This window comes from Serratia sp. UGAL515B_01 (assembly GCF_033095805.1).
In the GTDB taxonomy this organism is placed as follows: Bacteria; Pseudomonadota; Gammaproteobacteria; order Enterobacterales; family Enterobacteriaceae; genus Chania.
Genome location: NZ_CP109901.1, coordinates 1 through 230686, shown reverse-complemented (window position 1 = coordinate 230686; position 230686 = coordinate 1). Strand labels below are relative to the sequence as shown.

The following is a 230686-nucleotide window of genomic DNA, read 5'->3' as shown; positions in this document are numbered from 1 at the left end:
ATCATTTAATAGGTATAGTGCATTTAGCCGCTCGAAAAGCCTTGCTCCACGCTTATCAAACTGTGCCATTGAAGATGAAAGTACTGATATCTAGAGACGTCGAGGTACCGGTCAGTGGCAATGAATAAATCCCGATGAGATTTACACCAGTAAGTGATTCGGGGGGGAATGAAACGTCTGTTCAGGGGATAATATAATGACGCTATCAGATCCAGATTTACAATCTATTCAGCAGGCTCGCACTCTGATTAATAATGCTAAACAGGCGCAATTGCAGTTTGCCAAATTTTCACAAGAAAAAATCGATGGCATTGTAAAGCATATTGCCAACGAAGCAGCAGAGCACGCTGGAGAGTTAGCAAAACTGGCTCATGAAGAAACAGGTTTTGGTAACTGGCAAGACAAAGTATTAAAGAACATTTTTGCCTCCAAGAAGGTTTATGAATACATTAAAGACTTAAAAACCATCGGTATTATTCACGACGACCTGCAAAATAAAGTCATGAGTGTGGGTGTTCCTTTGGGGGTAATTACCGCTTTGGTGCCGTCGACCAATCCTACCTCTACTATTATTTATAAAACGCTGATCGCGCTAAAAGCAGGGAATGCAATTATTTTCTCCCCGCACCCTGGCGCTCAACAATGCAGCCTGCGCACACTTGAAATCGTTAAGAATGCGGCCCAACAGGCTGGTGCCCCTGCAGGTATCGTTGACGGTCTGAGCAAGATGACGTTGGAAGGCACCACAACGCTGATGCGCAGTAAAGACGTCTCCCTGATCCTGGCAACCGGTGGCGAAGGCATGGTGCGAGCCGCCTACGGTTCGGGCACACCCACCATCAGTGGTGGTCCCGGCAATAATCCGGCGTTTATCGAGCGCAGTGCCAACATCAAACAGGCCGTCAGCGATATCATCGCGAGCAAAACCTTTGATAATGGCGTGATCTGCGCCTCAGAACAGTCGATCATCGTGGAAAAATCTATCTACCAAGATGTACACCGCGAACTGTTGGCACAGGGTGCCTACTTTATGAACGATGAAGAATCTGCTCGTTTGGCCAGCATTCTGTTACGTCCGAACGGTATGATTAATCCTGAAATAGTAGGTAAAAACGCACTGTATCTCAGTGAGCAAGCCAGGTTGAACGTCCCCTACAACACGCAGGTGCTGATTTCGTTGCAAAACAGTGTTTCGCGCCAAAATCCTTATGCCCGTGAAAAACTCTGCCCGGTGCTCGGTATGTATATCGAAGAGGATTACTCCTGCGCCTCTAAACGCGCGCTTGAACTTCTGACTAACGAGGGTCTGGGGCATACGCTGGTGATTCACACCCAAAACCAGGAAGTGGTACGCGAATTCGCACTACAAAAACCCGTGCACCGTATCCTGATTAATACACCATCCGCTTTAGGTGCCATAGGCGCTACCACCAATCTGGTTCCGTCGTTAACTCTGGGTTGCGGTGCCATCGGGGGCGGTTCGAGTTCCGACAACGTTGGCCCAATGAACCTGCTTAACATCCGAAAAGTAGGCTATGGCGTGCGCAGTGTTGACGATCTGCGTCAGCCAACTCAAAACGGCCATAAGTAAGAACTCGGAGCCTGTTAGAGAAGCCATTAACGGTCTAGGCCAGCATCGGCAGTCTGAAAAACGCTTTTAAGGTTTGTTCTGGCAAAGAGATCAGTCCGTGGGGCTTCGTAACCGTTGCCCCTAAACCAACCTGCGCAACAAAGTTAGAAATTGCGCCTATTACCGCCTAATCATGCCTGTCATCAGGCAATAACAATCTACCTAACGCATTTTACGTGATTGCGTAAAAACGAAAAATATCAGGAGAGATTTGAATATGGGCCACCATTCATTAACGACACAAGCGAAACCGCTGGGAAAAAAAAACTCGTCCTCCAAACGCCCCACCAATGCTGAAAACACCACCATTTTGGAAACGTTGAAAAACGCTGCCTCCACGCACAGTACGGCATCAGCACCCGTGGCAACCGGCCAGTTAGAAGGATTGACACCTCGCCTGCAAAGACTGCGTGCTAACTACCTAAAAGCTCGCCCAAGCGTATCGATCTACCGCGCAATCGCCTTTACCGAGGTTGCTAAAAATAATCCTGGCCTGCCGACCATTCTATTACGCGCCAAATCTTTCCGCGCAGCCTGCGAGGCGGCACCCATTTTGGTTCAGCAAGATGAGTTGATCGTCGGGCACCCCTGCGGTAAACCGCGTGCTGGGGCATTCTCGCCAGATATTGCCTGGCGCTGGGTGAAAGACGAACTGGATACCATGGCGACACGCCCGCAGGACCCCTTCATCATTTCTGAAGCCGACAAGAAAGTGATCCGCGAAGAGATCGTTCCGTTTTGGGAAGGTCGCTCAGTGGATGAGGTCTGTGAGGCACAGTACCGTGAAGCCGGTATCTGGGCATTCAGCGGCGAAACCTACGTCAGCGATCTCTCCTATCACCAGATTAACGGCGGTGGTGATACCTGTCCTGGCTACGACGTCCTGCTGTTTACCAAGGGGATGAAGGGTATCAAAGCCGATGCCCAGCAACGTCTTGATGCATTGAGCATGGAAAATCCAGAAGATATCGACAAGATCTACTTCTACAAATCCGCAATAGAAACCTGTGAAGGAGTGATGGCTTACGCCCGAAGGATTGCAGAGAAAGCCCGTGAACTCGCTGCCGATGAACAAGATCCGGCTCGTCGTGCCGAACTGCTTGTCATTGCTGAAACCAACGAAAACGTACCGGCCAATCCACCAAAAACTCTGCAGGAAGCACTACAGAGTATCTGGACTGTAGAATCCCTGTTTGAAGTGGAAGAGAACCAGACGGGTCTGTCGCTAGGCCGTGTTGATCAATACTGCTACCCAATGTATAAGGCGGACATCGACTCTGGTCGCCTGACGCAAGAGCAGGCCTTAGAGCTGTTGCAAGCTTTCATCATCAAGTGCGCCGAACTGATGTGGATGTCTAGCGAACTGGGTGCCAAGTACTTTGCTGGCTATCAGCCTTTCATCAACCTGACTGTCGGCGGGCAAAAACGCAGCGGTGGCGATGCCTGTAATGAACTCACCTACCTGATTATGGACGCGGTGCGTTTTGTCAAAGTATATCAACCCTCGCTGGCATGCCGTATCCATAACCAATCCCCACAGAAATACATGGAGAAAATCGTGGATGTGGTGAAAGCCGGAATGGGATTCCCGGCCTGCCACTTTGATGATGCACATATCAAGATGATGTTGCGCAAAGGCTTTGATTTTAATGATGCCCGTGACTACTGCCTAATGGGCTGTGTGGAGCCGCAAAAATCTGGCCGCATCTATCAGTGGACCTCTACAGGGTATACCCAGTGGCCCATCGCCATCGAATTCGTCCTCAACCGTGGCCGTATGGTGCTATATGATAGCTACCAAGGCCTGGATACCGGTGAATTACATACGCTGGAAACCTTCGAGGATTTTGAACAGGCAGTGAAAAAGCAGATTGCACATATCGTCAAGCTATCTGCTATTGGTACCGTGATTAGCCAGCGCGTACACCGCGAGGTGGCACCGAAACCGTTGATGTCGCTGATGGTAGAAGGCTGCATGGAACAAGGTAAAGATGTCTCCGCTGGCGGGGCAATTATTAACCACGGCCCAGGGTTGATCTTTTCGGGTCTAGCGACCTATGTCGATTCTATGGCAGCAATCCGCAAACTGGTTTATCAGGATGGCAAATACAGCCTTGAGCAGATCCGCGATGCGCTGCTGGCCAATTTCGCAGGGTTTGAACAGCTTCGCCGCGACTGTTTGAACGCGCCGAAGTATGGCAACGATGATGATAGCGTGGATCAGTTCGCACTTGATATCACCGAGTGGACCGAGCGTGAATGCCGTAAGTACAAGATGCTCTACTCCACCATGAGTCACGGCACGCTGTCGATCTCCAACAACACGCCGATCGGTGCACTGACCGCAGCCACGCCGAATGGCCGTCTGGCGTGGATGCCGCTCTCCGACGGCATTAGCCCAACCCAAGGCGCAGATAAACAAGGGCCAACCGCCGTTATCAAGTCAGTCAGTAAAATGAATATGGAAACCATGAACATTGGCATGGTGCACAACTTCAAGTTCCTTAAAGGATTGCTTGATACCCCTGAAGGCAAAAATGGACTGATCACGCTGCTGCGCACGGCTTCTATTCTGGGTAATGGCCAGATGCAGTTTAGCTATGTAGATAACGAAGTACTGAAAAAAGCACAGCTCGAACCGGAAAAATACCGCGACCTGATCGTTCGCGTCGCCGGATACAGTGCTTACTTTGTCGAACTGTGTAAAGAAGTTCAGGATGAAATTATCAGCCGGACGATAATTGAGAAGTTCTGATCCTGACCGGGGTAAAACAGGGAAGTTTTCCCCAAATCTGTCCTGAGTGGGTGAAACAAAGAGGATGAAATAAATGGATAATTTGCTGGAGAAAAAAGGGCGAATATTTAATATCCAGAAATACTCTATCTATGACGGAGACGGTATTCGCACTCTGATTTTTTTCAAAGGTTGTAATATCCGCTGTGCATGGTGCGCAAACCCCGAAGGGATAAGCAGCAATTTTCAAGTCATGTTTTCACGAGATAAATGTGTCAGCTGTGGAGAATGTGTCGATGTTTGCCCAGTGGGTATTCATTCATTAATCAGAGATACGGAAGGTCACCCTCAGCATCGCGTTGACCGCAACATAGCGTGTACGGGCTGTCGAAAATGTGAGGAAACTTGCCCCTCTGAAGCGCTGGATATTATGGGGAAAGACGTTACCGTGCAGGAATTAATGGATATTATCCTGCAGGATGTTGACTTCTATTATGCTTCTGGGGGTGGGGTCACTCTTGGAGGAGGCGAATTAAGTATGCAAACGGATTTTGCTGCCGCATTGCTGACCGAATGCAAAAAAATGATGATTAATACCGCCATTGAAACGAATGGCACCACTTCTTTAGCGAATTATGAAAAATTGGCTAAATGTACCGATATGTTCCTTTTCGATCTTAAACACATCAACAGTGTTAGGCATAAAGAGTTATTCGGCATGGGTAATGAGAGAGTCAAGAGGAATCTAGAACGTTTAGTCGAACTTGGTGCCAATATTGTAGTACGCATACCGCTGGTGCGTGGATGTAACGACTCTCACGATGCCATCGACGGTGTGATTAATTATGTGACTCAGTTGGCGCAACGTGGAAATATTATCCGCATCGATATTTTGCCCTATCACGAATTGGGAAAAAATAAATATGACAAGCTCGAGATGATCTATCCAGTCACAGGTAATCTTGGCTACAGTGCTCAAGAATTAGACCAACTTGCGGCTTATTTCCAACGCTTTGATTTTGATATTAGACTGGTAAAGCACTAGGCTGTGTCCCTTAACTGTCCGTGGTGTGATTAAACCCTTTGGGCTAGTGCCATTTGCGCGCAGTTAAGGGACGCTGCCTAAAGACCTATCCTATTAGATGTTTCTAGTGCGGGTAATTTGGACATGGGAAAACAGCGTACATGCAGTAGGTGAGAAGTTCGATAGAAACTAAAGCATCCTCTGCCAACAACAAAGAAACCGCACTTTCTTATATCGCATTTAATATATTTAAAGGACGTAAGTGCATTATTCAGCAAGATAGAACTCAACCAAACCACTGTCAAAATATAATTGTAATGAAAATAAATTGAGAATTTTTTACATTTTTTAAACCAAGCTTGCTCTTCAATTAAATATATAGGAGTTTACTCTATGTCAGCTAAAGTTAAGGCATGGTTATGGATGTTATTAGTTATACTTTCTGAAACTTCAGCAACATCCACGTTAAAAATGTTTGACAATAGTGAAGGCAGTACCAAAACGCTATTATTAGGTTTAATCGTCGTATTATATTGCGTTTGCTATTACTCATTATCCAATGCGGTAAAATATATTCCCGTTGGTCTCGCTTATGCGACTTGGTCGGGCACTGGGATATTAATGGTATCCAGCCTAGGGATGGTATTTTACGGTCAGCATCCCGATGCTCCGGCTATTATCGGCATGGTAGTCATTGCCAGCGGCATCGTGATCATGAACCTTTTTTCAAAAATGGGCTCTTCCGAATAAGGTATGAATTATGTTTAATATTGGCTTCCTGTGGTTGGCATTGTCTATCGGCTCAGAAATTACCGGTACGTCGATGATCAAAAAAACCAACAACTTCAAAAAACTCGGCCCTTCGATACTCGTGATAGTGGCTTACTGCCTGTGTTATTTCGCCCTGACCCGTGCCATGGGGTATGTACCTGTAGGGGTTGCCTATTCACTATGGTGTGGTTTTGGTATTGTCGGCGTCACTTTCGTTTCCATGCTGCTCTACAAACAGAAACCCGATCTACCCGCCATCTTTGCCATGGCGCTGATTATCAGCGGTGGGGTTATTATGAATACCTTCTCGCAAATGTAGGTTTCATCCTTAATGACAGATTAGCCAGCCGTTGAACATAGAGCATAGGTATGCGATGCGTCCCTTCACGGCTGGATCCACAGCGTTTCACATCACTCCCGCCTGAAGCTTAAAATGAAACAATTTAAGCTTAGCTATCCCCGCCATCCTTCAAACTCTAGGGATGTTACCTTCCTTCATTCACTACAGCCTAATTCATGGGGATTCATGAGTCTCATCCTTGAGGCTCACTCAACGGCCATCTCACGCGCTGTTCAAGTCAGCTCCCAACAGCGTTGTCGCTCAATTGTGCCACCTACCTGCATCTTGATAGAACTTAGGTATATCCGAGCAGGCATTTCTTTTTTAGCGCTTACCATCCAGGTTAATTGCAGCTGGATTTTCCAGTTTTATGGTTGATCGCCCCTTTTTCTATCAATAGGTTAGCCACATCAACAAAGCCATTTTCACAGGCTCCGCTAAGCGGGCTAGCGTCGATTTTTGGGGTTTCGTTGACGGCTACCACGTTTAAATCGGGATTGAACTGTAGAATATATTTTACGGTATCCAGCCTTCCATCAACCGCAGCCACCATAAACAAGGTTTCACCGTCTTTTTCTTTGGCGTTCCAGTCTATTTCATTTTTTAAACGTTCATGGAGGTATTTGACTACCTCGACGTTCTTGCCCATCACTGCCGACTTGACGCTATTATATACGTCGGCACGGTCTGTAGCGCGGATATCAGCCCCTTTTTCAACCAGGTACTGAACGATATCGAAATAACCGATAAAAGCAGCCCAGCCTAATGCTGTTTGCCCCAGTGAAGCTTCATCCTTAGCTTCAAGATTTTGCCCCGCTTCCACCATTTTTTTTACCGTTGCAAGATTGCCTTGCTTTACCGCATCAAACCAGGCTGCATCAGGACCTTGGGAAGGCTTTTCGTAAAAAATTCGGTGTGACAGTAAGTGAGGGTTAGCGATTTCCTGCATTTCGGCTTTGCTGAATCTGAACTTGGAGAGATCAACACTGCTGGTATTCTCTTGCGCCTGTAAATTAAAACTGCTTAGAGAGAGCAAACTGGCAATTAATAAGATTTTTTTAACGTTCATATTCTTATCTTCCTGAAACGGTTAATTTTAATACATCGTTCTAATCCTGATGGCAGGAAGAATTTTACCCATCACAATTTTTATTTACCATGCTTTATTGTTTCTTTTTGGGAATCAATTTCTATAAAAAACTTCAACAATATTTTATTTTATCTAGTGATAGTATTTTCGGATTAAATCAGGCACCGATAATAATGCTGCTTTTTTATAACCAAATTCAGGAAATATGAAATATCATGAGTAAGATCCTTGTACTTAAATCCAGCATCATGGGGCCAGCCTCTCAAACAAACTCACTAATTGATGCTTTTCTATCTGAACGCCGGCAAAAAGCGCTTCATGATGAGATTATCGAACATGACCTGACAACGCTTGAGTTGCCAGTTCTGGATAGCGAATTATTCGACGCACTGCGAAATGGGCAAAATTTGAGCTCTCGAGCTCGCCAGGTTGTCACTCTTTCTGACCAGCTGATAGCTGAGTTGAAAAAAAGCGAGATTCTCGTCATTGGTGCACCTATGTATAACCTGAATGTACCCACTCAACTCAAAAACTGGTTCGACTTGGTGGCTCGGGCCGGAGTAACGTTCAAATATACTGAAACCTATCCGCAGGGCCTTGTTGAAGGGGTGAAGGCGGTAGTCATCAGTTCTCGCGGTGGAATTCATGTTGATCAGGCGACAGACGCGGTGACACCTTATTTACGCTCAGTTCTGAGTTTGCTCGGCATAAACGACGTTGAGTTTGTTTATGCTGAAGGTATGGATATCAAACATCACGGACGCGACAAAGGTATCGCAGAAGCACGAGCAAAAATTCTAGCCTTAGCATAATTCAAGAGCTCTTGGTCAGGATCTTATGAGGTACGTCACACTTCATTCAAAAGGCGCTTCTGCTAATGCCATTCTCTGCGGCAGCTCGCTGACCAGACGATCTACCGCAACCCTGACCTTGAGCGCAAGACGTGGCGTGCGCGGCCAAACCGCATAAATCGGCCAAAGTTCCGTATTCATATTTTTCAATATTTCCTGCAATGCCCCCAACTGCAACGCATCACGAGCCAGCCAGTAAGGCAACCAGGCAATACCGCTCCCCGCCATGGCAGCTCCTTTGACAGCCTGCATATCATCCATCATAAGTCTTGCAGCAGGCGTAATTTCCCACACGTTGCCATCAGCCCTCTTTGCTCGCCATTTTTGTATACGCCCCGAACGGATATAGGCAATAGCCGCATGCTGGCTGAGCATTTCTTCCGACGTCGGTTCACCTGCCAGGCTTAAATAAGACGGTGACGCGCAGAACACCATACGGTGCGCGGCAATTTTTCGGGCTATCAGGCTGGTACTGTCAGGCAAATTTCCGATCCGGATGGCTAAATCGAAACCTTCTTCGGTGATATCTACGATCCTGTCGCTAAAAGACATTTCCAGTTCAAGACCTGAATGTTCTCGCATTAATTCGGTGAGGAGTGGCGCGATACAAAGATGACCGAACAAGACCGGAACAGAAATCCTTAAACGTCCGCTTACCTGAAGTTTTTCTCCTTCAAGTATTTCTTCAGCTTTCAGGATTTCGTTAACAGCACGCCGACAATACTCATAATAAAGAATGCCTTCGTCAGTAAGACTTTGGCTACGGGTTGTTCTATTAAACAGGGATACACCAAGCCTAGACTCCAACCGAGCAATGGTCTTGGTGATAGCAGAGCGCGTGAGGTGAAGATTTTCTGCAGCTTTTGAAAAATTACCTGTTTCGGCTGCCACAAGGAAGACAAGAATACCGCTCATTTCACTTTTCATGATACCTGACTCTCGGCAAACCCCATCTATAAATAGTAATGTAAATCTTTCCTGAATAGCAGTTGTCTTTCATGAACGCTGCACAACACCGAAAATCTTGATTGGACATATTTGGCCCAATCAGGCCAGTTTTCTCTTCTCGTGCCTAAAAAAGAACCCTACCACATTTGTTCAACCTTCTACTCTCTGGTTATGTGCCTTCCACTGGAGATGATTTGAGTACCATTAAGGAACACAGCCTAAATACGCAGTTAACACAGGTAGTTAGCTTAAAAAAAGCGCCTCGCACAAACCGAATAGTTAATAATTTGAATGATCATAGTTATTTTATGTAATAGTTGCAGCAATGTACTTGGCGAGACAATATCTCATTATGGAACGCCGTTTCATTATGAGGACATTTATGCGAAGGAATATTAAGTCTCTATCAGTTATGGTCATTTTTCTGCTTGCGCTGACGGCCTGTGATAACTCAGGTAACACCATAGCCTCTCAAACTAACACCACTACCCCGATTAATACTGTTGACCCCACTGATCCTGCTGAACCTATTGAACCACTAACACCATCATCCCGCAGTGGCGCATGGCCAGACTCTGCCCTTAACGATCCCGAACTGGTGGGAAAAGAGCCAGTAATGCCTGAAATTTGCCAAACCCTGACAGCAGAGTTAACTCAGAATGCTTTAGGCTTATTGGATGAAACCGTCGATGCCAACCCAGAACGTTCGCAACCTGATACCATCCGTATCCAAGCAGCAATTAATGCCTGCAGCAGCGGTGCCGTTAAGTTGGTGGTTGGCAACAGCGGGGAAAATGCGTTCCTGAGCGGCCCGCTGACACTTAAAAGTGACGTGATGTTATGGGTCGATCAAGGGATCACCCTTTTTGCCTCACGCAGCCCGGCAGATTATCAGGTTGCCGGTAAAAATAACTGCGGTGAAACCGCAAGCTCTGATAACGGTTGTAATGCGTTAATTACCGGAACAGACGTGCTGAACAGCGGTGTCGTCGGCGAAGGCATCATCGATGGACGGGGTGGAGCGATCATGACCAGCGGGAAATACGCCAATACCCTCACCTGGTGGGACGTGGGTGCACTGACCAAAACGGTCTCTGGCGCCAACCAAAACAATCCACGGCTGATTCAGGTTACCAACAAAAACTCAGCCAAACCTACCAGCCAGAATTTTACACTGTATAAAATCACCTTGCAGAATGCTCCTAAATTCCATTTTGTCCCCAGCGGGGTTAATGGGGTAACCGTATGGGGAGTGAAGGTATTGACCCCGTCACTGGCTTATACCGTGCCAGGTTATGATTGCCCTCCTGGTTCAAAACCCACAACCTCAGGCTCGCCAAACTATACGCGGGCCAGTACCTGCTTTACGCCAGATACCACCAAAAATACTGATGCTATCGATCCTGGCCAATCGCAAAATGTGTTGATCGCCTACAATCACATCAGCACGGGTGATGACGGCGTTGCCATAAAATCGCATAACAGCAGTGCCTGTGTGCCCCCTATTGCCGATAAATATGCTGGCCAACTGCCAATTTACACCGTCAGTAACGTCAAAATTTTACATAATCGGCTCTACTTTACTCATGGCATGTCGATTGGCAGTGAAACCGATTGTGGGATCAAAGACGTAGAGATCCGAGATCTTACTATTGATGGCCATGACGCTGATTTTGCCGTTGGGGTGCGTATCAAAACCGATATGAGCGTTGGGGGTGAAGTGAAGAACGTGAGTTATGATGGCGTCTGCATCCGTCGTGCTCAGGAAGCACTGACCATAGACACCTATTACAGTAAGAAAATCGGCCAAGCCTACCCAGATATTCAGGGTATCACCATCAAGAACTACCACTATGTGGACACTCCTGGCTCTATTTACAATGGTGAGAACGTTCGTGTGACCTTGCGTGGCTTCAGCTCTGATGGCCAGGCTCTGCCACTAAGAAATATTGTGCTTGATAACACCGTGTTTGATAGCAGCCCGCTATTAGCCAGCAAAGGCTCGGAAACAATACCTGCAGCCCCCTCCTATGCACAGATAACTATGGGGCCAGGTCCGGTTTCTATAGCAAATCTGTTGCTGTCGGCAGTGGCGGACGGTGCGCCGGAGTTTGAAGTGTGGGATGACCGTGACGCGCCAGAAACCAATGCAGAAGTACCCTATGATTGCAGTAACGCCTTTGCCCTCTTTCCTTCCGAGGCATCGGCGCTTTAACCACTTTATGGGTGGGGCTACTCCCACCCGTTCCGCGATCGGGCTATTTCCGTTTCATCAACATAAACAAACTGATAACCAGGAATACCAGGCTTGGTAGTAATGCGCCCAGAACCGGCGGCATACTATACACTAGGCTTAATGGGCCGAAGATCTGATCCAGCACGTAAAACAGGAAACCGAAGCTGATACCAGTCACCACACGTACCCCCATCGGCACACTACGCAATGGGCCAAAAATAAAAGACAGCGCCATCAACATCATGACCGCCACCGAAAGCGGCGCGAAGATCTTATCCCACATATTCAACTGATAGCGGCTAGACTCTTGACCGCTTATTTTCAGATACTTCACGTAGTTATGTAACCCACTAATAGACATTGAATCAGGGTCTAATGCCACCACGCCCAGTTTGTCCGGCGTCAGGTTGGTTTTCCATTCCCCCGTTAGCGTCTGCGTTCCTGTCACCTGTTTCTGATCGGTCAGGTCGGAAGTATCTACCTGAGAAAGCTTCCACACACCATCTTCAAAATTGGCACTGGCAGCATAACGCACCGATTGCAACCTGCGTTGGTCATTGAAGTGATAGATGTTGACCCCTGAAAGTTCCGTATCACCAGAAACACGCTCAATGTAGATGAAGTCGTTTCCATCTTTTGCCCACAGACCGGTTTTAGTTGAAAGCAGAGACCCTCCGTACATCTGCTGTGTACGGTAGTTACGCGCCATCTGTTCCGCTTGCGGCGCCACCCATTCACCCACCGCCATAGTAAGAAACACCAGCGGAATGGCGGTTTTCATCACCGAACCGGCAATCTGCATGCGGGTAAAACCGGAAGCCTGCATCACAACTAATTCGCTACGCGTTGCCAAGGTTCCCAAGCCCAGTAATGCTCCCAACAATGCCGCCATAGGGAAGAAAACCTCAACGTCTCGTGGCACGCTGAGCAAAGTAAACATTGTGGCACTCAGTGCAGTGTATTGCCCTTGACCTACCTTCCGTAGCTGTTCAACAAACTTGATGATGCTGGAAAGCGACACCAATAAGAACAGCGTCATGATGATGGTATTAAAAATCGTCTTGCCAATATAGCGGTCTAATACACCAAACATCAGGCCGCTCCTCTCAAACGTGCTCGCAGTCTACGCAACGGTAAGGTGTCCCAAAGGTTAAGTAACAAAGCGATGACAAAGAATATCAGGTTCACCAACCAGTTCCATAGTAACGGATCCAGTTTACCATTACCGGCATTGGAACGAATCGTCGTCTGTAACAGGAAGAAAATCAGATATAACAGAATGGCAGGCAACATACTTAACACTCGTCCCTGACGCGGATTCACTACGCTAAGGGGTACCACTAGGTACGCCATCAGCACGACCGAAAAGACCAACGTCAAACGCCAGTGGAACTCAGCGAGTGCGTCAGGATCGTTCGACAGCCACAGTGCATGCATCGACATCTGTTCTGTCTCGGTCTGATCAACCGCCGCAGGGCGATGACCAATGACAGCCTTGTAATCAGTAAAATCGGTGATGCGGAAATCACGCAGCAGCGCAGTCCCTTCAAAGCGAGAACCTTTATCCAGCCGAACCTCCTGTGAGCCATCGGGATTCTGATAGGTCACGCCGCGTTCTGCCACCACCACGGAAGGACGCTGGTTACCATTTGGCCGCAACTGGGCCAAAAAGACATTATTAAAGCCATTGCCTTTCACGTTACCGACAAACAACACAACATTGCCATCCTGGGAGGTTTGGAACTGTCCCTCCGTCAGCCCGGCAATGCTGGGGTTGGCTTTGGCTTCGGCAATCACCTCATACTGATGAATGGATGCCGACGGCCCCAACCAGAATACGTTGACTGCGGCAATCGCAGAAGTAAAGATTGCCAAGGTCATCGCGGCGATGAGCAATGTCCGTTTACCCAGACCGCAGGCATGCATCACGGTGATTTCGCTTTCGGTATACAACCGCCCAAGCGTTATCAACAAGCCAAGATACAGGCTTAATGGTAAGATGAGTTGCCCCATCTTTGGCACACTCAGTGCCAGCAGGGACAAGACTAAATTTGTCGGAATATTACCGTTAACCGCATCGCCCAATACCTTAACCAGATTCTGACAAAAAAAGATCAAAAGCAGGATGAACAGGATGGCGATTTGGCTCTTTAACGTTTCCCGAATCAGATATCTAATGATGATCACGCTAATTACGCCTGTGAAAACTTGTCTTTTTGCAGGAAAATCGATAGTTTCATCGTTAATCCGCCATTTTTTCTCATCATGTGGCAACCTTCACAGCTAAAATAGTCAGTTAGAACATCAAGCTGCTTGGCTGCCCTATAGGGAGAAGCCTATAGTTACCCAAACAGAGCAGTTTACGCCATTCAGGTTAGTCTATTTAGTTAACTCAATGACGGAAGCCCGAGACGGAGCAGATCATTCTAACGGTAGCTTTCGCTGTTGTCTTTAAGATTCAGGAGAGTGCATGGAGTTCAGTGTAAAAAGCGGTAGCCCGGAAAAACAGCGCAGCGCCTGTATAGTTGTTGGAGTTTTCGAACCACGCCGCCTGTCACCTATCGCAGAACAGCTCGACAAAATTAGTGATGGTTATATCAGCGCATTATTGCGCCGGGGTGAATTAGAAGGCAAGGTCGGGCAGACATTACTGCTGCATCATGTGCCGAACATTCTCTCCGAACGCATTTTGTTGATTGGTTGTGGTAAAGAGCGTGAGCTCGATGAGCGCCAGTATAAACAGGTGATCCAGAAAACCATCAATACCCTCAACGATACCGGTTCCATGGAGGCGGTCTGCTTCCTGACTGAACTGCACGTCAAGGGGCGCAATACTTACTGGAAGGTGCGACAAGCGGTAGAAACAGCGAAAGAAACGCTTTATACCTTTGATCAGTTGAAGAGCAACAAGGTGGAACCACGCCGCCCGCTGCGTAAAATGGTGTTCAACGTACCTACCCGCCGAGAACTCACCAGCGGTGAACGCGCCATCCAGCACGGTCTGGCGGTAGCCGCAGGTATCAAAGCGGCAAAAGATCTCGGTAACATGCCCCCCAATATCTGTAATGCCGGTTATCTGGCATCACAGGCGCGCCAATTAGCAGATGCTTTCAGCAGCAATATCACCACCCGTGTCATCGGCGAACAGCAGATGAAGGATCTGGGGATGAATGCCTATCTGGCCGTCGGTGCCGGCTCGCAAAACGAATCGTTGATGTCTGTGATGGAATACAAAGGTAATCCTAACTCGGACGCCAAACCCATCGTGCTGATTGGTAAAGGGCTGACCTTCGATTCCGGCGGTATCTCTATCAAACCCGCCGATGGTATGGACGAGATGAAGTACGACATGTGTGGTGCCGCTGCCGTATATGGCACGATGCGTGTAGTCGCGGAACTGAACCTACCGCTGAACGTCATCGGCATATTGGCCGGTTGCGAAAACATGCCGGGTGGGCGTGCTTATCGCCCTGGTGACGTGTTGACCACCATGTCGGGCCAAACGGTGGAGGTGCTGAACACCGATGCCGAAGGCCGTCTGGTGCTGTGCGATACATTAACCTATGCAGAGCGTTTCGAACCGGAACTGGTGATTGATATCGCCACTCTAACCGGTGCCTGTGTGATCGCTCTGGGCCATCATATCACTGGCCTGATGTCGAACCATAATCCACTGGCACACGAGTTGATCGGCGCTTCTGAACAATCCGGTGACCGTGCCTGGCGTTTGCCGCTGGCAGACGAGTACTATGAGCAGTTGGATTCCAACTTTGCGGATATGGCCAACATTGGTGGCCGCCCTGGTGGTGCCATCACTGCTGCGTGTTTCCTTTCTCGCTTTACTCGTAAGTACAGTTGGGCACATCTGGATATTGCGGGCACCGCCTGGCGTTCCGGCAAAACCAAAGGCGCCACTGGCCGCCCGGTAGCCATGATCGCGCAGTTCCTGCTTAATCGTGCAGGTCTGAACGGCGACGATTAAATACTCGTCACAATTCAGGTATAATCATCAAGGGCACAGCACGCTGTGCCCTTACATTTTTTACAGGCACCCGATATACCCAATAGCTTTCGAGTTGCGGCAAGGCGGCAACCGAAGGGCTCCCCAGCAGCTCAGAAGAATAAGTGACTGGGGTGAGGGAGGGCAGCCAACACAGCTGCGGCTTGAAAGATGAAAGGTATAAATGAAACAGGCAACGTTCTACCTCCTTGAACACGCTGATCCCGCTGGTGCACTCAGTGCACATGAAGCTATAGCGTGCGCCATTGCCGCAGAAAAGTGGCGAAGCGGCAAGCGGGTACTCATCGCCTGTGAAAGCCAGGAGCAGGCCCAGCGGCTGGATGAAGCACTATGGCAACGTGAACCACATCAATTTGTGCCACATAATCTGGCAGGCGAAGGGCCAAACTTTGGTTCGCCGGTTGAACTATGCTGGCCCAGCAAACGTGGCAATGCCCCGCGCGATCTGCTGATCGCCCTGCAGCCACATTTTGCAGATTTTGCTACTGCTTTCCATGAAGTGGTAGACTTCGTTCCTTACGAAGACACCCTGAAACAGTTGGCGCGCGAACGTTACAAAGCCTATCGCAGCGTCGGCTTCCATTTGACCACGGCCACGCCGCCAACTCACTGAACAACGATATAAAAATGGAAAAGACAAACAGTCATCTTGATACCGCCTACGACCCAACGCAGATCGAACAGAAGCTTTACGATTATTGGGAAAACCAGGGGTACTTCAAACCCAACGGCGATGCCAGCCAGGAAAGTTTCTGCATCATGATCCCGCCGCCGAACGTCACCGGCAGCTTGCATATGGGCCACGCGTTCCAGCAGACCATTATGGACACCATGACCCGCTACCAACGCATGCAAGGTAAAAATACCTTGTGGCAGGCTGGTACCGACCATGCCGGTATCGCTACCCAAATGGTGGTAGAACGTAAGATCGCCGCCGAAGAGGGTAAAACCCGCCATGATTATGGCCGCGATGCGTTTATCGACAAAATCTGGCAGTGGAAGGCTGAATCCGGTGGCACCATCACCCGCCAGATGCGCCGCCTGGGTAACTCGGTAGATTGGGAGCGCGAGCGCTTCACCATGGATGATGGCCTGTCCAACGCCGTAAAAGAAGTCTTTGTGCGCCTGTACAAAGAAGATCTGATCTACCGTGGCAAACGCCTGGTAAATTGGGACCCGAAACTGCGCACCGCCATCTCCGATCTGGAAGTGGAAAACCGCGAGTCCAAAGGCTCCATGTGGCATTTGCGTTATCCGCTGGCCGATGGTGCGAAAACTGCGGAAGGTAAAGATTATCTGGTAGTGGCTACAACCCGTCCTGAAACCGTGCTGGGTGATACCGGTGTGGCCGTGAACCCGGAAGATCCGCGCTATAAGGATCTGATTGGCAAAGAGATCATCCTGCCATTGGTCGGCCGCCGCATCCGCATCGTGGGTGACGAGCACGCCGACATGGAGAAAGGCACCGGCTGTGTGAAAATCACCCCGGCGCACGACTTCAACGACTATGAAGTCGGTAAACGTCACGGTTTGCCGATGATCAACATCCTCACCTTTGACGGTGATATCCGCCAAGAAGCCGAGGTATTCGATACATTGGGTGAGGCCAGCCAGGCTTATAGCGGTGAGCTACCAAGCCAGTTCCGTGGCCTGGAGCGTTTTGCCGCGCGTAAAGCCGTGGTAGCCGCCTTTGACGAACTGGGTCTACTGGATGAAATCAAACCTCACGATCTGACCGTGCCTTACGGTGACCGTGGCGGCGTTGTCATCGAGCCAATGCTGACCGACCAATGGTATGTGCGCACCGCACCGCTGGCCAAAGTGGCAGTAGAAGCGGTTGAACAGGGTGAGATCCAGTTTGTACCCAAGCAGTACGAAAATATGTATTTCAGCTGGATGCGCGATATTCAGGACTGGTGCATCTCCCGCCAGCTGTGGTGGGGCCACCGCATTCCAGCCTGGTACGACGCCGAAGGCAAAGTGTATGTAGGCCGTACCGAGGAAGAAGTGCGCCGTGAGAACAGCCTAGGTACCGACGTTGTGCTGAATCAGGATGAAGACGTTCTGGATACCTGGTTCTCCTCCGGTCTGTGGACTTTCTCAACTTTAGGCTGGCCAGAACAGACCGAAGCGTTGAAAACCTTCCACCCAACCAGCGTGCTGGTCAGCGGCTTTGACATTATCTTCTTCTGGATTGCCCGCATGATCATGCTGACCATGCACTTCATCAAAGATGAGAACGGCAAACCGCAGGTACCATTCAAAACGGTCTATATGACCGGCCTGATCCGCGACGATGAAGGGCAGAAGATGTCCAAGTCGAAAGGTAACGTCATCGATCCGTTGGATATGGTGGACGGTATTTCGCTGGAAGATCTGCTGGAGAAACGCACCGGTAACATGATGCAGCCACAGTTGGCAGAAAAGATCCGCAAACGTACCGAGAAGCAGTTCCCGAACGGCATCGAACCGCACGGTACCGACGCTCTGCGTTTCACACTGGCGGCGCTGGCCTCAACCGGTCGCGACATCAACTGGGACATGAAGCGCCTGGAAGGTTACCGTAACTTCTGTAACAAGTTGTGGAACGCCAGCCGCTTTGTGCTGATGAATACCGAAGAGCACGACTGTGGCTTCAACGGTGGCGAGATGCAGCTTTCGCTGGCTGACCGCTGGATCCTGGCCGAATTCAACCGCACGGTGAAAGCCTACCGCGATGCATTGGACAGCTACCGCTTCGATATCGCGGCGGGCATTCTGTACGAGTTCACCTGGAACCAGTTCTGCGACTGGTATCTGGAGCTGACCAAGCCAATAGTCAGTAACGGCAGCGAAGCGGAACAGCGCGCCACACGAAATACGCTGATCACCGTGCTGGAAGCCCTGCTGCGCCTGGCGCACCCAATCATTCCATTTATCACTGAAACCATCTGGCAGCGCGTTAAAACCCTGACTGGCGAAACCGCAGACACCATTATGCTGCAGCCATTCCCAGCCTATGACGCAGCGTTGGAGGACCAACAGGCGTTAAACGATCTGGAGTGGATCAAGCAGGCGATCACGGCCGTGCGTAACATCCGCGCAGAGATGAATATCGCACCAAGCAAACAGCTGGAAGTGCTGCTGCGCAATGCCAGTAGCGATGCTCAGCGCCGCGTACAGGAGAACCAAAGCTTCATAGAGAAGCTGGCCCGCCTGACCTCAATCACCCTGCTGCCTGCAGGCGATAAAGGCCCGGTTTCGGTGACCAAACTGGTGGAAGGGGCTGAGCTGCTGATCCCAATGGCTGGTTTTATCGACAAGGATGCAGAAATTGCACGCCTGACGAAAGAGATGGGCAAATTGGATGCCGAAATCGCGTCTATCGAAGGCAAGCTGGCAAACGAAGGTTTTGTCGCACGTGCGCCGGAAGCGGTAGTAGCCAAAGAACGCGAGCGTTTGGCAGCCTGCCAGGAAGGCAAAGTGAAGTTACAGGAGCAGCAGGCAACCATCGCCGCACTGTAACAACGCCTGCCAGTATGATTAAAAACAGCGGGTCATTTACCCGCTGTTTTTTTATGGGTATTGCCAAGGAACAGCTTTCGGTGATATTACAAAACAGGATCAACGTGGTAAGTTCCGTCATAACGACGAAATCCTGATACCCTTCAAAGTTTATTCAATGGCGAGTGTAAACATGACTACATCAACCCCCGTGCGTCTTGTGGTGCGTCCGATAACGGCTAAAGATAATGTCGCTATAGCTCACGTCATTCGCACCGTATCTACGGAACATGGGCTAACGGCAGATAAAGGCTATACCGTTTCCGATCCCAATCTGGACACACTCTTTCAACTTTATAGCAAGCCACACAGCGCTTATTGGGTGGTAGAGTTAAACGACCAAATCGCTGGCGGTGGCGGTGTCGCACCATTGCAGGGTGGTGAAGCCGACGTATGCGAACTACAAAAAATGTATTTCTTGCCGGTATTACGCGGCCAAGGTCTGGCAAAACGTCTGGCGCTCCAGGCGCTGGATTTTGCTCGTCAGCAAGGATTCCGCCGCTGTTATCTAGAAACTACCGCCTCTCTGCAACAGGCTATCGGTCTGTATGAACATCTCGGTTTCGAACATATCGATCACGCTATGGGCGATACTGGCCACGGCGACTGCGAAGTCACAATGCTTAAAATGCTATAGGCCGCCTCTCTTCATTTTGCTGGCTGCCAACGTGGGCAACCAGCAAAATGATTTCAAATCTTCTGCACGGGTAGGATAATTTTGCTTTCAGCGTGATGGAGCTCTTTGTACAAGTTAACCATATAAAACATGATCACAATCGAGAAAGGTAACCCACACAATACCACCGCCGTTTGCATTGCCCCAAAGCTTCCCGCATACAGCAAACCCGCGCACACCAGGGTAGTAACAGACGCCCAAAAAATCCGCAACCAAACGGGAGCATCAGCGCTATTTGTTCCCCCTATACCTGAGAGATTAGCAATCATCAGTGTTCCTGAATCCACCGGCGTAAGAAATAGCACGAAACTAATCAGTATCGTGAAACCCGTGGTAATTTGCGTATAAGGCAAAGATTCGAGCAATTGAAACACCGCCATTGGCGGTTCGGTTAATGCTACTTTGCCAAGAAGGGTATTGCCTTGCTCCAAGACTAAACTGATAGCGGTATTACCAAAGATCGATAACCATGCCAGCGTAAACCCCAAAGGTATTAACATTACGCCACAGATCAGTTCGCGGATGGTACGGCCTTTAGAAATTCTTGCGATAAACATCCCGACAAAAGGCGCCCAGGCAACCCACCATGCCCAATAGAACAGCGTCCATGCCCCTTGCCATTGGCGCGCTTTGTTATAGAGATAAACATCGAAACTCTTACCAACAAACGAAGAGAGGTAATCACCGGTATTTTGCAATAATCCATTGATAAGATTGAGTGTTGGGCCATTAAGAAAAACAAACAGTAGCAGTAGACCAAGAAAGCCAACGTTGATATTTGATAGCATTGCGATGCCTTTCTCCACGCCAGTAACCGCAGCAAACGTGGCAACGATCATCATCACTATAATCAACATCATCAACACATATGGGGCTTGTGGAATATTAAACAGATAATTTAATCCCGAATTTAGCAGTAATGCTGCAATCCCCAGGTTGGTAACCATCGAAATAACGGTAACTAGAATACCAAAGCTATCAACCATATGGCCGATCCAGCCGTAGATCCGTTCGCCAAACATAGGGTACAGGGCTGACCGTAAAGCCAATGGCAATCCACGGCGATAGGCAAAATAGGCTAACGTGGTCGCAATCAGCGCATATAGCGCCCAACCGTGCAGCCCCCAATGGAGGAAGGTGATGACCATCGCTTGGCGAGCAGCCTGCGGTGTTCCGCCTGCCCCTTCAGGCGGCTGGAGGAAATGATGGAGGGGTTCGTAAGCACCATAGTAAATTAATGCAATGCCAATCCCAGCAGAAAATAACATTGAGATCCATGATCGATAATTAAACTCGGGCGTGTCGTCCTCTTTCCCTAACTTAATATGCCCGAAACGCGAAAGCGCCAGCCAGAATACAAATACCATGCAAAGCACCATTAACAGCATGTAATACCAGCCAAAGACGTCTGACATCCATATTTGTGCTTCATTTAACCACTTCTGACTACTGACGGGAAAGAATACGACCAATAGACCAAGCAGCAGGATAACCGTTGCTGAAGTGAAAAAAACGGGGGCATTGAGCCGTATCGATTCTTCGTCGACGGCATTTGGACCGATCGCTGTCATTTGTATGTTCCATGATGCAAAGGTTGTATTGAACTACGCCATTCGCAAACGCCAAACAATTTTTCAACATAACAAATCGTTTGTTTTACATTTTTGCAGCATATAGTATGTTGATTGAGCATTCAATCAATGAATTTCCCATAAGCTATGGTTGTATCCACATTACCTTCGGAGGCCCGATGTACCGCAAAAACATTCCAGAACAGAGAAAAGAGCAACTGATTAACGCGGCTCGTGAAGTTATCGGGGACGTTGGTTTAGCGGGGGTGACAATCTCCCAAGTTGCCAACCTGGCAGGGATGTCAAGCGGACTTGTCAGCCACTACTTCGGCGATAAAGAGGCTTTTCTTGATGCTACGATGCGTAAGGTGTTGCGCGATCTCCACAATGCCATTGCTGAATGCCGTAAAAATGCAGATAGCTCAGTGAAAGCACAACTTTTTGCCATCATCGACGGTAACTTTCATCCCAGCCAAACCAACTCTTTGTCAATGCGCATCTGGCTCGACTTCTGGGCCGCGAGCATGCATCAGCCTTCACTGAGCCGCTTGCAGCGCATCAACGATCAGCGTCTATTTTCAAATATTTGCTATCAATACAGAAGAAATATGCCAAAGGATAAGGCGCGCAAAGCGGCTCGCGGGCTAGCGGCCATGATTGACGGATTATGGCTGCGAGGGAGCCTAACCAGAACGACTTTCAACGCCAGAAAGGCCAGTGAAATTGCTTATGACTATGTTGAAAGTACTTTATCTTCAATAAGTTAACTAACTTACTCAAAATAACATAGAAGGAATGTGTCAATGGCAAGATTTCCCATGCAGCGGCTCTATATTGATGGTCAATTAACCGATGCCAGCGGTTCTGAAACGTTTCACACCATCAACCCGGCGAATGGCGAAATACTCGCAGAGGTACAGCGGGCTAACGAAGCCGACGTGGAACGTGCGGTTGTGAGTGCTGAGCGAGGGCAAAAAATTTGGGCTGCCATGACAGGCACCGAGCGTTCACGCATTTTGCTTCGCGCCGTTGAGATACTTCGACAACGTAACGATGAGTTAGCGTTACTTGAAACCTTAGACACCGGTAAGGCTTATTCTGAAACCTCCGTAGTAGATGTCGTTACGGGTGCAGACGTGCTGGAATATTATGCCGGCCTGGCTGATGCCCTCGAAGGTGGGCAATATCCTCTACGCGACACCAGCTTCTTCTATACACGCCGTGAACCACTGGGCGTAACAGCCGGAATTGGTGCATGGAATTACCCTATTCAAATCGCACTGTGGAAATCGGCTCCCGCTCTAGCGGCAGGCAATGCGATGATCTTTAAACCCAGCGAAGTCACCCCGTTAAGCGTATTGAAACTGGCTGAAATTTATACTGAAGCCGGGCTGCCAAATGGCGTATTCAATGTCCTGCAAGGTGCGGGGCGTTACGTCGGTCAACTGTTAGCCGAACATCCACGCATTGAAAAAATATCCTTCACTGGTGGCATTGAAACCGGCAAGAAAGTGATGGCTAGCGCCGCCGCTTCTTCACTCAAAGAGGTCACCATGGAGCTAGGGGGTAAATCACCACTCTTGATCCTTGCCGATGCCGATATAGAACTGGCAGCAGATATCGCCATGATGGCCAACTTCTACAGCGCAGGCCAGGTTTGTACCAACGGAACCCGCGTGTTTGTTCATCGCTCACAAAAGGCGGCGTTGGAACAGGCGTTAGTCACGCGCGTTAAGCGTATCCGCCTTGGCGATCCAATGGATCCTCACACCAACTTTGGCCCACAGGTCAGCTTCCAACATATGGAAAACGTGTTAAGCCACATCGAAAGTGGCAAAGCTGAAGGCGCACGCCTGCTTTGCGGTGGCGCTCGTGAAACCTCAGGGGCTTTCGCACAAGGGGCATATGTGCAACCGACCATTTTTACAGACTGTGAAGATCATCACACCATTGTCAAAGAAGAAATCTTTGGTCCAGTAATGAGCATTCTGACCTACGACGATGAGCAAGAGGCTATTGCTCGCGCCAATAACACCCAATTTGGTTTGGCTGCTGGGGTAGTAACGCGCGATCTGGCGAAAGCACACCGCACTATTCATCAGTTAGAAGCCGGTATTTGCTGGATCAATACTTGGGGCGAGTCACCCGCACAAATGCCCGTTGGGGGTTATAAACAATCAGGCGTCGGGCGTGAAAATGGCATCAGCTCACTGGCTCATTACACGCGTATCAAGTCAGTTCAGGTTGAACTAGGCACTTTTAACTCGATCTTTTAACACCGTCTACAGGAGTACTTATGAGTAATATCAGGGAGTATGACTACATCATTATCGGTGCAGGATCGGCTGGAAATGTGTTGGCAACGCGCCTGACCGAAGATGCCGATGTCACCGTATTACTGCTGGAAGCCGGGGGCCCGGACTACCGCCAAGATTTCCGCACCCAGATGCCAGCAGCATTGGCTTTCCCGTTACAGGGCCGCCGCTATAATTGGGCTTATCTTACCGACCCTGAACCCTTTATGAATAACCGCCGCATGGAGTGTGGACGAGGCAAGGGTTTAGGTGGCTCATCGCTCATTAATGGTATGTGTTATATCCGCGGTAATGCACTGGATTACGACAACTGGGCAAAACAGGAAGGTCTGGAAAACTGGAGCTATCTGGATTGTTTACCCTATTTTAAAGCCGCAGAACGCCGTGATATTGGCGGCAATGATTATCATGGTGATAACGGCCCCGTCAGCGTCACAACGCCAAAACCCGATAACAACGTGCTATTCCATGCGATGGTCGAAGCGGGTGTGCAGGCAGGTTATCCACGCACCGACGATCTTAACGGCTATCAGCAGGAAGGTTTTGGCCCAATGGACAGAACAGTAACGCCGCGTGGTCGTCGCTCCAGTACCGCACGCGGTTATCTCGATCAGGCTCGTTCACGCAAGAACCTGACTATCGAAGTGCATGCCGTCACCGATCGAATTCTTTTTGACAACCACTCCGCCATCGGCGTGGCATGGCTGCAAAAAGGAGAAAAACAGCAAGCCCGTGCCCGCCGCGAAGTCCTGCTTTGTGCCGGTGCGATTGCTTCACCGCAAATCCTGCAACGCTCCGGCGTTGGCCCAGGTGAACTGTTGAAGAGCCTGGATATCCCGATCGTTCTCGATCTGCCTGGCGTAGGAGCCAATCTACAGGACCACTTGGAGATGTATCTCCAATATGAATGTAAACAGCAGGTCTCCTTATCTCCAGCGATGAAACTGCACAATAGGCCAGCGATCGGGGCTGAATGGTTACTCATGGGGAGTGGTATTGGTGCCAGCAACCACTTTGAAGCCGGCGGCTTTATTCGCAGCCATGAAGAGTTTGAGTGGCCAAATATTCAATACCATTTCCTGCCGGTAGCCGTTAACTATAACGGTTCTAACCCGATAAAAGTCCATAGTTTCCAGGCTCATGTCGGTTCAATGCGTTCGCCAAGCCGTGGGCGTATTCAGGTTCGTTCAAAAGATCCTCATGAACATCCAAGCATTCTGTTTAACTATATGGCGCACGAACAGGATTGGCGTGAATTCCGCGCCGCGATCCGCATTACGCGTGAAATCATGCATCAGCGCGCTCTGGATCCCTTCCGTGGCAAAGAGATTTCACCGGGCATTAATATACAAAGCGATGCCGAATTGGATGACTTCGTGCGTAATCACGCAGAAACGGCTTACCATCCCTCTTGCTCAAACGCGATGGGGTACCACAATATGGCAGTAGTCGGAAATGATGGCAAAGTGCACGGTATTGAGCGGCTACGCGTTGTTGACGCCTCAATTATGCCGCAGATCACCACAGGAAATCTGAATGCCCCCACCATTATGATGGCCGAGAAGATCGCAGACGCCATTCGTGGCCGCCAGCCGCTCGCTCGTCTTGATGTGCCTTACTATGTCGCCAATGGCGATCCCATTCGTCGCTAACGATTAGGACTCCTCGACATTGGATATTTAGAAGGCACCGCCTAATAACCTCCCTGAACCTACAGATTAGGGAGGTTGGCTCACAACACCGGAACACCGCTGTGAAAACGGAACTCGGAATCAGCAGTCTGGATCAATTCGGCCTCAACGCGGCCAAAGTGCGCCACACGTTCGCTGATATCTCCACCGGCAATCTGCTCTGCTAATGTCAGATAATCCTCATAATGACGCGCTTCTGAACGCAACAAGGAGAGGTAGAAGCGGTTGAGTTCATCATCCAGATACGGTGCCAATTTAGCGAAACGTTCGCAGGAACGAGCCTCGATATAAGCTCCGCAGATCAGTTTATCGATCAGAGTTACCGGATCGTGAGTACGGACTTCGCGGATCATACCTTTGGCGTAACGGCTGGCGGTGATCTTTTCGTACCGGATCTGCCGTGTTTGCATGATCTGCAAGACCTGAGAGAAGTGATGGAGCTCTTCTTTTATCAACAACACCATCTTGTCCACCAGGTCCTGACCGTAAGCCGAACCGTTTTTTGGCAGGATTTTTTTGGTGAAGGCACTCTGGCGAAATAAAGCCTCTGGTACGCCCTGTGCCTCGTGGACAAAGGCCTCATACGGTTTGAGCTGCGCCAGCAGTGCATCACCACTCTCTTTATCTGCCACGTAGCGGCGGATTAGCCACATGCCGGTCTGTGCTGCTTTGAGCTCACACACCAGATGGTCGGTCAGCAACAGTTGCAGGTTTTCGGGGCGGCGTGCAACCTCAATCCAACCATCAGGAGTTTCGCAATGCAGGAAGTTTACAATCGGGGATATTAGAGATTGGTAGTTCATCGGATCTTATACACAAGTTACTTCAAGTTGCATGTTGGCGGCAACGTAGCGGCCCGCAGAGTGAGCCCCAAGGATCGGGCTCATTAATCCCCAGGAGCTTGGTAAAACAAGTATTCTGGGGGAGAAACGGCAGATAACACCCATGCAGCTTGAGTGGCGACGGGGATACCAAGGGCCGGATTTCGCCGGCCCACAGGTTTAATTAATGGCGTTTGCCGTCGTCGTCTTCATCGATGAAGTCACCATCTTCACCATCTTCGTCGTCTTCACCGTTCGGATCTTCAAAGTAAGTTCCCCAACCGTCATAGTTGACACCACATTTTTCCGCCAACGCCACCAGTTGCTCTACCTGGCTGTCGATCAGCTCAGCATTCAGAGCAACTTCACTGATCACATCACAACACATCACCATGGAACCATCTTCTACTTCTAATTCTTCGGCGTCGGTGACTTCGTAGCCCAACTTAAAGGCTTCAACCGCAGCTTGCTCCAGAACCTCAAACTTTTCAGCAGAGAAATGGTGTTCGATAGTGTAGAGTGCATCCGGGTCGCTGCCATCTTCCAGCAACTCTTCGATGATCAGGCGGGTTTCTTCACGTTGTTCTTCTAGCAATTCGCGGTTTGCCATGCCTATATCCTCAATAAAATGGGTTTGATTGCTTCTATTTTCACACACCACTGCCACCGCTACCACGGTAAACGTGAAAGATTTCTTGCGCAGGGTTGAAAGTGAATATTAATACATATAGAGTGAATTTTAATTCACCAATACACATAGGATAGATGATGAGCCAGATGAACCCATTCTACAATCGGCACTTTTTGAGGTTAATGGATTTTAGCTCCAGAGAGATCCAGTCATTGATGCAGTTGGCCGCTGATTTGAAGCAGGCCAAGAAGCAGGGCAAGGAAACTCGCCATTTGCAAGGCAAGAACATTGCGCTCATCTTCGAAAAAGACTCAACACGCACTCGATGCTCTTTCGAAGTTGCCGCATTCGACCAAGGTGCTCAGGTCACCTACCTTGGCCCGAGCGGCAGCCAGATTGGCCATAAAGAATCGATGAAAGATACAGCCCGCGTACTGGGCCGCATGTATGACGGCATTCAGTATCGTGGTTTTGGTCAGCATTTAGTGGAAACGCTAGCGGATCATGCAGGTGTACCCGTGTGGAATGGCCTAACCAATGAGTTTCATCCAACCCAATTGCTAGCGGACTTGCTAACAGTCCAAGAACACCTGCCAGGTAAACCGTTGGGAGAGGTAAAATTTGCCTACCTCGGGGATGCCCGCAACAATATGGGGAATACCCTGTTAGAAGCCGCGGCGCTGGTGGGTATGGATCTACGGCTGGTTGCCCCAAAAGCCTGTTGGCCGCAGGCAGAATTGGTAGCGGAATGTCAGGCGCTAGCACAACAAACCGGCGGGAAAATTACGCTGACGGAAGATGTCGCCGAAGGGGTGAAAGGGGCAGATTTCCTGTATACCGACGTTTGGGTGTCTATGGGCGAACCCAAGGAAGTCTGGCAGGAAAGGATCGCACTGCTAAAACCTTACCAGGTCAATATGGCAATGGTTCGGTTGACCGGTAATCCGCAGGTGAAATTCCTCCATTGCCTGCCTGCTTTCCATGACGACCAAACCACGTTGGGTAAGCAGATGGCAGAACAGTACGGTCTAAGTGGTGGTATGGAGGTCACCAATGAGGTGTTTGAGTCGCACCATAGTGTGGTGTTCGACCAGGCTGAAAACCGGCTGCATACCATCAAAGCTGTCATGGTCGCCACATTGAGCAAAACGCTGTAAGACTTCCGCATCACAGCGAGGGCGGGCAATCACCAACGAGCCCCCCTCAAACCGCTCGTAACCTCGCTCCCCCACGTTATATACAAAATAATTCGAGTTGCATGTAGGCGGCAAATCTGAGAGTGCCAGGAGCATAGCTCACTATGTGACGGGTGCGAACGGACGAAGCCAACACCCATGCAACTTGAAGAATGACGTGTATATGATTTTTATGCTAAGAGCGACGGGATTTTTATTCTGACTTTTCACATAAATACCCTAAACCACCTATTATCTTGCTTGTTAACCTGTTGTTCAAAAAAAGAAAATAAAAGCACAATAGTATGCGTCACGAAAATAAACTCTCACTATTATGATCCTTATGGAATAAAAATCCGGTATTTAGGCACTACCTGCGGATAAAATTAATATTTTTACGCATAACAACTTTGAATAACCAATAATATTTAAAATAAATTCATTATTTTCATGGCATTAAAAAAAGAAAATATTATTTACATAATAAATAAATTTATCAATACGAATATCTAAATTAATAAACTGAATAAAAACGCAGTCATGATAAATAATTTTATGCCATAAAAATGAGGTATCTCACATTTACCACCGTCTCATCAACCAAAATACAAAATTCGTGATAAAAATCACAAAAATGAATCAAGCACCGCTTATTATCGCTAATAACAGATGAAAATACTGAAAAGGGCAATAGAAATAATTTTTTATTTTGATTAACAGCCTGTGACTTAATCTGATAATAGGAAATAAGATGAATAATAACTATGTGGGTTCTGAAATAGGTCAATTGCGTAGTGTTATGCTCCATCACCCTAATTTGAGTTTGAAAAGACTAACCCCTTCTAATTGCCAGGAATTATTATTCGATGATGTTCTCTCTGTTGAACGAGCGGGTGAGGAGCATAATGTCTTTGCCGATACTCTCCGAGCACAAGGTGTTGAAGTTTTATTATTAGGCGACCTACTCGCAGAAACCATGGCTATCCCAGAAGCCAAGCAGTGGCTGATCGAGACCCAAGTTTCAGACTTCCGCCTGGGGCCTTCATTTGCCGGCGATATTCGCGGCTGGCTTGTCGGTTTACCCGATCGTGAACTGGCAAGTTACATGACCGGTGGCTTGACCTATGCGGAAGTTCCGGAAAGCTTTAACAATATGGTGGTAGATACCCATCAGCCAACCGACTTTATTTTGAAACCTTTACCTAATCATTTATTTACACGAGACACATCCTGCTGGATATATAACGGCGTTTCTATCAACCCAATGGCCAAATCAGCTCGACAACGCGAAACCAATAATCTTCGTGCCGTCTATAAATGGCATCCTTACTTTGCCAACGGTAACTTCACAACTTATTTCGGCGACACAGTACGTAATTATGATCATGCTACGCTGGAAGGTGGGGATGTATTAGTCATAGGACGTGGTGCAGTATTGATTGGTATGTCTGAACGTACCACACCACAAGGTGTTGAGTTTCTGGCTCAGGCCTTATTCCAATCACATCAGGCAGAACGGGTGATCGCATTAGAATTACCGAAACACCGCTCATGTATGCACCTGGATACCGTAATGACACATATTAATGTAGATACTTTCTCCGTCTATCCAGAAGTAGTACGTAAAGAAACGCAGTGCTGGACGCTAACCCCCGATGGTAAAGGCGGTATCCACCGTCGGCAGGAAAAGCATTTTCTTACCGCCATTGAGCAAGCCCTGGGTATCGATAAAGTGCAACTGATCACTACCGGTGGCGACAGCTTCGAAGCCGAACGCGAACAGTGGAATGATGCCAACAACGTCCTGACCGTTCGGCCTGGACTGGTTATTGGCTATGAGCGCAACACCTGGACCAATGAAAAATACGACAAGGCCGGTATTACCGTGCTGACAATCCCAGGCGACGAACTTGGCCGTGGCCGAGGCGGAGCCCGCTGCATGAGTTGCCCACTGGAACGCGACGCTATCTAATCCCTACGGAGCATGACTATGAACAAAAAACCCACAGTGGTGGTTGCGCTGGGTGGGAACGCCCTGCTGCGCCGTGGAGAACCGCTCGAAGCAAACATCCAGCGTCGCAATATTGCGCTGGCTAGCCAGCAGATCGCTGCGCTGACCCAACACTGGAATGTGGTGCTGGTGCATGGCAACGGCCCGCAGGTAGGCCTGCTAGCCCTACAAAACAGTGCCTATACGGCAGTGTCCCCCTATCCACTGGACGTGCTGGGCGCTGAAAGCCAGGGGATGATCGGCTATTTGCTGATACAGGAATTAAAAAACTGCCTGCCTCAGATGCAGATCAGCGCGCTGTTAACACAGGTTGAAGTTGATCCCGACGACAACGCTTTCAGCAACCCAACGAAATACATTGGTCCAGTTTACGACCGGCAACAGGCTGACAGTCTGAGCCAGGAGAAAGGGTGGTCAATCAAAGCAGATGGGCAATATTTCCGTCGTGTAGTGCCCTCCCCTAAGCCTCGTTGCATCATTGAAACCGATGCCATTAACACCCTGATTGAACGCGGCCACTTGGTGGTATGCAGCGGAGGGGGTGGTATTCCGGTAGTGCGTACAGAGCAACGCTTACAAGGCGTGGAAGCGGTGATCGATAAAGACCTTTCTGCCGCATTTCTGGCTGAGCAGATCGGTGCCAATGCACTGCTGATCCTCACCGATGCCGATGCCGTTTATCTCGATTGGGGAACATTACAACAGCGGCCTCTGGAGAAAACGACACCTGACGATTTGGCCAGCATCCATTTCGACGCCGGTTCAATGGGCCCGAAGATCGCCGCAGCCAGCCATTTTGTCCGTCATTGTCACGCTATTGCCGGGATCGGTGCGTTAGCAGATGCCAATGAAATCCTCACGGGTAACAAAGGCACCCTGATCGCCTCTTCACGATAAATTTTCAAGGAATCACACTATGAGCATCAATTTACGTAACCGTCACTTGTTAAAACTGCTGGACTTCAAACCCGAGGAAATTCAATACCTGCTCGACCTGGCCGTCACACTGAAAAAAGCCAAGTACGACAACACGGAACACCAGTATCTGCGTGGCAAGAATATCGCGTTGATCTTCGAGAAAACGTCTACCCGCACCCGTTGCGCGTTTGAAGTGGCCGCTTTTGATCAGGGAGCTAAAGTAACCTATCTCGGCCCGAGCGGTTCACAAATCGGCCATAAGGAGTCGATGAAAGATACTGCCAGGGTCTTGGGTCGTATGTACGATGGCATTGAATATCGTGGCTTTAGTCAAGCCATCGTAGAGGAATTGGGCAAATTCGCTGGTGTGCCGGTATGGAATGGCTTGACGGATGAATTCCACCCAACACAGATCCTGGCTGACCTGATGACCATGCTGGAGCATTTGCCTGGCAAGCAGCTGAACCAGATCTCATTCGCCTACCTCGGCGATGCCCGCAATAACATGGGCAATTCCCTGATGGTTGCGGCGGCAAAAATGGGGATGGATATTCGTCTGGTTGCCCCCTCCGCCTTTTGGCCAGATGAAAAATTACAGGCTCAGTGCCAAGCCATTGCCAGTAAAACCGGGGCTCGCATCATGCTGACGGAGCATGTGGCAGAAGGCGTTGCCGGTGTTGATTTCCTTTATACCGATGTTTGGGTCTCGATGGGTGAACCGAAGGAAGCTTGGGCTCAGCGCGTCGAACTGATGAAACCCTATCAGGTCAATATGGCGGTAGTGAAGGCAACCGGTAATCCGCAGGTGAAATTCATGCACTGCCTGCCCGCATTTCACGATACGCAAACCAAAGTGGGTAAGGAGATCGAGGCCACCTATGGCTTGCAAGGGTTGGAAGTTAGCGATGAGGTGTTCGAATCCCCCCACTCCATCGTATTCGATGAAGCAGAAAATCGCATGCATACCATCAAGGCCGTAATGGTCGCCACCCTCAGCGACTGATCCCACACGCGGCAACCTGCCTCTAGATTGCCGCACTTTTCTGAGATTTTATTTTTCCACTGCGGATGCAGTAGGAGGAACCATTATGTCTGAAAAAAAACTGGGGCTAGTGGCCCTGATCGCACTCGTGATCGGTTCCATGGTGGGCGGTGGCGTGTTCAGCCTGCCACAAAACTTCGGTTCAGTAGCATCGCCTGCGGCACTGCTGATGGGTTGGGTGATCACCACCATCGGGATGATTTGCCTGGCGCTTATCTACCAAAATCTCAGTGCCCGTTGCCCACAACTGGAAGGCGGTATTTATAGCTATGCTCGTGCCGGATTTGGTGACTTCATTGGCTTTCAATCTGCCTGGGGTTACTGGTTCTCGGCATGGTTGGGGAATGTTTCTTACGCCGTACTGCTGTTCAGCGCTCTGAGTTTTTTCTTTCCGGTTTTTGGGTTAGGCAACAACTGGGAGTCGATTCTCGGTGCTTCAATTGTGTTATGGCTGGTGCACTCTCTGGTCCTGCATGGCGTACAGGAAGCCGCTTTTATCAATACCGTGCTAACGATAGTTAAAGTACTGGTCTTGCTGGTGTTTGTGGTTGCCGTGTTGATTGCCTTTCGCATCGGGATTTTTACCACCGACTTTTGGGGCCGTATGATGGTGATCGACGGTAAGCATCCCGCACTGTTTGAACAGGTTAAAAGTACCATGCTGATAACGACCTGGGTCTTTATCGGTATTGAAGGTGCAACGGTAGTGTCAACCCGTGCAGCCAAACGAGCAGATATTGGTAAAGCCACGGTGATTGGGCTGCTCGGCTGTTTAGTGATTTACATTCTGGTGAGCGTGTTGTCGATGGGCGTGCTCGATCAGGCCAGCCTCGGCAATTTGAAAAACCCCTCTATGGCAGGCGTACTGGAATCTATCGTGGGAATTTGGGGAGCTCGCTTCGTAGCCGCTGGGGTGATCCTTTCCCTTGCGGGTGCACTCCTTGCCTGGACGCTATTTGCCGCCGAATTACCCTTTGTCGCTGCCAAAGACGGCATGTTCCCCAAGGTATTTATTAAGGTGAATGCCAAAGGATCGCCTGCGGTTTCACTGTGGATCACCAATGGTCTGATTCAACTGTTCCTGCTCTTTACACTGTTCTATAGCGCGGGTTATCAAGCACTGTTCTCGATTGCTACCGCCGCTATTTTGCCACCTTATCTTCTCAGTGCCGCCTTTGGCCTCAAACTGGCTATTACCGGCGAAGGCTATCAGGAGGGAGAAAAACGCACGCGTGACCTGATCCTTGGGCTCATCGGCACAATCTACGGCTTGTGGTTGTGCTTCGCTGCTGGCAATCAGATGCTGCTAACTTCGCTGCTGTTTGTGCCAGGGCTGATTGTCTTCCTGTGGCATCAGAAAACACAGCAGACCAAGCGGTTGATGAACAGCTACGAAGCGATTATTGCAGTGATTATCGTCGTGATTGCCATTTATACCCTTTATATGATCGCTACAGGCCACATCAAGCTTGGTTAATTAACTTTGTATTTATTTACATAGCGTTAGAGTAAGGCTGAATCCCCTAATATTTGGTATAAATCGAGACAGTAAAATGGCAAAGAAAACCGAATCAAGCTGTGAGAAGGAACAGCTCAAACTGGCACTGTGCCGTAACCTGATTTTGACCCAACGTTACTCATCGCAACAAGAACTGCGCCATGAAATGACCCGCGCCGGGTATAAGGGGATTAGCCAATCCACCGTTTCGCGGTTGTTGAAAACACTCGGAGTGATGAAAATCCAGAATGCCAAAGGGAAAAAAGTCTATTCTCTGAATACATTCCATCATCAAGTCCCAGATATCAAGGAGCCCTTAACCTCCATGGTGCTTAGTGTGGAACACAATGAGAAATTTATTCTGATCCACATGAATTCCGGATATGCCAAAGCAATGGCACGGATCATCGATCTCTGTGCCTGGCCTGCGGTACTCGGTGCTATCGCTACCAGCAATATTGTCTGGATTGCACCGAACGATACTCGCAACACCGTTCAATTACATAAACGTCTGCTGGCTATGCTGGAACTCGAAAACTGAGAAACCGCATCAAACTTCACCACACGCCCCAGTCACATAGCAGGCTGTGCACCTGGAAACGTCAGAACTTATCGTTACAAGCAACTCGAATGATTTAGAGTCACTCCTTCGACAAACGATGTATCGGTCACTTACCCAAGTAAGTGACCGCGGTGAGTGATAATTTGCCGGGTATACGTTTATTTAGTTGCCGACACAACCACAGGTGCAGTTTCATTCTGTGCTGCATCAACGGCACTGATCAGATAAGTATAATTTTGATCCTGATTATTGCTGTCCTGATAGGTGAAGTTATTACTGTTACCCCGCCACACTTTAGCAATAATATTCTTTGGATTAGCAAACACAGTTTTAGTCTTACCTGTACCACGATAAATCACATAGTATCGCGTATCATTATCAGGGCTATCTGACCAGCTAAACGCATTCTTACTGCCCGGCGCAAATTGGGCTTGCTGTGGCAAGGTGGTGACTTTGTGATCTAACCACGGTTTGCTAGGCGGAAGCACCGGCGTACCGAAATACGTTTGCGACAGTAATGCAATAGACGCATTTTTCGCACTGTGGCCTGCCTGCTGGGCAGGAGGCAGTGACGCAACATTTGAAACCAGTAGATCGTTATAACTGAAGAAAGCACTGCCAGAAACGTACTTCAGTTCTTGGTTATAAAGTAACTGATTCGGAAGCTCCTCAGGGTTCATCCAGGCAGGATCAGAGGCTGCATTAGAAACATGCTTATAGTTGGCATGCCCAATATAGAGCTGAACCTGCGAACCTTCCATTTGGTTATTCCACCATGTGGCCAACTCACCATAAGGTGCTGCCGCTTGGTCGAAACTCCAATAAATTTGCGGGACAACATAGTCAACCAGTTCGTCCTTAATCCACAACCGGGTGTCGGCATAAATACTGCCGCTGTACGATTGGGAGGAGCTCGTCGGAGTATTAGAACCTAATGGATTATTAGCTTTATGTTCCCAGATACCAAACGGGCTGATACCGAATTGCACCGCTGTTCCTTGCTTCTGGTTATGCTTAACGATCACGTCTTGTACTTGACTGACCAAGCGCGTGATATTGTCGCGCCGCCATGCTTCAATACCTTGCTTGGTATCGGGATACAGGTTACCAGCCAAGCCATATTCTTCGAACATCGCTCTATCTTCAGCCTTATCACCAAACTGCACAGTGGCGCCGTTAACCGTGATACGGTATGGATAGAAATAGTCATCAAAATGAATGGCATCAACATCATAACGGCTGATCACCTCTTCAACCGTGTCCACCACATGATCAATCACTTCAGGAATAGCCGGATTTAAAAAGAACTTCTCATCAAAACTCAACACCCATTGTGGATTTTTGGCCGCAAAATTATCCGCCGATAGAATTCCCGCGCTGACCAGATAGCCAATCTGTTGTTCTACGGTCAAAGCAAGGATCTCGTTCGTAGAAAAATTCTGTCCAGTATCGTTATTTATAGTGTTCTTAAGCAAACTGCTGATCTTGGTGTTGGTCACTCGATACGGGTTAAACCAGGCATGATATTCCATACCACGCAAATGAGTTTGTTCAACCATCCATGTCAAAGGGTCATAACCAGGATCTTTGCCCTGGGTGCCACTAAGAAACTGTGACCATGGGTTGAGCTCAGATTGATAATACGCATCCAGCATGGGACGTATTTGGAAGATCATCGCATTCATATTCAACGCGGTAAATCTGTCCAATATAGTCAGATATTTCTCTTTAAAATTCTGCTCGCTATTAACAAACGGCATATTGAGGTTGCTGATAGTGGCAACCCAAGTGCTTCTGAAAGCATGCTTAGGTTCAATATAAATATCAGGGATAGAAATAAATTCACTGGCCCCTCTATAAAGAGGAACAGGAATATTGGTGTCATAGCCGTAACTCCCATCAGAATTTTTCACATGCTTATAAAGAGGGGAATACGTTTGCGAAATCTTTTGGGTGTCATCGGTATCAGTATCGGTATCGGTATCGGTATCGGTATCGGTATCGGTATCGGTATCGGTATCGGTATCGGTATCGGTATCGGTATCAGTATCGGTGCTGTTATTATTGATACTCTTATTATCCGTCTTTTTATCGCTACTCGGAGTTATCGTCCCGCTAGAATCACAACCGAAAAGCATGCCTGTAGCAAGAATTAATGCTGCCAACTTCGCAACAGTTGAAAGTGGGTAATTGTGCATGAACAGAGTCCTTAACAATTGATAGAATAAAAAATAACAGGGTTCCATACCCTGCATGAAATGCTGGAACAAACCACTTTCATCTCAGCATAGGTACTCTCAATAATTTAAGTTGCATGAATGCTAATTGCAGTGCTTCAGACTAGATGAGCAACAAAATCAATAAACATGCAACCTGGGTCAAAAAATAATAATTACCAGGAATACGTCACGCCGACGGAATACAAACGGAAGTCCAATCGGTTGTTGTCACCATAAGTAATTTGCACAACCTGACTATTCTTGGATTTATCCCAGTGGGTTGTTTCCCACGCAACGTTACTCCATAGCGTTACTTTAGATGTAAAATTATAATTAACGATCAAACCGAGTCTTAATCCTCCTAAATCTGCGCTATTGGTTGTCGCCCCCGTCAGCGGATCATAGATTTTTTCACTCAGGAAGAGACGGAAATAGGGCTGTATATTCCATTCCTCGTTAATTTTAGTAGGGAAATACCCTCGAATCTGGTTCTGCTCCCACGTTTTATTACCACTACTGTTCCAAGTCCAATCAGTGTAGTACATCAACTTGGCTTTGAAGTTATCGTTAAACTGGTATTGAAAACCATGCTCACTTTCCCATTCCCACTGGTTGATATCAGGGCCAGAGAATGTGTTATCGTAATAATACCCGGCATCCCAGAAAACAAAAGACAACTGTTTGTTAAAGTGATAGCTACCGTTTGGGATCAACCAATATGAATGATAGGCGTTTTTAGGCGGTTTCCCTTCTCTAACATCATTCGACTCTTTTCTGTAGACAAAGCTCATAGTAAAGGCGCCATCATTCCCTTTATACAGGTTACGATTAGCCTGTAATTGCAGACGATTGCGATTATAGGAGGTCGGCATTGATTCATAGCTTGTTGTATAATTTCGCATGGAGACCTTATATTCCATAAAGTAGCTCCACTTAGAGTCAGGTTTATTAATTCCCAGCTGTACCGCTGGGCTTACTTTATCAAAAACCCTCTCATCATTGACTCTATGACCTTTAAAATCCTCAACTTCTAGAAAAAAATTAGAATTTATTTTCCATGGAAGCGCCTGTAACTCTTGAGCCTCAATTTGATCGTCTACTTTTGCTACAGCAGAAAAAGGATATGCAAAAAATGCCAGAGACACTAATACCAACGAATATCTTTTCATTAAAAACCCTGTCTATAAATAACAATTTATAGCCCATTTCTTCCTTAATAGGCTTTATTGTTAAAAAATAAAATCAATAAGTTAAACCGTGTCCAAATGAGTAAATAATATCGCCCTGTGAATTTCTGATATCAACAGGTAATTTACCTTTAGGTGTGTTAAACACAAAATTATTATCATTGTTTTTAAATAGCGTTCTGATCCCTGCTTTAATATTTGCCTCAAGCGAGTTGCGGTTATTATTAGTGACATCAAACCCTGTGATACCATAGATCGCTATATTGGCTTTAACATTATCAAGATAAGCAATATCGTAGGGATTACGAGAGGAGATAACCACCACTGGTTTATTCAATTTCTCAGCTTGGTCGATCACTTTTTGCGCTGCTGTGCTTTTGGCTTTTAGATTATAAGTCACCAATATCACCAGATCGCTAGCTTGCATGCGCTTTGCCAGATCGTTTGGCAAACTGTCTTCATCCAGTTTAAACGCTAAAATGGTTGCCGCGATCTGTTTGCCATTAAGTTCGCTGGCAATACTTTGCAGCTCATTGCTGACGAGCTTATTACGCGCGTTTTCATCGGAGATCACCAAAAAGTTATTCTTTGCTTTAAGTTGGTAAGGCAATAAACCGTCGTTTTTGATCAGAGTGATGGCGTTTTCAGCCACTTCTTTCTCATAGCGTTTATGCTCGGATGAAGCCACAACAGATTGTGCAAAATCCAGGGTATGTGGGTTGTAAGGGGTTAACCTATTGGCCAGTTTAGTCTGGACTACCTGCGTTGCTGCCTGCTGCAACCGCGCTGCGAGCTCAGGTTTTTTCTGACTCTCAGTTTCAAGATAGCGGTAGAGTTCTTCCAGTTGGGCGATACCTTGGTTATCCCAGATATGTATTGGCATGACAAGCACATCGCTTCCTGCCAACAAAGCCATTTCTGTCGCTTCCGATACGCCAAAATTATCAACGATAGCCCCCATATCTAGCGCATCGGTAAAGACCAACCCGTTAAATTTGAGCTCATCACGCAAAATACCGCTAATGATTTTCTTGGATAATGTGGCAGGTAACCCGATCTCCGTACCATCTTTTTTGGAGATCACTTTGGTATCATCCAACGCTGGCACAATAATGTGCGCAGTCAGCACCGCATCAAGGCCATTGTCTATAGCATTCTTAAAAGGTAACAGATCCGTTTGACGCCATTCACTTTCCGAATAAGAAACCTGTGGCAAACCAAAGTGAGAATCCGTTGCCACGTTGCCATGACCTGGGAAATGCTTTGCTGTTGCTAACACGGAGTTTTTATGCAATCCGTTGATATAGGCTACCGACATACTGTCGACTAATGCGATATTGCTACCAAACGAACGGACGCCAATAACAGGATTATTTTGATTCGTATTGACATCCATAACCGGTGCAAAGTTGATGTGTACACCCAGTGCATTAAGCTCAGAACCGTGAACTTCACCCACTCGCTGCGCCATACTTTCATTGCGCGTTGCCGCCAGTGCCATATTGCCGGGCATTTCCGTTCCTTCACGCAGGCGTGTGACGTAGCCGCCTTCCTGGTCGGTACTGATCAACAGGGGCAATGGATAGCTGGCTTTCTGCAAATCTTGTATCAGTTGATAGCTTTGTGGGGTGTTAATGAAATTTTCGCGGAACAAGATCACTGAGCCTAAGCGATAATCAGTGATGACCTTGGCAAGTTCTGCTGGCAAAACCGTGACATTCTTCGGCTCACCTGCTGCATTCTTGCCCCAGTTACGCACGTCCAGCATTAAGACCTGACCAATTTTTTCCCGAGTCGTCATTTGTGAGACCATCTGTACAGCATTTTCTCTGGGGGCTGACCATAACGGCTCTTGTTGGCTGATGCTCAATTGTGCAAGTGCACTGTTGAACGCAAGCACGGCCATGACTACAGCAATCGCCGCGATACCACGTCTTCCCATTCAGTTCCCTTATCCCTTATCATTTTTATAAATCAAACATGAAAATAATAAATTCGTATAAATAAAACAAAATAGAATTTAATATTCTTGTACTGCATCACATTTCGTAATAATTAGCACAAAAAACGTCCTGGAAAATCATAAATCCAAAATAAAGCAAGAGGAATAGTTATAAAAAGTCACTCAAACCAAATAATTTAAAATTCACAGATAATTATTTAAACAAATAAACAAATGAACAGTGGATAACACTTATTTATCCAAATGTTTAGGAATATTCCGCATGGTTTTTACTTCCTATTGAGGATCTTCACTTGCAGATGTGGGCAGAGTGTCTCCTCCCCCTTAAGCGAACATCAATAACGACTTATCATATTGATTTTTATTAAAATTATTAACTTCACCTTACAAAGCTCCCCTTTGACTATCAGAAAATATTATTGACCAAGATCGGGGTATTTCCTACTCAGCATAGCTGTTTAACTACACACAGGGGATATCATGACATAGTCTTTACTTGGCAAACCTGGTCACTGAGGTAAACAAAATCGGTCAACAATCTTATGTCTTGGCGAGCGGATAGGATAATTAATGACAGAATCTTCCTATCGTTAATCTTTACCACTATCTCAAAGTAACTTTTAAGCTTTCCCACTGACTTAAGCGCTGTTGTCGAGTATTTGGGCACAAAGTAAGAGGTAATTCGTAAAGGAAGGTGGGTAAAATAAACAACGGACAATACAGCACAGCTGTTAAGGGATACTACATAAGCAACAAACAGCACCGATTGAAAGAGATCCTTAATGTTAATAGGTCCCCTATACCAATCGATTGCTAAAGGCAAAAAAGTGCCGTTTTAACGCTTGCAGTGAAAAAAGCGCGAGTATAATGCCCGACAATTTGCGAGGAGAAAGCATGAAAAAAGATGGTTTTTTTGTTCGCCATACCCGACAAAACCAGCTGCTCATTTGCGGTAAACTGCCACTGTTTCTCCTGTTGCATTGCTATTCATTTAAAGCCCCTCGTTGAGGGGCTTTTTTTTGTCCGTAGCATTGCCATATCCAAGTTACTTCAAGATGCAGGTAAGAGATACATAGGTCAGGAAGTCATTTTGAGTGCCGAAAAGTACCAGTTTGGAGGAGCGAGGCCTCACGACGGCCGACCAACACGGTCAAAAATGCCCGCCTCTTGAAAAGCGACGGATATAACACATTGAAAAGCCCCGCGCCAAGGGCACAAGTCGAGGAGAGTGAACATGGCCAACCCGCTATATCGTAAAAACATCATCTCTATTAACGATTTAAGCCGTGATGATCTGGAGCTGGTGCTTCGCACGGCCGCCAATCTGAAAGCCAATCCACAGCCTGAACTGCTCAAGCATAAAGTGGTCGCAAGCTGCTTCTTTGAGGCTTCTACGCGTACCCGCCTATCTTTTGAGACGGCCATTCAGCGATTGGGCGCTACGGTGGTAGGGTTTTCTGACGGCAGTAACACCTCACTCGGCAAGAAAGGGGAAACGCTGGCCGATACCATCTCGGTAATCAGCACCTACGTTGATGCCATTGTAATACGCCACCCTCAAGAAGGGGCCTCACGGCTGGCCGCCGAGTTTTCAGGTGGTATCCCGGTATTCAACGCAGGTGACGGTTCCAATCAACATCCGACGCAAACGCTGTTAGACCTGTTCACCATCCAGGAAACCCAGGGACGCCTGAGCAATATCAATATCGCTATGGTCGGTGATCTGAAGTATGGCCGCACGGTGCATTCACTCACCCAAGCTCTGGCAAAGTATGAAGGTAACCACTTCTTTTTCATCGCACCTGATGCCCTGGCTATGCCGTGCTATATCCTGAAAACGCTGGAAGAAAAAGGCATTTCCTTTAGCCGCCATAGCAGCATTGAAGAAGTCGTCCCAGAGTTGGATATTCTCTACATGACCCGTGTACAAAAAGAGCGTCTAGACCCTTCCGAATACGCAAACGTGAAGGCGCAGTTCATACTGCGCGCCCCCGATCTGGCCGGTGCCCGCGACAATTTGAAAGTACTACACCCCTTGCCACGCATTGATGAAATTGCCACAGAAGTGGATAAAACACCGTACGCTCACTATTTCCAGCAGGCAGGCAACGGTATTTTCGCCCGCCAGGCACTGTTGGCGCTGGTATTAAACGCAGATTTGGATCTTTAAGGAGGAAACCGTCATGACTCACGATAACAAACTCCAGGTTGAAGCGATCAAATGCGGTACGGTGATCGACCATATTCCTGCACAAGTCGGTTTTAAGCTGTTGTCACTTTTCAAACTGACGGCAACCGATCAGCGTATTACCATTGGTTTGAACCTGCCTTCCAAAGAGCTTGGGCGCAAGGATCTGATCAAGATCGAGAACACTTTCCTGACCGAGCAACAGGCGAATCAATTGGCCATGTATGCCCCAAAAGCGACAGTAAACCGCATCGATAACTATGAAGTCGTGCGTAAATTGACCCTCAGTCTGCCCGATCGTATCGACAGCGTACTAACTTGCCCTAACACTAACTGCATTAGCCGCAGTGAACCCGTAGACTCTAGCTTTAGCGTAAAATCTCATGCCGGTGAAGTGCATCTGAAATGCCGTTACTGCGAAAAAGAGTTTGAGCATCAAGTGGTATTACAGGCAGACTAAGATCGTCTATTTTGCTCGAAGTGACGCTATTAATCTGGCGGTCACTCTCTATAATGGCGTTTCTTACTTAGAACGTACAAAAGCAACGAATATCAGGAGATAAAATGTCACGTAATATCAGCACTGAACTCGCACCAGCCGCCATTGGTCCTTACGTACAAGGCGTTGACCTGGGCAGTATGATTATCACTTCTGGCCAGATCCCTGTCGATCCTAAAACCGGTGCCGTTGCCGATGACGTTTCCGCTCAAACTCGCCAATCACTGGAAAACGTCAAAGCGATCGTTGAAGCAGCAGGCCTGAAAGTAGCAGATATCGTTAAAACTACCGTTTTCGTGAAAGATCTGAACGATTTCTCTACCGTAAACGCCGCTTACGAAGCCTTCTTCAACCAGCACAGTGCACCATTCCCGGCGCGTTCTTGCGTTGAAGTGGCTCGTCTACCAAAAGACGTGAAAATCGAGATTGAAGCCATCGCTGTTCGCCGCTAATCCGGTGTGATATCTGATACGGCCAGCTTTGGCTGGCCGTTAGCCCTACTTTTTATAGCAAATTCATACTTTCAGGTTGTCACAATACCTTTCCATAACAGCATCGTTTCCCCCTGTTTCTTCTTGCAGCAATTCAAAGATGTTTCAAATTCCGTCAAAGAGGAAGTCTATTTCAGCTTTTACCTGTGTACGATATTGCGCAACACCACAGAAATCACTACCTAAGGCGCGAACCATGTTAGGTAGACGGCACTGTACACGCAGAAAAGCCGGCTATAGAGCTGAGTGCGTATTTTAGTCGAGTCTGACAGACATTAGAGGCGAGTCTACCTATTATTGCCAGCCGTAACGGCGCACAAACCAGCCTTTTACGCACTGGGTCAGTACCATATAACCCACCAGGATCACCACCAGCCATGGGAAATAGCCAAGCGGTAACGCCTGCAACTGCAGAAACCCGGCCAGCGGCGAGAAGGTTAGGCCGATCCCGGTAGCGATCACTGCCAGCGTCATGATGCACAGCGGCCAAGAGGGGCTGCTCTGGATAAAGGGGATTTTACGCGTGCGGATCATATGGACGATCAGCGTCTGCGACAGCAACCCTTCAACAAACCAGCCAGACTGGAACAGCGTCTGCATTTCCGGTGTGTTAGCCTTAAACACATACCACATCAGGCAGAAGGTCAATACATCAAAGATGGAACTGATCGGCCCGAAAAACACCATAAAACGTCCTAAATCACCGGAGTTCCAGCGCTGTGGCTTAGCGATCTGATCGTCATCGACGTTGTCGAATGGGATAGCGATTTGTGAAATATCGTACATCAGATTCTGGATCAACAGATGCAATGGCAGCATCGGCAGGAAAGGTAAAAAAGCACTGGCAATCAACACACTGAATACGTTGCCGAAGTTGGAACTGGCCGTCATCTTGATGTATTTAAGCATATTGGCAAAGGTACGACGGCCTTCAATCACCCCCTGTTCCAGTACCATAAGGCTTTTTTCCAACAAAATGATATCTGCAGCTTCTTTGGCTATATCCACAGCTGAATCGACCGAAATACCAATGTCCGCCGCACGCAGCGCCGGGGCATCGTTAATTCCGTCCCCCATAAATCCTACCACGTGGCCCTGTTTGCGTAGCACCTGGACGATACGCTCTTTGTGCAACGGCGTTAGCTTGGCAAATACTGTCGTGCGTGCCGCCTTCTGCGCCAACACGATGTCATCCATCCGTTCGATCTCGCTACCGAGTAGCACAGAGTCGGCCGCCAATCCCACATCCTTACAGACCTTGGCCGCCACCAAATCGTTGTCACCGGTGAGGATTTTGACGGTCACGCCATTGTGTTTCAACGCGGCCAATGCCGGAGCAGTGCTCTCTTTGGGAGGATCGAGGAAAGCAATATACCCTTCAAGGATCAGATCAGATTCATCCACCACACCATAATCATGGACTTGCGCTGGCAGAATTTTACTGGCCACCGCCACCACGCGTAATCCTTGCTGGTTGAGATCGTCGGTAATGCGGCGAATACGCGTAAGCAGAACCTCGCTTATCGGGATCACTTGCTCTTCCTGCCTCACATGGCTACAGATCCCCAACATTTCCTCCAGCGCCCCTTTGCAGATCAGCTTGTGATATTCCGCATCTTTCGCCACGACCACCGACATACGGCGGCGTTCAAAATCGAACGGGATCTCATCCACTTTCTGGTAATGCTCAAGTGCACCCGGTTGCCTGCTTTCGTCGGCACAATTAAGCACCGCCACGTCCAGCAGATTTTTCAGTCCGGTTTGGTAGAAGCTATTCAGCCAAGCATAGCGCAGCACGCGCTCACTATTGGCACCAAACACATCGGTATGGCGTTCTAGTACGATCTTATCCTGAGTCAGGGTGCCGGTTTTATCAGTACACAGAATGTCCATCGCGCCGAAATTCTGGATCGCATCCAGACGCTTGACTATCACTTTCTGACGCGAAAGTTTGACCGCCCCCTTCGCCAGCGTTGAAGTCACAATCATCGGCAACATTTCCGGCGTCAACCCAACGGCAACCGAAAGCGCAAACAGGGCTGCCTCCCACCAGTCGCCCTTGGTATAGCCATTGATCAACAACACAATTGGCGTCATCACCAGCATGAAGCGGATCAGCAACCAACTGACTTTACTGATCCCCCTCTGGAAGGCATTCGGTTGTTCATCCTGACTGGTGACCCGTAGGGCAAGCTGGCCAAAATAGGTTTCGCTACCGGTACCAATCACCATTGCCAGTGCGGTGCCACTGACCACGTTAGTGCCCATAAAGCAAAGATTCTGACACGCTAGCGGATCGTTTATCTGGCTTTGTAGCTGAGCCACCTTTTCTACCGGTAGTGATTCACCGGTCAATGCTGCCTGGCTGATAAACAGATCTTTGGCTGAAAGCAGGCGTAAATCCGCCGGGATCATGTCCCCTGCGGCCAGTTTAATCACATCACCTAGTACCAATTGGGAGATAGGAAGTTCGATGTGTTCACTTTTGCCGGTCAACGCATCGCTGCGGATCACCGTCGCGGTATTACTGACCATCGCTTTTAACGCATCAGCAGCCTTGTTGGAGCGCGCCTCCTGAATGAAATGCAATAACGTCGAGATCAACACCATCAGCGCAATCACCAGCGCACCGGTCAGATCTTCAGTGGCATAGGAAATGATCCCCAATACCGTCAGCAACAAATTGAACGGATTACGATAGCAGTGCCACAGATGACGCCACCAGGTTTCAACCTGCTGGTTTTCAATAACATTCGCGCCAAACTGGCGACGTACGCTTTCTGCTTCATGCTCAGTGATCCCTTCCGGGTAGCTGCCAAAACGTTCATAGAGTTGCGTCGAACTGGCAGCGGCGCATTCCAACCGTTGCTTTGCCAAACCCGCTGGCAGTTCATGCGCCACGCCGCTGAAGTTTTCCGACAGAGCATCACGCCGAACCAAACGACGTGGCAAATTGCGGCTGAGCAACCCAAGCAAATGGCGGGGAATGTTTTTTAGTTTCATTATTCACACCTTGTCACCCAATACCTTGTAGTTATGGGGGAACGGCGGACCAACAAGCAGGGGCGATTTCAGACACACGCAAAATCATCAGCCTCGCTGGGTCCTTTTATTTTCGATCAAAACAGGGCGAACATGCGCCGCTGTCTACCGTATATTTAGCCGGTAAAACAGCAACGCCAGGCGGAGAGGTTTTACCGGAATACCGAATGAAAATTATCGGGGTCAGGATCTGGATCCATTAAAGGTATTAACCTCCGGTCAAGAAAATGTGGGGCAGCAGTAGTGGCTATTTCGTTTTGTACCACGTCGCTTACTTTGCACAAAGACCCACGCGGTCAATTACGCTATTGTGGCAAGTGTGATTTGTAAGTTTAAGCTCATTAACCTAAACGAAAAATAAACCATGCAAAACCGTCTGACAATCAAGGATATCGCCCGCCTGAGCGGCGTAGGCAAGTCTACCGTATCGCGAGTGATGAATAACGAAGGCAGCGTAAGCCCACAAACCCGTGAACGCGTGGAGGCGGTGATCCGCAATCAGGGTTTTATCCCGTCAAAATCCGCACGGGCTATGCGTGGCCGCAGTGACAAAGTGGTAGCGATTATCGTTTCACGTCTGGATTCCCCTTCGGAAAACCAAGCTGTACGCACCATGCTACCCTTACTTTACCAACAAGGTTTTGATCCGATCGTGATGGAAAGTCAGTTTGAAACCCGGCTGGTACAGGAACATCTCGACATGTTACAACAGCGTGATGTTGATGGCGTGATCCTGTTTGGCTTTACCGGCCTGACTGCCGCCATGCTCACCCCGTGGCAGGAAAGAATAGTGGTGGTCGCCCGTGGTTATCCTGGAATTTCTTCCGTTTGTTATGATGATGAGGGTGCGGTCAAATTGCTAATGCAACGCCTGCGCCAGCAAGGGCATACGCATATCAGTTATCTGGGGGTGCAGGAGGCGGATGCCACCACCGGGATGCGTCGTCATCAGGCCTATCTGGATACCTGCCACGAGCAGAATATCATGCCAGTTGCCGCGCTAGGCGAACTGAGCTACCAAAGTGGTTTCCAACTTGCCGCCAGCGTGATCAAACCACATACCACCGCGCTGATATGCGCTTCAGACACTATCGCCCTCGGTGCGATGAAATATCTTCAACAACAGCACACTACGTCGCTGCAGGTTTGTGCTATCGGTAACACCCCAATGTTCAACTTTTTGTTCCCTGAAACATTCTCTGTTGAACTGGGTTACGGTCGTGCAGGGCAACAGGCTGCACAGCAGTTACTCAGCCAGTTAAGCGGCGAGCAAAGCGTGCGCCAGATCATTATCCCAAGCAAACTCTCATGATGAAGTGAGGCTATTGATTGTTCGTTTTGTGATCATCGACCCAGGCTGGGAACGTTCCCATTTAATGTAAACAGATGACTCGCTAAACTTTAAACATAAATACCTCTGCGCTTCACTGATAACAAGGAACCCATAATGAGCAAAGTTCAGCAGCAGGACATTGACCGTCTGATTGCGCTGGTAGGTGGTCGCGAGAATATCGCCACCGTCAGCCACTGTCTTACTCGCCTACGCTTCGTCCTTAACGATCCTGCCAAGGCAAAACCACAAGAGATCGAAGCACTGCGAATGGTTAAAGGCTGTTTCACCAACGCCGGTCAGTTTCAGGTGGTGATTGGTACCGATGTGGGTGATTACTATCGGGTACTGATTGCTACCACCGGTATCAACGAAGCCGATAAAGAGCAAGCCAAACTCGCAGCTCGCCAGAATATGACCTGGTTCGAACGCGGTATTTCCCACTTTGCCGAAATATTCTTCCCGTTATTGCCAGCACTGATTAGCGGTGGTTTGATCCTGGGCTTCCGCAACGTGATCGGCGATATTCCGATGTCTGACGGCCAGACGCTGGCACAACTGCACCCCGCCTGGAAAACCGTTTACGACTTCCTGTGGTTACTTGGTGAAGCCATCTTTATGTTCCTACCCGTCGCGATCTGCTGGTCAACGGTAAAAAAGATGGGGGGTACACCAGTGCTTGGCATCGTGATGGGGATCACCTTGGTATCACCACAACTAATGAACTCCTACCTGCTCGGCCAGCAAATACCAGAGGTATGGGATTTTGGCTGGTTTACCATTGAGAAGGTGGGCTACCAGGCACAGGTGATCCCCTCAATCCTGGCCGGTATGGCACTCGCCTGGATCGAAACTCGTCTGAAAAAGATCGTACCGGACTATTTGTATCTGGTTATCGTCCCCGTCATTTCCCTGCTATTGGCCGTGTTCCTGGCACACACGCTGATCGGGCCGTTTGGTCGTATGATCGGTGACGGTGTTGCCTGGGCGGTGAAATGGGTCATGACCGGCAGTTTCGCCCCCATCGGCGCAGCACTGTTTGGTTTCCTGTATGCGCCGTTAGTTATCACCGGCGTGCATCAGACCACACTGGCGATTGATATGCAGATGATCCAGAGCATGGGCGGCACCCCGGTCTGGCCGTTGATCGCACTTTCAAACATCGCTCAGGCTTCAGCAGTATTAGGGATCATTATTGTCAGTCGTAAAGCGAATGAACGGGAAATCTCCGTTCCTGCCGCCATTTCCGCCTACCTCGGCGTAACCGAACCTGCCATGTACGGCATCAACCTTAAATATCGTTTCCCAATGCTGTGCGCCATGATCGGCTCCGCCATCGCGGGCTTGATCTGTGGGCTGACCGGCGTAATGGCAAACGGTATTGGCGTTGGTGGCCTACCAGGCATCCTGTCAATCAAACCACAATTCTGGTTAATCTACTCACTGGCGATCTTGGTAGCAGTAGTGATCCCGCTATTGCTGACGATGATGGTTTATAAGCGCAAAACAAACCGCGGTGAATTAACGGTTTAAATGCTCTGGGGCCAATACTTGGCACTGTCACAAAAAAGGTACCAATAATGAGTAGCGCGATTCCATGGTGGCAAAACGGTGTCATCTACCAAATCTATCCCAAAAGCTTTCAGGACAGCACCGGCAACGGTTATGGCGATCTGGCTGGCGTCATCCAACGCTTGGACTATTTGCAGGATCTGGGCGTTGACGCCGTCTGGCTAACGCCTGTTTATGTCTCGCCTCAGGTAGATAACGGCTACGACGTGGCAGACTACTGTGCCATCGACCCATCATATGGCACCCTGGCAGACTTCGAAAATCTGGTCGCACAGGCCCATCAGCGTAATATCCGTATTGTGATGGATATGGTGTTCAATCATACCTCTACCGAACACCCCTGGTTTAAAGCCGCACAAGACCCCAGTAGCCCAATGCGTCAGTGCTATATTTGGCGGGATGGGAAAGGCGATTCCCCCCCCAACAATTGGCGTTCCAAGTTCGGTGGCAGCGCCTGGCAATGGCACGCAGACAGCGGCCAATACTACTTGCATCTGTTTGCCACCGAGCAGGCCGACCTGAACTGGGAATATCCACCAGTACGCGAAGAACTGAAGAAAGTGTGCCAATTCTGGGCAGATAAAGGTGTGGACGGATTGCGTCTCGATGTAATCAATCTGGTTTCCAAGCAACAAGACTTTCCTTGTGACACAGAGGGTGATGGTCGCCGTTTCTATACCGATGGCCCACGTATTCATGAATTCTTGCAGGAAATGAGCCGCGAAATATTCCAGCCACGTGGCCTGATGACAGTAGGAGAAATGTCCTCTACGTCATTGGAACACTGCCAACAATACGCGGCGCAAAGCGGCCAAGAGTTGTCGATGACCTTCAACTTCCACCATCTGAAAGTAGACTATGCCAACGGGCAGAAATGGACATTAGCCGCACCAGATTTCGTGGAGCTGAAGCAGATTTTCCAGCATTGGCAGCAAGGGATGCATAACCACGCCTGGAATGCGTTGTTCTGGTGTAATCACGATCAACCACGCATCGTTTCTCGTTTTGGTGATGAAGGTGAGTTGCGCGTTATCGCCGCCAAAATGCTGGCAATGGTACTACATGGTATGCAAGGTACCCCCTATATCTATCAAGGTGAAGAGATTGGCATGACCAATCCAGGCTTTAGTCATATCGATCAATACCGCGACGTGGAAAGCCTGAATATGTACGCTGAGTTGCACGCACAAGGCAAAAGTGATGCAGAGCTATTGGCAATCCTGGCCAGTAAATCGCGAGATAACGGCCGCACGCCAATGCAATGGGACGCCACAGCCAATGCTGGATTCACCACCGCCACACCGTGGATCCATTGTGCAGAAAATTATCGGCAAATTAATGCCAAAGCGGCAGTGGCCGACCGAAATTCGGTCTTTTACACTTATCAGCATCTGATAGCCCTACGGAAACAGTTTCCGCTGCTGACTCACGGTGACTATCAGGATCTGGCTCCTGCCCACCCGATGTTATGGTGTTATCAACGTAGTTGGAACGGGCAACGGTTACTTGTCGTGGCTAACCTAAGCAGAGAACCGCTGGTATGGGATGCTTGTGGCGTTGAATCTTGCGAATTGTGGCACCCCTTAATGAGCAGCTATGATGATGTGGCTCAGCAACCGCAAGCCTCTACTCTGCGGCCATTTGAAGCAATATGGTGGCTGTATAACCCCTGACAAACGCTATTCCTTATTTTCCCACCAAAACCGCGCAGCTCACGCATGACTCTGCGCTCAGTAACCAGGCCCACTTCTTTGGGCCTCATCCCTTCGGGACACCGCAAACCACATTTAGCATTATTACGCGCAGCTATTTATGCTGTGCCATCAATTACAACCCCCATTCACGCGGCTCGAATTATTTAGAGTCTATACTCGTCATACTTCAAGTTGCTTGGGTGTTGACTACCTTCGTTCACCCCAGTCACTTACCTGAGTAAGCTCCTGGGGCTTCGCTCAGTTGCCGCCTACAAGCAACTCGAATTATTTTTGGTATATTCCCATAACCATAAAAAATTAAAGTGTGAAGATAATCCCAAATTATAAACACATTTACTTCATGCTATAAAAAACATGCAATAGTCGCATTAAAAATAAGCCTGAGTTAGTAATTTAATTAAAAATAATAACTAAAATAAATAATTCACTCTACTTAACACACCTATTGTAATTTAATTATCAGTGATATTAACCATCTGAAATTAATTAATCATGGGTATATTTACCACTTCTAATAATACGGATTTTTATTATGAAACCTAACGGTAAAACGATAGTTATACTCAGTGGATTACTAGCCTTAGGCTCAAGTGGGTGTGATAGCAATGATGCTTATCCTATATCACGTGCACAAGCTGAATTAGAAAGCAGGAGTGTTCCAATAATTACCATCGGCCCGCTTAAATTTAAGGATCTGAATAAAAATGGCCAGCTCGAACCTTATGAAGATTGGCGTCTTGATAGCGCTACTCGTGCCAGTGACCTGACTTCACGAATGACCGTGGAAGAAAAAGCAGGAGCCATGATGCACGGTACTATCGCACTAAATAAATCAAGGCGTGTAGATTTCAGTGCCATTGAAGAAGAGGTTAATCAGCGTTTTGTTAATACCTTTATTACCCGTATGGCTGGCGATCCAAAGCATATTTCCTCTGATAATAATATGTTGCAAGAAATAGCAGAGAAAACTCGCCTGGGTATTCCAATCACTATCAGTAGCGATCCTCGTAACCATTTCGTCAACGATCCTAACGCCACCAGCGTTGCCGCTGGCAGTTTTTCACAATGGCCAGAACCTCTAGGTATGGCGGCTATCGGTGACGCCGCACAGGTTAAAACCTTTGGAGATATCGCCCGTCAGGAATACCGTGCTGTGGGGATACAAATGGCATTATCCCCACAGGCAGACCTGGCTACCGAACCTCGTTGGGGGCGAATCAACGGTACCTTCGGAGAAGATAACCAGCTTGCCAAACGCTTGGTGCAGGCCTATATCGAAGGCTTCCAGCACGGTAATAAAGGGCTGCAGCAAACCAGCGTCATCGCCGTGGTAAAACACTTTGCAGGTGGGGGGCCGCAGCTTAATGGGTTGGATCCGCATAACATCTACGGTAAAGAACAGGCATATCCAGGGGAGGATCTGGAATACCACCTGGTCCCCTTTGAAGGTGCCTTTGCGGCAAACGTTGCTTCGGTAATGCCTTATTACGGCAAGCCAATCAATCTTTGGTACAAGGGCCAACAGATTGAAGAAGTAGGCTTTGGTTTTAACAAGCAGGTGTTGACCGGCATATTACGTGGTCGTTTTCGCTTCACTGGCGTAGTGTTAAGTGACTGGGGCATTCTGGAGAGCTGTGAAGGTAAGTGCATCACCGGTATCAGCGATGCCGATATCGCTGCCGGAGTCTCCCCCATGAGCACCAGGTTCGGCATGTCATGGGGAGTTGAAAACCTCACTCGTCAAGAGCGTGTAGTCAAAGCGGTAGAAGCCGGTGTCGATCAGTTTGGTGGTACCACCGACTCTAGTGATTTGATCGCCGCCATCAACCAGCAGCAACTGCCAATCGCCACCGTCGATGCTTCGGTGAAAAGAATTTTGCAGCAGAAGTTTGAACTGGGGTTGTTTGAAAAACCGTACGTAGATGAAACCCGGGCGGTGAAGATTGTTGGTAACAGTGAATTCCAGAAGAAAGGCGATGATGCACAGCGACGCTCACAAGTCTTGCTGCAGAATAACAACGATCTGTTGCCACTGGCACTGAGTGGTAAAAAGGTATTCCTGCATAACGTCAATGCCAGCGTGGCGGCACGTTACGGATTAGAAGTGGTCAAGACGCCTGAACAAGCCGAGATCGCCATCTTGCGTGTGGATACACCACACCAGAACGATCCACATTATCCATTTGGTTCCTCGATAAACTTCGGCCAGTTGGGCTTTGACGATGCTAATACCGTCGTGCTGGATAAGAAAGCCGGTACTTACAGTGGCAGTGAAGACTATCAACTGATCAAACAGGTGAAGGCTCTCAACATTCCAACGGTCATTTCGGTGTACCTTGATCGCCCGGCGATCCTGACCAACATCGTGGATAAAACCGATGTATTACTGGCCAACTTCGGAGCTTCCGATGAGGCCGTGCTGGACGTGATCACCGGCAAGAGCAAGGCTCAAGGGAAGCTGCCGTTTGAACTGCCTTCCAGTTGGCAAGCGGTGCTAGGCCAGAAAGAAGACATGCCACACGATTCGGTTAACCCACTATTCCCTATTGGCGCTGGCATTTTATAATAGATTTACCGCATTATCGGCACACTTGGCGGCGAACTTCAAACCTCGCCGCCAAGTGTTCACTGTCTCCTCGAACTTGAAAACCCTGCACCAAACAGCCCTTGTCCAAAGGCTATTTCAATCTGGCCATCCACGACTTATAGGCAGTGGCGTTCGGCAAGCGACATAAACCTCTCTGCCATCTATTGAGTGATGCGATCTCCATCACACTTTAGCGATCTTTCTCGTCCCCGGTATTCGACCTGGATCCACAGATAGCAAGGGCTTCCACCCAGACGAAAATTGACCGTTGTATAGCGTTCAAACTGTTTTCCCTATTCTTTGCTCTACGTCATAAAAAACGCAACAACGTCAATATATAGTGCCTTCACATTAAATATTTACTATATGTAGTTTTCATCCACAGTATTATCCACACGCTACCACAGCGCTCATCATGGTGATATTGCCCTGTGGACAAGCTAAGTGCGCTCAAGGGAGCAGGAGTAATAACGTGAAACCAGTCGTGATTAAACGGGACGGTTGCCAAGTACCTTTTGACGAAGTGCGGATTAAGCAGGCCGTTGAGCGAGCAGCCTTGGCAGCTGGCGTTGTTGATGCTGATTACTGTGCTACCGTCGCCAGTGTCGTCACTCAGCAGATGGCGCAGCTGCTACGTGTCGATATCCATAAAATCCAACAGGCGGTTGAGAACCTACTGATGGCTGGGCCTTATAAGCAACTGGCACGCACCTACATTGAGTACCGCCACGATCGAGACATATCGCGTGAGCTTCGCGGACAGCTAAATCAAGAGATCCGTGGTCTGATTGAACAAAGTAACATCGCGCTTTTGAATGAAAATGCCAATAAAGACAGCAAGGTGATCCCGACACAACGCGACCTGTTAGCCGGGATCGTGGCCAAACACTACGCGAAACAACATATTTTGCCACGCGATGTGGTGCTGGCTCATGAACGTGGCGAAATCCACTACCATGATCTCGACTACTCCCCCTTCTTCCCCATGTTCAACTGTATGCTGATTGACCTGAAAGGCATGTTGACTAACGGCTTCAAGATGGGCAATGCAGAGATCGAACCACCGAAGTCGATCTCCACCGCCACCGCCGTCACCGCACAGATCATTGCACAAGTCGCCAGCCATATTTATGGCGGAACGACCATCAACCGTATTGATGAAGTTTTAGCACCGTTTGTGACCAAAAGCTTCTTCAAGTACAAGCAGATAGCGGAACAGTGGCAAATCCCTGACCAGGAAGGCTATGCGCTGGCTCGTACTGAAAAAGAGTGTTACGACGCTTTCCAATCGCTGGAGTACGAAGTGAACACCCTTCATACTGCCAATGGACAGACACCGTTTGTGACGTTCGGTTTTGGCCTGGGAACGAGTTGGGAATCGCGCATGATCCAACAATCGATCCTGAAAAATCGCATTGCCGGGCTGGGTAAAAACCGCAAAACGGCAGTATTCCCGAAGTTGGTATTTGCCATTCGCGACGGCCTGAATCACAAATTTAGCGACGCCAATTACGATATCAAACAGTTGGCTCTGGAATGTGCCAGCAAGCGCATGTACCCCGACATTCTTAATTACGAACAAGTGGTCAAGGTCACCGGTTCGTTTAAAACGCCGATGGGCTGCCGCAGCTTCCTGGGGCTCTATGAAGAGAATGGCGAGCAAATTCACGATGGCCGTAACAATATCGGTGTGATCAGCCTGAACCTGCCGCGAATTGCCTTGGAAGCCAAAGGGGATGAAAACCGTTTTTGGTCGTTGCTGGATGAGCGCCTGCTATTGGCCAAAAAAGCGTTGATGACACGCATTGCGCGTCTGGAAGGTATCAAAGCTCGGGTGGCTCCAATCCTTTATATGGAAGGAGCCTGCGGTGTCCGGCTCAAAGCCGACGATAACATTGCGCAGATTTTCAAGCATGGCCGCGCCTCGATCTCACTGGGTTACATCGGTGTACATGAAACTATTAATGCCCTGTTTGGCGCAGAAAAACACGTTTATGACGATGAACAACTGCGTGCAAAAGCGATCGCTCTTGTTGAACGTCTAAAAGCTGCCACCGAAAGCTGGAAAGCCGAAACTGGCTACGGTTTCAGTCTGTACAGTACGCCAAGTGAAAACCTGTGCGACCGCTTTTGCCGCTTAGATACCAGTGAATTTGGTGTGATCGACGGAGTCACTGACAAAAGGTACTACACCAACAGTTTCCATCTTGATGTCGAGAAAAAAGTCACCCCTTACGACAAGCTAGATTTCGAAGCGCCTTATCCGCCGCTGACTAACGGTGGTTTTATCTGTTACGGCGAATACCCAAACCTGCAACACAACCTCAAAGCACTTGAGGATGTATGGGATTACAGCTACTCACGCGTTCCTTATTACGGCACCAACACCCCCATAGATGAATGTTACCAGTGTGGTTATACCGGTGAATTTTCTTGTACCAGTAAAGGGTTTACCTGCCCGAAATGTGGTAACCACGATCCAGCGAAAGTCTCTGTGACGCGCCGCGTATGCGGTTATCTGGGTAGCCCGGATGCCAGGCCTTTCAACGCCGGTAAGCAGGAAGAAGTAAAACGCAGGGTAAAACACCTAGACAATGGGCAGATCGGTTAATGGCTCTCTCGCACGGGGTTGGGTCTCAGACACAACGCCTTCTTCTATGTAAGACCGGTGTCATGGGAATTGCCGTAATAACGTGCAGTCGCATGAAACAACCATGAACGGCAATTGCAGGGCCCAAGACCGGGCCCTGCAACGCGCCGCCCCTTAACGCGTGCTTCTTGCTCGGGGCGTTAACCCCGAAACAAAAAGAGTGCAAGATGTTTAGCGGCAGAAATCAATACTCTGCCCCCTGTAGCAGGATGTGAATAAGAGACAGCCCATAGGGGAGAAAAATAGCAATGAATTACCACCAGTACTACCCTATCGACGTGGTCAACGGGCCAGGTACTCGCTGTACGCTGTTTGTCTCAGGCTGCGTACATCAATGCCCCGGTTGTTACAACAAAAGCACCTGGCGGGTGAATTCCGGCCTGCCGTTTACACAACAGTTGGAAGACCAGATTATTGCCGATCTCAACGATAAGCGCATTCCACGCCAAGGGTTATCGCTTTCAGGTGGCGATCCCCTGCATCCTGCCAACATTGCCGCCGTCTCGCAGTTGGTAAACCGGGTACATGCCGAATGCATTAATAAAGATATCTGGCTATGGAGTGGTTACAGGTTGGATGAACTGGATAGCACACAGCAGCAAATCGTCGATCGAATTAACGTGTTAATTGATGGCAAATTCGTGCAGGCGTTAAAAGACCCGGCGCTGACTTGGCGCGGCAGTAGCAATCAGGTGGTACATCGGCTGCGTTAGCCGAGGAACTCTCTCGTTGTGCAGGGAAGAAATTCAGCGTTTTTTGCTGACATACTAGCACATGGTTGACATTTATAGGTTATTTCCTTCGCGTAAGGTACGGAAATTCCATTTCGATTTAAGGTATTTTGAAACAGTGATATTAATTAGAGCCGTATCTTCATTATCCGTCACCTTCACGTGCAAGGAACACACCCTAACAATGCAATTGGTCTGATTCCAGGATTTTTACCCCGCTGCAAGTGCTGAATGCCTGTGTCAGCAGGGTTTTAGCGACATCTTTGGCGGAAACCGCTTTCCACTTGCCGGGTAACAAGCGGAACAACGGAAAAGTCAGTTGTTCCAGCAAACGCGGTTTAGCTCGTTCCCCCACCAGCATTGAAGGACGGACTAGCGTCAAAAAAGGCCAGCGTTGCTCACGTAGCGCCTGCTCCATTTGCCCTTTGGTGCGGTTATACAAAAATGGGGAGTGGGCATTGGCACCTATCGCACTCACCGCCAGAAAGTGCTGCGCACCGAGGCGCTGCCCGCAAAGCGCCGTGTCAACGACCAGTTGATGGTCCACATAGCGGAACGCCTCGGCACTCCCTGCCTGACGGCGAGTCGTCCCTAGGCAACAAAAAACCTTATCCACCGGCTGCTCCAGGTGCATCAATAATTCGTGCAGATCGTTGCCAACCGGATTTTGCAGTTTGACATGTGCCGGTAGTGCTGTGCGCGTAGGGGCGACAATCACCGTTATCTGCTCATCGGCTTGCAGCAAGCGCAGCAATTCGCCCCCCACCAGCCCACTGGCTCCTGTAATGAGTACCCGTGCCATATGTTTCCTCTTCCCTAGTGGTTGTTGGCTGAAAGTATATATTCTAAAGATATACCCCGATATTTTTTAAGTCATTCCCCTCTCCGCTGTTCTACCAGACAATCATGAAAATCTCATCATGAACACCGCACGAAGGGATCTTCATCATGCCTTTTCCAGATTTACGCAGCTACCTAACAGCACTGGAGCAACAGCAGCAGTTGTTGCATATTGAGGAACAGGTTCAACCTGAACCGGATATTTCAGCGGCCGCCTGCGCCGCCAACAAACTTGGCGAAAACTCCCCAGCACTCCTGTTCGAGAATATCCACGGTTACCGTGATGCACGTATCGCCATGAACGTACACGGTTCATGGCCAAATTTGGCGATCGCCATGGATTTGCCGAAGAATACACCGTTAAAGAGTCAATTCTTTGAGTTTGTCCGCCGTTACCAAAATTACCCAGGCGAAGTGGAACATCGTGATAGTGCTCCCTGGCAGGAAGTGGAACATCGTGATAGTGCTCCCTGGCAGGAAGTGGTGATTGATAACGACATCAACCTGTTCGACATTCTGCCTCTGTTCCGCCTTAACCATGGTGACGGTGGTTTCTATATTGATAAGGCCAGCGTGGTTTCGCGCGATCCTTCCATTACGGACAATCAACAGAGCCAGAACGTCGGGATTTACCGTATTGAGGTGAAAGGCCGTAGCCGCCTAGGCCTGCAACCCGTACCCGTACATGACATTGCCATTCATCTGCAACGCGCCGAAGAACTGGGGCTTGATCTGCCTATCGCCATCACCATCGGTAACGATCCGATGATCAGTACAGTGGGAGCAATGCCGATCCTCTACGATCAGTCAGAATATGCCATGGCTGCAGCGCTTAATGGCCAACCTTATCCGGTGGTTTATAGCGAATATAGCGGGTTGGAACTGCCATGGGGATCGGAATTTGTACTGGAAGGCAAGATCCTTTCCAGAGTGCGTGAAGCTGAAGGCCCCTTCGGTGAGTTCACTGGCCACTATTCTGGTGGGCGCCGTATGCCGGTGGTAGAGATCACCAGAGTCTCTCATCGCCGACAACCAATCTTTGAACACCTCTACCTTGGCATGCCGTGGACCGAAATCGACTACATGCTGGGTATCAATACCTGCGCACCGCTATACATGCAGCTCAAGCAAGCCTTTCCAGAAGTCGTCGCGGTTAATGCACTCTACACCCATGGGTTAATCGTGATTGTTTCCACCCAAACCCGCTTTGGTGGTTTTGCCAAAGGGATCGGAATGCGTGTGCTCACTACGCCCCATGGCTTAGGTTACGCCAAGATGGTGATCGTGGTGGATGATACGATCGATCCGTTCAACCTGCCTCAGGTGATGTGGGCAATCTCGACCAAGTTCAACCCGGATTACGACCTGCTCAAAATACCAGGGCTGTCGATCCTGCCGCTAGACCCAGCTTCACAACCCGCAGGAATGACCAGTAAAGTGATTATCGATGCCACAACGCCTAAAGCGCCGGAAGATCACGGGCATTTTTCACAGGAGCTACGGGATCCGATAACAACAGAGCAATGGGTGGGGAAATTGCAAACCCTGATTAAAGCAAAGAAAAAAGGTCATTAAGGAAAAAATGATGAACCAGCACCCTGAACAGTGCCCGCGTTGCGCCTCTGCCGGGCCTGAAGTTCTTAGCCACTCGCAGGTAGCAGGAGCATGGACAGTGTTTCACTGCCCAACCTGTTTCTTTACCTGGAGAAGCACCGAACCAGATTTTATTACCGACCCAGCCAAGTACAATCCCAACTTCAAATTTGCCCCGACTGATATGGCACATTTCAGTATCATGCCGGCTATTCCTGAACTGAAACGTCGTTAGACTGCTTCAGGTATTCAATCACCGCACGTAACGCAGGCCGGTTTTCCTGCCGCGTGCGGTACAACATCACCAGATCGTCCGCCACAACATCTAATTCGGGGACCGGGATCGCCACCACTCCTTCACAGATTTGATCATTGGGTTAGACTGGCAATAGGGCTACTGCCATATTCTGCTGGGCCAGATAACACATCATTGGAATATCGCTGGCATCAGCAAATACCTGCGACTTGAGCCCCCGCTTAGCAAAGCTTTGCAGCACCTGCTCATACACGCCAAAACCCGATTTGCGCCGCAATAGCGTCAACGGATAAAGACTCAATTGCTTCAGGTTCAGCGTAGAATATTGCGCTAAGGGTGATCCCGGATGGCACAGCGCACGAAAGCTGGAATGGGCCAAAGGTATCATTCTATTAGGCACCTCGCTGCTGGTGAGGGGCAAATGAACCAATGCAAGATCGATACGCTGTTTCTCCAAAAGCTCTTCCAAATATCCGGTATCCCCCTGATACAGTGAAAAGCTCAATTCTGGCAGACACTGGCGCACCGCCTGCATCATCTGCCCAACCCTTGGAATGCCCATAGATACGGTACCGATGCGCAGCATACCCCGCTGCCCTTCACCAAAAGCGCGCATTTCCTCTTCCACTTCGGCCGTCATTTGTAGCAACGTACAAGCGCGCTGATAAAGGTAATGTCCGGCTTCGGTCGGTGTCATACCGCGGCTGGAGCGCTCAAACAACCTGACGCCACACTCCTCTTCCAGTTGTGATAGGGCTTTGCTAAGCGGCGGTTGGGCGATGTACAGCCGTTCAGCGGCAGCAGACACCGACCCAAGTTCTACCACCGTCTTAAAATAACTGAGCGGTTTCAACTTGATCATGATGCTTTACCTTCCAGATTTAATATCAGAGACAAAAGTCGGCAGATCCCAAGTGCAACCCAAGTGAACATAACGGCACATACCGGTGGTCGATTCACTACTCTTACGGAATGCCTCACCATCCCATACCCAACTGGCCGAGCTCATGTAATCAGCGATCCCTCGCCCTCTTTGACTCATGAATATTACCCCTTGGCCATAGCTGGAAGCGGAATCTGTCACCAATACTGGTGAAGCTTTCAGCGCTCTGTCGATGACCCGATAGGCATAACCTTCGTTGTAGGCAGCCCGCCAACAGAGCGCAGAGATAAGCACATGGTCTTTGGTCTTTATCCAGAGTGGTCAGTGTGATGTCCCCCTTATCCTGAGGGGAAAATAGACGATCGCATCCATCCTCTTTCAACGTTGCTAACAGCTTGGGTTTCAGCATCGCAATTTCTGGGGGTGTCAGAGGACGTTCATCTTCTTTAATTAGCGTAATCGCTTGAATTATGGGGGTAGGTATGGCTGCGGGTACGCCACTTTCAGCTTCGTTGCCTGCTTTAACCAGTGCACCCGGAGTCCCAATACGCCCCTGGACATCATCCATCTTTAGAAATACAGCTGCCGCACCTTAGCCAGAAAGTACAAAATGAACCGGACCGCCTTTGAATTCGACTTTGCCACTGCCGTTAACGGCGTGGATCAACGCCAGGGTCTGGCTTTCTATTAAACACCAAACTTTATTTTTTTCTGGTTTGGCAACACCTGCCGGCTTATCGTTAATCCATAGCGTCAGTTTTTCCACCAGAGATGGATCAACAGATTCCATATCAGCCAAGGTCACTTTCCCCGTTGGGACAGTGCTAGGCCCGGCAATACGTGTAAGCAGAACGGAACCGCTGGGATCATCTCCATCAGAGTAGCCCGCGGCGCGGCAGGTATAGGTGTTGTCACATGCCAGTCCCCAATTCTTATGCTCAAAAGAAACACCTTCAACCTGCGCCATCGCAGTAAAAATGAAGGTACACAGCAGTATTAATGCGGCTATCTTTCTGTTTCCCATACCCTATTTTCTTCCATTATCGGCCGCAGACAATCCGAGCCATACCCGACGGAGTGGGCAAGAATTCATCACGAACGCCGCCAGTGCAACTTCTTGCCGAACCCCAAAGTGTTATCCGTCATTTTTACTTCCTGTAAATCGATCTGCCAGATGGGGGCTTTCATCACCTTCGCCACCGGGAAGCGTTTACAGTACCGCGTACCAGCCAGCAAAGCGTCATCGCCTTCCAACTGCCTGATCTTACCCGCATATTGAACCCCTTTAATCAGCGCTACGGTCTTGGGCTGTGGCGCTACCGTGCCAACCACAGCGCTGTTTTGTCGCATCAGTTCACCATGACGAGTATGCGATTCGGTCATTAGCCATAGCGCCATACGCTCGGCATCGAATACGTAAAAACAGCTGGCGCACCACATATCCATACCATTACTGGCACAAAGCGTGAGCACGTGTTGCTTGTTGAGAAAACGGATAATATGCTGTTGATCTTCGGGTTGGTTCAACGTGAGCTCTCCCATTTGATAATATGTATTAGACAGTAAAGATGAAGCACAGCGTCGCGAATAAATTCAACGTCAATAGTGACATCGATTTCTTCAACCATGATGGTCTTAGAGGCCCCATTGTTCAATGGGGAGTGGTTTCAGGCAGGTATTATAAGTAAAAAGCCACCTATTAAAGAGGTGGCTTGGCTTATGCTCCCTAAACGGAGCTATTTGGCAATACGGGTTAGAAGGACCAGTTAAATGTTCCCATTACCCCATTTTCACGGCCTTTGTCACCGATAAGCCCTTGATAGGATAATCCCAGTTTCATATCAGAATTGATATTCACTTGGGCGCCCGTTCCGACTACCAGCGCATTCCTCATTTGTTGCGTACCCACAGCATCAAAATCAATACTGCTATTCAAATGCTGTGTGGACTTAGGTGTCGTCTTGCCATAAGCATGCTGCCAACCTAATTGTGCTGACAATACAACTGGCTTATCAACATTCGGCAAGCGGTACTCAAAGCGGCTTCCCAAGGTGCTGAACGTACTGTTACTGCTTTGGCTATCTGCACTCAGTGCCGCCTCTGCACCAGTTTCGTTAAAGCTGCCAGACTTCAGATATACATAAGCCAGGTTAGCATACGGCTCAACATGCAGACCGTTCCATTGCTGAGGTAACGCAAGCTCACCGAAACCTTGTACTGCGTTGGCATTGAAATCACTGGTCAAATGGTCACTGAATCCAGGGAAATCTACAGAGCGTTCAACCGAGTTATTATAACGGCTATACGCCAACCCCGTACGCAACTGTGCCATGCCCAGACTACGGCCAGCGTAAGCACCTACATGGTAATTGTTACCTTTGCTGCTTGATGCCCGGCTCTCTACGTCGTTTGAGGTATGGGTATAACCAGCAAGCCCACCGACACGCCACTCACCGACTTGCACATCGCTACCCATGACAAAACCAGCGATGTTTTTAGTCATCCTGGCACCCGTATCACTGCTCCCATTAAGGTTACCCCATGAACCCCAAGAGTTAACCCAGAAAACTTGATCGGGCGTGGTAGGTTTGATGGCCTGACCTTTTTCATTATACGCGGCTGAATTACCACCAACACCGTTGGAAGCGCTGCGTAGACGATCGTTGGCAGCATCACGAATGAAGTGAGTATCTTCAATCATCGCAGACTTCAAAGAGGCGTAAATTTCACCCGAGACCTGATCAAGTGCATTATTGATGGAGTTCGCATCGGGAAGTGCCGCAATAGCGGAAACCAGTCTATTTCCCGCAACACTGTCAAGTGCTGTACCAGCAGAATATTGGTTAGGCGTTATACCCATGCTACTGATTGGAGTATCATTACGCGCAACAGACAGATAGACGTTGTTAGCATCATATTCTGGTGTTAACGATAATAACGGGTTAGAAATGGAATAATCCCCAAATTCACCAGTGACGCCACCATTAGCGGTCAGTACCAGATAACGCATAGGCTCTACGCTGTAATTACCTGGCAAGGCAGTGACTGCAAGCTCCCCACCGGTCAGATTGGCATTACCGGCAACAGACAACAGATCGGCAGCACCACTCTCGTTAATGCTCGGTGCGTAAATCCCGCCATTGGCAAAGCTGGCATTACCCAGCACGGTGAATGTATTCAGAGGGCTCATTGCAGCAGCACTCATCGGCTGAATAGCGCTGCTCATCACAAGACGAGAACCCGTGCTGAGAGTCAGGTCACCTGCGACTGTGTTGCCATAGGTATAGAGTGTGCTGTTATTGGCCCCACTCAGAGATCCCCCCAAAGAGGTGTTGAGGTTCAAATCACCCTGATTGATAGCCAAATCCCCGGTATAGTTACTGGCATCGCCCTGAAGATTCAGCGTGCCTGCTCCTGTTTTCTCCAGGTTTCCTTCGCCATCCAGTGTGCCTGCCAGCGTCAGACTTTCACCAGCAATATCCAGCGCACCACCCTTGGTGGCCACATTGATGGTACGTGACGTGGTAAAGCTCTCGTCAACCTGGAGTGTACCGCCATTAAACGCCAAAGCACCACTGCTTGCTCCAAGATTGGCATCCTGCGAAATTTGCAGTATCCCATCGTTTAGCGTTGTTCCACCCGTGTAGGTATTAGCAGCAGAGAGTTGTAATCGCCCTGCACCATTTTTGGTTAGGCTGTTACCATCCCATCCCGTTTCAATGAACGGACCGGTTTGGTCAGCGAGTACCACGTCCACATTAAAACCAGTCCCTGAAGTCAGGGTAAAGGAACCCGTAGACTCTTCAAGACTGCCAGAAGTCCAGGCCAGACGCGTACCTAATACTAAATCATGGTCGCTATTCGCTAGGCTCTTTTCCACCAACAGATAGTCTGGATGTTGAACTTCTGATGGGGTAAAACCGGTGATGCCATCGGTGGTCTGCATGACCGTATAACTTTGCCCTTCAACCTCACTGGCACGCGCAGGAAGATTGCCGACGAACGGATCGGTGAACCCATCAAAATTGATGATGGCACCGTCCAACAGTGCGCTGCGAGCCGTGATATCCGTTGAAGCACCAATGGTGACGCTCAGTATTGAACCCGCTTCCTGTATCAGGTCGCCACCGATAGCCAAACGCCCTTGCGTACTGCCAATTGAAGTGGTTGCCCCTGCAGCAGTGGTATAATTACCGTCAATCTGAACCGTATCGGTATTTTCCCAGTTCAGTACACCCGCACTGGCCAGCACATTCCCCGAAAGGGTATTGCCACTGCCTGACATTGTCAGGGTACCTGTACCGGTTTTCGTCAGATTCGCGCTGGTCAACGTTCCACTATAAGTAGTATCACTGGTGTTATTGGCCGTTAAGGTAGCCGTTCCCTGCACGTTCCCTGCACCAGAAAGATTATTAATCTGCTGGTCGTTGGCACCCAAGGCTAACTGCGCACCACTATCGATGGTGACGGCAGCGCTGCTGGCAATAGCGTCAGCGGCACCCAAAGTGAGCGTACCCGCCTGAACTTCGGTATTACCCAAGTAGGTAGCTGCATTACTCAACTCAAGATTGCCCGCGCCCAATTTCGTCAGCCCGGCAAGACCACTTACCAGACCACTCATGGTCACAGTACCGGTGTTAACATTGATTGGTGCTGTTTGATTTAAAGTGACATTGCCGCTGAACGTTCCGGCATTAGCAAATGATAATCCCCCGCCAGACAACGACACATCGCCACCATTTAAGGCAGCGGCGAGCGTCAGTTCCAAGATACCTGCTTGGATATCCCAGTTCTGAGCTTGAGTCGCGAGATTATTTAGCACCCAAGTGCTAGCCCCTGTTTTGGCAAACTGGGAAAAACCACTGTATTGAACGCTGGTATCATTACCGATTTTGGCGAGATCAAAACTGCTATTGGTATCGCCCCCCAGAATCAAGGTATTCGTTCCTGTACCTGTTACCAAGCCAGCAAAGCTAAAACCAGATCTCAGCTCCAGGCTATTAGTACCGCCAGTGAAGGTGATGGCATTAGCCCTCGTGGTCAGATCACTTGCCAGACCACCGCTAATTGAGCCAGATGTGACCACATTGATATCGTTGCCTGTGACACCAACGCCACCTAAATCACTCGACCCTCTTGCTCTTGCACCTGCAGCACTTGCTCCGCCATTACCGCCCCGAACAATGCCGGTATTGACAAAAGTAAAGGCGCTGCCTTTGACACCAGCACCGCCAGCACCGCCAGCACGGCTTTGAACATCGGTATCGCCTACACCACCGACACCACCATTACCACCACTTATGACCTTGCTATTAGTCACATTAACGCCAGTGCTTACTAAACCACTACCGCCACCGCCACCATAGCCGCCACTTCCACTGCCACTCCCATTTCCTCCATTTCCGCCGTTACCACCGGAAATGGAGGCATTCGTTGTAGTCGAACCGCTACCAATCAGAAAAACGCCAACAGCACCACCGCCACCGGAGCCCCCATCAGCTCCTGTACCTACAGTAGCCGTTTGTCCACCATTACCCCCATTTCCCCCTTTAGCAGCATTCATCACAGCGGCTAAAGTGCTGCCGTAAAAGCCGGCACCACCACCGCCACCACCGCCAGAAGAAAATCCTATTGAACAAACGGCAGCACATAGAGCATCCTCTCCGTCACCGCCGTTACCGCCCACATAATTAGTCAGTGGGCTGCCCACGGTCCCCCCCGTACCGCCGGCTGCCACAGGATCGGTCGATGGTGCATATTGTGCCCCATTTGCGCCATTTCCACCGTTTCCAGCCGCATCGCCATTTGAGCCATTAGCAGCACGATCAGGTGTAATAGCAACGCCTCCAAGGCCACCTGCCCCACCGCCACCACCTGGTGCACCAAACGCACCACCACCACCATAAAAATCAGCACTATTACCGCCTTGGCCGTCAGCCATGGCGTTCGCCGAAAAAAGCACGAGTAAAATAGTCGCTAGAGGGGTTAATTTTGGCTTGTGAAGAAATGTAGTATTTTCCTTTTTATCTACATTACTATGCTCTATGATTTCCATTTTTTAGTATCCATTGGTATCTGATTAATTCCTGTACTCTGTATCTTAAAGTTTACAAAATGCCTTAGTCATCTCACCATTTCTTGTGATTAGAATTATCCCAATCACCGAGATTAACTGAGCTGTACCTGTATGCATCTTGAAATCTATCGCTTGTATACGACTACTATAATGATGGGATTATCTTGAGCGAAACTAGGGGGAGGCCCTTAAATAGCAGCAATGATATTCCATCATATAATAGTCGCGGCAGGCCACGACTTTTCCTATAGACCTGAACCGTATTTTGTTAAAAAAAACACCAATTAGCAATAGAATAATCCTATATAAAACAATCATGCTTCTCGATCATTAACAAATGAGATAATTCCATAGAAGTACCTTATATTTAATGGTCGTTTTTCGCTCAATTAGATGTGTTTTGTATACTATTCTCACGTAATTTTAAGTTACAGATAGGTGTCAATTGCAAAATAAGTCCCTCGGGAAAAACCGATTGGGAACCCATTTGAATACCGCAAAGCGTTAGTCAGAAGGGGGACTTACAACGATCTGATTTGTAGTAGTTTATCGGTGAGTGTAGTAACACAAAGGAACAAGACGCGCAGAGGGGGCAAGAGAAATACAGCGAATGCCGCAACACACTCAAGACCAAAGCGTATATCCCGGCATTCATGCGCAGATTTATGAGGATGGTTACTTTTCGATAGAATGTTTGGTAAAAGCTCACAACAATCCATATTCAAAAAGCCAAGCTTTAACCCTTAATTGCATGTGAACTCAGCTGGCTGTGATTTCAACCCAGGGAAAAGGATAAAACAAGCGCTAAGCTATGCAGAATAAACTGGCTAATAATGCCGCAATACGATCAAATAATACCCACCCTAAGCAAAAACACAGCAGCTTATATTCTAAACTTTCGAGTCTGAACATAGACCAATCAGCTCCTGGTCTTTATAACCATTTTGCGCCCGTAACAACCTTATAAACAATTAAACAATGCAACCTAAACTTAAGAATAATGTCACAGATAAACATTCACACTAAGTCACTGCATACACCTTGATAAACGTCACTGAACGCTTAAAAATAGTGGCATCACCCCTTTGGAATTACCGCATGAAATATTACACAGGCCGTAATGACTGACTCAAGCTGGTATCTCTATATGCTGCGATTACCTAGTGGAGCTCTTTATACTGGCATCACAACCGATGTTATGCGACGTGTTAGGCAGCATCAAGCCGGTAAAGGGGCGAAAGCACTGCGCGGGAAAGGGGAACTCGTATTGGCTTTTCACTGCCAGGTGGGGGACCGTTCAACCGCTCTGAAATTGGAATATCAGATTAAACAGTTGAACAAAAAGCAAAAAGAGAGGCTGGTAACGGCTCCCCCTCTTTCATTAGAATACTTGCTACCTGTGGCTAAAAACGATTAAAAGGTGACGAGTACTCCACCAGCCCCTGAACACCATCCAACGCGCTTTCTGCCAGCGGATAAACCTGGAATGCAGCCTCCATTCCCGGCCAACGGCAATGCAGACCGAATTGAGCCGCCATTTTGAAACCGAAACGGCCGTAGTAAGCAGGTTCACCTAACACCACAACTGCGGCGTAGCTAAATTCATTCAGTGCATCAAGCCCTTCATAAACCAACCTTTCACCCAAGCCTTGGCGACGCAAACTTTCTTCTACGGCTAAGGGTGCCAGACCAACCCATTGACGATCAACACCGGCAACATCAACCGGGCTGAAGGCGGCATAGCCCACTACGCCACCTTGATCATCCGTAGCAACAATACCTAACGTCAGTAACCCGTCTTCACGGAGTTGCTGAACCAGTTCGGCCTCATCATCACGGCCAAATGTATCACGTAATAAGGTATCAATACCTGCAGCATCTACCGGAATTTCGACACGGATTAACATAGCTGCGTCACACGGGCTGGCTGCACCGTGTCCTCCTGCAGACCTGCTTCAACAAAGTCAGCCAGCTGCAGCAGGCCAACACGTAACGGCGAAGGCATGGCATCTAGATCGATGGCATCCATCAGATTTTTTACATACAGGCCCAATTCGGTATCTCCTTCAATCTGCAACCGACGCTGGAAAAATAGCGTATCGGGATCTTGCTTACGCGCCGCAATCAAGATCAGATCGTTAGCTTCGCCGCTGAAACTCACATCGGCCTCAGCCTGTTGACTCACCACCAGCTTATCGTTTTCTACCGTCATAAACCATTGTAGTTCTAGATCGCGTACTTCAATCTTCAGCCAGCGCGATTCGAGAAACGCCAAATCACCATCCGCCAACGCCTGACGAAATTGCCAGCTCAGGACCTGTTCAAGAAGCCGGCGCTGCAGAGCAAATGGCGTGAATTTTAATGGTACACGCAACAGCGACGGCCCTTGGCGAACGACGTGTGCTCGTAGTTTTCCTAACACTGTTATTTACCCCTTTCAACTCAATCTAAGGCTATTTTGCCACATTGATGTACAGCGTAACCGGCCTATATCAACAAATAGTACAATTCACGCCTACGTTCACCTTTCTATCAATACGCCAGAAACTGCCTCAAATCAAAACCTGTTAACGCTAGGTTCACTAAAATTGTTCCCACGTTTACATTAGCCGGACCAAGTTATACCCGAGCGACTTCAAGTTGCAGGACAAAAAAGCAATGCGTTTGAACAACGCTTGCGCTGGCACCGAAGGGGAGGCCCCAGACTTGGGCCGAGTAACGCCGCCAACATTGCTGTGGCTTGAAAATCAACAGGTATATATAACGGCTACGTTTATCGCAGCATATGCTTGGTCAGGTATATGACTGGATCAGGAAAGATCTATGGAGCTGCTTTGTCCCGCTGGCAATCTGCCAGCCTTGAAAGCCGCGGTGGATAATGGCGCTGATGCTGTTTATATCGGTCTGAAAGACGATACGAATGCGCGCCACTTCGCCGGGCTGAATTTTACCGAGAAAAAACTGCAGGAAGCTGCAGACTATGTGCATAGGCATGGCCGCAAGTTGCACATCGCTATCAATACCTTCGCCCACCCCGATGGTTACGTCCGTTGGCAGCGTGCCGTGGACATGGCGGCACAGTTGGGAGCCGATGCGTTAATTCTGGCTGACTTAGCAATGCTGGAATATGCGGCAGAGCGCTATCCACAGTTGGAACGTCATGTTTCGGTACAGGCCTCTGCCACCAATGAAGAGGCTATTCGTTATTATCAACGTCACTTTAACGTCGCTCGTGTGGTGTTGCCACGCGTACTCTCAATGCATCAGGTGAAACAGTTATCGCGAACCAGCCCCGTTCCGCTAGAGGTATTTGCCTTTGGCAGCTTATGCATTATGGCCGAAGGACGCTGTTACCTTTCCTCCTACCTGACCGGTGAATCACCCAATACCGTAGGAGCCTGCTCTCCCGCACGTTTTGTTCGTTGGCAGCAAACACCTCAAGGTATGGAGTCACGCTTGAATAACGTGCTAATCGACCGCTATCAGGACGGGGAAAATGCCGGTTACCCTACCTTGTGCAAAGGCCGCTATCGGGTGGATAACCTGCTCTATCATCCTTTGGAAGAACCCACCAGCCTGAATACGCTGGAGCTGCTGCCAGAACTTTTCGCCGCCAATATTGCTTCGGTAAAAATCGAAGGTCGACAGCGCAGCCCGGCTTATGTCAGCCAAGTGACACAGGTATGGCGTCAGGCGATCGATCGCTGTAAAGCCAATCCTGTTGGCTATCAAGCTGATGCTGCCTGGATGGAAACGCTCGGCGCGATATCTGAAGGCACCCAAACCACCCTTGGCGCGTATCATCGCAAATGGCAGTAGTTGGAGAAACCATGAAATATGCATTAGGCCCGGTACTCTACTACTGGCCAAAAAGTGATGTGGACACCTTTTATCAACAGGCCGTAGACAGTAACGCCGATATAATTTATCTAGGGGAAAGTGTCTGTTCTAAGCGGCGTGAAATGAAAGTGGCAGACTGGCTGGCACTGGCACGGGAGATCGCTAAATCTGGCAAGCAAGTAGTGCTATCGACTTTGGCTCTTCTGCAAGCCCCCTCAGAGTTGAACGAGTTGAGGCGCTATGTTGAAAACGGTGAGTTTCTGATCGAAGCCAACGACCTTGGCACGGTAAATATGGCAGCCGAGCGTAATCTGCCTTTTGTGGCTGGTCATGCCCTTAATTGCTATAACGCCTACACGCTGCGCTTGTTACACAAGCAGGGCATGATGCGTTGGTGCATGCCCGTGGAACTTTCGCGCGACTGGTTAGCGAACTTGTTAGAGCAGTGCAAAGCACTAGGGTTCCACAAACAGTTTGAGGTAGAAGTATTGAGCTATGGTCATCTACCATTGGCCTACTCGGCGCGTTGCTTTACGGCACGTTCGGAAAACCGTGGCAAAGACGAATGTGAGACTTGCTGCATCAAATACCCCCAAGGGAGAAGTGTCAACTCGCAGGAGAACCAGCAGGTGTTTGTGCTGAACGGTATTCAAACTATGAGTGGTTATTGCTGCAACCTCGGTAACGAACTTGCAGGAATGCACGGGTTGGTTGATATTGTGCGCATTTCACCTCAGGGTGTAGAAACGTTAGCGTTGTTTGACAGTTTCCGAGCCAATGAACAAGGAACGCAACCGCTCGCACTCATCGACCAAGCGGAATGCAACGGCTACTGGCGGCGGGTTGCCGGGTTGGAATTAGTGCAGTAATTATTATACGCAGGGCAGTAAAAGAGGCACGTTATTGCCCTGATGTCGCTATCTCTCATGTCAATTTCAGCTCTCCCCCATGAGAACCGAGAAAGTAGTACAAGCACATATACCCTCTTTTTCATCCGTCATTTGAATTATGCTGACACAGTTTGCAGATCCCTGCGTTCGCCCTTTAAGTGAAATCCCCTGCCCAACCCATTTGGGTAACAGCAAAATGGACGATGAAATGCCTCAAAATATACAGGTGCCACTTTCGGTACTCGATTTATCCCCGATCCCACAGGGAGCAAAAGCGCGCGATGCGTTTCATTCCTCATTGGATCTGGCCCAACACACCGAAAAGTGGGGCTATCAGCGTTACTGGCTGGCAGAACACCACAATATGACAGGTATCGGCAGTGCGGCTACATCGGTGTTGCTAGGATATCTGGCAGCAGGAACACAACGTATCCGTCTGGGCTCCGGTGGCGTGATGTTGCCAAACCATGCACCACTGGTAATTGCGGAACAGTTCGGTACCCTAGAATCACTCTATCCGGGACGTATCGACCTGGGACTTGGCAGGGCACCGGGAACAGACCAACGCACGATGATGGCACTGCGCCGCAATCTCTCTAGCGAGGTGGATAACTTCCCTCGTGACGTACAGGAATTGCAGCTTTATTTTGGTGAAGTGCAGCCAGGGCAAAAAGTACAAGCGGTACCAGGCCAAGGATTAAATATCCCCATCTGGTTGTTAGGCTCTAGCCTCTACAGTGCGCAGCTAGCGGCAAAACTCGGCTTGCCTTTTGCTTTTGCGTCTCACTTTGCACCAGATATGTTGTTCCAAGCCTTGGCGCTTTACCGTGAAAATTTCACACCTTCAAAACAGTGTCAGAAGGCCTATGCAATGGTATGTGTGAATGTGATCGCTGCCGAGAGTGATAACAATGCCCGTTTCCTGTTTACCTCTATGCAACAGCAATTCATTAACCTGCGCCGTGGCTCGCCGGGTCCGCTCCCCCCACCGGTAGACAACATCCACGCATTGTGGAGCGCTGGTGAGCAATATGGGGTTGAGCAAGCGTTGCGTATGTCAGTCATCGGCAACGAAAGCACTGTTCGCCAAGGATTGCAGAATTTACTATATGAAACCGCTGCGGATGAAATCATGGTCAATGGTCAGATCTTCGATCATCGAGCACGCTTGCGTTCGTTCGAGATCGTTGCCGGGGTAAAAAATGATTTAGTGAAAGGTGCGCTCTAATAATTCGAGTTGCATGCAGGTGGCAAGCGGTAGCCCGTAGGATGAGGTTCATAGCACCTGGGAGCACGGATAACTACTCTGTGACAGGGGCTAACAAACCCAGCCAACACACAGACTGACGAGCATCAGTACGGGCGCCATCAAGGCGCCCAGGACGCTTTCAACGTTGGATCAGATAACGAATCGTTGGGCCATCCTGCTGAATATCCAACACGGTGTAGCCATGGTTCCGTGCATCGAGAGGAATGTTATTGATCGACTGCGGACAATCACTGATCACTTCCAGTATTTCGCCCACCTTTAGCTGCGGCATCGCTTCCAACGTTGCTACTGCCGGATATGGGCAAGGCTCTCCGACCATATCCAGGCGGTAATCCGGCACCAATTCTACCTGTTTCATACTTCACTCCTCAAATTCACCTTTTGCATATCCAATTTGGTGCGAAAAAAACGTTTCTCCCACCCCAGCATAGCGGCAAAGGCAATCGCTAACAGTAGATAGGTTACCAGCAGTCCGCCGATTGGCCCGAAGGTATCCAACAGGTTGATCTTGTCGTAACGGGTGGCAAGCACAGGCGACAGAGCATCCCAATAATAAGCCAGCAGTGTAGCGCCGATAATATTGCCCAAACCGACCCACCAGTAATGGATCTGCCCTTCAACCGCGCGGTACATCCAACCAGTTTCACAACCACCGGCAAGCACAATGCCGAAACCGAACAGCAAGCCACCCAGTACAGCGTTTGGCCCAGCCCACATAATCTTCGGTTCGACCCCTAGCTGTACATAGCTGAAGATACCGATGGCGCTCACCGCCATGCCAAGAATAATCGCCTTGGCCATGTGGGTACGGCCAGTGATCCACAAATCACGAAATGCCGAGGTAAAGCAGATCTGCGCCCGTTCTATCAGCAAACCGAAGCCTATGCCAAACAGCATGGCAATACCCATTGTGGGTGCATCAAACAGCGTCCACAGCGACCAGGCAATCGCAAGGCAAAAAATCATCATTCCCAATCGGAAGCGACGGCGTGCCTGATCAAGTTTTTGCGTTAATGGCGAAGCTGCGTTAACTTTTTGCAGCTTTAGAGGAATACGGAATATTGGCAGCAGAGTAAATTTGGCACCGAAGTAAGAACCTATCGCAGTCGCCAGCGCAAAGAACCAGGCATGCAGGGAAAACTGTGGAATACCGGTAAAGAAGGCTGCCAAGTTGCATCCCATAGCTAAACGCGCCCCGAAACCGGCAATAATCCCCCCAATAATGCCTGTACAATACGAATGCGGTGTTGCGGCATGCGAAGTTTTATATTGTTAGCCCATAATGCAGCGGCAATACAGCCAGCAAACATACCGATAATCATTCGTCCATCTATACGCTCCAACGGTGTCCCCTGGAGACCTATCACCTTAAAGTACCCCCACTGTTCAGGGTGAAAGCCAAACCATTGCAATACGTGCCCACCCCAGCGGGTAAATTCCCCCGTCACAGCCCAGAAGGTGCCTGTCATACCGAAATAGTAAGTAGAAAGTATCCCAGTGGCGATCACCGCGGGCATAGGTGCCCAAAAGCGCACCAAGTATTGAGATTTGAATTGCTGCCAGCTCATGGCATCCCCTGCACTCATAGTCCGTAAATTAAACTGTCAGATAATACGCCTGTTAACGGAGTTTGCCTCGATTTAAGGTATAAAAAAACCAGACTTAAGGCTAGACATATGCCTATGCCACTTAAAGTGACTATCCAGCAGTTAAAACCTTTAACCAATTGATTAAATGATGATTTAAACAACATCGCCCTATATCAGTAAGAGTAAAACCTTGGCTTTAGGTCAGCAAGGCTCTAAAACACGCCTGGCGCGCATAACGCCAGTGAAAGTTCCATTAAAAAAGGGCCCATGTGTGAACATGGACCCTTTTTACACCAGCGACTGGATCGGCAGTTAATCCTTAAACGATCAACATTAGTCCACAGGCCGGTTTTTGTATTGATGAAGCCTAAGCGGCCATATCAGCAATTATGCATCACCGAAACGACGGCGGGCCGTAGCTGGCGCGGCATCGTCACGACGAGCTGCTGGTTTGGCGGTACGGCGTTCACCACCCGCGTTACCACCTTCACGGCGCTCACCGAAAGAACGACGTGGAGCACCGGCCCCTTCACGGCGTTCACCGCTAAATGGGCGTGCTCCACCACGACGCTCACCACCGTTACCTTCACGACGTTCACGACGTTCATTTGGTTGTGCGTCACCGAGTAGTTGCATGTTCATCGGCTTGTTCAGAATACGAGTACGCGTGAAGTGATTCAGGATCTCACCCGGCATACCTTTCGGTAATTCGATAGTCGAGTGAGAGGCAAAGAGCTTAATGTTACCAATATAGCGGCTGCTGATATCACCTTCGTTAGCAATTGCACCAACAATATGGCGAACTTCGACACCATCATCACGGCCCACTTCAATGCGATACAACTGCATTTCACCCACGTCACGACGCTCACGGCGTGGACGATCCCCACCCTCACGGCCATCTGGACGTGGATCGCGACGACGATCACTGCCACGATCGTCTCGTTCGTTGAACTCACGTCGTTGACGCGGCTTGAATACTGGATCTGGTGGCAATATCAGAGGGCGTTCACCCTGAGCCATTTTCAACAATGCTGCTGCCAGCGTTTCCATATCCAGCTCTTCTGCGGGTTGCAGCTTAGCCAGTAGTGCACGATACATATCCAGATCGCTGCTTTCCAGCTGTTGCTGTACTTTAGCAGCAAACTTGGCCAGGCGACGTTCACCCAACAGTGCTGCATTTGGCAGTTCAACTTCGGGAATAGTCAGTTTCATGGTGCGTTCAATGTTACGCAGCAGGCGACGTTCACGATTCTCAACGAACAACAGCGCACGGCCAGCACGACCAGCACGACCAGTACGGCCGATACGGTGAACGTAAGACTCTGAATCCATAGGAATATCATAGTTTACAACCAGGCTGATACGCTCAACGTCCAGACCACGAGCTGCAACATCGGTGGCGATCAGAATATCCAGACGGCCATCCTTCAGACGTTCTAGTGTTTGCTCACGCAGGGCCTGGTTCATGTCACCATTCAGTGCTGCGCTATTGTAGCCACTGCGCTCCAACGCTTCGGCCACTTCAAGGGTCGCATTCTTGGTACGCACGAAGATGATCGCTGCATCAAAGTCTTCAGACTCCAGGAAACGCACCAAAGCTTCGTTTTTACGCATCCCATGCACAGTCCAGTAGCTCTGGCTGATATCTGGACGAGTCGTGATACTAGACTGAATACGGACTTCCTGTGGCTCTTTCATAAAGCGACGGGTAATACGGCGAATCGCTTCCGGCATGGTTGCAGAGAACAATGCGGTCTGATGCTCTGCCGGGATCTCCGCCATGATGGTTTCTACATCTTCAATAAAGCCCATACGCAGCATTTCGTCAGCTTCGTCCAGCACCAAGCCTTTCAAACCAGAGAGATTCAACGTGCCACGTTTCAGGTGATCTAACAGACGGCCCGGAGTACCGACTACAATTTGTGGGCCTTGACGCAGTGCTCGCAGTTGCACGTCGTAACGCTGGCCACCGTACAGTGCCACTACGTTAACACCGTGCATATGTTTGGAGAAATCGGTCATAGCTTCAGCCACCTGAACCGCCAGTTCACGGGTAGGTGCCAGCACTAGAATTTGTGGTGCTTTAAGAGTTGCATCAAGATTGTGCAACAAAGGCAGCGAAAACGCTGCGGTCTTGCCACTTCCTGTCTGCGCCATGCCAAGCACGTCGCGGCCATTCAACAGGTGAGGAATACACTCAGCCTGGATTGGTGATGGTTTTTCATAGCCCAGATCGGTCAGAGCAGAAATGATCGGAGCAGATAGCCCCAGGTCAGCAAAAGAGGTTTCAAACTCAGTAGTCATGTACACGTGCCTCATTAATAATGGCAGCCAGTCTACATAACTCGTCGAGAAAATTTTCAGTCATTTTCATTGAAAAGTGTGAACCGGCTCAAATTGGATTATAAAACAGACAAAAAAGCCATCGCCCGCTAAGGCGATTACTTTGGTTAAACAACCAAGGTATATCAGGCTGATTACCCTTCATTTTTCACGTTGCCGCTGCGTTGGCTGCTCTCGCTGCTCCTCGTCACTTAGTCAACTAAGTTCCCGGGGATCCGTTCGATTATCCACCTTGCCGCAACCCGAAATCTATTGGGTATAGTGTCCGTCAGCTATTGCTGGTCCGATTCCGATAGGTCGTCTTGTTCTTGGCCTAACAGCGCCAATTCCAACAATGCATAGCGGTGCTCAACAAAATTATGAACGTTGTTAGCCACCGTCAGTTTGAACAGCGCCGAAGCGGTGTTCTTGTCCCCCAGACTTAGGTAATGCTTACCTAAATAGAAGTCAGTTTCACTGAGATGCTCAGCGAGCGAAGTGTTATCCGTTGCATCTGCCTTGAGCTTTTCCATCAGCGTTTTTTCGCTAATTTTGCTCAGGTAGAATTCGACAATATTCCATCCCCATTCCCCTCTGTCCGCTTTTTCATAACGCTGCTGTAGCGCTACGGTTGCCTTATCGGGATCGATTTCTCTTTCCGCTAGATAAAGCCATAAAGAACGGAAGGGATCGTTTGGGTCGTCTTGATAAAACGCCTGCAGATCATCCTGCGCCAACAAGAAGCGGCCGCCATAATAAAGTGCGATGCCCCGGTTTAAACGCGCGTAGTTGTAAGTTGGATCAAGTTCTAGTACCGAATCAAACGCTTCATAGGCAGCATCAAAATTGCCTGCCTGCGTTAAATAAATGCCTAAGTAGTTGAAAACCTCTGGCATATCAGGACGTATCGCCAACGCTTGCGAAAAATCATTGCGCGCTAGTGCACGCAGTCCGAGTATATCATACAACACACCGCGTTCATATAAAAGCTGCGCACGCTCATCGTCCGTCAGTGCCCGGCTGGCAAGTATTTGTTCCATACGCGCCAAGATCACTTCCTGCTGCAGCGTTGGCTGCAGCGGAATAGCAAGAACGTCGTCTTTACGCCAATCCTGGTTGCTGCATCCTGCCAGCAATAGTGCTGTCGCAACGTAACACCAGCGCAAGAAAGGCTTCATTTCCCACTCCCGAAGACAAACATTGGATGACCGTCCTGTCCTCCGCTTGTGAATACACGAGTATCCTACCCGCTATGTAAGAACAGCCCCTGCCTACTCAAGGGCTGTGAAACTGCTGATATAGTTACTCTGCTTCTGGTAAAGGAGCAGTCTCTGGCGCCGTTGCTTCTTTGATGCTAAGACGCACGCGGCCCTGACGATCAACTTCCAGTACCTTAACCGGTACATCCTGCCCCATTTGCAGATAATCGGTCACTTTCTCAACACGCTTGTCCGCAATTTGAGAAATATGCACCAGACCTTCTTTACCGCCGCCGATAGCTACGAACGCACCAAAATCAACGATACGGGTAACTTTACCCTGATACACTCGGCCAACTTCAATCTCGGCGGTGATCTCTTCTATACGGCGAATGGCATATTTCGCTTTATCACCATCAGTAGCAGCGATTTTCACCGTACCATCATCTTCAATTTCAATAGTAGTACCCGTTTCTTCGGTCAATGCACGGATCACGGAACCACCTTTGCCGATAACATCTTTGATCTTGTCTGGATTGATCTTAATGGTATGAATACGCGGAGCAAACTCGGAGATATCGCCACGCGGTATGCTAATTGCCTGCTCCATCACGCTCAGAATGTGCAAACGAGCACCTTTGGCCTGATTCAGTGCGACCTGCATGATCTCACGAGTGATACCTTCAATTTTTATGTCCATCTGCAGGGCGGTAATACCTTCGCGGCTACCCGCTACTTTGAAGTCCATATCGCCCAGATGATCTTCATCACCTAAAATATCAGACAGGACCACAAAATTTTCTTCTTCTTTCACCAAACCCATTGCAATACCTGCAACCGCAGCCTTGATTGGCACACCCGCGTCCATCAATGCCAAAGATGCACCACAGACGGAGGCCATTGAAGAAGAACCATTAGATTCGGTAATCTCAGACACCACGCGTACAGTATATGGGAAATCTTCCGGTTTAGGCATCATAGCCAATACGCCGCGTTTTGCCAGACGGCCATGACCGATTTCACGACGCTTTGGTGAGCCCACCATGCCGGTTTCACCTACAGAATACGGAGGGAAATTATAGTGGAACAGGAAATTATCGGTTTTCTCGCCCATTAGTTCATCAATACTCTGTGCATCACGTGCGGTGCCCAGAGTCGCGGTAACTAGTGCTTGAGTCTCACCACGAGTGAACAAGGCAGAACCGTGAGTACGCGGTAAAACACCGGTACGAACATCCAGACCACGGATCATGTCTTTCTCACGACCATCGATGCGAGGCTCGCCGCGAAGTACTCGGCTACGCACCACGTTTTTCTCAACGATGCCCAAGATATCCTGAATTTCACCCATATCCAGCGTTTCGTCTTGCGCCAGCAGAGTTTCCACTACGCTGTCTTTGATCGCATCGACCTGAGCGTAACGTTCCTGCTTTTCAGTAATATGATAAGCATCGCCAAGACGACTTTCTGCCAATTCCGCAACGCGAGCATGCAATGCTTCATTGACAGGGGCTGGCTGCCAGTCCCACTTCGGTTTGCCGGCATCACGAACCAAAGCATTAATGTTTTCGATCACGACTTGCTGCTGTTCATGGCCGAAAACTACTGCGCCGAGCATCTGGTCTTCACTCAACACGTCAGCTTCGGACTCTACCATCAGCACCGCACCTGCAGTACCGGCGACAACCAGGTCCAGGCGGCTTTCTTTCAGCTCATCAGTTGTTGGGTTCAGCACATACTGGTCATTGATGTAACCCACACGCGCAGCACCAATTGGGCCATTGAACGGAATACCTGATAGGCTCAATGCAGCAGAAGCGCCGATCATTGCAACAATGTCAGGGTTAACCTGCGGGTTGACGGAAACCACCGTCGCGATCACCTGTACTTCATTGAGGAAGCTATCAGGAAACAGCGGGCGGATTGGACGGTCAATCAGACGTGAAGTCAGGGTTTCGCCTTCGCTCGGACGGCCTTCACGGCGGAAGAAACTGCCAGGGATGCGGCCAACGGCGTAAGTACGTTCTTGGTAGTTTACGGTCAGTGGAAAGAAACTCTGGCCTGGCTTAGCTTTTTTTTGGCCAACAACGGTGACGAAGACTGCGGTGTCATCCATGCTCACCATCACGGCTGCAGTGGCTTGACGTGCCATCATACCTGTCTCAATAGTGACAGTATGTTGGCCATATTGGAATTTGCGAATGATCGGTGTCAGCAAAATTTGATCCTTGATTGACGACGTGTAATCGTGTTGACGACTCGACACGCCTTTGACTTAACTTGTCTTCTCACTACATCCTCGCGACTAATGGGAGTCCTCACCCTCTAGTTGTGATAAGGGTTCTCATTAGCCGCGCGAACCTCTGTAATGGAAGCGCCTCTAATACATTAACCTGATTTGCTTAGGCTTCCTAGAAAAAAGGGGCCCAAATAGGCCCCTTTCCTCTGAAACTCACTAGATTAACGACGCAGACCCAGGCGTTCGATCAGACTGGTATAACGCGCTACATCTTTACGCTTCAGGTAGTCCAGCAGCTTACGACGCTGAGAAACCATACGCAGCAGACCACGACGGCTGTGGTGATCTTTTTTATGTTCAGAGAAGTGACCTTGCAGATGGTTAATCTGTGCAGTCAACAGAGCAACCTGAACTTCAGTAGAACCGCTGTCGTTAGTACCACGACCGAAGTCAGCTACAATTTTAGCTTTAGCTTCAACACTTAGAGACATTGTAATACTCCAGATTATAGAAAATAAATACAGGCGCCGATCTCTAATTCAGCAACCCAATGCATAAGCCGCGCTATTCTACCCTTATCCCTAATATCCTTCAAGCTATCAGGGACGGCAGTGCCAGCTGCTCAGTCGAAATATTCTACAACCAGACGGCGCGGTGCAACTCTGCCATCATCAGAAATCTCGCCAATACCGATAAATTTTCGTGTTTCACCTTCGGTGATACGTACCAAACCGGAAATAGGTGCGCTGGCGGCCTGTACCGGTTGGCCCTGCTTAACGTAAGCGGCTACCGCTGGCAGCAGATTCACTTCTGGAAAGTCTTCAGCGGGGCTGTCCATTGGCATCAACAACGGATCGAGCAGTACGCTAGGCACGATATCCTGCTCCTGAGCCTGTTCCAGTAAAGCGTTTAGCTTTTCCAGCGTGACCATGCGGGCGATCGGGTACTTTGCTACTTGCAGACGACGCAGATAAACCACATGCGCTCCACAGCCCAGTAACTCACCGAGATCGTCGGTAATGGTGCGAATATAGGTACCTTTCGAGCAGTGGATCTCCAACTCCAGTTCATCCCCTTCCCAGCGGATAAACTGTAACTCATAAACTGTAATGCTGCGTGACTCTCGCGGCACTTCAATACCCTGCCGAGCATATTCATACAACTTTTTGCCCTGGAATTTCAGCGCGGAATACATGGAGGGCACTTGCTGAATATCACCGCGGAAAGTTTCAAGAGCTGCATCAAGCTGAACATGTGTGAAATTCACAGGCCGTTCTTGAACGACTTGTCCATCAGCATCCGACGTGTCGGTACGCTGGCCCAAGCGAGCAATCACACGATAACGTTTATCTGAATCAAGCAAGTATTGAGAGAACTTAGTCGCTTCACCGAGGCAGATTGGCAGCATGCCGGTCGCCAGTGGATCAAGCGCTCCCGTATGGCCCGCACGATTAGCATTATAGATACGCTTTACTTTTTGCAGGGCGTCGTTAGACGATAGCCCCTGCGGTTTATCCAACAGTAATACACCGTGGATGTCACGGCCACGACGGCGGGGGCGACTCATTAAGCCTCCTCATCATCGCCTGATGCGGAACGGCGTTCAGCGTCGTGCTTCACTACATTCGTCACCAGGTTGGACATACGCATGCCTTCAACCAGTGAATTATCATAAGAGAATGTCAGCTCCGGCACCACACGCAGGCGCATCGCTTTACCTAGCAATGTACGGATATAGCCGGAAGCGTCCTGCAACGCTTTAATGCCGTTGGTTACCAGATCTGGATCGTGGTTTTCAGTCAGAACGTTCAGGAATGTAACGTAGACTTTTGCGTACGCTAAATCACGCGAAACTTCTACACCTGAAACGGTTGCCATGCCGATGCGCGGGTCTTTGACTTCGCGTTGCAAAATGATAGCAATCTCTTTTTGCATCTCTTGTGCCACGCGTTGACCGCGGCTGAATTCTTTTGCCATTTGAGTATCCTCCAGACAAATCGGGGGATCTATACCTTTTGGCATAGGCCCCCCGAACAAACTATACCCAATGCTCTCCAAACCTCAACGATGTTGGCTGCCTTAACTCAACCTAGTAGGTTGGATTGCCAAGCTACTAGGTTTGTTCAGTTACGCCTACCTGTGAAGTTGAAGTAACTCGGGTATATGTGTAATACGGCGCTTAAGCGATAGTGCGCTGGATCTCGATAATTTCGAACACTTCAATCATGTCGCCTACGCGCACATCGTTGTAGTTCTTAACACCGATACCACATTCCATACCGTTACGGACTTCGTTAACGTCATCTTTGAAGCGGCGCAGGGATTCGAGCTCGCCTTCGTAAATAACCACGTTATCACGCAGAACACGGATTGGGTTGTGACGTTTGATCGTACCTTCAGTCACCATACAGCCGGCAACCGCACCGAACTTAGGTGATTTGAACACATCACGCACTTCGGCAAGACCGATTATCTGCTGTTTGTATTCCGGCGCTAGCATGCCGCTCATCGCCTGCTTCACTTCGTCGATTAGGTTATAAATAACGGAGTAGTAACGCAGATCCAGGCTTTCTGATTCGATCACTCGGCGCGCAGAGGCATCCGCTCGAACGTTGAAGCCGAGGATGATGGCGTTGGATGCTGCTGCTAGAGTAGCGTCAGTTTCAGTAATACCGCCGACACCAGAGCCCACGATCTTGACCTTGACTTCGTCAGTAGAGAGTTTTTGTAACGAGTCAGATATCGCTTCACAAGTACCCTGTACGTCAGTTTTCAGCACGATGTTAAGTTCAGAAACCTCACCTTCAGTCATGTTCGAGAACATGTTTTCCAGTTTAGATTTCTGCTGACGTGCCAGTTTAACTTCACGGAACTTACCTTGACGGTGCAATGCTACTTCGCGCGCTTTCTTCTCGTCACGTACAACGGTGGCTTCGTCACCTGCAGCTGGAACGCTGGACAGGCCTAGGATCTCAACCGGGATAGAAGGGCCGGCAGATGTCACTTCGCGCCCCAGTTCGTCACGCATCGCACGCACGCGGCCATATTCGAAGCCACACAGAACGATATCGCCTTTGTTCAATGTCCCTGCCTGAACAAGCACGGTAGCTACTGGGCCACGGCCTTTATCCAAGAAGGACTCGATCACCACACCGCTCGCCATACCGCTACGGACGGCTTTCAGTTCAAGCACTTCAGCCTGCAGCAGAATTGCATTCAGCAGTTCATCGATACCAGTACCTGCTTTCGCAGAAACGTGAACAAACTGCGCTTCACCGCCCCATTCTTCAGGCATAACACCGTACTGGGACAGTTCTTGCTTAACGCGATCTGGATCGGCCTCTGGTTTATCGATTTTGTTAACAGCAACCACTAATGGCACTTGCGCCGCTTTAGCATGCTGAATAGCTTCGATGGTTTGTGGCATAACACCATCGTCTGCAGCCACAACCAGAACCACAATGTCGGTGGCCTGGGCACCGCGAGCACGCATAGACGTAAAGGCAGCGTGACCTGGAGTATCCAGGAAAGTGATCATGCCATTCTCGGTTTCTACATGGTAAGCACCGATATGCTGGGTAATACCACCGGCTTCGCCTACAGCTACTTTTGTCGAGCGGATGTAGTCAAGCAAGGAGGTTTTACCGTGGTCAACGTGGCCCATGATGGTCACAACCGGAGCACGCGATTCAGCGGCAGCCCCCGTATCACGATCGCTCATCAGCGCTTCTTCAAGCTCATTTTCACGACGCAGGATAACTTTATGGCCCATTTCTTCGGCAACAAGCTGCGCAGTTTCCTGATCGATAACTTGGTTGATGGTCGCCATAGCCCCAAGTTTCATCATCGCTTTGATGACCTGAGAACCTTTAACCGCCATTTTATTAGCCAATTCGGCAACGGTGAGGGTTTCCCCGATCACAACATCGCGGTTCACTGCTTGAGCAGGTTTGTTGAACCCCTGTTGGAGGGTACTTGGCTTGCGTTTGCCTTTACCACCACGAGTAACGGCGCGAGCTTCTTCACGATCGGCTTTAGATTCAGAAAGCTTGTTACCTTTCTTCTGCTTGACCGCTTTACCGCCTCGAGCACGGCTACGACGATCGCCTTCAACTTTAGCGTCGTTTTCGTCTTCGGCAGCACGAGCGTGCTGAGAGGTGGTTACATGGTAATCGGCAGTTTCAACCTCTGCGATAGCTGCATCTGCTGCGGCCCACTTTTCACCATTCTCTTCAGCCATACGGCGTGCTTCTTCCGCTACGCGTTTGGCATCTTCCTCAACCTTACGGCGCACTTCTTCTTCCGCTTTACGTTTTAGTTCAGCGGCTTCGGCTTCGCGGCGCGCTTTTTCTGCCTGGGCTGGCTTGGTCATTTCGTCGGTCTGTTGGTTGGTCACTTTTTCTTTTTCCGCTGAATTACGCTTAGCAATCTCCGCGGCCTCACGTTTGGCTTGTTCTTCGGCTGCGCGCTTCGCTTCTGCTTCGCGTTTCGCTAGCTCTTCTGCTTCGCGCCTTGCCTGTTCTTCCGCTTCACGCTGTGCCTGCTCTGCCGCTTCAGCCTGTTGGGCTTCCTGCGTATCGCGATTTACATAAGTGCGTTTCTTGCGGACCTCAATTTGCACCGATTTGCTTTTACCGCCGGTGCTCGGAATATTCAATGTGCTGCGCGTTTTTCGCTGCAATGTGAGTTTACCTGGCGCACTGCCGTGTTCACGGTTTAAGTGCACCAGTAACGTTTCTTTCTCTTGCTCGGTAACAGAGTCAGTCTCAGACTTCTTGATCCCTGCGTCAGCAAATTGCTGTACCAGGCGATCAACCGGTGTCTGAATCTCTGCTGCCAGCGATTTTACGGTTACATCTGTCGTCATGCTGTTCCTTCCTGCTACAGTTTATTACGCGTTGTTGCCAAACCAACAGATATTACGTGCGGCCATAATCAGCTCGCCGGCCTGTTCATCACTAAGCCCTTCAATATCAGCAAGATCGTCAACACCCTGCTCGGCAAGCTCTTCCAGCGTACAAACCCCACGCGCAGCCAGTTTAAATGCCATGCTACGCTCAAGCCCCGGAAGGTTAAGCAAATCATCAGCAGGTTTTTGATCGCCCAGGCTTTCTTCCTGAGCCAGGGCCAGCGTGGTCAATGCAGCTTTGGCACGATCGCGCAACGCTTCAACCGTATCTTCATCCAGTCCGTCGATTTCCAACAACTCTTTGATTGGCACATAGGCCAACTCTTCCAGCGTTGAGAAACCTTCTTCGACCAAGACAGTGGCGAAATCTTCGTCAATATCAAGATACTTGGTGAAGGTATCAATGGCGGCATGAGCCTCGGCCTGATGCTTGGCCTGCAGATCGTCCGCCGTCATCACGTTCAGTTCCCAGCGATCATCATCACGATGCTGTTTCAAAAGCTGGGAGGCTAAGCGCACGTTTTGGCCATTACGGCCGATCGCCTGTGCCAGATTGCTGGCTTCAACGGCAATGTCCATGGTGCATCTGTCTTCATCAACCACAATCGAGGCAACATCTGCCGGGGCCATGGCGTTAATGACGAACTGTGCAGGATTATCATCCCACAGGATGATATCAATACGTTCTCCGCCAAGCTCACTCGAAACGGCCTGGACACGAGCACCGCGCATACCAACACAAGCACCGACCGGGTCGATACGCTTATCGTTAGTCTTCACAGCAATCTTGGCACGGGAACCAGGATCACGAGCAGCGGCTTTAATTTCAATCACTTCTTCGCCAATTTCCGGCACTTCAATACGGAACAACTCTTTGAGCATATCCGGGCTGGAGCGGCTAACAAATAGTTGCACACCACGTGCTTCAGGACGCACAGCATAGAGCACGCCACGAATACGGTCACCAGGGCGGAAATTCTCACGCGGCAGCATGTCTTCACGACCAATGACAGCTTCAGCATTACTCCCCAAATCCAGCGAAATACTGTCACGAGTTACTTTTTTTACTACGCCGGTGACAATTTCACCTTCGTGTTGGCGGAAAGCATCAACCACCATAGCACGCTCGGCTTCACGCACTTTTTGTACAATAACCTGCTTGGCTGTTTGTGTGGTGATACGATCAAAGGTCACGGACTCGATCTGATCTTCAATATAACCGCCCAGTTCAACGGACGGATCGTCATATTGTGCAGCCTCTAGCGTAATTTCACGCGTTGGCTGAGTCACCTCATCAACGGCAACCCAACGGCGGAAGGTATCGAAATCGCCAGTTTTGCGGTCAATACTGACACGCACATCGATTTCCTGCTCATATTTCTTCTTGGTTGCTGTGGCTAATGCGGTTTCCAGGGCTTCGAAAATCTTTTCACGCGGAAGGGATTTTTCATTGGAAACAGCTTCAACAACAGCCAGAATCTCTTTGTTCATCCTAGTTGCCTCATACAAACTTTAAAAGTGGGGTACCAGGTTCGCTTTCTGAATGTTACTCAGCGCGAACACTTCATCTTTCCCTTCCACAGTAACCGTGATCATCTCGCCTTCGACAGACTTGATGGTGCCCTGCCACTTACGGCGGTTTTGTATCGCCATTCGCAAAACAACGCTAACTTCTTCACCGATAAAACGCTGGTAGTGTTCTGCAGTGAACATAGGACGATCAAGGCCAGGAGAGGAGACTTCCAAGTTGTAAGCAACAGTAATGGGATCTTCAACGTCCAATACGGCGCTGACTTGGTGGCTGACATCAGCGCAATCATCAACATTAATTCCGTTGTCACTATCAATATAGATGCGTAGTGTTGATTGGCGCGCCCGAATAAATTCGATGCCTACGAGCTCAAAGCCCAACGCCTCTACCGGTGCGGAAAGCATCTCTGTTAACTTTTGCTCTAATGTGGACAAGCCCACCCCCAAGACATAAAAAAAGGGCTTAATAGCCCAGTGATTCTGTTGCCAAATAACAAAAAACCCCGAAAATTCGGGGCTTTGTGCAACTGGACCCTGTTTGCCGCAAAGCGGCTTCGGTACAACTTTCTGTACAAGTGTCATTTTCAAATGTTGTTCGAGAAAATAGGATTTTAATCGAATAGTGTATTTGAAAATAAACACTTACATGAAAGTGGTTGCGGGGGCCGGATTTGAACCGACGACCTTCGGGTTATGAGCCCGACGAGCTACCAAGCTGCTCCACCCCGCGTCCGAAAACGTGGCAAATACTACGCCGATAATCGCAAAAAAGCAAGTTATCTCTGGGATTTGGTACCGAGGATGGGACTCGAACCCACAAGCCCATTAGGGCACTACCACCTCAAGGTAGCGTGTCTACCAATTCCACCACCTCGGTACTGATTCTCACTACTATCGGATCTTGTGATATATCATCAACATTCGACTTCAAACTTTTTACCGCTTACTGTGGGATGTCACTGCTAGGTTTAGCCTGTGCCGACGGCGCAGTGATCTTCTCAGTTTTCACTGGCTGACCTAAATTTTCCCACTCGCTGCCATTCTTGCTTTGCTTGCTGCTCAGATTGCCGAGAATCAGGCTAATGACGAAGAACAACGTTGCCAGAACGGCAGTCATTCGAGTCATAAAGTTGCCCGAACCGGTAGAACCGAATAACGTGCCAGAAGCACCTGCTCCGAATGAGGCTCCCATGTCAGCGCCTTTACCCTGCTGTATCATAATCAAAGCAACAAGCCCGATAGAGATCAGCAAGAAAATTACTAGAAGAGCTTCGTACATAGTTGTACCTCTATCCTTGCGGGTTTCCCGCGTGCCAAATGCTTCTCACTTCAGAGTGTTTGCTATTTTTTAACCTTAAGCAAGCGCTGCATGCGGTTAAAACAGCCTACTGAAGCGGGTTTGAATATTAACCAAAGCCGCCTGAGGGTGCAAGACCAATTTGCAGTCGCCGACGCGTTTGCGGAAAAAAACATCAAAAATGGGGATAATCTGTCACTTATGCAGACACAGGTTACTGTGTCTGCATGAAAACAGGTAATTAGCCTGCCAATTTAACGGCATCAGCAATACGGTGCGCCAATGCTGTAACTTGCTGCTCATCCTCGCCTTCGACCATCACACGGATCAACGGTTCAGTCCCCGATTTACGCAATAATACACGGCCACGCCCCGCCAGTTCAGTTTCTACCTGCTCGGTGACTTTCAGCACGGCGTCTGACTCCAATGGGTTATCTTCACCTGCAAAACGCACGTTCACCAAGATTTGTGGGAGTAATTTCATACCGCTGCACAGGTCGTGTAGACTCATATCATTTCGCACCATGGCAGTCAAAACCTGTAGGCCTGCAACAATGCCATCACCCGTGGTAGTTTTATCCAGCAAGATCACATGACCAGAATTTTCGGCCCCAATGCGCCATCCTAGCTCCTGCAATTTTTCCAGCACATAGCGGTCACCTACCTTTGCACGAGCAAACGGAATACCGAGTTGCTTTAGCGCAAGTTCAAGGCCCATATTACTCATCAATGTACCGACAGCCCCTCCACGCAGTTGCCCCTGACGCAAACCTTCACGGGCAATAATATAAAGGATCTGATCACCATCGACTTGATTACCGAGATGATCAACCATCATTAAGCGATCGCCATCGCCATCAAATGCAAGGCCAACGTGAGCTTGTTCTTCCAGCACACGCTCCTGCAATTGACGAACGTCAGTTGCACCGCATTTCTCGTTGATATTCATACCATCTGGTTCACAACCGATGGCAATCACCGTTGCCCCTAGCTCCCTAAGTACGCTAGGGGCTATGTGATAGGTTGCACCATTGGCACAATCCACCACAATCTTCAAGCCGTTCAGGCTCAGTTCACTTGGAAACGTCCCTTTACAAAATTCGATATAGCGCCCGGCAGCATCAACAATACGGCTGGCTTTCCCTAATTCGGCTGACTCAACACAGGTCAGAGGCTTTTCCATTTCTGCCTCGATGGCTTCCTCAACATCATCGGGTAACTTGGCACCATCGATGGAGAAGAATTTGATCCCGTTATCGTAGAATGGGTTATGTGACGCTGAAATAACGATCCCTGCCTCTGCACGGAAAGTACGCGTCAGATATGCCACTGCTGGCGTTGGCATAGGCCCGGTAAACGATGCAGAAAGCCCTGCTGCGGCAAGTCCAGCTTCCAATGCGGACTCCAACATATAACCGGAGATGCGAGTATCTTTGCCGATAATAATTTTGCGGGAACCGTGGCGCGCCAGTACTTTGCCAGCCGCCCAACCAAGCTTAAGCACAAATTCTGGAGTTATTGGACTGTCACCGACTTTGCCACGTATGCCATCGGTACCAAAGTATTTGCGCTCACTCATGTGTCTACTATCCCCTAGCTGAAAGTGTTGCCTCGACGACTCGGATCGCCTCGACAGTTTCTTTAACATCATGCACTCTGACTATCCTCGCCCCCTGCATCACAGCAATCACTGCACAGGCAACACTACCAATAACCCGTTGTTCAGGGGGCACATTCAACAACTGGCCAATCATCGACTTGCGCGACATGCCGACTAAAAGTGGCAAATCGAAGTGGTTGAATTCTCCCAACCTAGCTAGAAGTTGGTAATTATGCGTTAAATTCTTACCGAAACCGAAGCCTGGGTCGAGCAACAATTTATGTTTTTCTATTCCCACTGACATACAGCGCTCAATATGGTGCTCGAAAAACGCATTTACGTCACCAATCAAGTCGTCATAGTGCGGTGCCTGTTGCATTGTGCGTGGCTCACCTTGCATATGCATCAGGCAAACTGGTAACCCACTTTCCGCTGCAGCTTGCAACGCGCCAGGTTCCTGCAAAGAGCGAACATCATTAATCATATGCGCGCCCACACTGGCAGATGCGCGAATCACAGCCGCTTTAGAGGTATCGACCGAGATAAAAATTTCAAAACGCTGTGCCAGCGCTTCGACTACAGGCACGACACGCGCTATCTCTTCCTCTTCACTTACATCAGCAGCACCAGGACGCGTGGACTCGCCCCCAACATCAATCATTGTCGCTCCGGCAGAAATCAGCGCGTGGGCATGTAGCAGGGCATCATTCAACGAATTATGCTTTCCACCATCTGAGAATGAGTCTGGAGTGACGTTAAGTATCCCCATAACCTGAGGATGGTTGAGATCAAGGATCGTGTCGCGCACGGTTAACTGCATGATTAATTGACCTTAATATTTCCCGTTTTATATCTTTATGAACCAAAAAACCCCGGACTGGCCGGGGTTTCATCTTATTACACAATAGATACTACTTGTCGAGTTGTTCTGAAACAGTGTTACCTGTATTCGGGGCACTCGGCTCATCGACCGACGACGGAGCTTTTGGTGTACCACCGTTGTCGGAATTGTTACTTTTCGTAGCGTCGTCCCAACCTGCTGGAGGACGCACATCTTTACGGTTCATCAGATCATCGATCTGGGGGGCGTCGATAGTTTCATATTTCATCAAGGCATCTTTCATTGAATGAAGGATGTCCATATTTTCCATCAACAACGTACGTGCACGGGTGTAGTTACGCTCGATCAGAGATTTTACTTCCTGGTCAATAATACGTGCCGTTTCGTCAGACATATGTTTCGCCTTGGCTACTGAGCGGCCTAGGAAAACCTCTCCCTCTTCCTCTGCATACAACAATGGTCCCAATTTCTCAGAGAACCCCCACTGGGTAACCATGTTGCGGGCGATCGAGGTAGCCACTTTTATGTCGTTCGACGCACCGGTAGAAACCTTCTCTGGACCGTAAATAATCTCTTCAGCCAGACGGCCACCGTAAAGAGTGGAAATTTGGCTTTCCAACTTCTGACGGCTAGCACTTATCGCATCCCCTTCAGGTAAGAAGAAGGTCACACCCAGCGCACGGCCACGAGGAATAATCGTAACTTTGTGCACAGGATCGTGCTCAGGAACCAAACGGCCAATAATAGCGTGACCCGCTTCGTGATAAGCAGTCGACTCTTTCTGCGCTTCGGTCATCACCATGGAGCGACGTTCTGCCCCCATCATGATTTTGTCTTTAGCCTTTTCAAACTCGACCATTGACACAACCCGTTTGTTGCCACGCGCAGCGAACAATGCGGCTTCATTAACCAAGTTTGCCAAGTCAGCACCAGAAAACCCTGGTGTACCACGCGCAATCACAGAGGCGTCAATATCTGTCGCCAACGGCACACGACGCATGTGCACTTTGAGGATCTGCTCACGGCCACGTACATCAGGCAGGCCTACAACAACCTGACGGTCGAAACGGCCTGGACGCAACAATGCAGGATCAAGAACATCAGGACGGTTAGTTGCAGCAATAACGATGATACCTTCGTTGCCTTCAAAACCATCCATTTCAACCAGCATCTGGTTTAGCGTCTGCTCACGCTCATCGTGACCACCGCCAAGACCCGCACCACGTTGACGCCCTACGGCATCGATTTCATCGATGAAGATAATGCATGGAGCGGCTTTCTTTGCTTGTTCAAACATGTCACGTACGCGGGACGCACCGACACCTACGAACATTTCAACAAAATCAGAACCTGAAATGGTGAAAAATGGCACTTTGGCTTCGCCGGCAATCGCTTTTGCTAACAGTGTCTTACCAGTACCTGGCGGGCCAACCATCAGCACCCCTTTGGGGATCTTACCGCCCAGTTTCTGGAATCTGCTTGGCTCACGCAGATAATCCACCAGTTCGCTCACTTCTTCTTTTGCTTCATCACAACCAGCAACATCGGCAAAAGTGGTTTTAATCTGGTCTTCTGTCAGCATACGGGCTTTGCTTTTGCCAAAGGACATTGCACCTTTGCCACCGCCTCCCTGCATTTGACGCATAAAGAATATCCAGACACCAATCAGCAACAGCATTGGGAACCAGGAAATAAAGATGGAAGCCAGCAAACTCGGTTCTTCCGGTGGTTCACCGACAACTTTGACATTCTTGGTCAACAACGTATCAAGCAACTTCGGATCGTTGACCGGGATGTAGGTCGTGTACTTGTTGCTGTCTTTACGTATAACGTTAATTTCACGCCCATTAATGCGCGTTTCACGAATCTGATCTTGGGTCAGTTCGGACATGAAGGTAGTATAATCCACCCTACGGCCATTAGACTCGCTGGGCCCAAAGCTCTGGAATACAGACATCAACACTACCGCGATGACTAACCAGAGAATTAGGTTTTTCGCCATGTCACTCAAGGGATTAACCTCATATTACAACTGTGTTAACAAACAGCGTTAGGGTACTACAGTTTCCGCCCCGTCGCTACAATGTACACTTCGCGCGAACGTGCGCGGGAAGCGTCAGGCTTACGAATCTTAACCTTCGTAAACAGGGAGCGAATTTCCCGTAGGTACTCGTCAAAACCATCTCCCTGGAACACCTTTACCAGAAAACTACCGCCTGGTGCGAGAACATCACGACACATTTCCAGTGCTAACTCTACCAGATACATCGATCTCGGAATATCGACTGCCGGGGTGCCACTCATGTTAGGGGCCATGTCAGACATGACTACCTGAACTTTACTTTCACCTACACGTTCCAACAGTGCTTTAAGAACCAGTTCATCACGAAAATCGCCCTGAAGGAAATCGACGCCAACAATTGGATCCATAGGCAAAATATCACAGGCAATGATACGCCCGTTACTACCAATCTGTGTTACCACATATTGTGACCAACCGCCCGGTGCTGCCCCCAAATCAACGACGGTCATTCCGGGCCTAAACAGCTTGTCACTTTGCTGTATTTCATCAAGTTTAAACCAGGCTCGAGAACGCAGCCCTTTTTTCTGCGCCTGTTGCACATATTTATCGCTAAAGTGTTCTTGTAGCCAGCGACTGGAACTGGCCGAACGCTTTTTATTTGCCATCTCGTTTTCCAACTATCCTAAAAAGAGCCTTATGCCCGCTTTCTTTCGAGCTGCAGGTTATTGGCCGCATTAGGTGGCCGAACCGTGCTCCCGCTTCTTCTGGGCTGCAGCAAGTAGCTTAAAAGATCTGTTACCGACGGATTGACCACTATCCCCAATCACTGACAGGAGTCAAGCGCCAGAGGATAGTTGACACGGTTGCGACTTGAAACCCATAAGGTAAACCAGATGTGCTACTCACGTAGACTCCATTCGGTGCAGACCGATTTGGTGATACACATGAGATGGCGGTAGAATGTACCGTTTTCAATCCCAACTTAAGCAAAAAAGACAATGAATCTGAATAATAAACAAAAACAACACCTGAAAAGCTTGGCACATCCGTTGAAACCGGTTGTCATGCTGGGTAATAACGGCCTCACCGAAGGGGTGCTGGCTGAAATCGAGCAGGCTCTAGAGCATCATGAGCTAATCAAAGTAAAAATCGCTGCTGAAGATCGCGAGACCAAAACCCTGATAGCCGACGCTATTGTACGTGAAACAAGTGCCTGTAATGTACAAGTGATAGGCAGTACAGTCATCCTTTACCGCCCGTCTAAAGAACGCAAGATCACTTTACCGCGCTAATCAAAAGCCAACTTTCACCCTAAATAATTCGAGTTGCAGGAAGGCAACAAGCTCGTGAATCCCCAGAAGCATAGGTGACTATGTGAACGGGGGTGAGCGAGTGTAGTCAACACACCTGCGCGTCGAAATATGACAAGTATGGCGAAAGGTGCCATGCACCGACACCAGATAAAAGGCCGCAAGCGGCCTTTTTCTTTTCTTTACAAAACTCTGCCGAATATCTAACCATCACGTTTAGAATTAAAGATATTCCACCTTCAGGATTTCATATTCTACATCACCACCTGGCGTTTTGATGATTGCTACATCATCCTGCTCTTTGCCAATCAGACCACGTGCCATCGGGGAGTTAACAGAAATAAGATTTTTTTTAAAATCAGCTTCATCATCACCGACAATACGGTACGTTACCTCATCTTCGGTCTCCAAGTTCATGACCGAGACGGTAGCACCAAAAATCACGCGGCCAGTATTTGGCATTTTAGTGATATCGATCACCTGCGCATTAGACAGCTTGGCCTCTATTTCCTGAATACGCCCTTCACAAAAGCCCTGCTGCTCCCTAGCTGCATGGTATTCGGCATTCTCTTTCAGATCGCCATGTTCACGCGCGTCTGCAATATCTGCAATAATTTTTGGGCGACGCACGCTTTTCAAATATTCAAGCTCTTCACGCAACTGTTCTGCGCCAAGCAAAGTCATCGGTATCTGTTTCATCGTTTAACTGCCTCTAAATCTTTCCGGTACAAATAGCCGTCATCCTGACGTGTTCGTATGAAAATACGGTGAGCGTCGCGCCCCCGTCTCTAAGCGATAAATAAAAGAAGCCTAACCCGGAAATGCCTCCAAGTCAGCGTCGATTTTGCATTTTGATACGCATTTTAGCGTAGAGTTCCTTAAGGGTCATCGTTTACTTTATCCCTTAATACACCGTAGTATGGCAGCACGTTATCCAGCTGTTAGCCAGAGATTATGCGTTTTTCACGAATTGTAGGTGCCTTGGCTTACGTATTTGTTCTTAATGCAAATGCGACCCCGGTCGAAGATTACACACAATATTTGCCTGATGGGGCCAACTTGGCCATGATAGTCCAGAAGATTGGTGCATCGGCACCGACCATAGATTATCACTCTCAGCAAATGGCGTTGCCGGCCAGTACTCAGAAGGTTCTCACTGCACTGGCAGCACTATTGCAGCTTGGGCCTGATTATCGATTCAAGACAACGTTAGAGAGCCATGGCAACATCACGGATGGCGTGTTGCACGGTAACCTTGTCGCGCGTTTTAGCGGAGATCCAACCTTCAAGCGCCAAAGCCTGCGCGATATGGTAGCGGTTCTTAAGAAACAAGGAGTCAATGAGATCACTGGAGATGTCCTGGTAGATACTTCTGTGTTTGCCAGCCACGATAAAGCCCCTGGTTGGCCATGGAACGACATGACCCAATGTTTCAGTGCACCACCGGCCGCAGCAATTGTAGATCGCAACTGTTTCTCTGTTTCACTCTACAGTGCGCCAACTCCGGGTGAAATGGCGTTTATTCGTGTTGCTTCTTTTTATCCCGTCAACATGTTCAGCAAAGTGAGAACGCTAGCCAAGGGTTCTGCAGAAGCACAATACTGCGAACTCGATGTCATTCCCGGAGAATTAAACCGTTTCACACTCACAGGATGCCTCACACAACGCAGTGAGCCTCTACCGTTAGCATTTGCTATCCAGGACGGTGCCAGCTACGCCGGAGCTATCCTGAAAGATGAACTGACCAAGGCAGGGATCCAGATCGGTGGCAATCTTAAGCGTCAAACAATTCCTGGAACAACGGGAACCGTCATTGCACAGACAGAATCTGCTACGCTGCATGAACTACTGAAAATTATGCTTAAGAAGTCGGACAATATGATTGCCGATACAGTATTTCGCACTATTGGCCACGAGCGTTTTGGCGTACCTGGCACCTGGCGAGCGGGTTCTGATGCGGTACGACAGGTATTGCGTCAAGCCGGTGTGGATTTGGGTAACAGTATCGTCGCAGATGGTTCGGGCCTGTCGCGCCATAACTTGCTAGCTCCTGCCACGATGATGCAAGCATTACAATATATCGCTCAGCACGACAACGAACTCAATTTTATCTCCATGCTTCCCCTGTCAGGTTATGACGGCACTCTGCGTTATCGGGGTGGCCTTCACGAAGCCGGGGTCGATGGCAAAGTGTCTGCCAAAACTGGAGCTCTACAGGGAGTATATAACCTGGCTGGCTTTATTACTGCGGCCAGCGGTCAACGGTATGCTTTTGTCCAATATCTGTCTGGATATGCTGTTCCACCTGAAGATCAGAAACAGCGGCGAGCACCGTTAGTACGCTTCGAAAGTCGGCTCTATAAAGATATTTATCAGAATAACTAAAGATAATGCCCTTTAAATATTCGGGTATTCAGCGACTAGACCAAGTGTAGTGATAGCCTATCTAAAAAAGAAGAACCCGCTGCAAAGGGGTTCTTCTTTTTCAAGAACAGAATTACTTCTGATAGATGATTTCGACGCCTTCGTCGTCATCTTCGTCCCAGTCATCATCCCAATCGTCTTTCGCTTCAGCTTCCACCTCAGCAATTTGTTCACGGTGGTAATCATCCCACATGAACTCAACTTTTTCCGGCTCACTCTCTTCAATAGCCATGGCTTTGGGTTGGGTATTAATGAAATTCATTACATCCCAACACAGCGCATTGACGCCCTCTCGATTCGCGGCAGAGATCATGTAGTACTTACCTTCCCACCCCATGCCCTCTACAATTGCCTTGGCACGCTCCGCTGCTTCCTCTTCGTCCAGCAGGTCCACTTTATTGAAAACCAGCCAGCGTGGCTTCTGAGAGAGATTTTCGCTGTATTGAGTAAGTTCATTGATGATGATCTTGGCATTCTCTACCGGATCGGATTCATCGATAGGTGCGATATCCACCAAATGCAGCAGTACACGACAACGCTCAAGATGTTTCAGGAAGCGCACTCCCAGACCAGCGCCTTCGTGAGCCCCTTCGATCAAACCAGGAATGTCCGCAACCACAAAACTCTGTTCATGGTCCATGCGCACAACGCCAAGGCTTGGTACCAAGGTAGTAAAGGGGTAGTCGGCAACTTTGGGTTTCGCTGCAGATACTGCACGAATGAATGTCGATTTACCGGCATTCGGTAAGCCCAACATACCAACATCAGCCAACAGCAACAGTTCTAGCAAGATATCGCGCATCTCACCTTTGGTGCCTAATGTTTTCTGACGCGGAGCACGGTTTACCGAAGATTTAAAACGCGTGTTACCCAGACCATGCCACCCCCCTTTAGCAACCAATAGGCGTTGCTGATTCCGAGTCATATCCCCTAGGATCTCACCCGTTCCCTGATCCCTAACACGCGTACCAACTGGCACCTTAATCACCACATCTTTGCCACGTTTACCTGTGCAGTCGCGGCTCTGGCCGTTCTGACCACGTTCGGCACGGAAAGATTTTTCAAAGCGATAATCAATCAGAGTATTCAGGTTTTCGTCTGACAGCAGATAGACGTCACCGCCATCACCGCCATCACCGCCATCCGGTCCCCCGTTCGGGATATATTTCTCACGGCGGAAACTGACACAACCATTACCGCCATCCCCTGCAACGACCAGGATCGTCGCTTCATCTACAAACTTCATCTACCGTCTCCGTAAATAATCAATTTCGCATATCCATTTGTTAAAAATGGATTTTATCTCTCTTTTGCCTGCATCATTTTCACAAAAGTGATACACGTAGTGATATACGGGACTTCGCACAAACACGAACGCACCAGAACAGGCGTGAACAAGGGGCGGATTGTACTCGCATAAAGGCCAAATTTCACCTTGTATTAAAAACGTACAACAAGCCAGCTAAAGAGGGCCTTTTCATGGCTTCATCATTATTCGCTAAACGCCTAAGATTATCCTAGCTCCAGTATTAAAGCGCTTAGCTAGTATCTCTGTACAGTGCACTCACATCGCCGGATACAAGCAGAGCAAACCTCAAGGACTAAGATGTCTCTAATCCTCAGAAGCATGGATCAGCTCCATAACCGGGAAGAGCGTATATAGCCAGGAACATTGAGAGGGCATGAATGCAAAAAGCCCCGCAACGAGTTGCAGGGCTTATATCTATTTAGTAAGGCTCGAAAAATTATTCAGCTTCGATGCTGATAAATTTACGATTGCTCGGGCCTTTAACTTCGAATTTGACTTTACCGTCTTTCAAAGCAAACAGAGTGTGGTCTTTGCCGCAACCTACGTTAGTACCTGCGTGGAATTTAGTTCCGCGCTGACGGACGATGATGCTGCCTGCCAATACTGCTTCGCCGCCAAAGCGTTTTACGCCCAGACGTTTAGCTTCTGAATCGCGACCGTTACGAGTCGAGCCGCCAGCTTTTTTGTGTGCCATTAATCCGCTCTCCTAACTTAAGCGCTGATGCCGGTGATTTTAACGTCAGTGAACCACTGACGGTGGCCCTGCTGCTTACGGTAGTGCTTACGGCGACGAAATTTAACAATCTTAATCTTTTCGCCACGACCGTGAGCAACGACTTCAGCTTTTATCTTACCGCCATCGACGAAAGGAACGCCGATTTTGATATCTTCGCCATTAGCGATCATCAGAATCTGGTCAAACTCAACCGCTTCACCAGTTGCGATGTCCAGCTTTTCCAAGCGAACGGTTTGACCTTCGCTTACTCGGTGTTGTTTACCACCACTTTGGAAAACCGCGTACATATAAAACTCCGCTTTCCGCGTGCTCACTTATTTAAGTACAGAGCGCGCTATAAATATTCACAATAGGGCGCGAATTCTACGCAATAATCCCGCTCATGACAAGAGCATAATGGGGATGCAAGATGAAAAAGAAGAAAAAAAACACAGTTTCTTTCCTGACGTTTATCTGAGCCGTTTTTCAAGTACAATCAAACTGACAGTTACCGCCATCTACCGAGATATGAGCCGCGATCTCATCGCGATAAATAGAGAAACACAGCCGAAAGAAATACAATGAACCTAGAACAAATTACTGAGTTAACCGCGCAAGATATGGCGGCCGTGAACGCAAAAATTCTTGAACAGTTAAGTTCTGATGTCACGCTCATCAATCAACTTGGCTACTACATTATCAGCGGTGGCGGTAAGCGCATTCGTCCGATGATTGCCGTTTTGGCAGCTCGGGCACTGCACTACCAAGGTGATAAGCATATTACCGTGGCTGCCCTGATTGAATTCATCCATACAGCAACGTTGCTGCATGATGATGTAGTGGATGAGTCAGACATGCGTCGAGGCAAAGCAACAGCCAACGCAGCGTTTGGCAATGCCGCCAGCGTGCTAGTTGGCGATTTTATTTACACTCGCGCTTTTCAGATGATGACCAGCTTAGAATCGCTTCGTATATTGGCGGTGATGTCCAATGCAGTCAATGTGATCGCCGAAGGTGAAGTGCTGCAATTGATGAATGTGAACGATCCAAACATTACCGAAGAGAACTACATGCGGGTTATCTATAGTAAGACTGCCCGCCTGTTTGAAGCAGCTGCACAGTCTTCCTCGATCTTGGCAGGGGCCAATTCGGTAGAAGAGAAGGCTCTGCAAGACTATGGACGCTATCTCGGTACCGCATTCCAGTTGGTGGATGATCTACTCGATTACAGCTCAGATGGCGTTACTTTGGGTAAGAATACCGGTGATGATCTGAATGAAGGTAAACCAACATTACCACTGTTACACGCGATGCATAACGGCAATACGGAGCAATCCGCCATGATCCGTGCCGCGATTGAGCAGGGAAATGGCCGTCATCTTCTGGAACCGGTTCTGGCTGCCATGCAAGAGTGTGGTTCACTCGCTTACACACGGCAACGTGCGGAAGAGGAAGCAGATAAAGCAATTGCCGCGTTGCAAGCACTACCTGAGTCAACTTATCGTTCTGCACTGGAAGGATTAGCACACCTTGCGGTACAGCGTAACTTTTAAGAAATTATAATTTCTTAAAATTTAAATAAGCCTGCGATGCAGGCCTATTCTTTCTCGTTTCTCATCAATTTCAACATAATTGCAACTTCTTTTGCCATAAAGCCCTGGATGTTCGGGTATGAGTATTACCCTTCCCCTTGTAAACACACCCGATACTCTTTTTTCAACGTTTCAAGCAAGGTAGGGATCGGATAAAGAATGAAAACGTTGCTCTCAGAGCGGCAAATTTTTGTTAAGCACCATGCTATTTACTCTTTTCGGCAATCCAGGTTAGTAAGCTACTGACACCTTCACGCATCAAATACGCTATCAATAGCCCCCGTTCACTGTCTGAAAGGTGGTAATAGAACTCAATCCATACCGCTAGCGGATCCTGACGTTCAGTTTCATAGGCTGCAGGGTCTTCTCGTAATACCAACAGGTTTTTAACGCTAGCAGGCAAGCTTTCAACATGGTATTCCAGTGCCTTTCCCTGAACACCTTTACGACGGCGGCTAACCCAGCCTTCGCGTCGGGCCATTAGGTTGATTCCTTGTGTGGAGGAAGGCAATCCTGCGATGCCTATAAGCTCCTTGGCAGCAAACCACTCGTTTTTCATAGCCATTATCTCGGGACAATAGTGTGGCAGTACGCATTTTCTAGAAACCTTAAGATATTTTTTAGAAACTTAATGGTATTCTGGTTTCTGAATAAGCATTTCATGTTGTTCAAACGATTAATTCTGACTTGTTAGTTATACCACTAACAGAACTTTCTCTAACCAAAAAAAGGAATGTAAATATGAATTCACGGAACGCAGATTGGCATCCCGCAGACGTCATTGCCGCATTAAAGAAAAGAGGCACTACATTGGCAGCCGTTTCACGTGGGGCTGGGCTGAGTTCGTCCACGCTTGCCAACGCGCTATCGCGCCCATGGCCTAAAGGAGAGTGGTTGATTGCAGATGCACTAGACGTTCATCCGGCAGAGATTTGGCCAAGCAGGTATTTTGATCCGCACACGCATCATCTTCTGGATCGGAAAAGTCGGATAAAATCATGAAAAAAAAGCCGCCGGAATTCATTCCGGCGGCTTATGTGTACTTAGTTGTAAAGAGGGTGTTAGTTATTGATAAATTTTTCGCCTAATTCGATATCGTTGTGCAAAACATCCAACATCGCATTCAGCGCTTTTTGTTCAAAGGCACTGAGTGTTCCAATATCTTGGCGTTCTTCTATACCATTCTTACCCAACAATAGTGGCTGAGCGAAGAAGCGAGCATATTTGCCGTCCCCTTCAACATATGCACACTCAGTCACACCCTTTTCACCACTCAACGCACGAACCAGGGACAGACCGAAACGCGCGGCCGCCTGCCCCATAGATAACGTTGCTGATCCCCCTCCTGCTTTGGCCTCAACCACTTCGGTACCCGCGTTCTGGATACGCTTGGTTAAATCGACCACTTCCTGCTCAGTAAAGTTGACACCGGGTATCTGTGAAAGCAACGGCAGAATCGTCACACCAGAATGACCACCGATGACTGGCACATCCAATTCTTCCGGCTGTTTGCCTTTTAGCTCGGCCACGAAGGTGTTAGAACGAATGATATCCAGTGAGGTTACACCAAACAGCTTGTTCTTGTCGTAAACGCCCGCTTTCTTCAATACTTCGGCAGCAATAGCAACGGTGGTATTTACAGGGTTAGTGATGATACCGATGCACGCTTTAGGACAAGTTTTAGCCACCTGTTCGATCAGATTACGTACGATACCGGCGTTTACGTTAAACAGATCTGAGCGATCCATACCTGGCTTACGGGCGACACCTGCAGAGATCAACACCACATCTGCACCGTGCAACGCTGGGGTAGCATCTTCTCCGCTGAACCCTTTGATTTTAACCGCAGTTGGGATATGACTTAGGTCAACGGCAACCCCTGGGGTAACAGGAGCAATGTCGTAGAGGGAGAGTTCTGAACCTGAAGGAAGCTGGGTCTTGAGTAGAAGAGCGAGGGCTTGGCCAATACCGCCAGCAGCACCGAGAACTGCAACTTTCATCCTATACTCCTTTATTATTTCAAATATAAAAGCGCCGTGAAATTTATGGATTCGGACCTTAATTTATCACACCTTTAAAAACAACCTATTAACAGTCCATTTTAGATCTGGCGCAATAAAATGGCCGATTTCGCTGCCATTCTAGATTAATTAGCTCATGCATTAACGATATAGCGCACATTAATCGAAAACAGTAAAAAGTTCTTCACAGTCACGTTAACCGACAAGTTACATTACACCGTTACATAACATCAGAACAATATCATTTTAACAACATTTTATTTACTAGAAAACCGCACCACCTACTTGATTAAAAAGCATATTCGTCAATTCGTGATTTTGTTAATATAGCTTTTTATACGTACAATCCGTGCCATTTATTTGTCCAACACCACCCTGTGTTGCATAAAAATGCATGCATATGCATAATAATGAGCAACTTTGTCAACATTCATTCCACGGTGCAAAATGCGAAATCACGCAAAGCAGGAAGACCTGATCAAAGCGTTCAAAGCGTTGTTGAAAGAGGAAAAGTTCAGCTCTCAGGGTGAGATCGTTTCGGCGCTACAAGAAGAAGGTTTTGAAAATATCAACCAATCCAAGGTATCACGCATGCTTACCAAATTTGGTGCCGTCCGCACGCGTAATGCCAAAATGGAAATGGTGTACTGTCTTCCAGCCGAACTTGGTGTGCCTACCACCACCAGCCCACTCAAAAATCTCGTGCTGGATGTCGACCATAACGATGCGGTGGTCGTGATCCATACTAGCCCCGGAGCAGCACAACTCATTGCTCGCCTGCTAGACTCGCTGGGCAAATCAGAGGGTATCCTTGGTACGATTGCAGGTGACGATACCATTTTTGTCACGCCAGCCAGTGCATTTACTGCGCGACAACTCTTCGAAGCCATTCTCGCCCTGTTTGAGCAGGAGCTTTGATTAAGTATGCCAATAACTTGCAAGAATGGCTGACAAAATTAGCCGATAGCAGCATGAGCAGAGTATCTTGGACAAGGCAGTAAGAGTCTTGGGTATAAATCAGTAAATCTTGTGGATTTAAAATAAATGGAGGATTGGGATAAATATTCCAGTCTATAAAATGAATCAATAAATTTTGATGATGCTCCACAAGGGCCATGCTGCAAATAACCACTCATCCTGCACATAAAGTTGCGCCAAAATTTAAGACGTAACCTCCAGTCAGTCTTTTGAAATAAGCCCCGGAAAATGTTCCTTAACCGCATGCAAGGGCCACAGCCAAGTCCTGACCAGAAAGCCAGGACTTGGGGTAAATGACAATCTGTCTTTTTTATCCGAGGTACTTGACCTGACACACCAAAAAGGTTGTCCAGCTGAACAAAATCTCGTTCAAACAAGGGCCCTGAAAGTTTTTCGCCAACTTGCTCCGCGGAGCCACTACCAGTATCTGAAAAGAACACATTACAGGGATTGAATGAGCGATTAAATCAGTACGTTTCTTTCGGTTCAGCCTTGTTAGCCAAGGCGACGAGTAGCTTGTCATGAATACCGCCAAAGCCACCATTACTCATAACCAAAATGTGATCGCCCGGTTGCGCTACTTTCACAATCATTTCTACTAGCACATTGAGGTCGGCACTCCAGTGTGCGGGTTGCACACATGCGTCGGCGACTTCAGTAACCTGCCAAGGAATATGGTGGGGCTGGAACAAGAAAACTTCGTCAGCTCGTCCAAGTGAAGGAGCCAATTCGTTTTTACTGATCCCCATTTTCATGGTGTTTGAACGGGGTTCCAACACGGCCAGAATGCGCGCAGTCCCCCCAACCTTTCCACGCAGCGCAGCCAGCGTTGCCAAAATAGCGGTAGGATGATGGGCAAAATCATCATATACCGTCACACCATGAGCCTCACCACGTAACTCCAAGCGACGACGAGCGTTTATAAAATCACCCAATGCTCGGCAGGCGTCTGCTGGTTGTACGCCAACATGGCGTGCGGCCACGATAGCCATCAAGCCATTATGCATGTTGTGTTCACCAACCAGATTCCAATTAACTTCACCCACGTTATTACCGTCAAGGTAGACTTCATAATGGCTTGCATCCGCTGTCATCTTCTGTGCACGCCAAGTCCCTTCGTCACCAATCCACTCTTGTTCACTCCAACATCCCATTGCCATCACCTGCTTAAGATGTGCATCGTTTTCCGGCAGAATAATCTTTCCTTTGCCCGGCACCAGGCGCACCAGATGGTGAAACTGTTTCTGGATCGCTTTCAGGTCGTCAAAAATATCAGCATGGTCGAACTCCAGATTGTTCATAATCAGCGTGCGCGGACTGTAATGAACGAATTTTGATCGCTTATCGAAGAAAGCACAGTCGTACTCGTCTGCTTCAATAACAAAAAATGGACTATTGCCGAGACGGGCAGAAACATCAAAATTGCCCGGTACGCCACCAATCAAAAACCCTGGCTGATAACCACAAGCTTCGAGTATCCAGGTTACCATACCGGCAGTCGTTGTTTTTCCATGTGTTCCAGCAACCGCCAGTACCCAACGATCATGCAGTACATAATCATGCAACCATTGGGGACCAGAAACATAGGGTATACCCCGTTCAAGCACCGCTTCCACGCAGGGATTACCACGGCTCATTGCATTACCAATAATCACCAGATCAGGTGTTGGTTCCAATTGCTCGGGATCGTAACCCTGGATCAGATCGATTCCCTGATTTTCCAGCAGTGTACTCATTGGTGGGTAGACGTTGGCATCTGAGCCAGTAACTTCATGTCCGAGCGAACGGGCTAGCATTGCCAGCCCCCCCATAAAGGTGCCACAGATCCCAAGAATATGTATGCGCATTAGGTTTCTCATTTGAGTGCATCGATTTAGTGCTTATTCTAGCCCTCAGAGTACGTTAGAAGAAATGGATTTGCCTATAATGGGGAGTTGCTTTGGGCTACACTGCTTAAGAAAACGTTGGCGGTATGTTAACAAACCGCTTTCCATCCGTAGATTCAGGGATTGTGTCATGAAAACGTTAGGCGAATTTATCGTCGAGAAACAGCACGACTTTTCGCACGCCACTGGCGAGTTGACTGCGTTACTTTCGGCAATAAAGCTGGGTGCAAAAATCATCCACCGTGATATCAACAAAGCGGGGCTGGTTGATATTCTGGGGACCAGCGGTATTTCAAACGTGCAAGGCGAAGTTCAGATGAAACTGGACCTGTTCGCTAATGAAAAACTGAAAGCCGCTTTAAAAGCCCGTGGAGAGGTTGCAGGTATCGCCTCTGAAGAAGAAGACGATATTGTGATTTTCGACGGTGAGCGAGCGGAAAATGGCAAGTACGTAGTTTTGATGGACCCATTGGACGGTTCCTCCAACATTGACGTCAACGTCTCAGTCGGAACGATTTTCTCTATCTACCGCCGTATCACCCCGGTTGGCATTCCCGTCACTAAAGAAGATTTCTTGCAACCTGGCAGTGCTCAGGTGGCTGCCGGTTACGTCGTTTACGGCTCTTCCACTATGCTGGTATATACCACCGGTTATGGCGTGCATGCTTTTACCTACGATCCCTCTCTCGGTGTGTTTTGCCTCTCGCATGAGAAAGTTCGTTTCCCGGAAAAAGCCTGTATGTATTCCATCAACGAAGGTAACTACATTAAGTTTCCGCTCGGGGTGAAAAAATACATTAAATACTGCCAGGAACAAGATGAGGCGACTCATCGTCCTTACACCTCACGCTATATTGGTTCACTGGTTGCCGACTTTCATCGCAATCTGTTAAAAGGCGGTATCTATATTTATCCAAGCACCGCCAGCCATCCGAAAGGTAAATTACGCCTGCTGTATGAGTGCAACCCAATGGCTTTCCTGGCTGAACAGGCTGGCGGCAAAGCCAGTGATGGTAAAAACCGTATTCTTGATATTGTTCCAGAAGAGCTGCACCAACGTGCTCCGTTCTTTGTCGGCACAAAGTCGATGGTTGAAGACGCTGAACGTTTCATTGCAGATTTTCCAGATAAGTAATGCCGTTAACACAGGGGTTCGGTATGCCGAACCCACTTAATTGATCGCCAGCAGCGCTTGCATGAAATTAAGGAACCCCATCTAAGACCTCAATCAAACCCTGCTCCCTTCAACAGCATAAGTGACAGTTAAGTGCGTACCATGCCGTACTGGAGCGAGTTTATACTCGGAATAAATGGGGTACTTTAAGGCACTTTTGACTATAATGACCGCCACCCCATTTCTGGTTCGATTAAAGGAAACCGACATGAGCTTGAATCTGGTCCCCGCAGGCAAAGACCTGCCGGAAGACATTTACGTAGTTATCGAAATCCCAGCCAACGCTGACCCAATCAAATACGAGATCGATAAAGAAACGGGTGCGTTGTTCGTTGACCGTTTCATGTCTACCGCAATGTTCTACCCGTGTAACTATGGTTACATTAACAACACTTTGTCACTGGATGGTGACCCGGTTGACGTACTAGTACCAACCCCCTACCCGCTGCAGCCTGGTTCAGTGATCCGTTGCCGCCCGGTTGGTGTACTGAAAATGACTGACGAAGCCGGTGAAGATGCAAAACTGGTTGCCGTACCGCACAGCAAACTGAGCAAAGAGTACGATCATGTAAAAGACGTGAGCGATCTTCCAGAACTGCTGAAAGCGCAGATCTCTCATTTCTTTGAACACTACAAAGATCTGGAAAAAGGCAAGTGGGTTAAAGTGGAAGGTTGGGCAGATGCTGCAGCAGCTAAAGCTGAAATCATCGCCTCTTTCGAACGCGCGAAGAAGTAATTCCCACCAGTTCTGATAAAACAACACCGCTCTATGAGCGGTGTTGTTTTTTTACTACTTGTTATTGAGACGCTTTAGCCAATCACCACTCTCAATCCGCGGAAAACCCTCTACACTGTGCTTATACAGGTAGATCCATGCGCTGCCATAAGGCGTTTGAATTAATTGGCGCTTGTAGTCTCTAGTATTGCTTTTCAACTCATCCAGCTCAGCCAGAATCGATGAGTTAATACGATACACCTCACAATGTATCGTTCCCTCTCCAGGGATCGCCGCCGGGTAATGGCCCAGATTATAAATCTGATAGCCCTCTAACTCATGTTCTCCCAGCCATTGGGCGTTGGTCATCCAATGACTGTTCCCCTGCTTGCGTCGTAAACTGCCGTAGACAATTATTCGCATAGCTCAAAACTCAAACTGATAAAGCACATCAAGTGCCTGATTTAGTCCAGACACCGCTTCCAGATACAGCCTAGGCATCAGGCGGTATCGCAGCGTTAGCGTAGCTAACGAGTCGAATATCCCCACCCCATATTTTACTTGTAAGCCGGGAAGGACATAACCACTCACCACTACCTGAGAGCTGTCGCCAACTCCCTCGGTATCAAGGGCAAGGTTACTGACGCCAAACGCTTCGCCGATTTTACCCACAAGTTGACCACTTTGCGCAACCCCCATGCCAATTAACATTGAGGTCATCGCATTACCATCTGCCCCTGAACTGCCCAAACCTTGGCCACGTAAAAGGTAAGACAAAGCTGCCTGTTGGGACATAGCCGGATCAGAAAACACTTCCAACCTTGGAGCATCAGCCATACCGGTCACTCGCACCCCGGCCGTCACACCATCCTGTGTTGCATCCGGGTTACGAATTGCCTCAATATTCAACAACGGCTGATCGGGTGGACCAGAAAACAGCAGTTGCCCTTTGCGCACGAGCAGATCCTGCCCATAAGCATGAAAGCGGCCGGACGGAATATCGATATGACCGTTCAAACCCAATCCATTCCTGTCCTGAAGAACCCTAAGGTTACCGAGTAGGCGAGCTTTCAGACCAAAGGCGTCTAGACGAACATCATCACCAACACGAACCGTCAAGTTACTATTAATCGAGATACCTGCCGACCTGGGTTGGATCGGCTGGAGTTGCCTATTAAGCATCACCTCGTCTGGGGAGATACCCACGGCGCTCTCTGGCAGTTGTTGCACCGTAATCCGAGCCCATGGTATATCCACTGACCCATTGAGTGAGAATAGATGAGGTGTTGCCTCAAACCGTAAGTCAGGTGATACGTCTACACGCACCATCGGTGGGATCGTTACCCGCAACCTCTCGCCTTTGGCCGCAATATGTGCCCGCCAGGCATTAATATCTCGCCAGTCTGCAGCGCCGGCAAGATTCAATTGCCCATGCGTGGTAGCCAGCAGCCCCTCAAGAGTCGAAGTCATGCCGTTAAAATTAAGTACCAGGCGGCCTGCTGTCATATCAAATGGCATCCAGTGGCCAACAATCCCTACCTTATCCAAGGCCAAACGGCCAAATACCAATGGATGACGCGCATTTCCTCCCAATTGCAGGTCGGCATTCAGCATCCCCGTTGCTTTCTCACCTTGAGTAAGTATCGGGTTGAGCAGCGCCAACGAAACATTGCTGATCTTCACATTACCGCGGATAGCACGGCGTACCTGTGGATCGGTGATTTGAATGTTGCCGTTAAACTGCCCATTATTAGTCAGCTTAATCAGCCAGTCCGCCTGAGCGCGGCCATTGTTCAAACCCGCATTGAGGTTTAGCGTATCAAAGGCGATCGGCAACGCGCTTCCCTGAACCTGCTGAACAACCTTCACACCATTCCCCACCAGCGAAACTCTCGCCTGCGGCAATGTGCCATCAGGTCGCCAACTCACGTCAGCGCGACCACTGAATATACCGCTCATTGCTGTTTCCGGGCCTAAGAACGGTTTGAGCATCGCCAAATCAAAGCGGTTTAGCACTACGCTCGCCTGGCCACTAGCACCTACGTTAATGGTGTTCGGCACGCATAGTTCAGCATCGGGATTCGCCCAGCAATGGGCGCCAATGCTGATCCTCTGCTGCGTATTCAGGTAATCCAGCGCGATAGAACGGGTTAAACGCCATTCACCAACTGGCGTATCAAAGCGAGTATTATTGAGATTTCCGCGCCAACGCTGCTGTAGACGATCAAAACTCCCCTCCAAGGCTAATCGCCCCGAAACGGGCTTCCCCTCAATATTTAATTGCAGTCGATGCTGGCGCTCGCTGCCCCTGGCGTCCAGCGTCAACAGGCCAACCTGCAACGCATCCTGTTTGAGCTGTTCAATCCTGAGAGAAAGTTGCCCCTGAATCTGATCGCTAGAGCGAACGTCACCGTCTATTTTCACTCGATTGATATGAAGCGCCTGCCATTGCAGGCCTGATGCTGTCAGATCTGTCAACAACTGCGGTGCCAATAAACTGCCACGTAGTTTCAACAGCCCCCTGACATTACCTGCCAGCCCCGGCAAGGCACCATCAAGACGAGGCGCATTGACCGTCGCATCCAACGCCCAGTTCTTTTCATCCAACTGGCCTTTGACGCTCAGTATATTGCGCCCCAGAGCCAAATCTATACCAGGGATCGCCCACTGCCCGGCAGCATTCCCACTCAGTGAACCCCGTGCAGAGACTTTGTTTTGCTTCACATTGCCATCAAGCTGCAGCGTTGGTACCTGTAGTTGCCAACTCCCACCGTTCAGGCTACCACGGGTTGTTATTTTACCTTCCAGACGTGCAGGCCATTCCGGCCATTGCTTGGCCGTATTAATACCGCTAAGTGTCAATTGTGACGTCCAGCTTATCGCTTTACTCCAATCCACCAGCGCCGTAAGGTCGGTATTCCCTTCCAACGCCGCCAAGCGCAAGCGTTCAAGCCGGAACTGCTCAAGATTACCTTTACCATCCAGCGTCAACACCGCAGGGGGCAGCTCCTGGCCTCTGATATCAGCTCGGGTAGACAATGCATAATCTGACGCATTACCGTTAAAACGCAGGCGTAAATCATTAATTTGATACTGTGCTTCACCTGCCAACGGCCATTTAAGCTGTTTGCTCTGTAATGTTAGAAGCAATGGCAAACCCGCTTCAGCAAGTTGGGTTTGCACATCAAGCTGTGCACTAACCGGCCCAGAGAGATTAAGCCCCACGTTCAACTCGCTGCGCAGTCCCCCCGCCATGTTCAGCTTTACTTTCTCCCCTTTTAGCGGATCGATATTCAGCGTGCCGTTAGCCGTCATCGCCATAGGCCAATCGCCAGCCAGGGTTGCCTGTCCTTGGGTGAAGAGGCTACCTTGCGGCGACATCACCTCAAAACGATCCACCTGAATATCCTGCTCTTTATTACTGGCCTGTAGTAATAGTCGGGTGATTGCTAGCTCAGTATCACCAGTCAAATGCAACTGATCACCACTGATCTCCTCAATGGTTACATCAAGCGGCAGATGGATATTTGGCAGTTGTGGTAGTAGAGGTTTAGCAAACAGAGCCTTCAGTGTTTCGCCCAGCGGTTCTTCTGCCGCTGGCTGCTTTAGCGGTGTTTTATTTACACTCGGATGGGGCCGAAGAGCTTCAGGCAAAGGGTTTACCGGTGCTTTCGGTAAAGCGACCAATAAAGCGCGGATAGTGGTTGGCATCAGGGTTAACGCACGTTGCTGCCAGTGTGCACCTGAACTGAACTCTCCAAGAGAAATCGCCGTATCATCCACGTTGACCTTAACATTATTCAAAGCCAACTTACGTAAAGTGATCGGATAAGGTGTGCTGAGGTTGGTGAGCGGCGCACTCTCTTCTGCTACCTGTTCGGAGGGCGTTATTTGTGCAGTTTTCACCAGAACATCAACATCCTGCGCAGTTAACGCATTGATGCACAAAGTGCTGTGCCTTAAGCAAGAAAGCTCAAGCGAGAGATGGAACTGCCCGGCATTAACAGAAACGCCCGGCATCTGATATTTCACCCCTTTCAGGGTTAAATCGCGCCAACCACCGCTGACAGCAGCAATTTCTAACCCAGGTACCCAGCGGGTGGTAGCATTAATGACCATATGTAAGCCAGAAGTGGTACCAAGCAAAAAGGCCACACTACCGATTAGTAACAACAACAGGATCAAAAACCCCAGACAGCATTTTTTTATCAGGCTCATAGCTCAGGCCCCAAACCGATATAAAACTGCACACCGTGGGTTTCTTTATCACCAATCGGTGCTGCAATATCCAGTTTCACCGGCCCTACTGGTGACTGCCAGCGAACCCCGATCCCGGCACCCGTTTTGAAATCGTTATCCTTGATATCGTTAACCGCTTGCCCTGAGTCGACAAACATCGCCCCCCACCAGCGGCCGGTAACGTTATACTGATATTCCAATGAGCCCGTCATCATTTTGGAAGCACCTGTCAATTTACCATCATCGCCACGTGGAGAAATGCTTTGGAATTTATACCCACGGATGCTGCGATCGCCACCGGCGAAGAAGCGTAAATCTGGTGGTACTTTGTCAAAATCATTGGTTTCGATCCAGCCTACCTGTCCACGTATCACAAAGCGGTTTTTCTCACCTAAGGTGCGGATCCAGACGTTCTGCGCCTGCATGAGTGCAAAATCAACCCCTGAGCCCCAGGTAGTATCAGAGACATCAATTGAGTAACGTTGACTATCCCCCCAAACCGGCATCAGGCCACCACGTGAACGTGTACGATTAATCGTCACACCAGGATAGAGCAACATAGTAGTATGGGTGACGGTCCCCTGCGTAAAGTGATCAAGACGCCAACTGAGATTTAATGCTCGCTGCCAGCCACTGGAAAGATCCCAGTTACGTGATACAACCACTTTGGTACTGTCAGATTTAGTATCATTAAGATCGGTTCGTTTGAACCCCCCCTGCAACAGGTAATACTGTTCTAGTGGACTACGTACCAAAGGAATTCTGTAGGTAAGATCCAACTGTTGTTCCGGGGCGGAGATACTGGCCGTCGTTGCCAGACTGTGACCACGATCGTTCAGCCATGGCTTCCTCCAGGTTCCACGCACTCGTGGCCCTATATCGGTAGAAAAACCACCCCCAAGCTCCATAATATTTCTGTTACGCGGTGTCACCAGCGCATCTAGCGGCAAAATCCGCTTCTCTCTCGCATCAGTAAAATCTGGAGAGACCACGACTGAGTTAAACCAGTTGGTAGCAGAAAGACGGCGATTCAGCTCTGCCAGATCGTCCGAGCTGTAATAATCCCCTTGGTTAAAAGGCACCAGATTTTGCAGATAGTCTTCACGGATTTGCGACCCCTTAAACTTTACCTTGCCGAAGTGATAGCGCTCACCACTGTCGAAATCAATGTCCCAGAACGCTTTATGCAGCTCCTTAGACACACCAAGCTGACTCTTGACCATATTCGCATCGAAATAGCCTTTACGCAGGGCAAGCCCAGTCATTGAACTTTTTAAGCTGTCATATTTACCATGGTTGAGGATCTCGCCGATGTTCGGGCGGCTGCTTTTGACCAGACGAAGGTAGTCTTCGTCAGTCTTCGCACCGCCTTGTAAGGCAATATTCACATCGGCAATGCGGACAGGCTCACCAGGATTAACTTGGGCAAGCAGCACCGGACGAGAAAGTTCAGGTCGGTCGTCGAACGTGAAATCAATGGTCGGTTCATAGTAACCAAGTGGCCGTAATCCCTGGCGGATAGCAGCATCAACCCGCGCACGAAAACGCCCTTCGGCATTAACCTCTTCAGGTGTAATCGACGAAAGGCGCACACGAACGTTTCTTTCCAATTCTCCACTCAGGCCTTCAACCTGAAGTCGCACATTCGCTGCAAACACACAAGGCGTAACGAATAGTGCACATAAAATGCAAAGGACACGATATCGCAGCACAGGTTCTCCTCAAATATATTTACTTTCCTGCCAATACCTTTGCTCTGGGGCTGAGCAGCTCTGTGCTTTTTATGTAGCCGCCCTTTAGAGATTTATGCCAAACACTGCCAGTCCTGTATCTTCTTATTAGCGAAAACAAGACGCATTCTTGACTTTATTACGTACAGACTACTGCGTTAAACTTGTATATGGATTCAACATACGACTTATTGTGGGCAAAGAAACCGCCAGATACAACTGACAAACGCCCCTACTCAAGTCTATTTTTACTGTGACAATAGGAGTCTACCTCGGTGCAATATTTTGATAAATCTCAAAACGTCAATAAGGCACATGCGCTCCCAGGCCGATCAACGCCGATGCCAGTTGCTAACATTAACCCAGTAACCGGCAATTCCATGACATTTCTGCCAGAAGGAATGGAAACCGCAATTTTCGGAATGGGCTGCTTTTGGGGGGTTGAACGCTTATTCTGGCAACAGCAAGGGGTTTATAGCACGGCAGCTGGCTATAGTGGCGGCTACACACCAAATCCAACTTATCGCGAGGTCTGCAGCGGCCAAACTGGCCATGCGGAAGTGGTACGCGTAGTGTTCGACCCTAAAGTAACCAGCTACAAACATCTATTGCAGGTGTTCTGGGAAAATCATGATCCAGCACAGGGCATGCGCCAGGGGGGAGATATCGGTACCCAGTATCGCTCAGCCATTTATTTTGCTAATGCCAAGCAACAAACCGAGGCCGAGAATAGCCTGCAACGTTTCCAGCAAGCGATGGATCAGGCCAGCGATAAACGAACCATCACAACAGAGATCGCGCCAGCACAGCCTTTCTACTATGCAGAAGACGAGCACCAACAATATCTGCATAAAAATCCAGGCGGCTACTGTGGTCTAGGAGGTATTGGCGTTTGCCTGCCACCGCAAGGTTAACCTGTTAATTTTTAACCACTGGCAGCTCTGACAAGGCTACTGCTATACTGTGCTGGGTCGCTTCTGCGGCTCCGCTTTTTGATAAAGCTCAGGTGTGTGGAATAGACCACGCTCTGCAACCCTTTTTAAACACTGTGTCACCCCTCCGAAAGATCGCCGTCATCCCGTCGGCACGAATGGATAGATTATGTTAAACAGTATTTTACTGATTCTTTTTCTGATTGCGGTGAGTGCGTTTTTCTCGCTTTCAGAAATTTCTTTGGCTGCGTCACGCAAGATCAAACTCAAACTGATGGCCGATGAAGGCAACATCAACGCCACCAGAGTGTTAAAACTCCAGGAAACCCCAGGTATCTTTTTTACCGTGGTACAAATTGGTCTCAACGCCGTCGCCATACTTGGTGGTATCGTTGGTGACGCGGCGTTTTCACCCAGTTTCGAATTGCTGTTCGATCGTTTCCTGCCCCATGAGCTCTCTGAACAAATCAGCTTCACCTGTTCGTTTGTGCTGGTCACCGGTATGTTCATCCTGTTCGCAGATTTAACACCGAAGCGCATCGGTATGATTGCACCAGAGACGGTAGCCGTCCGGATCATCAACCCGATGCGTTTCTCGATCATGATATTCCGGCCATTGGTCTGGTTCTTCAACGGCATGGCCAACCTGATCTTTCGATTATTCAAGCTCCCAATGGTGCGCAAGGACGATATCACTTCCGACGATATTTATGCGGTAGTCGAAGCTGGTGCACTTGCTGGGGTGCTGCGTAAGCAGGAACATGAATTGATTGAGAACGTATTTGAGCTAGAGTCGCGTACCGTTCCCTCTTCGATGACCTCACGTGAAAGTGTGATCTACTTCGACCTACGCGAAAGTGAAGAGAGCATCAAGGAAAAAATATCTACCCATCCCCATTCAAAATTTCTCGTGTGCGACGGTAATATCGATCAGATAGTCGGTTATGTCGATTCCAAAGATTTACTGAACCGCGTATTAGGTAATCAAAGTCTTGTCCTAAGCAGCGGTGTGCAGATCCGATCGGCATTGATCGTTCCAGATACGCTGACACTATCTGAAGCCCTAGAAAGTTTTAAAACTGCAGGTGAAGACTTTGCGGTCATACTCAATGAATATGCACTTGTCGTCGGTATCATCACCCTGAACGATGTTATGACTACGTTGATGGGAGATTTGGTTGGTCAAGGTCAGGAAGAGCAGATTGTTGCCCGTGACGAAAACTCATGGCTGATTGAGGGAGGCACTCCCATTGACGATGTCATGCGCGTCTTGGATATTGATGAATTCCCCCAGGCAGGCAACTACGAAACCATCGGTGGATTTATGATGTACATGCTGCGCAAGATCCCGAAACGCACGGATTATGTAAAGTATGCCGGATATAAATTCGAAGTCGTTGACATCGACAGCTATAAAATTGACCAATTGCTGGTGACACGGCTCAGCGATAAACCTTCGGCAGGATTACCTAAAACCCCGGAAGAGACCCCCCAAGCTTAAACATGGCAGAGTCAGTACAACAGCGGCCCCTTTGGGGCCGCAATGTTTGGTTTTACGTACTCTTGTAGCCTCTCATCACATCTCAGTTTGCAGTAAAAGAACTTGACGATTCACTTCCGTCATAACATTGAAGTGGCGTTTGTCACGGACCTTAGGCAATAGTATTTTTCCTTTGTCGAATTCAAACGCACCGACATCTTTGATGTATAGCCGCCCTCGAAACAGAGTTTTCACATACATGGCAACTTTGAGTGGGTTATAACGCTGGAAGATTCTCATTGTTTTACTCTCCTCCCGATGGATCAATCGCTCCGCGAGCGGCCAAAGTAGCTGCTCTAAGCTGTCTCCCTTAGTGCCTGCAGCGCTAACGGGCAATTAAGGGACATAGCCTAATATTCGGAACACAACCTGATGGCTTCCTATGTAGACTGGGTAAAGACTATTTTGTTCAACTCCAACCGGATTAGTACACTGAATTTACACTTCATTACAGAATTGTATATAGATTTTCATTGATTTTTCAGTATATCAATTCAAAAAAGGCCTACTACAGGTGAGACGCCAAAACTGAGACCTCGCTAACAAGACAGACCACTTATGACCACCTATGCTTTAGACACCCTGGTAATACCAATGTGATTTCTCTTTGCAGGAGAGTGCATGAAAAAAAGTAGCATGTTCATGATGTCGCTATTATTAACCCCAATGCTGGTCTGCGCCCACAATTTAGAGCTTCAGCAACGCGTAGCGCCCATTGGCATCAGCGATAAAGGGGAGTTGGATTACGCCAATGAGGCATTCAGTTACAAAGACTGGAACAGCGCACAACTCGTTGGCAAAGTGCGAGTGATACAGCATATTGCTGGCCGTAGCTCTGCCAAAGATTTGAACGATCCACTCATCGAAGCCATCAAGGCAGCCAAATTGCCTCATGATCGTTACCAAACGACAACCATCGTAAATACCGACGATGCCATCGTCGGAACAGCGATATTTGTTCGAAACAGTATCGAAAGCAGTAAGAAAGAATTCCCTTGGTCGCAGTTTATTGTCGACAGCAACGGCAATGTCAAAAAAGCATGGGAACTGCAACCGAAAAGTTCAGCGATTGTTGTTTTGGATAAAGAAGGAAAAATTCAGTTTGCCAAGGATGGGGAGCTGACACCACAAGAGGTGCAACAGGTGATAGAGATGTTGCACCAATTGCTAAAATAATAACGAGGCTGTGCCTCTGAATTGCATATTAACGCCACTCACAGGCAAAATTCAGTGGCACAGCCAATACAATATCCCGTTCTTTGGCGACAGAACTAGAGACCGTGGCTAAAACAGAGAAACCCTAAACCCAGGATTAAGGAAAGACTCACGGGGAGTATACTGTAACGGTTTACCCTGCCAATCGCGTATCTGCGCCCCAGCGGCGACAGCTATTGCATGCCCTGCTGCTGTATCCCAAATGTTGGTTGGTCCAAAACGGGGATACAACTGTGCTTTACCTTCCGCGACTAGGCAAAACTTCAGCGATGACCCCACGGCGATAGTTTGGTGTTCGCCTAATTGTTGCAGATAATCTTTCAACTCATCGTCGCTGTGGGAACGGCTAATGACCACCAAAGGGGGATGGGCATCACTCACACCGATCTCACAGCGTCGCCCACCTTCTTCCTTCCAGGCTTTACCACGGTCAGCAAGATACAACACATCAAGTACAGGGGCATAGACAACTCCCATTACCGCCTCACCTTGTTCGATCAACGCAATATTGACCGTAAACTCACCGTTACGATGCAGGAACTCTTTAGTACCATCGAGTGGGTCCACCAACCAATAACGGCTCCAGTTACGACGAGTATTCCAAGCAGGCGGGTCCTCTTCAGACAACAACGGTATATCCGGTGTCATACTTTCTAGACCAGATTTGATAATACGGTGCGCAGCCAAATCGGCGGCAGTAACTGGCGAATTATCTTTTTTTATTTCTATATCAATGAGTTGCTCTTTATTATATACCGCCATAATCGCCACTCCCGCATCGCGGGACAGCTTGCAAATCTGATCTATCATCGTCCACCTCTGACATTTGGGTCTGTTGGGAAATCTCCCCCAGCGATAAGATGTGCTTTTTCTTGACTGTGTTACTGCCTCCTACTGCAGGTAAAAGAGGTACTATATACCACTCACGACAACGCTGAATCTGGGCTTTTGCGGTATAGCCTACCTTGTAGCCTAGTTTTTATGTGGGACATCCATATCAATCAGCTAACCGTCGTTATTTTCTCGGTTCTTCGACGTCACAACGTTGTGTGTCTCAACGCAACATTCAGAGATTATCTGTTTTTAGTTAACAGTTTAGTTATATGGTTGATAGTAATGACATGCAGTTTTAGGTCTGTTCTCAAATAATAACAAAACGGAGATAACCAATGATAAAACATCCTCTGGGGCTATCAGGTCTTGCATTACTCGTTTGCGCTTCAGCACAGGCCGCCACGGTTGACCTACGCGTGCTGGAAACGACAGACTTGCACAGCAATATGATGGACTTCGACTATTACAAGGATAAGCCCACCGACAAATTCGGTCTGGTACGCACTGCCAGCCTGATAAAATATGCTCGTGGGCAGGTAACCAATAGCGTATTGGTGGATAACGGTGACGTTATTCAAGGCAGCCCACTGGGAGACTATATGGCCGCCAAGGGGTTGACACCCGGCGATATTCACCCCGTCTACAAAGCCATGAATACATTGCACTATGTGGTAGGAAATATCGGCAACCACGAGTTCAACTACGGTCTCGACTATCTTAAAAACGCTATTGCTGGCGCCAAATTCCCCTACATCAACGCCAATGTTATTGATACTGCCACACAAAAACCTCTTTTCACTCCTTATATTATTGTCGATACCCCGGTAAAAGACCGTGATGGAGAATCGCACACTCTACGTATTGGCTACATTGGTTTTGTACCGCCCCAGATATTAGTCTGGGATAAAAATAACCTACAGGGAAAAGTGACGGTCAACGACATTACCGAAACCGCTAAACGCTATGTGCCAGAAATGCGCAAACAAGGGGCTGATGTGATCATCGCAATCCCCCATTCTGGTCTTTCCAGTGAGCCTTATAAAGCAATGGCAGAAAACTCGGTGTACTACCTGAGCCAGGTTCCTGGTATAGACGCCATTATGTTCGGCCATGCTCATGCCATTTTTCCCAGCAAGGATTTTGCCAATATCAAAGGTGCAGATATAGAAAAGGGCTTATTGAATGGCATACCTGCCGTAATGCCAGGACAATGGGGCGATCATTTGGGCATAGTGGACCTACAGCTTAACAACGATGGCGGTAGTTGGATGGTAACCGCAGCCAAGGCCCAAGCGTTGCCAATTTACGACAGAGAGAACAACAAATCTCTGGTCTCGGAAGATGATGCTCTGGTGAAGGTACTGGAAGAAGATCATAAGGGAACCCGTGACTTTGTCAGCAAACCTATCGGAAAGTCTGAAGGTAATATGTACAGCTATCTTGCCTTGGTACAGGACGATCCTGCAATCCAGATCGTCAATAACGCTCAGAAAGCCTATGTTGAGCACTACATTCAAGGCGATCCAGACCTGGCTGCTCTACCCGTGCTTACCGCTGCCGCGCCATTCAAGGTCGGTGGACGCAGGAACGACCCGGCCAGTTTTACTGAAGTAGAGAAAGGCCAACTCACCTTCCGTAATGCAGCCGACCTCTATCTGTACCCAAATACCCTGGTCGTTGTCAAAGCCAGCGGTAAAGAAGTTAAAGAATGGCTGGAATGTTCCGCTGGGCAGTTTAATCAGATCAACATTAACAGCAGCGAACCCCAAGGTCTGATCAACTGGGAAGGTTTTCGCAGCTATAACTTCGATGTAATCGACGGTGTAAATTATCAAATTGACGTCAGCCAACCGGCACGTTACGACGGGGAGTGTGATCTGATTAACGACCAGGCTGAGCGCATCAAACAGCTAACATTCAATGGTAAACCAATCGATCCTAATGCTATTTTCCTGGTTGCGACCAATAACTACCGCGCTTACGGCGGCAAATTTGCTGGCACAGGCGACAAACACATCGCCTTTGCTTCACCCGACGAAACTCGTTCTATCCTGGCAAACTACATTAGTACAGAGACCAAGAAACACGGGGCGGTTCATCCACAAGCGGATAACAACTGGCGTCTTGCCCATTTACACAGTTTGAAGCAACTGGATATTCGCTTTGAAACCTCACCCAGTGACAAGGCAGCAGCATTTATCAAAGAAAATGCCCAATATCCGATGAAACCAGTGGGTAACGACAGTATCGGATTTTCGATTTATCAGATTGAATTACAAGATAAGTAACCGGCTTTTACCAAGCGGGTAATTCGGTTGATAGGGCGCAGCTACGGCGCCCTTAATATGCGGCTATACCAGACTACAGAATTTCCAGTAGTTCAACGTCAAATATCAGTGCGCTGAATGGGGGGATAGAGGCACCCGCACCGCGCTCACCGTAAGCAAGATTGTGCGGAATATACAGTTGCCATTTAGAACCTACCGGCATCAGCGTCAATGCTTCGATCCAGCCTGGGATAACACCGCTAACCGGGAACTCTGCTGGCTGCCCACGCTCAACAGAACTGTCAAAAACATCACCATTGAGCAAACGTCCAGTATAGTGCACTCGCACACGATCCTGTTTTGATGGGATTGGGCCATTGCCCTGTTCCAGTACGACGAATTGCAAACCGGATTCGGTAAGTGTAACGCCATCACGCTTGGCGTTATCCTCCAGGAACTTCTGGCCTTCTACCGCCATCGATTTCTGACGTTCAAGGCGCACCACGTCCGCTCGTTCGTGCATTTCACGTAGCGCACGATGTACCACATCGACCGGAACCGCCGGAGCATTCCCTTCCAACGCGTCACGCAGGCCAGCCAGTAAAGCTTCTGGTAGTAAACCTTCCAGGCCGGACTCTTGCAATTGCTGACCAACCTGTAAACCAATCCCGTAACTTGCTTGCGCTTCAACGCTATCAAAAGAAGGGGTTGTCATGGGGATTTTCCTTTAGTCTGTAAAAAGTCGAAGGCGCAGCATAACAGCGCAGGAATGCCGGGTAAAATCTTGTGTGGATAATGATGACTTTTGTCTTAGAAAAAGAAACAATAATATTGTGAGTAGACGATACACCATTTTATATCCGTCACTCTTCAAACAGCAGCGGTGTTAACTGCCTTTGCTCAGTTGTCGCCCACTTGCAACTTGGAGTAACTCGGCTATATACAATAGCAATTTCACGCAGTTGAAGAGAGGTCACAATGGGCAGGATCGCGCCCAGGAAAAGGAAAGCCGCCCCAGTCTACCAGACACTGCAGCGCACCTGGCTAAATTTAAGCCAACGTTTAAAGCCAGAACCTGCGCCGGAAGAACATGAGATGACTGGGGTGTCATATTTACCGCCACCGCTGCAAGGTGGTAAAAGGCAGGTGCTCAAAACTTTATTGCTGAAGATATGGCACTTGCCTGACGACTTCCACTGGATGGAGCCTTTGCCCTATTCCCATCGCCGTTGGGTAATTATTTTTGGCACTATTCTGCTTCTTTCACTGTTATGGCCATACTCAGGCGATAACGTGCCGCGCTCGCTTACGTTAAGCAGCAAGGAGAGTTCGATTCCATTATTACTGAGTCATGGCCAGCAATACCGCTCAAAACCGTCTGAAGGCGGTAATTGGCAACGCTATAAAGTACAGGCAGGCCAGACTTTGGCGCAATTGTTCCGCGACCACGACCTGCCGGTTAACGAGGTTTTTGCTATGGCGCAGATCGAGGGAAGCAAAAAACCACTCAGTAACTTAAAAGCCGGGCAGGAAGTCCGCATTCAACAGAATAATAACGGCGTAATTAGTGCACTCTCTATTACAACAAGGGATGGCAATGAGGTTTTGTTCCGCCGTCAGACAGACGGCAGCTACCGTCGAGTCCGCTAGCGCTTAGCTTGCTCCTGCAAAAAATCACGCAGGACAACCCCTTGATTGCGCTGTGTGTCCTTGCTGCCATATAACAGAGTGAGTGACTCACCTTGCTGCAACAACGCAACCAGCGGCTGCCAGGCAGCATTCCCCACTAATTGCTGTCGATAGCGCAGTTCAAACTCATCCCACCGATCGGTATACAGGTGAAACCATTGGCGCAATCCATTATCTGGCGCAACCTGTTTCAACCACACTACGCCTTGCAATCTTTCTTTACTGACTCCACGCGGCCAAAGCCGGTCAATCAAATAGCAATGCTCCGGAGCAGGGGCACTGAAATCGTAAACTCGCTGTAAGCTGATTTTTGCCATTTTCGCCTCTCCTTGCCAAAAGATGACCACAGAATAACGCGATTCACCAGACGTTGAAAAGCAAAACGCCAGCACGAGGCTGGCGTTTTAACTGGGTTGGCAAAAGCCGATTAAGCTTCTGCAACCACAACTACATTCAGCTGCGCGAACACGTCGCTGTGTACCTGGAACTGCACTTCGTGCTCGCCAGTAGTACGCAGAACGCCATTCGGCAGACGAACTTCACTCTTGGCAACTTCAACACCTGCCGCAGTCACTGCGTCAGAGATGTCACGGGTACCGATAGAGCCGAACAGTTTACCTTCGTCGCCTGCTTTAGACGAGATGGTTACTGAACCGAGTTCGTTGATCTTGGCTGCACGAGCAATCGCTGCGGCCAGAACGTCAGCCAGTTTGGCTTCCAGTTCGGCACGGCGTGCTTCGAAGAACTCAACGTTTTTCTTGGTAGCAGGAACAGCTTTGCCCTGTGGTACCAAGAAGTTACGGGCATAACCCGCTTTAACGCTAACTTGATCACCCAGGCTGCCCAGGTTTGCTACTTTATCAAGCAGAATAACTTGCATTACCTTATCCTCTCAAAGTCGTTAATGGACAGTGGCCGATTACTGATGACGATCAGTGTACGGCAACAAAGACAGGTAGCGCGCGCGCTTGATAGCACGGGCCAGCTGGCGCTGATACTTTGCACGAGTACCGGTGATACGGCTCGGGACAATTTTACCACTCTCGGTGATGTAGTTTTTCAGCGTAGCGATGTCTTTATAGTCAATCTCTTGAACGCCTTCCGCGGTGAAACGGCAGAACTTGCGACGACGGAAATAACGTGCCATTTGGCTAGTCTCCAGAATCTATCAATTCAATCTGCTCGGCATGCAGGACCAGTTTGTTCAACCCGTTGCGCCCTTGATGGCTGCTAACAAAGCCTTGAACGGTAACCTGACTGCCGACCGTTAATCTTTGAGTTAAAGCTTGTGACTGCTGTCCGCTGACAACCACGGGCATTCTGCACCATGCTTGTCTGCTGAATCCGGCTTCCATATGCGTTGATCGGTGCTCAAGCACGAATTGGCAGTGGGGTATACCGGACGGACTCACTTTTCGAACAGGTGTTTTGCACACTGTGCCTGATAACACCAGACGATTAGCCGTCACAGTGGCAATTACTCTTCAGAATCCCCAACATCATCATCTGCGGTTTCGCTAGCGAAATCATCGCGGCGATCGCCACGACGTTCGTCTTTGGCTTTAACCATCGGAGATGCTTCAGTTACCGCGTGCTTAACGCGCATAACCATGCTGCGGATAACGGCGTCGTTGAAGCGGAAGTTAGTTTCCAGCTCATCGATCGCTTCCTGCGGAGCTTCAACGTTCAGCAGAACGTAGTGAGCTTTATGCAGTTTGTTGATCGGATAAGCCAGCTGACGGCGGCCCCAGTCTTCCAGACGGTGAATCTGACCTTGCGCGTTAGTGATGGTAGCACTGTAACGCTCGATCATGCCCGGAACCTGTTCGCTTTGGTCAGGATGGACCATAAAAACGATTTCGTAATGACGCATCGAATTGCTCCTTACGGATTATTCAGCCTCCTGTCAGGGTCAACCGCGGCCCATGGAAGCAAGGAACGTGTGTATGTGTGCGGCTGAAAAAATGACGCGTCATCATACTTGCGCAAGGCAGGAAACTCAAGGCCTGACTGGGATTTATTCGAGGTTATGCATAAGTTGCTTTAGGGTGTCGCGCGAGCGCGCAGCTGGCGGTCATTTACGCTCAGGGCAAAGCGTGAGGTTTGGCGGACCCAATAAAACGGCGAGCAACGCGCCAATGGTTCCATCCCGGAAGGGGTTCGACGGCGCTACGGACAGTTAAGAGACACTCTTGGAACAATACACCCACGCTCTTCGATTTTATAGCGAGCGCTGGAAAAAGGTGGCCGTCGCGTTCAATGCACCTGGCGTAATGCGATGCCGAACATCGGGTTCAGTAACATAAATCAGATGTTGATCTAACCCACGCTGATGAAGTGCTGTAACCAATCGCTCACTTTCCACAGCAGGAACAACATCGTCAGCTTCACCATGCCACAATAGCAGAGGCCGACCCGCAAAACTTTCCCAACGATGAGCAACTTCATAAACCGACAAAGGCGCAATACGTGCGGCGAAAGTGGTTTTATCCAATGGTTGGCCTTGTATGTCTAAAGGTGGATACAAGGTCTGCGCCAAAGAAGTAAAATCCCCTGAGCCCATAAGAGAAGCAGCAGATTTTATCCAGGGGTAGCGGGTAAAAGCCCCCAGGGTAGTCATCCCTCCCATGGATGCTCCCGCAACGCCGATACGTTCTCCGGCGATCAATCCTCTCTGTTCAAAGTGTTCCTTGATTGATGGTAACTCATCAATGTTACTCTGGAGTATCTCCCAGAAATGGCTGAGTCGCAGCTTCTCATCGCCATTAAAACGTTCCCCATGCATCTTGCAGTCTGGCAATACAACACGAAAACCAACCTTTGCCAAGGCATAGGCAAAGCAGGCATAAACCTCTTTTGACGAGGTATAACCGTGGTAGAAAAAGAGCGTTGGCAACGGTTTCTCGTAATGCCCAGCGGGAACGGCATGAATAATCGCTATCTCACCTGCATGCTCATGGTGCATTTCAATCATTAACATCTCCTTCGGTATCACCTGGACAATGCCAGTCGGTACCAATGCCTGCTTACGCGCCAACAGCACGGTCTAGTAATGTATCGCTCACGATATCAGGCAGAACAGCCTCTCCACGATAATCCAACGTTAAATGACACCACGCTTCACCAATCGGTGGACTACTGTGCTGCAACTACTGAGCAGCACAGCATAGGTAGAATAACTGTTCAGTTAACAAACGTCCCATCTCTTCGCGTGGCTGGCTCATACCCTGCTGCGATTGCCGCCAAACGCGATCAAACAAACGATTTTGGCCACGTACCGGCAATAGTTCATGCTGTAACGGCTCAAGTGCCCTTGGCACTTTATGCAGACTACGCATCATATCAGGACACATAATGTTGCCAGCCCCCACCCAAATGCTGTTAACCGGCATCTCGCGATAAAGCCGTGGCAACTCACTTTCTTCGCAATAGCCGATGCCACCCAGAATCTCCATAGCCTCAGCGATAAATGGAACCCCGAGACGGCAAATGCTGTATTTCGCTGCAGGTGTCACGCCCTGATTAAAGCTTCAGGGATTATTATGGTCGTAAAAAAGATTTTACCGGAGATGGGGCATGGGCTATCCACAGGGATGACAACTTCCACCCCTGCATAATACTGTCAGCTACGCTGACGCACCGCTTCGAACAGACAAATCCCGGTAGCAACCGAGACATTCAAGGAAGAAACGGTTCCTGCCATTGGAATGCTGATCAGCTCATCACAATGTTCCCGGGTCAAACGCCGCATACCTTCACCTTCAGCCCCCATAACCAGCGCCATAGGGCCAGTCATTTTGCTTTGATACAGCGTATGATCTGCTTCACCGGCGGTTCCCACTACCCAAATATTCATCTCTTGCAGCAGACGCAGCGTGCGGGCCAGATTGGTTACGCGGATCAGCGGAACATTTTCAGCCGCGCCGCAGGCAACTTTTTTCGCCGTTGCATTCAACTGAGCAGAGCGATCGCGCGGAACGATCACGGCGTGCACACCAGCTGCATCAGCACTACGCAGGCAAGCCCCGAGGTTATGGGGGTCAGTCACACCGTCTAGCACCAGCAAAAATGGCGTATCGACACTTTCCAGTAAGCTAGGCAGGTCGTTCTCCTGATACTGCTTACCTTCGCGTACGCGCGCAATAATGCCCTGATGGACAGCCCCCTCTACTTTCTCATCCAACCATTGCCTATTCGCAACCTGGATAACAATCCCGGTAGCTTCCAACTCCGCAATTAACGGTTGCAGGCGGCGATCGTCACGGCCCTTGAGAATAAACACTTCAAGGAAGCGCTGAGGGTCACGTTCTAACAGGGCCTTGACGGCGTGAATACCGTAAATAATTTCGCTCATGATGCTCTTTAAACTGTGCGGCCAGGAATTTCCCAGCCGAGGATAATAATCTACGGCAGGTTAGCCCTGTTCCGTACCTTTCTTCTTGCTGGCACGCTTAGCTTTGGCAGCCGCAGCTATCTTTTTGGTTTTATCAGACACTTTCTTAGCTTTCGCCTTTTTGTCTTTTTTCACCTTATCTGTTGGCTTGGCTGCCTCTTTGCGAAAGGCGCTGTCAGGTTCAAAGTTGGCTGGCTGTTTACCGCCACGACGTTTACGCTGAGCCTGGCTCCGCCCTGTGCCAGCTCCGTCACGCAGTTTGCGCTGGCCTCCATTTTTGGCACGCTCACGCTCGGTTTTACCTTCACCACGGGGCTTACGAGTGCTGGAAATCAACGCAAAGTCGATCTTACGTTCGTCCATATGCACGGCATCAACACGAATTTCCACCGTGTCACCCAAGCGATAGACCATGCCTGAAGATTCACCGATCAAACGCTGGCCAATGTTATCGTAGCGATAGTAATCATTATCCAACGAAGAGACATGTACCAAACCATCAATAAACAAATCGTTCAAACGTACGAAGAAACCAAAACCGGTCACGCTGGCAATAATACCGCTAAATACTTCACCGACGTGATCCTGCATGAAGTCGCACTTCAGCCAATCAGCAACGTTACGGGTAGCTTCGTCCGCACGACGCTCAGTCATTGAGCAGTGAGCACCCAGTTGCAGCATTTCCTCAAAATCACTGTGCCAGCCTCCGGTCGGCGTCCAGCGCTCAGGCGGTGTGCCGTGCTCTTTCGCCAGTACATATTTGATAGCACGGTGTAATGACAGGTCCGGGTAACGACGGATTGGTGAAGTAAAATGGCCATAAGAAGCCAACGCCAGACCAAAGTGCCCCCGGTTTTCCGGATCGTAGATCGCCTGTTTCATTGAACGCAGCAACATCGTTTGCAGCATTTCACGGTCTGGGCGTTCAGACACTTCATCCATCAGCGTGGCGTAATCCTTCGGTTGTGGTTTCAAACCACCACCTAAGGTCAACCCCAGTTCATTCAATACGCTGCGTAGTGCAGAAATGTGATCGTCACTTGGACGATCGTGGACACGGAACAGCGCTGGCTCACTGTGTTTTTCAACAAACCTTGCAGCCGCAACGTTCGCCATAATCATGCATTCTTCGATCAATTTATGGGCATCGTTACGAATCGTGGGTTCAACACGCTCAATGCGACGTTCAGCGTTAAAGATAAATTTGGCTTCTTCGGTTTCGAAGGCAATACCACCACGTTCGGCACGGGCCTGATCCAGGACTTTATAGAGTGCATGCAGCTCTTGTAGATGTTTAACCAGCGGCTGGTATTGCTCTCTCAATTCCTGATCGCCCTGAAGGATATGCCAAACTTTGGTATAGGTTAACCGCGCATGAGAACTCATCACCGCTTCATAGAATTTGTAAGAGGAGAGACGGCCTTGAGCAGAGATGGTCATCTCACACACCATACACAGACGATCTACCTGCGGGTTAAGTGAGCATAGCCCGTTGGAGAGCACCTCCGGCAACATCGGGACAACTTCTGAAGGGAAATAGACTGATGTACCACGGCCACGAGCCTCATCGTCCAATGCAGTCCGTGGACGAACATAGTAGCTAACATCAGCGATTGCTACCCACAGACGCCAACCACCACCACGTTTTTTCTCACAGTACACCGCATCGTCGAAGTCACGGGCATCTTCACCGTCGATGGTAACCAGCGGTAAATCTCGCAGGTCAACTCGACCTTTCTTGGCAGCTTCGGGGACATGTTCGCTGAGATCAGCAACCTGCTTTTCCACCTGTTGTGGCCAGGTATGAGGGATTTCATGGGTGCGTAGGGCAATATCTACCGCCATGCTGGTCCCCATCTTATCACCCAATACTTCCACAATCTTGCCAACGGCTTTGGTACGCCGCGTCGGACGTTGGGTCAGTTCGACAACCACCATATAACCCATGCGTGCACCGCTCACCGAGTCAGCGGGGATCAGAATATCGAAACTCAGGCGGCTATCATCAGGCACCACAAAACCGGTGCCTGCATCGGTGAAGAAACGGCCAACAATCTGGCTGGTTTTTGGCACCAGAACACGCACAATTCGTGCTTCACGGCGACCTTTACGGTCCTCTCCCAAAGGCTGAGCCAGGACCACATCACCGTGGATGGCCATTTTCATTTGTTCAGCAGAAAGATAGAGATCGTCTTTACGGCCATCAATACGTAGGAAACCATAGCCATCACGGTGACCTATCACCGTACCGCGCAACAAGTCCAAACGTTCTGGTAACGCATAACACTGGCGACGGGTAAAGACTAGCTGGCCATCTCGTTCCATTGCACGCAGACGGCGGCGTAATGCCTCCAGCTGCTCTTCGCCAGACAGATTAAGCTCATGACTCAATTCTTCTCGGCTGGCTGGTGTTTCGCGATTCGCCAAATGGGCCAGGATAAACTCACGACTGGGGATCGGGGATTCATATTTTTCTGCTTCTCGTTCCAGGAATGGATCTTTTGACATTGAGGTTCCTCCGTTGTCATCAGCAGGGTGTCGCTGAGCTTTGTCTTCTCAGTAACACGTTATTAGACAAGCAAAAGCTTGTAGAGCGGTGGATTATCTTCAACCATCTCGGCCAGAGTATGGTTATCCAGCTCTTCAAGGAAATTATGTACAGCCTGCCGGAGCACAGGCTTCAGGCGACAGGCGGGGGTAATATGGCAAAAATCGTTGCTGCAATTGACCAACGAAAGTGGTTCCAATGCGCGCACTACATCGCCAAGACGGATAGTCTTGGCCGCTTTCCCCAACCGAATACCGCCGTTTTTACCTCTAACAGCAGTAATAAAACCATCACGGCTCAATTGGTTGATAATTTTTACCATATGATTACGTGAAACACCGAACACCTCAGTAACTTCAGAGATACTGGTCATTTTGTCCGCTGGCAATGATGCCAGGTAGATCAACGCCCGCAAGCCATAATCAGTAAAACTTGTTAACTGCACGTTTACCTCTAGATACCAGCTTATCCGTCTATGCTCATCATACAATCCGAATTATTTAGAGCATAAAATACAGACTCTCAGCGATATTCGTTGGATGTCTCATGAGATAATAAACCAGCCAGAGAGCTGGCAGCTAATTATTTAGCGTATGGAAGACGTTAAGCCAGCTCAATGGAAGGATTTTTTAGGTGAAATGGCATTCAGGGAGAATAGATCAGCGTAATAAACCGGGACAACGCCCGGTTTATTTTATGCTCGTCATACTTCAAGTGGCATAAGTGTTAGCTGCGTTGGTTACTCAGCCCTTCCATGGGCTTCACCCCTTCCGGGTCGCTACAAGCAACTCGAATTATTTAGAGTATATGACGGTAGCTACCCGCAGATTATGCGTCGAACGGATCGCGCAGGATCATGGTTTCGCTGCGATCTGGGCCCGTTGAAATGATATCTATCGGTATTCCCGTCAGTTCTTCAATACGCTTGATGTAGTTCAGCGCTGCTTGCGGCAATTTACTGTGTTCTTTTACACCAAAAGTTGTTTCGCTCCAGCCAGGCATTGTCTCGTAAATAGGCTCGATACCTTCCCAACCTTCAGCTGCCAATGGAGTTGTGGTCATTTCACGACCATCCGGCATACGATACCCCACACAGATCTTCACTTCTTTCAAACCATCCAGGACATCCAGTTTAGTCAGGCAGAAACCAGACAACGAGTTGATTTGTACGGCGCGGCGTACAGCGACCACGTCCAGCCAGCCGGTACGACGGCGGCGGCCAGTGGTTGCACCGAACTCATTACCTTGCTTGCAAAGATACTCGCCGATCTCATCAAACAGTTCGGTTGGGAATGGGCCCGCACCTACGCGTGTAGAGTAGGCTTTCACAATGCCCAGAACATAGTCCACATACCGTGGGCCAATACCTGAACCCGTTGCTACGCCACCAGCAGTGGTGTTGGAGGAGGTAACATACGGATAGGTACCGTGATCGATATCCAACAGCGTACCTTGCGCCCCTTCAAACATGATCAGGTCACCACGTTTGCGCGCACCGTCCAACAATTCAGCAACGTCTACAACCATCGCTGTCAGGATGTCGGCAATCGACAATACATAGTCAAGCGTCGTCTGATAATCGACAGCATCAACTTTGTAGTAGTTAACCAATTGGAAGTTATGGTAGTCGATGATTTCTTTAAGTTTGACGGCAAAGGTTTCCTTGTCGAACAAATCACCAACACGCAGACCACGGCGGGCTACTTTATCTTCATAGGCCGGGCCAATACCACGGCCAGTAGTGCCGATCGCTTTGGCACCTCGTGCTTTCTCACGCGCATTATCCAATGCAACGTGGTATGGCAGGATTAGTGGACAGGCTTCAGAGAGCAACAGGCGTTCGCGTACCGGGATGCCGCGCGATTCGAGCTCACCCATTTCTTTCATCAATGCGTCCGGTGCCAGAACAACACCGTTGCCGATGATGCTGGTTACGTTTTCACGCAAGATACCTGAAGGAATTAAATGAAGAACGGTTTTTTCACCGTTGATAACCAGAGTGTGGCCAGCGTTATGGCCACCTTGGTAGCGCACAACATATTGAGCCCGTTCAGTCAGCAGGTCTACGACCTTACCCTTACCTTCGTCACCCCATTGGGTGCCCAGTACGACGACGTTCTTACCCATTTTAAAATCACCGATTGCTTAAAAATGGATTCTACCATCGTAATTCTCGAGTTTCAGCACTTTTAGCCTACGACTATGTACTTTTTCGACTAAAGTTTAGCCCCCCGTGCGACTACGCAACATGTAGTAGATAACGCAGCCTGCAACTACTAATGCACCACCAAAACGCCGTAATGTTGGATCGGGTAATTGTGTCATTGCCCGGATCATTTTCCGCCACGCCTGTGGAAACAGCATTGGCCCTAATCCCTCAAGCACCAAAACCAGTCCGAGCGCAAGCCAGATCGTTGAATTCATTTTTACCCCATAAAAGAAAGGGCCCGCTTAACGGACCCTGTATACCCTTATGCTCAGCCTATAAAACTTAAAGCCATCGAGTAGCATTATGCTGACGTTATCTGTTGTGCGTCGGTTCAGGCGTCTTCATGTAGCGGAAGAAATCACTGTCCGGGCTCAATACCAATACATCCTGATTGCCTGGACCAAAGCTGGTCTCATAGGCACGCAGACTACGGATGAAAGCATAGAAATCCGGGTCCTCACTAAAGGCTGCAGCAAACAGTTTTGCAGCTTCAGCATCTCCAGCACCACGGGTAATACGCGCCTGGCGCTCTGCTTCAGCCAAAGTACGTGTTACTTCGTAGTCTGCTGTTGCACGCAGCTTTTCAGCTTCTTCCTGCCCTTGCGAACGGTGACGACGAGCTACGGCCTCACGTTCTGCACGCATACGCTGGAAGATTGCGTCCGACACTTCAGCAGGCAGGTTGATCTGTTTGATACGCACGTCAACAACTTCAATACCTAGTGCCGCCATACTGTTCGGGTTAACCTGCGGCCTTTTGCCTGTGGTTTCCTGTTCAACACGCGCCGCAGCAGAAGCAATCGCATCATCAGCTTCTGTGGTGGCGACTTCCTCACCGTCACCTACAGTACCGGTATTCAGCGCGTCACGGACATCTGACATCAGGCGGCCACGTGAATCGGTGACAATATCTCTCACGTCTAAACGACCAATCTCGGAACGCAAGCGGTCACTGAACTTACGTTTCAACAGCACTTCTGCCTGAGAAACATCGCCACCACCGGTTGCCAGATAGTAGCGGCTAAAATCACTGATACGCCATTTCAGATAAGAGTCAACAATCAGGTCTTTTTTCTCGCTGGTTACAAAGCGGTCGGCCTGGTTATCCATAGTCTGAATACGAGCATCCAGCGTCTTCACTGTTTCAATGAAAGGGATCTTGAAGTGAAGACCTGGCGAATAAACTCGTGGTTTATTTTCGTTGTCGCGCAGTACCTTGCCGAAACGCAGCACAATGCCACGCTCACCTTCTTGTACTACAAACAGTGAGGTATAGAGGGCTACCAGCACCACAGCGACGATAACTATAAAAGACTTACGCATTGATTATTCTCTCCCTACGCGAGTATTGTCGCTACGCTGCGCATTTGCCCGGCGTTGGTCCATCATCGAACTGCCGCTGGTGCTGCTCGAGCTCTTATCTGCCGTTGTGCTAGCAGGTGAAGCTGGGTTGAGACGAATCAGGCTGGTATCTTTACTGCCTTCGGTAGCCGATTTACCGGCCTGACCACGCAGCATCTGATCCAGTGGTAATACCATCAGATTATTATTGCCCTTATCATTCACCAACACCTTACGGGTATGGCTCAGGACTTTCTCCATGGTTTCGATATACAGGCGCTCACGGGTAATTTCCGGCGCAGACTTGTATTCCGGCAGCAGTTTGGCAAAACGAGCGACTTCACCCTGAGCTTCCAAAACGGTACGTGCCTGATACGCTCTGGCATCTTCCAGCAAACGTTGTGCCTGACCATTCGCTCGTGGCTGAACTTCGTTGGCATAAGCTTCTGCTTCACGGATGTATTGCTGTTCGTTTTCACGTGCAGCAATCGCATCATCGAACGCTGCTTTCACCTCTTCCGGTGGGCGCGCAGCCTGGAAGTTAACGTCCAGCAGCGTAATACCCATTTTGTACGGACGAATGGTTTCCTCCAGTACACGCTGAGTATCACTACGCACAATAGTACGGCCTTCCGTCAGGATCTTGTCCATAGTGTATTTGCCGATAACACCACGTAAGGCGCTATCAGTAGCCTGCCGCAGACTGTCGTTGGCATCGGTCACGCTAAACAAATAGGCTGCAGGGTCGGTAACGCGATATTGCACGTTCATTTCTACACGTACCACGTTTTCGTCAGAAGTCAGCATGACACCTGACGCTGCCAGCTCACGTACGGACTCTACGTTAACCGGGCGCACTTCATCAATAAACGTGGGTTTCCAGTTCAATCCTGGCTGTACCAAGTGGCTAAGCTTACCAAAACGGGTAACGACCCCACGCTCGGCTTCTTTAATGGTGTAGAAGCCGCTGGCAGCCCAGATCACCACCACAGCAACCGCTGCAATACCAAAAATTCGACCACTAAAGTTAGGCCCGTTTGAACCGGAGCCACCGCTGTTATTACTATTGGAACCCTTGCCACCGCCCAAACTGCTCAATTTCTTGCTCAGCTTACGGAAGATATCGTCCAAATCAGGTGGACCTTGATCGCGACCACCTTTGTTGTTACCGCCAGAGTTGCCGCCATTATTATTGCTGCTCCCCCACGGGTCGCGGTCCTGTCCGTTATTACCGGGCTGATTCCACGCCATGTTTTAGCTCCATTATTCTGTGATTGGGTACTTCAGGCTAACGCTTTACCCTTGGTCGTTTAAAACACAAAGATGCCAGCTTCCTTTGCTCAACTCAGCAGCTTAGTTAACCAAACCGCTGAGAATTACCTCGGTGTTCACCTATCTGCATAATCAGGTCCATCGGGTATAACCTATTCGGTTATTAAGCAGAACGACTAAATGTAACAGTATATGATCATACGATAAAGTTAATCAGCTCTTGTTCCTGTTTACAGAGGCGACGCCACTCCACGATCGGCATACGCACTACCACACCGATACTGCCGTCGTCTTCATTCCACTCTTTCTCTATTGCCTGAAGCTGATAAAAACGGCTACGAAGACGGCCCGCCTCGGGTGGTAAACGCAATTCATAATGCGCTATTTCCCCCGATAAGCGCTCCGTCAACGCCTGAAATAGCAACGGGATACCTTCGCCGCTAGCCGCAGACAGCCACACTCGGATCGGTAAATTTTCATCGTTGCGATCTATACGCGGGACAAAATCATCCAGCATATCTATTTTGTTCATGACTAACAGCGTAGGGATTTCATCTGACTCAATTTCTGCCAGTACGGTATTCACTGCTTCAATGTTCTCATCCAGCCGCGTATCAGCAGCGTCGATCACATGTAATAGCAAAGAGGCCTGACGCGTCTCCTGCAGCGTTGCTTTAAACGCGGCGACAAGATCATGCGGCAGGTGCCGAATAAAGCCTACGGTGTCCGCCAACACGGTATCACCTACATCAGCTACATCAATACGACGTAGCGTGGGGTCTAAGGTGGCAAATAACTGGTCTGCCGCATAAACCTCGGCAGACGTAATTCGATTAAACAGAGTTGACTTGCCGGCGTTGGTATAGCCCACCAGCGATACGGTAGGTACATCGGCACGAGTACGCGCACGCCGTCCTTGTTCACGCTGCTTCTCTACCTTCTCAAGACGCTTAAGAATTAAACTTATGCGATCTCGCAGCAAACGGCGGTCAGTTTCTAACTGGGTTTCTCCTGGCCCCCGCAGACCAATCCCCCCCTTTTGACGCTCAAGATGCGTCCAACCACGAACCAGCCGGGTTGCAATATGACGCAACTGAGCCAATTCAACCTGCAACTTGCCTTCATGGGTGCGGGCACGCTGGGCAAAAATATCTAGAATCAATCCGGTGCGGTCGATCACCCGACACTCACACAGGCGTTCAAGATTTCTCTCCTGCGCTGGGGAGAGGGAATGATCGAACAGGACAACAGATGCGCCAGTGGACTTTACCGCATCTGCAATTTCTGCGGCCTTTCCTTCACCGACAAAGTATTTGGGATGAGGTGATTTGCGGCTACCAGTAACCACTTGCAAAGCTTCGACTCCCGCAGAGGACACCAACGACTCGAATTCGCTGAGATCTTCCGTATCTTTATCTTGTGAGAAATAGATATGAACCAGCACGGCCTGCTCACCGGCTTCGTAACGGTCAAACAAGCGTGCAACCTCTCAAACGGACACAAACCGTGAGTTTGGGGAGCATAAACAGCACATTGCTGCTTATGCTCTCCGCCATGGTTAACGCGCAACGCACTTTATTCAGTGTCATCGCTTTCCTGCTGCGGCTGTTGTGGCGCAGACGAATTGTTAGCATGGTGATAATTACTGGTGCCTCCGCTCGGATTGTTGCTATGGTGCGATACAGGGCGTGATGGGACTACGGTAGAGATAGCGTGCTTATAAACCATCTGGCTCACCGTATTTTTTAACAGGATGACAAACTGGTCAAAAGACTCAATCTGGCCTTGCAGTTTAATACCATTTACCAAATAAATAGAAACCGGAACACGTTCACGACGCAATGCGTTCAGGAACGGATCTTGCAAAGATTGCCCCTTAGCCATTCTATCTTTTCCTTATTTGTTTGTTGTATATAACTAAGAACCTATCGGTTCTAAAATAAACGACCTAAAAATTTGCGCGCTGAATACTCATCAATTGTACACAATCACTCAACCTATGCACTAACAACCTGTATTACCGAGTCTAAAGCCTCTTCAGGTTTGTCACTGTCCAACCAATGAACCGACTCCCAACCCCGTAACCAAGTCATTTGGCGTTTGGCCAACTGACGTGTTGCGCAAATACCACGATAAACCATCTCATCGTAACTAATTTCGCCAGACAAATATGACCACATCTGGCGATAACCGACACAGCGAATGGAAGGCAAATCCGTATGCAAATCTCCCCGTACAAAAAGCGCTCGCGCTTCCGTTTCAAAACCCGCAGCCAACATCTGATTGAACCGCAGTTCGATACGTTGGTGTAACACCTCACGGCTGACAGGCGCTATCGCAAATTGATGAACGCGGTACGGTAACGATTCACCCGAAATTTTAGTCAGTTCCGTTAAAGTGTTACCCGAAATTAAAAAAACTTCCAGTGCTCTGGTCAGTCTCTGCGGATCATTTGGGTGAATTCGTAGTGCAGCAACAGGGTCGATCTGCTGCAATTGACGATGCACTGACTCCCATCCTTGCTGTAACGCTTGCCGTTCAATCTGTTCACGCACCACCGGATCGGCAGACGGTAAGGGTGATAATCCTTCGAGTAACGCCTTGAAATAAAGCATGGTGCCGCCGACAAGCAACGGAATACGGCCTGCGGCAGTAATCTCGGCCATCTCCTTCAACGCATCAGTACGGAAATCCGCCGCAGAATAAACATCGACAGGATCGCGAATATCAATCAGCCGGTGAGGCGCTAGGGCCAACTCCTCGGCTGTCGGTTTGGCGGTGCCAATATCCATACCACGGTAAATCAGCGCAGAGTCGACACTAATCAATTCGACAGGTAAATGCTGTAGCAGTGTCATCGCCAAGGCGGTCTTGCCTGAAGCCGTTGGCCCCATGATAAAAATAGCCGGAGGGCGGTATATCATTTCAGTTTCAATCATGCTTGAAAGCTGCCAGTGCATCTTTAAAATCAACGGGTTGCAAAAGGTCGCCAGGTGGAGATTTAACCAACTGTGGACAAAGTCGTTCAACATCGGTCAGTAGTTGTATTGCTTGAGAACTGTTCCACAACTCATGCTCGCTGCCTAAATGGCTTGCTAACCAAACGGCCAAAGCAATAGGCGAAATATCCTGATGTTCCGCAAGATAGCCTAACAGCTCAGGGATCAATTTTTGTAAATTTTGCTGCCGTAATGGTAAAGGCACAGCACGCAACGTCACCCGTCCATGATCTAATTGCAATTCCAAACCCATTTTCATCAAAAGAGGTTGGTGGTGCACACAGGCTGCGGTTTCATTTTTGTCCAAAGTTAACTTAATCGGGATGAGTAATGGCTGTGGTTTTAATCCCTCTTCCGTTGGACACAATTGTGCCTGCCGCAACCAACGTTCGGCGATAGGTAAATTGAGCAGAGCCAATTGTTGGCGTTGTTCAAGCAAGGCATAACAAGGCGGATAAATCATAAGCACACGGCCAAAACTGTGTTCACTGCCCGCCAAAGGCGGGTCTTGCAAGGTATTAACCGGCGCAGACAGTGGTTGTTTAACTTTTTCAGTTGGCACTTCTGCTATTGGCACAGCCTGTAACAATTTACCGTAAAGCTCCCCCTCACGCTTTTGGTAGCCACTACCCGCCTGATAAGGAGGCTGCGGCTTACTTTCACGAACAGAAGAAAGCATGGTAGCTTGCCGTTCAAGCTTCGGCGCCGGTTGTGAGAAGTGGTTCCCCCCTGCAGCAACACGGTTTTCCGGTTGCCAGGCTGGGGATTCTTGTGTGGTTTCTTCTGCCAGCGGCAATGGCACATTGCCGGCCTGTTGTAATACGGTTGTCACCGCCTGATAAATAAAATCATGTACCAAACGTGCCTGATGAAAACGCACCTCATGCTTGGCTGGATGAACATTCACATCAACCTGGTGTGGGTCTACTTCCAAATAAAGAACATAGGCGGGCTGTTGATCGGCTTTTAACTGATCCTGATAAGCCTGCCGAATAGCATGGTTGATCAGACGATCACGCATCATCCGGCTGTTGACGTAACAATATTGAATTTCGCCAAGTTGGCTAGCCCCTTGAGGATCGGCCACCCACCCACGAATGCTCAGATCGCCGTGCTGCCAGGAAACTGCGAGGGCATGTTGTAAAAAGGCAGGGCCGCAGATGCTGGCCAGACGCCGCACATGCTGGCTTTCATCTTTGGCTGCACGGTACTGACGCATCAGTTTTCCATTATGGCTCAGGTTGATAACTACGTCGAAACGCGCAAGCGCAATACGTCGCACTATTTCATCAATATGGCCAAATTCGGTTTTTTCCGTGCGCATAAATTTGCGTCTTGCGGGCGTGTTGTAAAACAGATCGAGCACTTCGACCGTACAGCCCACCGGATGCGCCGCAGGTTTGACGGTTACCTCCTGATCACGTCCTTCCGCGTAAGCTTGCCACGCTTCATTCTGCTCAGTTGTACGCGAAGTCAGCACTAGGCGTGAAACAGAACTGATACTGGCTAATGCCTCGCCGCGAAAACCTAGACTAAGGATAGCTTCCAGATCATCGAGCGTGCTGATTTTACTGGTTGCATGGCGTGCCAGCGCCAAAGCCAGATCCGATTTGCCAATCCCACATCCGTTATCTCGGATACGAATCAGTTTGGCGCCACCACGCTCAATATCAATATCAATACGCGTTGCTCCAGCATCCAAACTGTTTTCTACCAGTTCTTTCACTACCGACGCAGGCCGTTCAACCACTTCTCCGGCAGCGATCTGATTAGCGAGCTGTGGTGGTAACACCTGGATAGGCATGTGGAACCCTCTGGTTAGTGCTTCAAGTCTGCGGAATCATCAGCGTCCGATCCAAAGGCGCAACATCCGACTTTAAATTGTTAACACGTTTTAGATCCTTAACGCTCACACCATAATGAGCAGCGATGGATGACAGCGTATCACCATGCGTCACTTTGTACCTAGTTGGCATGGTTTTTTTCACCTTGCCCTCAGCCGGACCCTCTTTATTTTTCCCAGCAGGTACTTTCAAGCGTTGACCAACCCATATACCGTCTTTCTTGAGTTTATTCAGATCGCGTAACGTTGCCATACTGATGCCATAGCTGTCGGCAATTCCGGAAAGCGTTTCAGACGGCTTGACCACATGGATCTGCGTTTTCGCTAGGCTGTTATTATTCGAATAACTCCCAGACACGCGTTGTTTCAATTCTTGTGTTGTGGGTTTAACCGCCGCTGCGGCCTCCAACGAATGGTTTTCCACCTTTGGGTCGGCTTGTAGCGGATGTGCCAGGAAATAACTGCGCAAGCCATTGTGGATCGCCTGTGCAATTTTATCCTGATACGCGCTACTGCCTAGCAGCCGCTCCTCCGTGCTGTTACTGATAAATCCTGTTTCCACCAGCAGCGATGGAATATCCGGTGAACGCAGCACGCCAAGGCTGGCGTGTTCCGGGCGGCGTTTGTGCAACGAACCCACTTTTTGTAACTGTTGTAATACTTTTACCGCCACGTCATAACCGACGCGTTGGGAATGACCGAATTGCAGATCGAGTACTGCCTGACTCAGATAAGGATCGGCCTGGCTATTAGCCAACAAGTCACCCGCACCACCCAGTAGCTCAGACTGTTTCTCGTGTTGCTCCAACCACCCCGCCATTTCGCTATTAGCACGCCGATTAGAGAGTACCCAAACTGAAGCACCATTGGCACTAGGATTAGGCGCGGCATCAGCATGGATGGAAACCAACACGTTAGCACCTTGCTTACGCGCGACATCAGAACGTCCCATGACCGAAATAAAGTAATCCCCGGTACGCGTCATCACCGGTTTAAACATTGGGTCCTTGTCCAGCAAGCTTCTTAGCCGGTGCGCAATACCAATGGTCACATTCTTCTCTTTTAGACCGCTGGGCCCGATGGCTCCGGGATCTTGCCCACCGTGCCCAGCATCTATCGCCACAACGACGCGATCGCCAGAGCCGCTAGAAACTCGAGCGCTTCGGGGCGTGACTTCGCTTGCCGTACCAGATACAGCGGCCTTATTAGTAAAAGGATTAGAACCACTCTGCGTTACCGGTGTTCTATGCGCCGGTTTGCTAGCCACTGATGCAGTGGCGGATGACTTACGTACGGTATTGGTGGGCGTACCCACTTCAGCGGTTATGGTGAATACTACCGTGTACGTCGTGCCATCCTGACGTGTTACTGCGCGGGTTTTTGAGCGCTTGGTCAGGTCAAACACCAACCTCACACTCTGGGCATCCTTTGGTTTACTGGAACGAATGCCCTTTACAAGATTCTTACCGCTGAAATTCAGCGGTAAACCACCAACCGTAGCACTTTGGTTGACATCCAGAATAACCCGTTCTGGCGTATGTAATGAGAAGAAAGCGTAGGCTGGGGGCCCATTGAAACTTACCAAGACCGTTGCCTCGTTCTGGGCATTAGTCACTTTGATATCGGCCAATGACGAGGCTGCAAAAGCGCCAAAGGGACCCCAAAGTAGCATCAGCAAAGCAATAACAACAAGCTTTCTTAACCTATACATCATTGCTGCGTTATCCTTGTCGCTCATGGATGCGATCTAAAAGCTGGCTGCCATAGGCGGAAACAGCTTGGAGCTTCGCACACCGGCCTTCATCATGGTAGCTGAGATGCAGTTCCAGATCGGGAGCAGGTAGTATACCGACGCCCTGCTGCGGCCATTCCACTAGGCAAATGGCATCATGTGCAAAATAATCGCGGATCCCCATAAATTCGAGTTCTTCTGGATCGGCTAGCCGATACAAGTCAAAGTGATATACCGCTAAGGGATGTAATGCATAAGGCTCAACCAAGGTGTATGTGGGGCTTTTTACATTGCCCACATGACCCAACGCCTGCAAAAAGCCGCGGCTAAAGGTGGTTTTACCCGCACCTAAATCACCATAAAGGTAAATCACGCTGGCGCGATCGCACAATTTTGCCAAGGAAGCACCTAGAGTGACCGTCGCTGCCTCATCCGGTAGAGGTAAAACAAGTTCTTTCATTCGATAATATCTATTTTGCCAACTCTGGATTAACGTAATGGGGGATCACCTGCAGCAAATCGCTTGCCAGTAACCCTCTTGTTCCCTGCTTTTCTGCCACATAGTCTGCTGCAGCGCCGTGAACAACACAGCCTGCACAGGCAGCATCATACAACGAGCACTTTTGCGCCAACAAACCACCGATAATACCCGACAACACATCCCCCATACCACCGGAAGCCATACCAGCGTTGCCAACATCGGCGATAGCCAACTCGCCATGCTGACCCGCAATCAGGCTTCCCGCGCCCTTCAGCACCACAACCCCCCCGTATTGCTCTACCAACCTACGCGCTGCAAGTAAGCGATCACTTTCAATATCAGCTGTGCGGCAGTTCAATAATCGTGCGGCTTCTCCGGGATGTGGAGTGAGTACTCGATTCTGACGCTTCTCAGGATGTAATGCCAGTAAGTTAAGTGCATCAGCATCCCATAATGCCGGTTTATCACTGGTTTGCAGCAGTTTCAACGCATTATTTCCCCAATCGCCTTGGCCAAGACCTGGACCGACAACGATGACATCAGCCCACTCAACAGCGTGCTGCAAAGTATTATCATTTAGAGGCTGTACCATCAATTCTGGCCTGGCGGTCAGCAACGGCCCGACATGCTCAATGTGAGTAAGCACTCGCACCAATCCTGCACCACTGCGTAACGCAGCCTCCGCAGCCAACCGTATCGCTCCGCCAAAACCATGATCTCCGCCAACCAGCAATAATCGACCATGCTCCCCTTTATGAGAGCAAGGACGGCGCGGTTTCAGCCACTTGCCTAAATCAGTACCGGTAATACGCTGAATTTGTGGTGGTTGTGTTGCCAACCAGTCTGCTAATCCTAGTGCACTATAATGAAGTTGCCCTACCCAGTCCCGTGCTTGGCCGGTTAACAATCCAGGTTTGAGGGCAATAAAGGTCAGAGTATGGGTAGCGCGCACCACAGCTCCGAGTGCTACCCCGGTTTCAGCCTGTAGGCCAGAAGGGATATCAACGGAAATGACCGGAGCACTGCTCCGATTAACCATTTCAATTAATACCTCATAGGGCGCTCTCGGCGCAGCCTCTAATCCAGTACCGAGTAGGCCATCGATGATCAGGTCTATATCTTCAGGCCAACGGCTGTTGGCAGGCAGAATTTCACCCCCACTTTCCAACCAGATTTGCCGTGCAGTCGCGACTTCTGGAGGCAATGAACGGCTCCTTTCACAAGCGATGACGGTCACTTTGGTTCCTGCCTCAGCAGCTAACCGAGCAACAACATAACCATCGCCACCGTTATTACCGTGCCCACACAGTACCAACCAATGACGACAGCTGGGATAGCGATCGCGCGCTAAAGCATAGGCTGCGGCACCTGCACGCAGCATCAACGCGTACAAAGAGATACCGAGCGAAGCTGCGGCTACGGGTTCAACTTGCCTAAGCCAATCCGCAGGCCAGACAGAGTGTGGTAAACTGGAGCAGTACTCTTTCTCACAATGGCTCGTCATGACACACCCTCTCGACCTTAATCAACTCGCTCAACATATCAAGCAATGGGGGCAATCGCTAGGATTCCAGCAAGTCGGCATCTGCGATACGGACCTTAGCGCAGAAGAGCCGAAATTACAGGCATGGCTGGATAAGCAGTATCACGGCGAAATGGAATGGATGGCACGTCACGGTATGCTTCGCGCACGGCCACATGAACTGTTGCCAGGTACTTTACGAGTCATCAGTGTACGCATGAACTATCTGCCCGCCAAAGCGGCGTTCGCTAGCACGCTGAAAAACCCTGAGCTGGGTTATATAAGCCGCTATGCGCTCGGACGTGATTATCACAAGTTGTTACGCCAACGGCTAAAAAAGCTTGGTGACCAGATTCAAACCTATTGTGGTGAACTCAATTTCCGTCCCTTTGTGGATTCAGCCCCTATTATGGAACGTGCACTGGCTTCGAAAGCAGGAATTGGTTGGGTTGGTAAACACTCACTTTTACTCAATCGCGAAGCGGGTTCCTGGTTTTTTCTAGGGGAGTTGCTTATAGACCTCCCCTTGCCAGTAGATAAACCGCAAGAAGAACAATGTGGCCGATGCGTCGCCTGCATCACGACATGCCCAACTGGCGCAATAGTCGCGCCATACACCGTGGACGCACGTCGCTGCATTTCCTATCTCACCATCGAGCTGGAAGACGTTATCCCGGAGGAGTTTCGTTCTCTGATAGGTAATCGTATCTATGGTTGTGACGATTGCCAGCTCATTTGCCCTTGGAATCGGTTCTCGCAATTAACGGACGAACATGACTTCAGCCCGCGTAACGCGTTGCACGCACCACAATTGATTGAGTTGTTCAGTTGGAGCGAGGAAAAATTCCTTCGCATAACAGAAGGCTCTGCCATTCGTCGTATTGGACATCAGCGGTGGTTGCGTAATATTGCCGTTGCACTCGGTAACGCCCCCTATATGGACCACATTGTCATCGCATTACGAACACAACAAGGCCAGAACACGATGTTGGATGAACACATCTCCTGGGCATTGACACAGCAACTTACGCGACGCGAGGCATTGGGGGTTGAGGTACAAACAGCACAGCAAAAACGCTTGATTCGAGCAGTAGAAAAAGGATTACCCAGAGATGCTTGAAGCCAATAGCAGGCCAATAATTCACATGCTCAATACTCTCTGTGGATTTGTGCATAAAAATAAAAATGTGTTGTCTTTCAACCTCAAAAAAAAGAGCAAGTGATCGGGGTAACGTTTTTTAATAAAAAAATATTGTTTTTTATCAATGAGATAATGAGATTGTTTGTGCGGTTTTATTTCTTTTGGCTGCAGAGGTTATGTACAGAAACTGTGGATAAGTCTGTTTACAACATCATTTCTGAGTATTTGCAATCAAAGTAAAAACCACGCCATGTGTGGCGTTAGAGTGAAGATTCTCTGAAGAGAAAATTGGAGCGGGAAACGAGACTCGAACTCGCGACCCCGACCTTGGCAAGGTCGTGCTCTACCAACTGAGCTATTCCCGCATTGAGATGCGCTAAAGCACCTGGCCAAAAAGTTACAGCATGGCCTTTGAAATTTTTGGAGCGGGAAACGAGACTCGAACTCGCGACCCCGACCTTGGCAAGGTCGTGCTCTACCAACTGAGCTATTCCCGCGTCGTATGGGTATTAATTTACTGCATTTTATTCATTATGCCACAAAATAAGCATTGTTGAATTTGGAGCGGGAAACGAGACTCGAACTCGCGACCCCGACCTTGGCAAGGTCGTGCTCTACCAACTGAGCTATTCCCGCCCGGCGTATCGATGGTTTAAAAAATGAAATTCTTCATCGGTACGGGGTGCGCATTATACGAGAAATCCTTTTTGCCGCAAGCCCCTGAAAGCAAAAAAACACGTTTTTTGTTTGAACGCTGCTTTATGCAGCGAAATGATGAATTAAACGCCAACCTGATGTTCTCTCGCTGCTAAGGGCCACAGCATCTGATATTAGACTGTGCCCTTAATTGTGACTACAGCTGAATAAAGTGCTCACGGTAGTATGCCAACTCAGCCACTGATTCACGGATATCATCCAACGCCTGGTGAGTCCCCTGTTTCTTGAAACCAGGAAGTATTTCCGGTTTCCAGCGGCGCACCAACTCTTTCAGGGTGCTGACATCAAGATAGCGATAATGGAAATAAGTTTCTAACAGTGGCATATAGCGGAACAGAAAACGGCGATCCTGGCCAACACTATTACCGCAGATAGGGGACTTACCTGCGGGTACCCACGCTTGTAGGAAGGCAATCGTCGCCAGTTCAGCCGCTCGTTCATCAAACTGACTGGCTTTAACACGCTTCACCAATCCGCTACCGGTATGCGTACGCACATTCCAGTCGTCCATCAGCGCCAACTGCTCATCAGATTGATGTACTGCAATCACTGGGCCTTCGGCAAGGATATTCAAATTAGCATCGGTTACCAACGTGGCAATCTCGATAATACGATCGCGTTCAGGGTCCAACCCTGTCATTTCCAGATCGATCCAAATCAGGTTATTTTCGTTTTCTGTCATGATATCTCCTGCATAAAAGCCGAAAGAGGAACAAAGCGTAGGCAACAACGCAGCCAACGCGAGTATACATGCGGCTAACAACGGTTATTTAATATAAGATAGCGTGTATCATAGCGTTTTTGCTCGCACCGAGCGACATTACCCAGTGGATTTCAAGTGGTAGTCAGGCAGTAAAAATACTGCTGTTTGAAAGAGCATTGGCTACAACAGCCTATTCAAGTGAGGCTCAGTGACTAAGAACAAACTGTCCAAAGGTCAGCAACGCCGCGTGCAGGCGAACCACCAGCGTCGCCTCAAGCGCACTGACAATAAGCCGGAACTGGATGATTCCCAATTGGGCGAACCACAGGACGGGATCGTCATCAGCCGTTTCGGTATGCATGCAGACGTTGAAGCCACAGACGGCACACTGCATCGCTGCAATATCCGTCGTACTCTGCGCTCGCTGGTTACCGGCGATCGTGTGGTATGGCGCCCTGGCGTCGGCACGCATGAAGGCGTCAAAGGCATCGTTGAAGCAGTACACCCACGAACCTCAGTACTGAACCGTCCTGATTTCTACGACGGTGTTAAACCGATTGCCGCCAACATCGATCAAATCGTCATTGTTTCGGCAATTTTGCCTGAACTTTCACTCAATATGATCGATCGCTATCTTGTCGCTTGTGAAACACTGGAAGTCGAACCTCTGATTGTCCTCAACAAAATCGATTTGCTGGACAATGAAGCACGCAAGTTGGTTGATGGGATGATGGATATCTATCGCCATATTGGTTATCGCGTCCTTGAAGTTTCCAGCCAAACTCGCGAAGGAATGGCAGCATTTGAACAAGCGCTCGCAGACCGTATCAGCATCTTTGCTGGTCAATCTGGCGTAGGGAAATCCAGCCTATTGAACGCCTTGTTACCAGCGACAGAAAAGCAAATTTTGGTAAACGAAGTGTCCGACGTTTCTGGTTTGGGGCAACATACCACCACAGCCGCTCGGCTTTATCATTTCCAGCATGGCGGAGATGTGATCGATTCTCCGGGCGTGCGTGAATTTGGTCTGTGGCACCTGGAACCAGAACAAATCACCCGTGCCTATAAAGAATTTCGCAACTATCTGGGTGGCTGTAAATTTCGTGATTGCAGCCACGCAACCGATCCTGGTTGCGCCATTCGTGCGGCAGTGGAAAGTGGCGCAATAGCGAAAGAACGTTTCGACAATTACCACCGCATTCTGGAGAGTATGGCACAGGTTAAAACCCGCAAAAACTATCCAGAAACGGGCAACTGATTCAATATGGGGACATTGGTAGCGATTACTGTCAACCTTCACCCTTTATACCCGTCATACCCCGAGTTGCCTGTGGCAGCAACACAGCTTAAGAGATAACGGAAACATCCTTTCAAGAGGTTAACATGCTGGATAGCATCAAGATTAAATTACAGTACTGGCTGCCAAAACCGGCACTCACTCATCTCGCAGGTTGGGGAGCTGAAAAAAAGGCAGGCTGGCTGACGCGACTGGTAGTAAAAGCTTTCGTTCGTTATTATCGCGTTGAAATGCAAGAAGCCCAGAACCCGGACCCAGCGTCTTACGCGACGTTCAACGATTTTTTCGTTCGTCCTTTGCGTGACGGCACCCGCCCTATCGTAGAAGATCCTAACATCTTGACCTTACCCGCCGATGGCACCATCAGCCAGCTTGGTTCAATTGATGACTATCAGATTTTTCAGGCAAAAGGGCACCATTACACGCTCGAGGCCTTGTTAGCGGGCAACCATCAATTGGCCGAGCAATTCCGTCACGGTCTGTTTGCTACGACTTATCTGGCACCCCGTGACTATCACCGCGTCCATATGCCCTGTGACGGTATTCTGCGCGAAATGATTTACGTACCCGGCGATCTGTTCTCGGTAAACCCACTAACCGCTGCAAATGTACCCAATCTTTTCGCACGCAATGAACGTGTCATCTGTCTGTTTGATACCAACTTCGGGCCGATGGTGCAGATCCTGGTCGGTGCCACTATTGTAGGCAGTATAGAAACGGTATGGGCGGGAACCGTCACACCACCGCGTGAAGGGATCATCAAACGCTGGACCTACCCTGCGGAAGGCATGGAAGGCGCAATTCAACTGGACAAAGGCCAAGAAATGGGGCGCTTCAAACTTGGGTCCACGGTAATCAACCTGTTCAAGCCTGGCAGCATACAGTTTGCTCCACAGTTGAACAGCGGTAGCGTAACCCGAATGGGCCAAGCCTTTGCAGACTCCATGGCCGCATCAGACGCAGCCCCCACTAAACAAAACTAGGAAGTTGACGCTGTGCGCCTGATTATATCGTTCTTACTCAGCCTGATGCTGATTCAGCCGGTTCTAGCATCGACAGTCCCCAATGAATCTCAACTCCGACAGGAGCTAAAGCAGGCTGAAAGTAACAAAAATGCGCCAAATCAGGCAAAAACCGTTGAGGCGCTGCAAAGCGCCCTTAACTGGCTTTCAGAACTTAAAGAATCGAAGAGTAATTCTGAACAATATCAGAAGGTTATCGAGGACTTTCCCAAAATAACGCAGGCGTTGCGCCGCCAGCTCACTCTTGAAGATACCCAATACCCGCCAAATGGCGATAACCTGTCTGCCAGCGAACTAGAACAACTGATCCTGCAAACCAGCAGCCAATTACTTGAACAAGCTCGTTTACTGCAACAAGAGCAGGAGCGTTCACGCGAGATTAGTGATTCACTCAGCCAGTTGCCACAACAACAAACCGAAGCTCGGCGTTCATTAACAGAAATACAGCGTCGCCTGCAGGGGCAAAATAATAACCAGACGACACCGTTGGCACTGGCACAATTGGCACTACTGCAAAGTGAAGCTGCAGCGCGTAAAGCGAGAGTGGATGAGCTTGAACTGGCTCAACTTTCAGCCAATAACCGCCAGGAATTGGCAAGGATGCGCGCTGAACTCTATAAAAAACGCCATGAAAAGATTGATCTACAGTTACAAGCACTGCGCAATAATCTCAATAGCCAGCGCCAGCGCGAAGCGGAGCGCGCGCTAGAAAAAACCGAACAATTAGCAGAGCAAAATAGTGATTTGCCTCAGAGCATCAATCAGCAGTTACAAATAAACCGTGAACTCTCCGCAGCTCTGAATAATCAGGCTCAACAGATGGATCTGATTTCTTCCCAGCAACGCCAGGCTGCAGCACAGACACTGCAGGTGCGTCAGGCTCTGAGTACCATCATCGAACAAGCCCAATGGCTTGGTACATCCCCCGCTCTAGGAGAAACACTGCGGGCACAGGTCGCCTCCTTGCCTGACATGCCAAAAGTGCAGCAACTCGATAGTGCAATGGCCGATTTACGCGTCCAACGACTGCGTTTCGAAAACCAGTTGGAAAAGTTGCCACAACAAGTCAAAGGGCTGAAACAAGACGACGGTTCACCGCTCACCAACGCACAACAGCGTATTATCGATGCACAAATACGCACACAACGTGAGTTGCTTAACTCACTGCTTTCCGGCTGTGATACCCAAATTCTTGAATTGACCAAACTGAAAGTCGCCAACACCCAGTTGGTGGATGCACTGAACGACATTAGCGATGCAGCACACCGTTACCTGTTCTGGGTACCAGACAGCAGTCCGATTACGTTATCTTACCCACTGTACGTAGTACAAGACCTGAATCGCCTGCTATCACTGGATACCCTGACTCAGCTAAGCGGTGCATTTATGATGATGGTTACCAGCAGGGAAACGCTGGTGCCACTTTTTGGCGCGATGTTACTGGTGATTTTGAGTATCAGCTCACGCAAGCACTATCACGCTTTCCTGACTAGGGCCAGTAGCAAAGTAGGCAAAGTGACGAAGGATGAGTTCTTCCTAACAATGCGAACCGTATTCTGGTCGATTCTGGTGGCCTTACCACTGCCAGTATTGTGGGCTGCATTGGGATTTGGCTTGCAAAATGCCTGGCCGTATCCGGTGGCAGTGGCGATTGGCGATGGTGTCACCGCAACGCTGCCGATACTGTGGGTTTGTATGATCAGTGCCGCGTTCGCTCATCCGCAAGGGTTGTTTATTGCTCATTTTCGTTGGCCTGCGGCGCAGGTTTCCCGTGCTATGCGCTACTACAAGATGTCGATCTGGCTGATTGTGCCCTTGATTATGGCGCTGATCGCCTTTGACAATCTCAACGATCGTGAATTTTCCAATACTCTCGGGCGGTTATGTTTCATTTTGTTGTGCCTGGCTCTGGCATTGGTCACCCATAGCCTGAAACGTGCTGGCATACCCCTGTATCTGGATAAAAAAGGCTCCGGTGAAAACCTCGTTAACACAGCGCTATGGGGGTTGCTGCTTTCCGCGCCGCTGATCGCGGCACTGGCCTCCATTGTCGGCTATATGACAACCGCACAAAAGCTCTTGGCACGGTTGGAGACTTCTGTGGCCATCTGGTTTCTGCTATTGGTGGTTTATCACATTATTCGCCGTTGGATGCTTATCCAACGGCGTCGGATTGCCTTTGAACGAGCAAAGCAGCGCCGTGCAGATATTTTGGCACAGCGCGCGAAAGGTGAAGGTGAGTCCTCGCAAACGCCAAATAGCATAGAAGGCTCGGTTGAAGTGGATGAGACAGAGATCGATCTTGATGCGATCAGCGCGCAATCACTGCAGCTTGTGCGTTCGATCCTGACGATGATCGCAATGGTTTCGGTGATTTTCTTGTGGTCTGAGATCCATTCGGCTTTCGGCTTTCTTGAAAACATCAAGCTCTGGGATGTCACTTCTACAGTCAATGGGATTGATGTCGCCCAGCCGATCACTATGGGTGCTTTACTGATTGCTATTCTGGTATTAATCGTCACCATGCAACTGGTGCGTAACCTGCCTGCATTGCTTGAATTGGCGGTCTTGCAGCATTTGGATCTGACGCCGGGCACGGGTTATGCCATTACCACCATCACTAAATACCTGCTGTTGTTTTTTGGCGCGATACTCAGTTTTTCCTGGATCGGTATTGAGTGGTCAAAACTGCAATGGGTGATCACCGCACTCAGCTTTGGTTTAGGTTTTGGTATGCAGGAGATCTTCTCAAACTTTATTTCTGGTTTGATCATTCTGTTTGAAAAACCGATCCGTATTGGCGATACGGTTACAATTCGTAATCTGACCGGTAACGTCACCAAAATTAACACCCGAGCAACCACTATTTCAGACTGGGATCGCAAAGAAATTATTGTCCCCAATAAGGCATTTATCACCGAGCAGTTTATCAACTGGTCGCTGTCCGACACGCTCACACGTGTCGTGCTGACCGTACCTGCACCTGCAGACGCTAACAGCGAAGAGGTAACCAGGATCCTGATGAACGCAGCCGAACGCTGTGCACTGGTGCTGGATAATCCAGTCCCGGAAGCGTATCTGGTCGATCTACAACAGGGTATACAGATCTTCGAACTGCGGATCTACGCTGCAGAAATGGGCCATCGCATGCCATTACGCCACGAAATTCACCAGTTGATTCTGGCTGGTTACCGTGAGCATGGCATCACATTACCGTATCCACCGTTCCAGGTACGTAGCGAAACGCTTTCACGTATCACCAACAATAACCGTACACCTCCTTCAACGCCTGCGCATAATAATCACCGCGAACCAGGTGGACTGTAAATGCAAAAAGAGTTCGGGACGAGCCGAACTCTTTTCATTGATCAATGAACGTTACGCGCGGTTGACAGGAAACGCAATGACTTCACTCAAGCTCTCGGCTCCCAGTGCCAGCATGACCAGACGATCAACACCCAACGCTACACCAGAACATTCCGGCATGCCATGTTGCAGCGCATCCAGCAGGTTGTTATCAATCGGATGCTCAGGTAAGCCACGGGCAATACGTTTACGATTATCCTGTTCAAAGCGCTGGCGCTGTTCATTGCCATCTGTCAGTTCGCGGAAACCGTTCGCCAATTCGAGACCTTTATAGTAGACCTCAAACCGTTCAGCAACGCGATGATCTTCCGTACTGATTTCTGCCAAAGCAGCTTGCGAAGCAGGGAAGTGATAAACAAATACCGGTTTATCACGACCTATGTAAGGCTCTACGCCCACGGTAAACAGTAACTGCAATAATGTATCGCGATCTTCTTCCGTATCGGCAATATTGCTCAAATCCAGCTTGGCTGCCGCTTCACGCAGTTGCGCTTTGTCTGCTGAAAGCGGATCAACATCCAAATGACGCAAAAATGCCTGCTGATAGGATAGTGTTTCAGCACTGTCGCAATCCAGTACATGCTGTAACAGGTCGTCTACCTCATTCATCAGGCGGTACATATCATAATGTGGGCGATACCATTCCAGCATGGTGAACTCGGGGTTGTGATGCCTTCCGGCTTCCTCATTACGAAAGCTGCGTCCCATCTGGTAAATCGGACCACTCCCGGCCACCAAAAGGCGTTTCATGTGGTATTCCGGGCTGGTTATCATGTATAGCATCAGACCATCGGCCGCGCCCGGGCCAACAAAGCGGGTCTGGAAAGGAAAAAGATGAATGTCGGTTACCGTCGCCTGGCTCATCGCTGGCGTCTCAACCTCTAATACACCACGATCGGCAAAAAAACGCCGGATTTCCGCCAGGATCGCTCCGCGTTTCAACAAATTGGCGATGGGTGCACTCGGTTGCCAGCTTGCCGTTTCGCTCATGGTAATTACTCCGAAATCAAACAGGGGGTGCAGTCTACTCGTAGACTGCCAAGCAGACAAATCCTTATCTATTACCGCGTTGGGTCCAGATTAAAATCATAAAAAACATAGTAGCCATATAAACCACCACCAATAGTGCTAATCAAAGTCAAAGCCGAGGTAACTTCTTATTTTTACAGGAATGCCTTCTATACCTCAGCTAAAAGACAAAACAATCGATCACGTCAATTTTCTACTGTTTAAGTTTAGGTATAGTCTTACCCCTATATTCGGTAGAAGTTATCTATCCTTAAAGTTTTTAGTCTAAAGAACCGCTGAATGACGTTAGCACCCGAAACATTTTTATAAATATTAAGTATAGATATTTATTTTGTCGTTTTAACAAGAATATTGGAGGAATGCAGTGCAAACCTTTAACGCCGACCTCGCCATCATTGGCGCTGGGGGAGCCGGTTTACGGGCAGCAATTGCCGCCGCAGAAGCCAATCCCCAACTGAAAATCGCGCTGATATCTAAAGTGTACCCGATGCGCAGCCATACGGTAGCCGCTGAGGGGGGATCTGCCGCCGTCACCCAAGCCCATGACAGCTACGATTATCACTTCCAAGACACCGTTGCCGGTGGGGACTGGTTGTGTGAGCAGGATGTTGTTGACCATTTTGTCCATAACTGTCCACGTGAAATGACTCAGCTTGAACAGTGGGGTTGTCCATGGAGTCGTAAACCGGACGGTTCAGTCAATGTACGCCGCTTTGGCGGCATGAAGATCGAACGTACATGGTTCGCCGCCGATAAAACCGGCTTCCACATGCTGCATACCTTGTTCCAGACTTCGCTAAAATACCCACAAATCCAACGTTTTGACGAGCACTTCGTACTGGACATTCTGGTGGATGATGGCCAGGCACGTGGCTTGGTTGCAATAAACATGATGGAAGGCACACGTGTGCAGATCCGCGCTAACGCGGTGATTATGGCAACTGGCGGTGCAGGCCGGGTCTATCGGTATAACACCAACGGCGGCATCGTAACCGGTGACGGCATGGGAATGGCCTTCCACCACGGCGTACCACTACGCGATATGGAATTTGTCCAGTATCACCCAACCGGCCTGCCAGGTTCCGGTATCCTGATGACTGAAGGTTGCCGTGGCGAAGGCGGTATCCTGGTTAATAAAGACGGCTACCGTTACCTGCAAGACTACGGTATGGGCCCGGAAACCCCGCTTGGCGAACCCAAAAACAAGTACATGGAACTCGGCCCAAGGGACAAAGTATCCCAAGCATTCTGGCACGAATGGCGAGCTGGCAGGACCATAGCAACACCACGCGGTGACGTGGTCTATCTGGACCTGCGTCATCTGGGTGAGAAAAAACTGCTGGAACGCTTGCCGTTCATCTGCGAGTTGGCAAAAGCTTATGTTGGCGTCGATCCGGTCACAGCCCCAATCCCTGTTCGCCCAACGGCTCACTACACCATGGGGGGGATCGAAACCGATCAGAATTGTGAAACACGCATCAAAGGGCTATTTGCCGTCGGTGAATGTTCTTCCGTTGGCCTGCACGGCGCTAACCGTCTCGGCTCCAACTCCCTGGCAGAACTGGTGGTATTCGGGCGTGTGGCGGGTGAAAATGCGGCTCGTCGTGCACAGGAAAGCGGCCCAGCAAACGGTAGTGCACTCGATGCGCAAGGCCGTGATGTGGAAACCCGCCTCAGCAACCTGATGAAACAGGAGGGAAACGAGAACTGGGCGAAAATCCGCGACGAAATGGGCCTGTCGATGGAAGAGGGTTGTGGCATCTACCGCACCACAGAACTGATGCAAAAAACCATCGATAAACTGGCTGAACTTAAAGAACGCTTCAAACGCGTCAAAATCACCGACCACTCTAACGTGTTTAACACCGATCTGCTGTACACCATAGAGTTGGGTTACGGCCTGGATATTGCCGAATGTATGGCACACTCTGCAATAAATCGTAAAGAATCGCGTGGTGCCCACCAGCGTCTTGACGAAGGATGCACCGAGCGCGACGACGTAAATTTCCTGAAACATACGCTGGCGTTTCATAATCCCAATGGTACGCCTCGCCTGGAGTACAGCGACGTGAAAATTACCAAACTGCCACCAGCCAAACGTGTTTACGGCGCAGAAGCCGAAGCTCAGGAAAAAAAGGATAAGGAGCAGGCGAATGGCTGAGATGAAAACCCTGAAAATCGAAGTCATGCGCTACAACCCGGAACGCGACGCCGAGCCGCATTTCGAAACCTTTAGCGTACCTTACGATGAGCAAACCTCACTACTGGATGCCCTGGGTTATATCAAAGATAACCTGGCTCCAGACCTCTCCTATCGTTGGTCATGCCGCATGGCCATCTGTGGTTCTTGCGGCATGATGGTTAACAGCGTGCCGAAACTGGCCTGTAAAACCTTCCTACGTGAATACACTGAGGGTATGAAGGTCGAAGCGCTGGGTAATTTCCCGATCGAACGCGATCTGGTGGTTGATATGACCCACTTTATCGAGAGCTTGGAAGCGATTAAGCCTTACATCATTGGTAACGATCGCAAACCGGAAGATGGACCTAACGTGCAAACACCAGCACAAATGGCGAAATATCACCAGTTCTCTGGCTGCATCAACTGTGGTTTATGCTATGCAGCCTGCCCGCAGTTTGGTCTCAATCCTGAGTTTATAGGCCCGGCAGCCATCACGCTGGCACACCGTTACAATCTGGACAACCGTGACCACGGCAAAATGCAGCGTATGCCGCAACTCAACGGTCAGAATGGTGTCTGGTCCTGTACGTTTGTTGGCTATTGTTCTGAAGTCTGCCCGAAACACGTCGACCCAGCCGCTGCTATTCAGCAAGGCAAGGTTGAGAGTGCCAAAGACTTCATGATCGCCATGCTGAAGCCGCAATAAGGGAGATGAAACAGCAATGACAACACAACGTAAGCCCTATGTACGTACCATGACACCAACCTGGTGGCAAAAGCTGGGTTTTTATCGTTTCTATATGTTGCGTGAAAGCACTTCAGTACCTGCCGTGTGGTTCAGTATCATACTGATATACGGTGTTTTTTCGCTGAAAGGTGGGCCTGAAAGCTGGGCTGGGTTTGTCGGCTTCCTGCAAAACCCGCTAGTGCTGCTAATTAACATTATCACCCTGTTGGCTGCCCTGCTGCATACCAAGACGTGGTTCGATCTTGCACCTAAAGCTGCCAATATCGTAGTAAAGAGCGAGAAAATGGGGCCAGAGCCGATCGTTAATACGCTGTGGGCAGTGACAATCGTCGTCACCGTGATCATTCTCGCTGTCGCGTTACTGTAATCCGGAGGAAACATGACTAATCTTGTACCCAAACGTTCTGATGAGCCGGTTTTCTGGGGGTTATTCGGCGCTGGCGGTATGTGGGGAGCGATCATCGCACCGGCTATTGTACTGTTGATCGGTATTCTGCTGCCACTGGGCTTTTTCCCAGGCGAAGCGCTAGGCTATGAGCGGATATTGGCGTTTAGCCAAAGCCTTATCGGCCGCCTGTTCCTGCTGTTGATGATTATTCTGCCCCTGTGGTGTGGGTTGCACCGTATTCACCATGCCATGCATGATCTAAAAATCCACGTGCCTGCCGGCAAATGGGTCTTTTACGGTCTGGCAGCCATTCTAAGTGTCGTTACCCTGATTGGGGTTGTCACTCTTTAAAAACTCTGGCGGCCAGCTTTCGTTGGCCGCTTATCCCTTTTGTCGATTACACTGTTTATCTGGTTAAGGTAAACAGGAGTCATCCATGCGTTTTTGCTCAAAGCTTTGTGTAATCTTATCTGCGATTGTTTTCGTTGGATGTAGCGTAACACCGCCGAAAGATGTCAGGGTTGTCGATAACTTCGACAGCCAGCGCTATATGGGAACATGGTATGAAGTAGCCCGTTTGGATCACCGTTTCGAACGTGGTTTGGAACAGGTCACCGCTAATTACAGCCCACGCGCAGACGGCGGTCTGAAAGTGCTCAACCGTGGGTTTGATAGTAAAAAGCAGCAATGGAAGGAAAGTGAAGGTAAAGCCTACTTTATCGGTTCGCCGCAAATTGCTTCGTTGAAAGTCTCTTTCTTTGGCCCATTTTACGGCGGATACAACGTTATCGATCTAGATACTGAATACCGTTATGCATTGGTTGCAGGCCCAAGCAAAGATTATTTATGGATACTGTCGCGCACGCCGACGTTAGACACCGCCACACGCGACAGGCTGATACAGATAGCCAAAGGCTACGGTTTTGATACCGCAGCGCTAATCTGGGTGAATCAAAAACCGGTTCAGTGACTACTGAATTTTAGCCCCAAAATACCGGCGACGATCAAGCACAAGCTGAGAATACGCATGATATTGGTCGATTCGCCAAGTAGCACCATTCCCATTACCGCTGCGCCCACGGCCCCGATCCCAGTCCACACGGCGTAAGCGGTTCCAGCAGGTAATGTTTTCATCGCATGTGCCAACAGTATCATGCTAGCAATCATCGCTACGATGGTGATTAAGCTGGGCGTCAGGCGAGTAAAACCCTGGGTATATTTCAAACCAACGGCCCAGACGATCTCTAGCAGGCCAGCGCAAATCAAAACGATCCATGCCATAAAACAGGCTCCAAAACTTATGGGGTCGTCCCCGAGCAGGAGATACGCAGGTGGGTCGTCCCGCCTGGTTGGATGAGGATTGAAGCTGTGTTAACGGAAAACACCCGCTAGCGTTCAGCGGGAAACTGTAAGACAGAGGAACCATCAGGCTCCTCTGTCTCGACACTTACTTAACGCGAGAAACGTATTCGCCTGAGCGGGTGTCAACTTTGATCACTTCACCAATCTGGACGAACAACGGCACCTTAACGACGGCACCGGTGCTCAAGGTTGCTGGCTTACCGCCAGTACCTGCGGTATCGCCTTTCAGACCCGGGTCAGTATCAACAATTTCTAATTCAACAAAGTTCGGTGGGGTCACCGCGATCGGTTGGCCGTTCCACAAGGTCACGATACACTCTGCCTGATCCAGCATCCATTTGGCGTTATCACCAATCGCTTTTGCATCGGCAGCCAATTGTTCAAAGGTTTCGTTGTTCATGAAATGATAGAACTCACCGTCGTTGTACAGGTAAGTCAGGTTCATATCAATAACGTCTGCGCCTTCGGCAGAATCGGTAGACTTGAAGGTTTTTTCAACGCGGGTGCCAGTCAGCAGACGACGCATTTTCACACGCGCAAAAGCTTGGCCTTTACCTGGCTTCACGAACTCGCTGGATTCAACAGCATAAGGTTCGCCTTCAAACATGATTTTAAGACCCGGACGGAAATCGTTGCTAGAATAAGTCGCCATAATGGCCCTCTGAATAATTAAACTGGTAGCTTAGCCAAAAAATGGCACACATTGTAACCCAAAACACGGTGTTTAGAGAAGATTGGTTGCATCAACTCGCCGATGTTATTACCGACCCAGATGAACTCTTGCAACTATTGTCACTGAATGCACACCCGGAACTTCCCCAGGGGCGCGATGCGCGTCGCCTGTTTGCCCTACGTGTACCGCGTGCTTTTGCAGCACGTATGCAACCTGGCGACGCCAACGATCCGCTACTGCGTCAAGTGCTGACCGCCAAAGAAGAATTCATCAATGCACCTGGATTCACGACTGACCCATTGGATGAACAACGCAGTGTCGTACCTGGTTTGTTGCACAAATACCGTAATCGTGCGCTGCTGCTGGTAAAAGGTGGTTGTGCCGTCAATTGCCGTTATTGTTTCCGTCGCCATTTTCCTTATCAGGATAACCAAGGGAATAAAACAAACTGGCTTCAGGCATTAGAGTACATCAGCGAACACACAGAGCTGGACGAAATTATTTTTTCCGGTGGCGATCCGCTGATGGCTAAGGATCACGAACTGGATTGGTTGATCGGTGAACTTGAAACGATCCCTCACATTAAGCGTCTGCGCATTCATACCCGCTTACCCGTTGTCATTCCTGCGCGGATCACCACAACACTTTGTCAACGTCTCTCTGCTTCACGCCTGCAGGTGTTGATGGTTACGCATATCAATCATTCCAATGAAATTGATCAAGAGTTCCGCACCAACATGGCAAAGTTACGTCATGCTGGCGTTACTTTGTTAAACCAAAGCGTACTGTTGCGGGGCATCAATGATAACGCTGATACGCTGGCAACGCTGAGTAATACGCTGTTCGATTGTGGCATTTTGCCCTATTACATTCACGTATTAGACAAAGTACAGGGCGCAACGCATTTCATGGTCAGTGACGATGAAGCCCGCACGATTATGAAAAACCTACTCAGTAAAGTCTCAGGTTATCTGATACCACGTCTGGCACGTGAGATTGGCGGAGAACCAAGCAAAACCCCCCTGGATCTGCATTTGAAACAAACCGATGCTCTCTAAGCATTTCACCTCAATTGCACAACAGATCCGCTGGCAATTGAAGAAAAACACCTGATAACAAAAGAGGAGTGCCTAAGCACTCCTCTTTTGTTTTATTCGGGTTGTGACATGAAGGTTATGGGCACTTATAAACCTGACCAACCATTTTACTGTCAATCGGCGCAAAACTTGAAAGCAGATTCTGGCTGGGACTGCTTGCACCATAAATTACATTCCCCCCCATCGCTGCTGCTTTATTTCGCAGGTCGTTTGCTGCACCACGCAGGGAGCTACCTTCACCACCGTTTCCGGAAAACCAGTTACTTTGAGAACCGGTAACTTCCCCCACCAATTGGCATTCCGCCGCTGGCTTGGCGTCGGTGAATTTCACCTGTTGACCTGCAGTAGTCAGCTCATTGGTACTGCTACAACCTGCCAGCAAAAATGCTACCGTTAGACCCAGTAAGGCTTTAATCCGCATCTTGTTCCCCATATGATATTGAGAATTGAGCAAAAGCTTATCAGAAAGCGTTGCTATCTCTTAAGCATCCGTTGCCGCTGGCTACGAGCGCCTTGCCAACGCCTTGAACAACAGCTAATGAGTTATCAGTTTACACGGTAAATAGGTAGGGTCAGCAAAAATTTGATCACAGCTTTGGTGAGGAAAAAGATAAACAGGTTGAAACAAAAAATCCGTAACCTAAAAGAGGTTACGGATTTTCAGATACTGATTGGGTATTTCAGCCGACCATTTCGATCGGCGTTTAGCCTAGCATGGGTTTTCAACACACATAAAGTGTGATGAATTACATCATACCGCCCATACCACCCATGCCGCCCATACCTGCAGCACCCATGTCAGCTTTATCTTCCTTCGGCAGATCGGTCACCATGCACTCAGTGGTAATCATCAGACCAGCAACAGAAGCCGCGTACTGCAGAGCAGAACGGGTTACTTTGGTTGGGTCCAGGATACCCATCGCGATCATATCGCCGTATTCTTCACTGTAAGCGTTGTAGCCGTAGCTACCTTGGCCCGCTTTCACATTGTTGGCAATAACAGAAGCTTCTTCACCGGCGTTAATCACGATCTGACGCAGAGGAGCTTCCATCGCACGCAGTGCGACTTTGATACCGACGTTCTGGTCTTCGTTGTCACCTTTCAGGTTAGCAATTTTACCTGCTACACGGATCAGCGCGACACCACCACCAGCAACTACGCCTTCTTCAACCGCAGCACGGGTCGCGTGCAGGGCATCTTCTACGCGGGCTTTCTTCTCTTTCATTTCAACTTCAGTTGCTGCGCCAACTTTGATAACGGCAACGCCGCCAGCCAGTTTAGCGACACGCTCCTGCAGTTTTTCACGATCATAGTCAGAGGTTGCTTCTTCAATCTGCTGACGGATCTGGGTAACACGGCCTTGAATGGTGGCTTCATCGCCCACACCATCGATAATGATGGTGGTGTCTTTGTTGATCACTACACGTTTTGCCTGACCCAGATCTTCCAGAGTCGCTTTTTCCAGCTCCAGGCCGATCTCTTCAGAGATTACGGTACCCGCAGTCAGGGTAGCGATATCTTGCAGCATTGCTTTACGGCGATCGCCGAAACCAGGTGCCTTGACTGCAGCAACTTTCACAATGCCACGCATGGTGTTAACCACCAGAGTCGCCAGTGCTTCACCTTCAACATCTTCTGCAATGATCAGCAGTGGTTTACCGGCTTTGGCAACGGCTTCCAGTACTGGCAGCATTTCACGAATGTTGGAGATTTTCTTGTCAGCCAGCAGGATGAACGGGCTTTCCAGCTCAATAGAACCGGTTTCAGGCTTGTTGATGAAGTATGGAGACAGGTAGCCGCGGTCGAACTGCATACCTTCAACCACGTCCAGCTCATCTTGCAGACCTGTGCCTTCTTCAACGGTGATAACACCTTCTTTGCCCACTTTTTCCATGGCTTCTGCAATCAGTTTACCCACGGTTTCATCGGAGTTTGCAGAGATGGTGCCTACCTGAGCAATAGCTTTGGAATCAGAGCAAGGTACAGACAGTTTTTTCAGTTCTTCAACCGCTGCGATCACCGCTTTGTCGATGCCGCGCTTCAGATCCATCGGGTTCATACCCGCAGCCACAGCTTTCAGGCCTTCAGTGATAATGGATTGAGCCAGTACAGTTGCAGTTGTGGTGCCGTCACCTGCCGCGTCGTTCGCTTTAGAGGCAACTTCTTTCACCATTTGGGCACCCATATTCTCGAACTTGTCTTCCAGTTCGATCTCACGAGCAACAGATACACCATCTTTAGTGATGCTAGGAGCGCCGAAGGATTTATCCAGCACTACGTTACGGCCTTTCGGGCCCAAGGTCACTTTAACTGCATCAGCGAGTACATTCACGCCACGGAGCATCTTCACGCGAGCGTCATTGCCGAATTTTACATCTTTAGCTGCCATTAGTATTTCCCTTCAACTCGTTCAGTTCAGAAGATATAAAGCATTATTTTGCTTGAACAATTGCCAGAATGTCGCTTTCGGACATGATCAACACTTCTTCATTGTCGATCTTCTCTGCTTTCACGCCGTAACCGTCGTTGAAAATTACGATGTCGCCAACTTTCACATCCAGCGGCTGGACATGACCACTTTCCAGAACACGTCCTTTACCAACGGCTACTACCTCACCACGAGTAGATTTACCCGCTGCAGAGCCAGTCAGAACGATGCCGCCAGCAGATTTAGATTCAACTTCTTTGCGCTTGACGATAACGCGGTCATGCAATGGACGAATACTCATTGAACGCTCTCCTGTAACAAGGTCTCTATCAGATTTAGGGTTACACACCGGATTATTATTGATACCGGCTCCGTGGCATTTGAAATGGGGCCAATCCATCTCCCTTCAAGGGGCAAGTTCAAAAAAATTTTTATCTGATGCTCATTGTGGACATAAGTGAACAAAACGCGACCAGTTGGCTACGTTATTGTAGAAATAACTAGCGATCATCACGTTTGGTGTGATCGTCAGATTGGTGATCCAACATATAACGATCATCATCTTTACGCTGGAACTCGCCGTCAAAGGTATTCCCGTGGTTGGCCCCACCACTCTGCCCGTGGCCAGTTGGACGGAAAACGAAAAGATGCGGCATCAATTTGAGTGTCAGAGATTTCTGTACCGGCGGTAACAGTAGTAGCAAACCAAGGAAATCCGTGAAAAAGCCCGGCACTAACAGCAGGAACCCAGCCAGCACCAATGATACGCTTTTAACCATCTCTGCCGCCGGGCTCTCACCAGCCGCCAGTTTTTGTTGCATCTGAATAAAGGTTTTCATTCCCTGATTACGCACCAGAGAAACCCCAACACAGGAGGTAAAAACCACCAGTAGCAGGGCGATTGCTACGCTTAATACGGCAGCAACTTTAATAAATATGGATATTTCTATATAAGTCAGTAGGAATATCAGCAGTAACGGTAACCAGCGCACCTGGTTCTCCTCTCGGTAGGACGGCGTACGCGTCTGATAGCGCATGCACAGAGATATGATCTACAGCCTAACACAATGAGGACGACCTGCCCCCATTTCAACTGCACATTCACCTATATCGCTAATGTTATTAAACGTGATATGGATCTCAGAAATAGAAAGCCATAATTTTTGAAGCGCCAGATAGTGATCTGCATTCATTCATTTATTACTGAGCAGCATATCATCTTGTCAGCTACAACCGTTGCGGTTAATACTTCCGCACTTGAAGCTCTCGACAATATAATTTGGTTAACACAAATATTATTAATTCGGCAGCAACAATAGAGAAGGCTCTCATGTCAAACAACATTCGTATCGAAGAAGACCTGCTAGGAACACGTGAAGTCCCCGCTGAAGCCTACTATGGTGTTCATACTTTACGTGCGATAGAAAACTTCTATATCAGCAACAGTAAAATAAGTGATGTACCAGAGTTTGTTCGCGGCATGGTTATGGTAAAAAAAGCCACCGCAATGGCCAACAAAGAGCTGAAAACCATCCCACGAAAAATTGCTGACATCATCATCCAAGCCTGTGATGAAGTGCTGGATAAAGGCAAGTGCATGGACCAATTCCCGGTGGACGTATTTCAAGGAGGGGCGGGTACCTCACTTAACATGAACACCAACGAAGTGCTGGCGAATATCGGCCTTGAACTGATGGGCCACCAAAAAGGCGAGTATCAATACCTGAACCCTAACGATCATCTCAACAAGTGCCAATCCACCAACGACGCTTACCCAACCGGTTTTCGTATTGCTGTATATGCTTCCAACCAAAAACTGATTGATGCTATCAACCAACTGCGCGAAGGTTTTGACCGTAAAGCTAAAGAGTTCGAAACCATTCTGAAAATGGGCCGTACTCAGTTGCAGGATGCAGTGCCAATGACGCTGGGCCAAGAGTTCCATGCCTTCAGCGTGTTGTTGAACGAAGAAATCCGCAACCTGCACCGTACGGCAGAATTGTTGCTGGAAGTAAACCTGGGGGCCACGGCGATTGGTACCGCGCTGAATACCCCAGAAGGCTATCAGCAGCTTGCAGTACAAAAACTGGCGGAAGTCAGTAATCTGCCAGTTGTGCCTGCTGAAGACCTGATCGAAGCCACATCAGACTGCGGTGCTTATGTTATGGTGCATAGTGCGCTCAAACGTCTGGCGGTGAAGCTTTCCAAGATTTGTAATGACCTGCGCCTATTGTCTTCCGGACCACGTGCTGGCCTTAACGAAATCAACCTGCCAGAATTGCAGGCCGGTTCATCCATCATGCCCGCCAAAGTGAACCCGGTTATTCCTGAGGTGGTTAACCAGGTTTGCTTCAAGGTGATCGGCAACGACACTTGCGTCACCATGGCGGCGGAAGCTGGCCAGCTGCAGTTGAACGTGATGGAACCTGTCATTGGTCAGGCAATGTTTGAGTCAATTCACATTCTGACCAACGCCTGTTATAACCTGTTGGAAAAATGCATTAATGGCATCACCGCAAATAAAGAAGTGTGCGAGCACTACGTATTCAACTCTATCGGTATCGTGACTTATCTTAACCCGTTTATTGGCCACCATAACGGTGACATTATCGGCAAAATTTGTGCAAAAACCGGCAAGAGCGTGCGAGAAGTCGTACTGGAACGAGGATTACTGACTGAAGCTGAACTGGATGACATTTTCTCTATTGAGAACCTGATGCACCCAGCTTATAAAGCAAAACGCTATACAGATGAAAATGAACAATAATAGAAACATCCGGTAGCCCGAAAGGCACGCTAATCCTCTGGACAGCGTGCCTTTTTTCTTTCTTGTGCCACAAAATTGCAACTTTTGGTTTTCATAAAAATTCATTTTGAGGGGTAAACATTATGCTAATAGTAGAGTTGGTGATTGTTCTACTGGCGATATTTTTAGGTGCCAGATTAGGCGGTATCGGGATTGGCTTTGCTGGCGGCCTTGGGGTCTTGGTACTTGCTATCATCGGCGTTAAGCCAGGCCACATTCCCTTTGACGTTATTTCAATCATCATGGCGGTGATCGCCGCTATCTCAGCAATGCAAGTAGCAGGTGGAATGGACTACTTAGTGCAGCAAACGGAAAAACTGCTGCGTAAAAACCCCAAATACATCACTATCCTGGCACCGATTGTCACCTACTTTCTGACCATCTTCGCCGGTACCGGGAATATCTCCCTCTCAGCACTGCCGGTGATAGCAGAGGTTGCTAAAGAACAAGGCATTAAGCCTTGTCGCCCGCTCTCAACTGCCGTCGTTTCTGCACAAATTGCCATTACCGCTTCGCCAATTTCTGCTGCGGTGGTGTATATGTCTTCGTTGATGGAAGGCCACGGAGTGAGTTACCTGCATATGCTGACAGTGGTCATCCCTTCCACTTTTCTCGCCGTGTTGCTGATGTCAATACTAGTGACCTGGCTGTTCGACTCTAAACTGTCTAACGATCCGGTGTATCAAAAACGTTTTGAAGAACACCTGGTGACCCTGCGCGGAGACCAAGTGATAGAAATCAAGCCACGGGCAAAAACCTCTGTGCTCGTATTCCTAGTCGGGGTTTTATGCGTTGTGGCTTACGCTATCATCAACAGCCCAAGCATGGGCTGGGTAGCAACACCCTTGATGAACACTACCAACGCCATTCTGATCATCATGCTAAGCGTCGCAACTTTAACCACGGTCCTGTGCCGTGTTGATACCAACATGATACTTAATTCCAGTAGCTTAAAAGCAGGTATGAGCGCCTGTGTCTGTATCATGGGCGTTGCCTGGCTTGGTGATACTTTCGTACAGGCTAACATTGAGTGGATCAAAGAGACCGCCGGCTCTGTGATCCAAGCGCATCCTTGGCTGCTTGCCGTGATCTTCTTCTTCTGCTCCGCGTTACTTTACTCCCAGGCCGTGACTGCCAAAGCACTGATGCCGATGGCGCTGGCTCTGAATGTCACACCTTTGACAGCCATTGCCTCCTTTGCAGCGGTTTCTGGCCTATTCATTTTGCCAACTTACCCAACATTGGTTGCAGCGGTACAGATGGACGATACCGGAACAACACGCATTGGACGTTTCGTGTTTAATCACCCGTTCTTCATTCCTGGCACCATGGGGGTTATCTTTGCGGTAATCTTTGGTTTCCTGATCGGCAGCGTAGTCCTGTGATCCTCCTGCGGGGTTTGGCCCCGCACTTTGTACTCGTCATTTCCTCTCTGTTGAAAAACTCACCTTCTAGCTGACACCGCTTAAGGGTATAGTGACTGGTCAATAACCTGGTTGAGAGGGATGAAGATGTCTGATTGCGAAGCTATCGTCATACTCTGTACTGCCCCCGATGAGGCCACCGCGCAAGAGCTTGCGGCGCGTGTCCTGGGGGAGAGACTAGCAGCCTGCGCCACGCTACTTCCCGGCGTATCCTCGTTATACTACTGGGAGGGCAAGCTGGAACAGGAGTACGAGGTGCAAATGTTGTTTAAAAGTCATCGCCAGCATCAACAAGCGCTACTCACTTACCTGAAACACCATCACCCGTATCAAACACCCGAATTATTAGTGTTACCGGTGATGGCCGGAGATAAAGACTACCTGTCATGGATCAACGTTTCATTAAACTGATATTGCTGCTTTGCAGCCTGTTCTTTATACCACAGGCCGTTCAGGCTTCCTTGTTTGGTCAAAACGGCGGTAACTTGTTTGTGCCCGTCGATCAGGCATTTGCCTTCGATTTTCAACAGCAGGGTCACCAACTGACTCTCAGCTGGCAAATCCGTCCCGGTTATTATCTGTATCGACAACAGATCAAATTGGTTCCTCAGCAGGCAACGCTTGGCGAATTTAAGCTACCTAGCGGTTTAAAACACAAAGATGAATTCTTTGGTGAAGTAGAGATTTTCAAAGAATCATTGATATTGGCTCTTCCGTTGGTGCAGGCTGAGGCCAATGCCAGTCTTAGCGTTACCTACCAAGGCTGTGCGGCTGCAGGATTCTGCTATCCTCCAGAGACACGAATTGTGCCTTTGAGTGCGGTCACTGCGTCTTCAGCTCCCGCTGCGCCGATCACACCAACAGAAACCGAACCGGCAAACCTACCGTTTTCCCCTCTGTGGGCATTGCTGATTGGCATCGGCATCGCGTTTACGCCTTGTGTATTGCCGATGTACCCATTGATTTCCAGCATTATTCTTGGCCGTGAACGCCCGCACAGTAGTGGGCGTATTCTGCTACTGGCCGTAGTTTATGTGCAAGGTATGGCACTGGCTTATACTCTGCTCGGGCTGGTTGTTGCCGCCGCCGGGTTGCAATTTCAAGCCGCATTGCAGCACCCTTACGTGCTAATTGGATTATCGCTACTGTTTGTGGCATTGGCTTTATCTATGTTCGGCTGTTATTCCCTGCAACTGCCCTCTTCGCTACAAACACAACTGGCAAGCTGGAGCAATAATCAACAAGGGGGATCACTGGTTGGTGTATTTGCCATGGGGGCGTTGGCTGGGTTGATCTGCTCACCGTGCACTACTGCACCGCTTAGCGCTATCCTGCTGTACATCGCCCAAAGCGGCAATATGTGGGCAGGTGGGGGAACGCTATACCTATATGCGCTAGGAATGGGGATACCATTAGTGATCGTAACACTGTTTGGTAATCGACTATTGCCACGCAGTGGCCCTTGGATGCAATACGTCAAAGAAGCCTTTGGCTTTGTTATCCTAGCGCTGCCGGTGTTCCTGCTTGAGCGCGTATTCGGCGAAGCTTGGGGGCTACGTCTATGGAGCCTACTCGGTTTAGCGTTCTTCGGATGGGCATTCGTCCTGAGCTTAAAATCACACCGTGGATGGGTGCGGATCATACAGGTGATACTGCTGGCCGTACTGGTGATAGCAGCTCGGCCAATGCAGGATTGGGCCTTCGGTAGCACCGCCTTACAAGAAGCCACTCAACCGCACCTGAATTTCACACGCATCAATAACATCGCACAGCTCGATTTAGCACTACAGCAAGCACAAGGTAAGCCAGTTATGTTAGATCTATACGCGGACTGGTGCGTTGCCTGTAAAGAGTTTGAAAAATACACCTTCAGTGACCCCACTGTACAGGCTCAGTTAGCCAATACCGTGTTGTTACAGGCAGACGTCACCGCCAACAATGGTGAACAGGCGGCTTTACTGAAACACTTAAAGGTACTTGGGTTACCCACCATCCTGTTCTTTAACGAAGCAGGTCATGAATTATCTTCTGCCCGTGTGACGGGTTTTATGGACGCTAAGACATTCAGCGCACATTTGCAGAAAACAATTCGGTGAACAACACTGAGATTTAAAACACTTCGGGAGCGAGCACAAGTGCAACGAGAACACGTTTTAAGCACTGCCTTGGCACTGTTGGAAAAACAGGGCTTTGCGACCACGACATTCGACATGCTGACAGAAAAGCTGACAGAAAAGTTGGGGGTCACTTCCGTTGATATGAAGCCATTTTGGCCAAATCGTGAAGCTTTGTTATATGACTGCCTGCGCTATCATGGCCAACAGATCGATACCTGGCGACGGAAGTTACAACTCGATGAATCGCTGAGTGCAGAACAAAAGCTACTGGCACGCTATGACGTATTGGCCGAACACGTCAGAAATGAACGTTATCCTGGCTGCCTGTTTATTGCTGCCTGTAGCTTCTTTCCTGAAAGGGATCACTCCATTCACCAACTGGCCGAGCAGCAGAAACTCACGTCCTTGAAGTTCACCCGTGATTTGCTACGTGAAGTTGATATTGATAATCCAGATTCGGTAGCACAGCAAATGGAACTAGTACAGGAAGGCTGTTTGAGCAAACTGCTCGTAAAGAGGCAATTACAGGATGTTGCTGTCGCCAAGCAGTTAGCTGAAGATATTTTACACATTGCGCAATGCCGCAAGTTCGGGGCTTTGAGCTGAGACAACAAAAACCCTTTGCCTCACGGTGCGAAGAACAAAACTTTCAGCCTTTTGGCTGAAAAGCCAGCACTCAGTTCTTTTTTAAGATTTTTTGTCATAAATTCGTTGACGTAACCCAGCCAATACGGTTTAATTCGCCCCGTTGCCCGGATAGCTCAGTCGGTAGAGCAGGGGATTGAAAATCCCCGTGTCCTTGGTTCGATTCCGAGTCCGGGCACCACTTTCACTTCTCCCCAAGTCTCCTGAATTCAAGTAAACTCCTTTAAAATCCTTGTTATACTCGATTTAATCACATCATGAACTCCACAGAAGTCAACCAGCATCCACCTCAATCAAGTGCTCGCTGGGGGCCCATCTGGGGGCTCATCTTGTTCAACGTTATTTTGGGGCCCCCAAATGCCACTCAATGCCAGACAGGTCGAGACTGCCAAGCCGAAAGACAAGGAGTATAAACTCACTGATGAGCGTGGGCTTTATCTACTCGTCAAACCGAATGGTTCCAAGTATTGGCGTCTCAAATACCGTATCGCCGGTAAAGAAAAGAAACGGTTGTGTCGCTTTAACAGCGGCAACGCCAACTTTGGTTGACTTGCCGCTGTTAAAGCGACACAACCGTCTGGGGTGAGGCATGGCCGCGAAAAAATACAACCAATTGTTTTTATTTGTATTTTAAATAATTCAGGGAGCATTTAATGCTCCCTTTTAGCGTTATTTAATCACTTACCTATGCGTTTGCCCTGCTCATCTATCACCCGTTCACCATCTTCCTTGGTGAACGACCCACGTTGCGCATCGGACAAAATCTCCAACACCGCCTCAGAAGGTCGACACAACCGGGTACCCAGCGGAGTCACAACTATCGGACGGTTGATTAGAATGGGATGCTGCAGCATAAAATCAATCAGTTGCTCATCGCTGAAGGCCTCTTCTGCCAGACCTAATTGCTCATAAGGCTCGACGTTTTTACGTAACAACGCCCGAACAGTAATCCCCATATCTGCGATCAATTTTACCAGCACCTCACGACTTGGTGGGGTTTCCAGATACAGAATAACCGTAGGTTCAGTGTTACTATTGCGGATTAACTCCAGCGTGTTGCGCGATGTTCCACAGGCGGGATTATGATAAATAGTCACATTGCTCATCGTCATGATCTCTCATTAAAACACCCGTCGACCATGCCTTCGGGTGTTGTTTACAGTAATAGTTACAGGGATACTGATAACCGCAGCGCCAAGGCTGCCAGCGTGACAAACAGCACCGGGATCGTCATGACAATGCCCACCCGGAAATAATAGCCCCAGGTAATAGTCATATTTTTTTGTGACAGCACATGCAGCCACAATAAGGTCGCCAGACTGCCTATCGGGGTGATTTTCGGCCCCAGATCGCTGCCGATAACGTTGGCATAAATCATCGCCTCCTTGATCACGCCGGTGGCAGAACTGCCATCAATCGACAGAGCCCCAACCAAAACGGTAGGCATATTGTTCATGATAGAAGACAGGAACGCCGTCAGGAATCCGGTACCGAGCGTAGCCACCCATAATCCCTGCTCTCCCAATTGATTCAGCAAGGCAGAAAGGTAGTGAGTCAACCCCGCGTTACGTAGGCCATAAACCACCAAGTACATCCCCAGCGAGAAGATAACGATTTGCCAGGGTGCTCCGCGCAGCACTTTACCGGTGTTGATGGCATGCCCTTTCTTAGCGACGGCAAACAAAATTAGCGCCCCCACGGCGGCGACCAAACTGACGGGTACGCCCAGTGGCTCCAGACCAAAGAAACCCACCAACAGCAGCACTAGAATCAGCCACCCGGTTTTAAAGGTCTTGATGTCGCGGATAGCCTCTTTTGGTGCCTTCAGCAGAGACAGGTCGTAAACGGCGGGAATATCTTTGCGGAAAAATAGATGCAGCATCACCAGCGTCGTCGCAATGGCGGCCAGGTTAACCGGCACCATCACTGCCGCGTATTCAGTGAATCCAAGATTAAAGAAATCAGCCGAGACAATATTTACTAGGTTCGAGACGATAAGCGGCAGGCTGGCCGCATCGGCAATAAATCCCGCGGCCATTACAAAGGCCAACGTAGCGCCACGGCTGAAGCCTAGCGCTAGAAGCATCGCAATCACAATAGGCGTCAGGATGAGCGCGGCACCATCATTAGCGAACAATGCCGCCACCGCAGCCCCGAGTAAAATAATATAGGTAAACAGCAAACGACCGCGGCCATTGCCCCACCGAGCGACATGCAGTGCAGCCCATTCAAAGAAACCGGACTCATCCAACAACAGACTGATGATGATCACGGCAATAAAAGTCGCGGTTGCATTCCAGACGATCTGCCATACCACCGGAATATCACCCATGTGAACGACTCCAGTCAGTAACGCCAGTCCTGCGCCTAGCATTGCACTCCAACCAATTCCCAACCCTTTGGGCTGCCAGATAACCAGCACAATGGTCAGGACAAAAATAGCACATGCCAACAACATAACGCCCCCAAAAGGGCAAAAGTATCCCTTTGCCCTGTGAATGTTTATAAGTTAAACGTCACCGGCCAGATGGCTCAGACGTACAATACCGATAGGTTCTTTTTGCTGCAGCGGGATCAATGCCAACCGCGAAGATAATCTGTCTCTGACTTTTATTATCTGCTCAACCTCATACGACGCACGTAACTGCAACAACGATGACGAGGTAGACGTGCCAAGCAGACTGTTGTTGATAAGCCATGCCCAAGGCTCAATACCTGCCCGACGCAAATCTTCCTGCAGGTTGGCTGCCTCCAACACTGGTGTTGTCTCAGGCAACGTCACCAATAGCACCTTAGTGCGTTTTTCATCCTGCAACTGCATCATTGGCGTCAGGGAATGCCATTGGTTGTTGAGATAAGTTGTAACGTGTGACAGTGACCCCTCGCTTTTTGAACCAGTCAACATCAGCAGAGAACGTCACCAAAGCCTGGTCAACATCGGTACCGCATACGCCGGTGCTGCAACACAATGCCGGATCATAAACTGAGAGAGTTTTCATCGATTCCTTCCTTCTCATTACTTGGTTGCTCTATTCTCCCATTCAAAACAAATACGGAAAAACAGATATGATACGATAAATTTTTTAATGTATCAGAGGCAAGCAGCCCTACGCGCCATAGCCACATTGCCTCTCGCCAGTAAAATAATTTCATCTCGCTGGCTGAGATAGGCCTGCTCAATTACGGTTGCAGCCCAGGCAGGAATATGAGGTGACAAGCGATAGTGGATCCACTTTCCAGCCCTGCGATCCAACAAAAGTCCTGATTCTCTCAACATTGCCAAGTGTCTGGAAATTTTGGGCTGAGACTCATTCAACGTATTGCAAAGCTCACAAACGCACAGCTCGCCAGACTCTCGCAACAGCAGAATGATACTCAGACGGGTTTCGTCTGATAGATATTTGAAAAGTTGCAGTGGCGTGAGTGCGATCATGGGAACTCCAAAAACTGAATACTGGCGTTATCATAGGGTTCTAAAGACCAATGTCAACAATACATTCGTTTTTCCATATTTGTTATCTATAACCCAGATACTTGAGTATCGTAGCAGAGCTCCATTTGGGAAACGGAACACATTGTACTACAAGGGCTTCCCCGGCATATCAAAGCCGGTGTTTACGGTTTATTGTCTGCTCTTCAGTGGAATAAAGGGGAGAGGCCGTGGCACTATAAACGGCCATTATGAATCGTTATCGATTCAGACGCGCGCGAGGTTCTTGTTCGTTAAACGGATACGTATATCCTGTACAGTTTTCAGATATACCTCACGGGATCTAACTCTTTATCATCAACGAGTGGCAGGTAAAATGGTTATTCTCTTTTTGGGCTTTAGCTGGACTAGCACAGCCTGAGTTCATCACCGTAATGCAATGATGCCCAGCGCAGCCTTGCGTTTTTGGCAGCGATGGCTAATAAAAGCACGCCAGTATCCTCTGCGCTCAACTAGCGAGCAAACCCAACGACTGAATGAGTCAGTCCTTTTCTCGGCGCCAATCAGAACCGAACGGCCCCCCTGAACCAGTAGTATTCACAGATACGAATCGCCTGCTTTCGTTATCCTGCCCCTGAACGTTGATAACGACATTATCCATAAAAGCCGTGAAACACTTCGGTGGCTGAAGAAGAACCCAAAATTTATTGTTATTTATCAAATAGTCTACTCTCCATGGGTGAAACACGTTGAAAGACTGTGGCAAGCATTACATGACACGATAACCCGTGATCATAGCTGTCATTCGGTGTGGCAATTACTGAAAAAGGTACGCCACTTTATGAAAACGGTAAGCCCACGCCCAGGTAGGAAGCACGATAAGGCAAAAATGTAGTGGTACTAGGATCAATTATTTAGAGGGGCCGAGCTGATGAGCCTGACACTGAATGTATGATTAAGTACAGCTACGTCGTAGAGGATTTTAATGCCAGTTGCGGCTCTGCCGGCGTCAGAAATATCGCGGCCATCGGCATATCCAACCACAGCGTCAAAATGAGCAGTTGGCTGGTCGGCAAGGGATACTAGGCTGTGTCCATCAATTGCCCGTGGTGACGTCGCTGCCCCCAAAACCCGTTATCAAGGCTAAGGGGTAAAGGCCAGAGTGGCCCTCTGTTCAAGCCCGACAACACAGAGAACGGGCTTCTGGCGCGCGGCCCTTCGGGCTGGGGCCATTGGCGCTCGCGTGCAATTGAGGGACACAGCCTAAGTCATGCATGTCGTGAAGAAGTTTGGGCGATTGTTCACATCAAATATAATGTTATATTTTCATTGATAATTAAGGGGGATAGCCTAGATATACCTAAAACCATGGCCAGTTTTACTTGACCACGACAAAGTCTGCTCAATACCTCAACGTCAAAAACGGTGCTCTCTACTGTCCATTTGCAACTATGTTATACCCTTATACATCGGATAAATAATCACACAAGGAAGAATAAATGACCATTAAAATGACCAAAATAGCTGGCCTCATGATAGCTACCCTAGCAACTGGCCCTTTACTTGCCGAAACCGCAGCCCCCCTAATTTTCAATACAACAAGTCCCCAGAACGATCTCACGGGCAATATGGGTGCACAGGTACAGTTTGCTCAGAGCCAGATCCTGCCCGCACAACCAAAAGAGGGAGATCGCCAGCCGACCCTGACCAGTTTGCGCAAGAGTCTGCTGCTGGTGCAACCACTGCAGACTGATGAGGTAACGCCAGTACAGGTACAAGCCCACGATGCCAATGGCAAAGTGCTCGGCACCCTGACATTAGCCCCCCCATCAGCACTGCCAGAGACCGTCTATCACTTGTCCGGAGTACCTGAAGGAGGCGTGGACTTTACCCCAGAAAGTGGCTCGTCCGCAGTCATCAGCAGCAACGCCGATCTGGCTAGGCTCAGCGACAAAAGTGCCAGTTTTCTCCGTGAGCAGTTAACCGGCAGGACGCTGGTGGAGATCCAAACCGCCGATGGCCGCTGGGTACAGGATATCTATCTGCCCACAGGAGCTGAGTGGAAAGGCAAAATGGTACGGGTGCGTTCAAATGCGAGCTACAACTCGAATATCTACTTTAGCAATAAGCAGGTGACGATTTCACGGGGACAGACCTTTCAGTTCAAATCTGTCAATGGTCAGTGGTTCTATGATGGGGAGCTTGAAAACAACCGCATCACCTATGCACCAAATACCTGGAGTGGTGAGTTGCCAGCAGAGTGGATCATGCCTGGGTTGAGTCTCACCATTAGCCAAGGGGAACTCAGCGGCGAACTTACCGGGATAAAAGTGGGAGCACCCGGTGAACTGCTGATCCACACCATCGATATCGGCATGTTGACTCCCCCACGGGATCAATTTGATTTTGCCAAAGATCCAGAAGCTCATCGTGAATACTTCCAGACTATCCCGACCAGCCGGATGATCGTCAGCCAGTATGCCCCCGTCTACCTTCAGGAGGTGATGCTACCGGATGGCACACTGCTAACTGATTTCGATCCGAGCGAGGGAGGCTGGCATACCGGTAACATGCGCGAGCAGATCGGCAAGGAGCTCATATCTCACGGCATCGACAATGCCAACTACGGCATCAACAGCACGGCGACAGAAGGAGACAGGAGCTATTCTTTCGAGGTCGCCCAGCTGGTAGCCCACAACAGCCGCGGTAACTACGCAAATGGAGTGCAAGTCCACGGCGGCTCTGGTGGCGCGGGGATAGTGACCCTGGATGTATCGCTCGGCAACGAATTCAGCCATGAGGTAGGTCACAACTACGGGCTTGGTCACTATGTCGATGGTTTCCGTGGCTCGGTCCACCGAAGTGCCGATCAGATCAACTCCAGTTGGGGCTGGGATAGCGACAAGCACCGCTTCATCCCCAACTTCTACCCAAGCCGCGCCAATGCGGACGCATGTCTGGATGGCGAATGTCAGCCCCCGTTTGACGGGCACAAGTTTGGTCTTGATGCCATGGCAGGAGGCTCTCCATTCTCCAATGCCAACCGTTTTACGCTCTACACGCCCAATTCGGCAGCTATCATCCAGAGTTTCTTAGAAAGCAAAGCGGTGTTCGATAGCAACTCGCCTACCGGCTTTAGCAAGTGGGACGCAACAACCGCTCGTATGGAACCCTATGAGCACAAGGTTGAGAGCATAGAGCAAGTCGATGCCCCGATTGATGATTTGAGCGAAAACCGGCTGATGGCGCTATTTGATGAATATCAGGTGGTCAATATCACCATGTGGAATGGCCACTGGACACGTGATGTCAGAGTACCCGCGGCTTCCAGTCAAAACCTAGGGCGCAGCCTGACCATCGATCACCAGGCTGCATACAGCAGTAATTTCACTATCAATGGCGAAGATATCCCTGTCAAACAGGGCTTCAAAAAGAGCTTTACCTCTGATGGCAAAAAGTGGCAAGAGAGCACCGAGAACGATACCCGAGTTGTGCGCAAACCAGAGCAGTTTGGCGTTCCGGTGACAACACTCGTGGGCTATTACGATCCGCAAGGCACCTTACCAAGCTACATCTACCCGGCCTTGCATGGTGCATATGGATTCACCTACCCCGATGACAGCGCCAAAATTGCAGACGGTGACTGCCAGTTGCAGGTGGAAACTAACGACGGGATCCTGCACTTCAAACTGGCCAACCATCGCGCCATCAGCACACTGATGAACAGATTCCACATCAACGTCCCTACGGCGAGTCAACCCAATAGAGCTACAGTGTTATGCCACAGCCAAAGTTTTACCGAAAGAACACTATCAAGCGCACCAGAAGGTCTCTCGTACACTGTTAATGGTCGGGCTCTACCACCAAAATTTAATGAAGGCTGTATTATCTCTAATCAAACAGGCGATAAATATTGCCTCCCTATTGGAGAAAGGTCTGGATACTCCTTGCCAGCGTGGATATACAATCATGAAGTTCATGTAGAGGCTGGTTCAGAAGCAAAAGTATACTTGTCGGATTGGGATAACCTTTCATATAACAGAATTGGCGAATTCATCGGTAACGTAGCAACAAGTGAATTAAAGAATGTAAAAGCCTGGAATGGTATGTATCTAGACTTTAGCAAGCCAAGATCAATGAGAGTTGTTAGCAAGTAAAACTTTCGTCTCAGGATATCAGGCTCGCTGCAACTGCCGCAGGAACACAGCCCAGGCTGTGTTCCTTTATTGCTTGTGGTACCTGACTGGGACAATTTAACGCATCGCTAAGTTGTTCTGCGTTCAAATCGCCTCAGCAGCGCTAACGTGCAGCAAGGGCCGCAGATTAGTAGGCGATCGAGTAACAATCACGCCGCGGATCGGCTCCGGCAAAACGGTTGGCCGAGGCAGGATCAATCAGCACGGAGGTCGCACAACCCGACATGCCAAAGGTGCGCAAGCGGCTAACGTCATGGCCGCGTGATTTCAGTTCGTTGTACACCGCGTCAGGCACGGTAGCCTCAACAGCCAGCTTGTTAAAGCCAGCGGCATGTGGCCAGAACGAACCATAAAGATGAGAGGTCTGCACACGTGGCGCTTCGAAAGCCTTATTCAGGTTGGGATACCAGTCATCCCAGCGTTCTGTCGTGCTTAGCAGCGCTTGGAGTATGGTCTGTTCCTGATTATCTCCCCCCGGCGAACCCAGCGCCATAAACGGTTTGCCATCCTTGAAAATCAGGGTTGGCGTAAGTGTATAACGTGGGCGAGCATGTGGGCGTACCTGATTAGCATGGTGTTCGTCCAACCAGAATTGTTCACCACGTACACTCATGGCAATTCCGGTATCACCAAGGATGACCGCACCGGGGATCCAGCCACCACTTGGTGTGGCATCGAAAAGATTACCGTCTTTATCGACAATCGCCATGTGGGTAGTATCTTTCGATATTCCAGCAGAGTCACGGCCCAGCGAGGCCAGCATGATCGGCTCAGACAACAACCCAGCAGACTGGCCTGGGCGAGAGGTATCTGTAACATTGATTACCGCATACGGCCATTCCTTTACATGACTATCATATTTCAGGGGATTGCCTGCAATATATTGCCTTGAGGCATGCTTGGGGTCGATCAATGCAGCACGTTCTTTGGCATAAGCCTTTGACAACAACCCTTCAGCGGGAACCTTCACAAACGTTGGGTCGGCATAGTAGGTATCTCGATCGGCATAAGCCAGTTTGAGTGCCTCCACCATCGTATGCAGGTAGTCTGCACTGCCAAAGCCCATCGCTTTCAGGTCAAATTGCTCGAGGATGTTGAGGGTTTGCAAAAGCACCGGGCCTTGGCTACCGAAGCTTTGCTTATAAACGGTGTAGCCGTGATAGGTAGTGCTAGTGGGTTCTTCAACACGAGCATAGAACTCGGCAAAATCGCTCTCATCAAATGGCGCATCGTTCTGGCGTAGGAAAGCGACCATCTGTTTAGCAATATCGCCTTTATAAAAACGATCACGTGCGGCAACGATAGCCGCTTCCCTTCCTTCTGCCTTTGCAGCACGTTCGGCTTCGACCATACGGCGCAAGGTATTGGCAGTCGCAGGGAGTTTAATCGTCTCGCCAACTTTATATTGGGTGCCATCCGCTTTGTACCAGTAGGCTTTGTTAGCAGGCCAACGATCAAACAGTTTAGATTGCGCGGCAATAGCGCGTGCTGTGCTCACTCTCATCGGGAAGCCGTTTTCGGCATATTCGATGGCGGGAGCAGAAACCTGTTCGAAACTCATCGTACCCCAACGTTCAAGCACGGTAAGCGCCGCATGTAGCGAACCGGGAACCACCGCAGGATCGAGACCCTCTCCCTGCAGCGTCTTATTACGCGAGAGATACCAGTCAACATCAACCGCATGAGGAGCCCAACCTTGTCCAACAATGGAGCTCACTTTAGCTTCAGAAACTGGATACACCAGAACCAGTGCCTCCCCACCTAAACTGTAAAGATCCTGTTCAAGTACGCCACCTGCTATCAGCGCGGCTACCCCTGCGTCAAAAGCATTGCCACCTTGCAGTAGAATGCGCATAGCAACAGAGGTGACCAACGGATCACCCGTTGAGACTGCAGCGGTATGGCCCATGATGGCAGGACGCAACCCCACATTAGCTGGTTGCTGATCCTGTAATGGAACCTGCGCCAAAGCACCCTGAAACGACGCTACCGTGGTAAACACTGTGATAAATTGTAAAACCCTTTTTCCCCACCGTTTCAACGAACACACCTGCTTTTTCATGCGTGACTTTCCTGTTGTCATAAAGCTGTGAACATTGACGATAGCAGCATTTCCTGGATGCGCAAGACAGAATTTTACATTGTTTATTCAGTAAGATAGCGCCATTCCAAGTGGGGCTATCTTCTCTGCTAAGCAGGGTTTTCAAGTCCAGTAATATAACGAACTACGGTATAGAGTTTTGCCAAAGGAATAATCGGTGTAACGCCTAAACGATACCTATTTTTGACTGGTGATTACCGCAACCAAGAATGCCTTTATCATCGGTCAGAGAAAGGCATGGGTTGCTTTAGATAAGAAGGATGAAAAACGATTTTCTAGGTATAGCAGTAAAATCTAAAGGTAGGATAAAGCGTTAACAGCACGTTGCATAACTCCCTATGGCAAAGGGGGATGGATCTGTATACTCCCCCCTTAAAGAATAAAATACCATTGTGGTTTCTCAGGACATCCTCAGCGCCAGTCCGGTTTTTTCATTACCGAATAGCGGCCACTACCAAGAAACGCGATGGCTAATCCCGCAAAGAAATACACGGCAATATCCTCTGCACCCCAGGCCCCTACCGGTGTCAACATCAGTACTTTACCTGGATCAATCAGCAGGTAGGCTACCAGCATGGTGAATGAGAACACCAACGCAGCTGGACGAGTGAGTATCCCCAATACCATCAGCAAGGGTGCCACTAACTCACCAATGAAAACACCGTAACCGATAAAGCCCGGTAAACTGTGCTGGGCCAACATCCCCTGAATATTTTCGATGCCGTCGATCAGTTTATGCCATCCGTGGAACATCATCATAATACTGAATGCCAAGCGCAGGATGAGTTTTCCAAGGTCTGGTCGATCCATTAAACGATTAAACCAATTCACCATATTGCACCTATTAAAAGTGAGTGAGAATCGCAATCAATATAGTCCTGGCTTGTTTGTGGACACAAATAAATGTAAGCAAACGTTGATCCAAAACAATAAAAATTTACCAATGAAAACAAAAAATTATTTTTACACCCACCTCTTTGAATAACCATACATTTCAACATATCGTGTTTAACGATGATTTTGCTATTATCTGGAAATTGTTTAAAGTGACTTTTTTATTGATAAGAAAAAATGATATTCAAGACAATCTTATTACTACTTACGCTGGTCACGACTGAGGTAATTCCATTATCCCTGATAATCTGGTCACGTATTCAATGTGTAGATTTGGTCATTGCAGGTAATACTCACGTTCGATGAATGTACCGATAATTTTCTCATGCATTTCTACTGATTTTGAGTATCCGAGAGTCTTGCGATTTAGCCATTTTAATCGGTTGCGAAGATTCAGATTTTCACGCTCAATTCGTTGTGTATAAAGCTTACCTGTGATGTGCTTTTTATTCGCCAGCATGTCGTAAGCGCTGACGTTATCTGTGCACCAGAAGGCAACATTAAAACCCACTGACAGCTTCAGTAACTTACGTCGAGCTGGAAAGTTCGGCAGCACATTTGGCACCGATAACGCTGATGACCAACCTTTCCCAGACCGTGTTTTTTAACGGATTCAGTCTGTTCAAAAAACGGGCACTTCACGTCAACTTTTGCCATTCAATACACGCTGTCAAAAGGGTGATCTGACAACACAATCAACACTTTGAATACTTGACCGTCGTGCGTAATAAAATCACCGTTTGTGGTTCAGTCAATAAGCTTATAGGCCAAGCAGTCACCTCGCAGTAAACCACTGGAAAAGTTGCCCGTGGTACAGCGCACCAAAGTGCAGTACTTGGGCAGAATAACCTTCTTACCAACCCCAGCAACGCTGGTACCCGCTTTTTGGGTGGACTGGAATTCAGGCTGTGACGCCTTTGGCTGCTCCGTTGAAGGCGTTCAATCGGTTGAAATTGAGGTTATTGCAGCTTGGCCAACATATCTTTTGTCACCAGCACGATCCCATTTTCAGAACAATAAAAACGACGGCTATCCTCTTCCGCATTTTCGCCAATTACCATCCCTTCTGGGATCTGGCTGCCCCTATCAATAACACAATGGCGCAGTCGGCAAGAACGTCCGACGTTCACATCAGGCAAAAGCACACAAGAATCTAGTGAACAAAACGAATTCACACGTACACGCGAGAACAGAACCGAATTAACCACCATCGAACCGGAAATAATACAGCCACCAGAAACCAGCGTATTCATCATCATGCCATAACTGCCTGATTGGTCCTGAACGAACTTGGCAGGAGGGAGAAGTTCAGCGTAAGTTCGTATTGGCCAATTGCGATCATACATGTCCAGTTCCGGCGTTACTGCAGCCTGATCCAGATTCGCTTGCCAGTAAGAGTCCAATGTTCCGACGTCACGCCAGTATTCAGGGGCACCCGGTGCTGAAGAGACGCAGGAAATCGAGAATGGATGTGCCCATACCTGACCTTTTGTGGTTACTTTCGGCAAAATATCTTTACCAAAGTCATGGGTACTGTTGCTATCTGCATGATCATCAGCCAACAGTTTAAAAAGAAACTCTGCGTTAAAAACGTAGATCCCCATACTAACGAGGCTGCGATCGGGTTTGCCAGGGATTGTTGGCGGATCATCAGGTTTTTCCCAGAATGCTTTTACCTGCAAGGTGTCGGAGACCGCCATGACACCGAACGCCTTAGCGTCCTCTTTAGGAACTTCAATGCAGGCGACAGTGCAAGGGGCATCACTGAGCACATGCTCCAACAGCATGCGTGAGTAGTCCATCTTATAAATATGATCTCCCGCCAAGATCACCACGTACTCCGCACGGTAACGCCGAATAATATCCAGGTTCTGAAAAACAGCGTCAGCGGTGCCGCTATACCAATGATCTATATCCTGTCTCTGCTGTGCGGGTAACAGGTCGACAAACTCATTCATCTCTTCGCTAAGAAAAGACCAGCCGTGCTGGAGGTGCTGCAACAATGTGTGCGATTGATACTGAGTAATAACGCCAATACGACGAATACCGGAGTTAAGACAGTTAGAAAGTGCAAAGTCGATGATGCGATATTTACCGCCAAAGTGCACGGCGGGCTTAGCCCTGACTGACGTCAAGTCTTTAAGCCGGGAACCTCGTCCTCCAGCTAGAACCAGCGCTACCGCTTTATTCGGGAGTTGCCTGATCAGCATGGTTTTGTGTTTATCATCAATGGGGTGCATCTCAAACTCCTTATTTTTACTAATGCCGTTTACTCCGAGGCAGGCTAAATAGCTGCATGTCACCGTGCTAAAAGTGAGAGATGCAGGTTAGTCGACCATTGGACACATGGGGGCACAATGCGAGCCCCAATAATGGATCCACGGCTGTCGGCGTTCCGCATCATTTCTACCTGTCTGAGGTTTAAATTAAGCACAACTATTTGGTCGTTTACTTCGTATCCTAGGCTGTGTCCCTTAACGTTACGCGAGCGCCGCTGGCGGTCATTTGCACGCAGAGCAAGGCGTGAGCCGCGAGGTTGGGTGTAGACCCAATAAGCGGCGAACAACGCAGCAATGCACGCCAATGGCGTCAGCCCGTAGGGTCGCGCCCCAAAAGCCCATTCTCTGCGTTGTGGGGTTGAACAGAGTGCCACTCTGCCCTTCACCCTCCGCCTTGATGATGGGCTTTTGGGGCTGCGACGGCACCACGGACGGTTAAGGGACACAGCCTAGCCTTTTGGGCTAATAAAGGCAGTCAGCGATACTGATTATTAATCAGATTAACTAACGATATTGCGAGTCCAATCAAATTAGCCTAATACGCCTATGCATTTTTAGGCAACACATTCGCAACCTGCGCTGCTCGCATGTGATTAGCGTGCGCAATCGATGGACCCTAAGTTAAGTAAAAACAGTTGAAGCACGTTGGTCAGCAAGAGAAAGCGATAATACGGGGAAAACAGAAACGTTTGTAAAACAGGCGTTGAACAAGGAACAAGGCAAGGGGAAACTCACGTAACCAAAAACCTGCAGTTTGAATCGAGAGAAGTATAACAAACGCCCCAATCATCAAGGTTGGGGCGTTTAAGGTATCGACATCCCGTTATGTGGATACGCCGTAAAAATCGGTTATGATAAAAAGCGTATTACGACTGATTGACAGGTTTTACCTGGCCAGACAGGAACTCTTGTTCATAGGCCAATGACTTTTCATAGTCGAACTGACGTTCCCACTTGGCAATAACCAGTACAGCCAAAGCGTTGCCCACCACGTTCAATGCAGTGCGCGCCATATCCAGAATACGGTCAACGCCCGCGATAAACGCCAAACCTTCCAATGGAATGCCCACGCTGCCCAGCGTTGCCAGTAATACTACAAAGGAGACGCCAGGCACGCCTGCAATCCCTTTTGAAGTGACCATCAGAGTCAGAACCAGAATGATCTCTTGCCCCAGCGATAACTCAATGCCGTACAACTGGGCAATGAAAATAGCCGCGATACTCTGATACAACGTAGAGCCATCAAGATTGAAAGAATAGCCGGTAGGCACTACGAAGCTGGTAATGGATTTCGGTGCTCCATAAGCTTCCATTTTTTCGATAATACGTGGTAGTACAGTTTCTGAGCTCGCAGTGGAAAAAGCCAGGATGAGTTCTTCTTTCAGGATACGGATCAATGTCCAGATACGCAGTTTACACATCCGCGCGACGGCACCCAGTATCACCAAGCCAAAAAAGGCGATCGCAAAGTAAACCAGTACTACCAGTTTGGCCAACGGCAACAGTGAGGCAAAACCAAAATTGGCCACCGTTACAGAAATCAAGCCAAACACCCCGATCGGCGCATAACGCATGATCATATGAGTGACTTTGAACATGCTTTCAGAAACGGCTTTGAATACCTTCAATAAGGGTTCTTTAGTGTCTTGTGGCAGAGAGGATAGCCCTAATCCAAAAAGTACCGAGAAGAAAATAATAGGCAGCATCTCGCCTTTGGCTATCGCGGAGAACACATTGGAAGGAATCAACGAAAGCAAGGTTGCGACCAGACTATGCGAACCGCTCTGCACCTGCTCAGTAGTTTTTTCATATTGTGAGATATCAACTGCGGTTAGTACCGACATGTCAATACCGTGTCCTGGTTGAAAAAAGTTGGCCAATGTGATGCCAACAACAATAGCAATAGTGGTAATAACTTCAAAATAGATAATGGTTTTTAACCCAATGCGGCCCAACTTCTTGGTGTCACCTACACCGGCAATACCCACTATTAATGTGGAAATAACGATAGGCACCACAATCATCTTGATTAAACGAATGAATATATCGCCGGCTGGGCTCAATACATTGTTAATCAACCATTCACGAGACTCGGTTTGATTATGTAATACAGCGCCTAAAATAATCCCCAATACCAATGCAATCAGAATTTGCCAAGCAAGGCTGATTTTTACACTCTTCATACCCAAAAGTCCTCAAAGATCCCTCTCACAAAGTGCTTAAAACAGCTTTAGACTCTGGAGGGAATACTTAATCATTTAATACGGGCTTATGTTCGTTAATAACATGCACTCGCCTGCCCTTCGTGCGACGCAGCATATACCCGTCACCATTCAAGCTGAGGGTTTTGGCTAGGCTCGTTCACCTCAATCACATAGTAAGCTATGTCCTAGGGAATGACTCGCTTGCCGCCGACCTGCCACCTGAATGAACTTGGGTATAAATCTGTATCATCTGAGGGCAGGTTTCTGCAAGTTTTGTTTCATCATTGTTACAGCGGTTTTAGCATACTAAATGGACAACCCCAAATTCACTACCACCGTAACATATTGTAATTAAAAACATAAATATGAATGAAATAGAACAACCCAATGACAAGAGGAACAATTTTTAAACAAAATTAAAATGAATGGCTTATCATCACACTTGCATATTTAGACGAAAAAAATGTTCCACTTTTGTTGAAAAATGAAACTTCCACAAAAGAATTTACAGTTATTCATATTTTTTAATAATTCATTAAGAACAAAAAACAACCAAGCTGTGCTATTCATTTCGATCTCGAATATGACATTTTTAATCAACGGACAATCATAAAATAAGCTGCAATTAATAAATTCAACAGTTAAAAAAGAAAACTAAAATAATACAATAAAAAACACATACTTAAATGAGTTTGTTTATCTCGATAGAATTAAATAATCCTCTTTATAGCTCTCTTGATTTTATAAAATTTTTTAGAGCAAAACACACCTATCACCTGCTTTTCACCGTCAACCAATCAGATATACAACACCATGGGTGTAGTAACTATTACAAATCAATATGTTCGTTGCGTGATCTACCGCGCAAAAAAGAAACAAAGAATCATCGCAAACTATACTTAACCATAGTTTGACATACTATTAACAAATCTAAGGAGAAAAACCATGAGCCAACCGCATAAACATGCCATTCCTTCTGCAATTGCAGAACATACCTTGATGGATCCAGTACAATATCAACAATATTATCAACAATCTGTGCAAGACCCTGAGGCTTTTTGGGGAAAGCAGGGAAAAATTCTAGACTGGATAAAACCTTATACTCGGGTAAAGAACACTTCTTTCGATCCTGGTCATATTAGTATTCGTTGGTTTGAAGACGGTACATTGAATCTTTCAGCCAACTGCCTTGACCGACATTTGGCCGAACGCAGTGAGCAAACAGCCATTATCTGGGAAGGTGATGACCCCACTCAGTCAAAAAAAGTGACTTACAGGCAGTTGCATCATGACGTCTGCCAATTTGCTAATGTGCTGAAAAAACTTGGCATAAATAAAGGTGATGTCATTGCTATTTATATGCCAATGGTGCCCGAAGCGGCTGTTGCCATGCTGGCTTGCGCACGCATTGGTGCCGTACATTCGGTGATCTTCGGAGGATTCTCACCGGATGCCGTTGCGGGCCGTATTATCGATTCGAACACCAAACTGATCATCACTGCGGATGAAGGCCTGCGCGCTGGCCGTGCCGTACCGCTGAAAAAGAACGTAGATGATGCGTTGAAGAACCCTGGCGTAAAAAGCGTTAACAATGTGGTGGTGTTCCAGCGCACGGGGAAACCGGGTTATTGGCAGGAAGGGCGAGATCTTTGGTGGCACGAACTGACTGCAGGTGTTTCTGCTGATTGCCCGCCAGAAGAGATGAATGCAGAAGATCCGCTGTTCATTCTTTATACTTCTGGTTCGACCGGTAAACCAAAAGGCGTTGTGCATACTACCGGTGGCTATCTGGTCTACGCCGCAACAACATTCAAATATGTCTTCGACTACCACGACGGTGACGTTTATTGGTGTACTGCAGATGTAGGTTGGGTGACAGGTCACAGTTATCTGCTCTATGGCCCATTGGCATGTGGTGCCATTACGCTAATGTTCGAGGGAGTACCGAACTATCCCGGCGTGAATCGTCTATCACAGGTAGTCGATAAGCATCAGGTCAATATTCTCTATACCGCACCAACAGCTATTCGTGCCTTGATGGCTGAAGGCGACAAAGCCATTGAAGGTACCAAACGCGACTCGCTACGTATCATGGGTTCCGTAGGTGAACCAATCAACCCTGAAGCCTGGGAATGGTATTACAACAAAATAGGTAACGGTAAGTGCCCAATAGTTGACACCTGGTGGCAAACAGAAACTGGGGGGTTCATGATCACCCCATTGCCAGGTGCCACGGAACTGAAAGCAGGTTCCGCCACCCGTCCTTTCTTTGGTGTACAGCCAGCGTTAGTCGATAATATGGGAACACCACAAGAGGGGGCTTGTGAAGGTAATCTGGTCATTACGGATTCTTGGCCTGGTCAGGCTCGCACCTTGTTCGGTGACCACGAACGCTTCGAACAAACCTATTTCTCTACCTTTAAAGGCATGTATTTCAGCGGTGACGGTGCCCGCCGCGATGAGGATGGCTATTACTGGATCACCGGCCGTGTCGATGACGTACTGAACGTTTCAGGCCACCGTCTGGGTACTGCAGAAATTGAATCTGCATTAGTTTCTCACCCCAAAATTGCTGAAGCAGCCGTGGTTGGCATTCCTCATAACATCAAGGGACAGGCAATTTATGCCTATATCACTCTAAATCATGGCGAAGAGCCGACACCTGAACTTTACGCTGAAGTACGCCATTGGGTACGTAAGGAGATCGGCCCCATTGCTACACCGGATGTCCTCCACTGGACAGACTCTTTGCCAAAAACACGTTCAGGCAAAATCATGCGGCGTATTCTGCGCAAAATTGCCAGCGGAGACACCAGTAATCTGGGAGATACCTCAACGCTGGCAGATCCAGCTGTAGTCGACAAGTTGTTGGAAGAAAAGCAGTCAATGAACGTTCCATCCTAATCTACGCCGCTTCTGACCATCCATCAGCCGTTGGATGGCCTGTACACCCCATAGCTTAAAGCTCCTCCCCAGTCGTTTCGGTTGGGGCGGATGAAGACAACCAGCAAGGCATCACTTGAAAGCAAAACGGGTATAGCGCGACGTGATCGATCAATAACGATAGGAGAAGAAAATAAAATGAATAACGATATTTATCAGGAGATTGAGGAAAATCCGCGTTTTAAGGAGCTGGTACAAAAACGTAGTCGTTTTGCCTGGCTACTTTCGCTGATTACATTGGCTCTTTACGTCGGTTTCATCTTTCTGATCGCTTTCAACCCGCATTGGCTGGGAACACCTCTATCTAAAGGCTTAACCATTACCCGAGGGATCCCGATCGGTATAGGGTTGATTGTGACCTCTTTTGTATTAACCGGTATTTATGTTTATCGCGCAAATGGCCAATTTGATCGTCTAAATGCAGAAATACTGCGCGAGGTGAAGAAATGAAGCGTTTGCTCTCAATTTCTGCATTGCTGGCTTTACCGGGTCTTAGCCAAGCAGACGCCATCGGTGGGGCAGTTGAACGCCAGCCACTGAATATTCAGGCGATCGTTATGTTTCTGCTATTTGTAGGAGCCACACTTTATATCACCTACTGGGCTTCGAAACGCACTCGCTCTCGAGGGGATTACTACACGGCCGGGGGGCGTATTACCGGGCTACAAAACGGCTTGGCGATAGCAGGCGACTTTATGTCTGCAGCATCATTCTTAGGTATCTCTGCATTGGTATATACCTCTGGCTATGATGGCTTAATCTATTCTATCGGCTTCCTGATAGGTTGGCCGATCATTTTGTTCCTGATTGCCGAACGGCTGCGCAACCTTGGACGTTATACTTTTGCCGATGTTGCTTCTTATCGGCTTAAGCAAAAACCCATTCGTAGCCTTTCGGCTTGTGGCTCTCTGGTGGTGGTCGCTTTGTATCTGATCGCACAAATGGTCGGGGCAGGTAAGCTGATCCAATTGCTGTTTGGCCTCAATTATCACGTCGCCGTGGTGCTGGTTGGGATATTAATGGTGCTGTACGTGCTTTTCGGTGGCATGTTGGCGACAACCTGGGTACAGATCATCAAAGCCGTTCTGCTATTAGCAGGCGCCAGTTTCATGGCTCTGATGGTCATGAAGACAGTAAACTTTGATTTCAATACGTTGTTTTCTCAAGCCGTTAAGGTACACCCAAAAGGGGAAGCGATTATGAGCCCTGGAGGGCTGGTATCTGACCCTATCTCTGCGCTATCACTCGGTTTGGCTTTGATGTTTGGTACGGCAGGCCTACCGCATATTCTGATGCGCTTTTTTACCGTTAACGATGCTAAAGAAGCACGCAAAAGCGTGTTCTATGCCACCGGATTTATTGGCTATTTCTATATTCTGACCTTTATTATCGGTTTCGGAGCGATCCTGCTCGTCAGTGCCAACCCGGCATTCAAGGATGCCAGCGGGGCATTATTGGGTGGAAACAACATGGCAGCAGTCCACCTGGCGAACGCCGTTGGTGGTAACTTCTTCCTTGGTTTTATCTCTGCTGTCGCTTTTGCCACCATTCTGGCCGTTGTTGCAGGGTTAACATTAGCAGGTGCTTCGGCGGTTTCTCACGACCTGTATGCCTGTGTCATGAAAGACGGTAAAGCGACTGAGCGTGATGAACTCAGAGTGTCAAAGATTACCGTATTACTCCTCGGCTTGGTGGCCATTGCTCTTGGTATCCTGTTCGAAAAACAGAATATTGCCTTTATGGTGGGGTTGGCATTCTCGATCGCGGCCAGCTGCAACTTCCCAATTATCATTATTTCCATGTACTGGTCTCGGCTGACAACACGGGGAGCAATGATTGGGGGTTGGCTAGGCCTGTTAACCGCAGTAATACTGATGATCCTGGGGCCAACCATTTGGGTACAAATACTTGGACACGCCAAACCAATTTATCCCTATGAATATCCAGCATTATTCTCAATGTTGGTCGCATTCATTGGTATCTGGTTTTTCTCAGTTACCGACAAATCCTTAACTGGGCAGCAAGAACGCGGGAAGTTCCGTGCACAATTCGTGCGTTCACAAACTGGGTTAGGCATCTCGCAAGGTAGTTCGCACTGATCAATTCATAGAAAATACTGGAGAAACAAAATTGAAGGCCCCATGCGAACGCATGGGGCCTTTTTGTACTGTCAAATACATCAGGTGGATAACGCCAGCCTATTCTTACCTGATTCACCTTGCTCTTAGCACCCTCCTCAGAGGCCACCGTTTGCGGCATTCCAATCTTTTCCCGACATATTGGTCGCATCACATGTTCGAGCCGAACAACAAACAATAGAAAAAGCAAAAAGCCCCATGCTTTCGCATGGGGCTTTCGACCTTATTTGATGCCTGGCAGTGTCCTACTCTCGCATGGGGAGACCCCACACTACCATCGGCGCTACGGCGTTTCACTTCTGAGTTCGGCATGGGGTCAGGTGGGACCACCGCGCTATTGCCGCCAGGCAAATTCTGTTTCATCCCAACCGCTCACGCTTCTCTCGCGTGCAGCCATCAGAACCAATCCGGAACTTTCGCTGAAAACCGACTCTTTTCTCTCAAATCCAAAACACCTTCGGTGTTGTAAGGTTAAGCCTCACGGATCATTAGTACTGGTTAGCTCAATGCATCGCTGCACTTACACACCCAGCCTATCAACGTCTTAGTCTTAAACGTTCCTTCAGGGACCTTAAAGGCCCAGGGAAGACTCATCTCGAGGCAAGTTTCGCGCTTAGATGCTTTCAGCGCTTATCTTTTCCGCACTTAGCTACCGGGCAGTGCCATTGGCATGACAACCCGAACACCAGTGGTGCGTTCACTCCGGTCCTCTCGTACTAGGAGCAACCCCTCTCAATCTTCCAACGCCCACGGCAGATAGGGACCGAACTGTCTCACGACGTTCTAAACCCAGCTCGCGTACCACTTTAAATGGCGAACAGCCATACCCTTGGGACCTACTTCAGCCCCAGGATGTGATGAGCCGACATCGAGGTGCCAAACACCGCCGTCGATATGAACTCTTGGGCGGTATCAGCCTGTTATCCCCGGAGTACCTTTTATCCGTTGAGCGATGGCCCTTCCATTCAGAACCACCGGATCACTAAGACCTACTTTCGTACCTGCTCGAGCCGTCACTCTCGCAGTCAAGCTAGCTTATGCCTTTGCACTAACCTCACGATGTCCGACCGTGATTAGCTAACCTTCGTGCTCCTCCGTTACTCTTTGGGAGGAGACCGCCCCAGTCAAACTACCCACCAGACACTGTCCTCACCCCAGATTATGGGGCAGAGTTAGAACATCAAACATTAAAGGGTGGTATTTCAAGGTTGGCTCCATGCAGACTGGCGTCCACACTTCAAAGCCTCCCACCTATCCTACACATCAAGGCTCAATGTTCAGTGTCAAGCTATAGTAAAGGTTCACGGGGTCTTTCCGTCTTGCCGCGGGTACACTGCATCTTCACAGCGAGTTCAATTTCACTGAGTCTCGGGTGGAGACAGCCTGGCCATCATTACGCCATTCGTGCAGGTCGGAACTTACCCGACAAGGAATTTCGCTACCTTAGGACCGTTATAGTTACGGCCGCCGTTTACTGGGGCTTCGATCAAGAGCTTCGCGTTGCCGCTAACCCCATCAATTAACCTTCCAGCACCGGGCAGGCGTCACACCGTATACGTCCACTTTCGTGTTTGCACAGTGCTGTGTTTTTATTAAACAGTTGCAGCCAGCTGGTATCTGCGACTGGCTTCAGCTCCGAGAGCAAGTCTCTTCACCTACGTGCCAGCGTGCCTTCTCCCGAAGTTACGGCACCATTTTGCCTAGTTCCTTCACCCGAGTTCTCTCAAGCGCCTGAGTATTCTCTACCTGACCACCTGTGTCGGTTTGGGGTACGATTCTGTGTTACCTGATGCTTAGAGGCTTTTCCTGGAAGCTGGGCATCAACTACTTCGCCACCGTAGTGACTCGTCATCACGCCTCAGGGTTGATATGCAACCGGATTTACCAGGTCACACCCCCTACACGCTTAAACCGGGACAACCGTCGCCCGGCTAGCCTAGCCTTCTTCGTCCCCCCTTCGCAGTAACACCGAGTACAGGAATATTAACCTGTTTCCCATCGACTACGCTTTTCAGCCTCGCCTTAGGGGTCGACTCACCCTGCCCCGATTAACGTTGGACAGGAACCCTTGGTCTTCCGGCGAGCGGGCTTTTCACCCGCTTTATCGTTACTTATGTCAGCATTCGCACTTCTGATACCTCCAGCAGACCTCACAGTCCACCTTCAACGGCTTACAGAACGCTCCCCTACCCAACAACGCCTAAGCGTCGCTGCCGCAGCTTCGGTGCATGGTTTAGCCCCGTTACATCTTCCGCGCAGGCCGACTCGACCAGTGAGCTATTACGCTTTCTTTAAATGATGGCTGCTTCTAAGCCAACATCCTGGCTGTCTGTGCCTTCCCACATCGTTTCCCACTTAACCATGACTTTGGGACCTTAGCTGGCGGTCTGGGTTGTTTCCCTCTTCACGACGGACGTTAGCACCCGCCGTGTGTCTCCCGTGATAACATTCTTCGGTATTCGGAGTTTGCATCGGGTTGGTAAGCCGGGATGGCCCCCTAGCCGAAACAGTGCTCTACCCCCGAAGATGAGTTCACGAGGCGCTACCTAAATAGCTTTCGGGGAGAACCAGCTATCTCCCGGTTTGATTGGCCTTTCACCCCCAGCCACAAGTCATCCGCTAATTTTTCAACATTAGTCGGTTCGGTCCTCCAGTTAGTGTTACCCAACCTTCAACCTGCCCATGGCTAGATCACCGGGTTTCGGGTCTATACCTTGCAACTAGACGCCCAGTTAAGACTCGGTTTCCCTACGGCTCCCCTATTCGGTTAACCTTGCTACAAAATATAAGTCGCTGACCCATTATACAAAAGGTACGCAGTCACCCCCATTAAGAAGGCTCCCACTGCTTGTACGTACACGGTTTCAGGTTCTATTTCACTCCCCTCGCCGGGGTTCTTTTCGCCTTTCCCTCACGGTACTGGTTCACTATCGGTCAGTCAGGAGTATTTAGCCTTGGAGGATGGTCCCCCCATATTCAGACAGGATGTCACGTGTCCCGCCCTACTCATCGAACTCACAGAATGTGCATTTTAGTGTACGGGGCTATCACCCTTTACTGCGCGACTTTCCAGACGCTTCCACTAACACACACCCTGATTCAGGTTCTGGGCTGTTCCCCGTTCGCTCGCCGCTACTGGGGGAATCTCGGTTGATTTCTTTTCCTCGGGGTACTTAGATGTTTCAGTTCCCCCGGTTCGCCTCCTGCCACTATGTATTCATGACAGGATAGTGCAACGAATTGCACTGGGTTTCCCCATTCGGGTATTGCCGGTTGTAACGCTTCATATCAGCTTACCGACACTTATCGCAGATTAGCACGCCCTTCATCGCCTCTGACTGCCTAGGCATCCACCGTGTACGCTTAGTCACTTAACCTCACAACCCGAAGATGTTTCCATCGTTCGTGCTGCAAACATTTGAGAGACTCTCTGACAGGTTAGTCCTTATCTCAATACTTCTACGGAGAGATAAGTTTCAGCTGTCAGGTTTCAATTTTCAGCTTGTTCCAGATTGTTAAAGAGCAAAATACTTCGCAGCATACTGTTGCCAGTACACTCTGAAGTATTATCAAGGACGGTATGGTGGAGCTAAGCGGGATCGAACCGCTGACCTCCTGCGTGCAAGGCAGGCGCTCTCCCAGCTGAGCTATAGCCCCATACAGTCACTCGCAGAGACCTTTATGTACCACTCGGAGAGTTACATTCGATTTGAAGTGCGAATGTAATTTCTTTTCACGCAAGGCATGTGGAAGGGAAGTTTACTGGCGTAAACGACCGCGCACATAACGCAGCATGAGAAGAAATTTGGTAGGCCTGAGTGGACTTGAACCACCGACCTCACCCTTATCAGGGGTGCGCTCTAACCACCTGAGCTACAAGCCTATAAAGGTATTTCTGCTCGTTACTTTTCATCAGACAATCTGTGTGGACACTGCACTCAACTAATATCTTTAGGTAAGGAGGTGATCCAACCGCAGGTTCCCCTACGGTTACCTTGTTACGACTTCACCCCAGTCATGAATCACAAAGTGGTAAGCGCCCTCCCGAAGGTTAAGCTACCTACTTCTTTTGCAACCCACTCCCATGGTGTGACGGGCGGTGTGTACAAGGCCCGGGAACGTATTCACCGTAGCATTCTGATCTACGATTACTAGCGATTCCGACTTCATGGAGTCGAGTTGCAGACTCCAATCCGGACTACGACGTACTTTATGAGGTCCGCTTGCTCTCGCGAGGTCGCTTCTCTTTGTATACGCCATTGTAGCACGTGTGTAGCCCTACTCGTAAGGGCCATGATGACTTGACGTCATCCCCACCTTCCTCCGGTTTATCACCGGCAGTCTCCTTTGAGTTCCCGACCGAATCGCTGGCAACAAAGGATAAGGGTTGCGCTCGTTGCGGGACTTAACCCAACATTTCACAACACGAGCTGACGACAGCCATGCAGCACCTGTCTCACGGTTCCCGAAGGCACTAAGCTATCTCTAGCAAATTCCGTGGATGTCAAGAGTAGGTAAGGTTCTTCGCGTTGCATCGAATTAAACCACATGCTCCACCGCTTGTGCGGGCCCCCGTCAATTCATTTGAGTTTTAACCTTGCGGCCGTACTCCCCAGGCGGTCGATTTAACGCGTTAGCTCCGGAAGCCACGCCTCAAGGGCACAACCTCCAAATCGACATCGTTTACAGCGTGGACTACCAGGGTATCTAATCCTGTTTGCTCCCCACGCTTTCGCACCTGAGCGTCAGTCTTTGTCCAGGGGGCCGCCTTCGCCACCGGTATTCCTCCAGATCTCTACGCATTTCACCGCTACACCTGGAATTCTACCCCCCTCTACAAGACTCTAGCTTGCCAGTTTCAAATGCAGTTCCCAAGTTAAGCTCGGGGATTTCACATCTGACTTAACAAACCGCCTGCGTGCGCTTTACGCCCAGTAATTCCGATTAACGCTTGCACCCTCCGTATTACCGCGGCTGCTGGCACGGAGTTAGCCGGTGCTTCTTCTGCGAGTAACGTCAATGAACAGTGCTATTAACACTGAACCCTTCCTCCTCGCTGAAAGTGCTTTACAACCCGAAGGCCTTCTTCACACACGCGGCATGGCTGCATCAGGCTTGCGCCCATTGTGCAATATTCCCCACTGCTGCCTCCCGTAGGAGTCTGGACCGTGTCTCAGTTCCAGTGTGGCTGGTCATCCTCTCAGACCAGCTAGGGATCGTCGCCTAGGTGAGCCATTACCCCACCTACTAGCTAATCCCATCTGGGCACATCCGATGGTGTGAGGCCCGAAGGTCCCCCACTTTGGTCTTGCGACGTTATGCGGTATTAGCCACCGTTTCCAGTAGTTATCCCCCTCCATCGGGCAGTTTCCCAGACATTACTCACCCGTCCGCCGCTCGTCACCCAGGGAGCAAGCTCCCCTGTGCTACCGCTCGACTTGCATGTGTTAGGCCTGCCGCCAGCGTTCAATCTGAGCCATGATCAAACTCTTCAATTAAAAGCTTGATTTGCTTCAACTCGTGAAGCGATGCTCGAAAATTAACTTTCGTAATAATTCATTCGCATGAATTACTGCTTGGTCACTCTTCAAGACTTGATATTTTTTTGCTGCCTAAGCAGCTGGATATCGTCTTGTGAGTGCCCACACAGATTGTCTGATAAATTGTTAAAGAGCAGTGAGTTACGCGCTTTCGCTTGCTAACTCGAGGTGGCGTATAATACGCTTTCCTCTTACAGAGTCAACCTTATTTTTAGGTTTTTTCTGCTGACCCCGGAAGCACCGTGAAATCATTCACCTGTTCCGTGTCGATGGAGGCGCATTATAGGGAGTTACGCGTCGCCCGCAACAGGTATTTTCAACAAAAAGTGTCGTTTGCTGCATTCCACAGCAAAACCCGCCTTTATACCAAGTTATACACTAACTTATCCACAAGGCGCATTTGCCTGGAAAATTTACGAGCACCACGCAAACGTTTTCGCTACAATTCTCCGCGATGAAGTGAGCCCCTATTTTAGCGGGGCGTTAACTGGATCTTTTCCTGTCCCTCTTTATAGTAAGAGAGAAATCCTTCTATATAAGAAGCAAAGTAAGGTAGAGATCCACGTAACGCTCTTTTATTGCGACTCAAAGCCAAGGGATAAAACCATGCAACAACCTCGTCCAATCCGCCGGGCCTTGCTCAGCGTGTCTGACAAATCCGGTATCGTTGAATTCGCTACAGCTCTTTGCCAGCGCGGAGTAGAACTGCTTTCCACCGGTGGCACAGCGCGTCTGCTGGCAGATGCCGGTCTGCCTGTTACCGAAGTTTCCGACTACACCGGGTTCCCAGAAATGATGGACGGACGTGTCAAGACACTGCATCCGAAAGTACATGGCGGTATTCTTGGCCGCCGAGGTCAGGACGATGCGATTATGGAAAACCATGCAATTCGCCCGATCGATATGGTCGTTGTGAATCTGTATCCTTTCGCCCAAACGGTGGCAGGCCCGGATTGTTCGCTGGAAGATGCCGTTGAGAATATTGATATTGGTGGGCCAACGATGGTGCGTTCCGCCGCCAAAAACCACAAAGACGTTACCATTGTGGTCAAAAGCAGCGACTACGCCGCTGTCATTACCGAGATGGACAATAATGACGGTTCGCTGCTGTACTCAACCCGTTTCGATCTGGCTATCAAAGCGTTTGAACATACCGCCGCCTATGACAGCATGATTGCTAACTATTTTGGCACCTTGGTTCCTGCTTATCATGGAGAAACCTCTCGGCCTTCTGGTCGTTTCCCTCGCACGCTGAATCTGAACTACATCAAGAAGCAAGATGTGCGTTACGGTGAGAATAGCCACCAACAGGCCGCGTTTTATATAGAAGAGGATCTACACGAAGCTTCCGTTGCCACCGCAGAACAGCTGCAGGGTAAAGCACTCTCCTATAACAACATCGCGGATACCGATGCAGCTCTAGAGTGTGTGAAAGAGTTTGCAGAACCTGCCTGTGTGATCGTCAAGCATGCTAACCCCTGTGGTGTAGCAATCGGTGAAAATCTCTTGGCAGCCTATAACCGTGCCTACCAAACCGATCCAACCTCCGCATTTGGCGGTATCATTGCTTTCAACCGTGAGTTGGATAAAGAAACAGCGAAAGCGATCATCAGCCGTCAATTTGTTGAAGTGATCATCGCACCCGGTATCAGTAACGAAGCACGTTCTTTGCTGGCGGCTAAGCAGAACGTACGCGTGCTGCTCTGTGGCCAATGGCAACAACGCATTCGCGGGCTGGATTTTAAACGCGTCAATGGCGGTTTGTTGGTACAAGACCGCGATCTGGGTATGGTGACTGAAACTGCCTTACGTGTGGTGTCCGAACGTCAACCCACCGCTCAAGAGCTGCGTGATGCGCTGTTCTGCTGGAAAGTCGCCAAATTCGTCAAATCCAACGCTATCGTTTATGCACGCGATAACATGACCATCGGCATCGGGGCGGGTCAAATGAGCCGCGTATATTCAGCAAAAATTGCCGGTATCAAGGCCGCAGACGAAAGTCTGGAAGTGAAAGGCTCCGCGATGGCATCAGACGCCTTCTTCCCGTTCCGTGACGGTATTGACGCTGCAGCTGCGGTGGGTATTACCTGCGTGATCCAGCCGGGTGGGTCGATTCGTGACGATGAAGTGATTGCAGCAGCTAATGAGCATGGCATTGCGATGATCTTCACCGACATGCGTCACTTCCGCCACTAATCCTTTTTGCTACGTGCGTGGCAGACACGCACGTCGTTTATGGAGCCCCTGATGAATATTCTGATTATCGGCAACGGCGGACGCGAACATGCGTTAGCCTGGAAAGCCGCCCAATCGCCACTAGCGGATAACGTTTACGTTGCGCCGGGTAACGCAGGTACCGCACTGGAAGCTAATCTGATCAATGTCGATATCGCACCCACAGATATTCCCGCATTGATCGCCTTTGCCAAAGCTAACGCAATCGAACTCACTATCGTCGGTCCTGAAGCACCATTGGTTATGGGCATCGTCGATGCCTTCCAGGTTGAAGGGTTGAAAATCTTCGGTCCTTCGCAAGCTGCTGCCCAGCTTGAAGGTTCCAAAGCCTTTACCAAAGACTTCCTGGCCCGCCACGCAATCCCAAGCGCCGAGTACCAAAACTTTACCGAAGTAGAACCTGCATTGGCATATGTACGCAGTAAAGGTGCGCCCATTGTGATCAAAGCAGACGGTCTGGCCGCAGGTAAAGGGGTGATCGTTGCCATGACGCTGCAAGAAGCCGAGGACGCCATCCAAGATATGCTGGCGGGCAATGCATTTGGTCAGGCTGGGCATCGCATCGTGATTGAGGAATTCCTTGAAGGTGAAGAGGCTAGCTTCATCGTTATGGTGGATGGCGAGAATGTCATTCCCATGGCAACCAGCCAAGATCATAAACGTGTCGGTGATGGCGATCACGGCCCTAATACTGGTGGTATGGGAGCGTATTCACCGGCGCCGGTAGTCACTGACGAGATCCACCAGCGCGTGATGGAACAGGTGATTTGGCCAACTGTGCGCGGCATGGCGGCAGAAGGCAATACTTATGTCGGCTTCCTTTATGCTGGCCTGATGATTACCGAAGATGGCCAGCCTAAGGTTATTGAGTTCAACTGTCGCTTTGGCGATCCTGAAACTCAGCCGATCATGCTGCGCCTGCGTTCAGATCTAGTGGAGCTCTGTCTGGCAGGAGCCGAAGGCAAACTCGCTGAGAAAACCTCTGAGTGGGACGAACGTCCTTCCCTCGGTGTTGTCTTGGCCGCAGGCGGTTATCCTGGGGAGTACCACCAAGGCGATGTGATTGAAGGTTTGCCACAGCAGGAAAATGCTGATGAGAAAGTCTTTCATGCAGGTACACGGATACAGGGAAACCAGGTGGTAACCAGCGGTGGGCGCGTGCTTTGCGTAACCGCATTGGGTAAAACTGTCGCAGCAGCACAAAAGCAGGCTTATCTGTTAGCGGAAGGGATTAGGTGGCAAGGCAGTTTCTGCCGCAAAGATATTGGCTACCGCGCTATCGCCCGAGAAAAGTAAGCTATCGTCTCGATACAAGAGGCTCTGTACGTAGGGCCTTTTGTTGGTTGGCGTTTCTATAGCGTACCTTGCGTCGGCTCCCAACGGCAAAAGTCATCATTAGAAACCAACAGCAACTCTCGTCCTTCAGGCCCATCCAGCCAGGCAAGACTAACCGGTTGGCGACTTTTAGCCGCTCGCCGTTCGACTAAAGCCTCGGCCTGCTTATCAAAATCCGGCTTGACCGTTTCACCATTGCACAACTTGACTTCCCCTTGCTGCCAATGTCCCTGCAGCAACCTCACGCGGCCTGCATTAAGCACGTTACTCACTTCCAGAATACGACGAGCCTGATAGCGGTAGAGTGCGATATCATCACTGGACAACTTTTGGCGTTGGGTAGCCAACTGACGCTGCATAAAACTGACCGTGCCATTTTCTGTGAAACGAAGTTGAATAGAATCGCGATCACCATCCGCATCGGTACGTTTGATCTGGTACAGCACACCATTGTGATATTCGTACAACGTTGAGATTGTCCCTGGCCCACGATAAGGACTATAGACACTCATCAGTACCGAAGGGCGCTGCTGCCTGTCATCTCTTCGCCATATTCGTACAACACCCTGATCGGCAACAAAACCCGTGGCGCTAAAAGAAGGTGTAGACGAGCGAAAACTACAGGCGCTCAAACCACTGACAACAACAGCCATTATGAGCGCCCGTTGGATAAACAAAAGGGGCACCATCGCCCCCCTGTTTAAACATTTTAATAACACGCGATTAGGACTTAACCGCGTCTTTCAGAGCTTTACCTGATACGAATGCAGGCACATTGGCAGCTGCGATTTTGATTTCTTTACCAGTTTGTGGGTTGCGGCCAGTGCGCTCGCTACGATGGTTTACCTTGAAAGTACCGAAACCAACTAATTGCACTGCATCACCTTCTTTCAGAGACTCAGTAATAGCAGTCAGGGTGGATTCCAGAGCCAGTTTAGCTTGAGCTTTGGAAAGGTCAGCCTTGTCCGCGATTACATCAATCAGTTGAGTCTTGTTCATAACTTATCCTTACAGTGTGTTTATCGTTTGCAAAGCATCGAGTGCGACGGATATGCCGATGGACAGCACTCTCCTGCATACACGCACCGATAGCCACTTTTTTTTCGCCCCCCAAATGTAGACCAGACAGGGTGCGGATGTGAAGCCTTAAGGCACGACAAATCAGACGTTAAATCACGTTTTATTGCGTTATTGCGTTAAATTTATCCCAATATTACTTACCGCAGCCTCACGCAGGTCAGATCGTAACCCTTTGATCAAATCCAGATCACGTTCTTCACAGGCAGCCAACAGGCGGAAAATTTCCCATTGAATGTCCCATTCTTCCTCAACGGCAGGCAGAATTTTCAGTTCTTCATCGGTCATTTCTTTACCGGCCTGAGTCATTTCCAACATTGCCACAGTGCGAATTGACGTTTCGCTGATAGTGATAGCGTGTTCCAACGTCTCGCCACTGAGGCGTGAATGGATCAGTTCTCCCAATGCAATACAAGCATCTATTGCCGGATAGACACCGTAAAGATCGTAATCGTCAGCCGACGGGATCGCTTCTTCCAACTTTTCCAGTTGACTGTCAAAATTGACCTTAGCGTCTTTCACCACCAACGTCTCCCATATCAGATCCAGAATACGACGATAAACCGCCGGATCGCCAAACTCCGTTTGCAGGCAGAACATCTGGTAATTCGGGTACATACGCTCGCACAGACAGGCCATAAAGGTCAAATGTTGCCAGCTTTCCAGCTTTTCCAAGCGTAAATGAATTGGGTTACGTAGCATTGTCTACTCTCTTACTCGTTATCTGCCGCGCAGTGTACCCGAAATCATTCATTGCGACACCTCTGGATGCTGCTGTAACCAGCGCACAAAAGCAGGACGGTGTGAAGCGATAGCATCAGCCCAACGGGTGGGTTCTGGCAAGCGATAACCGGCCATACAATGCTGCACCCAGGCCAAAGCACTTACGGCACCAACACGGTGCCCCGTCGAGATAAAAAGTGGGTTACAGCGTGCTTTGCTGCGCCATACCCATCCCAGTTGCTCGCCCTTATCTTCCAACACTGTTAACGCACCGGCGGCGGCGTCCAATGGGGAAAACTCACCGCATAAGCGTTTTTTCGCAACGCCAATGGTTGGTACATCCACCAGCAGACCAAAGTGGCTTGCAACCCCTAAACGCCTTGGGTGAGAGATACCGTGCCCATCAACAAAAACAAGATCGGGTTTACGTTCTAGTTGCTCCCAAGCGGCAAGCAACGCTGGATACTCGCGAAACGAGAGAAAACCTGGGATATAAGGCATGCAGGTATTAATACGCGCTATACGATATTCCACCAGTTCCAGCGAAGGGTAACGCAAGATAGCAATAGCAGCACGCGTTACCGAGCCTTCCTGTTCAAATCCAACATCCGCACCGGCAATATATGCTGGCGGATTTTGCAAAAAATCATCATGACGGATGATTTCTCCTGCACGCAGTTGTTGTTCCGTACGCAGAGCCTGTGTGTCTATCACTGCGTCTCTCCAAAGGTTCAACGGTGGTATTTAGCCGAAAGCGCATGAACTGCGTCAACAAATGCACCCGCATGCTCAGGTGGCACATCCTGATGAATTCCGTGCCCAAGGTTAAAGACATGACCTTCACCGTGGCCAAAACCAGCCAGAATAGTTTCTACCTCCTGTTCGATGCGTTGCGGTGCAGCATACAACATGGAAGGGTCCATATTACCTTGTAACGCAACTTTGTCGCCAACACGGTGACGAGCATCAGCAATATCGGTTGTCCAATCCAAACCCAGCGCATCACAACCAGTGGCCGCCATAGCCTCCAGCCATTGGCCTCCCCCTTTGGTGAACAGGGTCACCGGAACCCGGCGCCCATCGTTTTCACGCAGCAAACCATCAACGATTTTATGCATGTAGTGCAAAGAAAACTCACGGTAATCACGGCCCGTCAACACGCCACCCCAGGTATCAAACACCATCACGGACTGCGCTCCGGCTCTGATCTGGGCATTGAGATAGAGAATGACGCTGTCCGCCAGCTTGTCCAACAACAGATGAAGCGTCTGTGGCTCAGCGTACATCATTTTTTTCAGCTTGGTGAACGCCTTACTGCTGCCCCCCTCAACCATATAGGTGGCCAGTGTCCACGGGCTACCGGAGAAACCAATCAAGGGCACTTCCCCTTTGAGCTCGCGACGAATGGTACGAACAGCATTCATCACATAGCCCAGTTCATCTTCCGGATCAAACAGCGGCAGTTTTTCAACATCTGCACGGCAAGTGATCGGGGCTGAAAAACGTGGCCCCTCGCCTGCCTCAAAATAGAGCCCAAGCCCCATGGCATCAGGAATAGTGAGGATATCTGAGAACAGAATAGCGGCATCCAGCGCATAGCGACGCAGTGGTTGTAATGTCACTTCACACGCCAGCTCGGCATTTTTGCACAATGACATAAAATCACCGGCCTGCGCACGGGTAGCCTTATACTCCGGCAAGTAACGACCGGCCTGGCGCATCATCCATACAGGGGTAATATCCACCGGCTGGCGCAGTAAGGCACGCAGGTAGCGATCGTTCTTCAACTCATTCATTATTGGGCTCCCTTGATAATCTGCCGCCATTGTACCTTATTCTGCCCGGCACAGCGCCACCGTGTCCTCTATCAGACGACGCGCCACGGTACCTGGCGGCGGTAACATCGGTAGTTGATCATAACGATACCAACCCGCATTAAGTAACTCTTTCGGATCGTGACGCACTTCTCCGCTGTGATAATCGGCCATGAATGCCATCATCAATGAATGCGGGAACGGCCAAGGCTGGGAAGTCACGTAACGCAGATTGGTGATAGCAATATTGCTCTCTTCCATGACTTCACGCGCCACAGCTTGTTCCAGCGTTTCGCCAACCTCCACAAACCCTGCCAGTACCGTATGTATGCCTCCACGATGGCGAACGTGTTGAGCCAGCAGGATCTCATCCTGACGACGAATAGCGACAATCACGCAGGGCGCAATCTGCGGGTAGTAACGTTCACGACAGTGATTACACAGGCAGGCACTCTCGGTACGGCTAAGATGCATTTCGTGTCCGCAATAACCACAGAACTTATGCGAACGATAAAAATCTGCCAATTGCACACCGCGCCCGGCCAGTTGGAAAAGGCCGCGATCAAGATCGAGCAATTGTCTCACCGAGCCCATATCACTCGGCATTAACTTGCGTATCAACCAAACGGTTGCGCCTTCCCATTCGCCAATCTGGCGTGTCAATTGGCCCTGGAGTGAAAATGATGCGGAAGAACCAAACGGAAGTTCACCATTTGGTAACCAAATTTTGCTTTCATGGCTGATGATCCACCAGCCATTTTCATTACCCGTTAACGCAAGTTCCATATGTTGTTGCACAACCTCTGCTTCACTGGCAATCTAGAGATGGGCTTGTTACATTTTAATAACTTACCGTGTCTTTCTATTACTACGGAGTCAACTATGCTCAACCGACTGGAAAGCCTGACTCAACGCGTTGGTGGCAGTAACGAATTAGTCGATCAATGGCTACAAGCACGTAAACAGTTGCTGATCGCCTATTGCACCTTAGCCGGCATAAAACCCAACAAAGAAAAGCATAAACCGCTGAATGAAAAAGCGCTCGATAACTTTTGCTATCATCTGGTGGATTATCTTTCTGCCGGGCATTTTCACATCTATGGCAAAATTATCAAACAAGTAGAAGGTTCTGCCAGCCCCAAAATGGCACTGGCCACCAAGTTTTACCCCAAGTTACAAGCCAATACTGAAAGCGTGATGGAATTTCACGATCGCTTTAGCGAAATCGAACTCGATCAGAATGTGTTGCAAGAACTCAATCAAGCATTGTCGAATGTCGGCGAAGCGCTGGCTTCACGTTTTGCATTGGAAGATCAGTTAATTCAGCTCGCTGCAGAAACCTGGCAACAGGGAAATCCCGACGCAACTAATACAGGAACGGCGCAACATCCTGCCTGATTTACACTTTGCCCAATATCTTTTGCACTGCAGCACAACTGCAGTGTGAAAGATGAAGGGCAAGCTTGTAGTTTTTATTCTCCCTTCTATACTGAGTGCTCTTGTCGGAGTGCCTAGCGTTGATTTTCCATTAAATCGGCCAGGCTGAGACCGTTAATTCGGGATCCGCGGAACCTGATCGGGTTAATACCCGCGAAGGGAACAAGAGTAATTTATCGCCATAGGTGCAATGCCCACCAAAGGGCCCTCTGCCTCACCGGCCAACACCATTACTCCCTCCGAGCTCCAGACAAGCAATTTTCCGAACATCACCACACTGATAGGAATTTGCTATGTCTACTGTGAAAAAAACCCGTTCCCGTAAAGAACAGCGCGATGATGCGCAGTCTTTCATTGCCTCTCTGCAAGGTGTGACATCCCCCAATTCTCGTCGTATTTATCTTGCAGGATCGCGAAGCGACATACAGGTCCCAATGCGGGAAATTCAGCTTAGCCCAACGCTGATTGGTGGCAGTAAAGACTATCCACTGTACGAACAGAATGAAGCCATTCAGGTATACGATACCTCTGGTCCTTATGGCGATCCGCAACAGACTCTGGATGTTCACCATGGCCTGAAAAAAATACGCGCGGGCTGGATCGCTGAGCGTGCGGATACACAAACGTTAACCGGCGTTAGCTCTGGTTTCACTCAACAGCGGCTGGCGGATGAAGGATTGGATCATCTGCGTTTTGAAAACCTGCCGCTACCACGCAAAGCACTGGTGGGTAAATGCGTAACGCAGCTGCACTACGCACGTGCCGGTATTATTACGCCAGAGATGGAGTTCATCGCCATCCGCGAAAATATGGGGCGTGAACGCATTCGCAGCAAGGTGTTACGCCAACAACACCCTGGCCAAAATTGGGGAGCTAACCTTCCGGAAAATATCACGCCGGAGTTTGTACGCCAGGAAGTGGCTGCTGGTCGTGCCATCATTCCTGCCAATATTAACCACCCAGAATCTGAGCCGATGATTATTGGCCGTAATTTCCTGGTCAAGGTGAATGCCAATATCGGTAACTCAGCGGTGAGTTCCTCAATCGAAGAAGAAGTGGAAAAGCTGGTATGGTCGACTCGCTGGGGCGCTGACACCGTGATGGACCTCTCCACTGGCCGCTATATCCATGAAACGCGCGAATGGATCCTGCGTAACAGCCCGGTGCCGATTGGCACAGTTCCCATCTATCAGGCGCTGGAAAAAGTGAACGGTGTAGCAGAAAACCTGACTTGGGAAATGTTCCGCGATACGCTGTTAGAACAGGCCGAGCAAGGCGTGGATTACTTCACTATCCATGCAGGGGTACTACTGCGTTATGTGCCAATGACCGCCAAGCGTTTGACCGGTATCGTGTCACGCGGCGGTTCAATTATGGCCAAATGGTGCCTATCCCATCATCAGGAAAATTTCCTCTATCAACACTTCCGCGAGATCTGCGAAATTTGCGCCGCTTACGATGTTGCGCTGTCGCTCGGCGATGGTCTGCGCCCAGGCTCAATTCAGGACGCCAATGATGAAGCACAGTTTGCCGAATTACATACTTTAGGCGAATTGACTCAAATAGCCTGGGAATACGATGTACAGGTCATGATCGAAGGCCCAGGACATATCCCCATGCATATGATCCGCCGCAATATGACCGAAGAACTGGAGCATTGCCACGAAGCGCCATTCTATACGCTGGGCCCCTTGACTACCGATATTGCACCGGGTTACGACCATTTCACTTCTGGCATTGGTGCCGCGATGATCGGCTGGTTCGGTTGTGCAATGCTGTGCTACGTGACGCCGAAAGAACACTTGGGTTTGCCGAACAAAGAAGATGTGAAACAGGGACTTATCGCCTACAAAATCGCTGCTCATGCTGCCGATCTGGCAAAGGGCCACCCAGGGGCACAGATCCGTGATAACGCCATGTCAAAGGCACGATTTGAATTCCGCTGGGAAGATCAGTTCAACCTGGCGTTGGACCCTCTAACCGCACGCGCTTACCACGATGAAACATTGCCGCAAGAATCAGGCAAGATTGCTCATTTCTGCTCAATGTGCGGGCCAAAATTCTGTTCAATGAAAATTTCACAGGAAGTCCGTGACTATGCAGCTACCCAGACAGCGGCAGAAACAGCGGAAGTCCAGTTAAGCGGGATGGAAAAAATGTCTGTTGAGTTCCGCTCGCGGGGCAGCGAGCTTTACCACAGTGCGTCCAATCTCCAGGAGGAGACTAATAATGATTAAAATCACCCCTCCCTTCCCCACTACGCCACACAGGCTGGGCCTATACCCAGTAGTTGAGAGTATTGAGTGGATCGTCCGTCTGTTGGATGCTGGCGTTACGACCATCCAGTTACGCATCAAGGATAAGACAGACGAACAGGTAGAGGCTGATGTTGCTGCCGCCATCGCTCTTGGCAAACGTTACCAAGCTAGATTGTTTATCAACGATTACTGGCGGTTGGCGATCAAGCATGATGCCTATGGCGTACATCTGGGGCAGGAGGATTTGGATACTGCCGATCTGGCTGCAATCCACCGAGCAGGCTTACGTTTAGGCGTTTCTACCCACGATGACGCTGAGCTGGCTAGAGCTATCGCCGTGAAACCCTCCTATATTGCGCTAGGGCATATTTTCCCGACACAAACCAAAGAGATGTCTTCAGCACCTCAAGGCCTAGTCGAACTCAAACGCCACCTCGCCGGATTGCAAGATTACCCAACGGTAGCGATTGGCGGGATCAGTATTGAACGAGTGCCAGCCGTACTGGCCTGCGGCGTTGGCAGTGTTGCCGTAGTCAGCGCCATTACTCAAGCATCTAACTGGCGTGCTGCTACAGCGCAGTTGCTGCAACTTATTGAAGGTAAGGAACCATGCAATGCAGAGTGACCAAGAGTTTCTGCGTTACAGCCGCCAATTGTTGCTCGAAGAAATTGGCCCCGAAGGGCAGCATAACCTGAAACAGGCGACGGTACTCATCGTCGGCCTGGGCGGGCTTGGCTCTCCGGCCGCGTTGTATCTTGCCGCAGCCGGTGTGGGTAATTTATTGTTGGCTGATGATGACAAACTACATATCACTAATTTGCAGCGGCAAATCCTCTATCGGACTGCCGACATCAACAACAGCAAAGCCCAACTTGCACAACGTGATTTACAGGCACTCAACCCGCTGGTGCAATGCATCGCATTGGAACAACGCCTTGAAGGTTCAAGACTGAGTGAGGCCGTTAGGCGTGCCGATCTGGTACTCGACTGCAGCGATAACATGGCAACCCGACATGCAGTTAATGCGGCTTGTTTTAACGCGGGTGTGCCTTTAATTAGCGGCAGCGCAGTGGGGTTCAGCGGCCAATTGCTGGTTATTGAACCTCCCTATATTCAGGGCTGTTATGCCTGTCTCTATCCCGAGCAAACTGAACCACAACGTAATTGCCGTACAGCCGGTGTACTCGGCCCGGTCGTTGGTGTTATTGGTACGCTCCAGGCACTGGAGGCAATCAAAATGTTGGCAGGCCTACCTTCTTACCTTAGCGGCAAACTGCGATTATTCGACGGCAAGCAGCAAAGCTGGCACACGCTACAACTGAGCAAAGCCACTGCCTGTAACATCTGTGGAGGTTCGGTATGAATATTATGCTGAATGACCAACCACTGGAGTTGGAAAACCCCTTGAGCATACTGGCCTTACTTGAGCAATTGCAACGCCACCAGCCAGGCACCGCATTGGCGATAAACCAGGTCATCATTCCACGTATAGACTGGGCAACCCGCTACGTGCAAGACGGTGATGATATTCTGCTATTTCAAGCGATTGCAGGGGGCTAACATGCTACAAATCGCCGATACTACTTTTACTTCACACCTATTTACCGGCACAGGGAAATTCGCTTCGTCAGATTTGATGTTGGCATCCCTGCAAGCATCAGGCTCTCAGTTAGTGACCATGGCGATGAAACGCGTCGATCTGCGTAACGGTAACGATGCCATTCTGACACCGCTGCAACAGTTGGGCGTACGGCTATTACCGAATACTTCTGGGGCCAAGACCGCTGAAGAAGCGTTATTTGCCGCTCGGCTGGCACGTGAGGCATTGGGAACTCACTGGGTGAAACTGGAAATTCATCCAGATGCAAAATATCTGCTACCAGACCCGGTCGAAACCCTGAAAGCAGCAGAAACGCTGGTTAAAGAAGGGTTCGTGGTGTTGCCATATTGTGGTGCCGACCCGGTTTTGTGTAAACGGCTGGAAGAAGTAGGCTGTGCAGCCGTGATGCCATTAGGCGCACCGATAGGGTCTAATCGAGGGCTACTTACCCGCGATTTCCTAAAGATCATTATCGAGCAGGCAAAGGTTCCCGTCGTAGTCGATGCCGGAATTGGTGCACCCAGTCACGCGTTAGAGGCTATGGAATTGGGCGCGGATGCGGTGTTAGTCAACACCGCCATCGCGGTAGCACGCGACCCGGTAAAAATGGCCCAGGCCTTCCGTTTGGCTGTTGAGTCTGGTGAGTTAGCCTACCGCGCTGGCCTAGGCAGCCAACAACGGAGCGCTGTCGCATCCAGCCCGCTAACCGCTTTCCTCAGCCACACGGAGGCTTCTGATGCAAGATGATTTTAATCAGCGTTTACAACAGCTTAATTGGGATGATATCCAGCTTGGCATCAACAGCAAAACTATATGCGATGTTGAAAATGCACTCAATGCAGAAAAGCTCACGCGGGATGATTTCATGGCGCTTATTTCACCCGCCGCCACACCTTATCTTGAACCTTTAGCGCAGCGTGCACAGCAACTCACACGCCAACGTTTTGGTAACGTAGTGAGTTTTTACGTACCGTTATACCTCTCTAATCTGTGTGCCAACGACTGTACTTACTGTGGTTTCTCAATGAGTAACCAACTTAAACGCAAGACGTTGAACTCAGAAGAGATCGAACGGGAATGCGCGGCAATCAAGGCACTGGGGTTTGACCATCTGCTGCTGGTTACCGGTGAACACCAGCGTAAAGTCGGCATGGACTACTTTCGTCAGCATATCCCCACTATTCGTCGTCATTTCAGTTCATTGATGATGGAAGTTCAGCCGCTGGCTCAGGAAGAGTATGTCGAGCTAAAAGCGCTTGGATTGGATGGCGTTTTGGTTTACCAGGAAACCTATCATCCTGCAACCTACCAACGGCACCATCTGCACGGGCAAAAACAGGACTTTAATTGGCGGTTAGCCACCCCGGATCGATTAGGCCGCGCCGGGATCGACAAGATCGGCTTAGGAGCGCTGATCGGGCTTTCTAGCAGTTGGCGTGCCGACTGCTATCTGCTGGCGGAACATCTGCTCTATTTGCAACAAACTTACTGGCAGAGCCGCTACTCGATCTCCTTCCCGCGGCTGCGACCTTGTACTGGTGGTATTGAGCCTGCTTCCCTCATAAACGAGCCGGAACTGATGCAATTAATCTGCGCTTTCCGATTGCTCGCTCCAGATGTTGAGATTTCATTATCAACCCGGGAATCATCCTTGTTCCGCGATCATATGATCCCGGTGGCGATCAACAGCGTAAGCGCTGGTTCGAAAACACAACCGGGCGGATACGCTGACGATGTTCCCCCCCAGTTGGAGCAATTTGAACCACATGACAGCCGCACACCTCAGCAGGTGGCACAGGCGATTCAAACTGCCGGATTACAGCCGGTATGGAAGGATTGGGATGACTATTTGGGACGCGCTGCGCAACCGCCTGTAACGATTACAAACCTCCCCCAATAGCGTGAGGAATGCTACGCAAAGCAAAAAAGGCAGGCTGGTGCGAAAAATCATTATCGCTATAGTGGCGATGTTGGTTATCAAACCCGAAACCAACCAAGGTTATCTCCTCTCTTGATAACCTTGCCTAACCCAACACCGGGTCGTGTGGAGATACTCCACACGTTCCCGGTTTCTTGTTTGCTCGTGCTATCCGAAACGACTTCAGTCTGTGTTCTGAGGCTTCATTCTTATGCCAACAATGGCTGAAAGCAGGCATCATATTGCCAGATAAGCCGCCACCAAATGCCAAGCATAAACTCGACCAACAAGACGGCGATAAACGGAGTGAAAACGCTACCGACAACGCTGGCAACCTGATAACCCACGGCATACCGCTATACGCTATAGCGGTATGCCGTGCCAAACAGTTCAGTAAACATTTGTAAGGTTAAATCGCTACGAGTGGAAGATGCGTGATTAGTTGTTGTTGAGGTATCCATACCTATCCCGTTTTTTATGCTTTACAGCACTGTAAAACAAAAAGCCCCAGCTAGAATAGCCGGGGCTTTTGTCATTCGCTGCTCAATCGGCAGCTAGGGATAGCGATGACTTATTCGTCGTCGTTACCGCCCAGGTTACCCGCATTCAGCAATTCAGCCAGGTTAGCCGTTGCTTCTTCAGCACTCACCTGCTGAACAACTTGCGTTTCACCCTGTGCTCTACGGCGCATACGATCCTGATGATAAGCGTAACCGGTACCGGCTGGGATCAGACGGCCAACGATAACGTTCTCTTTCAGGCCACGCAGTTCATCTCGCTTACCGGCAACGGCCGCTTCGGTAAGAACTCGCGTTGTCTCTTGGAACGATGCTGCAGAGATAAAGGACTCGGTCGCCAAGGAAGCCTTGGTGATACCCAGCAGGTCACGTGAGAAGGTTGCCTCGATTTTACCTTCAGCCGCCAGCTGACGGTTAGCAATCTTGACACGTGAGACTTCAGCCTGTTCGCCTTCTAGGAACTCGGTGCCACCAGCGCTAACGATGGTGCCTTTACGCAACATCTGACGAACGATAACTTCAATGTGTTTATCGTTTATCTTAACGCCTTGTAGACGGTAAACTTCCTGCACTTCGTTGGTAATGTAGCGGGTTACCGCATGCACACCACGCAAGCGCAGAATGTCATGTGGAGACTCTGGGCCGTCGGAAACAACGTCACCACGTTCCACAATTTCGCCTTCAAACACGTTGAGCTGACGCCATTTAGGGATCATCTCTTCGTAAGCGTCGCTGCCGTCCAGTGGAGAGATAACCAGGCGACGTTTGCCTTTGGTCTCTTTACCGAACGAGATAATCCCGCTGATTTCAGCCAAGATCGCTGGCTCTTTCGGACGACGTGCTTCGAACAGATCCGCAACGCGTGGCAGACCACCGGTAATATCCTTGGTACCGCCAGATTCCTGAGGAATACGCGCCAAGGTATCACCCGCACCGATCTGAATACCATCTTCCAGCTGTACAATCGCTTTACCCGGCAGGAAGTATTGAGCAGGCATGTCTGTACCTGGGATCAATACGTCTTCACCTTTAGCATCAACGATTTTCAGCGCCGGACGCAGGTCTTTACCGCTACCGGTACGCTCTGCGCTATCCAGTACCACCAGAGAAGACAAACCAGTGAGTTCGTCAGTCTGACGGGTGATGGTCTGGCCATCGACCATGTCGGCAAAGCGAATGAAACCACCTACCTCACTGACTACTGGCATGGTGTGCGGATCCCAGTTAGCAACGGTTTCGCCGCCGTTAACTTCTGCACCGTCACCTTTGCCCATTACGGCACCGTAAGGCACTTTGTAGCTTTCTTTGGTACGACCAAATTCGTCGATCAGCTTCAGCTCGGTATTACGTGAAGTAATAACCAACTTGCCTGCCGCGTTCATAACGAACTTAACGTTGCTCAGCTTCAGATTACCTTTGTTCTTAACCTGGATGCTGGATTCTGCTGCCGCACGAGATGCCGCACCACCAATGTGGAACGTACGCATCGTCAGCTGTGTGCCCGGCTCACCGATGGACTGCGCCGCGATAACGCCGATGGCTTCACCTTTGTTGATGATATGACCACGTGCCAGGTCGCGACCATAGCAGTTTGCACACACACCAAAATCGGTTTCACAACTTACGACGGAACGCACTTTAACGCTGTCGACAGAGTTCTCTTCTAACAGGTCACACCATTTTTCGTTCAGCAGGGTGTTACGTGGAACAAGAATATCCGCCGTCCCCGGCTTCAATACTTCTTCTGCCGTCACACGACCCAGTACACGCTCACGTAGTGGCTCTTTAACATCACCACCTTCGATAACCGGAGTCATCATGATGCCGTTGTGAGTACCACAGTCGTCTTCAGTCACCACCAGGTCCTGCGCCACGTCAACCAAACGACGTGTCAGATAACCGGAGTTTGCCGTTTTCAGTGCGGTATCCGCCAAACCTTTACGAGCACCGTGCGTGGAGATGAAGTACTGGAGTACGTTCAGACCTTCACGGAAGTTCGCTGTGATTGGCGTTTCGATGATTGAGCCGTCTGGCTTAGCCATCAGACCACGCATACCCGCCAACTGACGGATCTGAGCCGCAGAACCACGAGCACCGGAGTCAGCCATCATAAAGATGCTGTTGAAGGAAACCTGCTGCTCGACCACACCGTCACGGTTAACCACGTTTTCAACCGACAGGTTTTCCATCATCGCTTTGGCAACGCGTTCGTTCGCCGCAGCCCAGATATCGATCACTTTGTTATAGCGTTCACCAGCAGTGACCAGACCAGACTGGAATTGTTCCTGGATCTCGGCAACTTCGGTTTCAGCTTCTTCGATGATCTCCGCTTTTTTCGCTGGGATCACCATGTCATCGATACCTACGGATGCACCTGAACGGGCGGCGTAAGCAAAACCGGTATACATGATCTGGTCAGCAAAGATGACGGTCGGCTTCAAGCCAAGGATGCGGTAACAGGTGTTAAGCATCTTGGAGATCGCTTTCTTGCCCAAAGACTGGTTAACGATCGAGTACGGCAAGCCTTTTGGTACGATCATCCACAAGATGGCGCGGCCAATCGTGGTATCAACGATACTGGTCTGATGAACAGATTCACCTTCGGTATTTTTGATCTCTTCTGTAATACGCACTTTGACACGCGCGTGTAAAGAGGCCAGACCGGCGCGATAAACACGTTCAGCTTCTTTCGGACCTGTCAGAACCATGCCTTCGCCTTTGGCGTTAACACAGTCACGAGTCATATAGTACAGACCCAATACAACGTCCTGAGAAGGAACGATGATTGGCTCGCCGTTCGCTGGTGACAGGATGTTGTTGGTAGACATCATCAACGCACGCGCTTCCAACTGGGCTTCCAGCGTCAGCGGTACGTGCACAGCCATTTGGTCACCATCGAAGTCGGCGTTATAGGCCGCACAAACCAGCGGGTGCAGCTGGATCGCTTTACCTTCGATCAGAACAGGTTCGAACGCCTGGATACCCAAACGGTGCAGGGTTGGTGCACGGTTAAGCAATACCGGGTGTTCGCGGATAACTTCGTCCAGGATATCCCAAACGACAGCTTCTTCACGCTCAACCATTTTCTTGGCGGCTTTGATGGTGGTGGCCAAGCCACGCAGTTCCAACTTGCCGTAGATGAACGGTTTGAACAGCTCCAGAGCCATTTTCTTCGGCAGACCGCACTGATGCAGACGCAGATATGGACCTACTGTGATAACAGAACGGCCAGAGTAGTCAACGCGTTTACCCAACAGGTTCTGACGGAAACGACCCTGCTTACCTTTGATCATATCGGCCAAAGATTTCAGCGGACGCTTGTTGGAACCAGTGATCGCACGACCGCGGCGGCCGTTATCCAGCAGAGCGTCTACCGCTTCTTGCAGCATACGCTTTTCGTTGCGCACGATGATATCCGGCGCAGCCAGATCCAGCAGGCGCTTCAAACGGTTGTTACGGTTGATTACGCGGCGGTACAGATCGTTCAGATCTGAGGTCGCGAAACGGCCACCATCCAGTGGAACCAGCGGACGCAGATCCGGCGGCAGTACTGGCAGTACGGTCAGGATCATCCACTCTGGCTTGTTACCAGATTGAACAAACGCTTCCAGCAGCTTGATACGCTTGGTCAGCTTCTTACGCTTGGTTTCGGAATTGGTTTCGTTCAGTTCTTCGCGCAGTTGCTCGCATTCAGCTTCCAAATCCATGTTTTTCAACAAGGCCTGAATAGCTTCGGCACCCATCTTGGCGTCGAATTCGTCACCGAACTCTTCCAATGCATCCAGATACTGCTCTTCAGTCAGGATCTGACGACGCTCAAGGTTGGTCATACCGCCTTCGATAACCACATAAGATTCGAAGTACAGTACACGTTCAATATCGCGCAGCGGCATATCCAGCAGCAAACCGATGCGCGATGGCAGGGATTTCAGGAACCAGATATGCGCCGTTGGGGAAGCCAACTCGATGTGGCCCATACGCTCACGGCGCACTTTGGTCTGGGTCACTTCAACGCCGCACTTCTCACAGATTACGCCGCGGTGCTTCAAGCGCTTGTACTTACCGCACAGGCACTCGTAATCTTTTACCGGCCCAAAAATACGGGCGCAGAAAAGGCCGTCACGTTCTGGTTTGAACGTACGGTAGTTAATGGTTTCCGGCTTTTTAACTTCACCGAACGACCAGGAACGGATCATGTCTGGCGAGGCCAGAGCAATCTTGATAGCATCAAACTCTTCGGTCTTAGTTTGCGCTTTCAGAAACTTCAATAAGTCTTTCACGGATTGGCTCCTGTCGGAGTTAAACCTGTTGGGTACACGATGTCCTTTATCTTTCGAGCTGCAGCTCGAAATCTATTGGGCATAAAGTTGCATACCCGTGTGACCTGAACAACCACCTTCTGGCTCCCTAAGGCCGGGAGCCAGCGCTGAAATAGCGATTAATCGCCTTCCAGTTCGATGTTGATACCCAGCGAGCGGATTTCTTTCAACAATACGTTGAAGGACTCCGGCATGCCTGGTTCCATACGGTGATCGCCATCCACGATGTTTTTGTACATCTTGGTACGGCCGTTGACGTCATCCGACTTAACGGTAAGCATTTCCTGCAAGGTGTAAGCCGCGCCGTATGCTTCCAGCGCCCACACTTCCATCTCACCGAAACGCTGACCACCGAATTGCGCCTTACCACCCAGCGGTTGCTGTGTAACCAAGCTGTAAGAACCGGTAGAACGCGCGTGCATCTTATCGTCGACCAAGTGGTTCAGTTTCAGCATGTACATGTAGCCTACGGTTACCTGGCGCTCAAACTGCTCACCGGTACGGCCATCAAACAGCGTAATCTGCCCCGAAGTCGGGATACCGCCCATTTCCAGCAATTGCTTGATTTCTGTCTCTTTCGCACCATCGAAGACCGGCGTTGCGATTGGCATACCTTTTTTCAGGTTCTCTGCCAGACGCATCACTTCTTCGTCGGAGAAGGTGCTCAGATCGACTTTCTGGCAAACATCATCGCCCAGATCGTAAGCCTTCTGGATAAACTCGCGCAGCTTCGCAACTTCCTGGTGCTGCTTCAGCATTTGGTTGATCTTCTCACCAATACCTTTGGCAGCCATACCCAAGTGAGTTTCCAGGATCTGTCCGATGTTCATACGTGATGGAACACCCAGCGGGTTCAATACGATGTCAACTGGCGTACCGTTTTCGTCGTAAGGCATATCTTCGATCGGGTTGATCTTGGAGATAACACCCTTGTTACCATGGCGACCTGCCATCTTGTCACCCGGTTGGATCTGACGTTTAACAGCCAGATAAACCTTGACGATTTTCAGCACGCCTGGTGCCAGATCGTCACCTTGAGTAATCTTACGACGCTTGGCATCCAGCTTTTTCTCAAAGTCAGATTTCAGTTCGTCGTACTGCTCAGCCAACTGTTCCAGTTGGTTTTGCTTCTCTTCATCGGTCAAGCCCAGTTCTAACCAGCGATCGCGTGGCAGCTTGCTTAGTTTGTCCGCTTCAATACCACCGGCAACCAGCACTGCGTGGATACGCGCGAACAGGCCCGCCTCCAGGATCTGCAGTTCTTCAGTCAGGTCTTTTTTGGCCTGCTTCAGCTGCATCTCTTCAATTTCCAACGCGCGTTTGTCTTTTTCCACGCCATCGCGGGTAAAGACCTGCACATCGATAATCGTACCGGAAACGCCATTTGGTACACGCAGAGAAGAGTCTTTAACATCAGACGCTTTCTCACCGAAGATCGCACGCAAGAGCTTCTCTTCTGGCGTCAGTTGGGTTTCACCTTTTGGCGTTACCTTACCAACCAGAATGTCACCACCAGTCACTTCCGCACCGATGTAGACGATACCTGATTCATCCAGTTTGGAGAGCGCAGCTTCACCCACGTTAGGAATGTCGGCAGTGATCTCTTCAGGCCCCAGTTTGGTGTCACGAGACACACAAGCCAGTTCCTGGATGTGGATGGTGGTAAAACGATCTTCCTGTACCACACGCTCGGAGACCAGGATGGAGTCTTCGAAGTTGTAGCCGTTCCAAGGCATGAACGCTACGCGCATGTTCTGGCCCAGAGCCAGTTCGCCCAGGTCTGTTGACGGGCCATCTGCCAGCACGTCACCGCGCTCGATTGGCTCGCCCAGATTCACACACGGCATCTGGTTGATACAGGTGTTCTGGTTGGAACGGGTGTACTTGGTCAGGTTATAAATATCGATACCTGCTTCGCCTGGATACATCTCATCTTCGTTAACTTTGATAACGATACGGGAAGCATCCACATACTGGATCACACCGCCACGCTTGGCTACGGCAGTAACACCGGAGTCAACCGCAACAGCACGTTCCATACCGGTACCTACCAGCGGCTTGTCAGCACGCAGGGTTGGAACCGCCTGACGTTGCATGTTCGCACCCATCAAGGCACGGTTGGCGTCATCGTGTTCCAAGAATGGAATCAGTGAAGCACCAACGGAGACAACCTGCTGGGTTGATACGTCCATATAGTCAACCTGATCGCGGCTGAACAGGCTTGATTCGCCTTTGCTACGGCAGGTAACCAGATCTTCTTCGAAGCGGCCTTCATCATCCAAGTTGGAGTTCGCCTGAGCGATAACAAAGTTGCCTTCTTCAATAGCAGAGAGATAGTTGATTTCATCGGTCACCACGCCGTCACGCACGCGGCGGTACGGAGTTTCTAGGAAACCATACTCGTTAGTCTGCGCATACACAGACAAGGAGTTGATCAGACCGATGTTTGGACCTTCCGGCGTTTCAATTGGGCATACACGACCATAGTGAGTCGGATGTACGTCACGAACTTCAAAGCCGGCACGTTCACGGGTCAGACCACCAGGGCCCAGAGCAGAGATACGACGTTTGTGCGTAATCTCAGACAGTGGGTTGTTCTGGTCCATAAACTGAGAAAGCTGGCTGGAGCCGAAGAACTCTTTCACCGCTGCCGAGATTGGCTTAGCGTTGATCATGTCCTGAGGCATAAGGGTATCTAGATCGCCCAAAGACAGACGCTCTTTAACCGCACGCTCAACACGTACCAAGCCTACACGGAACTGGTTCTCTGCCATTTCACCAACGGAACGGATACGGCGGTTACCTAAGTGATCGATATCATCCACTTCGCCTTTGCCGTTACGGATATCAATGAGCTTCTTCATCACTTCAATGATGTCGTCTTTGCTCAGAATACCCGAACCTTCTATCTCATCACGCAGCAGAGAACGGTTGAACTTCATACGACCAACCGCAGACAAATCGTAGCGATCTTCAGAGAAGAACAGGTTCTCAAACAGGTTTTCAGCAGCTTCACGCGTTGGCGGCTCACCTGGGCGCATCATACGGTAGATTTCTACCAGTGCACTCAGACGATCGCTGGTTGGGTCGACACGTACGGTCTCAGAGATGTACGCACCGTGGTCCAGATCGTTAGTGAACAGCGTTTCGATACTTTTGTGACCTGACTGGCTCAGCTTGGCTAGCAGATCCAGCGATAGCTCCATGTTGGCAGCACAAATCAACTCGCCGGTATTGGTATCGATATAGTCCTTCGCAACCACTTTGCCTGCGATGTACTCAACCGGGACTTCAATGCTTTGAATTTCGTCTTTTTCGAGCTGACGGATATGACGAGCAGTGATACGACGACCTTTCTCAACGTAGATCTTACCGTTGGCTTCGATATCGAAGGACGCTGTTTCACCACGCAGACGTTCTGGAACCAGTTCCATCTGCAGCTTGTTATCACGGATCTCGAAAATAACTTTTTCGAAGAACAGTTCAAGGATCTGTTCTGTGGTGTAGCTCAATGCACGCAAAATGATAGTCGCAGGCAATTTGCGGCGACGGTCAATACGCACAAACAGGTTATCTTTCGGATCAAATTCGAAATCCAACCATGAACCACGGTAAGGAATGATACGTGCGTTATACAGCACTTTACCTGAGGAGTGTGTCTTACCTTTATCGCTATCGAAGAACACACCTGGGCTGCGGTGCAGCTGAGATACGATAACCCTCTCAGTACCATTAATTACAAAGGTACCATTTTCGGTCATGAGCGGAATTTCGCCCATATAGACTTCTTGTTCCTTGATGTCTTTGACCGTACCTTCAGGTGCTTCGCGCTCGTAGATAACCAGACGCAGTTTTACACGCAACGGTGCAGAATACGTCACGCCACGGATCTGGCACTCTTTGACGTCGAACACCGGCTCGCCAAGACGGTAGCTAACGTATTGCAGCTCCGAATTGCCACTGTAGCTCTGGATAGGAAAAACAGAACGGAATGCGGCCTCTAAGCCGTACTGCCCTTCTGGATCTTGCTCGATAAACTTCTGGAACGAGTCAAGCTGGATAGAAAGGAGATAGGGTATGTCCAGCACTTGTGGACGCTTACCAAAATCCTTACGAATACGTTTCTTCTCGGTATAGGAGTAAACCATTAGGGTTCCTCAGCTCGCTGGAAAGTCGAACCACTCTGTCCATCCGGTCTTGGACAGTTCATGCAACACCATTTTATCGACCGGAAAGTGGGAACACTTTCCGCAATACTCGTTTCTATCACGCTTAAATCATTTCATTGCCTTTTGCGACAGATTCGCCTGCAGCAGGGAGGACAGTATATTAAGTCGTCGATAGAAAGAAATATTGTGGTTAGTCAGTAGCCAAACAGTGTGAAACACTACTGACGCCCTACAGCGCAAAAAGGCTGGTGACCAAAAAGTCACCAGCCATCAGTCTGTTAAGCCAGACTGTACTCTGAGAAGTTAAACTTATTTAACTTCAACTGAAGCGCCAGCTTCTTCCAGAGATTTTTTCAGAGCAGCAGCGTCATCTTTGCTGATGCCTTCTTTCAGTACTGTCGGAGCTGCTTCTACCAGGTCTTTAGCTTCTTTCAGACCCAGACCGGTTGCACCACGTACTGCTTTGATAACAGCAACTTTGTTAGCACCGGCAGCAGACAGGACAACGTCGAACTCAGTTTTTTCTTCAGCAACTTCAGCTGGGCCGGCAGCAACAGCTACGGCAGCTGCAGCAGAAACACCGAATTTTTCTTCCATAGCGGAAACCAGCTCAACAACGTCCATTACGGACATAGCAGCAACTGCTTCCAGGATTTGGTCTTTAGTGATAGACATGACAATTGTTCCTAAAATTCAGAAATAGTTTAAATACGTTAGCAAGGGCTAAGAAAGAGCAGCTTATGCAGCTTCTTTCTGATCGCGCAGAGCAGCCAGAGTGCGAACCAATTTGCCGGCAGCGGCTTCTTTCATGGTTGCCATCAGGCGTGCGATTGCTTCATCGTAAGTAGGCAGCGTTGCCAAGCGGTCGATTTGTGCCGCAGGGATCAGCTCACCTTCAAAGGCCGCAGCTTTAACCTCAAATTTTGCATTCGCTTTCGCGAACTCTTTGAACAAACGGGCAGCAGCGCCCGGGTGTTCGTGGGAGAATGCAATCAAGGTAGGACCGACAAACGTGTCTTTCAGGCATTCAAATGGAGTGCCTTCAACTACGCGACGCATCAGAGTGTTACGAACAACACGCATGTAAACGCCAGCTTCACGACCTGCTTTACGCAGTTCAGTCATTTTATCTACAGTAACGCCGCGAGAATCCGCAACAACCGCAGACAGCGCGCCTTTGGCCACTTCGTTGACTTCAGCAACAATCGCTTGTTTGTCTTGAAGATTTAATGCCATTAGCTTTTTGCTCCTGGATTAGCCGGGGAAAACTCCCCGGAACTCACTTCACTCAACACCTTGTATAATCACGCAGTGACGAGCGGCTTAACACGGTGAGCAGAATCCAGCAAAGACCATTCTTTTTATAAAAAGAAAAAATTTCTTTAGGCTCTGTCACCGTCTACGCAGGAAGGATTAAGTACTTTTCAGCACACCTGCGGTCTTGGACGGAGGTCTGGATAGGCCAGACTCCAACCGAAAAAACTTTGTTCTACTAGCAGCAGAACCTTGGGCCGAAGATTCTAGGCGAATACTCACCCCAAGTCAAAGCGATAGTTACAAAGTAATTAGTTCGCTACAGCAGTCAAGCCGCTTTGATCGATAGCAACGCCAGCACCCATGGTGGTGGAGAGACTAACTTTCTTAATGTAAACGCCTTTAGCCTGAGATGGTTTTGCTTTTTTCAGCGCAACCAGCAAGGCTTCCAGGTTTTCTTTCAGCTTGTCTGCGTCGAAATCAACCTTACCGATGGTGGTATGGATGATGCCGTTCTTGTCGTTACGGTAACGAACCTGACCTGCTTTAGCATTTTTCACTGCTTCAGCAACGTTCGGAGTAACGGTACCCACTTTCGGGTTTGGCATCAGGCCACGTGGACCCAGAACCTGGCCTAATTGACCAACAACGCGCATTGCATCCGGAGAAGCAATAACAACGTCGAAGTTCATCTCACCTTTCTTGATCATATCGGCCAGATCTTCCATACCTACCAGCTCTGCGCCTGCTGCTTTAGCAGCTTCAGCGTTAGGGCCTTGAGTAAATACGGCAACGCGGACGCTACGACCAGTTCCGTGTGGCAGAACGGTAGCACCACGTACGTTTTGGTCTGATTTACGAGCATCGATGCCGAGGTTAACAGCAACATCAACGCTTTCTACGAATTTAGCGGTGGCCAGCTCTTTCAGCAGAGCAACAGCTTCAGTGATGTCATACTGTTTAGTAGCATCAACTTTGTCACGGATCACGCGCATGCGCTTGGTCAGCTTAGCCATCTCTTAATCCTCCACTACCAGGCCCATGGAACGAGCAGTACCTTCGATTGAGCGAATCATCGCGTCAACGTTGGAACCAGTCATGTCCGCAGCTTTGGTTTCTGCGATTTCACGTACCTGCGCACTAGTCACTTTACCAACTTTGTCTTTGTTCGGCTTACCGGAACCAGACTTGATACCAGCCGCTTTTTTCAGCAGTACTGCTGCTGGCGGAGTTTTGGTAACGAAGGTGAAGGAGCGATCAGAATAAACAGTAATAACAACAGGAATTGGCAGGCCTTTTTCAATGCTGTCAGTCTTAGCATTGAACGCCTTACAGAATTCCATGATGTTAACACCCTGTTGCCCCAAAGCAGGACCAACAGGTGGGCTCGGGTTAGCCATACCGGCTGCGACTTGCAGCTTGACGTAGGCTTGTACTTTCTTGGCCATTTAAATTTCCTCGTATGGGTAGTATCGCCTCTTTAGAGGCTCCCCGTGTTTCACCCCGCACTAAAGGCAGGTATCTAAAAACAAAAGGCGCGAAATTGTAGTTCAATTACGCGCCTATGACAAGCCACAAATCCTCTTGTCTTACTGATGAGTTGATCAGGCTTTCTCTACCTGGCTAAAGTCCAGTTCTACGGGCGTTGCACGACCAAAAATGGAAACAGATACTTTTAGGCGGCTCTTCTCGTAGTCCACTTCTTCGACAACACCGTTGAAATCAGCAAATGGGCCATCATTGACGCGAACCAACTCACCAGGTTCAAACATCGTTTTCGGACGCGGTTTATCACCCACTTGCTGCAACCGATTCATTATCGCATCAACTTCTTTATCGCTGATCGGCGCAGGACGATCAGAAGTCCCGCCAATGAAGCCCATAACACGAGGAACACTGCGTACTAAGTGCCAGCTGGCGTCATTCATTACCATCTGGACCAATACATAGCCTGGAAAGAACTTGCGTTCACTCTTACGACGTTGACCGCCACGGATTTCAACCACTTCTTCAGTAGGTACCATGACTTCGCCGAACAGCTCTTCCATATCATGTAACTTGATGTGTTCACGTAGCGACTGAGCTACGCGACCTTCAAAACCAGAAAACGCCTGAACGACGTACCAACGTTTTTTTGGGGCTTCAGACATTTTAGAACCTCAGGCCAGTAATAAACGATACCAGACGGACCAGAATACCATCCAGGCCCCACAGAATCAGTGACATCACGGCAGTTACCGCGGCAACGATCAACGTGGTGTGTAGCGTTTCCTGACGAGTTGGCCAGATCACTTTACGTACTTCAGTACGCGCTTCTCGCGCAAAAGCAACGGTGGCTTTGCCTTTCGTTGTCATCAACGCCACTGCGCCAGCAACAACGATGACGACAACAACTGCCAACGCGCGTAATGGTAAGCTGAAATCACGGTAGTAATAATTACCGACGATAGCCACAACTAACAGAACGGCGACAATCAACCACTTGGCTGCTTCAAGGCCGCGCCCGCTCCCTTGAGCCTCGGTATTCGCACTCATAAACCAACCTGTCACAATGATTCGAACAAACAACTTTGCCTCGCAATGCGAGGCAAACCGAACCGATAAAATGCCATTTGGCAGGATCTCGGTGTTTTACGCTATGACGCATTTCATTCAATACGGTTTAAGAGCCCATCTCACCAATGATTATGACTGCAAAATCGCTGATGAGATAGGTTCTAGTTCACAGCGTAGAAAAAGGGCATCAGATGATGCCCTTTTAGCGCATGTTGCGTCAAATATTATCAGCAATTAAGCGATAACTTTAGCAACAACACCTGCGCCAACGGTACGACCACCTTCACGGATTGCGAAACGCAGACCGTCATCCATCGCGATTGGGTGGATCAGGGTAACAACCATGTTCACGTTATCGCCAGGCATTACCATCTCTACGCCTTCTGGCAGTTCGATGGTACCGGTCACGTCAGTTGTACGGAAGTAAAACTGTGGACGGTAGCCTTTGAAGAATGGAGTATGACGACCACCTTCTTCTTTGCTCAGGATGTACACTTCTGACTCAAATTGGGTATGCGGCTTGATAGAACCTGGTTTAGCCAGAACCTGACCACGTTCGATATCTTCACGCTTGATACCACGCAGCAGAACACCCACGTTCTCACCCGCACGGCCTTCGTCCAGCAGTTTGCGGAACATTTCAACGCCAGTACAGGTAGACTTAACAGTGTCTTTGATACCAACGATTTCAACTTCTTCGCCAACCTTGATGATACCGCGCTCAACACGACCAGTAACAACGGTACCACGACCAGAGATGGAGAATACGTCTTCAATTGGCAGCAGGAATGGCTTGTCAATCGCACGCTCTGGCTCTGGGATGTAAGAATCCAGATGACCAGCCAGCTCAATGATCTTCGCTTCCCACTCTGGCACGCCATTCAGCGCTTGCAGAGCCGAGCCACGAACAACTGGCAGATCATCACCAGGGAAGTCATAAGCAGACAGAAGTTCACGAACTTCCATTTCCACCAGTTCCAGCAGCTCTTCATCATCAACCATGTCACATTTGTTCATGAATACGATGATGTAAGGAACGCCAACCTGACGACCCAGCAGGATGTGCTCACGAGTCTGAGGCATTGGGCCGTCAGTCGCAGCAACAACCAGGATAGCGCCGTCCATCTGAGCAGCACCGGTGATCATGTTTTTCACGTAGTCGGCGTGCCCTGGGCAGTCAACGTGTGCGTAGTGGCGAGTCGGGGTGTCATACTCAACGTGAGAAGTGTTGATAGTGATACCACGTGCTTTTTCTTCTGGTGCGTTATCGATCTGGTCGAAAGCACGAGCGCTACCACCGTAGGTTTTAGCCAGAACGGTAGTGATTGCAGCAGTCAGGGTAGTTTTACCGTGGTCAACGTGGCCGATAGTACCGACGTTAACGTGCGGTTTTGTACGTTCAAACTTTTCTTTAGACATCGATTGTCCCTCTAAGACACGGATAAATCGGTGGTATCACCACATCAGCCAGGCATTTGCCTGTTGAATCCAGAAACAGAAAGAAAATCAGGGGCGAGAAGATAAGAAGTGGTGCTGATAGGCAGATTCGAACTGCCGACCTCACCCTTACCAAGGGTGCGCTCTACCAACTGAGCTATATCAGCACATCTTGGAGCGGGCAGTGGGAATCGAACCCACATCATCAGCTTGGAAGGCTGAGGTAATAGCCATTATACGATGCCCGCATCCTGGAACTCGGCTACCTGACTTTTCTGCAGAATTTATAGGTGTAGAGAAGGATTGTTCGTCGCTTTGCTCTTCACCCTTCGTGCTGGCAACTTAACGCCACCTAGCGCGATTTTTGCTGAAGGCTTTCACCTTCATCCTGACAATTATGCTGTTTTGCACTGTCAAGATTGAATTTGGTGGTGGGGGAAGGATTCGAACCTTCGAAGTCTGTGACGGCAGATTTACAGTCTGCTCCCTTTGGCCGCTCGGGAACCCCACCTAATTTTAATTACTCTTACTTGAATGGTGCCGGCTACCGGAATCGAACTGGTGACCTACTGATTACAAGTCAGTTGCTCTACCTACTGAGCTAAGCCGGCATCAAGTGCTGCGCATTCTAGGTAGACCTGACGACCTATGCAACAAAAAAATTGCGTTCCATGCACTATCGCTCATAAATCAGCCGATTCCAGCAGTTAGTCAGCAATTCGCCAGATAAATAGCACAATTAGTAACCAGTCGCAGGTATCATTTTTGTACGTCCCTCTATTTTTCGCAAGAGCCGCCCATGCATTTCGCCATTTGGATCACCCTGCTTAAATAACATCACAAGAAATCATCCACCCCATTGCACCACTAAGAGACAAATGTTGCACTATGATGCATTGGGTTGTTTCCCTGAACGGCACGCGAGCACTGCTGGCAGTAGAGACACAACTTCATGCCACTCTTAATCCCTGAATGTTACTTCGTTAGGTCTGGGACACCACGTTGGTATGTTTATTGCTCTACCTTCATTTCCCCTTTCACAAGTAAGAATGAGCAATGAATATTATTCGGATCAATGCAGCTGCACTCCCTATTTATGCTAAAGAGCTGGCATCTGTGCTTGTCGATGCAATAACACAAGGTGCTTCAGTGGGTTACATTGCGAAAATCCCTCATGAAGAGGCTGCAAGCTACTTCCATAGCCTGTGCCCAGCACTAGCTGAGGAACAACTGCTTCTATGGATTGCCAAGGACGAAAGTGGTGTCATTGGCACGGTTCAGCTCTCATTGTGCCAAAAACCTAATGGGCTCAACCGGGCTGAAGTACAAAAACTTTTGGTACACAGCCATGCACGCCGCAGTGGTATTGGTCGAGAACTGATGAAAGAATTGGAAAAGTCAGCCTTGGCTCAAAGCAGAGGTTTATTATACCTCGATACCCAAGCTGGCTCTGTAGCAGAACATCTGTATCGTTCTCTAGGTTACCAATATATTGGTGAGTTGCCAGATTACGCCGCAGCGCCAGATGGTTACTACTACCCAACAGCGATTTACTATAAACGCCTGTTATCAATTAACCAGACTTCCGTTACAGCTTGACCGGTATTGTTTGTCAGTGTTGTCGCTTTGCAACGCGTTTTTTATCAATTGAGCACCGGTTCGCACTATTGACATAAAATCATGCAGATCGACAACATTTTTTAAAAAAGTCTACGCCTAAAACCAACCTGTCTATAATATGCAGCTTGTTTATTATCTGAGTTTGGCGTCCAGCGCCTTTCCCAACCTGCGTAAACAGGCAAAATTAGGCTTATGATACAAAGAGATAAATCTTTAGCGACGCCTTACCTTCAGTTCGAACGCCCCCAATGGGCGGCGTTGCGAGATTCGGTACCGTTGACGTTATCAGAAGAAGAGATTGTTAAACTAAAAGGGATTAATGAGGATCTCTCTTTGGATGAGGTGGCTCAGATCTATCTGCCGCTTTCAAGACTATTAAATTTTTATATCAGTTCTAACTTGCGCCGCCAAGCCGTCTTGGAACAATTCCTTGGTACTGACGGACAGCGTATTCCCTATGTGATAGGCATCGCAGGTAGCGTTGCTGTAGGCAAAAGCACTACAGCACGCCTGTTGCAAGCGTTGTTAAGCCGTTGGCCAGAGCATCGAAGCGTTGAGTTGATTACTACTGATGGCTTCCTGCACCCGAACAAGGTGCTTAATGAACGCGGGCTGATGACGAAAAAAGGGTTCCCGCAGTCTTATGATATACATAGCTTGGTGAAATTCGTCTCAGAAGTAAAATCTGGAGCGAAGCGTGTTACTGCCCCCGTTTACTCCCATCTTATTTATGACGTCGTTCCGCACGGTAATAAAGTTATCGAACAACCCGATATTCTGATTTTGGAAGGACTGAATGTTCTGCAAAGTGGAATGGACTATCCGCACGATCCCCATCGTGTATTTGTTTCTGATTTTGTCGACTTTTCAATATATGTTGATGCCCCTGAAGACTTATTGCAGACATGGTATATCAACCGTTTCCTGAAATTCCGCCAGGGTGCTTTTTCAGATCCTGATTCTTATTTTCATAATTATGCAAAACTTTCCGAAACAGAAGCGATTAGTGTTGCAACAAAATTATGGAAAGAAATCAATGGATTGAATTTAAAGCAAAACATTCTACCAACGCGTGAGCGTGCCAGTTTAATTATGACCAAAAGTGCTAATCACGCGGTAGAGTTTGTTAGGTTAAGAAAATAATACTTAAAAGAGAGGTCGAAGGCCTCTCTTAATTCTAGAATTCATTACGCACTACGCAAAGATATTTCACCACCAATAAAAGGCTTAATCTCGCCCTCTTGTTCAAGCAATAATGCCCCTTGCTGATCAATACCACGACAAATACCCAAAATTTGCTGTTCACCAATTAAAAGTTTAATTGGCCGATCCATAAAATTGTCTAAATCACGCCAGCGAGAAATAAACGGAGCAAGCCCCTCTATTTCAAATTGTTGCAGCGAAAAACGTAGCTCGTTAAGTAAAGTCGCCGCTAATTCATTTCGATCAATATTAATTCCCGCTTCCTGCAAATTGACCCATCCTTGATCAATACGACCAGCATTGGTTTCACGCATTGCCATATTAATACCAGCACCTAATACAAGTTGGGCTGCATCCCCCGTTTTTCCCGTTAATTCAACCAGAATACCTGCTAGCTTCCGATCGTTCAGGTACAAATCATTTGGCCATTTAACACGTACCTGATCTGCCCCCAGACGTTGCAAAACCTCAGCCATCACAATACCAATAACGAGACTCAATCCCATGGCTGCTGCTGGTCCTTGCTCAAGACGCCAAAACATGGATAAGTAAAGATTAGCCCCGAAAGGCGAGACCCACTGGCGACCACGCCGCCCTCGTCCAGCCTGCTGATACTCTGCAATACAGGCATCTCCAGAAACCAGCTCCTTAATTCTATCCAGCAAATATTGATTCGTTGAATCCACAACTGGCAAGACAGTGACCCGCTTGTCTTTCAACATTCCGAGTATTTTGTCAGCGTCTAGCAAGTTGAGGGCGGATGGTAGGCTATAACCTTTACCTGGTACAGTGAATACATCCAAACCCCATTCCCGAACAGTTTGAATATGCTTATTAATGGCAGCTCGGCTCATTCCCAAAAGTACGCCTAAATTCTCACCGGAGTGAAACTCGCCGTCCGCTAGAAGTGAGATAATCTTCAAAGGAACTGTGATATCCTTCATGACAACACCTCTACAGCATCCAATTCCCCCATAGCCCCAATAAAACGCACCTCTGGCTCCAGCCAAATACCAAATCTCTCAGCGACCGTGTTACGCACATGCCTTGCCAAGGCAACCACATCCTGACTGCTGGCATTATTTGCATTCACTAACACCAATGCTTGCTGCGAGTGAACTGCTGCACCACCAACCTGATAACCTTTTAAAGAACATTGGTCGATAAGCCAACCAGCAGCCAATTTTACTTGCCCATCTACCTGTGGATAATACGGCATAGAAGGATATTGAACGAACATCCGCTCAGCAACTTCTGCGCTTACCTGCGGATTTTTAAAGAAGCTACCTGCATTACCTGTAATACGAGGGTTGGGCAGCTTGCTGCGCCGCATCGCACACACTGCATCAAATACCTGCCGTGGCGTTACTGTCTGTGGATCAAGTTTAATAAGGTCACCATAACTCAGTAACGGATCCCACTGCTTCTTAAGCCGTAAACCAACACCCACAATGACATAGCCTTCTTTAAACTCATGCTTAAAGATGCTTTCACGGTAACCAAACTCACAGCGTTGCGGATCCATACGATCAATCCCGCCCGTATTGAGGTTTAGCAGATCGACGTACTCACATACTTGCTGCAACTCAATACCATATGCTCCAATATTCTGGATCGGAGCAGAGCCAACTAAGCCCGGGATCAGTGCCATATTTTCCAATCCAGGCATTCCACACTTAACCGTATGGCTCACTAGATGGTGCCAGTTTTCACCTGCACTGACATGTAGATGCCAAGCATCTTGTTCCTCTCTAGTCTCGATGCCTTTTAATTTATTGATAATGACCGTACCAGCAAAGTCTTCCAAGAAAAGGACATTACTTCCTTCCCCCAAGACCAAAAACGGCTCTTGGCGCTTTTGCGCCTTCTGCCAAGCCTTAATCATCATCTCAATTTGTTCTGCAATAACTAAATGCGCCGCGTTGACCGGGAGCGCAAAAGTATTGTGGTTTTTTAATGACGCGCTTTCAGTAGACATGACTTAAATACTCTTACGGAATAAATTGCCACCTAGTCTACTCGATTAGCCGCTTATGGCTATTATTTGTTTTTTATCAGCTTGATTTTTCTGGTTACTTATTAAATTTTCAGTTCATAAATAAAAATAAATATCCATGAAAATCATAATCATATGACATAGCACCTCTCTTAGACAGGGTCTGGTCTATATAAAAAACCGTCATATTAACTATCTACGAAAATGTTAGGTTATAAATAAAAATTAAAGATTTTATGAATATAATAATCGAAGATCTTAGATATATTTAATCATTTACCGGGAGCAACCACAGTCTGAAAATAGCAAAGGAAGTGACTAATTAATAATATTATGATTTATTTACGAAAAGTAAAAAGCCCCATGCTTTCACATGGGGCTTTCGACCTTATTTGATGCCTGGCAGTGTCCTACTCTCGCATGGGGAGACCCCACACTACCATCGGCGCTACGGCGTTTCACTTCTGAGTTCGGCATGGGGTCAGGTGGGACCACCGCGCTATTGCCGCCAGGCAAATTCTGTTTCATCCCAACCGCTCACGCTTCTCTCGCGTGCAGCCATCAGAACCAATCCGGAACTTTCGCTGAAAACCGACTCTTTTCTCTCAAATCCAAAACACCTTCGGTGTTGTAAGGTTAAGCCTCACGGATCATTAGTACTGGTTAGCTCAATGCATCGCTGCACTTACACACCCAGCCTATCAACGTCTTAGTCTTAAACGTTCCTTCAGGGACCTTAAAGGCCCAGGGAAGACTCATCTCGAGGCAAGTTTCGCGCTTAGATGCTTTCAGCGCTTATCTTTTCCGCACTTAGCTACCGGGCAGTGCCATTGGCATGACAACCCGAACACCAGTGGTGCGTTCACTCCGGTCCTCTCGTACTAGGAGCAACCCCTCTCAATCTTCCAACGCCCACGGCAGATAGGGACCGAACTGTCTCACGACGTTCTAAACCCAGCTCGCGTACCACTTTAAATGGCGAACAGCCATACCCTTGGGACCTACTTCAGCCCCAGGATGTGATGAGCCGACATCGAGGTGCCAAACACCGCCGTCGATATGAACTCTTGGGCGGTATCAGCCTGTTATCCCCGGAGTACCTTTTATCCGTTGAGCGATGGCCCTTCCATTCAGAACCACCGGATCACTAAGACCTACTTTCGTACCTGCTCGAGCCGTCACTCTCGCAGTCAAGCTAGCTTATGCCTTTGCACTAACCTCACGATGTCCGACCGTGATTAGCTAACCTTCGTGCTCCTCCGTTACTCTTTGGGAGGAGACCGCCCCAGTCAAACTACCCACCAGACACTGTCCTCACCCCAGATTATGGGGCAGAGTTAGAACATCAAACATTAAAGGGTGGTATTTCAAGGTTGGCTCCATGCAGACTGGCGTCCACACTTCAAAGCCTCCCACCTATCCTACACATCAAGGCTCAATGTTCAGTGTCAAGCTATAGTAAAGGTTCACGGGGTCTTTCCGTCTTGCCGCGGGTACACTGCATCTTCACAGCGAGTTCAATTTCACTGAGTCTCGGGTGGAGACAGCCTGGCCATCATTACGCCATTCGTGCAGGTCGGAACTTACCCGACAAGGAATTTCGCTACCTTAGGACCGTTATAGTTACGGCCGCCGTTTACTGGGGCTTCGATCAAGAGCTTCGCGTTGCCGCTAACCCCATCAATTAACCTTCCAGCACCGGGCAGGCGTCACACCGTATACGTCCACTTTCGTGTTTGCACAGTGCTGTGTTTTTATTAAACAGTTGCAGCCAGCTGGTATCTGCGACTGGCTTCAGCTCCGAGAGCAAGTCTCTTCACCTACGTGCCAGCGTGCCTTCTCCCGAAGTTACGGCACCATTTTGCCTAGTTCCTTCACCCGAGTTCTCTCAAGCGCCTGAGTATTCTCTACCTGACCACCTGTGTCGGTTTGGGGTACGATTCTGTGTTACCTGATGCTTAGAGGCTTTTCCTGGAAGCTGGGCATCAACCACTTCGCCACCGTAGTGACTCGTCATCACGCCTCAGGGTTGATATGCAACCGGATTTACCAGGTCACACCCCCTACACGCTTAAACCGGGACAACCGTCGCCCGGCTAGCCTAGCCTTCTTCGTCCCCCCTTCGCAGTAACACCGAGTACAGGAATATTAACCTGTTTCCCATCGACTACGCTTTTCAGCCTCGCCTTAGGGGTCGACTCACCCTGCCCCGATTAACGTTGGACAGGAACCCTTGGTCTTCCGGCGAGCGGGCTTTTCACCCGCTTTATCGTTACTTATGTCAGCATTCGCACTTCTGATACCTCCAGCAGACCTCACAGTCCACCTTCAACGGCTTACAGAACGCTCCCCTACCCAACAACGCCTAAGCGTCGCTGCCGCAGCTTCGGTGCATGGTTTAGCCCCGTTACATCTTCCGCGCAGGCCGACTCGACCAGTGAGCTATTACGCTTTCTTTAAATGATGGCTGCTTCTAAGCCAACATCCTGGCTGTCTGTGCCTTCCCACATCGTTTCCCACTTAACCATGACTTTGGGACCTTAGCTGGCGGTCTGGGTTGTTTCCCTCTTCACGACGGACGTTAGCACCCGCCGTGTGTCTCCCGTGATAACATTCTTCGGTATTCGGAGTTTGCATCGGGTTGGTAAGCCGGGATGGCCCCCTAGCCGAAACAGTGCTCTACCCCCGAAGATGAGTTCACGAGGCGCTACCTAAATAGCTTTCGGGGAGAACCAGCTATCTCCCGGTTTGATTGGCCTTTCACCCCCAGCCACAAGTCATCCGCTAATTTTTCAACATTAGTCGGTTCGGTCCTCCAGTTAGTGTTACCCAACCTTCAACCTGCCCATGGCTAGATCACCGGGTTTCGGGTCTATACCTTGCAACTAGACGCCCAGTTAAGACTCGGTTTCCCTACGGCTCCCCTATTCGGTTAACCTTGCTACAAAATATAAGTCGCTGACCCATTATACAAAAGGTACGCAGTCACCCCCATTAAGAAGGCTCCCACTGCTTGTACGTACACGGTTTCAGGTTCTATTTCACTCCCCTCGCCGGGGTTCTTTTCGCCTTTCCCTCACGGTACTGGTTCACTATCGGTCAGTCAGGAGTATTTAGCCTTGGAGGATGGTCCCCCCATATTCAGACAGGATGTCACGTGTCCCGCCCTACTCATCGAACTCACAGAATGTGCATTTTAGTGTACGGGGCTATCACCCTTTACTGCGCGACTTTCCAGACGCTTCCACTAACACACACCCTGATTCAGGTTCTGGGCTGTTCCCCGTTCGCTCGCCGCTACTGGGGGAATCTCGGTTGATTTCTTTTCCTCGGGGTACTTAGATGTTTCAGTTCCCCCGGTTCGCCTCCTGCCACTATGTATTCATGACAGGATAGTGCAACGAATTGCACTGGGTTTCCCCATTCGGGTATTGCCGGTTGTAACGCTTCATATCAGCTTACCGACACTTATCGCAGATTAGCACGCCCTTCATCGCCTCTGACTGCCTAGGCATCCACCGTGTACGCTTAGTCACTTAACCTCACAACCCGAAGATGTTTCCATCGTTCGTGCTGCAAACATTTGAGAGACTCTCTGACAGGTTAGTCCTTATCTCAATACTTTTACGGAGAGATAAGTTTCAGCTGTCAGGTTTCAATTTTCAGCTTGTTCCAGATTGTTAAAGAGCAATATCTTAAACACGACTCGAAAGTCATCTTTAAGATATTCGGTGATAATGTCTTTCACTCATTATCGAATTGGCGTCCCCAAGGGGATTCGAACCCCTGTTACAGCCGTGAAAGGGCAGTGTCCTAGGCCTCTAGACGATGGGGACCCGAAATTTGCTTATCGAATCACCGATTCGATAATTTCGGGTAAAGGTGAGATTTTTCAAGAAAAATCGAGCGCCATTGTGACTTGTCACTGCACTTGACAGCCACAAACCGCACAGCACTTAACCACCCATACCACAGGTTTTTTGCTCATTACTTTTCATCAGACAATCTGTGTGGACACTGCACTCAACTAATATCTTTAGGTAAGGAGGTGATCCAACCGCAGGTTCCCCTACGGTTACCTTGTTACGACTTCACCCCAGTCATGAATCACAAAGTGGTAAGCGCCCTCCCGAAGGTTAAGCTACCTACTTCTTTTGCAACCCACTCCCATGGTGTGACGGGCGGTGTGTACAAGGCCCGGGAACGTATTCACCGTAGCATTCTGATCTACGATTACTAGCGATTCCGACTTCATGGAGTCGAGTTGCAGACTCCAATCCGGACTACGACGTACTTTATGAGGTCCGCTTGCTCTCGCGAGGTCGCTTCTCTTTGTATACGCCATTGTAGCACGTGTGTAGCCCTACTCGTAAGGGCCATGATGACTTGACGTCATCCCCACCTTCCTCCGGTTTATCACCGGCAGTCTCCTTTGAGTTCCCGACCGAATCGCTGGCAACAAAGGATAAGGGTTGCGCTCGTTGCGGGACTTAACCCAACATTTCACAACACGAGCTGACGACAGCCATGCAGCACCTGTCTCACGGTTCCCGAAGGCACTAAGCTATCTCTAGCAAATTCCGTGGATGTCAAGAGTAGGTAAGGTTCTTCGCGTTGCATCGAATTAAACCACATGCTCCACCGCTTGTGCGGGCCCCCGTCAATTCATTTGAGTTTTAACCTTGCGGCCGTACTCCCCAGGCGGTCGATTTAACGCGTTAGCTCCGGAAGCCACGCCTCAAGGGCACAACCTCCAAATCGACATCGTTTACAGCGTGGACTACCAGGGTATCTAATCCTGTTTGCTCCCCACGCTTTCGCACCTGAGCGTCAGTCTTTGTCCAGGGGGCCGCCTTCGCCACCGGTATTCCTCCAGATCTCTACGCATTTCACCGCTACACCTGGAATTCTACCCCCCTCTACAAGACTCTAGCTTGCCAGTTTCAAATGCAGTTCCCAAGTTAAGCTCGGGGATTTCACATCTGACTTAACAAACCGCCTGCGTGCGCTTTACGCCCAGTAATTCCGATTAACGCTTGCACCCTCCGTATTACCGCGGCTGCTGGCACGGAGTTAGCCGGTGCTTCTTCTGCGAGTAACGTCAATGAACAGTGCTATTAACACTGAACCCTTCCTCCTCGCTGAAAGTGCTTTACAACCCGAAGGCCTTCTTCACACACGCGGCATGGCTGCATCAGGCTTGCGCCCATTGTGCAATATTCCCCACTGCTGCCTCCCGTAGGAGTCTGGACCGTGTCTCAGTTCCAGTGTGGCTGGTCATCCTCTCAGACCAGCTAGGGATCGTCGCCTAGGTGAGCCATTACCCCACCTACTAGCTAATCCCATCTGGGCACATCCGATGGTGTGAGGCCCGAAGGTCCCCCACTTTGGTCTTGCGACGTTATGCGGTATTAGCCACCGTTTCCAGTAGTTATCCCCCTCCATCGGGCAGTTTCCCAGACATTACTCACCCGTCCGCCGCTCGTCACCCAGGGAGCAAGCTCCCCTGTGCTACCGCTCGACTTGCATGTGTTAGGCCTGCCGCCAGCGTTCAATCTGAGCCATGATCAAACTCTTCAATTAAAAGCTTGATTTGCTTCAACTCGTGAAGCGATGCTCGAAAATTAACTTTCGTAATAATTCATTCGCATGAATTACTGCTTGGTCACTCTTCAAGACTTGATATTTTTTTGCTGCCTAAGCAGCTGGATATCGTCTTGTGAGTGCCCACACAGATTGTCTGATAAATTGTTAAAGAGCGTTGGTTACCGGAAACTTTCACGGTAACGCGGGAGGCAGATAATACGCTTTCCCGCTGAAGAGTCAAGCCATTTTCTTATTAAGAAGTGGTATTTTCACCGGCTTGCTGCTTCCTGCTTGGGCAACCTGCTTTGCTATAAAGAAGTCGTTGTTCCCGGTCAGTGGAGGCGCATTATAGGGCGTTCTAAAAACACCGCAACCC

At 49.2% G+C, this 230686-nt stretch carries 176 protein-coding genes, 13 tRNA genes, 6 rRNA genes, 11 pseudogenes and 1 riboswitch; of the genes and pseudogenes, 81 read left to right on the top strand and 125 right to left on the bottom strand.

The genetic code is table 11. The features are described from left to right. Positions 1–196 precede the first annotated feature (196 nt). The 5 genes and pseudogenes from OK023_RS01290 (at position 197) to OK023_RS01270 (ending at position 6478) form a co-directional block, all read left to right on the top strand. On the top strand, positions 197–1591 hold the full coding sequence (locus tag OK023_RS01290) for an acetaldehyde dehydrogenase (acetylating) (RefSeq protein WP_317694395.1): 1395 nt from the start codon (positions 197–199) through the stop codon (positions 1589–1591). A gap of 412 nt (positions 1592–2003) precedes the next feature. Next, positions 2004–4385, top strand: a pseudogene (gene cutC, locus OK023_RS01285) (choline trimethylamine-lyase); the annotation flags it as partial. Between the two features lie 73 nt (positions 4386–4458). After that, the gene (gene cutD / locus OK023_RS01280) at positions 4459–5409 is read left to right on the top strand and encodes a choline TMA-lyase-activating enzyme (protein ID WP_317694394.1); all 951 of its coding nucleotides are present in this window, start codon (positions 4459–4461) and stop codon (positions 5407–5409) included. A 372-nt stretch (positions 5410–5781) separates the two neighbouring features. Continuing rightward, entirely contained in the window at positions 5782–6138 is a 357-nt protein-coding gene (locus OK023_RS01275; RefSeq protein WP_317694393.1) for a multidrug efflux SMR transporter, read from the top strand. 10 nt (positions 6139–6148) lie between these two features. Further along, a complete protein-coding gene (locus tag OK023_RS01270; protein ID WP_317694391.1) occupies positions 6149–6478 on the top strand; it encodes a multidrug efflux SMR transporter in 330 nt (109 codons plus the stop codon). Between the two features lie 364 nt (positions 6479–6842). Here the strand turns inward: OK023_RS01270 and OK023_RS01265 are convergent, their stop codons facing one another. Continuing rightward, positions 6843–7568 carry an ankyrin repeat domain-containing protein gene (locus OK023_RS01265; RefSeq protein ID WP_317694389.1) on the bottom strand — a complete coding sequence of 242 codons (726 nt, stop codon included), beginning with the start codon at positions 7566–7568 and terminating at the stop codon, positions 6843–6845. A gap of 236 nt (positions 7569–7804) precedes the next feature. On the opposite strand from OK023_RS01265, the gene OK023_RS01260 reads away from it, so the two are divergent. Next, positions 7805–8401 (top strand): NAD(P)H-dependent oxidoreductase, encoded by a 597-nt coding sequence (locus OK023_RS01260; protein ID WP_317694388.1) that lies wholly within the window; start codon positions 7805–7807, stop codon positions 8399–8401. Between the two features lie 42 nt (positions 8402–8443). Here OK023_RS01260 and OK023_RS01255 read toward each other — a convergent pair whose 3' ends face one another. Next, the gene (locus tag OK023_RS01255; RefSeq protein ID WP_317694387.1) at positions 8444–9367 is read right to left on the bottom strand and encodes a LysR family transcriptional regulator; all 924 of its coding nucleotides are present in this window, start codon (positions 9365–9367) and stop codon (positions 8444–8446) included. A gap of 403 nt (positions 9368–9770) precedes the next feature. On the opposite strand from OK023_RS01255, the gene OK023_RS01250 reads away from it, so the two are divergent. Beyond that, positions 9771–11603 (top strand): glycoside hydrolase family 28 protein, encoded by a 1833-nt coding sequence (locus tag OK023_RS01250; protein ID WP_317694386.1) that lies wholly within the window; start codon positions 9771–9773, stop codon positions 11601–11603. A 43-nt stretch (positions 11604–11646) separates the two neighbouring features. On the opposite strand, the gene lptG is transcribed toward OK023_RS01250, so the two are convergent. Next, entirely contained in the window at positions 11647–12717 is a 1071-nt protein-coding gene (gene lptG, locus OK023_RS01245; RefSeq protein WP_317694385.1) for an LPS export ABC transporter permease LptG, read from the bottom strand. Then, entirely contained in the window at positions 12717–13811 is a 1095-nt protein-coding gene (gene lptF, locus OK023_RS01240) for an LPS export ABC transporter permease LptF (protein WP_317694384.1), read from the bottom strand. Before lptF ends, lptG begins: the two co-directional genes overlap by 1 nt. A gap of 283 nt (positions 13812–14094) precedes the next feature. On the opposite strand from lptF, the gene pepA reads away from it, so the two are divergent. From pepA to OK023_RS01220, 4 genes are all read left to right on the top strand, one after another. Continuing rightward, positions 14095–15606, top strand: a complete 1512-nt coding sequence (gene pepA, locus OK023_RS01235; RefSeq protein WP_317694383.1) for a leucyl aminopeptidase — start codon at positions 14095–14097, stop codon at positions 15604–15606. Positions 15607–15808: 202 nt separating this feature from the next. Beyond that, entirely contained in the window at positions 15809–16258 is a 450-nt protein-coding gene (locus OK023_RS01230) for a DNA polymerase III subunit chi (protein WP_317694382.1), read from the top strand. A gap of 14 nt (positions 16259–16272) precedes the next feature. Next, the gene (locus OK023_RS01225; protein WP_317694381.1) at positions 16273–19149 is read left to right on the top strand and encodes a valine--tRNA ligase; all 2877 of its coding nucleotides are present in this window, start codon (positions 16273–16275) and stop codon (positions 19147–19149) included. Positions 19150–19321: 172 nt separating this feature from the next. Then, a complete protein-coding gene (locus tag OK023_RS01220; RefSeq protein ID WP_317694379.1) occupies positions 19322–19825 on the top strand; it encodes a GNAT family N-acetyltransferase in 504 nt (167 codons plus the stop codon). A 53-nt stretch (positions 19826–19878) separates the two neighbouring features. Here OK023_RS01220 and OK023_RS01215 read toward each other — a convergent pair whose 3' ends face one another. Then, positions 19879–21435: a BCCT family transporter gene (locus OK023_RS01215; RefSeq protein WP_317694378.1), complete on the bottom strand. Its 1557-nt coding sequence runs from the start codon at positions 21433–21435 to the stop codon at positions 19879–19881. A gap of 179 nt (positions 21436–21614) precedes the next feature. On the opposite strand from OK023_RS01215, the gene betI reads away from it, so the two are divergent. The 3 genes from betI to betA are packed head-to-tail and all read left to right on the top strand — an operon-like array spanning position 21615 to position 25402. Continuing rightward, complete coding sequence (betI, locus tag OK023_RS01210; protein WP_317694376.1) at positions 21615–22202, top strand: transcriptional regulator BetI; 588 nt, start codon at positions 21615–21617, stop codon at positions 22200–22202. Between the two features lie 36 nt (positions 22203–22238). Further along, positions 22239–23711 carry a betaine-aldehyde dehydrogenase gene (betB, locus tag OK023_RS01205; protein WP_317694375.1) on the top strand — a complete coding sequence of 491 codons (1473 nt, stop codon included), beginning with the start codon at positions 22239–22241 and terminating at the stop codon, positions 23709–23711. A gap of 20 nt (positions 23712–23731) precedes the next feature. After that, on the top strand, positions 23732–25402 hold the full coding sequence (betA, locus tag OK023_RS01200; RefSeq protein ID WP_317694374.1) for a choline dehydrogenase: 1671 nt from the start codon (positions 23732–23734) through the stop codon (positions 25400–25402). Positions 25403–25482: 80 nt separating this feature from the next. Here betA and miaE read toward each other — a convergent pair whose 3' ends face one another. Next, positions 25483–26244 carry a tRNA isopentenyl-2-thiomethyl-A-37 hydroxylase MiaE gene (gene miaE, locus OK023_RS01195; RefSeq protein WP_317694373.1) on the bottom strand — a complete coding sequence of 254 codons (762 nt, stop codon included), beginning with the start codon at positions 26242–26244 and terminating at the stop codon, positions 25483–25485. A gap of 202 nt (positions 26245–26446) precedes the next feature. Beyond that, on the bottom strand, positions 26447–26872 hold the full coding sequence (gene rraB, locus OK023_RS01190; protein WP_317694372.1) for a ribonuclease E inhibitor RraB: 426 nt from the start codon (positions 26870–26872) through the stop codon (positions 26447–26449). 158 nt (positions 26873–27030) lie between these two features. Between rraB and argF (OK023_RS01185) the strand changes: the two genes are divergently transcribed. From argF (OK023_RS01185) to OK023_RS01160, 6 genes are all read left to right on the top strand, one after another. Beyond that, positions 27031–28050 (top strand): ornithine carbamoyltransferase, encoded by a 1020-nt coding sequence (gene argF / locus OK023_RS01185; RefSeq protein WP_317694370.1) that lies wholly within the window; start codon positions 27031–27033, stop codon positions 28048–28050. A gap of 769 nt (positions 28051–28819) precedes the next feature. After that, positions 28820–30040, top strand: coding sequence for an arginine deiminase (gene arcA, locus OK023_RS01180; protein ID WP_317694369.1), 1221 nt, complete (start codon positions 28820–28822; stop codon positions 30038–30040). 18 nt (positions 30041–30058) lie between these two features. Next, positions 30059–30976: a carbamate kinase gene (locus OK023_RS01175; RefSeq protein WP_317694368.1), complete on the top strand. Its 918-nt coding sequence runs from the start codon at positions 30059–30061 to the stop codon at positions 30974–30976. Positions 30977–30995: 19 nt separating this feature from the next. Next, positions 30996–32000, top strand: coding sequence for an ornithine carbamoyltransferase (gene argF, locus OK023_RS01170; protein ID WP_317694367.1), 1005 nt, complete (start codon positions 30996–30998; stop codon positions 31998–32000). Positions 32001–32085: 85 nt separating this feature from the next. Further along, complete coding sequence (locus OK023_RS01165; protein ID WP_317694366.1) at positions 32086–33516, top strand: basic amino acid/polyamine antiporter; 1431 nt, start codon at positions 32086–32088, stop codon at positions 33514–33516. Between the two features lie 76 nt (positions 33517–33592). Continuing rightward, positions 33593–34078 (top strand): ArgR family transcriptional regulator, encoded by a 486-nt coding sequence (locus tag OK023_RS01160; RefSeq protein ID WP_317694365.1) that lies wholly within the window; start codon positions 33593–33595, stop codon positions 34076–34078. 179 nt (positions 34079–34257) lie between these two features. Here the strand turns inward: OK023_RS01160 and OK023_RS01155 are convergent, their stop codons facing one another. From OK023_RS01155 to OK023_RS01145, 3 genes are all read right to left on the bottom strand, one after another. Then, positions 34258–36297: a glycoside hydrolase family 10 protein gene (locus OK023_RS01155; protein WP_317694364.1), complete on the bottom strand. Its 2040-nt coding sequence runs from the start codon at positions 36295–36297 to the stop codon at positions 34258–34260. A 194-nt stretch (positions 36298–36491) separates the two neighbouring features. Further along, entirely contained in the window at positions 36492–37487 is a 996-nt protein-coding gene (locus OK023_RS01150) for an OmpG family monomeric porin (protein WP_317694362.1), read from the bottom strand. Between the two features lie 73 nt (positions 37488–37560). Then, on the bottom strand, positions 37561–39447 hold the full coding sequence (locus OK023_RS01145) for a glycoside hydrolase family 3 protein (RefSeq protein ID WP_317694361.1): 1887 nt from the start codon (positions 39445–39447) through the stop codon (positions 37561–37563). Between the two features lie 1255 nt (positions 39448–40702). Here OK023_RS01145 and pyrB point away from each other — a divergent pair. From pyrB to ridA, 3 genes are all read left to right on the top strand, one after another. Then, entirely contained in the window at positions 40703–41638 is a 936-nt protein-coding gene (gene pyrB, locus OK023_RS01140) for an aspartate carbamoyltransferase (protein WP_317694360.1), read from the top strand. 13 nt (positions 41639–41651) lie between these two features. Beyond that, positions 41652–42116 (top strand): aspartate carbamoyltransferase regulatory subunit, encoded by a 465-nt coding sequence (gene pyrI, locus OK023_RS01135; protein ID WP_317694359.1) that lies wholly within the window; start codon positions 41652–41654, stop codon positions 42114–42116. A gap of 104 nt (positions 42117–42220) precedes the next feature. Further along, on the top strand, positions 42221–42607 hold the full coding sequence (gene ridA, locus OK023_RS01130) for a 2-iminobutanoate/2-iminopropanoate deaminase (RefSeq protein WP_317694358.1): 387 nt from the start codon (positions 42221–42223) through the stop codon (positions 42605–42607). A gap of 333 nt (positions 42608–42940) precedes the next feature. On the opposite strand, the gene mgtA is transcribed toward ridA, so the two are convergent. Beyond that, complete coding sequence (gene mgtA, locus OK023_RS01125; RefSeq protein ID WP_317694357.1) at positions 42941–45649, bottom strand: magnesium-translocating P-type ATPase; 2709 nt, start codon at positions 45647–45649, stop codon at positions 42941–42943. Between the two features lie 403 nt (positions 45650–46052). Between mgtA and treR the strand changes: the two genes are divergently transcribed. The 6 genes from treR (at position 46053) to nrdG (ending at position 56255) form a co-directional block, all read left to right on the top strand. Next, complete coding sequence (gene treR / locus OK023_RS01120) at positions 46053–47000, top strand: trehalose operon repressor TreR (protein WP_317694356.1); 948 nt, start codon at positions 46053–46055, stop codon at positions 46998–47000. Positions 47001–47135: 135 nt separating this feature from the next. Further along, positions 47136–48551: a PTS trehalose transporter subunit IIBC gene (gene treB, locus OK023_RS01115; RefSeq protein ID WP_317694355.1), complete on the top strand. Its 1416-nt coding sequence runs from the start codon at positions 47136–47138 to the stop codon at positions 48549–48551. Positions 48552–48598: 47 nt separating this feature from the next. After that, positions 48599–50263, top strand: a complete 1665-nt coding sequence (gene treC / locus OK023_RS01110; RefSeq protein ID WP_317694354.1) for an alpha,alpha-phosphotrehalase — start codon at positions 48599–48601, stop codon at positions 50261–50263. A 574-nt stretch (positions 50264–50837) separates the two neighbouring features. Further along, entirely contained in the window at positions 50838–52871 is a 2034-nt protein-coding gene (locus OK023_RS01105; RefSeq protein WP_317694353.1) for a glycoside hydrolase family 3 protein, read from the top strand. Positions 52872–53364: 493 nt separating this feature from the next. After that, positions 53365–55503, top strand: coding sequence for an anaerobic ribonucleoside-triphosphate reductase (gene nrdD, locus OK023_RS01100; protein ID WP_317694352.1), 2139 nt, complete (start codon positions 53365–53367; stop codon positions 55501–55503). Between the two features lie 287 nt (positions 55504–55790). Next, entirely contained in the window at positions 55791–56255 is a 465-nt protein-coding gene (gene nrdG / locus OK023_RS01095; protein WP_317694351.1) for an anaerobic ribonucleoside-triphosphate reductase-activating protein, read from the top strand. 196 nt (positions 56256–56451) lie between these two features. Here the strand turns inward: nrdG and OK023_RS01090 are convergent, their stop codons facing one another. Continuing rightward, positions 56452–57075, bottom strand: a complete 624-nt coding sequence (locus OK023_RS01090; protein WP_317694350.1) for an NAD(P)H-binding protein — start codon at positions 57073–57075, stop codon at positions 56452–56454. 146 nt (positions 57076–57221) lie between these two features. Between OK023_RS01090 and OK023_RS01085 the strand changes: the two genes are divergently transcribed. Together OK023_RS01085 and OK023_RS01080 are read left to right on the top strand one after the other, a co-directional pair. Beyond that, the gene (locus OK023_RS01085; RefSeq protein ID WP_317694349.1) at positions 57222–58688 is read left to right on the top strand and encodes a non-oxidative hydroxyarylic acid decarboxylases subunit C; all 1467 of its coding nucleotides are present in this window, start codon (positions 57222–57224) and stop codon (positions 58686–58688) included. Between the two features lie 7 nt (positions 58689–58695). Continuing rightward, a complete protein-coding gene (locus tag OK023_RS01080) occupies positions 58696–58941 on the top strand; it encodes a non-oxidative hydroxyarylic acid decarboxylases subunit D (protein WP_317694348.1) in 246 nt (81 codons plus the stop codon). On the opposite strand, the gene OK023_RS01075 is transcribed toward OK023_RS01080, so the two are convergent. The 5 genes and pseudogenes from OK023_RS01075 to OK023_RS01055 all read right to left on the bottom strand — a co-directional run bounded on the left by OK023_RS01075 (position 58916) and on the right by OK023_RS01055 (position 65786). Next, complete coding sequence (locus OK023_RS01075; RefSeq protein WP_317694347.1) at positions 58916–59056, bottom strand: hypothetical protein; 141 nt, start codon at positions 59054–59056, stop codon at positions 58916–58918. The genes OK023_RS01080 and OK023_RS01075 overlap by 26 nt on opposite strands. 27 nt (positions 59057–59083) lie before the next feature. Further along, the gene (locus OK023_RS01070) at positions 59084–59824 is read right to left on the bottom strand and encodes a LysR family transcriptional regulator (protein WP_317694346.1); all 741 of its coding nucleotides are present in this window, start codon (positions 59822–59824) and stop codon (positions 59084–59086) included. Positions 59825–59830: 6 nt separating this feature from the next. Further along, positions 59831–60869 (bottom strand): annotated as a pseudogene (locus tag OK023_RS01065) (DUF1176 domain-containing protein). 68 nt (positions 60870–60937) lie between these two features. Continuing rightward, on the bottom strand, positions 60938–61372 hold the full coding sequence (locus OK023_RS01060; RefSeq protein ID WP_317694345.1) for a YhbP family protein: 435 nt from the start codon (positions 61370–61372) through the stop codon (positions 60938–60940). Positions 61373–61598: 226 nt separating this feature from the next. Further along, on the bottom strand, positions 61599–65786 hold the full coding sequence (locus OK023_RS01055; protein ID WP_317694344.1) for an autotransporter domain-containing protein: 4188 nt from the start codon (positions 65784–65786) through the stop codon (positions 61599–61601). Between the two features lie 1255 nt (positions 65787–67041). On the opposite strand from OK023_RS01055, the gene OK023_RS01050 reads away from it, so the two are divergent. Further along, positions 67042–67338 carry a GIY-YIG nuclease family protein gene (locus tag OK023_RS01050; protein WP_317694343.1) on the top strand — a complete coding sequence of 99 codons (297 nt, stop codon included), beginning with the start codon at positions 67042–67044 and terminating at the stop codon, positions 67336–67338. Here the strand turns inward: OK023_RS01050 and OK023_RS01045 are convergent. Continuing rightward, on the bottom strand, positions 67325–67828 hold the full coding sequence (locus OK023_RS01045) for an N-acetyltransferase (protein ID WP_317694342.1): 504 nt from the start codon (positions 67826–67828) through the stop codon (positions 67325–67327). The two genes, OK023_RS01050 and OK023_RS01045, sit on opposite strands and share 14 nt — an antisense overlap. Next, positions 67822–68343, bottom strand: coding sequence for an SCP2 domain-containing protein (locus OK023_RS01040; protein ID WP_317694341.1), 522 nt, complete (start codon positions 68341–68343; stop codon positions 67822–67824). The genes OK023_RS01045 and OK023_RS01040 overlap by 7 nt, the downstream gene beginning before the upstream one ends. 401 nt (positions 68344–68744) lie before the next feature. Between OK023_RS01040 and OK023_RS01035 the strand changes: the two genes are divergently transcribed. The 3 genes from OK023_RS01035 (at position 68745) to OK023_RS01025 (ending at position 71879) form a co-directional block, all read left to right on the top strand. Continuing rightward, the gene (locus tag OK023_RS01035; RefSeq protein WP_317694340.1) at positions 68745–69740 is read left to right on the top strand and encodes a peptidase U32 family protein; all 996 of its coding nucleotides are present in this window, start codon (positions 68745–68747) and stop codon (positions 69738–69740) included. An 11-nt stretch (positions 69741–69751) separates the two neighbouring features. Beyond that, the gene (locus tag OK023_RS01030) at positions 69752–70630 is read left to right on the top strand and encodes a U32 family peptidase (protein WP_317694338.1); all 879 of its coding nucleotides are present in this window, start codon (positions 69752–69754) and stop codon (positions 70628–70630) included. Between the two features lie 229 nt (positions 70631–70859). Next, complete coding sequence (locus tag OK023_RS01025) at positions 70860–71879, top strand: luciferase-like monooxygenase (RefSeq protein ID WP_411569372.1); 1020 nt, start codon at positions 70860–70862, stop codon at positions 71877–71879. Positions 71880–72039: 160 nt separating this feature from the next. On the opposite strand, the gene yedF is transcribed toward OK023_RS01025, so the two are convergent. The 19 genes and pseudogenes from yedF to rlmE form a co-directional block, all read right to left on the bottom strand. Further along, entirely contained in the window at positions 72040–72279 is a 240-nt protein-coding gene (yedF, locus tag OK023_RS01020; RefSeq protein WP_317694335.1) for a sulfurtransferase-like selenium metabolism protein YedF, read from the bottom strand. After that, a pseudogene (yedE, locus tag OK023_RS01015) lies at positions 72276–73438 on the bottom strand (selenium metabolism membrane protein YedE/FdhT). The gene yedF and the pseudogene yedE overlap by 4 nt, the downstream one beginning before the upstream one ends. 459 nt (positions 73439–73897) lie before the next feature. Then, complete coding sequence (locus tag OK023_RS01010) at positions 73898–75817, bottom strand: DEAD/DEAH family ATP-dependent RNA helicase (RefSeq protein ID WP_317694334.1); 1920 nt, start codon at positions 75815–75817, stop codon at positions 73898–73900. After that, on the bottom strand, positions 75807–75881 hold the full coding sequence (yrbN, locus tag OK023_RS19080; protein ID WP_223499600.1) for a protein YrbN: 75 nt from the start codon (positions 75879–75881) through the stop codon (positions 75807–75809). The genes OK023_RS01010 and yrbN overlap by 11 nt, the downstream gene beginning before the upstream one ends. Before the next feature lie 247 nt (positions 75882–76128). Next, positions 76129–77013 (bottom strand): lipoprotein NlpI, encoded by an 885-nt coding sequence (gene nlpI, locus OK023_RS01005; RefSeq protein ID WP_317694333.1) that lies wholly within the window; start codon positions 77011–77013, stop codon positions 76129–76131. 124 nt (positions 77014–77137) lie between these two features. After that, the gene (gene pnp, locus OK023_RS01000; protein ID WP_317694332.1) at positions 77138–79252 is read right to left on the bottom strand and encodes a polyribonucleotide nucleotidyltransferase; all 2115 of its coding nucleotides are present in this window, start codon (positions 79250–79252) and stop codon (positions 77138–77140) included. Positions 79253–79494: 242 nt separating this feature from the next. After that, entirely contained in the window at positions 79495–79764 is a 270-nt protein-coding gene (gene rpsO, locus OK023_RS00995) for a 30S ribosomal protein S15 (protein WP_010279698.1), read from the bottom strand. Positions 79765–79895: 131 nt separating this feature from the next. Further along, a complete protein-coding gene (gene truB, locus OK023_RS00990) occupies positions 79896–80840 on the bottom strand; it encodes a tRNA pseudouridine(55) synthase TruB (protein ID WP_317694331.1) in 945 nt (314 codons plus the stop codon). After that, positions 80840–81250 carry a 30S ribosome-binding factor RbfA gene (gene rbfA, locus OK023_RS00985; protein WP_317694330.1) on the bottom strand — a complete coding sequence of 137 codons (411 nt, stop codon included), beginning with the start codon at positions 81248–81250 and terminating at the stop codon, positions 80840–80842. Before rbfA ends, truB begins: the two co-directional genes overlap by 1 nt. Before the next feature lie 202 nt (positions 81251–81452). Further along, positions 81453–84140 carry a translation initiation factor IF-2 gene (infB, locus tag OK023_RS00980; protein WP_317694329.1) on the bottom strand — a complete coding sequence of 896 codons (2688 nt, stop codon included), beginning with the start codon at positions 84138–84140 and terminating at the stop codon, positions 81453–81455. A gap of 24 nt (positions 84141–84164) precedes the next feature. Continuing rightward, on the bottom strand, positions 84165–85673 hold the full coding sequence (gene nusA / locus OK023_RS00975; RefSeq protein ID WP_317694328.1) for a transcription termination factor NusA: 1509 nt from the start codon (positions 85671–85673) through the stop codon (positions 84165–84167). Positions 85674–85694: 21 nt separating this feature from the next. Then, the gene (gene rimP / locus OK023_RS00970; protein ID WP_317694327.1) at positions 85695–86147 is read right to left on the bottom strand and encodes a ribosome maturation factor RimP; all 453 of its coding nucleotides are present in this window, start codon (positions 86145–86147) and stop codon (positions 85695–85697) included. 218 nt (positions 86148–86365) lie between these two features. Beyond that, a tRNA-Met gene (locus OK023_RS00965) sits at positions 86366–86442 on the bottom strand. A 60-nt stretch (positions 86443–86502) separates the two neighbouring features. Beyond that, positions 86503–86589 (bottom strand) — tRNA-Leu (locus tag OK023_RS00960). 66 nt (positions 86590–86655) lie between these two features. Continuing rightward, positions 86656–86991, bottom strand: a complete 336-nt coding sequence (secG, locus tag OK023_RS00955; RefSeq protein WP_317694326.1) for a preprotein translocase subunit SecG — start codon at positions 86989–86991, stop codon at positions 86656–86658. 259 nt (positions 86992–87250) lie between these two features. Further along, the gene (glmM, locus tag OK023_RS00950) at positions 87251–88588 is read right to left on the bottom strand and encodes a phosphoglucosamine mutase (RefSeq protein ID WP_317694324.1); all 1338 of its coding nucleotides are present in this window, start codon (positions 88586–88588) and stop codon (positions 87251–87253) included. A gap of 7 nt (positions 88589–88595) precedes the next feature. Further along, positions 88596–89429: a dihydropteroate synthase gene (folP, locus tag OK023_RS00945; protein WP_317694323.1), complete on the bottom strand. Its 834-nt coding sequence runs from the start codon at positions 89427–89429 to the stop codon at positions 88596–88598. Positions 89430–89520: 91 nt separating this feature from the next. After that, positions 89521–91452 carry an ATP-dependent zinc metalloprotease FtsH gene (gene ftsH, locus OK023_RS00940; protein ID WP_317694321.1) on the bottom strand — a complete coding sequence of 644 codons (1932 nt, stop codon included), beginning with the start codon at positions 91450–91452 and terminating at the stop codon, positions 89521–89523. 56 nt (positions 91453–91508) lie between these two features. Further along, a complete protein-coding gene (gene rlmE, locus OK023_RS00935) occupies positions 91509–92138 on the bottom strand; it encodes a 23S rRNA (uridine(2552)-2'-O)-methyltransferase RlmE (protein WP_317694320.1) in 630 nt (209 codons plus the stop codon). Between the two features lie 333 nt (positions 92139–92471). Between rlmE and yhbY the strand changes: the two genes are divergently transcribed. After that, a complete protein-coding gene (gene yhbY / locus OK023_RS00930; RefSeq protein WP_317694319.1) occupies positions 92472–92765 on the top strand; it encodes a ribosome assembly RNA-binding protein YhbY in 294 nt (97 codons plus the stop codon). A 240-nt stretch (positions 92766–93005) separates the two neighbouring features. Here the strand turns inward: yhbY and greA are convergent, their stop codons facing one another. Further along, the gene (gene greA / locus OK023_RS00925) at positions 93006–93482 is read right to left on the bottom strand and encodes a transcription elongation factor GreA (RefSeq protein WP_317694318.1); all 477 of its coding nucleotides are present in this window, start codon (positions 93480–93482) and stop codon (positions 93006–93008) included. Between the two features lie 255 nt (positions 93483–93737). Between greA and dacB the strand changes: the two genes are divergently transcribed. Then, complete coding sequence (dacB, locus tag OK023_RS00920) at positions 93738–95168, top strand: serine-type D-Ala-D-Ala carboxypeptidase (protein WP_317694317.1); 1431 nt, start codon at positions 93738–93740, stop codon at positions 95166–95168. Between the two features lie 112 nt (positions 95169–95280). On the opposite strand, the gene cgtA is transcribed toward dacB, so the two are convergent. The 3 genes from cgtA to rplU form a co-directional block, all read right to left on the bottom strand. Then, entirely contained in the window at positions 95281–96453 is a 1173-nt protein-coding gene (gene cgtA / locus OK023_RS00915) for an Obg family GTPase CgtA (protein ID WP_317694316.1), read from the bottom strand. Between the two features lie 499 nt (positions 96454–96952). Beyond that, a complete protein-coding gene (gene rpmA / locus OK023_RS00910; RefSeq protein WP_004933559.1) occupies positions 96953–97210 on the bottom strand; it encodes a 50S ribosomal protein L27 in 258 nt (85 codons plus the stop codon). Between the two features lie 17 nt (positions 97211–97227). Continuing rightward, positions 97228–97539: a 50S ribosomal protein L21 gene (gene rplU, locus OK023_RS00905; RefSeq protein ID WP_004955927.1), complete on the bottom strand. Its 312-nt coding sequence runs from the start codon at positions 97537–97539 to the stop codon at positions 97228–97230. 115 nt (positions 97540–97654) lie between these two features. On the opposite strand from rplU, the gene OK023_RS00900 reads away from it, so the two are divergent. Together OK023_RS00900 and ispB are read left to right on the top strand one after the other, a co-directional pair. Further along, a complete protein-coding gene (locus tag OK023_RS00900) occupies positions 97655–97816 on the top strand; it encodes a hypothetical protein (protein WP_317694315.1) in 162 nt (53 codons plus the stop codon). Beyond that, complete coding sequence (gene ispB, locus OK023_RS00895) at positions 97813–98784, top strand: octaprenyl diphosphate synthase (protein WP_317694314.1); 972 nt, start codon at positions 97813–97815, stop codon at positions 98782–98784. Before OK023_RS00900 ends, ispB begins: the two co-directional genes overlap by 4 nt. Before the next feature lie 244 nt (positions 98785–99028). Here ispB and OK023_RS00890 read toward each other — a convergent pair whose 3' ends face one another. After that, positions 99029–99382, bottom strand: coding sequence for a DNA-binding protein (locus OK023_RS00890; protein WP_317694313.1), 354 nt, complete (start codon positions 99380–99382; stop codon positions 99029–99031). A gap of 182 nt (positions 99383–99564) precedes the next feature. Between OK023_RS00890 and OK023_RS00885 the strand changes: the two genes are divergently transcribed. Further along, a complete protein-coding gene (locus OK023_RS00885) occupies positions 99565–99825 on the top strand; it encodes a helix-turn-helix transcriptional regulator (protein ID WP_317694311.1) in 261 nt (86 codons plus the stop codon). Positions 99826–99884: 59 nt separating this feature from the next. On the opposite strand, the gene mdh is transcribed toward OK023_RS00885, so the two are convergent. Beyond that, positions 99885–100823 carry a malate dehydrogenase gene (gene mdh, locus OK023_RS00880; RefSeq protein ID WP_317694310.1) on the bottom strand — a complete coding sequence of 313 codons (939 nt, stop codon included), beginning with the start codon at positions 100821–100823 and terminating at the stop codon, positions 99885–99887. 468 nt (positions 100824–101291) lie between these two features. Between mdh and argR the strand changes: the two genes are divergently transcribed. Then, on the top strand, positions 101292–101762 hold the full coding sequence (gene argR / locus OK023_RS00875; protein ID WP_317694309.1) for a transcriptional regulator ArgR: 471 nt from the start codon (positions 101292–101294) through the stop codon (positions 101760–101762). Positions 101763–102289: 527 nt separating this feature from the next. On the opposite strand, the gene mpl is transcribed toward argR, so the two are convergent. Continuing rightward, entirely contained in the window at positions 102290–103669 is a 1380-nt protein-coding gene (gene mpl, locus OK023_RS00870) for a UDP-N-acetylmuramate:L-alanyl-gamma-D-glutamyl-meso-diaminopimelate ligase (protein ID WP_317694308.1), read from the bottom strand. A gap of 169 nt (positions 103670–103838) precedes the next feature. On the opposite strand from mpl, the gene fbp reads away from it, so the two are divergent. Beyond that, positions 103839–104843, top strand: coding sequence for a class 1 fructose-bisphosphatase (gene fbp, locus OK023_RS00865; RefSeq protein WP_317694307.1), 1005 nt, complete (start codon positions 103839–103841; stop codon positions 104841–104843). A 247-nt stretch (positions 104844–105090) separates the two neighbouring features. Further along, a complete protein-coding gene (ppa, locus tag OK023_RS00860; protein ID WP_317694306.1) occupies positions 105091–105618 on the top strand; it encodes an inorganic diphosphatase in 528 nt (175 codons plus the stop codon). Between the two features lie 54 nt (positions 105619–105672). On the opposite strand, the gene OK023_RS00855 is transcribed toward ppa, so the two are convergent. The 3 genes from OK023_RS00855 to OK023_RS00845 are packed head-to-tail and all read right to left on the bottom strand — an operon-like array spanning position 105673 to position 111548. After that, positions 105673–106020, bottom strand: a complete 348-nt coding sequence (locus OK023_RS00855; RefSeq protein WP_317694305.1) for a gamma-glutamylcyclotransferase — start codon at positions 106018–106020, stop codon at positions 105673–105675. Between the two features lie 3 nt (positions 106021–106023). Next, complete coding sequence (locus OK023_RS00850; RefSeq protein ID WP_317694304.1) at positions 106024–109815, bottom strand: translocation/assembly module TamB domain-containing protein; 3792 nt, start codon at positions 109813–109815, stop codon at positions 106024–106026. Then, positions 109812–111548: an autotransporter assembly complex family protein gene (locus tag OK023_RS00845; RefSeq protein ID WP_317694303.1), complete on the bottom strand. Its 1737-nt coding sequence runs from the start codon at positions 111546–111548 to the stop codon at positions 109812–109814. The genes OK023_RS00850 and OK023_RS00845 overlap by 4 nt, the downstream gene beginning before the upstream one ends. A 293-nt stretch (positions 111549–111841) precedes the next feature. Between OK023_RS00845 and msrA the strand changes: the two genes are divergently transcribed. Both msrA and OK023_RS00835 read left to right on the top strand, forming a co-directional pair. Continuing rightward, complete coding sequence (gene msrA / locus OK023_RS00840; RefSeq protein WP_317694302.1) at positions 111842–112480, top strand: peptide-methionine (S)-S-oxide reductase MsrA; 639 nt, start codon at positions 111842–111844, stop codon at positions 112478–112480. Positions 112481–112667: 187 nt separating this feature from the next. Beyond that, positions 112668–113999, top strand: a complete 1332-nt coding sequence (locus OK023_RS00835; protein WP_317694301.1) for a hemolysin family protein — start codon at positions 112668–112670, stop codon at positions 113997–113999. Between the two features lie 75 nt (positions 114000–114074). Here OK023_RS00835 and OK023_RS00830 read toward each other — a convergent pair whose 3' ends face one another. Further along, positions 114075–114278, bottom strand: coding sequence for a DUF1107 domain-containing protein (locus OK023_RS00830; RefSeq protein WP_317694300.1), 204 nt, complete (start codon positions 114276–114278; stop codon positions 114075–114077). 381 nt (positions 114279–114659) lie between these two features. Here OK023_RS00830 and OK023_RS00825 point away from each other — a divergent pair, with 381 nt between their 5' ends. Then, a complete protein-coding gene (locus OK023_RS00825; protein WP_317694299.1) occupies positions 114660–115214 on the top strand; it encodes a YtfJ family protein in 555 nt (184 codons plus the stop codon). Positions 115215–115322: 108 nt separating this feature from the next. On the opposite strand, the gene cysQ is transcribed toward OK023_RS00825, so the two are convergent. Further along, positions 115323–116063, bottom strand: a complete 741-nt coding sequence (cysQ, locus tag OK023_RS00820; protein ID WP_317694298.1) for a 3'(2'),5'-bisphosphate nucleotidase CysQ — start codon at positions 116061–116063, stop codon at positions 115323–115325. Between the two features lie 359 nt (positions 116064–116422). Here cysQ and OK023_RS00815 point away from each other — a divergent pair, with 359 nt between their 5' ends. Continuing rightward, positions 116423–118375 (top strand): bifunctional 2',3'-cyclic-nucleotide 2'-phosphodiesterase/3'-nucleotidase, encoded by a 1953-nt coding sequence (locus OK023_RS00815; protein WP_317694297.1) that lies wholly within the window; start codon positions 116423–116425, stop codon positions 118373–118375. Between the two features lie 73 nt (positions 118376–118448). On the opposite strand, the gene OK023_RS00810 is transcribed toward OK023_RS00815, so the two are convergent. Beyond that, a complete protein-coding gene (locus OK023_RS00810) occupies positions 118449–119069 on the bottom strand; it encodes a peptidylprolyl isomerase (RefSeq protein WP_317694296.1) in 621 nt (206 codons plus the stop codon). Positions 119070–119332: 263 nt separating this feature from the next. On the opposite strand from OK023_RS00810, the gene OK023_RS00805 reads away from it, so the two are divergent. Beyond that, positions 119333–120004 carry an OapA family protein gene (locus OK023_RS00805; RefSeq protein WP_317694295.1) on the top strand — a complete coding sequence of 224 codons (672 nt, stop codon included), beginning with the start codon at positions 119333–119335 and terminating at the stop codon, positions 120002–120004. On the opposite strand, the gene OK023_RS00800 is transcribed toward OK023_RS00805, so the two are convergent. From OK023_RS00800 to nnr, 21 genes and pseudogenes are all read right to left on the bottom strand, one after another. Then, the gene (locus tag OK023_RS00800; protein ID WP_317694294.1) at positions 120001–120360 is read right to left on the bottom strand and encodes a DUF488 domain-containing protein; all 360 of its coding nucleotides are present in this window, start codon (positions 120358–120360) and stop codon (positions 120001–120003) included. The two genes, OK023_RS00805 and OK023_RS00800, sit on opposite strands and share 4 nt — an antisense overlap. Before the next feature lie 110 nt (positions 120361–120470). Beyond that, the gene (gene rplI / locus OK023_RS00795; protein WP_317694293.1) at positions 120471–120923 is read right to left on the bottom strand and encodes a 50S ribosomal protein L9; all 453 of its coding nucleotides are present in this window, start codon (positions 120921–120923) and stop codon (positions 120471–120473) included. A 39-nt stretch (positions 120924–120962) separates the two neighbouring features. Then, positions 120963–121190 (bottom strand): 30S ribosomal protein S18, encoded by a 228-nt coding sequence (gene rpsR, locus OK023_RS00790; RefSeq protein ID WP_000135199.1) that lies wholly within the window; start codon positions 121188–121190, stop codon positions 120963–120965. Positions 121191–121194: 4 nt separating this feature from the next. Then, positions 121195–121512 (bottom strand): primosomal replication protein N, encoded by a 318-nt coding sequence (gene priB / locus OK023_RS00785; protein WP_317694292.1) that lies wholly within the window; start codon positions 121510–121512, stop codon positions 121195–121197. An 8-nt stretch (positions 121513–121520) separates the two neighbouring features. Continuing rightward, positions 121521–121916, bottom strand: coding sequence for a 30S ribosomal protein S6 (gene rpsF, locus OK023_RS00780; protein ID WP_317694291.1), 396 nt, complete (start codon positions 121914–121916; stop codon positions 121521–121523). 348 nt (positions 121917–122264) lie between these two features. After that, positions 122265–123017, bottom strand: coding sequence for an esterase (gene yjfP, locus OK023_RS00775; protein ID WP_317694290.1), 753 nt, complete (start codon positions 123015–123017; stop codon positions 122265–122267). 52 nt (positions 123018–123069) lie between these two features. Next, positions 123070–123570 (bottom strand): annotated as a pseudogene (locus OK023_RS00770) (acyl-CoA dehydrogenase family protein); the annotation flags it as partial. A gap of 95 nt (positions 123571–123665) precedes the next feature. Beyond that, positions 123666–124397: a 23S rRNA (guanosine(2251)-2'-O)-methyltransferase RlmB gene (rlmB, locus tag OK023_RS00765; protein WP_317694289.1), complete on the bottom strand. Its 732-nt coding sequence runs from the start codon at positions 124395–124397 to the stop codon at positions 123666–123668. A gap of 60 nt (positions 124398–124457) precedes the next feature. Next, on the bottom strand, positions 124458–126944 hold the full coding sequence (rnr, locus tag OK023_RS00760; protein WP_317694288.1) for a ribonuclease R: 2487 nt from the start codon (positions 126942–126944) through the stop codon (positions 124458–124460). A gap of 62 nt (positions 126945–127006) precedes the next feature. Then, positions 127007–127429, bottom strand: a complete 423-nt coding sequence (gene nsrR, locus OK023_RS00755; RefSeq protein WP_317694287.1) for a nitric oxide-sensing transcriptional repressor NsrR — start codon at positions 127427–127429, stop codon at positions 127007–127009. A 383-nt stretch (positions 127430–127812) separates the two neighbouring features. Next, a complete protein-coding gene (locus tag OK023_RS00750; RefSeq protein ID WP_317694286.1) occupies positions 127813–129111 on the bottom strand; it encodes an adenylosuccinate synthase in 1299 nt (432 codons plus the stop codon). A gap of 96 nt (positions 129112–129207) precedes the next feature. Further along, positions 129208–129408, bottom strand: a complete 201-nt coding sequence (locus OK023_RS00745) for a DUF2065 domain-containing protein (RefSeq protein WP_317694285.1) — start codon at positions 129406–129408, stop codon at positions 129208–129210. A gap of 97 nt (positions 129409–129505) precedes the next feature. Further along, the gene (gene hflC, locus OK023_RS00740) at positions 129506–130516 is read right to left on the bottom strand and encodes a protease modulator HflC (RefSeq protein WP_317694284.1); all 1011 of its coding nucleotides are present in this window, start codon (positions 130514–130516) and stop codon (positions 129506–129508) included. 3 nt (positions 130517–130519) lie between these two features. Further along, positions 130520–131785: an FtsH protease activity modulator HflK gene (gene hflK, locus OK023_RS00735; protein WP_317694283.1), complete on the bottom strand. Its 1266-nt coding sequence runs from the start codon at positions 131783–131785 to the stop codon at positions 130520–130522. A gap of 217 nt (positions 131786–132002) precedes the next feature. Further along, on the bottom strand, positions 132003–133283 hold the full coding sequence (gene hflX / locus OK023_RS00730; protein WP_317694282.1) for a ribosome rescue GTPase HflX: 1281 nt from the start codon (positions 133281–133283) through the stop codon (positions 132003–132005). A gap of 98 nt (positions 133284–133381) precedes the next feature. Next, entirely contained in the window at positions 133382–133690 is a 309-nt protein-coding gene (gene hfq / locus OK023_RS00725) for an RNA chaperone Hfq (RefSeq protein ID WP_317694280.1), read from the bottom strand. Positions 133691–133803: 113 nt separating this feature from the next. Further along, a complete protein-coding gene (gene miaA / locus OK023_RS00720) occupies positions 133804–134745 on the bottom strand; it encodes a tRNA (adenosine(37)-N6)-dimethylallyltransferase MiaA (RefSeq protein WP_317694279.1) in 942 nt (313 codons plus the stop codon). Continuing rightward, entirely contained in the window at positions 134738–136609 is a 1872-nt protein-coding gene (gene mutL, locus OK023_RS00715) for a DNA mismatch repair endonuclease MutL (RefSeq protein ID WP_317694278.1), read from the bottom strand. Before mutL ends, miaA begins: the two co-directional genes overlap by 8 nt. A 22-nt stretch (positions 136610–136631) precedes the next feature. Further along, positions 136632–138362, bottom strand: coding sequence for an N-acetylmuramoyl-L-alanine amidase AmiB (gene amiB, locus OK023_RS00710; protein ID WP_317694277.1), 1731 nt, complete (start codon positions 138360–138362; stop codon positions 136632–136634). 7 nt (positions 138363–138369) lie between these two features. Further along, entirely contained in the window at positions 138370–138840 is a 471-nt protein-coding gene (gene tsaE, locus OK023_RS00705; protein WP_317694276.1) for a tRNA (adenosine(37)-N6)-threonylcarbamoyltransferase complex ATPase subunit type 1 TsaE, read from the bottom strand. Between the two features lie 10 nt (positions 138841–138850). After that, entirely contained in the window at positions 138851–140365 is a 1515-nt protein-coding gene (gene nnr / locus OK023_RS00700) for a bifunctional ADP-dependent NAD(P)H-hydrate dehydratase/NAD(P)H-hydrate epimerase (protein WP_317694275.1), read from the bottom strand. Here nnr and queG point away from each other — a divergent pair. Then, complete coding sequence (gene queG / locus OK023_RS00695) at positions 140364–141503, top strand: tRNA epoxyqueuosine(34) reductase QueG (protein ID WP_317694274.1); 1140 nt, start codon at positions 140364–140366, stop codon at positions 141501–141503. The genes nnr and queG overlap by 2 nt on opposite strands. 310 nt (positions 141504–141813) lie before the next feature. Here the strand turns inward: queG and OK023_RS00690 are convergent. The 4 genes from OK023_RS00690 to orn all read right to left on the bottom strand — a co-directional run bounded on the left by OK023_RS00690 (position 141814) and on the right by orn (position 142923). Continuing rightward, positions 141814–141889, bottom strand: a tRNA-Gly gene (locus OK023_RS00690). Positions 141890–141945: 56 nt separating this feature from the next. Continuing rightward, positions 141946–142021, bottom strand: a tRNA-Gly gene (locus tag OK023_RS00685). Positions 142022–142084: 63 nt separating this feature from the next. Beyond that, positions 142085–142160: transfer RNA gene (locus OK023_RS00680), tRNA-Gly, on the bottom strand. A gap of 217 nt (positions 142161–142377) precedes the next feature. Then, a complete protein-coding gene (gene orn / locus OK023_RS00675) occupies positions 142378–142923 on the bottom strand; it encodes an oligoribonuclease (protein WP_317694273.1) in 546 nt (181 codons plus the stop codon). Positions 142924–143152: 229 nt separating this feature from the next. Between orn and rsgA the strand changes: the two genes are divergently transcribed. The 3 genes from rsgA (at position 143153) to mscM (ending at position 148590) form a co-directional block, all read left to right on the top strand. Beyond that, the gene (gene rsgA, locus OK023_RS00670; RefSeq protein ID WP_317694272.1) at positions 143153–144202 is read left to right on the top strand and encodes a small ribosomal subunit biogenesis GTPase RsgA; all 1050 of its coding nucleotides are present in this window, start codon (positions 143153–143155) and stop codon (positions 144200–144202) included. 125 nt (positions 144203–144327) lie between these two features. Next, entirely contained in the window at positions 144328–145224 is an 897-nt protein-coding gene (gene asd / locus OK023_RS00665) for an archaetidylserine decarboxylase (RefSeq protein WP_317694271.1), read from the top strand. A 12-nt stretch (positions 145225–145236) separates the two neighbouring features. Next, positions 145237–148590, top strand: coding sequence for a miniconductance mechanosensitive channel MscM (mscM, locus tag OK023_RS00660; RefSeq protein ID WP_317694270.1), 3354 nt, complete (start codon positions 145237–145239; stop codon positions 148588–148590). Positions 148591–148641: 51 nt separating this feature from the next. Here the strand turns inward: mscM and epmA are convergent, their stop codons facing one another. After that, the gene (epmA, locus tag OK023_RS00655; protein WP_317694269.1) at positions 148642–149619 is read right to left on the bottom strand and encodes an elongation factor P--(R)-beta-lysine ligase; all 978 of its coding nucleotides are present in this window, start codon (positions 149617–149619) and stop codon (positions 148642–148644) included. Between the two features lie 403 nt (positions 149620–150022). Here epmA and frdA point away from each other — a divergent pair, with 403 nt between their 5' ends. The 5 genes from frdA to blc all read left to right on the top strand — a co-directional run bounded on the left by frdA (position 150023) and on the right by blc (position 153946). Continuing rightward, entirely contained in the window at positions 150023–151819 is a 1797-nt protein-coding gene (frdA, locus tag OK023_RS00650; RefSeq protein ID WP_317694268.1) for a fumarate reductase (quinol) flavoprotein subunit, read from the top strand. Beyond that, a complete protein-coding gene (locus tag OK023_RS00645; protein WP_317694267.1) occupies positions 151812–152546 on the top strand; it encodes a succinate dehydrogenase/fumarate reductase iron-sulfur subunit in 735 nt (244 codons plus the stop codon). Before frdA ends, OK023_RS00645 begins: the two co-directional genes overlap by 8 nt. A 16-nt stretch (positions 152547–152562) precedes the next feature. Further along, positions 152563–152955: a fumarate reductase subunit FrdC gene (frdC, locus tag OK023_RS00640; RefSeq protein ID WP_317694266.1), complete on the top strand. Its 393-nt coding sequence runs from the start codon at positions 152563–152565 to the stop codon at positions 152953–152955. Between the two features lie 12 nt (positions 152956–152967). Beyond that, positions 152968–153327, top strand: a complete 360-nt coding sequence (frdD, locus tag OK023_RS00635) for a fumarate reductase subunit FrdD (RefSeq protein ID WP_317694265.1) — start codon at positions 152968–152970, stop codon at positions 153325–153327. 85 nt (positions 153328–153412) lie between these two features. After that, positions 153413–153946: an outer membrane lipoprotein Blc gene (gene blc / locus OK023_RS00630; protein ID WP_317694264.1), complete on the top strand. Its 534-nt coding sequence runs from the start codon at positions 153413–153415 to the stop codon at positions 153944–153946. Here the strand turns inward: blc and sugE are convergent. Both sugE and efp read right to left on the bottom strand, forming a co-directional pair. After that, positions 153940–154257 (bottom strand): quaternary ammonium compound efflux SMR transporter SugE, encoded by a 318-nt coding sequence (sugE, locus tag OK023_RS00625; protein ID WP_317694263.1) that lies wholly within the window; start codon positions 154255–154257, stop codon positions 153940–153942. The two genes, blc and sugE, sit on opposite strands and share 7 nt — an antisense overlap. Before the next feature lie 166 nt (positions 154258–154423). Further along, complete coding sequence (gene efp / locus OK023_RS00620; protein ID WP_317694262.1) at positions 154424–154990, bottom strand: elongation factor P; 567 nt, start codon at positions 154988–154990, stop codon at positions 154424–154426. Positions 154991–155031: 41 nt separating this feature from the next. Here efp and epmB point away from each other — a divergent pair, with 41 nt between their 5' ends. Beyond that, on the top strand, positions 155032–156069 hold the full coding sequence (gene epmB / locus OK023_RS00615; protein WP_317694261.1) for an EF-P beta-lysylation protein EpmB: 1038 nt from the start codon (positions 155032–155034) through the stop codon (positions 156067–156069). Between the two features lie 115 nt (positions 156070–156184). On the opposite strand, the gene OK023_RS00610 is transcribed toward epmB, so the two are convergent. The 4 genes from OK023_RS00610 to OK023_RS00595 form a co-directional block, all read right to left on the bottom strand. Further along, positions 156185–156529 (bottom strand): DUF4156 domain-containing protein, encoded by a 345-nt coding sequence (locus OK023_RS00610; RefSeq protein ID WP_317694260.1) that lies wholly within the window; start codon positions 156527–156529, stop codon positions 156185–156187. A gap of 325 nt (positions 156530–156854) precedes the next feature. Continuing rightward, the gene (gene groL, locus OK023_RS00605; protein ID WP_317694258.1) at positions 156855–158498 is read right to left on the bottom strand and encodes a chaperonin GroEL; all 1644 of its coding nucleotides are present in this window, start codon (positions 158496–158498) and stop codon (positions 156855–156857) included. Positions 158499–158541: 43 nt separating this feature from the next. Continuing rightward, positions 158542–158838, bottom strand: a complete 297-nt coding sequence (locus OK023_RS00600) for a co-chaperone GroES (protein ID WP_317694256.1) — start codon at positions 158836–158838, stop codon at positions 158542–158544. 199 nt (positions 158839–159037) lie between these two features. Continuing rightward, a complete protein-coding gene (locus OK023_RS00595) occupies positions 159038–159529 on the bottom strand; it encodes an FxsA family protein (RefSeq protein WP_317694255.1) in 492 nt (163 codons plus the stop codon). Positions 159530–159867: 338 nt separating this feature from the next. Between OK023_RS00595 and aspA the strand changes: the two genes are divergently transcribed. From aspA to OK023_RS00560, 7 genes and pseudogenes are all read left to right on the top strand, one after another. Then, positions 159868–161304 carry an aspartate ammonia-lyase gene (gene aspA / locus OK023_RS00590; protein ID WP_317694254.1) on the top strand — a complete coding sequence of 479 codons (1437 nt, stop codon included), beginning with the start codon at positions 159868–159870 and terminating at the stop codon, positions 161302–161304. Positions 161305–161426: 122 nt separating this feature from the next. After that, entirely contained in the window at positions 161427–162728 is a 1302-nt protein-coding gene (locus tag OK023_RS00585) for an anaerobic C4-dicarboxylate transporter (RefSeq protein WP_317694253.1), read from the top strand. 126 nt (positions 162729–162854) lie between these two features. After that, on the top strand, positions 162855–163178 hold the full coding sequence (gene cutA, locus OK023_RS00580) for a divalent cation tolerance protein CutA (protein ID WP_317694252.1): 324 nt from the start codon (positions 162855–162857) through the stop codon (positions 163176–163178). Continuing rightward, positions 163154–164863 (top strand): protein-disulfide reductase DsbD, encoded by a 1710-nt coding sequence (locus OK023_RS00575; protein ID WP_317694251.1) that lies wholly within the window; start codon positions 163154–163156, stop codon positions 164861–164863. Before cutA ends, OK023_RS00575 begins: the two co-directional genes overlap by 25 nt. 39 nt (positions 164864–164902) lie before the next feature. Continuing rightward, positions 164903–165490, top strand: a complete 588-nt coding sequence (dicD, locus tag OK023_RS00570; RefSeq protein ID WP_317694249.1) for a division control transcriptional repressor DicD — start codon at positions 164903–164905, stop codon at positions 165488–165490. 144 nt (positions 165491–165634) lie between these two features. Next, positions 165635–165710: transfer RNA gene (locus OK023_RS00565), tRNA-Phe, on the top strand. Between the two features lie 176 nt (positions 165711–165886). Beyond that, positions 165887–166036: pseudogene (locus tag OK023_RS00560) on the top strand (Arm DNA-binding domain-containing protein); the annotation flags it as partial. A 170-nt stretch (positions 166037–166206) separates the two neighbouring features. Here the strand turns inward: OK023_RS00560 and arsC are convergent. The 6 genes and pseudogenes from arsC to OK023_RS00530 all read right to left on the bottom strand — a co-directional run. Next, on the bottom strand, positions 166207–166635 hold the full coding sequence (arsC, locus tag OK023_RS00555; RefSeq protein ID WP_317697434.1) for a glutaredoxin-dependent arsenate reductase: 429 nt from the start codon (positions 166633–166635) through the stop codon (positions 166207–166209). 62 nt (positions 166636–166697) lie between these two features. Continuing rightward, positions 166698–167987: an arsenic transporter gene (locus OK023_RS00550; protein WP_317694248.1), complete on the bottom strand. Its 1290-nt coding sequence runs from the start codon at positions 167985–167987 to the stop codon at positions 166698–166700. A gap of 51 nt (positions 167988–168038) precedes the next feature. Next, positions 168039–168368: pseudogene (locus OK023_RS00545) on the bottom strand (ArsA-related P-loop ATPase); the annotation flags it as partial. Then, positions 168340–168528 (bottom strand): annotated as a pseudogene (locus OK023_RS00540) (arsenic metallochaperone ArsD family protein); the annotation flags it as partial. The pseudogenes OK023_RS00540 and OK023_RS00545, both read right to left, overlap by 29 nt. 92 nt (positions 168529–168620) lie before the next feature. Then, on the bottom strand, positions 168621–168962 hold the full coding sequence (locus OK023_RS00535) for a metalloregulator ArsR/SmtB family transcription factor (protein WP_317694247.1): 342 nt from the start codon (positions 168960–168962) through the stop codon (positions 168621–168623). A 404-nt stretch (positions 168963–169366) separates the two neighbouring features. Next, positions 169367–169592 (bottom strand): annotated as a pseudogene (locus OK023_RS00530) (IS110 family transposase); the annotation flags it as partial. On the opposite strand from OK023_RS00530, the pseudogene OK023_RS00525 reads away from it, so the two are divergent. Continuing rightward, positions 169588–169854 (top strand): annotated as a pseudogene (locus tag OK023_RS00525) (IS630 family transposase); the annotation flags it as partial. The pseudogenes OK023_RS00530 and OK023_RS00525 overlap by 5 nt on opposite strands. A 610-nt stretch (positions 169855–170464) precedes the next feature. Further along, on the top strand, positions 170465–173116 hold the full coding sequence (locus OK023_RS00520) for a M66 family metalloprotease (RefSeq protein WP_317697432.1): 2652 nt from the start codon (positions 170465–170467) through the stop codon (positions 173114–173116). A gap of 166 nt (positions 173117–173282) precedes the next feature. Here OK023_RS00520 and OK023_RS00515 read toward each other — a convergent pair whose 3' ends face one another. The 5 genes and pseudogenes from OK023_RS00515 to gltP form a co-directional block, all read right to left on the bottom strand. Continuing rightward, positions 173283–175217: a gamma-glutamyltransferase family protein gene (locus OK023_RS00515; protein ID WP_317694246.1), complete on the bottom strand. Its 1935-nt coding sequence runs from the start codon at positions 175215–175217 to the stop codon at positions 173283–173285. Positions 175218–175667: 450 nt separating this feature from the next. Further along, positions 175668–176090 carry a DoxX family protein gene (locus tag OK023_RS00510; RefSeq protein WP_317694245.1) on the bottom strand — a complete coding sequence of 141 codons (423 nt, stop codon included), beginning with the start codon at positions 176088–176090 and terminating at the stop codon, positions 175668–175670. Between the two features lie 337 nt (positions 176091–176427). Continuing rightward, positions 176428–176807: pseudogene (locus OK023_RS00505) on the bottom strand (IS1 family transposase). 302 nt (positions 176808–177109) lie between these two features. Then, complete coding sequence (glgC, locus tag OK023_RS00500) at positions 177110–178390, bottom strand: glucose-1-phosphate adenylyltransferase (RefSeq protein WP_317694244.1); 1281 nt, start codon at positions 178388–178390, stop codon at positions 177110–177112. 905 nt (positions 178391–179295) lie between these two features. Continuing rightward, the gene (gene gltP, locus OK023_RS00495; RefSeq protein WP_317694243.1) at positions 179296–180612 is read right to left on the bottom strand and encodes a glutamate/aspartate:proton symporter GltP; all 1317 of its coding nucleotides are present in this window, start codon (positions 180610–180612) and stop codon (positions 179296–179298) included. Between the two features lie 966 nt (positions 180613–181578). On the opposite strand from gltP, the gene acs reads away from it, so the two are divergent. The 3 genes from acs (at position 181579) to actP (ending at position 185675) form a co-directional block, all read left to right on the top strand. Next, a complete protein-coding gene (gene acs / locus OK023_RS00490; RefSeq protein WP_317694242.1) occupies positions 181579–183537 on the top strand; it encodes an acetate--CoA ligase in 1959 nt (652 codons plus the stop codon). A gap of 177 nt (positions 183538–183714) precedes the next feature. Next, on the top strand, positions 183715–184026 hold the full coding sequence (locus OK023_RS00485; protein ID WP_317694241.1) for a DUF485 domain-containing protein: 312 nt from the start codon (positions 183715–183717) through the stop codon (positions 184024–184026). Further along, positions 184023–185675, top strand: coding sequence for a cation/acetate symporter ActP (gene actP, locus OK023_RS00480; RefSeq protein ID WP_317694240.1), 1653 nt, complete (start codon positions 184023–184025; stop codon positions 185673–185675). Before OK023_RS00485 ends, actP begins: the two co-directional genes overlap by 4 nt. 271 nt (positions 185676–185946) lie before the next feature. Here actP and rrf (OK023_RS00475) read toward each other — a convergent pair. From rrf (OK023_RS00475) to OK023_RS00455, 5 genes are all read right to left on the bottom strand, one after another. Then, positions 185947–186062 (bottom strand): 5S ribosomal RNA (gene rrf, locus OK023_RS00475). 119 nt (positions 186063–186181) lie between these two features. Beyond that, positions 186182–189091, bottom strand: a 23S ribosomal RNA gene (locus tag OK023_RS00470). Positions 189092–189295: 204 nt separating this feature from the next. Further along, positions 189296–189371, bottom strand: a tRNA-Ala gene (locus OK023_RS00465). A 149-nt stretch (positions 189372–189520) separates the two neighbouring features. Then, positions 189521–189597 (bottom strand) — tRNA-Ile (locus tag OK023_RS00460). Between the two features lie 73 nt (positions 189598–189670). Further along, positions 189671–191212: ribosomal RNA gene (locus OK023_RS00455) — 16S ribosomal RNA — on the bottom strand. Together the 16S, 23S and 5S rRNA genes with 2 tRNA genes alongside form the textbook arrangement of a ribosomal RNA operon. A gap of 648 nt (positions 191213–191860) precedes the next feature. On the opposite strand from OK023_RS00455, the gene purH reads away from it, so the two are divergent. Next, complete coding sequence (gene purH, locus OK023_RS00450; RefSeq protein ID WP_317694239.1) at positions 191861–193450, top strand: bifunctional phosphoribosylaminoimidazolecarboxamide formyltransferase/IMP cyclohydrolase; 1590 nt, start codon at positions 191861–191863, stop codon at positions 193448–193450. Between the two features lie 51 nt (positions 193451–193501). After that, on the top strand, positions 193502–194785 hold the full coding sequence (purD, locus tag OK023_RS00445) for a phosphoribosylamine--glycine ligase (RefSeq protein WP_317694238.1): 1284 nt from the start codon (positions 193502–193504) through the stop codon (positions 194783–194785). 56 nt (positions 194786–194841) lie between these two features. On the opposite strand, the gene OK023_RS00440 is transcribed toward purD, so the two are convergent. The 6 genes from OK023_RS00440 to nudC all read right to left on the bottom strand — a co-directional run bounded on the left by OK023_RS00440 (position 194842) and on the right by nudC (position 199224). Beyond that, complete coding sequence (locus OK023_RS00440; RefSeq protein ID WP_317694237.1) at positions 194842–195513, bottom strand: DUF1481 domain-containing protein; 672 nt, start codon at positions 195511–195513, stop codon at positions 194842–194844. A gap of 34 nt (positions 195514–195547) precedes the next feature. Further along, positions 195548–195823 carry a nucleoid-associated protein HU-alpha gene (hupA, locus tag OK023_RS00435; RefSeq protein ID WP_317694236.1) on the bottom strand — a complete coding sequence of 92 codons (276 nt, stop codon included), beginning with the start codon at positions 195821–195823 and terminating at the stop codon, positions 195548–195550. Positions 195824–196012: 189 nt separating this feature from the next. Then, positions 196013–196603, bottom strand: coding sequence for a YjaG family protein (locus OK023_RS00430; RefSeq protein ID WP_317694235.1), 591 nt, complete (start codon positions 196601–196603; stop codon positions 196013–196015). 48 nt (positions 196604–196651) lie between these two features. Further along, positions 196652–197338 (bottom strand): deoxyribonuclease V, encoded by a 687-nt coding sequence (nfi, locus tag OK023_RS00425; RefSeq protein WP_317694234.1) that lies wholly within the window; start codon positions 197336–197338, stop codon positions 196652–196654. 17 nt (positions 197339–197355) lie between these two features. Continuing rightward, entirely contained in the window at positions 197356–198420 is a 1065-nt protein-coding gene (gene hemE, locus OK023_RS00420) for a uroporphyrinogen decarboxylase (protein ID WP_317694233.1), read from the bottom strand. A 36-nt stretch (positions 198421–198456) separates the two neighbouring features. After that, positions 198457–199224, bottom strand: a complete 768-nt coding sequence (gene nudC / locus OK023_RS00415) for an NAD(+) diphosphatase (protein WP_317697429.1) — start codon at positions 199222–199224, stop codon at positions 198457–198459. A 96-nt stretch (positions 199225–199320) separates the two neighbouring features. Between nudC and rsd the strand changes: the two genes are divergently transcribed. From rsd to thiH, 7 genes are all read left to right on the top strand, one after another. Beyond that, a complete protein-coding gene (gene rsd, locus OK023_RS00410) occupies positions 199321–199836 on the top strand; it encodes a sigma D regulator (RefSeq protein ID WP_317694232.1) in 516 nt (171 codons plus the stop codon). Positions 199837–199931: 95 nt separating this feature from the next. Then, a riboswitch (TPP riboswitch) is annotated at positions 199932–200054 on the top strand. Between the two features lie 114 nt (positions 200055–200168). Next, positions 200169–202112, top strand: a complete 1944-nt coding sequence (gene thiC, locus OK023_RS00405) for a phosphomethylpyrimidine synthase ThiC (RefSeq protein WP_317694231.1) — start codon at positions 200169–200171, stop codon at positions 202110–202112. Beyond that, positions 202105–202758, top strand: coding sequence for a thiamine phosphate synthase (gene thiE / locus OK023_RS00400; RefSeq protein WP_317694230.1), 654 nt, complete (start codon positions 202105–202107; stop codon positions 202756–202758). Before thiC ends, thiE begins: the two co-directional genes overlap by 8 nt. Beyond that, the gene (locus tag OK023_RS00395) at positions 202748–203497 is read left to right on the top strand and encodes a HesA/MoeB/ThiF family protein (RefSeq protein WP_317694229.1); all 750 of its coding nucleotides are present in this window, start codon (positions 202748–202750) and stop codon (positions 203495–203497) included. Before thiE ends, OK023_RS00395 begins: the two co-directional genes overlap by 11 nt. Next, positions 203494–203694, top strand: coding sequence for a sulfur carrier protein ThiS (gene thiS, locus OK023_RS00390; protein ID WP_317694228.1), 201 nt, complete (start codon positions 203494–203496; stop codon positions 203692–203694). Before OK023_RS00395 ends, thiS begins: the two co-directional genes overlap by 4 nt. A gap of 1 nt (position 203695) precedes the next feature. Further along, positions 203696–204481, top strand: a complete 786-nt coding sequence (locus OK023_RS00385) for a thiazole synthase (protein WP_317694227.1) — start codon at positions 203696–203698, stop codon at positions 204479–204481. After that, the gene (thiH, locus tag OK023_RS00380; protein ID WP_317694225.1) at positions 204471–205634 is read left to right on the top strand and encodes a 2-iminoacetate synthase ThiH; all 1164 of its coding nucleotides are present in this window, start codon (positions 204471–204473) and stop codon (positions 205632–205634) included. The genes OK023_RS00385 and thiH overlap by 11 nt, the downstream gene beginning before the upstream one ends. Positions 205635–205889: 255 nt before the next feature. On the opposite strand, the pseudogene OK023_RS00375 reads toward thiH, so the two are convergent. The 14 genes and pseudogenes from OK023_RS00375 to OK023_RS00310 form a co-directional block, all read right to left on the bottom strand. Beyond that, positions 205890–206053: pseudogene (locus OK023_RS00375) on the bottom strand (MFS transporter); the annotation flags it as partial. Between the two features lie 170 nt (positions 206054–206223). After that, positions 206224–210450, bottom strand: a complete 4227-nt coding sequence (gene rpoC / locus OK023_RS00370; protein WP_317694224.1) for a DNA-directed RNA polymerase subunit beta' — start codon at positions 210448–210450, stop codon at positions 206224–206226. 158 nt (positions 210451–210608) lie between these two features. Further along, on the bottom strand, positions 210609–214637 hold the full coding sequence (rpoB, locus tag OK023_RS00365; RefSeq protein ID WP_317694223.1) for a DNA-directed RNA polymerase subunit beta: 4029 nt from the start codon (positions 214635–214637) through the stop codon (positions 210609–210611). Positions 214638–214967: 330 nt separating this feature from the next. Next, entirely contained in the window at positions 214968–215333 is a 366-nt protein-coding gene (gene rplL / locus OK023_RS00360) for a 50S ribosomal protein L7/L12 (RefSeq protein ID WP_317694222.1), read from the bottom strand. A gap of 63 nt (positions 215334–215396) precedes the next feature. After that, entirely contained in the window at positions 215397–215894 is a 498-nt protein-coding gene (gene rplJ / locus OK023_RS00355) for a 50S ribosomal protein L10 (protein WP_317694221.1), read from the bottom strand. A 329-nt stretch (positions 215895–216223) separates the two neighbouring features. Continuing rightward, positions 216224–216928 carry a 50S ribosomal protein L1 gene (gene rplA / locus OK023_RS00350; RefSeq protein WP_317694220.1) on the bottom strand — a complete coding sequence of 235 codons (705 nt, stop codon included), beginning with the start codon at positions 216926–216928 and terminating at the stop codon, positions 216224–216226. Positions 216929–216931: 3 nt separating this feature from the next. Then, a complete protein-coding gene (gene rplK, locus OK023_RS00345; protein ID WP_317694219.1) occupies positions 216932–217360 on the bottom strand; it encodes a 50S ribosomal protein L11 in 429 nt (142 codons plus the stop codon). A gap of 156 nt (positions 217361–217516) precedes the next feature. Then, the gene (nusG, locus tag OK023_RS00340) at positions 217517–218062 is read right to left on the bottom strand and encodes a transcription termination/antitermination protein NusG (protein WP_317694218.1); all 546 of its coding nucleotides are present in this window, start codon (positions 218060–218062) and stop codon (positions 217517–217519) included. Position 218063: 1 nt separating this feature from the next. Then, positions 218064–218447 carry a preprotein translocase subunit SecE gene (gene secE / locus OK023_RS00335; protein ID WP_317694217.1) on the bottom strand — a complete coding sequence of 128 codons (384 nt, stop codon included), beginning with the start codon at positions 218445–218447 and terminating at the stop codon, positions 218064–218066. A gap of 255 nt (positions 218448–218702) precedes the next feature. After that, complete coding sequence (gene tuf / locus OK023_RS00330; protein ID WP_317694216.1) at positions 218703–219887, bottom strand: elongation factor Tu; 1185 nt, start codon at positions 219885–219887, stop codon at positions 218703–218705. A 109-nt stretch (positions 219888–219996) separates the two neighbouring features. Then, a tRNA-Thr gene (locus OK023_RS00325) sits at positions 219997–220072 on the bottom strand. A gap of 6 nt (positions 220073–220078) precedes the next feature. Continuing rightward, positions 220079–220153, bottom strand: a tRNA-Gly gene (locus OK023_RS00320). A gap of 178 nt (positions 220154–220331) precedes the next feature. Then, positions 220332–220416, bottom strand: a tRNA-Tyr gene (locus tag OK023_RS00315). A 24-nt stretch (positions 220417–220440) separates the two neighbouring features. Beyond that, a tRNA-Thr gene (locus OK023_RS00310) sits at positions 220441–220516 on the bottom strand. A gap of 445 nt (positions 220517–220961) precedes the next feature. Here OK023_RS00310 and OK023_RS00305 point away from each other — a divergent pair. Both OK023_RS00305 and coaA read left to right on the top strand, forming a co-directional pair. After that, positions 220962–221504 (top strand): GNAT family N-acetyltransferase, encoded by a 543-nt coding sequence (locus OK023_RS00305; protein WP_317694215.1) that lies wholly within the window; start codon positions 220962–220964, stop codon positions 221502–221504. Positions 221505–221717: 213 nt separating this feature from the next. After that, positions 221718–222668, top strand: coding sequence for a type I pantothenate kinase (coaA, locus tag OK023_RS00300; RefSeq protein WP_317694214.1), 951 nt, complete (start codon positions 221718–221720; stop codon positions 222666–222668). A gap of 44 nt (positions 222669–222712) precedes the next feature. Here the strand turns inward: coaA and birA are convergent, their stop codons facing one another. The 6 genes from birA to OK023_RS00270 form a co-directional block, all read right to left on the bottom strand. Beyond that, positions 222713–223672 carry a bifunctional biotin--[acetyl-CoA-carboxylase] ligase/biotin operon repressor BirA gene (birA, locus tag OK023_RS00295; RefSeq protein ID WP_317694213.1) on the bottom strand — a complete coding sequence of 320 codons (960 nt, stop codon included), beginning with the start codon at positions 223670–223672 and terminating at the stop codon, positions 222713–222715. Next, positions 223669–224706, bottom strand: a complete 1038-nt coding sequence (gene murB / locus OK023_RS00290) for a UDP-N-acetylmuramate dehydrogenase (protein ID WP_317694212.1) — start codon at positions 224704–224706, stop codon at positions 223669–223671. The genes birA and murB overlap by 4 nt, the downstream gene beginning before the upstream one ends. Before the next feature lie 415 nt (positions 224707–225121). Further along, positions 225122–225237, bottom strand: a 5S ribosomal RNA gene (gene rrf, locus OK023_RS00285). Between the two features lie 119 nt (positions 225238–225356). Beyond that, positions 225357–228266, bottom strand: a 23S ribosomal RNA gene (locus tag OK023_RS00280). A gap of 218 nt (positions 228267–228484) precedes the next feature. Continuing rightward, positions 228485–228560, bottom strand: a tRNA-Glu gene (locus OK023_RS00275). 205 nt (positions 228561–228765) lie between these two features. Continuing rightward, positions 228766–230307 (bottom strand): 16S ribosomal RNA (locus OK023_RS00270). Positions 230308–230686 lie beyond the last annotated feature (379 nt).

Coding starts and splice junctions, on each gene's coding strand:
- OK023_RS00600 (WP_317694256.1), bottom strand. CDS start 158,838: ATGAGTATTCGTCCATTGCATGACCGCGTTATCGTCAAGCGCAAAGAA.
- OK023_RS01260 (WP_317694388.1), top strand. CDS start 7,805: ATGAGTAAGATCCTTGTACTTAAATCCAGCATCATGGGGCCAGCCTCT.
- OK023_RS01160 (WP_317694365.1), top strand. CDS start 33,593: ATGGCAAAGAAAACCGAATCAAGCTGTGAGAAGGAACAGCTCAAACTG.
- OK023_RS00810 (WP_317694296.1), bottom strand. CDS start 119,069: ATGACAACCCCTTCTTTTGATAGCGTTGAAGCGCAAGCAAGTTACGGG.
- OK023_RS00850 (WP_317694304.1), bottom strand. CDS start 109,815: ATGAGCCTGATAAAAAAATGCTGTCTGGGGTTTTTGATCCTGTTGTTG.
- hupA (WP_317694236.1), bottom strand. CDS start 195,823: ATGAACAAGACTCAACTGATTGATGTAATCGCGGACAAGGCTGACCTT.
- rpmA (WP_004933559.1), bottom strand. CDS start 97,210: ATGGCACACAAAAAAGCTGGCGGCTCGACTCGTAACGGTCGCGATTCA.
- OK023_RS00805 (WP_317694295.1), top strand. CDS start 119,333: ATGGGCAGGATCGCGCCCAGGAAAAGGAAAGCCGCCCCAGTCTACCAG.
- OK023_RS00610 (WP_317694260.1), bottom strand. CDS start 156,529: ATGCGGATTAAAGCCTTACTGGGTCTAACGGTAGCATTTTTGCTGGCA.
- miaE (WP_317694373.1), bottom strand. CDS start 26,244: ATGAACTACCAATCTCTAATATCCCCGATTGTAAACTTCCTGCATTGC.
- aspA (WP_317694254.1), top strand. CDS start 159,868: ATGTCAAACAACATTCGTATCGAAGAAGACCTGCTAGGAACACGTGAA.
- OK023_RS00855 (WP_317694305.1), bottom strand. CDS start 106,020: ATGCGAATAATTGTCTACGGCAGTTTACGACGCAAGCAGGGGAACAGT.
- actP (WP_317694240.1), top strand. CDS start 184,023: ATGAAGCGTTTGCTCTCAATTTCTGCATTGCTGGCTTTACCGGGTCTT.
- OK023_RS01030 (WP_317694338.1), top strand. CDS start 69,752: ATGAAATATGCATTAGGCCCGGTACTCTACTACTGGCCAAAAAGTGAT.
- OK023_RS01225 (WP_317694381.1), top strand. CDS start 16,273: ATGGAAAAGACAAACAGTCATCTTGATACCGCCTACGACCCAACGCAG.
- ridA (WP_317694358.1), top strand. CDS start 42,221: ATGTCACGTAATATCAGCACTGAACTCGCACCAGCCGCCATTGGTCCT.
- OK023_RS01150 (WP_317694362.1), bottom strand. CDS start 37,487: ATGAAAAGATATTCGTTGGTATTAGTGTCTCTGGCATTTTTTGCATAT.
- lptG (WP_317694385.1), bottom strand. CDS start 12,717: ATGTTTGGTGTATTAGACCGCTATATTGGCAAGACGATTTTTAATACC.
- arsC (WP_317697434.1), bottom strand. CDS start 166,635: ATGAGCAATGTGACTATTTATCATAATCCCGCCTGTGGAACATCGCGC.
- queG (WP_317694274.1), top strand. CDS start 140,364: ATGACACACCCTCTCGACCTTAATCAACTCGCTCAACATATCAAGCAA.
- purH (WP_317694239.1), top strand. CDS start 191,861: ATGCAACAACCTCGTCCAATCCGCCGGGCCTTGCTCAGCGTGTCTGAC.
- cutD (WP_317694394.1), top strand. CDS start 4,459: ATGGATAATTTGCTGGAGAAAAAAGGGCGAATATTTAATATCCAGAAA.
- acs (WP_317694242.1), top strand. CDS start 181,579: ATGAGCCAACCGCATAAACATGCCATTCCTTCTGCAATTGCAGAACAT.
- rbfA (WP_317694330.1), bottom strand. CDS start 81,250: ATGGCAAAAGAATTCAGCCGCGGTCAACGCGTGGCACAAGAGATGCAA.
- rplI (WP_317694293.1), bottom strand. CDS start 120,923: ATGCAAGTTATTCTGCTTGATAAAGTAGCAAACCTGGGCAGCCTGGGT.
- OK023_RS00535 (WP_317694247.1), bottom strand. CDS start 168,962: ATGATCGCACTCACGCCACTGCAACTTTTCAAATATCTATCAGACGAA.
- dacB (WP_317694317.1), top strand. CDS start 93,738: ATGCGTTTTTCACGAATTGTAGGTGCCTTGGCTTACGTATTTGTTCTT.
- OK023_RS01035 (WP_317694340.1), top strand. CDS start 68,745: ATGGAGCTGCTTTGTCCCGCTGGCAATCTGCCAGCCTTGAAAGCCGCG.
- betA (WP_317694374.1), top strand. CDS start 23,732: ATGAGTAATATCAGGGAGTATGACTACATCATTATCGGTGCAGGATCG.
- OK023_RS01090 (WP_317694350.1), bottom strand. CDS start 57,075: ATGGCACGGGTACTCATTACAGGAGCCAGTGGGCTGGTGGGGGGCGAA.
- OK023_RS00830 (WP_317694300.1), bottom strand. CDS start 114,278: ATGAGAATCTTCCAGCGTTATAACCCACTCAAAGTTGCCATGTATGTG.
- rplL (WP_317694222.1), bottom strand. CDS start 215,333: ATGTCTATCACTAAAGACCAAATCCTGGAAGCAGTTGCTGCTATGTCC.
- birA (WP_317694213.1), bottom strand. CDS start 223,672: ATGAAGGATATCACAGTTCCTTTGAAGATTATCTCACTTCTAGCGGAC.
- OK023_RS00885 (WP_317694311.1), top strand. CDS start 99,565: ATGAATTCACGGAACGCAGATTGGCATCCCGCAGACGTCATTGCCGCA.
- thiE (WP_317694230.1), top strand. CDS start 202,105: ATGATTAAAATCACCCCTCCCTTCCCCACTACGCCACACAGGCTGGGC.
- OK023_RS01230 (WP_317694382.1), top strand. CDS start 15,809: ATGAAACAGGCAACGTTCTACCTCCTTGAACACGCTGATCCCGCTGGT.
- orn (WP_317694273.1), bottom strand. CDS start 142,923: ATGACAGAAAACGAAAATAACCTGATTTGGATCGATCTGGAAATGACA.
- OK023_RS01105 (WP_317694353.1), top strand. CDS start 50,838: ATGAAACCTAACGGTAAAACGATAGTTATACTCAGTGGATTACTAGCC.
- OK023_RS01275 (WP_317694393.1), top strand. CDS start 5,782: ATGTCAGCTAAAGTTAAGGCATGGTTATGGATGTTATTAGTTATACTT.
- rlmE (WP_317694320.1), bottom strand. CDS start 92,138: ATGGCAAATAAAAAGCGTTCGGCCAGTTCCAGTCGCTGGCTACAAGAA.
- OK023_RS00645 (WP_317694267.1), top strand. CDS start 151,812: ATGGCTGAGATGAAAACCCTGAAAATCGAAGTCATGCGCTACAACCCG.
- OK023_RS01175 (WP_317694368.1), top strand. CDS start 30,059: ATGAACAAAAAACCCACAGTGGTGGTTGCGCTGGGTGGGAACGCCCTG.
- OK023_RS01290 (WP_317694395.1), top strand. CDS start 197: ATGACGCTATCAGATCCAGATTTACAATCTATTCAGCAGGCTCGCACT.
- treC (WP_317694354.1), top strand. CDS start 48,599: ATGAGTAGCGCGATTCCATGGTGGCAAAACGGTGTCATCTACCAAATC.
- yhbY (WP_317694319.1), top strand. CDS start 92,472: ATGAATCTGAATAATAAACAAAAACAACACCTGAAAAGCTTGGCACAT.
- mutL (WP_317694278.1), bottom strand. CDS start 136,609: ATGCCTATCCAGGTGTTACCACCACAGCTCGCTAATCAGATCGCTGCC.
- glmM (WP_317694324.1), bottom strand. CDS start 88,588: ATGAGTGAGCGCAAATACTTTGGTACCGATGGCATACGTGGCAAAGTC.
- rnr (WP_317694288.1), bottom strand. CDS start 126,944: ATGTCAAAAGATCCATTCCTGGAACGAGAAGCAGAAAAATATGAATCC.
- sugE (WP_317694263.1), bottom strand. CDS start 154,257: ATGGCATGGATCGTTTTGATTTGCGCTGGCCTGCTAGAGATCGTCTGG.
- nnr (WP_317694275.1), bottom strand. CDS start 140,365: ATGACGAGCCATTGTGAGAAAGAGTACTGCTCCAGTTTACCACACTCT.
- greA (WP_317694318.1), bottom strand. CDS start 93,482: ATGAAACAGATACCGATGACTTTGCTTGGCGCAGAACAGTTGCGTGAA.
- OK023_RS00890 (WP_317694313.1), bottom strand. CDS start 99,382: ATGAAAAACGAGTGGTTTGCTGCCAAGGAGCTTATAGGCATCGCAGGA.
- OK023_RS01045 (WP_317694342.1), bottom strand. CDS start 67,828: ATGTTAATCCGTGTCGAAATTCCGGTAGATGCTGCAGGTATTGATACC.
- mpl (WP_317694308.1), bottom strand. CDS start 103,669: ATGCGCATACATATTCTTGGGATCTGTGGCACCTTTATGGGGGGGCTG.
- hemE (WP_317694233.1), bottom strand. CDS start 198,420: ATGAATGAGTTGAAGAACGATCGCTACCTGCGTGCCTTACTGCGCCAG.
- arcA (WP_317694369.1), top strand. CDS start 28,820: ATGAATAATAACTATGTGGGTTCTGAAATAGGTCAATTGCGTAGTGTT.
- treR (WP_317694356.1), top strand. CDS start 46,053: ATGCAAAACCGTCTGACAATCAAGGATATCGCCCGCCTGAGCGGCGTA.
- tuf (WP_317694216.1), bottom strand. CDS start 219,887: ATGTCTAAAGAAAAGTTTGAACGTACAAAACCGCACGTTAACGTCGGT.
- mgtA (WP_317694357.1), bottom strand. CDS start 45,649: ATGAAACTAAAAAACATTCCCCGCCATTTGCTTGGGTTGCTCAGCCGC.
- yedF (WP_317694335.1), bottom strand. CDS start 72,279: ATGAAACAGGTAGAATTGGTGCCGGATTACCGCCTGGATATGGTCGGA.
- OK023_RS00800 (WP_317694294.1), bottom strand. CDS start 120,360: ATGGCAAAAATCAGCTTACAGCGAGTTTACGATTTCAGTGCCCCTGCT.
- OK023_RS01270 (WP_317694391.1), top strand. CDS start 6,149: ATGTTTAATATTGGCTTCCTGTGGTTGGCATTGTCTATCGGCTCAGAA.
- OK023_RS01050 (WP_317694343.1), top strand. CDS start 67,042: ATGACTGACTCAAGCTGGTATCTCTATATGCTGCGATTACCTAGTGGA.
- treB (WP_317694355.1), top strand. CDS start 47,136: ATGAGCAAAGTTCAGCAGCAGGACATTGACCGTCTGATTGCGCTGGTA.
- nudC (WP_317697429.1), bottom strand. CDS start 199,224: ATGGAACTTGCGTTAACGGGTAATGAAAATGGCTGGTGGATCATCAGC.
- OK023_RS00550 (WP_317694248.1), bottom strand. CDS start 167,987: ATGTTGTTGGCATGTGCTATTTTTGTCCTGACCATTGTGCTGGTTATC.
- asd (WP_317694271.1), top strand. CDS start 144,328: ATGCTGGATAGCATCAAGATTAAATTACAGTACTGGCTGCCAAAACCG.
- infB (WP_317694329.1), bottom strand. CDS start 84,140: ATGACGACAGATGTAACCGTAAAATCGCTGGCAGCAGAGATTCAGACA.
- OK023_RS00825 (WP_317694299.1), top strand. CDS start 114,660: ATGAAAAAAAGTAGCATGTTCATGATGTCGCTATTATTAACCCCAATG.
- hflK (WP_317694283.1), bottom strand. CDS start 131,785: ATGGCGTGGAATCAGCCCGGTAATAACGGACAGGACCGCGACCCGTGG.
- betB (WP_317694375.1), top strand. CDS start 22,239: ATGGCAAGATTTCCCATGCAGCGGCTCTATATTGATGGTCAATTAACC.
- nusG (WP_317694218.1), bottom strand. CDS start 218,062: ATGTCTGAAGCCCCAAAAAAACGTTGGTACGTCGTTCAGGCGTTTTCT.
- rpsR (WP_000135199.1), bottom strand. CDS start 121,190: ATGGCACGTTATTTCCGTCGTCGCAAGTTCTGCCGTTTCACCGCGGAA.
- nrdG (WP_317694351.1), top strand. CDS start 55,791: ATGAATTACCACCAGTACTACCCTATCGACGTGGTCAACGGGCCAGGT.
- OK023_RS00430 (WP_317694235.1), bottom strand. CDS start 196,603: ATGCTACGTAACCCAATTCATTTACGCTTGGAAAAGCTGGAAAGCTGG.
- cutA (WP_317694252.1), top strand. CDS start 162,855: ATGTCTGATTGCGAAGCTATCGTCATACTCTGTACTGCCCCCGATGAG.
- rplA (WP_317694220.1), bottom strand. CDS start 216,928: ATGGCTAAGCTGACCAAGCGCATGCGCGTGATCCGTGACAAAGTTGAT.
- hflC (WP_317694284.1), bottom strand. CDS start 130,516: ATGCGTAAGTCTTTTATAGTTATCGTCGCTGTGGTGCTGGTAGCCCTC.
- gltP (WP_317694243.1), bottom strand. CDS start 180,612: ATGAAGAGTGTAAAAATCAGCCTTGCTTGGCAAATTCTGATTGCATTG.
- OK023_RS01165 (WP_317694366.1), top strand. CDS start 32,086: ATGTCTGAAAAAAAACTGGGGCTAGTGGCCCTGATCGCACTCGTGATC.
- tsaE (WP_317694276.1), bottom strand. CDS start 138,840: ATGAAAGAACTTGTTTTACCTCTACCGGATGAGGCAGCGACGGTCACT.
- miaA (WP_317694279.1), bottom strand. CDS start 134,745: ATGATTGAAACTGAAATGATATACCGCCCTCCGGCTATTTTTATCATG.
- OK023_RS00485 (WP_317694241.1), top strand. CDS start 183,715: ATGAATAACGATATTTATCAGGAGATTGAGGAAAATCCGCGTTTTAAG.
- OK023_RS00750 (WP_317694286.1), bottom strand. CDS start 129,111: ATGGGTAAGAACGTCGTCGTACTGGGCACCCAATGGGGTGACGAAGGT.
- nusA (WP_317694328.1), bottom strand. CDS start 85,673: ATGAACAAAGAGATTCTGGCTGTTGTTGAAGCTGTTTCCAATGAAAAA.
- OK023_RS00745 (WP_317694285.1), bottom strand. CDS start 129,408: ATGAATTCAACGATCTGGCTTGCGCTCGGACTGGTTTTGGTGCTTGAG.
- groL (WP_317694258.1), bottom strand. CDS start 158,498: ATGGCAGCTAAAGATGTAAAATTCGGCAATGACGCTCGCGTGAAGATG.
- OK023_RS01155 (WP_317694364.1), bottom strand. CDS start 36,297: ATGCACAATTACCCACTTTCAACTGTTGCGAAGTTGGCAGCATTAATT.
- rplK (WP_317694219.1), bottom strand. CDS start 217,360: ATGGCCAAGAAAGTACAAGCCTACGTCAAGCTGCAAGTCGCAGCCGGT.
- purD (WP_317694238.1), top strand. CDS start 193,502: ATGAATATTCTGATTATCGGCAACGGCGGACGCGAACATGCGTTAGCC.
- pepA (WP_317694383.1), top strand. CDS start 14,095: ATGGAGTTCAGTGTAAAAAGCGGTAGCCCGGAAAAACAGCGCAGCGCC.
- argR (WP_317694309.1), top strand. CDS start 101,292: ATGCGAAATCACGCAAAGCAGGAAGACCTGATCAAAGCGTTCAAAGCG.
- cgtA (WP_317694316.1), bottom strand. CDS start 96,453: ATGAAGTTTGTAGATGAAGCGACGATCCTGGTCGTTGCAGGGGATGGC.
- OK023_RS01255 (WP_317694387.1), bottom strand. CDS start 9,367: ATGAAAAGTGAAATGAGCGGTATTCTTGTCTTCCTTGTGGCAGCCGAA.
- frdC (WP_317694266.1), top strand. CDS start 152,563: ATGACAACACAACGTAAGCCCTATGTACGTACCATGACACCAACCTGG.
- OK023_RS00385 (WP_317694227.1), top strand. CDS start 203,696: ATGCTACAAATCGCCGATACTACTTTTACTTCACACCTATTTACCGGC.
- rpsO (WP_010279698.1), bottom strand. CDS start 79,764: ATGTCTCTAAGTGTTGAAGCTAAAGCTAAAATTGTAGCTGACTTCGGT.
- OK023_RS00900 (WP_317694315.1), top strand. CDS start 97,655: ATGCAAGATGAAAAAGAAGAAAAAAAACACAGTTTCTTTCCTGACGTT.
- nlpI (WP_317694333.1), bottom strand. CDS start 77,013: ATGAAGCCTTTCTTGCGCTGGTGTTACGTTGCGACAGCACTATTGCTG.
- OK023_RS01025 (WP_411569372.1), top strand. CDS start 70,860: ATGCCTCAAAATATACAGGTGCCACTTTCGGTACTCGATTTATCCCCG.
- fbp (WP_317694307.1), top strand. CDS start 103,839: ATGAAAACGTTAGGCGAATTTATCGTCGAGAAACAGCACGACTTTTCG.
- OK023_RS00815 (WP_317694297.1), top strand. CDS start 116,423: ATGATAAAACATCCTCTGGGGCTATCAGGTCTTGCATTACTCGTTTGC.
- truB (WP_317694331.1), bottom strand. CDS start 80,840: ATGAGTCGCCCCCGCCGTCGTGGCCGTGACATCCACGGTGTATTACTG.
- blc (WP_317694264.1), top strand. CDS start 153,413: ATGCGTTTTTGCTCAAAGCTTTGTGTAATCTTATCTGCGATTGTTTTC.
- OK023_RS01010 (WP_317694334.1), bottom strand. CDS start 75,817: ATGACTACTGAGTTTGAAACCTCTTTTGCTGACCTGGGGCTATCTGCT.
- efp (WP_317694262.1), bottom strand. CDS start 154,990: ATGGCGACTTATTCTAGCAACGATTTCCGTCCGGGTCTTAAAATCATG.
- OK023_RS00395 (WP_317694229.1), top strand. CDS start 202,748: ATGCAGAGTGACCAAGAGTTTCTGCGTTACAGCCGCCAATTGTTGCTC.
- epmB (WP_317694261.1), top strand. CDS start 155,032: ATGGCACACATTGTAACCCAAAACACGGTGTTTAGAGAAGATTGGTTG.
- ftsH (WP_317694321.1), bottom strand. CDS start 91,452: ATGGCGAAAAACCTAATTCTCTGGTTAGTCATCGCGGTAGTGTTGATG.
- OK023_RS00585 (WP_317694253.1), top strand. CDS start 161,427: ATGCTAATAGTAGAGTTGGTGATTGTTCTACTGGCGATATTTTTAGGT.
- ppa (WP_317694306.1), top strand. CDS start 105,091: ATGAGCTTGAATCTGGTCCCCGCAGGCAAAGACCTGCCGGAAGACATT.
- OK023_RS00510 (WP_317694245.1), bottom strand. CDS start 176,090: ATGGTGAATTGGTTTAATCGTTTAATGGATCGACCAGACCTTGGAAAA.
- rplJ (WP_317694221.1), bottom strand. CDS start 215,894: ATGGCATTAAATCTTCAAGACAAACAAGCGATTGTTGCTGAAGTCAAC.
- OK023_RS01085 (WP_317694349.1), top strand. CDS start 57,222: ATGCCTTTTCCAGATTTACGCAGCTACCTAACAGCACTGGAGCAACAG.
- OK023_RS01215 (WP_317694378.1), bottom strand. CDS start 21,435: ATGACAGCGATCGGTCCAAATGCCGTCGACGAAGAATCGATACGGCTC.
- pyrB (WP_317694360.1), top strand. CDS start 40,703: ATGGCCAACCCGCTATATCGTAAAAACATCATCTCTATTAACGATTTA.
- pyrI (WP_317694359.1), top strand. CDS start 41,652: ATGACTCACGATAACAAACTCCAGGTTGAAGCGATCAAATGCGGTACG.
- mdh (WP_317694310.1), bottom strand. CDS start 100,823: ATGAAAGTTGCAGTTCTCGGTGCTGCTGGCGGTATTGGCCAAGCCCTC.
- yjfP (WP_317694290.1), bottom strand. CDS start 123,017: ATGATTGAAATGCACCATGAGCATGCAGGTGAGATAGCGATTATTCAT.
- glgC (WP_317694244.1), bottom strand. CDS start 178,390: ATGCACCCCATTGATGATAAACACAAAACCATGCTGATCAGGCAACTC.
- OK023_RS01055 (WP_317694344.1), bottom strand. CDS start 65,786: ATGGCTGACGGCCAAGGCGGTAATAGTGCTGATTTTTATGGTGGTGGT.
- argF (WP_317694370.1), top strand. CDS start 27,031: ATGAGCCAGATGAACCCATTCTACAATCGGCACTTTTTGAGGTTAATG.
- secG (WP_317694326.1), bottom strand. CDS start 86,991: ATGTACGAAGCTCTTCTAGTAATTTTCTTGCTGATCTCTATCGGGCTT.
- ispB (WP_317694314.1), top strand. CDS start 97,813: ATGAACCTAGAACAAATTACTGAGTTAACCGCGCAAGATATGGCGGCC.
- cysQ (WP_317694298.1), bottom strand. CDS start 116,063: ATGATAGATCAGATTTGCAAGCTGTCCCGCGATGCGGGAGTGGCGATT.
- OK023_RS01080 (WP_317694348.1), top strand. CDS start 58,696: ATGATGAACCAGCACCCTGAACAGTGCCCGCGTTGCGCCTCTGCCGGG.
- thiC (WP_317694231.1), top strand. CDS start 200,169: ATGTCTACTGTGAAAAAAACCCGTTCCCGTAAAGAACAGCGCGATGAT.
- OK023_RS00515 (WP_317694246.1), bottom strand. CDS start 175,217: ATGAAAAAGCAGGTGTGTTCGTTGAAACGGTGGGGAAAAAGGGTTTTA.
- coaA (WP_317694214.1), top strand. CDS start 221,718: ATGATACAAAGAGATAAATCTTTAGCGACGCCTTACCTTCAGTTCGAA.
- argF (WP_317694367.1), top strand. CDS start 30,996: ATGAGCATCAATTTACGTAACCGTCACTTGTTAAAACTGCTGGACTTC.
- rpsF (WP_317694291.1), bottom strand. CDS start 121,916: ATGCGTCATTACGAAATCGTTTTTATGGTCCATCCTGACCAAAGCGAA.
- thiS (WP_317694228.1), top strand. CDS start 203,494: ATGAATATTATGCTGAATGACCAACCACTGGAGTTGGAAAACCCCTTG.
- thiH (WP_317694225.1), top strand. CDS start 204,471: ATGCAAGATGATTTTAATCAGCGTTTACAACAGCTTAATTGGGATGAT.
- OK023_RS01220 (WP_317694379.1), top strand. CDS start 19,322: ATGACTACATCAACCCCCGTGCGTCTTGTGGTGCGTCCGATAACGGCT.
- OK023_RS01250 (WP_317694386.1), top strand. CDS start 9,771: ATGCGAAGGAATATTAAGTCTCTATCAGTTATGGTCATTTTTCTGCTT.
- frdD (WP_317694265.1), top strand. CDS start 152,968: ATGACTAATCTTGTACCCAAACGTTCTGATGAGCCGGTTTTCTGGGGG.
- OK023_RS01070 (WP_317694346.1), bottom strand. CDS start 59,824: ATGATCAAGTTGAAACCGCTCAGTTATTTTAAGACGGTGGTAGAACTT.
- OK023_RS00305 (WP_317694215.1), top strand. CDS start 220,962: ATGAATATTATTCGGATCAATGCAGCTGCACTCCCTATTTATGCTAAA.
- OK023_RS01265 (WP_317694389.1), bottom strand. CDS start 7,568: ATGAACGTTAAAAAAATCTTATTAATTGCCAGTTTGCTCTCTCTAAGC.
- OK023_RS01145 (WP_317694361.1), bottom strand. CDS start 39,447: ATGGGAAGACGTGGTATCGCGGCGATTGCTGTAGTCATGGCCGTGCTT.
- rplU (WP_004955927.1), bottom strand. CDS start 97,539: ATGTACGCGGTTTTCCAAAGTGGTGGTAAACAACACCGAGTAAGCGAA.
- hfq (WP_317694280.1), bottom strand. CDS start 133,690: ATGGCTAAGGGGCAATCTTTGCAAGATCCGTTCCTGAACGCATTGCGT.
- folP (WP_317694323.1), bottom strand. CDS start 89,429: ATGCAGTTAACCGTGCGCGACACGATCCTTGATCTCAACCATCCTCAG.
- OK023_RS00440 (WP_317694237.1), bottom strand. CDS start 195,513: ATGGTGCCCCTTTTGTTTATCCAACGGGCGCTCATAATGGCTGTTGTT.
- rraB (WP_317694372.1), bottom strand. CDS start 26,872: ATGGCAAACCGCGAATTGCTAGAAGAACAACGTGAAGAAACCCGCCTG.
- OK023_RS00835 (WP_317694301.1), top strand. CDS start 112,668: ATGTTAAACAGTATTTTACTGATTCTTTTTCTGATTGCGGTGAGTGCG.
- rlmB (WP_317694289.1), bottom strand. CDS start 124,397: ATGAGCGAAATTATTTACGGTATTCACGCCGTCAAGGCCCTGTTAGAA.
- epmA (WP_317694269.1), bottom strand. CDS start 149,619: ATGAGCGAAACGGCAAGCTGGCAACCGAGTGCACCCATCGCCAATTTG.
- rpoB (WP_317694223.1), bottom strand. CDS start 214,637: ATGGTTTACTCCTATACCGAGAAGAAACGTATTCGTAAGGATTTTGGT.
- murB (WP_317694212.1), bottom strand. CDS start 224,706: ATGTCTACTGAAAGCGCGTCATTAAAAAACCACAATACTTTTGCGCTC.
- rsd (WP_317694232.1), top strand. CDS start 199,321: ATGCTCAACCGACTGGAAAGCCTGACTCAACGCGTTGGTGGCAGTAAC.
- amiB (WP_317694277.1), bottom strand. CDS start 138,362: ATGATGTATAGGTTAAGAAAGCTTGTTGTTATTGCTTTGCTGATGCTA.
- betI (WP_317694376.1), top strand. CDS start 21,615: ATGTACCGCAAAAACATTCCAGAACAGAGAAAAGAGCAACTGATTAAC.
- secE (WP_317694217.1), bottom strand. CDS start 218,447: ATGAGTGCGAATACCGAGGCTCAAGGGAGCGGGCGCGGCCTTGAAGCA.
- OK023_RS00575 (WP_317694251.1), top strand. CDS start 163,154: ATGGATCAACGTTTCATTAAACTGATATTGCTGCTTTGCAGCCTGTTC.